At 71.9% G+C, this 225,279-nt stretch carries 216 protein-coding genes and 2 tRNA genes (2 of these 218 cut by a window edge); 141 read left to right on the forward strand and 77 right to left on the reverse strand.

The annotated features are described in order from the left end of the window. The 6 genes from DEI82_RS00270 to DEI82_RS00295 all read left to right on the forward strand — a co-directional run. Positions 1-796, forward strand: partial view of a polyprenyl synthetase family protein gene (locus DEI82_RS00270; protein WP_111035424.1) — the 3' portion only. It extends 263 nt beyond the left edge of the window; 796 of the gene's 1,059 nt are visible here — the last part of the coding sequence; its start codon lies beyond the left edge, outside the window; its stop codon occupies positions 794-796. Beyond that, complete coding sequence (locus DEI82_RS00275; RefSeq protein WP_258371884.1) at positions 793-1,734, forward strand: phytoene/squalene synthase family protein; 942 nt, start codon at positions 793-795, stop codon at positions 1,732-1,734. Before DEI82_RS00270 ends, DEI82_RS00275 begins: the two co-directional genes overlap by 4 nt. Then, positions 1,731-3,359 carry a phytoene desaturase family protein gene (gene crtI / locus DEI82_RS00280; protein ID WP_111035425.1) on the forward strand — a complete coding sequence of 543 codons (1,629 nt, stop codon included), beginning with the start codon at positions 1,731-1,733 and terminating at the stop codon, positions 3,357-3,359. Before DEI82_RS00275 ends, crtI begins: the two co-directional genes overlap by 4 nt. Further along, a complete protein-coding gene (locus tag DEI82_RS00285) occupies positions 3,359-3,724 on the forward strand; it encodes a lycopene cyclase domain-containing protein (protein ID WP_111009695.1) in 366 nt (121 codons plus the stop codon). Before crtI ends, DEI82_RS00285 begins: the two co-directional genes overlap by 1 nt. A gap of 64 nt (positions 3,725-3,788) precedes the next feature. Beyond that, positions 3,789-4,160: a lycopene cyclase domain-containing protein gene (locus tag DEI82_RS00290; protein ID WP_111035426.1), complete on the forward strand. Its 372-nt coding sequence runs from the start codon at positions 3,789-3,791 to the stop codon at positions 4,158-4,160. Then, positions 4,157-5,083, forward strand: coding sequence for a prenyltransferase (locus DEI82_RS00295; protein WP_111009693.1), 927 nt, complete (start codon positions 4,157-4,159; stop codon positions 5,081-5,083). The genes DEI82_RS00290 and DEI82_RS00295 overlap by 4 nt, the downstream gene beginning before the upstream one ends. Before the next feature lie 121 nt (positions 5,084-5,204). Here DEI82_RS00295 and DEI82_RS00300 read toward each other — a convergent pair whose 3' ends face one another. Then, positions 5,205-5,942: an MBL fold metallo-hydrolase gene (locus tag DEI82_RS00300; protein WP_111012242.1), complete on the reverse strand. Its 738-nt coding sequence runs from the start codon at positions 5,940-5,942 to the stop codon at positions 5,205-5,207. A gap of 168 nt (positions 5,943-6,110) precedes the next feature. On the opposite strand from DEI82_RS00300, the gene DEI82_RS00305 reads away from it, so the two are divergent. From DEI82_RS00305 to DEI82_RS00325, 5 genes are all read left to right on the forward strand, one after another. After that, on the forward strand, positions 6,111-6,515 hold the full coding sequence (locus DEI82_RS00305) for a YtxH domain-containing protein (protein WP_111035427.1): 405 nt from the start codon (positions 6,111-6,113) through the stop codon (positions 6,513-6,515). Positions 6,516-6,522: 7 nt separating this feature from the next. Beyond that, the gene (locus DEI82_RS00310) at positions 6,523-6,927 is read left to right on the forward strand and encodes a hypothetical protein (RefSeq protein WP_111009690.1); all 405 of its coding nucleotides are present in this window, start codon (positions 6,523-6,525) and stop codon (positions 6,925-6,927) included. Between the two features lie 50 nt (positions 6,928-6,977). Further along, positions 6,978-8,012, forward strand: a complete 1,035-nt coding sequence (locus DEI82_RS00315) for a YihY/virulence factor BrkB family protein (RefSeq protein ID WP_111009689.1) — start codon at positions 6,978-6,980, stop codon at positions 8,010-8,012. 91 nt (positions 8,013-8,103) lie between these two features. After that, positions 8,104-8,799, forward strand: coding sequence for an SDR family oxidoreductase (locus tag DEI82_RS00320; protein ID WP_111035428.1), 696 nt, complete (start codon positions 8,104-8,106; stop codon positions 8,797-8,799). 56 nt (positions 8,800-8,855) lie between these two features. Further along, positions 8,856-9,188 carry a DUF3140 domain-containing protein gene (locus DEI82_RS00325; protein WP_111009687.1) on the forward strand — a complete coding sequence of 111 codons (333 nt, stop codon included), beginning with the start codon at positions 8,856-8,858 and terminating at the stop codon, positions 9,186-9,188. A gap of 12 nt (positions 9,189-9,200) precedes the next feature. Here the strand turns inward: DEI82_RS00325 and DEI82_RS00330 are convergent, their stop codons facing one another. Next, the gene (locus DEI82_RS00330) at positions 9,201-10,331 is read right to left on the reverse strand and encodes an L-dopachrome tautomerase-related protein (RefSeq protein WP_111035429.1); all 1,131 of its coding nucleotides are present in this window, start codon (positions 10,329-10,331) and stop codon (positions 9,201-9,203) included. A gap of 128 nt (positions 10,332-10,459) precedes the next feature. Here DEI82_RS00330 and DEI82_RS00335 point away from each other — a divergent pair, with 128 nt between their 5' ends. Beyond that, positions 10,460-10,876, forward strand: coding sequence for a DUF3151 domain-containing protein (locus DEI82_RS00335; protein WP_181435042.1), 417 nt, complete (start codon positions 10,460-10,462; stop codon positions 10,874-10,876). Positions 10,877-10,983: 107 nt separating this feature from the next. Here the strand turns inward: DEI82_RS00335 and DEI82_RS00340 are convergent, their stop codons facing one another. Then, positions 10,984-14,109 carry a glycoside hydrolase family 2 TIM barrel-domain containing protein gene (locus tag DEI82_RS00340; RefSeq protein ID WP_111035430.1) on the reverse strand — a complete coding sequence of 1,042 codons (3,126 nt, stop codon included), beginning with the start codon at positions 14,107-14,109 and terminating at the stop codon, positions 10,984-10,986. 237 nt (positions 14,110-14,346) lie between these two features. Here DEI82_RS00340 and DEI82_RS00345 point away from each other — a divergent pair, with 237 nt between their 5' ends. Beyond that, on the forward strand, positions 14,347-14,658 hold the full coding sequence (locus tag DEI82_RS00345; RefSeq protein ID WP_111009683.1) for a hypothetical protein: 312 nt from the start codon (positions 14,347-14,349) through the stop codon (positions 14,656-14,658). After that, positions 14,639-15,856, forward strand: coding sequence for a Vms1/Ankzf1 family peptidyl-tRNA hydrolase (locus DEI82_RS00350; RefSeq protein ID WP_111012246.1), 1,218 nt, complete (start codon positions 14,639-14,641; stop codon positions 15,854-15,856). The genes DEI82_RS00345 and DEI82_RS00350 overlap by 20 nt, the downstream gene beginning before the upstream one ends. A 109-nt stretch (positions 15,857-15,965) precedes the next feature. On the opposite strand, the gene DEI82_RS00355 is transcribed toward DEI82_RS00350, so the two are convergent. Next, entirely contained in the window at positions 15,966-17,153 is a 1,188-nt protein-coding gene (locus tag DEI82_RS00355) for an MFS transporter (RefSeq protein ID WP_111035431.1), read from the reverse strand. Between the two features lie 74 nt (positions 17,154-17,227). On the opposite strand from DEI82_RS00355, the gene DEI82_RS00360 reads away from it, so the two are divergent. The 9 genes from DEI82_RS00360 (at position 17,228) to DEI82_RS00400 (ending at position 26,573) form a co-directional block, all read left to right on the forward strand. After that, complete coding sequence (locus DEI82_RS00360) at positions 17,228-17,932, forward strand: GntR family transcriptional regulator (RefSeq protein WP_111009680.1); 705 nt, start codon at positions 17,228-17,230, stop codon at positions 17,930-17,932. Between the two features lie 58 nt (positions 17,933-17,990). Further along, positions 17,991-18,857: an alpha/beta fold hydrolase gene (locus DEI82_RS00365; RefSeq protein WP_111035432.1), complete on the forward strand. Its 867-nt coding sequence runs from the start codon at positions 17,991-17,993 to the stop codon at positions 18,855-18,857. 67 nt (positions 18,858-18,924) lie between these two features. Then, entirely contained in the window at positions 18,925-19,872 is a 948-nt protein-coding gene (locus DEI82_RS00370) for an ABC transporter ATP-binding protein (RefSeq protein WP_258368529.1), read from the forward strand. Then, positions 19,869-21,128, forward strand: a complete 1,260-nt coding sequence (locus DEI82_RS00375) for an ABC transporter permease (RefSeq protein ID WP_111012248.1) — start codon at positions 19,869-19,871, stop codon at positions 21,126-21,128. The genes DEI82_RS00370 and DEI82_RS00375 overlap by 4 nt, the downstream gene beginning before the upstream one ends. A 166-nt stretch (positions 21,129-21,294) precedes the next feature. Next, the gene (gene dnaK, locus DEI82_RS00380) at positions 21,295-23,154 is read left to right on the forward strand and encodes a molecular chaperone DnaK (protein ID WP_111009677.1); all 1,860 of its coding nucleotides are present in this window, start codon (positions 21,295-21,297) and stop codon (positions 23,152-23,154) included. 3 nt (positions 23,155-23,157) lie between these two features. Further along, positions 23,158-23,865 (forward strand): nucleotide exchange factor GrpE, encoded by a 708-nt coding sequence (locus DEI82_RS00385; protein ID WP_111035433.1) that lies wholly within the window; start codon positions 23,158-23,160, stop codon positions 23,863-23,865. A gap of 104 nt (positions 23,866-23,969) precedes the next feature. Further along, the gene (locus DEI82_RS00390) at positions 23,970-24,968 is read left to right on the forward strand and encodes a DnaJ C-terminal domain-containing protein (RefSeq protein WP_111035434.1); all 999 of its coding nucleotides are present in this window, start codon (positions 23,970-23,972) and stop codon (positions 24,966-24,968) included. A gap of 4 nt (positions 24,969-24,972) precedes the next feature. After that, on the forward strand, positions 24,973-25,386 hold the full coding sequence (locus DEI82_RS00395) for a heat shock protein transcriptional repressor HspR (RefSeq protein ID WP_111009674.1): 414 nt from the start codon (positions 24,973-24,975) through the stop codon (positions 25,384-25,386). Between the two features lie 38 nt (positions 25,387-25,424). Then, positions 25,425-26,573, forward strand: a complete 1,149-nt coding sequence (locus DEI82_RS00400) for a class I SAM-dependent methyltransferase (protein WP_111035435.1) — start codon at positions 25,425-25,427, stop codon at positions 26,571-26,573. A gap of 158 nt (positions 26,574-26,731) precedes the next feature. Here DEI82_RS00400 and DEI82_RS00405 read toward each other — a convergent pair whose 3' ends face one another. The 3 genes from DEI82_RS00405 to DEI82_RS00415 form a co-directional block, all read right to left on the reverse strand. Continuing rightward, a complete protein-coding gene (locus DEI82_RS00405; protein ID WP_111035436.1) occupies positions 26,732-27,679 on the reverse strand; it encodes a hypothetical protein in 948 nt (315 codons plus the stop codon). A 153-nt stretch (positions 27,680-27,832) separates the two neighbouring features. Then, entirely contained in the window at positions 27,833-28,669 is an 837-nt protein-coding gene (locus tag DEI82_RS00410) for an aldo/keto reductase (RefSeq protein WP_111009671.1), read from the reverse strand. A gap of 261 nt (positions 28,670-28,930) precedes the next feature. Continuing rightward, the gene (locus tag DEI82_RS00415; protein ID WP_111012416.1) at positions 28,931-29,356 is read right to left on the reverse strand and encodes a pilus assembly protein CpaE; all 426 of its coding nucleotides are present in this window, start codon (positions 29,354-29,356) and stop codon (positions 28,931-28,933) included. A 247-nt stretch (positions 29,357-29,603) separates the two neighbouring features. Here DEI82_RS00415 and DEI82_RS00420 point away from each other — a divergent pair, with 247 nt between their 5' ends. From DEI82_RS00420 to DEI82_RS00485, 14 genes are all read left to right on the forward strand, one after another. Next, a complete protein-coding gene (locus DEI82_RS00420) occupies positions 29,604-32,420 on the forward strand; it encodes a glycoside hydrolase family 2 protein (RefSeq protein ID WP_111035437.1) in 2,817 nt (938 codons plus the stop codon). 147 nt (positions 32,421-32,567) lie between these two features. Continuing rightward, entirely contained in the window at positions 32,568-32,843 is a 276-nt protein-coding gene (tatA, locus tag DEI82_RS00425; RefSeq protein WP_111012417.1) for a twin-arginine translocase TatA/TatE family subunit, read from the forward strand. Between the two features lie 254 nt (positions 32,844-33,097). Then, positions 33,098-33,949, forward strand: a complete 852-nt coding sequence (locus DEI82_RS00430) for an SDR family oxidoreductase (RefSeq protein ID WP_111035438.1) — start codon at positions 33,098-33,100, stop codon at positions 33,947-33,949. Continuing rightward, complete coding sequence (locus DEI82_RS00435) at positions 33,946-35,457, forward strand: MFS transporter (protein WP_111035601.1); 1,512 nt, start codon at positions 33,946-33,948, stop codon at positions 35,455-35,457. The genes DEI82_RS00430 and DEI82_RS00435 overlap by 4 nt, the downstream gene beginning before the upstream one ends. A gap of 73 nt (positions 35,458-35,530) precedes the next feature. Next, positions 35,531-37,699: an ATP-dependent Clp protease ATP-binding subunit gene (locus tag DEI82_RS00440; protein ID WP_111009667.1), complete on the forward strand. Its 2,169-nt coding sequence runs from the start codon at positions 35,531-35,533 to the stop codon at positions 37,697-37,699. A 182-nt stretch (positions 37,700-37,881) separates the two neighbouring features. Beyond that, positions 37,882-38,535, forward strand: coding sequence for a response regulator transcription factor (locus DEI82_RS00445; RefSeq protein WP_111009666.1), 654 nt, complete (start codon positions 37,882-37,884; stop codon positions 38,533-38,535). 50 nt (positions 38,536-38,585) lie between these two features. After that, the gene (locus tag DEI82_RS00450; protein ID WP_111035439.1) at positions 38,586-39,794 is read left to right on the forward strand and encodes a HAMP domain-containing sensor histidine kinase; all 1,209 of its coding nucleotides are present in this window, start codon (positions 38,586-38,588) and stop codon (positions 39,792-39,794) included. 47 nt (positions 39,795-39,841) lie between these two features. Further along, on the forward strand, positions 39,842-40,375 hold the full coding sequence (locus DEI82_RS00455; RefSeq protein ID WP_146242780.1) for a hypothetical protein: 534 nt from the start codon (positions 39,842-39,844) through the stop codon (positions 40,373-40,375). Positions 40,376-40,443: 68 nt separating this feature from the next. Then, positions 40,444-40,992, forward strand: a complete 549-nt coding sequence (locus DEI82_RS00460; RefSeq protein WP_146242781.1) for a hypothetical protein — start codon at positions 40,444-40,446, stop codon at positions 40,990-40,992. A 44-nt stretch (positions 40,993-41,036) separates the two neighbouring features. Beyond that, complete coding sequence (locus DEI82_RS00465) at positions 41,037-42,128, forward strand: peptidoglycan-binding protein (RefSeq protein WP_111035442.1); 1,092 nt, start codon at positions 41,037-41,039, stop codon at positions 42,126-42,128. Then, complete coding sequence (locus DEI82_RS00470) at positions 42,125-42,943, forward strand: ABC transporter ATP-binding protein (protein WP_111035443.1); 819 nt, start codon at positions 42,125-42,127, stop codon at positions 42,941-42,943. The genes DEI82_RS00465 and DEI82_RS00470 overlap by 4 nt, the downstream gene beginning before the upstream one ends. Further along, a complete protein-coding gene (locus tag DEI82_RS00475; RefSeq protein WP_111035444.1) occupies positions 42,940-44,133 on the forward strand; it encodes an ABC transporter permease in 1,194 nt (397 codons plus the stop codon). Before DEI82_RS00470 ends, DEI82_RS00475 begins: the two co-directional genes overlap by 4 nt. A gap of 148 nt (positions 44,134-44,281) precedes the next feature. After that, complete coding sequence (locus tag DEI82_RS00480) at positions 44,282-44,845, forward strand: DUF2231 domain-containing protein (protein ID WP_111035445.1); 564 nt, start codon at positions 44,282-44,284, stop codon at positions 44,843-44,845. A gap of 217 nt (positions 44,846-45,062) precedes the next feature. Continuing rightward, positions 45,063-45,728 carry a DedA family protein gene (locus DEI82_RS00485; RefSeq protein ID WP_111012258.1) on the forward strand — a complete coding sequence of 222 codons (666 nt, stop codon included), beginning with the start codon at positions 45,063-45,065 and terminating at the stop codon, positions 45,726-45,728. A 153-nt stretch (positions 45,729-45,881) separates the two neighbouring features. Here the strand turns inward: DEI82_RS00485 and DEI82_RS00490 are convergent, their stop codons facing one another. Then, positions 45,882-46,082, reverse strand: a complete 201-nt coding sequence (locus DEI82_RS00490; RefSeq protein ID WP_111009884.1) for a DUF2945 domain-containing protein — start codon at positions 46,080-46,082, stop codon at positions 45,882-45,884. Positions 46,083-46,258: 176 nt separating this feature from the next. Between DEI82_RS00490 and DEI82_RS00495 the strand changes: the two genes are divergently transcribed. Together DEI82_RS00495 and DEI82_RS00500 are read left to right on the forward strand one after the other, a co-directional pair. Next, positions 46,259-47,326, forward strand: coding sequence for a serine/threonine-protein kinase (locus DEI82_RS00495; RefSeq protein WP_111035446.1), 1,068 nt, complete (start codon positions 46,259-46,261; stop codon positions 47,324-47,326). 146 nt (positions 47,327-47,472) lie between these two features. Next, positions 47,473-48,099, forward strand: coding sequence for a phosphoribosylanthranilate isomerase (locus tag DEI82_RS00500; protein ID WP_111035447.1), 627 nt, complete (start codon positions 47,473-47,475; stop codon positions 48,097-48,099). A gap of 167 nt (positions 48,100-48,266) precedes the next feature. Here DEI82_RS00500 and DEI82_RS00505 read toward each other — a convergent pair whose 3' ends face one another. Further along, on the reverse strand, positions 48,267-49,037 hold the full coding sequence (locus tag DEI82_RS00505) for an HAD-IIB family hydrolase (protein WP_111012419.1): 771 nt from the start codon (positions 49,035-49,037) through the stop codon (positions 48,267-48,269). Positions 49,038-49,138: 101 nt separating this feature from the next. Between DEI82_RS00505 and DEI82_RS16060 the strand changes: the two genes are divergently transcribed. Further along, a complete protein-coding gene (locus DEI82_RS16060; protein WP_111035448.1) occupies positions 49,139-49,669 on the forward strand; it encodes an AAA family ATPase in 531 nt (176 codons plus the stop codon). A 145-nt stretch (positions 49,670-49,814) separates the two neighbouring features. On the opposite strand, the gene DEI82_RS00515 is transcribed toward DEI82_RS16060, so the two are convergent. Beyond that, entirely contained in the window at positions 49,815-50,414 is a 600-nt protein-coding gene (locus tag DEI82_RS00515) for a nitroreductase family protein (RefSeq protein ID WP_111009653.1), read from the reverse strand. A 122-nt stretch (positions 50,415-50,536) separates the two neighbouring features. Between DEI82_RS00515 and DEI82_RS00520 the strand changes: the two genes are divergently transcribed. Next, positions 50,537-51,457 (forward strand): AEC family transporter, encoded by a 921-nt coding sequence (locus DEI82_RS00520; protein ID WP_111012261.1) that lies wholly within the window; start codon positions 50,537-50,539, stop codon positions 51,455-51,457. A gap of 65 nt (positions 51,458-51,522) precedes the next feature. Here the strand turns inward: DEI82_RS00520 and DEI82_RS00525 are convergent, their stop codons facing one another. Then, positions 51,523-52,359, reverse strand: a complete 837-nt coding sequence (locus DEI82_RS00525; RefSeq protein WP_111027541.1) for an exodeoxyribonuclease III — start codon at positions 52,357-52,359, stop codon at positions 51,523-51,525. A gap of 162 nt (positions 52,360-52,521) precedes the next feature. On the opposite strand from DEI82_RS00525, the gene DEI82_RS00530 reads away from it, so the two are divergent. Genes DEI82_RS00530 through DEI82_RS00550 form a run of 5 tightly spaced genes read left to right on the forward strand, consistent with a single transcriptional unit; the run spans position 52,522 to position 54,950 of the window. Then, positions 52,522-53,067, forward strand: a complete 546-nt coding sequence (locus DEI82_RS00530; RefSeq protein ID WP_111012263.1) for an Asp23/Gls24 family envelope stress response protein — start codon at positions 52,522-52,524, stop codon at positions 53,065-53,067. Further along, positions 53,064-53,255 carry a DUF2273 domain-containing protein gene (locus DEI82_RS00535; RefSeq protein WP_111009649.1) on the forward strand — a complete coding sequence of 64 codons (192 nt, stop codon included), beginning with the start codon at positions 53,064-53,066 and terminating at the stop codon, positions 53,253-53,255. The genes DEI82_RS00530 and DEI82_RS00535 overlap by 4 nt, the downstream gene beginning before the upstream one ends. After that, entirely contained in the window at positions 53,252-53,632 is a 381-nt protein-coding gene (locus DEI82_RS00540) for a hypothetical protein (RefSeq protein ID WP_111035449.1), read from the forward strand. Before DEI82_RS00535 ends, DEI82_RS00540 begins: the two co-directional genes overlap by 4 nt. Continuing rightward, the gene (locus DEI82_RS00545) at positions 53,629-54,360 is read left to right on the forward strand and encodes a hypothetical protein (RefSeq protein WP_146242782.1); all 732 of its coding nucleotides are present in this window, start codon (positions 53,629-53,631) and stop codon (positions 54,358-54,360) included. Before DEI82_RS00540 ends, DEI82_RS00545 begins: the two co-directional genes overlap by 4 nt. Continuing rightward, positions 54,357-54,950, forward strand: coding sequence for a hypothetical protein (locus tag DEI82_RS00550; protein WP_111035451.1), 594 nt, complete (start codon positions 54,357-54,359; stop codon positions 54,948-54,950). The genes DEI82_RS00545 and DEI82_RS00550 overlap by 4 nt, the downstream gene beginning before the upstream one ends. 152 nt (positions 54,951-55,102) lie before the next feature. Here the strand turns inward: DEI82_RS00550 and DEI82_RS00555 are convergent, their stop codons facing one another. Continuing rightward, positions 55,103-55,867 carry an aminoglycoside 3'-phosphotransferase gene (locus DEI82_RS00555; protein ID WP_258371887.1) on the reverse strand — a complete coding sequence of 255 codons (765 nt, stop codon included), beginning with the start codon at positions 55,865-55,867 and terminating at the stop codon, positions 55,103-55,105. A 51-nt stretch (positions 55,868-55,918) separates the two neighbouring features. Then, a complete protein-coding gene (locus DEI82_RS00560; RefSeq protein ID WP_111035452.1) occupies positions 55,919-57,568 on the reverse strand; it encodes a hypothetical protein in 1,650 nt (549 codons plus the stop codon). A 101-nt stretch (positions 57,569-57,669) separates the two neighbouring features. Between DEI82_RS00560 and pyrE the strand changes: the two genes are divergently transcribed. Continuing rightward, complete coding sequence (gene pyrE, locus DEI82_RS00565; protein ID WP_111011661.1) at positions 57,670-58,221, forward strand: orotate phosphoribosyltransferase; 552 nt, start codon at positions 57,670-57,672, stop codon at positions 58,219-58,221. A gap of 401 nt (positions 58,222-58,622) precedes the next feature. Continuing rightward, a complete protein-coding gene (locus DEI82_RS00570) occupies positions 58,623-60,689 on the forward strand; it encodes a septum formation family protein (RefSeq protein ID WP_146242784.1) in 2,067 nt (688 codons plus the stop codon). A gap of 200 nt (positions 60,690-60,889) precedes the next feature. On the opposite strand, the gene DEI82_RS00575 is transcribed toward DEI82_RS00570, so the two are convergent. Together DEI82_RS00575 and DEI82_RS00580 are read right to left on the reverse strand one after the other, a co-directional pair. Next, positions 60,890-61,837 (reverse strand): aldo/keto reductase, encoded by a 948-nt coding sequence (locus DEI82_RS00575; RefSeq protein ID WP_111035454.1) that lies wholly within the window; start codon positions 61,835-61,837, stop codon positions 60,890-60,892. 53 nt (positions 61,838-61,890) lie between these two features. Continuing rightward, positions 61,891-62,952 (reverse strand): sodium:calcium antiporter, encoded by a 1,062-nt coding sequence (locus tag DEI82_RS00580; RefSeq protein WP_111035455.1) that lies wholly within the window; start codon positions 62,950-62,952, stop codon positions 61,891-61,893. A 95-nt stretch (positions 62,953-63,047) separates the two neighbouring features. Here DEI82_RS00580 and DEI82_RS00585 point away from each other — a divergent pair, with 95 nt between their 5' ends. Then, positions 63,048-63,995, forward strand: coding sequence for a CPBP family intramembrane glutamic endopeptidase (locus DEI82_RS00585; protein WP_181435043.1), 948 nt, complete (start codon positions 63,048-63,050; stop codon positions 63,993-63,995). A 53-nt stretch (positions 63,996-64,048) separates the two neighbouring features. Here DEI82_RS00585 and DEI82_RS00590 read toward each other — a convergent pair whose 3' ends face one another. Next, complete coding sequence (locus DEI82_RS00590; protein WP_111012270.1) at positions 64,049-64,846, reverse strand: HAD-IIA family hydrolase; 798 nt, start codon at positions 64,844-64,846, stop codon at positions 64,049-64,051. A gap of 299 nt (positions 64,847-65,145) precedes the next feature. Between DEI82_RS00590 and DEI82_RS00595 the strand changes: the two genes are divergently transcribed. Continuing rightward, positions 65,146-65,808 carry a TrmH family RNA methyltransferase gene (locus tag DEI82_RS00595; RefSeq protein ID WP_111035603.1) on the forward strand — a complete coding sequence of 221 codons (663 nt, stop codon included), beginning with the start codon at positions 65,146-65,148 and terminating at the stop codon, positions 65,806-65,808. A gap of 236 nt (positions 65,809-66,044) precedes the next feature. Beyond that, entirely contained in the window at positions 66,045-66,851 is an 807-nt protein-coding gene (locus tag DEI82_RS00600) for an NAD(P)-dependent oxidoreductase (RefSeq protein WP_111027178.1), read from the forward strand. 45 nt (positions 66,852-66,896) lie between these two features. Here the strand turns inward: DEI82_RS00600 and DEI82_RS00605 are convergent, their stop codons facing one another. Genes DEI82_RS00605 through DEI82_RS00615 form a run of 3 tightly spaced genes read right to left on the reverse strand, consistent with a single transcriptional unit; the run spans position 66,897 to position 70,428 of the window. After that, a complete protein-coding gene (locus DEI82_RS00605) occupies positions 66,897-69,005 on the reverse strand; it encodes a YhgE/Pip domain-containing protein (RefSeq protein ID WP_111035457.1) in 2,109 nt (702 codons plus the stop codon). Continuing rightward, the gene (locus tag DEI82_RS00610; RefSeq protein ID WP_111035458.1) at positions 69,002-69,751 is read right to left on the reverse strand and encodes a hypothetical protein; all 750 of its coding nucleotides are present in this window, start codon (positions 69,749-69,751) and stop codon (positions 69,002-69,004) included. Before DEI82_RS00610 ends, DEI82_RS00605 begins: the two co-directional genes overlap by 4 nt. Next, on the reverse strand, positions 69,748-70,428 hold the full coding sequence (locus DEI82_RS00615; protein WP_111035459.1) for a TetR/AcrR family transcriptional regulator: 681 nt from the start codon (positions 70,426-70,428) through the stop codon (positions 69,748-69,750). Before DEI82_RS00615 ends, DEI82_RS00610 begins: the two co-directional genes overlap by 4 nt. A 300-nt stretch (positions 70,429-70,728) precedes the next feature. Between DEI82_RS00615 and DEI82_RS16065 the strand changes: the two genes are divergently transcribed. Continuing rightward, the gene (locus DEI82_RS16065; RefSeq protein ID WP_181434603.1) at positions 70,729-70,899 is read left to right on the forward strand and encodes a hypothetical protein; all 171 of its coding nucleotides are present in this window, start codon (positions 70,729-70,731) and stop codon (positions 70,897-70,899) included. A gap of 175 nt (positions 70,900-71,074) precedes the next feature. Next, on the forward strand, positions 71,075-71,416 hold the full coding sequence (locus DEI82_RS00620) for a hypothetical protein (RefSeq protein ID WP_111035460.1): 342 nt from the start codon (positions 71,075-71,077) through the stop codon (positions 71,414-71,416). A gap of 159 nt (positions 71,417-71,575) precedes the next feature. Here DEI82_RS00620 and DEI82_RS00625 read toward each other — a convergent pair whose 3' ends face one another. Next, positions 71,576-71,749, reverse strand: coding sequence for an Rv0909 family putative TA system antitoxin (locus DEI82_RS00625; protein ID WP_111035461.1), 174 nt, complete (start codon positions 71,747-71,749; stop codon positions 71,576-71,578). 126 nt (positions 71,750-71,875) lie between these two features. On the opposite strand from DEI82_RS00625, the gene DEI82_RS00630 reads away from it, so the two are divergent. Next, a complete protein-coding gene (locus DEI82_RS00630; protein ID WP_258371889.1) occupies positions 71,876-72,607 on the forward strand; it encodes a triose-phosphate isomerase family protein in 732 nt (243 codons plus the stop codon). A gap of 228 nt (positions 72,608-72,835) precedes the next feature. After that, entirely contained in the window at positions 72,836-74,128 is a 1,293-nt protein-coding gene (locus DEI82_RS00635; protein WP_111011316.1) for an adenylosuccinate synthase, read from the forward strand. 196 nt (positions 74,129-74,324) lie between these two features. Here the strand turns inward: DEI82_RS00635 and DEI82_RS00640 are convergent, their stop codons facing one another. Then, complete coding sequence (locus tag DEI82_RS00640; protein WP_111035462.1) at positions 74,325-74,690, reverse strand: hypothetical protein; 366 nt, start codon at positions 74,688-74,690, stop codon at positions 74,325-74,327. A 297-nt stretch (positions 74,691-74,987) separates the two neighbouring features. Here DEI82_RS00640 and DEI82_RS00645 point away from each other — a divergent pair, with 297 nt between their 5' ends. After that, positions 74,988-75,308: a hypothetical protein gene (locus tag DEI82_RS00645; protein WP_111011314.1), complete on the forward strand. Its 321-nt coding sequence runs from the start codon at positions 74,988-74,990 to the stop codon at positions 75,306-75,308. Positions 75,309-75,467: 159 nt separating this feature from the next. Here the strand turns inward: DEI82_RS00645 and DEI82_RS00650 are convergent, their stop codons facing one another. Beyond that, the gene (locus tag DEI82_RS00650; RefSeq protein ID WP_181434605.1) at positions 75,468-76,136 is read right to left on the reverse strand and encodes a TetR/AcrR family transcriptional regulator; all 669 of its coding nucleotides are present in this window, start codon (positions 76,134-76,136) and stop codon (positions 75,468-75,470) included. Between the two features lie 274 nt (positions 76,137-76,410). Between DEI82_RS00650 and DEI82_RS00655 the strand changes: the two genes are divergently transcribed. Both DEI82_RS00655 and DEI82_RS16070 read left to right on the forward strand, forming a co-directional pair. Beyond that, complete coding sequence (locus DEI82_RS00655; protein ID WP_111035464.1) at positions 76,411-76,617, forward strand: hypothetical protein; 207 nt, start codon at positions 76,411-76,413, stop codon at positions 76,615-76,617. A gap of 126 nt (positions 76,618-76,743) precedes the next feature. Next, complete coding sequence (locus tag DEI82_RS16070) at positions 76,744-76,884, forward strand: hypothetical protein (protein ID WP_181435044.1); 141 nt, start codon at positions 76,744-76,746, stop codon at positions 76,882-76,884. Between the two features lie 34 nt (positions 76,885-76,918). On the opposite strand, the gene DEI82_RS00665 is transcribed toward DEI82_RS16070, so the two are convergent. Then, positions 76,919-77,662, reverse strand: a complete 744-nt coding sequence (locus tag DEI82_RS00665) for a CPBP family intramembrane glutamic endopeptidase (protein ID WP_181435045.1) — start codon at positions 77,660-77,662, stop codon at positions 76,919-76,921. Positions 77,663-77,805: 143 nt separating this feature from the next. Between DEI82_RS00665 and DEI82_RS00670 the strand changes: the two genes are divergently transcribed. The 13 genes from DEI82_RS00670 to DEI82_RS00725 all read left to right on the forward strand — a co-directional run bounded on the left by DEI82_RS00670 (position 77,806) and on the right by DEI82_RS00725 (position 93,415). Next, positions 77,806-79,239: a polysaccharide biosynthesis tyrosine autokinase gene (locus tag DEI82_RS00670; RefSeq protein WP_111012280.1), complete on the forward strand. Its 1,434-nt coding sequence runs from the start codon at positions 77,806-77,808 to the stop codon at positions 79,237-79,239. Further along, complete coding sequence (locus DEI82_RS00675; protein ID WP_111035466.1) at positions 79,239-79,841, forward strand: low molecular weight phosphatase family protein; 603 nt, start codon at positions 79,239-79,241, stop codon at positions 79,839-79,841. The genes DEI82_RS00670 and DEI82_RS00675 overlap by 1 nt, the downstream gene beginning before the upstream one ends. Further along, positions 79,838-80,836 (forward strand): hypothetical protein, encoded by a 999-nt coding sequence (locus DEI82_RS00680; RefSeq protein ID WP_111035467.1) that lies wholly within the window; start codon positions 79,838-79,840, stop codon positions 80,834-80,836. Before DEI82_RS00675 ends, DEI82_RS00680 begins: the two co-directional genes overlap by 4 nt. 19 nt (positions 80,837-80,855) lie before the next feature. Next, entirely contained in the window at positions 80,856-82,322 is a 1,467-nt protein-coding gene (locus DEI82_RS00685) for a sugar transferase (protein ID WP_258371890.1), read from the forward strand. A gap of 1 nt (position 82,323) precedes the next feature. After that, the gene (locus tag DEI82_RS16645; protein WP_111035469.1) at positions 82,324-83,424 is read left to right on the forward strand and encodes a glycosyltransferase; all 1,101 of its coding nucleotides are present in this window, start codon (positions 82,324-82,326) and stop codon (positions 83,422-83,424) included. 35 nt (positions 83,425-83,459) lie between these two features. Beyond that, the gene (locus tag DEI82_RS00695) at positions 83,460-84,680 is read left to right on the forward strand and encodes a lipopolysaccharide biosynthesis protein (protein WP_146242785.1); all 1,221 of its coding nucleotides are present in this window, start codon (positions 83,460-83,462) and stop codon (positions 84,678-84,680) included. A 293-nt stretch (positions 84,681-84,973) separates the two neighbouring features. Next, positions 84,974-85,888, forward strand: coding sequence for a glycosyltransferase (locus tag DEI82_RS00700; RefSeq protein WP_181435046.1), 915 nt, complete (start codon positions 84,974-84,976; stop codon positions 85,886-85,888). Between the two features lie 10 nt (positions 85,889-85,898). Continuing rightward, entirely contained in the window at positions 85,899-86,954 is a 1,056-nt protein-coding gene (locus tag DEI82_RS00705) for a glycosyltransferase (RefSeq protein ID WP_111035472.1), read from the forward strand. Further along, complete coding sequence (locus DEI82_RS00710; RefSeq protein WP_111035473.1) at positions 86,941-88,335, forward strand: hypothetical protein; 1,395 nt, start codon at positions 86,941-86,943, stop codon at positions 88,333-88,335. Before DEI82_RS00705 ends, DEI82_RS00710 begins: the two co-directional genes overlap by 14 nt. A 293-nt stretch (positions 88,336-88,628) precedes the next feature. Then, positions 88,629-89,414: a glycosyltransferase gene (locus DEI82_RS16650; protein ID WP_375334602.1), complete on the forward strand. Its 786-nt coding sequence runs from the start codon at positions 88,629-88,631 to the stop codon at positions 89,412-89,414. Next, entirely contained in the window at positions 89,374-90,318 is a 945-nt protein-coding gene (locus DEI82_RS00715; protein WP_181435048.1) for a glycosyltransferase family 2 protein, read from the forward strand. Before DEI82_RS16650 ends, DEI82_RS00715 begins: the two co-directional genes overlap by 41 nt. A 653-nt stretch (positions 90,319-90,971) precedes the next feature. Continuing rightward, positions 90,972-92,783, forward strand: a complete 1,812-nt coding sequence (locus DEI82_RS00720) for a DUF4012 domain-containing protein (protein WP_111035475.1) — start codon at positions 90,972-90,974, stop codon at positions 92,781-92,783. Positions 92,784-92,857: 74 nt separating this feature from the next. Then, positions 92,858-93,415: a sortase gene (locus tag DEI82_RS00725; RefSeq protein WP_111027196.1), complete on the forward strand. Its 558-nt coding sequence runs from the start codon at positions 92,858-92,860 to the stop codon at positions 93,413-93,415. Between the two features lie 108 nt (positions 93,416-93,523). Here the strand turns inward: DEI82_RS00725 and DEI82_RS00730 are convergent, their stop codons facing one another. After that, entirely contained in the window at positions 93,524-94,420 is an 897-nt protein-coding gene (locus DEI82_RS00730) for a VanZ family protein (RefSeq protein WP_146242787.1), read from the reverse strand. A gap of 117 nt (positions 94,421-94,537) precedes the next feature. On the opposite strand from DEI82_RS00730, the gene DEI82_RS16075 reads away from it, so the two are divergent. Then, positions 94,538-94,687, forward strand: a complete 150-nt coding sequence (locus DEI82_RS16075; RefSeq protein ID WP_181435049.1) for a hypothetical protein — start codon at positions 94,538-94,540, stop codon at positions 94,685-94,687. A 7-nt stretch (positions 94,688-94,694) separates the two neighbouring features. Here DEI82_RS16075 and DEI82_RS00735 read toward each other — a convergent pair whose 3' ends face one another. Next, positions 94,695-95,426: an SOS response-associated peptidase gene (locus DEI82_RS00735; RefSeq protein WP_111035477.1), complete on the reverse strand. Its 732-nt coding sequence runs from the start codon at positions 95,424-95,426 to the stop codon at positions 94,695-94,697. 174 nt (positions 95,427-95,600) lie between these two features. Between DEI82_RS00735 and DEI82_RS00740 the strand changes: the two genes are divergently transcribed. After that, positions 95,601-96,164, forward strand: a complete 564-nt coding sequence (locus tag DEI82_RS00740; protein WP_111011288.1) for a DUF3040 domain-containing protein — start codon at positions 95,601-95,603, stop codon at positions 96,162-96,164. Positions 96,165-96,227: 63 nt separating this feature from the next. Here the strand turns inward: DEI82_RS00740 and DEI82_RS00745 are convergent, their stop codons facing one another. Then, positions 96,228-96,836, reverse strand: coding sequence for a maleylpyruvate isomerase family mycothiol-dependent enzyme (locus DEI82_RS00745; RefSeq protein ID WP_181434613.1), 609 nt, complete (start codon positions 96,834-96,836; stop codon positions 96,228-96,230). A gap of 85 nt (positions 96,837-96,921) precedes the next feature. Between DEI82_RS00745 and DEI82_RS00750 the strand changes: the two genes are divergently transcribed. Together DEI82_RS00750 and DEI82_RS00755 are read left to right on the forward strand one after the other, a co-directional pair. Beyond that, the gene (locus DEI82_RS00750; protein WP_111035479.1) at positions 96,922-97,347 is read left to right on the forward strand and encodes an organic hydroperoxide resistance protein; all 426 of its coding nucleotides are present in this window, start codon (positions 96,922-96,924) and stop codon (positions 97,345-97,347) included. A 330-nt stretch (positions 97,348-97,677) separates the two neighbouring features. Then, on the forward strand, positions 97,678-99,474 hold the full coding sequence (locus DEI82_RS00755; protein ID WP_181435050.1) for an IPT/TIG domain-containing protein: 1,797 nt from the start codon (positions 97,678-97,680) through the stop codon (positions 99,472-99,474). 72 nt (positions 99,475-99,546) lie between these two features. On the opposite strand, the gene DEI82_RS00760 is transcribed toward DEI82_RS00755, so the two are convergent. Together DEI82_RS00760 and DEI82_RS00765 are read right to left on the reverse strand one after the other, a co-directional pair. After that, positions 99,547-99,900: a hypothetical protein gene (locus DEI82_RS00760; RefSeq protein WP_111048921.1), complete on the reverse strand. Its 354-nt coding sequence runs from the start codon at positions 99,898-99,900 to the stop codon at positions 99,547-99,549. 80 nt (positions 99,901-99,980) lie between these two features. Further along, positions 99,981-100,553: a GNAT family N-acetyltransferase gene (locus DEI82_RS00765; RefSeq protein ID WP_220037211.1), complete on the reverse strand. Its 573-nt coding sequence runs from the start codon at positions 100,551-100,553 to the stop codon at positions 99,981-99,983. A gap of 143 nt (positions 100,554-100,696) precedes the next feature. Here DEI82_RS00765 and DEI82_RS00770 point away from each other — a divergent pair, with 143 nt between their 5' ends. Next, positions 100,697-101,077, forward strand: a complete 381-nt coding sequence (locus DEI82_RS00770; protein WP_111011280.1) for a YchJ family protein — start codon at positions 100,697-100,699, stop codon at positions 101,075-101,077. A 75-nt stretch (positions 101,078-101,152) separates the two neighbouring features. Here DEI82_RS00770 and DEI82_RS00775 read toward each other — a convergent pair whose 3' ends face one another. Further along, on the reverse strand, positions 101,153-101,863 hold the full coding sequence (locus DEI82_RS00775) for an MBL fold metallo-hydrolase (protein WP_111035481.1): 711 nt from the start codon (positions 101,861-101,863) through the stop codon (positions 101,153-101,155). 54 nt (positions 101,864-101,917) lie between these two features. On the opposite strand from DEI82_RS00775, the gene DEI82_RS00780 reads away from it, so the two are divergent. Further along, a complete protein-coding gene (locus DEI82_RS00780; protein ID WP_111035606.1) occupies positions 101,918-102,460 on the forward strand; it encodes a TetR/AcrR family transcriptional regulator in 543 nt (180 codons plus the stop codon). A gap of 80 nt (positions 102,461-102,540) precedes the next feature. Here the strand turns inward: DEI82_RS00780 and DEI82_RS00785 are convergent, their stop codons facing one another. After that, complete coding sequence (locus DEI82_RS00785; protein ID WP_111035482.1) at positions 102,541-103,575, reverse strand: NAD(P)/FAD-dependent oxidoreductase; 1,035 nt, start codon at positions 103,573-103,575, stop codon at positions 102,541-102,543. An 83-nt stretch (positions 103,576-103,658) separates the two neighbouring features. Between DEI82_RS00785 and DEI82_RS00790 the strand changes: the two genes are divergently transcribed. From DEI82_RS00790 to DEI82_RS00800, 3 genes are all read left to right on the forward strand, one after another. Next, positions 103,659-104,243, forward strand: coding sequence for a helix-turn-helix domain-containing protein (locus tag DEI82_RS00790; RefSeq protein ID WP_111011277.1), 585 nt, complete (start codon positions 103,659-103,661; stop codon positions 104,241-104,243). 211 nt (positions 104,244-104,454) lie between these two features. Beyond that, a complete protein-coding gene (locus tag DEI82_RS00795; protein ID WP_111012301.1) occupies positions 104,455-104,943 on the forward strand; it encodes an FBP domain-containing protein in 489 nt (162 codons plus the stop codon). Between the two features lie 318 nt (positions 104,944-105,261). Continuing rightward, complete coding sequence (locus DEI82_RS00800) at positions 105,262-106,059, forward strand: metal ABC transporter solute-binding protein, Zn/Mn family (protein WP_258371892.1); 798 nt, start codon at positions 105,262-105,264, stop codon at positions 106,057-106,059. On the opposite strand, the gene DEI82_RS00805 is transcribed toward DEI82_RS00800, so the two are convergent. Both DEI82_RS00805 and DEI82_RS00810 read right to left on the reverse strand, forming a co-directional pair. Next, the gene (locus tag DEI82_RS00805; RefSeq protein ID WP_111035484.1) at positions 106,037-106,921 is read right to left on the reverse strand and encodes a shikimate dehydrogenase; all 885 of its coding nucleotides are present in this window, start codon (positions 106,919-106,921) and stop codon (positions 106,037-106,039) included. The genes DEI82_RS00800 and DEI82_RS00805 overlap by 23 nt on opposite strands. A 42-nt stretch (positions 106,922-106,963) precedes the next feature. Beyond that, complete coding sequence (locus tag DEI82_RS00810; RefSeq protein ID WP_111035485.1) at positions 106,964-107,836, reverse strand: helix-turn-helix transcriptional regulator; 873 nt, start codon at positions 107,834-107,836, stop codon at positions 106,964-106,966. Between the two features lie 101 nt (positions 107,837-107,937). Between DEI82_RS00810 and DEI82_RS00815 the strand changes: the two genes are divergently transcribed. Next, the gene (locus tag DEI82_RS00815) at positions 107,938-108,633 is read left to right on the forward strand and encodes an SDR family NAD(P)-dependent oxidoreductase (RefSeq protein WP_111012305.1); all 696 of its coding nucleotides are present in this window, start codon (positions 107,938-107,940) and stop codon (positions 108,631-108,633) included. Between the two features lie 129 nt (positions 108,634-108,762). On the opposite strand, the gene DEI82_RS00820 is transcribed toward DEI82_RS00815, so the two are convergent. Together DEI82_RS00820 and DEI82_RS00825 are read right to left on the reverse strand one after the other, a co-directional pair. Then, positions 108,763-109,341: a TetR/AcrR family transcriptional regulator gene (locus DEI82_RS00820; RefSeq protein ID WP_181435051.1), complete on the reverse strand. Its 579-nt coding sequence runs from the start codon at positions 109,339-109,341 to the stop codon at positions 108,763-108,765. 85 nt (positions 109,342-109,426) lie between these two features. Then, a complete protein-coding gene (locus DEI82_RS00825; protein WP_111035487.1) occupies positions 109,427-110,191 on the reverse strand; it encodes an enoyl-CoA hydratase/isomerase family protein in 765 nt (254 codons plus the stop codon). A 133-nt stretch (positions 110,192-110,324) separates the two neighbouring features. On the opposite strand from DEI82_RS00825, the gene DEI82_RS00830 reads away from it, so the two are divergent. The 4 genes from DEI82_RS00830 to DEI82_RS00850 all read left to right on the forward strand — a co-directional run bounded on the left by DEI82_RS00830 (position 110,325) and on the right by DEI82_RS00850 (position 116,332). After that, entirely contained in the window at positions 110,325-111,338 is a 1,014-nt protein-coding gene (locus DEI82_RS00830) for an iron-siderophore ABC transporter substrate-binding protein (RefSeq protein ID WP_111011269.1), read from the forward strand. Positions 111,339-111,570: 232 nt separating this feature from the next. Further along, a complete protein-coding gene (locus tag DEI82_RS00835) occupies positions 111,571-112,083 on the forward strand; it encodes a VOC family protein (protein ID WP_111011568.1) in 513 nt (170 codons plus the stop codon). Positions 112,084-112,601: 518 nt separating this feature from the next. Further along, a complete protein-coding gene (locus DEI82_RS00845) occupies positions 112,602-115,622 on the forward strand; it encodes a DUF11 domain-containing protein (RefSeq protein WP_181435052.1) in 3,021 nt (1,006 codons plus the stop codon). Continuing rightward, positions 115,619-116,332: a class F sortase gene (locus DEI82_RS00850; RefSeq protein WP_146242789.1), complete on the forward strand. Its 714-nt coding sequence runs from the start codon at positions 115,619-115,621 to the stop codon at positions 116,330-116,332. The genes DEI82_RS00845 and DEI82_RS00850 overlap by 4 nt, the downstream gene beginning before the upstream one ends. 37 nt (positions 116,333-116,369) lie before the next feature. Here the strand turns inward: DEI82_RS00850 and DEI82_RS00855 are convergent, their stop codons facing one another. Both DEI82_RS00855 and DEI82_RS00860 read right to left on the reverse strand, forming a co-directional pair. Further along, complete coding sequence (locus DEI82_RS00855) at positions 116,370-116,774, reverse strand: DUF1304 domain-containing protein (protein ID WP_181434616.1); 405 nt, start codon at positions 116,772-116,774, stop codon at positions 116,370-116,372. A gap of 97 nt (positions 116,775-116,871) precedes the next feature. Then, a complete protein-coding gene (locus tag DEI82_RS00860; RefSeq protein ID WP_111011559.1) occupies positions 116,872-117,159 on the reverse strand; it encodes a putative quinol monooxygenase in 288 nt (95 codons plus the stop codon). Positions 117,160-117,346: 187 nt separating this feature from the next. On the opposite strand from DEI82_RS00860, the gene DEI82_RS00865 reads away from it, so the two are divergent. The 3 genes from DEI82_RS00865 to DEI82_RS00875 all read left to right on the forward strand — a co-directional run bounded on the left by DEI82_RS00865 (position 117,347) and on the right by DEI82_RS00875 (position 119,555). After that, positions 117,347-118,018, forward strand: coding sequence for a haloacid dehalogenase type II (locus DEI82_RS00865; RefSeq protein ID WP_111035491.1), 672 nt, complete (start codon positions 117,347-117,349; stop codon positions 118,016-118,018). A gap of 62 nt (positions 118,019-118,080) precedes the next feature. Continuing rightward, complete coding sequence (locus tag DEI82_RS00870; RefSeq protein ID WP_111011557.1) at positions 118,081-118,443, forward strand: chorismate mutase; 363 nt, start codon at positions 118,081-118,083, stop codon at positions 118,441-118,443. Then, the gene (locus tag DEI82_RS00875) at positions 118,440-119,555 is read left to right on the forward strand and encodes a beta-propeller fold lactonase family protein (RefSeq protein ID WP_111035492.1); all 1,116 of its coding nucleotides are present in this window, start codon (positions 118,440-118,442) and stop codon (positions 119,553-119,555) included. The genes DEI82_RS00870 and DEI82_RS00875 overlap by 4 nt, the downstream gene beginning before the upstream one ends. Before the next feature lie 113 nt (positions 119,556-119,668). Here the strand turns inward: DEI82_RS00875 and DEI82_RS00880 are convergent, their stop codons facing one another. The 4 genes from DEI82_RS00880 to DEI82_RS00895 form a co-directional block, all read right to left on the reverse strand. Next, complete coding sequence (locus DEI82_RS00880) at positions 119,669-120,613, reverse strand: 2-hydroxyacid dehydrogenase (protein ID WP_111035493.1); 945 nt, start codon at positions 120,611-120,613, stop codon at positions 119,669-119,671. A 2-nt stretch (positions 120,614-120,615) separates the two neighbouring features. Continuing rightward, the gene (purL, locus tag DEI82_RS00885; protein ID WP_111035607.1) at positions 120,616-122,916 is read right to left on the reverse strand and encodes a phosphoribosylformylglycinamidine synthase subunit PurL; all 2,301 of its coding nucleotides are present in this window, start codon (positions 122,914-122,916) and stop codon (positions 120,616-120,618) included. Between the two features lie 256 nt (positions 122,917-123,172). Next, positions 123,173-123,868, reverse strand: a complete 696-nt coding sequence (gene purQ, locus DEI82_RS00890; RefSeq protein WP_111012427.1) for a phosphoribosylformylglycinamidine synthase subunit PurQ — start codon at positions 123,866-123,868, stop codon at positions 123,173-123,175. 5 nt (positions 123,869-123,873) lie between these two features. Continuing rightward, the gene (locus DEI82_RS00895; protein WP_111011554.1) at positions 123,874-124,125 is read right to left on the reverse strand and encodes a phosphoribosylformylglycinamidine synthase subunit PurS; all 252 of its coding nucleotides are present in this window, start codon (positions 124,123-124,125) and stop codon (positions 123,874-123,876) included. A gap of 125 nt (positions 124,126-124,250) precedes the next feature. Between DEI82_RS00895 and DEI82_RS00900 the strand changes: the two genes are divergently transcribed. Continuing rightward, positions 124,251-124,880 (forward strand): PadR family transcriptional regulator, encoded by a 630-nt coding sequence (locus DEI82_RS00900; RefSeq protein WP_111035494.1) that lies wholly within the window; start codon positions 124,251-124,253, stop codon positions 124,878-124,880. Further along, complete coding sequence (locus DEI82_RS00905; protein ID WP_111035495.1) at positions 124,877-126,571, forward strand: DHA2 family efflux MFS transporter permease subunit; 1,695 nt, start codon at positions 124,877-124,879, stop codon at positions 126,569-126,571. Before DEI82_RS00900 ends, DEI82_RS00905 begins: the two co-directional genes overlap by 4 nt. 124 nt (positions 126,572-126,695) lie before the next feature. Here the strand turns inward: DEI82_RS00905 and DEI82_RS00910 are convergent, their stop codons facing one another. The 6 genes from DEI82_RS00910 to purD all read right to left on the reverse strand — a co-directional run bounded on the left by DEI82_RS00910 (position 126,696) and on the right by purD (position 131,823). Continuing rightward, positions 126,696-127,523, reverse strand: coding sequence for a cytochrome c oxidase assembly protein (locus tag DEI82_RS00910; RefSeq protein WP_111012428.1), 828 nt, complete (start codon positions 127,521-127,523; stop codon positions 126,696-126,698). A 222-nt stretch (positions 127,524-127,745) separates the two neighbouring features. Beyond that, entirely contained in the window at positions 127,746-128,312 is a 567-nt protein-coding gene (locus DEI82_RS00915) for a GNAT family N-acetyltransferase (protein WP_111035496.1), read from the reverse strand. Positions 128,313-128,331: 19 nt separating this feature from the next. After that, the gene (locus DEI82_RS00920) at positions 128,332-129,129 is read right to left on the reverse strand and encodes an SDR family oxidoreductase (protein ID WP_258371895.1); all 798 of its coding nucleotides are present in this window, start codon (positions 129,127-129,129) and stop codon (positions 128,332-128,334) included. A 91-nt stretch (positions 129,130-129,220) separates the two neighbouring features. Beyond that, positions 129,221-129,547, reverse strand: a complete 327-nt coding sequence (locus DEI82_RS00925) for a hypothetical protein (RefSeq protein WP_111027219.1) — start codon at positions 129,545-129,547, stop codon at positions 129,221-129,223. A 102-nt stretch (positions 129,548-129,649) separates the two neighbouring features. Further along, complete coding sequence (locus DEI82_RS00930; RefSeq protein WP_111035609.1) at positions 129,650-130,534, reverse strand: phosphoribosylaminoimidazolesuccinocarboxamide synthase; 885 nt, start codon at positions 130,532-130,534, stop codon at positions 129,650-129,652. Between the two features lie 20 nt (positions 130,535-130,554). Continuing rightward, on the reverse strand, positions 130,555-131,823 hold the full coding sequence (gene purD / locus DEI82_RS00935) for a phosphoribosylamine--glycine ligase (RefSeq protein ID WP_111012430.1): 1,269 nt from the start codon (positions 131,821-131,823) through the stop codon (positions 130,555-130,557). Positions 131,824-131,878: 55 nt separating this feature from the next. Between purD and DEI82_RS00940 the strand changes: the two genes are divergently transcribed. Continuing rightward, positions 131,879-132,244, forward strand: coding sequence for a sterol carrier family protein (locus tag DEI82_RS00940; RefSeq protein WP_111011548.1), 366 nt, complete (start codon positions 131,879-131,881; stop codon positions 132,242-132,244). Between the two features lie 237 nt (positions 132,245-132,481). Here DEI82_RS00940 and DEI82_RS00945 read toward each other — a convergent pair whose 3' ends face one another. Continuing rightward, on the reverse strand, positions 132,482-135,085 hold the full coding sequence (locus DEI82_RS00945; protein WP_111035497.1) for a LuxR C-terminal-related transcriptional regulator: 2,604 nt from the start codon (positions 135,083-135,085) through the stop codon (positions 132,482-132,484). Positions 135,086-135,172: 87 nt separating this feature from the next. Here DEI82_RS00945 and DEI82_RS00950 point away from each other — a divergent pair, with 87 nt between their 5' ends. Then, positions 135,173-135,619, forward strand: coding sequence for a hypothetical protein (locus DEI82_RS00950; RefSeq protein WP_111027221.1), 447 nt, complete (start codon positions 135,173-135,175; stop codon positions 135,617-135,619). 144 nt (positions 135,620-135,763) lie between these two features. Here DEI82_RS00950 and purF read toward each other — a convergent pair whose 3' ends face one another. After that, positions 135,764-137,221, reverse strand: a complete 1,458-nt coding sequence (gene purF / locus DEI82_RS00955; protein WP_111011545.1) for an amidophosphoribosyltransferase — start codon at positions 137,219-137,221, stop codon at positions 135,764-135,766. 70 nt (positions 137,222-137,291) lie between these two features. Between purF and purM the strand changes: the two genes are divergently transcribed. Further along, positions 137,292-138,392 (forward strand): phosphoribosylformylglycinamidine cyclo-ligase, encoded by a 1,101-nt coding sequence (gene purM / locus DEI82_RS00960; protein ID WP_111035498.1) that lies wholly within the window; start codon positions 137,292-137,294, stop codon positions 138,390-138,392. A 333-nt stretch (positions 138,393-138,725) separates the two neighbouring features. Here purM and DEI82_RS00965 read toward each other — a convergent pair whose 3' ends face one another. Beyond that, the gene (locus DEI82_RS00965) at positions 138,726-138,935 is read right to left on the reverse strand and encodes a DUF3073 domain-containing protein (protein ID WP_111011543.1); all 210 of its coding nucleotides are present in this window, start codon (positions 138,933-138,935) and stop codon (positions 138,726-138,728) included. Between the two features lie 165 nt (positions 138,936-139,100). On the opposite strand from DEI82_RS00965, the gene DEI82_RS00970 reads away from it, so the two are divergent. Further along, the gene (locus DEI82_RS00970; protein ID WP_111035499.1) at positions 139,101-140,360 is read left to right on the forward strand and encodes an NAD(P)/FAD-dependent oxidoreductase; all 1,260 of its coding nucleotides are present in this window, start codon (positions 139,101-139,103) and stop codon (positions 140,358-140,360) included. 39 nt (positions 140,361-140,399) lie between these two features. On the opposite strand, the gene DEI82_RS00975 is transcribed toward DEI82_RS00970, so the two are convergent. From DEI82_RS00975 to DEI82_RS00995, 5 genes are all read right to left on the reverse strand, one after another. After that, complete coding sequence (locus DEI82_RS00975) at positions 140,400-140,645, reverse strand: DUF3072 domain-containing protein (protein ID WP_111010194.1); 246 nt, start codon at positions 140,643-140,645, stop codon at positions 140,400-140,402. Between the two features lie 63 nt (positions 140,646-140,708). After that, complete coding sequence (locus tag DEI82_RS00980) at positions 140,709-141,512, reverse strand: hypothetical protein (RefSeq protein ID WP_111035500.1); 804 nt, start codon at positions 141,510-141,512, stop codon at positions 140,709-140,711. 62 nt (positions 141,513-141,574) lie between these two features. Further along, positions 141,575-143,770 carry an APC family permease gene (locus tag DEI82_RS00985; protein ID WP_258371897.1) on the reverse strand — a complete coding sequence of 732 codons (2,196 nt, stop codon included), beginning with the start codon at positions 143,768-143,770 and terminating at the stop codon, positions 141,575-141,577. A 63-nt stretch (positions 143,771-143,833) separates the two neighbouring features. Continuing rightward, a complete protein-coding gene (locus DEI82_RS00990) occupies positions 143,834-144,436 on the reverse strand; it encodes a PadR family transcriptional regulator (RefSeq protein ID WP_111026518.1) in 603 nt (200 codons plus the stop codon). Further along, positions 144,433-145,335, reverse strand: a complete 903-nt coding sequence (locus DEI82_RS00995; RefSeq protein WP_111010189.1) for a DUF4097 family beta strand repeat-containing protein — start codon at positions 145,333-145,335, stop codon at positions 144,433-144,435. The genes DEI82_RS00990 and DEI82_RS00995 overlap by 4 nt, the downstream gene beginning before the upstream one ends. Positions 145,336-145,460: 125 nt before the next feature. Between DEI82_RS00995 and DEI82_RS01000 the strand changes: the two genes are divergently transcribed. From DEI82_RS01000 to DEI82_RS01010, 3 genes are all read left to right on the forward strand, one after another. Beyond that, a complete protein-coding gene (locus DEI82_RS01000; protein ID WP_111035501.1) occupies positions 145,461-146,102 on the forward strand; it encodes a DUF6518 family protein in 642 nt (213 codons plus the stop codon). 67 nt (positions 146,103-146,169) lie between these two features. Further along, positions 146,170-149,403, forward strand: a complete 3,234-nt coding sequence (locus tag DEI82_RS01005) for an efflux RND transporter permease subunit (RefSeq protein WP_111035502.1) — start codon at positions 146,170-146,172, stop codon at positions 149,401-149,403. A 67-nt stretch (positions 149,404-149,470) separates the two neighbouring features. Continuing rightward, positions 149,471-149,725: a hypothetical protein gene (locus DEI82_RS01010; RefSeq protein ID WP_146242790.1), complete on the forward strand. Its 255-nt coding sequence runs from the start codon at positions 149,471-149,473 to the stop codon at positions 149,723-149,725. A gap of 69 nt (positions 149,726-149,794) precedes the next feature. On the opposite strand, the gene DEI82_RS01015 is transcribed toward DEI82_RS01010, so the two are convergent. Beyond that, the gene (locus DEI82_RS01015; RefSeq protein ID WP_111035503.1) at positions 149,795-150,856 is read right to left on the reverse strand and encodes an alpha/beta hydrolase; all 1,062 of its coding nucleotides are present in this window, start codon (positions 150,854-150,856) and stop codon (positions 149,795-149,797) included. Between the two features lie 228 nt (positions 150,857-151,084). Between DEI82_RS01015 and DEI82_RS01020 the strand changes: the two genes are divergently transcribed. Then, positions 151,085-153,274, forward strand: a complete 2,190-nt coding sequence (locus DEI82_RS01020; RefSeq protein ID WP_111035504.1) for a DEAD/DEAH box helicase — start codon at positions 151,085-151,087, stop codon at positions 153,272-153,274. Positions 153,275-153,351: 77 nt separating this feature from the next. On the opposite strand, the gene DEI82_RS01025 is transcribed toward DEI82_RS01020, so the two are convergent. Together DEI82_RS01025 and DEI82_RS01030 are read right to left on the reverse strand one after the other, a co-directional pair. Next, positions 153,352-153,861: a DinB family protein gene (locus tag DEI82_RS01025; protein ID WP_111010178.1), complete on the reverse strand. Its 510-nt coding sequence runs from the start codon at positions 153,859-153,861 to the stop codon at positions 153,352-153,354. Between the two features lie 61 nt (positions 153,862-153,922). Then, a complete protein-coding gene (locus DEI82_RS01030) occupies positions 153,923-154,432 on the reverse strand; it encodes a MarR family transcriptional regulator (protein WP_111035505.1) in 510 nt (169 codons plus the stop codon). 206 nt (positions 154,433-154,638) lie between these two features. Between DEI82_RS01030 and DEI82_RS01035 the strand changes: the two genes are divergently transcribed. From DEI82_RS01035 to DEI82_RS01050, 4 genes are all read left to right on the forward strand, one after another. Next, the gene (locus DEI82_RS01035) at positions 154,639-155,238 is read left to right on the forward strand and encodes a hypothetical protein (RefSeq protein WP_111010174.1); all 600 of its coding nucleotides are present in this window, start codon (positions 154,639-154,641) and stop codon (positions 155,236-155,238) included. 178 nt (positions 155,239-155,416) lie between these two features. Continuing rightward, positions 155,417-156,964 (forward strand): signal peptidase I, encoded by a 1,548-nt coding sequence (locus DEI82_RS01040; protein ID WP_111035506.1) that lies wholly within the window; start codon positions 155,417-155,419, stop codon positions 156,962-156,964. Positions 156,965-157,106: 142 nt separating this feature from the next. After that, positions 157,107-158,261 (forward strand): exonuclease SbcCD subunit D C-terminal domain-containing protein, encoded by a 1,155-nt coding sequence (locus tag DEI82_RS01045; protein WP_111035507.1) that lies wholly within the window; start codon positions 157,107-157,109, stop codon positions 158,259-158,261. Then, positions 158,261-161,332 (forward strand): AAA family ATPase, encoded by a 3,072-nt coding sequence (locus tag DEI82_RS01050; protein ID WP_111035508.1) that lies wholly within the window; start codon positions 158,261-158,263, stop codon positions 161,330-161,332. The genes DEI82_RS01045 and DEI82_RS01050 overlap by 1 nt, the downstream gene beginning before the upstream one ends. Positions 161,333-161,344: 12 nt before the next feature. Here the strand turns inward: DEI82_RS01050 and DEI82_RS01055 are convergent, their stop codons facing one another. After that, positions 161,345-161,845 (reverse strand): GNAT family N-acetyltransferase, encoded by a 501-nt coding sequence (locus tag DEI82_RS01055; protein ID WP_111035509.1) that lies wholly within the window; start codon positions 161,843-161,845, stop codon positions 161,345-161,347. Further along, entirely contained in the window at positions 161,842-162,885 is a 1,044-nt protein-coding gene (locus DEI82_RS01060) for a ketopantoate reductase family protein (RefSeq protein ID WP_111035510.1), read from the reverse strand. Before DEI82_RS01060 ends, DEI82_RS01055 begins: the two co-directional genes overlap by 4 nt. A 106-nt stretch (positions 162,886-162,991) precedes the next feature. Between DEI82_RS01060 and DEI82_RS01065 the strand changes: the two genes are divergently transcribed. The 3 genes from DEI82_RS01065 (at position 162,992) to DEI82_RS01075 (ending at position 166,924) form a co-directional block, all read left to right on the forward strand. Continuing rightward, positions 162,992-164,092: a CPBP family intramembrane glutamic endopeptidase gene (locus DEI82_RS01065; protein WP_111035511.1), complete on the forward strand. Its 1,101-nt coding sequence runs from the start codon at positions 162,992-162,994 to the stop codon at positions 164,090-164,092. Between the two features lie 9 nt (positions 164,093-164,101). Continuing rightward, the gene (recQ, locus tag DEI82_RS01070) at positions 164,102-165,970 is read left to right on the forward strand and encodes a DNA helicase RecQ (protein ID WP_111035512.1); all 1,869 of its coding nucleotides are present in this window, start codon (positions 164,102-164,104) and stop codon (positions 165,968-165,970) included. 84 nt (positions 165,971-166,054) lie between these two features. Beyond that, positions 166,055-166,924, forward strand: coding sequence for an NAD(P)-dependent oxidoreductase (locus DEI82_RS01075; RefSeq protein ID WP_181435054.1), 870 nt, complete (start codon positions 166,055-166,057; stop codon positions 166,922-166,924). Between the two features lie 117 nt (positions 166,925-167,041). Here DEI82_RS01075 and DEI82_RS01080 read toward each other — a convergent pair whose 3' ends face one another. The 3 genes from DEI82_RS01080 to DEI82_RS01090 all read right to left on the reverse strand — a co-directional run bounded on the left by DEI82_RS01080 (position 167,042) and on the right by DEI82_RS01090 (position 169,069). After that, positions 167,042-167,314 (reverse strand): hypothetical protein, encoded by a 273-nt coding sequence (locus DEI82_RS01080; protein WP_111010159.1) that lies wholly within the window; start codon positions 167,312-167,314, stop codon positions 167,042-167,044. 198 nt (positions 167,315-167,512) lie between these two features. Continuing rightward, the gene (locus DEI82_RS01085; RefSeq protein ID WP_181435055.1) at positions 167,513-168,031 is read right to left on the reverse strand and encodes a MarR family winged helix-turn-helix transcriptional regulator; all 519 of its coding nucleotides are present in this window, start codon (positions 168,029-168,031) and stop codon (positions 167,513-167,515) included. 30 nt (positions 168,032-168,061) lie between these two features. After that, positions 168,062-169,069, reverse strand: a complete 1,008-nt coding sequence (locus DEI82_RS01090; protein ID WP_111035513.1) for a C4-dicarboxylate transporter — start codon at positions 169,067-169,069, stop codon at positions 168,062-168,064. Positions 169,070-169,327: 258 nt separating this feature from the next. On the opposite strand from DEI82_RS01090, the gene DEI82_RS01095 reads away from it, so the two are divergent. Then, positions 169,328-170,254: an alpha-E domain-containing protein gene (locus tag DEI82_RS01095; protein WP_111035514.1), complete on the forward strand. Its 927-nt coding sequence runs from the start codon at positions 169,328-169,330 to the stop codon at positions 170,252-170,254. Between the two features lie 2 nt (positions 170,255-170,256). Here the strand turns inward: DEI82_RS01095 and DEI82_RS01100 are convergent, their stop codons facing one another. From DEI82_RS01100 to DEI82_RS01115, 4 genes are all read right to left on the reverse strand, one after another. Further along, positions 170,257-171,603, reverse strand: a complete 1,347-nt coding sequence (locus DEI82_RS01100) for an MFS transporter (RefSeq protein ID WP_220037212.1) — start codon at positions 171,601-171,603, stop codon at positions 170,257-170,259. Further along, positions 171,600-172,055 (reverse strand): MarR family winged helix-turn-helix transcriptional regulator, encoded by a 456-nt coding sequence (locus DEI82_RS01105; protein ID WP_220037213.1) that lies wholly within the window; start codon positions 172,053-172,055, stop codon positions 171,600-171,602. The genes DEI82_RS01100 and DEI82_RS01105 overlap by 4 nt, the downstream gene beginning before the upstream one ends. 241 nt (positions 172,056-172,296) lie before the next feature. Beyond that, positions 172,297-172,572, reverse strand: coding sequence for a hypothetical protein (locus tag DEI82_RS01110; protein WP_111010149.1), 276 nt, complete (start codon positions 172,570-172,572; stop codon positions 172,297-172,299). Between the two features lies 1 nt (position 172,573). Beyond that, a complete protein-coding gene (locus tag DEI82_RS01115) occupies positions 172,574-173,725 on the reverse strand; it encodes an inorganic phosphate transporter (RefSeq protein WP_111035515.1) in 1,152 nt (383 codons plus the stop codon). 124 nt (positions 173,726-173,849) lie between these two features. On the opposite strand from DEI82_RS01115, the gene DEI82_RS01120 reads away from it, so the two are divergent. Together DEI82_RS01120 and DEI82_RS01125 are read left to right on the forward strand one after the other, a co-directional pair. Then, positions 173,850-174,773 (forward strand): alpha/beta fold hydrolase, encoded by a 924-nt coding sequence (locus tag DEI82_RS01120; RefSeq protein WP_258371899.1) that lies wholly within the window; start codon positions 173,850-173,852, stop codon positions 174,771-174,773. Beyond that, positions 174,770-175,054 (forward strand): GNAT family N-acetyltransferase, encoded by a 285-nt coding sequence (locus tag DEI82_RS01125; protein WP_111010146.1) that lies wholly within the window; start codon positions 174,770-174,772, stop codon positions 175,052-175,054. Before DEI82_RS01120 ends, DEI82_RS01125 begins: the two co-directional genes overlap by 4 nt. Here the strand turns inward: DEI82_RS01125 and DEI82_RS01130 are convergent. Together DEI82_RS01130 and DEI82_RS01135 are read right to left on the reverse strand one after the other, a co-directional pair. Further along, positions 175,051-175,401: a hypothetical protein gene (locus DEI82_RS01130; RefSeq protein WP_146242791.1), complete on the reverse strand. Its 351-nt coding sequence runs from the start codon at positions 175,399-175,401 to the stop codon at positions 175,051-175,053. The two genes, DEI82_RS01125 and DEI82_RS01130, sit on opposite strands and share 4 nt — an antisense overlap. A gap of 122 nt (positions 175,402-175,523) precedes the next feature. Beyond that, positions 175,524-176,573 carry a biotin/lipoate A/B protein ligase family protein gene (locus DEI82_RS01135; protein WP_111010142.1) on the reverse strand — a complete coding sequence of 350 codons (1,050 nt, stop codon included), beginning with the start codon at positions 176,571-176,573 and terminating at the stop codon, positions 175,524-175,526. A gap of 139 nt (positions 176,574-176,712) precedes the next feature. Here DEI82_RS01135 and DEI82_RS01140 point away from each other — a divergent pair, with 139 nt between their 5' ends. Further along, on the forward strand, positions 176,713-177,564 hold the full coding sequence (locus DEI82_RS01140) for a DNA-methyltransferase (protein WP_375334603.1): 852 nt from the start codon (positions 176,713-176,715) through the stop codon (positions 177,562-177,564). 100 nt (positions 177,565-177,664) lie between these two features. Here DEI82_RS01140 and DEI82_RS01145 read toward each other — a convergent pair whose 3' ends face one another. After that, the gene (locus tag DEI82_RS01145; RefSeq protein WP_375334601.1) at positions 177,665-180,082 is read right to left on the reverse strand and encodes an MDR family MFS transporter; all 2,418 of its coding nucleotides are present in this window, start codon (positions 180,080-180,082) and stop codon (positions 177,665-177,667) included. Between the two features lie 240 nt (positions 180,083-180,322). Here DEI82_RS01145 and DEI82_RS01150 point away from each other — a divergent pair, with 240 nt between their 5' ends. Further along, positions 180,323-181,036: an alpha/beta hydrolase gene (locus tag DEI82_RS01150; RefSeq protein ID WP_181435056.1), complete on the forward strand. Its 714-nt coding sequence runs from the start codon at positions 180,323-180,325 to the stop codon at positions 181,034-181,036. A gap of 65 nt (positions 181,037-181,101) precedes the next feature. On the opposite strand, the gene pgm is transcribed toward DEI82_RS01150, so the two are convergent. Beyond that, positions 181,102-182,724 (reverse strand): phosphoglucomutase (alpha-D-glucose-1,6-bisphosphate-dependent), encoded by a 1,623-nt coding sequence (pgm, locus tag DEI82_RS01155; RefSeq protein WP_111026486.1) that lies wholly within the window; start codon positions 182,722-182,724, stop codon positions 181,102-181,104. A 117-nt stretch (positions 182,725-182,841) separates the two neighbouring features. Here pgm and DEI82_RS01160 point away from each other — a divergent pair, with 117 nt between their 5' ends. The 5 genes from DEI82_RS01160 to DEI82_RS01180 all read left to right on the forward strand — a co-directional run bounded on the left by DEI82_RS01160 (position 182,842) and on the right by DEI82_RS01180 (position 187,816). Next, a complete protein-coding gene (locus tag DEI82_RS01160; protein WP_111010134.1) occupies positions 182,842-183,354 on the forward strand; it encodes a MarR family winged helix-turn-helix transcriptional regulator in 513 nt (170 codons plus the stop codon). A 10-nt stretch (positions 183,355-183,364) separates the two neighbouring features. Then, positions 183,365-184,324: a prephenate dehydratase gene (gene pheA, locus DEI82_RS01165; protein ID WP_111035517.1), complete on the forward strand. Its 960-nt coding sequence runs from the start codon at positions 183,365-183,367 to the stop codon at positions 184,322-184,324. 114 nt (positions 184,325-184,438) lie between these two features. Further along, on the forward strand, positions 184,439-185,518 hold the full coding sequence (locus DEI82_RS01170; protein WP_111010130.1) for a diacylglycerol kinase family protein: 1,080 nt from the start codon (positions 184,439-184,441) through the stop codon (positions 185,516-185,518). A 148-nt stretch (positions 185,519-185,666) separates the two neighbouring features. Then, complete coding sequence (gene serS, locus DEI82_RS01175) at positions 185,667-186,929, forward strand: serine--tRNA ligase (RefSeq protein ID WP_111035518.1); 1,263 nt, start codon at positions 185,667-185,669, stop codon at positions 186,927-186,929. Then, positions 186,926-187,816: an HAD family hydrolase gene (locus DEI82_RS01180; protein WP_111035519.1), complete on the forward strand. Its 891-nt coding sequence runs from the start codon at positions 186,926-186,928 to the stop codon at positions 187,814-187,816. Before serS ends, DEI82_RS01180 begins: the two co-directional genes overlap by 4 nt. Positions 187,817-187,919: 103 nt before the next feature. On the opposite strand, the gene DEI82_RS16080 is transcribed toward DEI82_RS01180, so the two are convergent. After that, a complete protein-coding gene (locus tag DEI82_RS16080) occupies positions 187,920-188,594 on the reverse strand; it encodes a hypothetical protein (RefSeq protein WP_181435057.1) in 675 nt (224 codons plus the stop codon). A gap of 360 nt (positions 188,595-188,954) precedes the next feature. On the opposite strand from DEI82_RS16080, the gene DEI82_RS01195 reads away from it, so the two are divergent. After that, positions 188,955-189,039, forward strand: a tRNA-Ser gene (locus DEI82_RS01195). Positions 189,040-189,047: 8 nt separating this feature from the next. On the opposite strand, the gene gap is transcribed toward DEI82_RS01195, so the two are convergent. Both gap and DEI82_RS01205 read right to left on the reverse strand, forming a co-directional pair. Continuing rightward, positions 189,048-190,067, reverse strand: a complete 1,020-nt coding sequence (gene gap, locus DEI82_RS01200) for a type I glyceraldehyde-3-phosphate dehydrogenase (protein WP_111035521.1) — start codon at positions 190,065-190,067, stop codon at positions 189,048-189,050. 93 nt (positions 190,068-190,160) lie between these two features. Further along, positions 190,161-191,108: a GlxA family transcriptional regulator gene (locus DEI82_RS01205; protein ID WP_111035522.1), complete on the reverse strand. Its 948-nt coding sequence runs from the start codon at positions 191,106-191,108 to the stop codon at positions 190,161-190,163. A 158-nt stretch (positions 191,109-191,266) separates the two neighbouring features. Here DEI82_RS01205 and DEI82_RS01210 point away from each other — a divergent pair, with 158 nt between their 5' ends. From DEI82_RS01210 to DEI82_RS01235, 5 genes are all read left to right on the forward strand, one after another. Further along, entirely contained in the window at positions 191,267-192,700 is a 1,434-nt protein-coding gene (locus DEI82_RS01210; RefSeq protein WP_111013867.1) for an MFS transporter, read from the forward strand. Between the two features lie 551 nt (positions 192,701-193,251). Then, entirely contained in the window at positions 193,252-193,971 is a 720-nt protein-coding gene (locus tag DEI82_RS01220; RefSeq protein WP_146242793.1) for a GntR family transcriptional regulator, read from the forward strand. A 65-nt stretch (positions 193,972-194,036) separates the two neighbouring features. After that, a complete protein-coding gene (locus tag DEI82_RS01225) occupies positions 194,037-194,912 on the forward strand; it encodes a LysR family transcriptional regulator (RefSeq protein WP_220035650.1) in 876 nt (291 codons plus the stop codon). A gap of 128 nt (positions 194,913-195,040) precedes the next feature. Then, entirely contained in the window at positions 195,041-196,447 is a 1,407-nt protein-coding gene (locus tag DEI82_RS01230; RefSeq protein ID WP_111035525.1) for an LCP family protein, read from the forward strand. Positions 196,448-196,589: 142 nt separating this feature from the next. Next, positions 196,590-198,134 carry a BNR-4 repeat-containing protein gene (locus tag DEI82_RS01235; protein WP_111035526.1) on the forward strand — a complete coding sequence of 515 codons (1,545 nt, stop codon included), beginning with the start codon at positions 196,590-196,592 and terminating at the stop codon, positions 198,132-198,134. Positions 198,135-198,209: 75 nt separating this feature from the next. Here the strand turns inward: DEI82_RS01235 and DEI82_RS01240 are convergent. After that, positions 198,210-198,298, reverse strand: a tRNA-Ser gene (locus DEI82_RS01240). Between the two features lie 770 nt (positions 198,299-199,068). Here DEI82_RS01240 and DEI82_RS01245 point away from each other — a divergent pair. The 12 genes from DEI82_RS01245 to DEI82_RS01295 all read left to right on the forward strand — a co-directional run bounded on the left by DEI82_RS01245 (position 199,069) and on the right by DEI82_RS01295 (position 210,840). After that, complete coding sequence (locus DEI82_RS01245) at positions 199,069-200,061, forward strand: ABC transporter ATP-binding protein (protein ID WP_181435058.1); 993 nt, start codon at positions 199,069-199,071, stop codon at positions 200,059-200,061. Next, positions 200,058-201,092: an ABC transporter permease gene (locus DEI82_RS01250; protein ID WP_111035528.1), complete on the forward strand. Its 1,035-nt coding sequence runs from the start codon at positions 200,058-200,060 to the stop codon at positions 201,090-201,092. The genes DEI82_RS01245 and DEI82_RS01250 overlap by 4 nt, the downstream gene beginning before the upstream one ends. Before the next feature lie 36 nt (positions 201,093-201,128). After that, positions 201,129-202,478 carry a YcaO-like family protein gene (locus DEI82_RS01255; protein WP_111035529.1) on the forward strand — a complete coding sequence of 450 codons (1,350 nt, stop codon included), beginning with the start codon at positions 201,129-201,131 and terminating at the stop codon, positions 202,476-202,478. 14 nt (positions 202,479-202,492) lie between these two features. Beyond that, positions 202,493-203,098 (forward strand): TOMM precursor leader peptide-binding protein, encoded by a 606-nt coding sequence (locus DEI82_RS01260; protein WP_111035530.1) that lies wholly within the window; start codon positions 202,493-202,495, stop codon positions 203,096-203,098. Positions 203,099-203,331: 233 nt separating this feature from the next. Then, positions 203,332-203,493 (forward strand): thiocillin family RiPP, encoded by a 162-nt coding sequence (locus DEI82_RS16085; RefSeq protein ID WP_181435059.1) that lies wholly within the window; start codon positions 203,332-203,334, stop codon positions 203,491-203,493. 78 nt (positions 203,494-203,571) lie between these two features. Next, positions 203,572-204,666: a site-2 protease family protein gene (locus DEI82_RS01270; protein WP_146242794.1), complete on the forward strand. Its 1,095-nt coding sequence runs from the start codon at positions 203,572-203,574 to the stop codon at positions 204,664-204,666. Then, complete coding sequence (locus tag DEI82_RS01275) at positions 204,663-207,023, forward strand: hypothetical protein (protein WP_111035533.1); 2,361 nt, start codon at positions 204,663-204,665, stop codon at positions 207,021-207,023. The genes DEI82_RS01270 and DEI82_RS01275 overlap by 4 nt, the downstream gene beginning before the upstream one ends. After that, positions 207,020-207,784, forward strand: a complete 765-nt coding sequence (locus tag DEI82_RS01280; protein ID WP_111035534.1) for a thiopeptide-type bacteriocin biosynthesis protein — start codon at positions 207,020-207,022, stop codon at positions 207,782-207,784. Before DEI82_RS01275 ends, DEI82_RS01280 begins: the two co-directional genes overlap by 4 nt. A gap of 119 nt (positions 207,785-207,903) precedes the next feature. Next, positions 207,904-209,379 (forward strand): hypothetical protein, encoded by a 1,476-nt coding sequence (locus DEI82_RS16090; RefSeq protein WP_181435060.1) that lies wholly within the window; start codon positions 207,904-207,906, stop codon positions 209,377-209,379. Then, complete coding sequence (locus tag DEI82_RS01285; protein ID WP_181435061.1) at positions 209,376-210,020, forward strand: nitroreductase family protein; 645 nt, start codon at positions 209,376-209,378, stop codon at positions 210,018-210,020. The genes DEI82_RS16090 and DEI82_RS01285 overlap by 4 nt, the downstream gene beginning before the upstream one ends. Next, on the forward strand, positions 210,017-210,328 hold the full coding sequence (locus tag DEI82_RS01290; RefSeq protein WP_111035535.1) for a transcriptional regulator: 312 nt from the start codon (positions 210,017-210,019) through the stop codon (positions 210,326-210,328). Before DEI82_RS01285 ends, DEI82_RS01290 begins: the two co-directional genes overlap by 4 nt. A gap of 215 nt (positions 210,329-210,543) precedes the next feature. After that, the gene (locus DEI82_RS01295) at positions 210,544-210,840 is read left to right on the forward strand and encodes an excalibur calcium-binding domain-containing protein (RefSeq protein WP_111010079.1); all 297 of its coding nucleotides are present in this window, start codon (positions 210,544-210,546) and stop codon (positions 210,838-210,840) included. Positions 210,841-211,007: 167 nt separating this feature from the next. Here the strand turns inward: DEI82_RS01295 and DEI82_RS01300 are convergent, their stop codons facing one another. Then, the gene (locus tag DEI82_RS01300; RefSeq protein WP_111035536.1) at positions 211,008-211,937 is read right to left on the reverse strand and encodes an acetamidase/formamidase family protein; all 930 of its coding nucleotides are present in this window, start codon (positions 211,935-211,937) and stop codon (positions 211,008-211,010) included. A gap of 113 nt (positions 211,938-212,050) precedes the next feature. Between DEI82_RS01300 and DEI82_RS01305 the strand changes: the two genes are divergently transcribed. The 5 genes from DEI82_RS01305 (at position 212,051) to DEI82_RS01325 (ending at position 219,601) form a co-directional block, all read left to right on the forward strand. Then, a complete protein-coding gene (locus tag DEI82_RS01305) occupies positions 212,051-213,067 on the forward strand; it encodes a MoxR family ATPase (protein ID WP_111035537.1) in 1,017 nt (338 codons plus the stop codon). Next, positions 213,067-214,290, forward strand: coding sequence for a DUF58 domain-containing protein (locus DEI82_RS01310; RefSeq protein ID WP_111035538.1), 1,224 nt, complete (start codon positions 213,067-213,069; stop codon positions 214,288-214,290). The genes DEI82_RS01305 and DEI82_RS01310 overlap by 1 nt, the downstream gene beginning before the upstream one ends. Further along, positions 214,287-216,653 carry a DUF3488 and transglutaminase-like domain-containing protein gene (locus DEI82_RS01315; RefSeq protein ID WP_111035539.1) on the forward strand — a complete coding sequence of 789 codons (2,367 nt, stop codon included), beginning with the start codon at positions 214,287-214,289 and terminating at the stop codon, positions 216,651-216,653. The genes DEI82_RS01310 and DEI82_RS01315 overlap by 4 nt, the downstream gene beginning before the upstream one ends. Positions 216,654-216,780: 127 nt before the next feature. Next, on the forward strand, positions 216,781-218,547 hold the full coding sequence (locus DEI82_RS01320; RefSeq protein WP_111035540.1) for a Na+/H+ antiporter: 1,767 nt from the start codon (positions 216,781-216,783) through the stop codon (positions 218,545-218,547). 181 nt (positions 218,548-218,728) lie between these two features. Further along, a complete protein-coding gene (locus DEI82_RS01325; RefSeq protein ID WP_181435062.1) occupies positions 218,729-219,601 on the forward strand; it encodes a glycosyltransferase family 2 protein in 873 nt (290 codons plus the stop codon). Positions 219,602-219,613: 12 nt separating this feature from the next. On the opposite strand, the gene DEI82_RS01330 is transcribed toward DEI82_RS01325, so the two are convergent. Further along, positions 219,614-220,417, reverse strand: a complete 804-nt coding sequence (locus DEI82_RS01330; RefSeq protein WP_258371902.1) for a trimeric intracellular cation channel family protein — start codon at positions 220,415-220,417, stop codon at positions 219,614-219,616. 116 nt (positions 220,418-220,533) lie between these two features. Between DEI82_RS01330 and efeU the strand changes: the two genes are divergently transcribed. Genes efeU through DEI82_RS01345 form a run of 3 tightly spaced genes read left to right on the forward strand, consistent with a single transcriptional unit; the run spans position 220,534 to position 224,646 of the window. After that, the gene (gene efeU, locus DEI82_RS01335; RefSeq protein WP_111035542.1) at positions 220,534-222,150 is read left to right on the forward strand and encodes an iron uptake transporter permease EfeU; all 1,617 of its coding nucleotides are present in this window, start codon (positions 220,534-220,536) and stop codon (positions 222,148-222,150) included. Beyond that, positions 222,137-223,363, forward strand: coding sequence for an iron uptake system protein EfeO (gene efeO / locus DEI82_RS01340; protein WP_111035543.1), 1,227 nt, complete (start codon positions 222,137-222,139; stop codon positions 223,361-223,363). The genes efeU and efeO overlap by 14 nt, the downstream gene beginning before the upstream one ends. Continuing rightward, positions 223,360-224,646 carry a Dyp-type peroxidase gene (locus DEI82_RS01345; RefSeq protein WP_258371903.1) on the forward strand — a complete coding sequence of 429 codons (1,287 nt, stop codon included), beginning with the start codon at positions 223,360-223,362 and terminating at the stop codon, positions 224,644-224,646. The genes efeO and DEI82_RS01345 overlap by 4 nt, the downstream gene beginning before the upstream one ends. Positions 224,647-224,687: 41 nt before the next feature. Here the strand turns inward: DEI82_RS01345 and DEI82_RS01350 are convergent, their stop codons facing one another. Further along, positions 224,688-225,279 carry the 3' portion of a TetR/AcrR family transcriptional regulator gene (locus DEI82_RS01350; protein ID WP_111010059.1) on the reverse strand. It continues 17 nt past the right edge of the window, so the window shows 592 of its 609 coding nt (coding positions 18-609); the start codon falls outside the window, past its right edge; the stop codon is at positions 224,688-224,690.

Raw genomic sequence — 225,279 nt, forward strand, 5'->3', positions numbered from 1 at the left:
GCTCGTGGTGCACGACGACGTCATCGACCGCGACTGGTCCCGGCGGGGCGTGCCGAACGTCGCCGGCAGCTACCGGGACGAGGCCACGACGGGCGGGATCCCGACGCCGGTGGCCGAGCACCGTGGCACGAGCGCGGCCGTCATCGCCGGGGACCTGGCCCTCGCGGGCGCGCCGCGGCTCATCGAGTCGAGCGGCGTCGACGGCGAGCGCCGCACGCGACTGCTCGACCTGTTGGACGAGGCCGTGTTCGCGAGCGCCGCGGGCGAGATGACCGACGTCGACCTGTCGATCGGGGTCATGCCGAGCGTGGACGAGATCCTCGCCATGGAGCGCGCGAAGACCTCGGTGTACTCGTTCGAGGCACCGCTGCAGTCCGGCGCGGTGCTCGCGGGGGCGTCGGACGCGGTGGTCGCCGCGCTCGGGGTGTTCGGGCGCGAGATCGGGGTCGCGTACCAGGTGGTCGACGACATCCTCGGGGTCTTCGGGGACGAGGCGACGACGGGCAAGACCGCGGTGGGCGACCTGCGCGAGGGCAAGCGCACCGTGCTCGTGGCCCACGCGGCGACGACCGAGCACTGGGCCGCCATCGAGCCGTTCCTCGGGAACCGGGACCTCACCGACGACCAAGCGGAGCACCTGCGCTTCCGTCTCCTGTGCAGTGGCGCACGCGACGTCGCGCAGGAGCGGGTCGAGCGCCACGCGAGCCTCGCGACGGCAGCGCTGGCCGGCCTCCCGGACGACCTGCGGTGCCAGCTGACGGCGATCGCGACCGAACTCGTGGACCGGGTCCGGTGACCCGGGGCGACGTGGCGGGCGCGGTCCCGACCGTGACCACGGGGCTCGGCCTGTACGACGCGACCGCGGCGGCCGCCTCGTCGGTCGTCATCCGCCGGTACTCGACGTCGTTCGGGCTCGCATCGCGCCTGCTGCCAGCGCACGTCCGCGAGCACATCGAACACGTGTACGCGCTCGTCCGGGTGGCCGACGAGATCGTCGACGGCCCCGCGACCGAGGCCGGCCTGGACCCGACACTCGCGGGCCGCCTGCTCGACGAGCTCGAACAGGACACCGAGCGTGCGATGACGATCGGGTTCTCCGTCAACCCGGTCGTGCACGCCTTCGCCCGGACCGCCCGGACCACCGGGTTCGGGGCCGAGCTGACGCAACCGTTCTTCCGGTCCATGCGGGCCGACCTCACGCGCAGCGAACACGACGACGCCTCGTTCGTCGACTACGTGTACGGCTCCGCCGAGGTCGTCGGACTCATGTGCCTCCGCGCATTCGTGTACCGGGCGGGACGGCCGACGTTCGACGAGGCGGTGCTCGTCACGGGAGCTCGTCGCCTCGGGGCCGCGTTCCAGAAGGTCAACTTCCTGCGCGACCTGCGGGCGGACTTCCTCGAGCTCGGCCGGTCGTACTTCCCCGGGGTCGACGTCCGGTCGTTCGACGAGGCGACGAAGGTGCGGCTCGTGGCCGACGTGCAGGACGACCTCGACGCCGCCGCGCGTGCGCTCCCGCTCCTGCCCGGCCGGGCACGTCCTGCGGTGACCCTCGCGCACGCCCTGTTCCAGGAACTCAACGACCGGATCGCCGCGACCCCGGCCGAGCGGCTCGTCACGACGCGTGTCCGGGTCCCCGACCCGGTCAAGGCCGCTCTGGCCGCCCGGGTGCTCGTCGGCCGCGCCCCCGTCCCTCGCGTTCGACGCGGCAACCGGCCGGGAGGCACGGCATGAGCACCGAGACCACCGCGGCCGACCAGGCCGCCGACACCGCACCGTCCGGCCGCCGCGTCCCCGCCCGTCGCGTCGTCGTCGTGGGTGGCGGCATCAGCGGGCTCGCCGCCGCCGCACTGCTCGCGCGCGACGGCTACGCCGTGACCGTGCTCGAGCAGCGGTCCGAGCTCGGGGGGCGCGCCGGGACCTGGTCGGCCGGTGGCTTCCGGTTCGACACCGGGCCGAGCTGGTACCTGATGCCCGAGGTGTTCGACCACTTCTTCCGGCTGCTCGGGACGTCCGCGGCCGAGCAGCTCGACCTCGTCCGACTCGACCCCGGGTACCGCGTGTACAGCGAGGGCCACGACGAGCCCATCGACCTCGCCGCGACCCGCGAGGCCAACGTCGCGCTCTTCGAGTCGATCGAGCCGGGATCGGGCCGTCGGCTCGATCGCTACCTCGACTCGGCGGCCGAGACCTACGCGATGGCCGTGCGCCGGTTCCTCTACACGAGCTTCCAGGACCTGCGGCGGCTCGCGACACCCGACGTGCTCCGTCGCGCCGGGCGGCTGCTCCGCCTGCTCACCCGGCCGTTGTCGTCCTTCGTCGAGGCCACCGTGCAGGACCGGCGCCTGCAGCAGGTGCTGGGGTACCCCGCCGTGTTCCTCGGCACGAGCCCGTATGCCGCGCCGAGCATGTACCACCTGATGAGCCACCTCGACCTCGCCGACGGCGTCCTGTACCCGCAGGGCGGCATCAGCACGGTGATCGACGCGGTCGAGCGGATGGCATCGGCCGAGGGCGCGAGGATCGTGACCGGGGCCACGGTCGACCGCATCGTCGTCGAGCACGGCGCGGTGACGGGCGTGCACCACACGACGTCCGACGGCGACGCGGTCACGACCCCGGCCGACCTCGTCGTCAGTGCGGCCGACCTGCACCACACCGAGACCGACCTGCTGCCGCCGCGGTACCGATCGCACGGCGACGCCTACTGGGAACGTGGCGACCCGGGTCCGAGTGCGGTGCTCGTCTACCTCGGCATCGACGGACCCGTCCCCGGCCTGCTGCACCACACGCTCGTCTTCACGGCGGACTGGCACGCGAACTTCGGCGCGATCTTCGGCAAGGAACGCCACGTGCCCGACCCCGCGTCGATCTACGTGTCCGCGACCTCGGAGACCGACCCCACCGCCGCGCCGGCGGGGTCGAGCAACGTGTTCGTGCTCGTCCCGTTGCCGGCCGACGTCGGGATCGGACGTGGCGGGATCGACGGTGCGGGGGATCCCGAGGTCGAGCGCATCGCGGACCGGGCGATCGCGGCGCTCGCCGAGCGTGCGGGTGTCCCCGATCTCGTCGACCGCATCCGGGTTCGCCGCACCGTGGGGCCGAGGGACTTCGCCGACGACTACAACGCGTGGAGCGGGAGCATGCTCGGGCCGGCCCACACCCTGCGGCAGAGCGCCTTCTTCCGGGCGCGGAACGCGTCGACCCGGGTCGACGGGCTCTACCACGTCGGGGCGTCGACGATCCCCGGCATCGGGCTGCCGATGTGCCTCATCAGTGCCGAGGTGCTGCTCAAACGGATCCACGGCGACACCTCGACCGAGCCGCTCCCGGAGCCGCTCGAGCGACGGCGGCCCTGATGCCCGGGCTCTACCTGGCGGGTCTCGTGGTCGCGCTCGTCGGCATGACGGTGCTCGACGCCCGGTTCCGCCTGTTCTTCTGGCGGGGCCCGCGGCGGGCTGCCGCCGTCATGGCCGTCGGGATCGCGTACTTCCTCGTGTGGGACCTCGCGGGGATCGGACTCGGTGTCTTCCACCGCGGACCGTCCTCGTGGCTCATCGGTGTCCAGGTGGCGCCGGAGGTCCCGGTCGAGGAGCTGTTCTTCCTCGCGCTGCTCTGCTACGTGACGATGGACCTCATCGGCTTCGTCCGACCCGTCGTCGAGCGCACGGCCCCGCCGCGCGTCGAACCTCCCGCCCGCCGGACGAACGGGGTGGCGCGGTGAGCGGGGTGCCGCCGCGGGTGGCCCGCGTGCTCTCGGTGCTCCCGGCCGCCGGGGTGGTGCTCCGATGACCGCGGGCGCGGCGACCTACGCCCTCCTCGACCTCGCGTTCCTCGCCGTCGTGGTCCTCGTGGCCGTGGCCGCCGCGGTCGTCGCGGTGCGTCGGGTGGCGGTCCGGCGCGGACCGGAGGCCGTCGCGCGGTGGCGTCACACGGTCCTCCTGACCGGCCTGGTGGCGGGCGTCGTCCTGGTCGTGGCGACGGTCGTGTTCGACAACGTGATCGTCGGCACCGGCATCGTGGCGTACGACGCGCAGCGGATCAGCGGCATCCGTCTCGGCGTCGTCCCGGTCGAGGACCTGGCGTACGCGATCGCGGCGGTCCTGCTGCTGCCGTCGCTCGTCGTGCTGTTCGGGCCCCGATCGAGGTCGGAACGATGAGCGCCGCGAGTCCGACGGCCCGACCGCGCCGCGCGGGGTCGACACTCCGGGCGCTGTTCGTGTCGTCCCGGCCGGTGAGCTGGGTGAACACCGCGTACCCGTTCGCGGCCGCGTACGTGCTCGGCACCGGGGTCGGGACACACGAGGCGGACGGCTTCCACCTCGCGGTCCTCGTGCTCGGGGTCGTGTACTTCCTCGTCCCCTACAACCTCGCGATGTACGGGATCAACGACGTGTTCGACTACGAGTCGGACCTGCGGAACCCGCGCAAGGGCGGCGTCGAGGGCGCCCTGCTCGACCGCAGTGTGCATCGGACGACCCTCGTCGCCGTCGTCGTGACGAACGTGCCGTTCCTCGTCGCACTCGTGTTGCTCGGCGGCCCGTGGAGCTGGCTCGTGCTCGCCGTCAGCGTGTTCGCCGTCGTCGCGTACTCCGCGCCGGGGTTGCGGTTCAAGGAGCGGCCGTTCCTCGACTCCCTGACCTCGAGCACGCACTTCGTGTCCCCGGCGGTGTACGGCCTGACCCTCGCGGGGGCGCACTGGACGGGCTCGCTCCTGGCCGTGTGCGTGTCGTTCTTCCTCTGGGGTGTCGCGAGCCACGCGTTCGGTGCGGTCCAGGACGTCGAGGCCGACCGCGCCGGGGGCATCGGGTCCGTCGCGACGGTCATCGGCGCCCGGGCCACGGTGCGCCTGGCGTTCGTGGCCTACGTCGTCGCGGGGCTCGTCGTGCTCGCGACGCCGTTCCCGGGGCCGTTCGCGGCGATCGTCGTCGTGCCCTACGCGCTGAACGTCCTGCCGTGGTGGTCGGTCGCCGACGCCGACGCCGACGCGGCGAACGCCGGGTGGCGCCGGTTCCTGCTCGTGAACTACCTGGCGGGGTTCCTCGTCACCATGGTGCTCATCGGCTACGCCGCGACCCGCTGAGTCGCGGCGGCGCCCCAACGCACGCGACCCCCGTCCGACTCCACCCGACCCGCGGCCCGAATCCACGCGACCCGCGCCCGACCTCACGCGACCCGCTGGGTCACGTCGGCGAACCCCGACCTCAGTGCGCGGATCGGCGCTTGGCCTGCTCGACCGCGCTCCGGATGCCCCGGCGCCACTGGGGGCCGTGCCCGGGGAGCACGATCCGTGCCTCGGTGTCGACGAGCCGGTCGAGCGACTCCAGGGCGGCGCCGCTGTCCGCGGTGGCCGACCCGGCGACGATCTGCGGCCCGATCCCACCGGTGTACGGGTCGAGCGTGACGATCGCGTCGCCGGCGATGAGGGCGTCGCGGTCGGCGAAGTACAGCGCGACGTGGCCGTCGGTGTGCCCGGGCGTCTCGATGATCCACGGGGAGGCCTGCACCGCGTCCCGCTCGTCGAGCGGCTTCGTGTCGGTCACACCCTCGACCATGAGCGCTCCCGCGACCACCATCCGCGCGAGCTTCGGGAGGCCGGCGGGGTGTGTCAGCGGGTACACGAGCCGGTTCCGCTCCGTCCGGTACCGGTAGGGGTGAGCGGCCAGCTCCGCGTCCCGCGGGTGCACGAGCACGGGCACGTCCCACTCCCGACGCGCACGGGCCGCGGTGCCGACGTGGTCGAAGTGCCCGTGCGTGAGCGCGATGCCCTCGACGGCGTCGGGGGTGTACCCGAGCTCGGCGATCGCGACGAGCAGGTGCGGCCACGCGGCGGGCAGACCGCTGTCGACGACGAGCAGTTGGTCGCCGGTCTCGACGAGGTAGAGGTTCGTGTGGGCGATCTCGAGGCGGTGGATCCCCTCGGCGACGTCTCGGAACAGCATGGCCGCAGGCTACTCGTCGGCGCCCGCGCGGGCCGTCGGGCGGCACGACGGTGTGCGCGACCGGGGGACGGCCGACGTCGGCGCCTGGGAGACCGGTGCGAGCCGCATGAGCGTCCACTCGACTCCGAGTAGGCACGGCGGTGGACGACTCCACACGAGAGGACCACCATGAAGAGACTGCTGTTCATCGCCGGCATCGCGCTGGGGTACGTGCTCGGAGCCCGAGCCGGACGCTCCTCGTACGAGCGCATCCGCACCCGGGCGCAGGGCGTGTGGTCGGACCCGAAGGTGCAGAAGGGCCTCCACGACGCCGAGGGCTTCGTCAAGGACAAGGCACCGGTCGTCGCGAGCAAGGTCAAGGACGCGGCGACGAGTGCCGCCGGCGCCGTGCAGAGCAAGGTGAAGTCGTCGGGCGACACCGACGCCGACGCCTCGAGCACCGACACCGTGGCCGGCGGACCCGGAACCGCGGGTCCGAGCGCTGCGGGCAAGCCGGAGGCGCCGAGCGCCGCCACGTCGAGCGAGACCGACACGACCGGTACGGCAGGCACGCCGTCGCCGGACGCGGTGTAGGCCCGGTATGGCCGACAGCGGATCGCGCGACAGCATCCCGCAACTCGAACTCCAGAACGTGCGGACGCGCGAGGACCTGCGCCACACCGTGAACGAGGTCGTGCGGCGCTCGGACGTCCCCGCACAGTGGCGCTTGGCGGTCGCGAAGGCGCGTCAGCAGTTGCACCGGGACCCGACGCCCCTCGTGGCCATGGCCGTCACGGCCGGTGCGGGACTCGTGGCGATCGTCGGCGGCGTGGTCATCGGTCGGACGGACGCGGGGCGCCTCGACGCCGCGCGGGAGCCGATGCTGCTGCCCGTCTACAAGCCCGGCAAGACCAAGAAGAGCGGCAAGCGGAAGAAGGCCGCCTTCGCCCGCAAGCCCGACAAGCTGAACCCCGTCCAGAAGCGTCGCGACGCCGACGACCGGTGAGTCGCCACCCCGCGACCCGCTGACGACGTCGACCACAGGAGGAGCCACCGATGGCAAGGAACACCGCACCGGACCCGGACGACCCCCGCAAGCCGGACGACCCGACCGACCTGACGAAGCCCTCGTGGCAGTACACGCTCAAGAAGACGCTCCGCGAGTTCTCGAGTGACCAGTGCACCGACCTGGCAGCCGGCCTGACGTACCACGCCGTCCTGGCGGTGTTCCCGGCGATCCTCGCGATCGTCTCGATCCTCGGCCTGTTCGGCGAGGGGCAGGCGACGGTCGACCAGGTCATGAAGGTGCTCGGCAACGTCGGTTCGAACCAGGTCGTCGACCTGCTCAAGGGCCCGATCAACGGTCTCGTCCGGTCGCCCGCGGCCCCGCTCGCGTTCATCGTGGGTGTGCTCGGTGCGCTGTGGTCCGCGTCCGGGTACGTCGGGTCGTTCGGCCGTGCGATGAACCGCATCTACGGCATCCGTGAGGGGCGTCCGATCTGGAAGCTCCGCCCGACGATGCTCGGTGTGACGGTGTTCACGGTCGTCCTGCTCGTCATCGGCGCGCTCATGCTCGTGCTCTCCGGCCCGGTGGCCGAGGCGGTCGGCAACGCGATCGGACTCGGTTCCGTCGCGGTGACCGTCTGGGACTACGCCAAGCTCCCGATCCTCGCGGCGATCGCGGTCGTGATCATCGCGATCCTCTACTACTGGTCGCCGAACGTCCGGCAGCCGAAGTTCCGCTGGATGAGCCTGGGCGCGCTCCTGGCGCTCCTCATCTGGATCATCGCCTCGATCGCGTTCGCGTTCTACGTCGCGAACTTCTCGCACTACAACAAGACGTACGGGTCGCTCGGCGGCGTGATCGTGTTCCTCCTGTGGATCTGGATCACGAACTGCGCCCTGCTGTTCGGCGCCGAGTTCGACGCCGAGGTCGAGCGCGGCCGCGAACTCCAGGCCGGCATCCACGCCGAGGAGGACATCCAGCTCCCCGAGCGCGACACCCGCCAGATCGACAAGCAGGACGAGAAGCACGCGAAGGACGTCCTCTCCGGCATCGAGATCCGCGAGAGTGCCGGTCGAGAGAAGTGAGCAGGGGCCTCCCGTCCGTCGCGCCGCGCGCGTCGCGGCCGGGAGGCCCGACTCGGCCCGGCACCGCAGCCGCGTTCCGTAGGCTGACACGGTGACCGACACCGTGCCTCCCGTCCGACCGACCGCACTCGTGACCGGGGCGACCCGGGGGATCGGACGCGCGATCGCGGCCGACCTCGGCCGCACGCACCACGTGCTCGTCGGTGGGCGGTCCGCCGCTGCCGTCGCCGCCGTCGTCGACGCGCTGCCGTCCGCCGAGCCGTTCGTGGCCGACCTCGTCGCGGGCCCGCTGCCACCGCTGCCGGACCGGCTCGACGTGCTCGTGCACTCCGCCGGCATCGAGGAGGGCGGCCGCGTCGCCGACACCCCCCGCGACGTGTGGGAGCGCGTCCTCGCCACGAACGTCGTCGCGGTCGCGGAACTCACCCGGCTGGCGCTGCCCGCGCTCCGGTCCGTCCGCGGCCTCGTCGTCACGATCAACAGCGGCTCGGGGTTCGTGAGCGGGCCCGGCGGCGGCGTCTACGGTGCGTCGAAGTTCGCCCTGCGGGCCTTCGCCGACGCCCTCCGCGAGGAGGAGCGCGAGCACGGGGTCCGCGTGTCCGGCGTCCACCCGGGACGCGTCGACACCGACATGCAGGTCGCCCTCGCCACCAAGCTCGGCGAGGACTACGACACCCGCTACTACCTGGCGCCCGAGGACGTCGCCGCCGCGGTGCGGACCGTGGTCGACCTGCCGGAGCGCGGCACCGTCGAGCTGCTCAGCGTGCGGCCCACCCGCAAGCGCTGACCCCGGGGTACACCGCGGAGCGCCAGGCACGGAGGTGCGCCGCGCAGGATCGGGACATGGCCGACGACGAGCAGCAGACCCGCGAGGACTTCCACCGTGCCGTGAACATGACGGCGACCGAGCTGCGCCACTGGCTCGACACCGACGACTCGAAGGCCGTGGGGCAGAAGCCCGACGGCGGCGGCGAGTCCACCGGGCACGAGAGCGGCCGGCACATCGTCCGGATCCTCGAGGAGCGACAGGGCGAGTACACGGACGACGACTACGCGCACATGCGCAAGGTGGTCGGCTACGTCGCCCGGCACTCCGCGCAGCGCCCATCGGGCGACGACACGCACACGCGCTGGCGGTACTCCCTCATGAACTGGGGCCACGACCCCGAGAAGTGACTGGGCGCCTGCTCAGCGCAGGAGCACGGGACCCGCTTCGATCCGGAAGCGGAACAGCGAGTACGGGTACACGCGGAGGTCCTCGCCGCCCTGGTAGTCCGCCTGACGGTGCAGCTGGTTCGCGGTGACGTAGAGGTAGCCGTCCGTCGCGACGGACATCGTGTCGGTCCACAGCAGGCGCGGGTCGTGCACGAGGGTCTGGATCTCGCCGGTCGGCAGCCGCCGGGTGATCGACTCGTGCTCCCAGTTCGTGGCGTACAGGCGGCCCTGGTCGTCGGACTCCAGGCCGTCCGCGCCCCCGCCCTTGTCGCCCTCGTCGACGACGGTCCCAGCGACGGTCTCCTCCGAGATCGCCCGGTCGACGAGCGCCCCCACCGACACGCTGTACCAGCGGCGGCTGATGAGCGGGCAGTACCAGAGCCGCTCGCCGTCCGCCGAGATCGCGATGCCGTCCGCGCCCATCGTCACCGGCTTCGGGGCCTCCCCCGGGGCGCGCTGTGCGAGCACCCGTCCCTCGGCCATCGGGACCATGTCCTGCGGCGGGCAGGCCTTGGTGGACGGATGGTCCTCGAGCCGCCGCCACGCCTCACCGGTGGCGAGGTCCACGACGATGATCGCGTTCGGGCCCTCGGACGCCGAGTCCGTGACGAACGCGAACCCCGCCTCGCCGCGGCGGAGGTCGAACCGCACGTCGTTGAGGTACGTCGTCTCATACGCGACGCTGCGCGGGAGGACGATCGTCTGCACGACGCGGTCCGTGCCGAGGTCGACGCACACGAGCTTCGGGCCGCCCTCCTTGGTCGGACCCATCATCGGGCTGCCCGTGTCGAGGATCCACAGGCGGTCGTCCGGCGCGACGACGATGCTCTGCACGCTGACGAGCCGCTCGGCGTCGTCGATCGACCGCGCCTGGTTGATCTCGACCGACGGGTAGGGCACCGCCTGCCCGTCCACGAGTTCGACGACCGTGGCCGGGACGTCGTCGCCCCACTTCGGGAAGTTCACGAACACGCGGCCGCCGTGGGAGACGCTCACGCCCGTGGGCATCGGGCCGTCGGTGAACTCGTGGACCACCTCGAGGTCGCCGCGTGGTTCGTCTTCGGGGGCGGTCGGGGCGGCGTGGTCGGCGTCGAAGTCGCTCATGCGGTGGACGGTAGGCGCGGGGCCTGGGGGTCGCCGGTGCGCGTCCCCCGGCGTCTGGCCGCGCATGTCGTCGTCGCGCGGACCGCGTCGGCCGTGCTGTCACGGTGCGCCGTGCGAGGCTGGTGCGTATGACCGACAACCTCCTCGGCGTGCCCGAGACCCGCCTGCCCGACGATCCGGACGTCACCGCCGCGCTCGCCGCGGGCACTCCCGTGGCCGACGTCGCGACGGCACACCCGTCATCGAGCCTGGCGTGGGCGCTCCTCGCCGACGAGGCCTGGGACCGCGGCGCCGCGCTCGAGTCGTACGCCTACGCCCGGGTGGGGTACCACCGTGGCCTCGATGCCCTCCGGAAGGCCGGCTGGCGCGGGCAGGGCCCGATCCCGTGGGCGCACGAGCCGAACCGGGGCGTGCTCCGCTCGCTGTTCGCGCTGCGCCGGGCGGCCGACGGCATCGGCGAGGAGCCGGAGGTCGAGCGCCTGTCGACGTTCCTCCACGACGCCGACCCCGCCGCCGCGGACGCGATCGCCGCCGAGCAGCGCTGACGCCGCCGGGGGCCCGTCGCGAGGTGCACCGCCTCCGTCCCGTCGAACACCCGGATCGCGGGGTTCGAACGGAAGGGACCGGTGCGACGCCGGCAGGCCCGGGTGCCCTACCCGAGCAGCACCTCCCACGCCCGCGCCGCCGGCCACAGCTGGTGCTCCGGCAGGACGTCGAGCCCGCACGCGCGCGACCCGAGCCCGTGCTGCGCCTCGTCGAGGTACAGGTACAGCGCGTCCGAGGCCGGCAGCTCGTGCGGGTGCCCGGCCGCGGTGATCTGCTGCGCGGTCCAGCGCGACAGCGTGAACCCCGCGCGGTGACCCGCGTGCGCGCCGTGCCCGGATCCCGCCGCGGGCACGGTCGTCACGCGGAGCGGCCCGAGCTCGAGCCACCGCAGGTCCGGCCGGTGCCCGGTCTCCTGGGGCCGTGAGTACCGGACGGACAGGTCGTCGACCTCGGCGGTGAACCGACCGACGCGGACGGCGTGTGACGAGTCGGCGTAGGACTCGTCGGGCCCCGTCCCGAGCCAGGTCACGTCCGAGTCGGCCAGCGAACCGGGCAGGTCGAACCGGACGCCGATCCGCGGCCAGGTGCAGTCCCACGCGCCGAAGGGGACGGCCTCGGTGCGGAGCAGCACGCCCTCGGCGGTCGCGGTCCACCGGTGCACGACGTCGACCCCGGCGCCGCTGTTCGCCGCGGACACCCGGACCCGTTGGACGAGCCCGTGCTCGGTGCGCTCGACGGCGACCAGCCGGTGCGTCAGGCGGTGCAGCCCGTGGGCCTCCCACCGCACGGCCGAGGCGGGAGCGATGCCGCCGACGCCCAGGGTGAGCGCGGGGTCGGCGACCTCGTACGAGCCCTGGGACGCACCGCGGTCGTTGTCGGTGGGCGCGCGCCAGAGCTCGAGGCGCGGCCCGGCGACGGGCAGGCCGTGCCACGTCGCCAGGTCGCCTCGGGCGTCGAACGTCGCGATCCCCAGGGCGTCGCCCTGCCACGACGGCCGGGAGGCCCGGTGCGTGCCCACCCCGCGAGCGTCGGTCGCCCGGCCGGTGGCGTCCGCCACGACGGGGACGGGCACCTGCGTGCGGGCGATGACGTGCCCGGTGTCGGCCCACGCGGTCGGCCCGGCGAGTTCGGCCGTCACGTCGAGGAACAACTCGCCCTCGACGCCCTCGGCGGCGACCGCGAGGACCTCGGGCGGGACCGGAACCGTGGCGGAGGCGCCGGCCGCGACCAGGCCCGGAGCGAGCCTCCCGGCCGCGACCGCGACGCCGTCGCGCTCGAGCGTCCAGCAGAAGCGCAGTCCCGCGGTCGACGCGGAGTGGTACCGGTTCTCGACGAGCACCGTGCCCCCGGCGACCGTCGTGGAGACGCTGATCCGGATCGGCGCGACGACCGCGGCGAACTCGGCGAGTCCGGGCGTCGGGGTGTCGTCGGGCAGGACCAGACCGTCCATCACGAAGTTGCCGTCGTGCACGACCTCGCGGAAGTCGCCGCCGTACGCGTGGTAGGGGGTGCCGTCGGCCGTGTGGCTGAGCAGGCCGTGGTCGCGCCACTCCCACACGAACCCGCCGTGGAGGCGCGGGTACCGGTCCACGAGGGCCTCGTACTCCGCGATCTGGCCCGGTCCGTTGCCCATCGCGTGCACGTACTCGCAGTGCAGGAACGGCTTCGACCGCTGGCGTGCCGCCTCGGCCGGACCGCACCCGAGGAGCGGGGTCACGACGGGGCCGCCGCCGATCGACTCGGTCTCGACGAGCGAGGGGTACATGCGCGAGTAGACGTCCGTGTAGGAGCCCGTGTAGTCGCCCTCGTAGTGGACCGGGCGCGAGCGGTCACGGCGGTGGACCCAGTGCGACATCGCCGCGAGGTTCCGGCCCGTGCCGGACTCGTTGCCGAGGGACCACAGGACGATCGACGGGTGGTTCTTGTCCCGCTCCACCGTCCGGGCGATGCGGTCGAGGTATGCGTCCTGCCACGCCGGGTCGTCCGACGGGTTGCCGGCCCAGCCCAGGTGCTCGAACCCGTGCGTCTCGAGGTCGCACTCGAGGACCACCCAGAACCCGAGCTCGTCGGCGAGGTCGAGCACCCGGGGGTGCGGCGGGTAGTGCGAGGTTCGGATGGCGTTGACGTTCGCGCGCTTCATCATCGCCATGTCCGCGCGCGCGTGGGCCTCGTCGAACACGCGGCCCCGCTCCGGGTGCGTCTCGTGCCGGTTGACACCGTGGAACACGACGCGCTCGCCGTTGACGAGGAACCGGTCGCCGCGGATCTCGACCGTGCGGAACCCGAGTTGCAGCGTCACGGTCTCGCCAGCGCCCGTCCCGCCCGCGGCCGTCCCCGACGTCAGGGTCGCCTCGTACCGGCGGGGGACCTCGGCGCTCCAGGGCTCGACGGCCGGCAGCGTGACGGGCTGGACGTCCGCGGCGGTCGCCCACCGTTCCTCCAGGCCGAGCTCCGGGATCCGGAACACCACCGGGAACACGGCGTCGAGCTCGACCGTGACCGTACCGACGCCGGTGGCGGGGGCGCCGGACGCAGCGGTGCCGGCGGCGGCGGCCGACGCGAGCAGCGGAGCCCAGTCGGCGCGGACGAAGGCGTCCTCGATCGCGGCGACCGGGCGCGCGAGCAGCGTGACGTCGCGGAAGACCCCGGGCAACCACCACTGGTCCTGGTCCTCGAGGTAACTCGCGGCGGACCACTGGTGCACCCGGACCGCGACCGTGTTCGCGCCCGGGCGGAGCAGCGCCGTGACGTCGAACTCGGTCACGAGGCGCGACCCCGTCGACCAGCCGACCTCGACGCCGTTGAGCCAGACGCGGAAGTGCGACTCGACCCCGTCGAACCGCAGGACGACCCGGTCGGCGTCCGCGAACGACGCCGGGAGCTCGAACGTGCGGCGGTGGTCGCCCGTCGGGTTCTCCTCCGGCGGGTGCGGTGCGTCGATCGGGAACGGGTACTGCACGTTCGTGTAGATCGGCGCGCCGTGCCCGTGCAGCACCCAGTGCGACGGGACGGGCAGGGTCTGCCAGTCGGCGTCGTCGAAGGTGTCGGCCGCGAAGTCCTCGGCGACCTCGGCGACGGGCGACCAGCGGAACCGCCAGTCCCCGTCGAGCGACAGCGACGGTGCGTCGGTGTGCAGGTGGGCGCGGGGGCGACGGCGCGAGGCCGAGCCGGGAGCGGTCGAGTGGAGGTCCGAGATCGCCCGGGGAGCGGGCGCGGTGGCGATGTCCGTCATTGGGTGCTGTCCTCGACCGCGAGGGTCGTCGTCGATCCTGGTCCGCCGGCCGGCGGGTGCTCCAACCCTAGCGAGCGTCCGCTGCGGCCCGGGCGTCCCGTCGGTACGGGGCGCCCGCCGGACGGGAGGCGCGGGACCGGCCCGCCCCGGCCCTCCCGACCTCGACGTCCGCCGTGAGCTGCGGACACACGCAGGCGCGGCCGCCGACCATGGCGGGACCGACGGAAGGAGATCGACATGATCGAACGGGGCAACACCACCCACAGCCCGGAGGTCGACGAGCAGATGGCGCACGAGGCGCAGAGCATCGTCCAGGGGCACGGCAGTTCGTCCCACGTGGAGGAGTTCCGGCAATCGGAACCCGTCACCGACGACACCGACGCCCCCGAGACCCTCGCGGCGTCCGGCTACGACGGCGAGTTCGTCGACGACGCGACGCACGCGCTGCCCGAGGACGACGCCGACGGCATCGACACGACCGTGTACACGACCGAGACGGACCAGGTCTCGGAGGGGAAGGTGGTGGACCATGGCGCCGACGACCGCTGAGCAGGTCTCGGAGGAACACCGGGGGCTCGCTGCCCTCCTCGCGCAGCCCGGTACCTGGTCGTGGGCGTACGTCGACGTCTCGGGCGACCGGGAGGACCCGCAGCACCTCGCCGCGCTCCAGGTCCGCGCCGCCCGCGACCAGCTCATGGCGCAGGGGGCACCGTCCGCCGACGTCGAGGCGATCGAACGCGAACTCGGTGAGGCACCCGGCGTGCCCGCCCCGGTCGCTCGGTTCGTCCTGGCGCGCGACGGCGAGCTCGTCGTCAGCGAGGTCCTGCCCGGGCACATGCACGGACCCGAGAGTGTCGGGTACGGCGCCGTCCCGGACCTCGTGCCGCTGCTCGCCCACCGGCCGCTCGACGTGCCGTTCCTCGTGGTCGAGGTCGGACGCGAGGGCGGCGGCTACCGCGCCTACCGGCTCGGGCACGCCGAGCCGAGCGGGCAGCAGGAGGAGGAGTACGTCGAGGGGCGTACGGACACCCTCCACAAGTTCCAGGGCGGCGGCTGGGCGCACCTGCGCTGGCAGCACCACACCGAGGAGATCTGGCGCGAGAACGAGGCACAGGTCGTCGAGGCCGTCGAACAGGCGGTCGACCGGCTGCGGCCGCGGCTCGTGGTCGTCGCCGGGGACATCCGCGCACGCCAGCTGTTCATCGACCAGCTGAGCACCGCGACCCGGCCGCTCGTGTCCGAGGTGCCGGTCGACACCCGGGCACCGGATGCGTCCGAGAACGCCCTCGTCGAGCACGTCGAGATCGCCCTCGCGCGGGTGGTGGCCCAGCGCCGCCACGACGTGGAGGACCTGCTCCGCACGCACGTCGGCCGTGGCGACCGCGAGGCCGTCACCGGTGTCGGGCCGGTCGTGTCGGCGCTCCAGCAGGCGCAGGCGTCGATCGTCGTCGTCGACCCGGCCGCGTTCGAGGACCGCACGGTGCTCGCGCTCGACGCCGCGCCCTGGATCGCGACCGCACCCGAGGAGGCCCTCGGCACCACCGTGCTCGGGTCCGTCCCGGCTGCGGTCGGCATCACCCGTGCGGCGCTCGTGACCGACGCGGAGGTCGTGCTCGTGAACGCGGCGTCCGTGCCGTCCGGGGCGCCGGTCGCCGCGTTGCTCCGCTGGCACGTCGGGCCGGACGTGCCCGGGGCGGGGCCCGCGGCCGGTGCGACCGGGCGGGGCGAGGGCCCCGACCGGGGCTGACCTCCCTCCCGCGAGATCGCAGGAGATGCCGTTCCGCGCGCCTCCAGAGCGGCAAATACTGCGATCTCGCGGAGGGTGGCGGAGGGAGGCGGAGAGTGAAGGGGCGCGGTCAGGCCGGGCGGTGCTCCCGATCCCTCCGCGGGACGAGGGCCAGGGCGACGACGGGCAACGCCGCGACGACGAGGAAGCTCCCGGCGAACCCCACCGCGCCGACCAGGGCGCCGACCCCGGGTCCGACCGCCGACGCCGCCACGAACTGCCCCGTGTTCTGCGCCCCGAGCGCCCGACCCGACCAGTGCGGCCCCGCGGCCTCGGCGACGGAGGTGAACGCGAGCCCGTTGTCCGCCACGGTCACGGCGGTCGCCACGACGAGGAACACGGCGGCGGCGGCCAGGTGCGTCGCGTCGACGGCCGCGAGGACGCCCATCACGACGGCGGCGGACACGGCCACGACGCGCAGGGGTCCGACGCGGGACCCGGCACGGTCGCTCCACAGCCCGACGACGATCCGGCCGAGCGCACCGACGAACTGCGACGCGCCGACGAGCACCCCGGCGGCGAGCGCGCTCCAGCCGAGGTCCCGCGTCAGCCACACGAGGCCGTACGTCGAGAGCGTGAACTGGGGCACGACGAGCAACACGGACACGGCGTGGATGCGCCAGAGGAACGCGGATTCGCGGTAGGGGTTCGTCACGACCTCCGCGGCGTCCCGGGTCGGACGCGGCGGATCCACCACGGCGAGCGCACAGCAGACGGCGAGCACGGCGGTGAGCGCGATCGGCAGCACGAGCGCCGCCCGGACCCCCGCGCTCCCGGCGATGGTCGGGACGGTCAGCGCCGCGAGCGTGACCCCGAGCGGCTGCGACATCTGACGGATCCCCATCGCGAGTCCGCGCCGGTGCTTCGGGAACCAGCCGACGACCACGCGGCCGCTGGCGGCGTTCGTCGAGGCGCTCGTCATCCCCGCGGCGAGGAACGCGACGCCGAGGAGGACCGGGCTCCCCGCGGCGAGCAGGGCGCCGGTCGTGGCGAGGGCGGTGAGCACCAGGCCCCCGGCGATGACGACGCGCTCGCCGTGTCGGTCGGTCACGGCGCCCCAGGCGATGAGGGTCAGGACCATGCCGAACGTCGGCGCGCCGGCCAGGAACCCCGCGGCCGTGAGCGGCATGCCCTGCCGGGTGAGGAGGGGGATGAGGAACGCGGGCGCCGAGACGACGAGCGTCCCCGCGGCCTGTGCGGCGACGCCGAGGGCGAGCATGACCCACGCCCTCGTCGGGGTCACCGTCGTCGTCGCCATGTCACCGCCTCCCGAGCGTTGGTATACCAAGACGGTATACCATCGCGCAGGCCCCTCGGCTACGCTGACCGACCGTGACCGCACCGATCGACGCCGCGCCCGTGTCGCAGACCACCCTGCTCTACGACAACCTGCGGGCCGCGATCCTGTCGCTCGGCATCGCGCCCGGCGAGCGGATCTCGGAACGCGGTCTGGAGGCCCGGTTCCACGCCTCACGCACGCCCGTCCGGGCAGCGCTGTCCCGTCTCGAACGCGAGGGCCTCATCCTGCACGAGGGGCGGTCGTGGACCGTCACGCCGATCGACCTCGACGAGATCGCAGCGCTCGCCGAACTCCGCGTCGTGCTCGAGCCGGCCGCCGCCCGTCTGGCGGTGGAGCGCGCGACGGACGCGGCGCTCGCCGAGGTCCGGGCGCACCTCGAGACCCTCCGTCCGGCGCCCGACGAGGCCGCCGGCGTGCAGGCCGGCAGCACGTTCCACCTCGACCTCGCCACGCTCGGCGGCAACCGGTTCGTCACCGAGGCGATCGCCGACGCGATGACCCGCCTGGAACGGAGCCGGTGGCTCGAGGTGCGCACGCCCGAGGCCCGGGACGCCGCGTGGGACGAGCACAGCGCCATCCTCGACGCCGTGGCGAGGCGGGACGCGGACCGCGCCGCGGAGCTCCTCGCCGCCCACGTCTCCGGCACGAACGACCGCCTCATGGCGTTCATCGCGCAGGAGCGGCGCCGCCTGCGCGGTGCCGGCATGGCCGTGGTCGGGAGCAGCACGCTCGACTGACGCCGCGCCTCCCGGCCGACGCCGCGTCTCCGGGCCGACGTCGGACGGGAGGAGCAGCATGGGTCGCGTGCACCGCCTCCAGACCGTCCCGCCGTTCGGCGACCTGCCCACCCCCGACGGCGTCGACGTCGTCGGGGTCGACCTGCCCGTCGGTCGGCTGACCGCGTACCGCGGCCTGCCGGACGGCCCGAGCCGCGGCAGCGTCCTGCTCGTGCCCGGGTTCACCGGGTCGAAGGAGGACTTCCGCCCGCTCGTGCCGCTCCTGCGCGATGCGGGGTGGTCGGTGCTCGCGATGAGCAGGCGGGGGCAGGGGGACTCGGCGGCGCCCGCGGACCCGGCTGCGTACACGCTCGACGAGGAAGCGGCCGACGTCGTCCGGGTCGCGGCCCTGGTCGACGACGGCGCGCCCGTGCACCTGCTCGGGCACTCACTGGGCGGTGTGATCGCGCGGGCGGCGGCCGTCGCGAGCCCGAGCGCGTTCCGGTCCGTCACGATGTTGTGCTCCGGGCCACACGGGTGGCCGAACCGGATGTTCCTGGCCCGGCGTCTGGCGGCGGAGCAGGGCAACCGGGCGCTGTTCGACGCCCAGAACCCGATCGCGATCGGCGTCGCGGACGCGGCCCTCGACCAGGCGACGCGGTTCGCCCGCATGCGGATGGACCGGTCGAGCACGGTCGGCATCACGACGACGGCCGCGATCCTCGAGCTGGCCGACGACACCACCGCGGCGCTCCGGGACACCGGGCTGCCGACCCTCGTCGCGCACGGCGAGGACGACGCAGCGTGGCCGCAGGTGTGGCAGCACGACATGGCCGAACGGCTCGGCGCGCGGTACGCGGTGATCCCGGACAGCGCGCACAGCCCGGCGATCGAGGCTCCGGAGGCGACCGCGAGGTTGCTCGACGGGTTCCTCGCGGACGCCTGAGCGCCGGACGCACGGAGCGCCGGTCCTTCCGGGTAGGTTCGGCAGCGACCCCACCCGAGGAGGCCACGTGTCCGGTGCCGCGATCGCCGTCGACGACTTCGTGATGCGGTTCGGTGACCGCACGGTGGTGGACGGCCTGTCGTTCCAGGTGGGTGCGGGTGAGACCTTCGGACTGCTCGGCAGCAACGGTTCGGGCAAGACGACCACGATCCGGGCGCTCCTCGGCATCACCGAGCCGACGTCCGGCTCCCTGACGATCGACGGCGCCCGCTACCGGGCCACGGCAGGCGGCGGGGTCGGGTACCTGCCCGAGGACCGCGGGCTCTACCGCAAGGAGACCGTCCTCGACGTCATGACGTACTTCGCGCGGCTCAAGGGGATGACGTCGCGGCACGCGAGCGTGTGGTCGCAGGCGTACCTCGAGCGCGTCGGGCTCGCCGACAAGGGGCGGCTCCGCGTCGACAAGCTGTCCGGCGGTCAGCAGCAGAAGGTCCAGCTCGGCATCACGATCATGGACCGGCCCCGGCTGCTCATCCTCGACGAGCCGACCAAGGGCCTGGACCCGGTGAACCGGCGGTTGCTGCTCGACCTCGTCGACGAACGCCGGGCCGACGGCGCGACCGTCATCCTCGTGACGCACCACATGGACGAGGTCGAGCGGCTCTGCGACCGGATCCTGCTCCTCCGTGACGGCGTCGCGGCGGCGTACGGGTCGATCCCCGAGGTGCAGGACCTGTTCGGCGGGGCCGTCGCCCGCGTGCACGCCGAGCGCGAGGTCCCCGTGAGCCCGCGCTACCGCGTCATCCGGCGCGAGGGTCACGTGACCGACCTGGCGCCGACCGAGCCGACCGACGGCGCGGACCTCCTGGCCTCGCTCGTCGCGGCAGGCATCGGCGTGACCGGGTTCGAGATGCGGCGCATCCCGCTCGACGAGATCTTCGTGCAGGTCTACGGGCACGACGCCGGTGTCGAGACGCCCGTGCCCACGCCGGTCGCGGCGGAGGCCCGGGCGTGAGCGGGCGGTTCGGCAGCGGCCGGCTGGGCACCGTCGTTCGGTTCGAGTTCGTCCGCACCATCAAGAAGCCGTCGTTCTGGATCGGCACGCTGGCGCTCCCCGTGCTCATCGTCGTCGTCGGGCTGCTCGTGGGCGCGGGCAACGCGGCCGGAGCCGACTCCGTCACGAGCATCGGTGCGGCGACGAAGGTCCCGTTCACGTACGTCGACCACTCGGGTCTCGTCTCGGAACGGGTCGCGGCACGGTGGGGAGGCACGCCCACGTCCGACGCGCGGGCGGCGGTCGCCCGCGTCCGGGCCGGCACGCTCGACGCCTTCGTCGAGTTCCCGGCCGACCCGGCGACGGGCACGATCGAGGTCGCGGCACGCGACGCCGGACTCTTCGGCAACCAGAAGTACGCGAACACGGCGACGAAGGTCCTGCACGCGAGCGTCGCCGCGCGCGTGCACGACCCGGAGGCCGTCCGGCTCCTGCGGGGGACCCCCGCCACGAACGTCACCGCCTACGCGCACGGACACGTCGCCCCCGGATGGGCGTCCGCGCTCCCGCCGATGGTGTTCGCGGCGGCGTTCTTCGCGCTCGTGCTGTTGCTGGCGGCGCGCATGGTCACGGTCGTGGTCGAGGAGAAGGAGAACCGCATCTCCGAGATGATCCTGACGACGCTCGACGCGACCGTGCTCGTCCGCGGCAAGGTGATCGCGATGCTGCTCGTCGTGCTCGTGCAGCTCGCGGTGTTCCTCGTGCCGTCGCTCGCGACGATCGGGGTCGTCCTGCCCGTGCTGGCGGCGCGGTTCGGGCCGATCCCCGTCGACCCGTGGCGGATGCTCGTCGGGGCGCTGCTGCTCGTCGGCGGCGTGCTCCTGGCGTCGAGCCTGTTCGTGACGGTCGGCGCCGCGGTGCCGACCATCAAGGACGCCAGTGCGCTGCAGTCGGTGGCGCTGTTCTCGGTGCTCATCCCCGTGTACGCGGTGTTCTTCGTGCTGACGAACCCGACGTCCCCGGTGACGGCCGTGTTCACGTATTTCCCGACGTTCACGCCGGTCACCGCGATGCTCCGGAACGCGATGGGGACCCTGGACCCGGTCGCGTCGGTGGTGTGCGTCCTCGAGCTCTACGTGGCGGCGTTCCTCGTCCTCCGCTTCGCGGTGTTCCTCTTCCGGCACTCCGTCGCGCAGTACGGCAGCAAGGTGACGCTGCGGCAGGTGCGGTCCTGGCGGTCCGCGCGCCGACCGACGGACTCGTCCTCGGCCTCCTGACCGGTCACACGCCGACTTGCGTCAGGTCGACGCAACTTTTGACACGTGGACTTGACGTCCAGCTGGTGGTGAGTAAAGTTGAGTCCAGCAGGCGCAAGTCCTGCGACGACTTCCATCGGTCCCGCCGCGACGGCAGGGCCAGCACCAACAGAAGGAGACCCAACACATGGGACGTGCAGTAGGCATCGACCTCGGAACGACCAACTCGGTCGTCTCGGTCCTCGAGGGTGGTGAGCCCACCGTCATCGCGAACGCCGAGGGCATGCGCACCACGCCGTCGATCGTGGCGTTCACGAAGGACGGCGAGGTCCTCGTCGGCGAGACCGCCAAGCGGCAGGCCGTCACGAACGTCGACCGCACCATCGCCTCGGTCAAGCGCCACATGGGCACGAACTGGAAGGTCGACGTCGACGGCAAGGGGTACACCCCGCAGGAGATCTCGGCGCGCATCCTCGGCAAGCTCAAGCGCGACGCGGAGCAGTACCTGGGCGAGGACGTCACCGACGCCGTCATCACGGTGCCGGCGTACTTCAACGACGCCGAGCGGCAGGCCACGAAGGAGGCCGGTGAGATCTCCGGCCTCAACGTGCTCCGCATCATCAACGAGCCCACCGCCGCGGCGCTCGCGTACGGCCTCGACAAGGGCAAGGAGGACGAGCTCATCCTCGTCTTCGACCTCGGTGGTGGCACCTTCGACGTCTCCCTGCTCGAGGTGGGCAAGGACGACGACTTCTCCACCATCCAGGTCCGCGCCACCGCCGGTGACAACCGCCTCGGTGGTGACGACTGGGACGCCCGGATCGTCGACCACCTCGTCAAGAAGTTCAAGGACGCCCACGGTGTCGACCTGTCCACGGACAAGATCGCGCGTCAGCGCCTCAAGGAGGCCGCGGAGCAGGCGAAGAAGGAGCTCAGCTCCCAGATGAGCGCGAGCATCCAGCTCCCGTACCTCACGCTGACGAGCGACGGCCCCCTCAACCTCGACGAGACCATCTCGCGCGCGCAGTTCGAGCAGATGACCTCCGACCTGCTCGACCGCACCAAGAAGCCGTTCAACGACGTCATCCGCGAGGCCGGGGTCAAGGTCTCCGACATCGCGCACGTCGTGCTCGTCGGTGGCTCCACCCGCATGCCGGCCGTGGCCGACGTCGTGCGGCAGCTCACCGGTGGCAAGGAGCCGAACAAGGGCGTCAACCCGGACGAGGTCGTCGCCGTCGGCGCCGCGCTCCAGGCCGGTGTCCTCAAGGGCGAGCGCAAGGACGTCCTCCTCATCGACGTCACGCCGCTCTCGCTCGGCATCGAGACCAAGGGCGGCACGATGACCAAGCTCATCGACCGCAACACCGCGATCCCGACCAAGCGCAGCGAGACCTTCACGACCGCCGACGACAACCAGCCGTCGGTCGCGATCCAGGTGTTCCAGGGCGAGCGCGAGTTCACCCGCGACAACAAGGCGCTCGGCACGTTCGAGCTCACCGGCATCGCACCGGCCCCGCGCGGCATCCCGCAGATCGAGGTCACGTTCGACATCGACGCCAACGGCATCGTGCACGTGTCCGCGAAGGACAAGGGCACCGGCAAGGAGCAGTCGATGGTCATCTCGGGCGGCTCGTCGCTGTCCAAGGACGACATCGAGCGCATGGTCCGCGAGGCCGAGGAGCACGCGGCCGAGGACAAGGCGCGTCGTGAGGCCCAGGAGACCCGCAACTCGGCCGAGCAGCTCGCCTACTCGATCGAGAAGCTCATCAAGGAGAACGACGACAAGCTCCCCGCGGACGTCAAGTCCGAGGTCCAGGGTGACGTCGACGCGCTCAAGTCCGCGCTCAACGGCGACGACGACGCGGCGGTCAAGTCCGCGTTCGACAAGCTGAACGAGTCGCAGAGCAAGCTGGGCCAGGCGATCTACGCCCAGGGCCAGCAGGCCGACGCAGCCGGTGCCGCCGGTGCGACCGACGGTGCCGCGACCGGTGACGACGAGGACATCGTCGACGCCGAGGTCGTGGACGACGAGGACGACAAGAAGTAACCCATGGCAGACGAGAACCGCAACGAGAACGAACACGAGGAGCCGATCGTCCGCGACAAGCGGCGGATCGACCCCGAGACGGGCGAGCTGCGGTCGGAGTCGGCGGCGGGGGCGGACGACGCCCCCGCCGGCACCCCCGGCCAGACGTCCGAGGACGGCGGCACGGCAGACGTCGGCGGCACCGAGGACCTGGTGGATGCCGAGGACGCCGACGTCGAGCTGAGCCCGGAGGACCAGGCACTGCTCGACGACGCGGCCCGCGGCCTCCGCGAGGACACACTCACCGTCGACGAGCGCGACCTGGTCGCCGAGATGCGCGCGGACATGCTCCGGGCACAGGCCGAGCTGGTGAACTTCCGGAAGCGCGTCGAGCGCGACCGCGAGGCCAACCGCGACGCCGTGATCGCCGAGGTCGTGCGCGCGCTGCTCCCGGCACTCGACGACCTCAACCGCGCCGAGGCCCACGGCGACCTCGCCGAGGGCCCGATGCAGGTCATCGCGTCGAAGCTCCGCGGCGGGTTCGACCGCTTCGGCCTCACCCCGATCGGCGAGAAGGGCGAGAAGTTCGACCCGCAGGTCCACGAGGCGATCGTGCAGCTCCCGACGCCGGGTGCGACGGAACAGACCGTCGCCGACGTCGTCGAGCCGGGCTACAAGCTCGGCGAGCGGGTGCTCCGCGCCGCCAAGGTCGCGGTGTCGGTGCCCGCCTGACGATCGACCCCGGCGAGCGGGAGCCCGTGTGGGCTCCCGCTCGCCCCGGTTCCGGGTGCGACCCGCCCCGGGACCCCGAGACGACATGACGAAGGAGGTGTCGGTTGGCCAGTCAGGACTGGTTCGACAAGGACTTCTACGCGGTCCTCGGCGTCTCCAAGGACGCGTCGGACGCGGACATCAAGAAGACCTACCGCAAGCTCGCGCGGCAGTACCACCCGGACTCGAACCCGGGCAACGCCTCGGCTGAGGCGAAGTTCAAGGAGATCTCCGAGGCCTACTCCGTGCTCTCCGACAAGGAGCAGCGCGCCGAGTACGACCAGATCCGCGCCATGGGCTCCGGTGCGCGCTTCACGGCGGGTGCGCCGGGCGGTGCCGGTGGCTTCGAGGACGTCTTCGGCGGCATGTTCGGTGGGGGCGGCGGCGGTCAGCGCGTCCGCTTCGGCCAGGGCGGCGGCGGTGGCTTCGAGGACATCCTCGGCGGCATGTTCGGTGGGGGCGGTGGCTTCGGCCAGTCCTCCGGCGGCTACCGCGGGTTCGGCGGTCCGACGAAGGGCCGCGACGTCACCGCGTCGACCACGCTCGACTTCACGACCGCCATCGCGGGCGACACGGTCAAGCTGACGCAGGGCTCCGGACGCCCCGTCAACGTCCGCATCCCCGCCGGTGTGGCCGACGGCCAGAAGATCCGGCTCAAGGGTCGGGGCGAGCCGAGCCCCGACGGTGGCGAGGCCGGCGACCTCGTCGTGACCGTGCAGGTCCGCAGGCACCCGGTGTTCGAGCGCGACGGGCTGAACCTCCGCGTCGACGTCCCCGTGACGTTCGTCGAGGCCGCGCTCGGCGCCACCATCGAGGTCCCGACGCTCGGCGGCGGCCCGGTCAAGCTCCGGGTGGCTCCGGGGACCCCGTCCGGACGCGTCCTGCGCGTCAAGGGCCGCGGCGTGACGACGAAGAACGGGACGGGCGACCTGCTCGCGACCGTCCAGGTCGCCGTGCCGTCCCACCTGACCCCGTCGGCACGCGAGGCGGTGGAGGCACTCGCCACGGCCCTCCCGGCCGAGAACCCGCGCGACGACCTGATCGCGCGCGCCCGGGAGTCCTGAGGCCATGGACGAGTACTCGCCGGTCCTCGCGATCGCGATGGCGGCGGAACTGGCGGGGCTCCACCCGCAGACGCTGCGGCAGTACGACCGGCTCGGGCTGGTCGTGCCGCAGCGGACGCGGGGTGGGTCCCGCCGGTACTCCATGCGCGACGTCACGCAGCTGCGCGAGGTCGCCCGGCTCGGCGCCGAGGGCGTCAGCCTCGAGGGCATCCGCCGCGTGATCGACCTCGAGAACGAGAACACCGCGCTCCGCGCCCGGGTCCGCGAGCTCGAGAGCGCACTCGCCGACGAGCTCATCAGCCGTCCCGGCGCTCGGATCTTCGCGGCGACCATGACCGGAGGCGCGGTGCCGCTCCGTGCGGGGTCCCGGCCGGAGCGCAACACAGCCGTCGTGCTCTGGCGTCCCCGGGGGGACTGAGGCCCCGCGTTCCCAGCGCGGCCCGGTAGCCTCCCACGATGCCCTCGTTCGACTTCGTGGACCACTTCCGGCGTTTCCCGGAGGTCGAGGAGCCCGATCTCATGGCGATCGACGGCACCGACCGGTTCATGCTCGACGAGGCGCCGCTCATCCACGGCGACGCCCTCCGACACCCGGGGGCCGTGACCGTCGTCGACGACCAGTTCGGGGTGCTCACCCTCGGCGTGATCGCCCTGCACGGCGCGAGCGAGGTCCGCGTGCTGCAGGACTCGCTCGTGGGGGAGCGGGCGCTCGCCGCGAACGCCGGCACGTTCGGCCGCGGCGGTTTCCAGCACCCGCAGAACGACGAGGAGGCGTTCGAGGACGCGCGCCTCGTGCTGTTCCGCCTGCCGAAGTCGCTCGACCGGCTCGACGAGATCGCCCGGGCGGTGGCGCGGTTCGCCGCTCCGGACGTCGTGCTCCTGGCCGGGGGCCGGACGAAGTACATGACGCTGTCGCAGAACGACGTCCTCCGCCGCTCGTTCGGTGATGTCACGGCGAGCCGCGGACGGCACCGCTCCCGCCTGCTCGTCGCGACGGACCCGCTCCGCGCCGCGGCGAACCGCGCGTCGATCACGGACCCGTGGCCCCGCCGGGTGTTCTCGGACGAGCTCGGGTTCACCGTCGCCGCGCACGGCGGTGTGTTCGCGGGCACGGCGCTCGACCAGGGCACGCGGGTGTTGCTCGACGTGGCGGACGAGGCGGTGCCCGGAGCCCGTGACGTGGTCGACCTCGGGTGCGGCAGCGGGGTGATCGCGACCGCGGTGGCGCGCCGTCGGCACGGGGTGCACGTCGTCGCGACCGACGTCGCCACGTCGGCCGTGACCTCGGCGCGGCTGACGGCGGACCTCGCGGGGGTCGGCGACCGGGTGACGACGGTGCGGTCCGATGCCGGCGACGAGCTCGACGACGAGAGCGCCGACCTCGTGCTGTGCAACCCGCCGTTCCACGACGAGACCGCGGTGACCACGGACGTCGCGGTGGAGATGTTCCGGCACGCGGCCACGGTCCTCCGCCCCGGCGGCGAGCTCTGGGTCGTCTGGAACTCGCACCTGCGCTACCGCCCGATCCTGGAGCGCCTCGTGGGGCCGACCCGGCAGGTCACGCGCACCCCGAAGTTCACGGTGACGGCCTCGACGCGCCGCTGAGCTCGTCCGTCGCCGCGCGCCTCGCGCCTGCGCGCCCCAGCGACAACTGCGCCGTCGTTGACGCGCGCACTCGTCGCGGGCGAGCGCACTCTCGCGCACTCGTCGCGGGCGAGCGCACTCTCGCGCGCACTCGTCGCGGGCGAGCGCACCCTCGCCGGTCATGGTCGCAGCGGTAGCCCCGCACCGAGCAGTTTGCGCGCGAGGTCGTGGCGCCGAAAGAGCTCCGCCCACCGAACGCGGCGGACGGCTCGGACCTCGGGCAGCGCCCGCACCCAGTCCTCCCGGTACTTCTCGTCGATGACGACCTGCTCGGCGCTCCGGCCGCCACGGAGTGCCGGATCGCGGTACTTCCCCTCGCCGTCGAACTCGAGCACGACGCCCTGGTCCGGGAACCAGAAGTCGACACGGGCGAGGCTGCCGCGCGGTGAACGGAACTCGTGCTGGAGCACGGGCGTCGGTGCGCTGAGTTCGTGCAGCACGACCCGCATCAGGCTCTCGCCGACGGACTCCGCTCGGGCGTCGGCGAACGCGATCGCCCGAGTGGCTCGTGCCGCCCCGCGAGGCCCCGCGTCGTCGACCAATGCGAGGACGGACCGACGGTCGAGGCCCCGCCGGAGCGCCTGATCCAGCACGATCACCGACGAGCGGAAGGCCATGGTGCGGGCGAGGTCGGCGGCCGTGACGGTGGGGCTGCTCGCGCGCACCAGGTGGCCGAGCACCGTGACGGCGATGCTGTCGGTGGACGTGGTGGGGTGGAGCACGACGGAGCGGCGGCGGGTCTCGCTGCGGACCCGGTCCGGCTCGGTGAGGGCGACCCGGTCCGGCCACCCGCCGAGGACCGACCAGTCGTGGACCGCGGCGGCCGAGCAGTGCGCGACGATCCGGCGTTCCCCCAGTGTCGGCGCGACGGCCGCGATCCGGACGAGGTGTCGCTCACGCTCGTCGAGGCGCTCCCACGCGTCCCGGTGGACGTAGGTTCCGCGGAGGAGCCGGACCAGCGTCGGTTCGCGCGCCGTGCCTCCCGGCTGTGCCAGCAGGGCGGCGCGTTGCAGCGAGCGAGCGACGTCCGGCGGGGTGCGGACGTCGACGCGGATGAGTTCGAGCATCTGCCGATGCTCCCGGTCTCGGCGTCGTCGCGCTGGCGCTCTCCACAGGGCGGGCGTGCAGTGCGCGCCGGAACGACGAAGTGCGCGGTCAGACGACCGCGCACTTGTCGTTGTCACGCGCACTCCGGGGAGCGAAGCCGCGCGCGCCGGCCCTCAGGCGGGCACGTAGTCGAACGTGTCGGGGTCCGGCCCGGTCCGCTGCCCCTTGTCGAGCGACGTGATGTCGGTCATGTCCTCGCCCGAGAGCTCGAAGTCGAACAGGGCGAAGTTCTCCTCGACGCGGGATCGGGTGACCGACTTCGGGAACACGATGTCGCCGCGCTGGATGTGCCAGCGGAGCACGACCTGCGCGGGCGTCTTGTCGAGGGCCGAGGCGATGCGGGTGATCGTCGGGTCGTCGAGCACGAGGCCCTGCGCGATCGGGGACCACGCCTCGGTGGCGATCCCGAGCTCGCTGTCGGCCGCACGCAGCGGATCCTGCACGAGGTAGGGGTGGACCTCGATCTGGTTCACCGCGGGGGTGACCGTCGTCTCGTCGCGCAGACGGTGCAGGTGGTGCGCCTGGAAGTTCGAGACGCCGATGGAGCGAGAGGTCCCCGCGTGGTAGAGCTCCTCGAGCGCCTTCCACGTCGGCACGAAGTCGATCACGGTCGCCAGCGGCCAGTGGATGAGGAACAGGTCCATGTAGCCACCGAGCAGCTCGGCCGACTTCTTGCCGTTCTCGAGCGCGGCGTCGGGAGCGTGGAACCCGTTGTTGAGCTTCGAGGTGATGAAGATCTCCTCACGGGGGATCCCCGATGCGGCGACGGCCTCGCCGACCTCCTTCTCGTTGCCGTACATCTCGGCCGTGTCGATGTGGCGGTAGCCGACCTCGAGGGCGGTGAGCACCGCCTCCTTGGTCTGCTCCGCGGGGATCTGGAACACCCCGAAGCCGAGCTGCGGGATGGTGCGGCCGTCGTTCAGGGTGATGTCGGGAACGGTGCTGGTCACGGTGCTCCTTCGTCTGGGTGGTGGTGCCGGGCGGCACCCGTGCCGAGCGGCACCCGTCGAGTCAACACCCCGCTCCGAGCGAACGCTCCGGGAACGTCCGGCCGGGGTCGGCCCGGAGGCCCGGCACCCGTCCAGCGGGCGCGTCCGGCCGGGAGGCCCGGCACCCGTCCGGCTGGCGCGTCCGGCCGGGAGGCCCGGCACCGCCCGCGGCAGGTCCGGTCCGGGAGGCCCGCCTCCCGCCCGGTGATCGGGTCCGGTCCCTCAGATGGCCAGCGAGGCCGTGATGTAGGAGCGCAGCGCCTCGCCGTAGGCCGTCGCGGCGTCCGGCGCGGCGAAGGTCCGCTCGACGTCGTCGATGCGGCAGGTCACGGTGTGCACGACGCCCCGGTCCGCGGTCTCGATGCGCGTGAGCCCCACGAACGCCGGCCCGAGCAGCGTCCGGAGCTGGTCCTCGCGCGGGATCCAGAGTGCGTCGTCGGCCGCCACGGAGTCGAGTGCCCACTCGGTCGTGCCGTTGAAGCCGAGGATCGTGCCGCTCGGGTACTCGTGCTTCTCGATCGTCATCTCGGACACGGTGTAGACGTCGTCGTCGACCCCGGGCTTGTCGATGACGAAGCGGTCCCCGGTCTCGGGGTGCCACCGGAGTCCCGCCTCGCGCAGGGTCCGGGCCAGGTCGACGCTGATCATGGCTCCACCATGCCACGCGGTGGTGGATCCGGACTCGGGTGCCGCCGACCGCCGGTACACGGAGTCTGACGGAGTGTCGTGGACGCAGGGACTAACATTCCGTCGCAGCTCAAGGCGGCGCCCCCGGGAGGTCCGGGGACCGCGCCGCAAGGTGACGACGACCGGAGCGGTGGGGGCCCGACGCGGCCGATGCCGCACCGTGTCCCGACCGCCGGCACCGCAGCGCGGGGCCGAGAGAAGGACCCAGATGACCCTCGAACGCGAGGAACTGCGAACCGACTGGACCGCCATGCTCGCGGAGGACGCCGCGAGCGGGGTGCCCACGGGCCTCCCTGCGGGGGTCCGCGGCACGGCGATCCCGGCGACGGTGCCGGGGCAGATCCACACGGACCTGGAGCGTGTGGGCCTCGTGCCCGACCCGACGCGCAACCGCGACGAGGAGCTCGTGCGCTGGGTCGGCCAGGCCGACTGGGCGTACCGGCGGCGGATCGACGTCGACCCGCGCGGACACGACCGGGTCGACCTCGTCGCGGACGGTCTCGACACCGTGGCGTCGCTGTCCCTCGACGGCGTGTCGATCGGGTCGACACGGAACATGCACCGGCGCTACCGGTTCGACCTGCGGGACCGGACCGGGGGCACGAACGAACGCACGGACCGCGAGCTCGAGATCCTGTTCGAGTCGCCCTACCGCGAGACCGAGCGCATGGCGGACCGGTTCGGCAGCATGCCCGGCCCCTACGACGAGCCGTTCGCGTACGTGCGGAAGATGGCGTCGAACTTCGGCTGGGACTGGGGCCTGACGTGCGTGACGAGCGGACCCTGGCGCCCGATCGCCATCGAGCGCTGGTCGACCGCCCGGCTGCGCGACGTCCGTCCACTCGTCGACGTCGAGGCGGGCGAGGGCGTCCTCGACGCGCACATCGCGATCGAACGCTCCGGTCCGACGCCGGCCGGTGCGACGACGGCGGACCGCGACCACGACGGTGAGGACGACGACCTCGTGCTCGTCGTCACGGTGTCCGGGCACGACACGAAGCAGCGGTCGCGGGTGACGGTGACGCCGAAGGAGGACGAGGCCGTCGTGACGGTCCGGATCCCCGACGCGCGGCTCTGGTGGCCCCGGGGGTACGGCGAGCAGGCGCTGTACGACGTCGAGGTGCAGGTGCAGACCACCGACGGCGAGGTCCTCGACCGCGACGTGTTCCGGACGGGCTTCCGGTCCCTCCGGGTCGACACCGAGCCCGACGCCACCGGCCGCCCCTTCACCATCGTGGTGAACGGCGTGCCGATCGACGTGCGCGGGGTGAACTGGATCCCCGACGACGTCATCGTGTCCCGGGTCGACCGTGCCCGGTACGCCGCGCGGCTCGCCCAGGCGACGGCGTGCAACGCGAACCTCGTGCGGGTGTGGGGCGGCGGCGTGTACGAGTCGCGGGACTTCTACGAGGAGTGCGACGCCCGGGGCCTGCTCGTGTGGCAGGACTTCCTGTTCGCCTGCTCCGCGTACCCCGAGGGCGAGCCCATGCGCTCCGAGGTCATCGCCGAGGCCCGGGACAACGTGGCGCGCCTGAGCCGGCACCCGAGCCTGGTCGTCTGGAACGGCAACAACGAGAACATCTGGCTCCACGACGACATGGGCTGGGCGGCGGAGCTCGGTGACCGACCGTGGGGCCTCGACTACTACCTGGACCTGCTGCCGACCATCGTCGACGCGGTGGACCCGTCGCGCTTCTACACGGCGGCGAGCCCCTGGTCCGGCGACGAGCGCGTGTACGCGAACGACGTCGACCACGAGACCCACCACTCGTGGCAGGTCTGGAACCAGATCGGCGACGAGCACTACCGCGACAGCGTGCCGCGGTTCGTCAGCGAGTTCGGCTGGCAGGCACCCCCGCAGTGGCGGACGATCCGGGAGGCCGTCGACGACGACCCGATGACCCCGACGTCGCCCGGCGTCGTGCACCACCAGAAGGCCGAGGACGGCATGGGCAAGCTCGCCCGTGGCCTCGCGCCGCGGTTCCCCGTGCCGCAGGGCGACACCGACGACGTGTTCGACCGCTGGCACTACCTGACGCAGCTGCAGCAGACCCGGGCGATCGCGACGGGTGTGGAGCACTGGCGCACCCACTGGCCGCACAACACGGGCGTCGTGGTGTGGCAGCTCAACGACCTGTGGCCGGTCGCGTCGTGGTCGGCCGTCGACGGCGCCGGACGTCCGAAGCCCCTGTTCCACGAGCTGCGTCGCCTGTACGACGACGTGCTCCTGGCGATCGTGCCGATCGAGCCGCCCGCGGCGGGGGAGCGGGACCGGCCCCTCGACGGACGGGACCGTGCCGCCGACCCGGGAGGCGCGCACCCCGCGACCCTGTCCCTCCCCGTCCCCGGGGCGGCCGACCCCGCCACCGAGCCGGGCCGTCCGACGGTCGGCAGCGACGAGGAGGCCCTCGGGGACCTCGCAGACACCGCGGTCCTCGACCCCGGGACCGTGCGCGGTCGACGACGCGACCGGGAGGCGGACCGCCGCGTGCCCGTCGAGATCGCGATCCGGTCCTCCCGGCGGGGACTGACGACGACGGTGCGGGTGCGGCGGATCGACCTGACCGGACGGATCCTTCAAGAGGTCGTGCTGCCGGTCGAACTCGCCGGGCCGGGCGTGCTGCGGCTCGCGGTGCCCGACCACGTCGGTGTCGTCGACGACCCCGCCGAGGAACTCATCGTGGCGGACATGGACTGGCGCCGGGCGGTGTGGACGCCCCTGCCGGACCAGGAGATGCACTGGCGGCCGGCCGAGTACCGCGTGTGGGTCGAGGACGCCGCGTCGGGGTCGGTGCTCACGGTCGAGGCGCAGGGGCTCGTCCGCGACCTGCTCGTCCAGCCCGACCGGGTGAGTCCGACGGGCCGCGTCGACCGCGGGTTCATGACGCTGCTGCCGGGGGAGCGCGTGCCCTTCCGGCTCGACGGCGTCCGGGCCGACCGGAGCGCCGAGCTCGTGCGGGCGCCCGTGCTGCTCACGCTCGACCGGGTGCTCGCGGACGAGGCCGCGGCCGCCAGTACCCGCTAGCCCGGGCGGCACCGAGCCTGTCCTGAGAGCATCCCGGTGCCACTGGGCTTCCGGGCGAGGCGGCGTTACCATGGAGCATCACGGACTCCCCGGGGTCGCTTCGACGGCGATGCGCTCCCGACGAGTTCCAGACAAGGAGTGGACATCATGTTCCAGGGCCTCACCGGCATCCACCTGATCATCATCCTCGGCATCATCGTGCTGCTGTTCGGTGCGACGAAGCTGCCGGCCCTCGCCAAGGGTCTGGGGCAGTCGATCACCATCTTCAAGAAGGAGATGGAGACCAACCACGACGCTCCGACCACGACGACCACGACCACGACGGCGGCGCCGCAGGCCGGCACCGTGCAGCCGACCGTGCAGCAGGAGCCGGTCCTCAACCCGGCCCCGTCGGTCCAGCCGCAGTCGGACCACCGCGTCTGAGACACCGCGTCCGGGTCGCCGCGCGCGGCCCGCTGCATACCCCGCCGGCACCGCCGGAGGACTCCCAGCCCCGGGACCGAGACCGCCGCAGCCTCTGTGAGGCGCGGCGGTCTCGTCGTTCCCGCCGCAGCCTCTGTGAGGCGCGGCGGTCTCGTCGTTCCCGCCGCAGCCTCTGTGAGGCGCGGCGGTCTCGTCGTTCCCGGGGATAGCGTCGGTGGCGGTGCCCGACGCGTGGGCGCCGAGAGGAGGCCCCCATGGGCAAGGTGTGGTTCATCACGGGCACGTCCCGCGGACTCGGCCGTGAGTTCGCCCTCGCTGCCCTGGGGCGCGGTGACCGGGTCGCGGCGACGGCGCGCGACGCGGCGACGCTCGACGACGTGGTGGCCGCCTACGGTGGCGCGGTCCTGCCGCTGACGCTCGACGTCACCGACCGCGCGCAGGTCGACGACGCGGTCCGCCGCGCGCACGAACGCTTCGGACGCCTCGACGTGGTGGTCAACAACGCCGGGTACGGCCACTTCGGGTTCGTCGAGGAGCTCACCGACGCCGAGCTCCAGGACCAGCTCGACACGAACCTGTTCGGGGTGCTGCACGTGACGCAGGCGGTGCTCCCGATCCTGCGGGCGCAGGGCTCCGGTCACATCGTGCAGATCTCGACGATCGGCGGCATCGCGGCGTTCCCGATGATCGGGGCGTACCACGCGTCGAAGTGGGCGCTCGAGGGGCTGACCGAGGCCCTCGCGCAGGAGGTGCGCGGCTTCGGCGTCGACGTGACGCTCGTCGAGCCCGGCGGGTTCTCGACGGACTGGGCCGGGTCGAGCGCCCGGCACTCCGCGCCCATGCCGGCGTACGACGGGCTCCGTGAGCAGGTCCTCGCGGGGCGGGCCGCCGCGAGTGCCGGCCGGGGTGACCCCACGGCGACCGGGGCGGCGCTGCTCCGCATCGTCGACGCCGACGACAAGCCCCTGCGGGTGCTGTTCGGGGAGCAGCCGACGCACCTCGTCAAGACGCTCTACGCCGACCGCCTGCGGACCTGGGTGGAGTGGGAGCCGGTGTCGCTCGCTGCGCAGGGCGGGACGCACGCCGGCGAGCCGGCCGCCGGATGACCGACGGGGCCGACGGATCCGGCGCGTCCGACGGATCCGGCGCCTCCGACGGATCCGGCGCGCCCGGCGCGTCCGGCGCGTCCGGCAGCGTCGACGCCGATCGGCCGGGAGGCCCGGCACCCCTCCACCGCGACCGTCGCGTCGTGCTCGTGGTCGCCGTCCTCGCCACGTTCGTCGTCGGCCTCGACAGCAGCGTCGTGAACGTCGCCCTGCCGTCGATCGGCCGGGAGCTCGGCGGCGGGATCGTCGTGCAGCAGTCGACGGTCGACGCCTACCTCGTGACCCTCGGGGCGCTCATCCTGGTCGCGGGCTCGGTGTCCGACCTCGTCGGGCGGGTCCGGGTCGTCACCTGGGGACTCGTCCTGTTCGGGCTCGCGTCGGTCGCGTGTGCGATCGCCCCGACGGGCGGCGTGCTCGTGGGCGCGAGGGCCGTGCAGGGCGTCGGGGGCGCGCTCGTGACGCCGAGTTCGCTCGCGCTCGTCATCGCCGCGTACCGGGGTGCGGCACGGGCCCGGGCGATCGGCACGTGGACGGCGTGGTCGAGCGCGTCGGTCATCGCCGGGCCCGTGATCGGTGGGGTCGTGGTGGACTCGATCGGCTGGCGCTGGGTGTTCGTCCTCACGGCGGCGCCGATCGCGGTGACGATCCCGCTCGTCCGTCGGGTCACCGGGGACGTGCGCGCGACGGACCGGCCCGCGATCGACGTCGTGGGTGCCGGCCTCGCCGTGCTCGGGGTGGGGGCGCTCGTCCTCGGTCTCATCGAGCAGGAACGCCTCGGATGGGCGTCGCCGCTCGTGGTCGTCGCACTCGCCGTCGGGGTGGGGGCGCTCGCCGTGTTCGTGCCGTGGGAGCGCCGCGTGGTGGCCCCGTTGCTGCCCCTCGACCTGTTCCGTGCCCGGTCGTTCACGGTCGGGAACCTCACGACGCTCGCGGTCTACGGCGCGCTCGGCCTGTCCGGGTTCACGGTGACGCTGTTCCTGCAGGAGGTCTGGGGGCTCTCCGCCTGGCTGGCGGGCGTGGCGACCCTGCCCCCGACGCTCGTGCTGCTCGGGTTCTCCACGACGGTCGGGCGGTGGTCCGGCCGCACGGGGCCCCGGTGGTTCATGGCGGGCGGCCCGGTGCTCGCGGGGCTCGGCGTCCTGGTCATGCTCGGCGCCGGGGACCGCCCGCGGTACTTCGCGACCGTGTTCCCGGGCATGCTCCTCATGGGTGTCGGGTTGACCCTCATGGTGGCGCCGTTGACGAGCGCCGTGCTCGGGTCCGTCGCGGAGACGCGGGCGGGTGTCGGCTCGGCCGTGAACAACGCGGTCGCCCGGATCGCGAGCCTGGTGCTCGTGGCCCTGGCGGGGGTCGTGCTCGGCGCCGACGGCATGAGCGTGGCCGGCTTCCACCGCGCGGTCGTCGTCATGGCCGCGTTGCTCGTGGCGGGCGGCACCGTGTCCGCGATCGGCATCAGGAACCCGCGCCGCGATCTCCCGACGCTGGCGGACGCGGTGCCGTCGGAGTAAACTTGAGTCAACAGGACTCAAGGTGCCGGAACCACCGCACCAGGACATCAGGACCACAGGAAAGGACGCCCCCATGGCCAACCTGCAGGGCGCTCCCGCGTCGCAAGAGCAGCAGAAGACCGCACTCGAGCAGTACGGCGTCGACCTCACGGCGATCGCGCGGAGCGGCAAGCTCGACCCGGTGATCGGACGCGACTCGGAGATCCGCCGCATCTCGCAGGTGCTCACGCGCCGGACCAAGAACAACCCCGTGCTCATCGGCGAGCCCGGCGTCGGCAAGACCGCCGTCGTCGAGGGGCTCGCGCAGCGCATCGTCGCCGGTGACGTCGCCGACAGCCTCAAGGACAAGCGGCTCGTCTCGCTCGACCTCGCCGCGCTCGTCGCCGGGGCGAAGTACCGCGGCGAGTTCGAGGAGCGCCTCAAGGCCGTCCTCAAGGAGATCGACGACTCCGACGGCCAGGTCATCACGTTCATCGACGAACTCCACACGCTCATGGGCGCCGGCGGGGGCGAGGGCTCCGTGGCCGCCGCGAACATGCTCAAGCCGATGCTCGCCCGCGGTGAGCTCCGCCTGATCGGAGCGACCACGCTCGACGAGTACCGCGAGTACATCGAGAAGGACGCCGCGCTCGAACGCCGGTTCCAGCAGGTGTACGTCGGTGAGCCGAGCGTCGAGGACACCGTCGCGATCCTCCGTGGGCTCAAGGAGCGCTACGAGGCGCACCACAAGGTCACGATCGCCGACTCCGCCCTCGTCGCCGCCGCGGCCCTGAGCGACCGCTACATCACCGGTCGGCAGCTGCCCGACAAGGCCATCGACCTCATCGACGAGGCCGCGTCGCGCCTCCGGATGGAGATCGACTCGAGCCCCGTCGAGATCGACGAGCTGAAGCGGAGCGTCGACCGCCTCATGCTCGAGGAGTTCGCGCTCAAGAAGGAGAAGGACGACGCCTCGAAGGACCGCCTCGAGAAGCTCCGCGCCGACCTCGTTGAGCGGCAGGAGCGCCTGACAGAACTGCAGCAGCGCTGGGAGCTCGAGCGGGCCTCCCTGAACCGCGTCGGTGAACTGAAGACCCGGCTCGACGACCTCCGCATGCAGGCCGAGCGCGCCCAGCGCGAAGGCAACCTGGAGCGGGCCTCCCGGCTGCTCTACGGCGAGATCCCGGTGATCGAGCGGGAACTCGCGGAGGCCGAGCGCAACGAGCCGGCCGGTCCGCAGATGGTGAACGACCGCGTCACCGACGAGGACATCGCCGCCGTCATCGCCGCGTGGACCGGCATCCCCATGGGGCGGCTGCTCCAGGGCGAGACCGAGAAGCTCCTGCACCTCGAGACCGAACTCGGCAAGCGGATCATCGGTCAGCGCGAGGCCGTCACGGCCGTGTCCGAGGCCGTCCGGCGTTCCCGGGCGGGCATCTCCGACCCCGACCGCCCGACCGGGTCGTTCCTGTTCCTCGGCCCGACCGGCGTCGGCAAGACGGAGCTCGCGAAGGCGCTCGCCGACTTCCTGTTCGACGACGAGAAGGCCCTCGTCCGCATCGACATGAGCGAGTACGGCGAGAAGCACTCGGTCGCGCGACTCATCGGCGCCCCGCCCGGGTACGTCGGGTACGAGGCCGGCGGCCAGCTCACCGAGGCCGTCCGTCGCCGCCCGTACTCCGTGATCCTGCTCGACGAGGTCGAGAAGGCGCACGCCGAGGTCTTCGACGTCCTGCTCCAGGTGCTCGACGACGGCCGGCTGACCGATGGTCAGGGCCGCACGGTGGACTTCCGGAACACGATCCTCGTGCTCACGTCGAACCTCGGGTCGCAGTTCCTGACCGACCCGTCGCTCGGTGCTGCGGAGCGCGAGGAGTCCGTCCGCGCCATGGTGCAGCAGGCGTTCCGGCCGGAGTTCGTCAACCGCCTCGACGACATCGTCGTGTTCCAGGCGCTGACGACCGACGACCTCGGTCAGATCGTGTCGCTCTCCGTCGACCGGCTCGCGACGCGGCTCACGGACCGTCGGCTCGAGCTCGCGGTCACGCCCTCGGCCCGGACCTGGCTGGCGGAGCGCGGGTACGACCCGGTGTACGGCGCGCGGCCGCTGCGTCGCCTCATGCAGCGGCAGATCGACGACCAGCTCGCCCGGGCACTGCTGGCGGGCGACGTCCGCGACGGCGACACCGTCCGCGTCGACGTCGCCGACGACGGGGAGTCGCTGACGGTCGAGCCGTTCGTGGTGCCGGAGTTCGTCGAGTAGCGCTCGGCGGGACGGACGGGAGGCGCGGGGTGCGGAGGACGCACGCCGCGCCTCCCGTCCGTGGTGCGGGTGACCGACGCCGTGCCTCCGGGCGATCCGGCGGGTGAGACATCGCGTGGGCAGCGCCATGTCGTGTACGCGGAAGGTGCGGATCCCGGACCCGGGGCCCTACCCTCCACGGGATGCGGGTGCTGGTGGTGGATGACGAGCAGTCCCTCGCCGAGTTGATCGCCCGTGGGTTGGAACGGCAGGGGATGACCGTCGACGTGGTGTTCCGCGGCGACGAGGCGGACGAACTCCTGGCGGTGAACGACTACGACGTCGTCGTCCTGGACCGTGACCTGCCCGGGCTCCACGGCGACGAGGTCGCTCGTCGCTGCACCGCCCGTGGTGGGTGCACGCGGGTGCTCATGCTGACCGCCGCGACGACCCTGGCGGACCGCGTGGCCGGGCTCGAGCTCGGCGCCGACGACTACCTGCCCAAGCCCTTCGAGTACCCGGAGCTCGTCGCGCGGGTGCGGGCACTCGGCCGCCGGAGCGCCCCCGCTGCGCCGCCGGTGCTCGGGCACGACGGGATCGTGCTCGACACGAACCGGCTCATGGCCACCCGCGACGGGCGCCCGCTCGACCTGACGCCCAAGGAGTTCGGGCTGCTCGAGGTCCTCCTCCGGGCCGACGGCCGGTTGGTGAGCGCGGAGGAGCTGCTCGAGAAGGTGTGGGACGTCAACGTCGACCCGTTCACGTCCGCCGTGCGCGTGACGATGTCGAAGCTCCGCCGCAAGCTCGGTGAGCCCGATCCGATCAGGACGGTGCCGGGCAAGGGGTACGCGCTGTGACGACCGGGTCGGGGCGCGCCGACGGGTCGCGCCCGGGTCGAGGACCGCGGATGCGGTGGAGCATCCACACGCGCACCGCGGTGGCGTTCGGCGGCCTGTCGATGGTGCTCGCCGCGGCGGTCCTGGTGTTCGTGAACCTCATGACGCAGCGCGGGATCGTGACGGTGCTCGAACTCGACGACGGCGGAGCGTGTCCCCGCGCCGACGTCGCGGGGTGCGGCACGAGCGCGAGCCCGGTGTGGACCGTCCCCGAGGCGACCGCGTCGGCGCGCGCGGCGCTGCCGGGTGCGCCCCCTCCGGAGGGCCACACCGGCCCGAGCGGGTCCCTCGCCGGCGTCGCCCGTGTCGGGCAGCTGGTGGCGTCGCAGCAGTGGCTGTGGTCGGCGGTCGGCATCGGGACGGCCGGCCTGGTCGCCGCCGGTGCCGGCTGGCTGGTCGCCCGGGCCGTGCTCCGTCCGATCGGTGTGATCCGCGCGACCGCGGAGCGGATCTCGGCGACGACCCTGCACGAACGCATCGACCTCGGCGGCCCCGACGACGAGGTCCGACGGCTCGCGGACACGATCGACGCGTTGTTCGGACGGCTCGAGCAGGCGTTCGAGGGGCAACGTCGCTTCGTCGCCCAGGCCTCCCACGAGCTGCGGACGCCGCTCGCCCTGCAACGGGCCGCGATCCAGATCGGGCTCGAGGACGACGCCGACCCCGACACGATCCGCGCCGTCCGCCAGGAGCTCCTCGACGCGAACCGGCGGAACGAACAGTTGGTCGAGGGCCTGCTCGACCTGGCGGAGGCGGAACGGGGTGTCACCGGTCGGGCCCAGGAGGTCGACCTCGCGGACGTCGTCGAGGGCGCCGCGGCCGCGTCCCGGACTCGTGCGCGGTCCGCGGGCCTGGACCTCCACGTCCAGCCGGGCGACGGCCTCCGGGTGGCGGGCGATCCGGTGCTCGTCCGGCACCTCGTCGAGAACCTCGTCGACAACGCGCTCGAGTACAACCGACCGGACGGGTTCGTGCGCATCGAGGTGACCCACGACGGGCTCGTCGTCGAGAACAGCGGGCCACTCGTGTCACCGGAGACCGCCCGCACCCTGACCGAGCCGTTCACGCGCGCGGAGCAGCAACACGCGGGCCGTCGACACAGCGGCATCGGGTTGTCGGTCGTCGACGCCGTCGTGCGGGCGCACGGGTGGCGCCTGGCGATCACGCCCCGGTCGGCGGGCGGCCTGGTGGTCCGCGTCCACGGTGTTTCGCCCGTGTGACCGTCGACCGGACGCCCGCGAAACGGCCCGCCCGCTGGACTGTCCGCATGGAACGAACCAGTGACACCGACCGGCCGCGGAGGAGGCCCCGTGCGGCGCTCCTCCTGTCCTCCACGATGGCGCTCGCGGTGAGCGTCGTCCTGTCCGGGTGCTCCGACGCGCCCGGATCCTCGTCCTCGCGCGGGGGCTCCAGCTCCGTCGGCGCCGCCGCGTGGGGCTCCTGCATGCGGGACGCGGGGTTCGACATCGAGGACCCGTCCGAGGCGGAGTGGTCCTCCGGAGTCGTCCGTGCTCCGTCCGGGGTGGACGGTGACGCGTTCCAGCGTGCGTCCGCGAGCTGCCGGGGGGACGACGCGCCCAGGGCCTCCGACGAGCAGAAGGCCATCTGGGACCAGGAGCTCCGCGACTTCTCGGCGTGCATGCGGGAGCACGGCCTCGACGACTTCCCGGAGCCGGAGCCGGAATCGGGGCTCGACTACGGCAAGTACGCCGAGGAACCGCTGCGCGACTCACCGACCGTCACGCAGGCCGACGAGGAGTGCAGCGATCGGTACCTCGCCGACTGGGGGACGACCGGATGACCCGGGAGACGCCGTTCACCGAACCCGGTCGCCGGGAGGCGGCGACCACGACGCACAGGAGGACCACCATGACCATGACCACGACCACGAGGTCGCTCCGCGATGACGGACGGCGCTCCGGACTCGGCGGGTCGGTACCGACCCACGGGGTCCGGGTGACGCTCGCCGTCGTCCTCGCCCTGCTCAGCGTGACCGGCGCGACCGGCTGCGCGGCTGAGAGCGGGCGGGACGAGGCGGGCCGCACCCGCTCGTCGGCACCGAGCGCGGACGCGAACGCGTTCTCGGCGTGCATGCGGGACCGGGGGATCCCGATGGAGGACAGCGACCCGACGCAGGGGGGCGAACGTGCAGCGGTACCGGAAGGCGTCGACCCCGACGCCTACCAGCGTGCACTCGTGTCGTGCGCGGAGGAACGCGCCGGTGGTGCCGAGCCCGCGGAGGCGGTGGACGCCGATCCCGAGGTGTCCCGGTGCATGCGCGAGCACGGGATCACCGATTACCCCGACCCCGTGCACGGCCAGGTGGACTACGACCCCGGTGACCCGCCCTCGAGCGCGTTCCTCGCGGCCGAGGAGACGTGCTGGAAGCAGGTCCACGGCGCGGAGATCGCGAAGTGAGCCGCCGCGTACGGCCGGCGCGACGACCCACGCGGCCCACGCGGGTGCGCCGCGGGACGGCGGTCACCGTCGGCGCCGCGGTCGTGGTGGTGGTCGCGAGCGCCACGGTCGCGGTGACGACCGTCGTGCCCGAGGACGATCGCGCGGTCGCCGCGCCCGGCAAGGCCGCGTCCGCGAGCGCGACCCCGTCCTCCGGGGGCGGAGCCCCGAAGCGCACCGCGGACGGACGCCCCACGGCACCCGTCGTCCGGGGCGACCTCACGGAACGCCGCACGTTCGCGGGCACGCTCGGCCACGGGACGCCGAAGGACCTGCTCGGGTCCGGGAGCGGCACCCTGACCGGCCTGCCCGACTACGGACAGGTCGTGCACCGCGACGAGGCGCTGTACTGGCGCGACGAACGGCCGGTCCGGGCGATGCACGGCGCGGTCCCACTGTGGCGTCCGCTCGAACGGGGCCTGCGCGGCACCGACGTGGCGCAGCTCAACCGGAACCTCGCTGCCCTCGGGTACGACGTCGCGCAGGACGACCGCTTCGGCACTCGGACGGCCGCGGCGGTGCGTCAGTGGCAGCGGGACCGCGGGTTCGCGGTGACCGGACGGCTCACGGCGAACGACATCGCCTTCGTGGACGGGGACGTGCGCGTCGCCGAGCCGAAGGCCACGGTCGGTTCCCCGGCGAGTGGACCGCTCTACGGGTACACGAGCACCACCCGCACGGTGACGGTCCCGATCGACGAACTCGCGGCCGGCTCGTTCCCGGTCGGGTCCACCGTCTCGGTCGGCTTCTCCGGATCGACCGAGCACGTCGACGGCACGGTGCGCTCGGTGGGCGCGGACCCGTCGTCGGACGACGGCGGCCTGGTCGTCGAGATCGACCTCCGTGCCGCGGTCCCGTCGGGCGTGGCCGAGGCGGCTGGCGTGGACGTCCAGGTGGAGGGCGAGACGCGGAAGGGGGTGCTCTCGGTCCCGGTCGGGGCACTGCTGGCCGCGCGCGGCGACGGGTACGCCGTGGATCGTGTCCGGGCGTCGGGCGAGACCGAGCGGGTACCGGTCGAGGTCGGGTTCGCGGCCGACGGGCGCGTCGAGGTCAGCGGCGGGGTCCACGAGGGCGACCGGGTGGTGGTGCCGTCATGACCGCGGTCGCGACCGTGCCCCGGCGGACGACGGCGCCGGACGACCCGGAGGGCCGCGTCCTGGTCCTCGAGGGCGTCACGAAGCGGTACGGCGAGGTCGAGGCCCTGCGCGGGATCGACCTGCGGGTGTCGGCGGGCGAACTCGTCGCGGTCGTCGGGCCGAGTGGCTCCGGCAAGTCGACGATGCTCAACATCATCGGCACCCTCGACCTGCCGACCGAGGGCCGGGTCGTCATCGCCGGGCACGACGTCGGCACGATGTCCGACGACGCGGTGTCGCGGCTCCGCGCGGACCACATCGGGTTCGTGTTCCAGCACTTCCACCTGGCGCAGGGCGCCACCGCCGTCGAGAACGTCGCCGACGGCCTGCTCTACACGGGCACCGGCCGCCGCGAGCGCACCGAACGGGCGGCGGAGGCGCTCCGCAGGGTCGGGCTCGGGCACCGGCTCGACCACCGTCCGCACGAACTCTCCGGCGGCGAGAAGCAGCGCGTCGCGATCGCCCGGGCCATCGTGGGTGACCCCACCGTGCTCCTCGCCGACGAGCCGACGGGCGCGCTCGACACCGCGTCGGGCGCAGCGGTGCTCGACCTGCTCCGTGAACTCAACGCGGGGGGCACCACGGTGCTCGTGATCACCCACGACCTCGAGCTCGCGGCCTCGTTGCCCCGGCAGGTGCGCATGCGCGACGGCCGGATCGCCGACGAGACCCACGGCGGAGGCGACGGGCACGACGGACGCGGTGGGCGCATCGACGCCACGACGCTCGCCGACGCGATCCGGGCAGCGGGCACGGGGACGGAGGCGCGGGCATGACCGCGACCAGCCACGTCCACGCCGGCGACCTGGTACGGCTCGGACTGTTCGGGCTGCGGACGCGTCCCACCCGGGTCGTCCTCTCGGCGCTCGGCATCGCGATCGGCATCGCCGCGATGGTCGCGGTGGTCGGCATCTCGAGCTCGAGCAAGGCGAAGCTCGACGCCCTGCTCGACGCGCTCGGGACCAACGTGCTCGCGGCACAGCAGGCCACCGGCTTCGGCGAGCCGGAACCGCTCCCCGTCGACGGGGTGTCGACGGCCGTCCGACAGTCCGACGTCCTCGACGCCGCCGGTGTCGGACGCGTCGAGGACGGACGGGTCTACCGGAGCGCCCGGGTCCCCGCGCTCGAGTCGAAGGGCATCGGCCTCGTGGCCGCGTTCGGCGACGTCCCACGCGTGCTCGCCGGTCGGTTCGCCGCGGGGCACTGGCTCGTCGGCGCGGACGACGCATCCGCGCCGGAGCAGGCGGTCCTGGGCGCGGAAGCGGCGAAGCGCCTGGGGATCGACCGGGTCACGGACGACACCGCGATCTGGACGGACGGACATCGGCTGGCGGTCGTCGGGATCCTCGAGCCACTCGCCCTCGCGCCGCAGCTCGACACGCAGGTGTTCATCCCGCGCTCCACGGCCGCAGGGATGGGGTTCGACGGGCATCCGACGCAGATCCTCACGCGGGTGGACCCGGACGCGGTCGCCGAGGCCCGCGAACGGTTGCCCCGGTCGATCAGTCCCCTCCACCCGAAGGACGTCGCCGTGACCCGGCCCTCCGACGCGCTCGCCGCGAAGAACGCGTCGCAGGACTCGTTCACCGGCCTGCTCGTCGGTATCGGCGGTGTCGCGCTGCTCGTCGGCGGCATCGGCGTGGCGAACACCATGGTCATCACGGTGCTCGAGCGCCGAGCCGAGGTCGGGGTCCGCCGGTCGCTCGGGGCACGCCGACGGGACATCCGCGACCAGTTCCTCGTCGAGTCGCTGCTCCTGTCGCTCCTCGGCGGCGTGGCCGGCGTCACGATCGGGGTCGCCGTGACGGTCGGGTTCGCGCTCGCCCAGGGGTGGCCGGTCGCGATCCCGGCGTGGGCCGTCCTGGGCGGGGTCGGGGCGACCGTCCTCATCGGTGGCGTCTCGGGCATCTACCCAGCCGCGCGGGCGGCACGGATCCCGCCGACGTCGGCGCTCGCGGCCGCATGACCCGGGACGGGCGGGAGGCGCGGCACCGGACGGTCGCCGCGCCTCCCGTTCCCAGCTTCCTGCGTACCGGCCGGGAGGTCCGGGACCGACCCGAGCGGGCCTCCCGTCCGCCGACTACGGTCTGGGACAGCCGATCCGAGGGAGCGTCATGCGGGAGATCCGTGCACTGCAGAGTCTGACCAGCGCGATCGAGCACGCGAGCGTGCTCGACAAGCTCATCGACGTCGACGTGAAGGCCGTCAAGGCCCTCGTCCAGCCCGACGCCCTGAAGCAGCTGCTGCACGGCGTGCCGTTCGGGCACCCGCTGCACCCGCTCATGGTCCAGGTACCCCTCGGCGCGTGGCTGTCCTCGGCCCTGCTCGACCTGCTGCCGGGGACGCACCGGTCGTCCCGAACGCTCGTCGGCGTCGGCGTGGTGTCGGCCGGCGTCGCGACCACGGCCGGGCTCACCGACTGGTCGGAGCTCGATCGCGAGCAGCAGCGCACGGGGTACGTGCACGCCGTGGTGAACGGCACCGCGATGACGCTCTACGGGCTGTCGTGGTGGCAGCGGAAGCGCGGGAACCACCTGCGCGGCAAGGCCCTCGGCATGCTCGGACTCGTGGTCGTGTCCGGCGGCGGCTACCTCGGTGGGCACCTGTCCTACCGCCAGCGCGCGGGCGTGAGCGACCACGGCGAGGTGCCGTTCGAGCGTCCTCCCGTCGGCGCCTGAGACCGCTGCAGGGTGCCACCGGCGGGACTGGTCGCACACGGCCGGACGCGGTAGTGTCCGGGGGTCTCCGGCGTCAGGGGTGGCGCCGGGGTGGAGATGCCGGGGTGGCATCGGCGGGAGGCGGGCGTCCGACTGGGCGCCGCCTCCCGTTCCCACTCCGAGGGGGTGTCCGGCCACACGGCACCGCGCGCCCAGGCGCCGTCGGTACCGTGCGGGCATGACGATGACCGCCACCGCCCGCACCGACGGTCCGAGCGGGGTCGGCGGCCTCACGGGGTTCGTGCTCGAGGTGGTCGACCGCCTGGGCGAGTGGGGCGTCGGACTCCTGCTGTTCGCGGAGACCGTGTTCCCGCCGATCCCGAGCGAGGTCATCCTGCCCCTCGCCGGGTTCCTCGCCGGCGCGGGAGCGATGGACCTGGCGCTCGTCCTCGTCGCGGCGACCATCGGCTCGTGGCTCGGGGCGCTCGCCCTCTACGCGCTCGGGGCCCGGGTCGGACTCGAGCGCTCGATCGGGTGGGCCGCGCGGTTGCCGCTCGTCGACGAGGACGACCTGCGTCGCGCCGCGCACTGGTTCGACCGGCACGGAGCGGCGGCGGTGTTCCTCGGGCGGCTCGTGCCCGGCGTGCGGAGCCTCGTCTCGCTGCCGGCCGGTGCCGGGCGGATGCACCTCGTGACGTTCTCGGTGTGCACCGTGCTCGGCAGCGTCGTGTGGAACACGGCGCTCGTCCTCGCGGGTGCGGCGCTCGGCTCGCGGTGGGAGCTGCTCGAGGGCTGGTCCGCGTGGATCGACCGCGGTGTGTACGCCGCGCTCGTGGCCGTCGTCGCCGTGTTCGTCGTGCGGCGCGTCCGGCGTCGGGGGCGGGAGCGCCGCCAGCGGGGCTGAGCCCCTCGAGCCCGACTGCGCGGCTCGTCGTGCGCGCTCGTCGTGCGCGGGTCGTGTGCGCGCGGACGACAACTGCGCTCGCGCCAGCACGCGCAGTCGTCGTCGACGCGCGCAGGTGCCGCCGGGATCGCCGGTACGGCCGGGGAACTACCCTCAGGACCGGAGCGCCGACTCCTTGTGCGCGGCCTTCTTGCCGGACTTGGCCGACTCGACGATCCAGTACGGGTCGTCGTCGGTGGGCTTGAAGTCCTGCCCGTCGAACGTGAAGTCCTTCGTCTTCTTCTCGCGCGCGGTGCCGGTCGTCTCGCCCTGCGAGGTGTTCCAGTGCACCTCGTCGCCCTCGTGGATCGCCATGCGCTGGACCGTACCCGGCGACCTGCGAGGACGTGCAGCGCTCGCGGTACATCCACCGGTCACAAGTGGATAACACGGCATGCGCGCCGAAGGTGCACGCGTAGCGTGGACGGTGCGTCGCCCACCCAGCGGCGCCCTGCGCACCCCCGGCGCCCCGAGAGGATCGACGAACCCGAATGAGTCTGGTCTCCAGCACGGTGACGGCCGACACCGTCCTCGCCGGGCGATACCGGCTGACGGAGGTGATCGGCACCGGCGGCATGGGGACCGTGTACCGCGCCCGTGACGAGCACACCTACCGCGACGTCGCCATCAAGCTGTTCGCGACGCCCCAGTCGATGACGCACGCGGACCGGGTCCGCCAGGAGCGCGAGATCCGGCTGCTGAGCATGTTGAGCCACCCCGGACTCATCCCGCTGTACGACGCCGGGACCCACGAACTCGTCGACGGGCCCCACCGGTTCATCGTCATGGAGCTCATCTCCGACCCGACGCTCCTGCGCCGCCTCGCCGACGGACCCCTGCACAACTACGAGGTCGCCTCGCTCGGGGCGCAGCTCGCCGACGCCCTGGCGTACGTGCACGCCCGCGGCATCGTGCACCGGGACGTCAAGCCGGCGAACATCCTCATCAACGACGAGGGGTCCGCCGGGTTCGCCCGCACCGTCAAGCTCACCGACTTCGGCGTCGCCCACTTCGTCGACGGCTCCCGCCTGACCGGCGACGGCACGATCATCGGTACCGCTGCGTACCTCAGCCCCGAGCAGGTCGCGGGCGAGTCCATCACGTTCGCGACCGACGTGTACTCCCTCGGCCTGGTGCTCCTCGAGGCCCTCACCGGCAAGCAGGAGTACTCGGGCACGGTCATCGAGGCCGCCCTCGCCCGGTTGCAGCACGACCCCGAGATCCCCGAGACGGTCGGCAGCGAGTGGCGTGACCTCCTCGTGGCGATGACGTCGCGTGAACCCGAGGAGCGACCGAGCGCCGTCACCGTCGCCCGCGTCCTGCGTGGAGGCGCGTCCCGCGTCACGGGACCGGTCCCGCTCGGCCGGACCCGGTCCTCCCGTTCGTCGCACCGTGCCGAGCACCGGCTGCACCGCGCCGCACACCGGCACACCCGCCGGGGCACGTTCGACGCGGTGCGGCGGTGGCGCCGCCGGAACACGATCGTCGGCAGCCTGGCCGGCCTCGGCGTCGTCGCGGCCTGTTTCGGGTCGTACCTGCTCGGCGCCGCGGCGCACTAGACGACGCCGAGGGTGCACGGCGCGTCGTGCACCCTCGCGCTGTGAGTCGGCACGGGTCGAGCACCGAGGGACACGGGAAACGCCCGGGGCGACGCCGACGGACCCGCGGCCGTGACAGCGCAGGTGCGGTCGGGCAGGATCGGAGCATGACCACCGACGCCCTCTGGATCAAGATCTGCGGACTGTCGACCCCCGAGACGGTGGACGCCGCGATCGACGCCGGAGCCGATGCGCTCGGCTTCGTGTTCGCGGCGGGGAGCCCCCGCACGGTCACGGCCGACCAGGCGAAGGAACTCGTCGAGCGGGTGCCGGAGGGCATCGACGCGGTCGGGGTGTTCCGCGACCAGGAGATCGACGAGATCGTCGGGGTCGCCTCGGCGGTGGGGCTCACGACGCTCCAGCTCCACGGCGACGAGACCCCCTCGGACTTCGCGCGCGCTCGCGACGCCGGGTTCTTCACGATCCGAGCGGTGGCGGCCCAGGACTACCTCCGCGAGACGCCCGAGCAGCGCGCCGCGTACGACCACGACCTGCTCCTGCTCGACGCAGCGGAACCCGGGGCCGGCAAGCTCGTCGACCCGAGCACGATCACCGGACGCGTCGACGAGGCCTGGATCCTCGCGGGTGGACTCACGCCGGCGAACGTCCGCGCCGCCGTGCAGCTGTTGGACCCGGACGGCGTGGACGTGTCGAGCGGCGTCGAGTCCTCGCGCGGCGTCAAGGACCCGGCGCGCATCCGGGCGTTCGTCGAGGCCGTCCGCAGCATCGCCTGACCCGCCGCGCGGAGGCGAGGGGCGGGCCGGGGTGTCGCGGGCGCGCGCCGACGACAACTGCGCCGTCGTCTTCGGGCGCACTCGTCGTCCACGCGCGCACCTGCGGGGCCGGACAGGAGGGACGGGGCCGGGCCGGGCCTCCCGGCCGGCGCATCCGCGGGCCGGCGTCAGACGACGGGCGCGCGGAAGCGGGGGATGAGCTCGTCGAGGTAGTCGGCGGTGTCCGGCCAGCCCGTGACCGCGTGGCAGGGGACGCCGAGCGCCTTGACGGGGTAGTCGTTGCCCTCCGGGTCGAGGCGGTCGCCGACGAACAGCATGTCGTCGAGCGCGATGCCCGTGATCTGCGCGAGTTTCGTCATCCCGTACGCCTTGTCGATGCCCTTGCGGGTGATGTCGATCGACGTGGAGCCGCCCGAGCGGACCTCGAGGTCGGGGAGCTGCGCCTGCACGAGCCGCTTGAGGTGGTCCTTCTTGCTGCCGTCGGGGTCCCACGCCTTCTTCGCGTCGACCGGAGCGGCCTGTCCCAGCGCCGAGAACGTGATCTGCGAGCCGCGGTCCTCGATGATCGGCCCCCAGGTCTCGGTCTCCCACAGGCCGGCCTGCTTCGCCTGGTCCTCGACGGCGGCGATCGCTCGGGTGCGCTCGTCCTCGGTCAGGTCCTCGGCGTACTCCAGGTGCCAGTCGGCGTCGAGCCAGCGGTAGTAGCGGGTACCGCAGGTCGGCATGAGGTGCAGGTCGTCGAGGCGGAGGCCGTCACGGGCCCGGAGCGGGGCGACGAGCTGCTGGTCGAACTGGGCGAACTGGCCGCCGGAGATGACGGCGACGGGCACGGCGTCGAGCAGGCGGGCGAAGGTGTCGAGCATGCGGGGGTCGAGCGGGGACTTCGACGGGGCGAGGGTGTCGTCGAGGTCGAAGGCGACGAGACGGGGTACGGGCATGGCGACCATCCTGGCAGAGGCGCCGGGGCGGCAGGAGGGTCCGCGGGGACGAGGCCGGCCGCGCTGGCCAGGGGTCTCCTGAGGGTCGGTAGGGTGAGCGCGTGCTCATCGTCCTGGCGGGGCTGCCCGGTGTCGGCAAGTCGACGTTCGCGGCGGCGCTCGCGGCCCGGGTCGACGCGGTCGTGCTCGCCGTCGACCTCGTCGAGGACGCACTGCTCGCGGCCGGGCTGCCTGCCGGGTCCACCACGGGTGTCGCCGCCTACGGTGTGGTGGAACGCGTCGCGGAGGCGCAGCTCGCCGTGGGACGATCGGTCGTCGTCGACGCCGTGAACGACGACCCGCGCGCTCGCGAGCAGTGGATCGGGCTCGCCGAACGGTCGGGCGCCGAGACGCACTGGTTCGAGCTCCGGCTCGCGGACCCGGACCGGCACCGCGCCCGTCTGGAGGGCCGGGGTCAGCGCTTCACGCGCCTCCCGGAGCCGGGGTGGGACACCCTGGCGCCGCGTGCGGACGCCCTCGACGGATGGGCGGCGGAGCGCTGGGCGGCGGAGCGCACGGTGCTCGACGCGGCGGAGCCGGTCGAGGCCCTGGTGGCCGCGGCGCTCGGGGCGGTGCGGCCGCCGCGCCCCTGACGGGCCCGCCGGCCGCCCTTGCCGGGCGCTCCCCGCCCACCCCCTCGCCGAGATCGCAGAAGATGCCGCTTCGACAGGGGTCGAAGCGGCATCTTCTGCGATCTCGGCGGAACAAGGGCCCGGGGTCCCGGGTCCGGACCCGGGGTCAGTCGCGCGCGAGCACCAGCTCGTCGAGGGGCAGGCGCGTACGGGGCGCGAGCTCGCGGGCGGCGGCCTGCTCGTCGAGCTGCGACGGGTCGGCGACCGTCCCGATCGCGGTCACCGTGACGGGCACGAAGCGCTCGGGCAACGCGAACGCGGTGCGGAGACCGTCGACGTCGATGCCGCCGAGCTGGTGCACGTGCAGCCCCTCGGCGTGCGCCTGGACGGCGAGCGCGGCGATCGCCTGACCGAGGTCGTACTCGGCCCAGCGGCGGGGCTGACCGTCCTCGTCAGCGGTCTCGGCGATCGCGACGACGAGGGCGCTCGCGCGGTGGGCCCACGCCTGGTTGAAGCCCATGAGGTGCTCCATGATCACGTCGAACGTCGGGGTGCCGCGGCGGCCCACCACGAACCGGCGGGGCTGGGTGTTCGACGCGGACGGAGCCCAGCGCGCGGCCTCGAGCAGCGTGGTCACGGTGTCGTCGTCGATCGTCGCCGTCTCGTCGAACGAGCGGGGGCTCCAGCGCTCCTCGAGCAGCGGCACGAGCGGGCGGCTGGAGTCGGTGGAACGGGTCAGCGTGGTGGTGTCGGACGTTGCGGTCATGGTGCCTCCCAACGGTGTTCCATGCGAACGTATTCCCACGGGTGTCGTCGACTCCCACCGGCGCCCGATGTCGGATCAGACGGCCGTCCCTCCGCCGATGCGCTCGATGCCAGGATGGACCCGTGAGCGGAGTGCTGATCGGGTTCGCGATCATCGGCGCCGTGATCGCCACGGGGTACCTCGTCGGACGGCTCGGGGTCCTCGGCCCGCACGCGCAGTTCGTCATGAGCCGGCTCGTGTTCTTCGTGCTGACCCCGTGCCTGCTGTTCCACACGATCGCGACGGCGGACATCCACGTGCTGCTGTCCGAGATGCTCGTGGTGTCGCTCGTGACCGCGCTCGTCGTCGCGCTCGGGACCGCCGCCGTGTTCCGGTTCGTGCTGCGCCGCGACCTCGCCCAGACCACGGTCGGGGCGCTCGCCGCCGGGTACGTCAACTCGAACAACATCGGCCTGCCCGTCGCCGTCTACGTGCTCGGCCATCCGGCGTACGTGGTGCCGGTCATCCTGCTGCAGCTCGTCGTGCTCGCGCCGATCGCGCTGACGATCCTCGACACGGCGACGTCCTCGGGCGGGGGCCTGCGGCGGCGGATCCTCGGACCGGTGAGCAACCCGCTCATCATCGCGTCCCTCCTCGGCCTGGTCGTGTCGCTGACCGGCGTGCGGATCCCCGACCCGGTGATGGAGCCGTTCTCGCTCGTCGGCGCGGCCGCGGTACCCGTCGTCCTGCTGTCGTTCGGGATGAGCCTGCACGGCAACGCGCCCTTCCGTGACCCGGACACCCGGGTGGACGTGGTCGTGGCGAGCGCGCTCAAGCTGTTCGTGATGCCGGTGCTCGCCTACGTCATCGCGCGCTTCGTGTTCCACGTGTCGCACGAGCACCTGTTCGTCCTGACGGTGCTCGCCGGGTTGCCGACGGCGCAGAACGTCTTCAACTACGCGCAGCGGTACGACGCGGCCGTGCCCGTCGCGCGGGACGTCGTGCTCGTGTCGACGATCGGCGCGGTGCCCGTCCTCGTCGTCGTGGCGGCGCTGCTGCACTGACGCCACCGCCGGCCGGGAGGCGCGGGACCGGCCCGCCCCGGCCCTCCCGTCCGGCGGATGCCGCGTCAGAAGATCATCGGGCGGTCGTCGTCGAGGCTCGTGTCGAGGTCGAGGTCGACGCTCACCGGCACGTGGTCGCTCGGGGCGTCGCCCTTGCGCTCGTTGCGGTGGATGGCGGCTGCCGTGACGACCTCGGCGAATGCGGGGGACCCCATGACGAAGTCGATGCGCATGCCCTCGTTCCGCGGGAACCGCAGCTGCTTGTAGTCCCAGTAGGTGTACCCGGTGGGCACGAGCGGCCGGACGACGTCGGTCAGCCCGATGCCCTCGAACGCGCGGAACGCGGCCCGCTCCGGCTCGGACACGTGCGTGTGGCCCTCGAACAGCGCGCGGTCCCAGACGTCCTCGTCGAAGGGGGCGACGTTCCAGTCGCCCATGAGCGCGAGCGGCTGGTCCGGAGCGGCGGCGATCCACTCCTCGGTGCGGGCCGCCAGCCGCGCGAGCCAGTCGAGCTTGTACGTGTAGTGGGGGTCGCCGACCGCGCGGCCGTTCGGCACGTACAGGCTCCACAGCCGCACGCCGTCGACCGTGACACCCATCGCGCGGGCCTCCACGGGGACGTCGTCGCCCTCGTGCCCCTTGAGGAACCCGGGCTGCGTCGGGAAGTCGCGCGTCACGTCCTCCATCGGCAGTCGGCTGGCGAACGCGACGCCGTTCCACTGGTTCAGGCCGTGGGCCTCGACGGTGTAGCCCGCGGCCTCGAACAGGTCGACCGGGAACTGCTCGGGCTTGCACTTGATCTCCTGCATGCCGAGCACGTCGACGTCCTCACGCACGAGCCAGTCGACCACACGGGAGGCGCGGGATCGGATCGAGTTGACGTTCCACGAGGCGACACGCATGGTGACGAACCTACCGGCCGCCCCCGACGCCCGGCGGTCCCTGGGGGTCTCCCGACCGGGGCGGTCGGCCCCGCACCGCAGGGTGTTGGTTGGACGGCAGACCCGGCGCCCGCGGCGCACGGTCGCAGGACCTCCATCACGACATCGACGACGGGAGCGGACATGGCAACCACCACGAACGGCGCGGGCGGAGCGGCGACCCCCGGCCGCGCGGGCACGACCGGCGCGAGCACCACGCGGGTGACGACAGCGCGCACGACGGCCGGCGGGTCCTCGCGCGTCGACGGTTCGAGCGCGGTCGTCGCGGACCCCACCACGACCACCGAGGTCACGACGCACGGCCGGACCGTCATCGACGACGCGGTCGTCGCGAAGGTGGCCGGGATCGCGGCGCGCGAGGTCCCCGGCGTCTTCGCCCTCGGCGGCAACACCGCCCGCGCGTTCGGGGCCATCCGCGACGCCATCGGCTCGAGCGACCTCGGGCAGGGCGTCCGCGTCGAGGTCGGCGAGACCCAGGTCGCGGTGGACCTCACCATCGTGGTCGAGTACCCGATGCCGATGATGGAGGTCGCACAGGACGTCCGCTCGGCCGTCACCGCCGCCCTGACCACGCTCGTCGGCCTCGAGGTCACCGAGGTCAACGTCGCGATCAACGACGTCAACATCCCCGCGTTGAACGGCGAACCGACCGAGGCGCGGGTCCAGTGAACGCCACGGTGGTCGGCATGGGCGCCGGCGCGGTCCTCGCGATCGTGGCCGTGACGCTCGGGTTCTGGGCGTTCGTCGTCGTCGCGGTGTTCATGGCCGTCGGCGCCCTGGTCGGACGGCTCGTCAGCGGCGACATCGACGTCCGCCGGCTCGCCGACGTCCTGCGTGGACGCCGGAGTTCGTCGTGACGAGTGAGCCGAACGGGCCGGCGGGGTCGGTCGGGTCGGCCGGGAGGCCCGTCCCCGGCTGGGACCGCATCGCCGCGCCCGCCCTCGTCCACACCGCGCAGGCCGCCGCCGCCGAGGCCCTGCACGTGCCCGTCCGTGAGGTCCGCGCGCGCGTCGCCGACGACGGCCGCGGTGCCCTGGCGATCGAGGTCCGCGGACCGCTCGCGCTGCCACAGCTCGGCTCGCACGGGGTGCCCGACGAGCCGGTCCTCGCCCGCACGCACCGCGCCCGCGGCGTCATCGCCGAACGGGTGCACACCGTGACCGGGCGCCACGTGTCCCGTGTGTCCGTGGTGTTCACGTCGTCGATCGTCGAGGTCCCGGGGCGGGTCCGATGAGCATGGAGACCGGCGACCGCGCCGGCTCGCCCGACGGTCCCGACGGTCCCGACGGTCCCCGCGCCTCCCACGGCCGCGGATCGCCGCACGGTCTCGCCGCCCCGCCCGGCTTCGGCGACCCCCGTGACCGGTCCGCCGACGACCCCGCCGAGCACGACCGCGTGCACCGTCGGCTCCTGCGGCGCGAGACGCACGTCTCCCGGTCCGTCGCCGTCTCCGTCACCATGGTCTGCGTCGTCCTCGTGGCCGCCGCCGTGGCGCTCGCCGCGGTCCTCGTGCTGCTCCACGAACGCCTCGCGGGGTTCGAACCGCGCACCGTCGTCGACGCAGCCGTCGCCGCTCCGGCCGGGACGGTCCTCCCGGTCCTGGACGTGGTGGGCGGGCTCGTGGCGTTCCTCGGGCTCGTCCTCGTGCTGCTCGGTGTGCTGCCGAAGCGGCGCGCGCGGCACACGATGCCGTCACAGCGGCTCGCCGTCGTCGTCGACGACGAGGTGCTGGCCTCCGCCACCGCGCGCGCCGCCCGCAGCGTCACGCGCCTCGGCCCGGAGGGCGCGGTGGGCACCGTCGGGCGCCGAACCGCCGAGGTCGTGCTGCGGCCCGCCGCCGGCGTCGACGTCCCCGTCGTCGCCGTGACCGAGGCCGTGCGCGCCGAGGTCGACACGATCGACCCCACACCCGCGATCAGCGTGCGGGTGCGTGTGCAACCGGCCGGGAGGGTCGACGGATGACCGCGAGCAACCGCACCCTCGGCCGCGTGCTGCTCGTCCTCGTCGGCCTGGTGCTCCTGGCCGGTGGGCTCGCCGTGGTCGCGCTCGGCACCGTGCCGGGTGCCGCACGGACGTGGCACCGCATCGCGCCGGGCGCCCTCGCCGGGTTCGGCTCCGGTGCCGACCGTCCGGCGTCGGTCACGGCGTGGTCCATCGCGCTCGGTGTGGCCCTGCTCGTCGGGGTCCTCGCGCTCGTGGTGCTCGCCACCCGCGGTGGCGGTCGGGTCGCCACGGTGGTCGAGGACGAGGGCACCGCCGCCCCCGTCGACGGCCTCGTGACCATCGACTCCACCGCGGTGCAGCACGCGCTGTCCTCGGCCATCGGTGCGCTGCCCGAGGTCCACTCGCTCGCCGTGGACGTCTACCGCGTCCGGGGCGCCCGTGCCGTTCGGATCCGGGTCCGGCCCCGGCAGGGTTCGGCGCCGCGAGATCTCACGACGCGGATCGAGGACGTCGTCGGTGACCTCGACGCCGTGCTCGGGATGCGGCTGCCGGTCCTGCTGCACATCGCACGCGGGGGTGCGGCCGGGCAGCCGGTTCGGGTGCACTGAGGCGGGGGGTCGCCGGCCGGGGTGCGTCGGCCGGAGGTGCGCCGCCGGGGGTGCGTCGGCCGGGGGTCCTGTCGCACCGGGTCCTTCCGGTCGAACCGCGGCATGTGGGTGTTCGAACGGAAGGACGCGGTTCAACGTGCGCCGGGCGCCGCTCAGTCGCGCGGCAGCGCCCCGTCGCCGAGGTTCCACAGCGCCCGGTACCAGCGGGTGCGCTCGGGGTCGGGCGCGATGCCGTACGCGTCGAGGAACAGGGACTCCCACCCGTCGCCGAAGTTCCATCCGAGGGCCATGGTCGCCACGGCGATGTCCGCCCACCGATCCGCGATGCCGAGGGCGTCGAGGTCGACGTGGCCGACCCACTGCCCGTCCTCGCCCACGATCGTGTTCGGGGTGCACGGGTCCCCGTGGCACACCACGATCCGGTCCGGCTGCGGACGGGGACCGAGCGCCGCCACCGTGTCGTCGTCGGCACCGGAGTGGGCGATGCGCTGCGTGACCGACCACTCGAACGGGCAGTCGGCCACCGGGAGGGCGTCGTGCAGGGCGCGGAGTCCATGGCCGGCGGCGATCACCGCGGGCCGGGGATCGGCCTGGAACCGAGGGTCGACCGCACTCCGACCCGGGAGCGCGACCGTCCGGAGCCAGCGGCCGTCCGGGTCCTCGCCGTGGTCGACCACGCGCGGCACCGGCGTGTACGACCCCGCCCACGAGAGCCGCGCGATCTCACCGAGCAGGTCGAGTCGCACACCGTGGGGTGCCCACTTGACGTACTCGGCCGCGGGTCCCTCGCCGAGCCGGAACGTGCGGCCGTCGAGGTCGTTGCGCCACACCGCGGTGATCGCCCGTCCGGCGGCCAGGGCCGAGACGCACTCGGGGACGTCGACGTGGCCCTGGGGGAGTCCGGCGATCGGCAGCACGGACCGATCCTCGTCGCTCTGGGCGGGCGACGCCAGCGGACGGGTCGAGGTCTACCCGCCGAACCCGCGCTCCTCGATGAACTCCTGCGCGGTCGAGACGACGTCGTGACGTAACGTCGCGGCGCCGGACGTGCCGGCGTAGTCGTAGATGTCGTAGCCGGGGCAGTGCACGATCGCCGAGGGATCGCCGAGGGCGTCCTGCACCGGCGTGGTCCAGACGTCCTGCGACCCGATGACGACGTAGGTCGGACGGGCGTCGCGGTAGGCGGCGAGGTCCACGAGCCACGGGTAGGTCGTGAAGTCGTCGCGGACCTGGAGCAGTCGCACGCCCTCGTCCCCGTACGCGGCGAGCGGTCGGACCGTCCAGAACTGTCCGACGCCGACGACCCCGCGACCGCCGACCCACCGGTCCAGGCACGAGGCGGGCGCGTAGGAGGCGGTGACCACGGCCTCCACGGTCGACGGCGCGACCGCCCCGCCCACCGCGAGCAGCGCGACGGTGGCGGCCACGGCGATCAGACGGAGTCCGCGACCAGCGGTGTGGAGGCGCGTTCGCCGGATCGCCGTCCGGGCCAGCTCCGCGACCGCGACGAGCCCGATGAGCGGCGCGGTGACGATCGGCTCGAGGTAGCGCGGCGTGGACGAGCCCGCGAGCACGACGCCGACGGAGACGGCGACGACGGTCACCATGCCGAGCGCCGACGCCACGAGCACCGTCCGGGAGCTCCGGACGCGCCAGGCCCACACCGTGCCGCCGAGGGAGGCGAGGAACAGCACGAGCAGCAGCACGAGCTCGACCTCGCCGAGGCCCGCGCCGGCGCGCTCGTCGGTCAGCGCCGCGAAGTACGAGAGCGTCGTGCCCGCACCACCCGGGTGGATGTACGTCGACGGGTCGAGCGACACGAACGGCGCGAGCGGGATCCGGAGCAGGTACCCCAGCGCGGACCCACCGGCCAGCGCGACGCCGAGCCCCGACACCACACGCCAGGGCAGACGCCGGGCCAGGGCGAGCAACCCCACCGTCACGATCACGGGCGCCGCGGACCACGGCACGTACAGCGGGTCCGACGCCGTGCTGGACGCCGCCACGAGCGTCGTGACGGCCAACGCGGCCCACGACGTGCGCGGTACCGGCAGGGAGGCCGTGCGCACCACCCGCAACGCCAGCGCGGCCGTGCCGAGCATCGCGAGCACCGCGCCGTAGTAGTACGTCGTCGTCAGGAGGAGCGACGCGAGTTCGAGACTCGACGCCGTCCCGGAGGACTCCGTGAGGACGAGCAACGTCACGACGCCGAGGGCGCCGACCGCGACGGCGACGCGGACCGCACGGGGCGCCTCGGGCATCACCTGCGCGGCGACCGCCCGCACGAGGACGTACACCGCCACGACCACGAGCAGGCCGTTCAGCGCGAGTGCCTGTTGCGGCGTGGACGTCAGCGCGGCGCACGCCAGGTACACCGGGATCTCGGGGAAGAAGAACAGCGTGGGCGACATCGCCCATTCGAACGACTGCCCCAGCCGGAGCGAGCGTTCGACCAGGGGGAGGAGCACCGAGTCGCCGTCGTACCAGAGCAGCCGGACGCGGTCGGTGGCGAGCACGTGCCGGAGTGCGGCGAGCGCGAGGGCGAGGGCCATCGCGGCACCGAGGGCCTCGGCCCCGAGCACACGCAGGAGCGCGCGGGGTCGGGTCGCCTGGGCCATGTCCGGAGCGTACCGGGAGGCGCTGACCCGCCAGGAGCGCTGTCCACAGGCCTCGTCGGTGGGCTGGGATCCCCGAGGGGGAGCGGATACTGTGGTGGATCGTGACCGACGCGCGTAGCCAGCTGATCGCCCACATCCGGGACGAGGCCGTGTTCCACGGCGACTTCACGTTGACCAGCGGCAAGAAGGCGACGTACTACATCGACCTGCGCAAGGTCAGCCTCGACCACCGGGTCGCGCCGCTCATCGGCCAGGTGATGACGGACCTCGTCGCCGAGGTCCCCGACGTCGTCGCGGTCGGCGGACTGACCATGGGCGCCGACCCGATCGCCACCGCGGTGCTGCACCAGGCCGCGGCCCGGGGCCAGGCCTACGACGCGTTCGTCGTCCGCAAGGAGCCGAAGGACCACGGCCGCGGCCGGCAGGTCGAGGGCCCCGACGTGCGGGGCAAGCGCGTCGTCGTGCTCGAGGACACCTCGACCACGGGTGGCTCCCCGCTCAAGGCCGCCGAGGCGCTCGAGCGCGAAGGCGCCATCATCGCCGCCGTCGCCGTCGTGGTCGACCGTGACACCGGCGCGAAGGAAGCCATCGAGCGTGCCGGGTACCCCTACTACGCGGCGATCGGACTGGCCGACCTCGGGCTGGCCCCGTGAGCGGACGTCCCACCGACGGCGAGCCCGAGGAACCGCGTCCGGACGATGCTGTCCGGTCGGATGACGACGCTCGCACTGCCGCGCGCTCCGTCCCGCCGAGCGGTCTCCGCAGCGCGTCGTCGATCTTCGGCGAGGCGAAGCTCCCCGACAACTGGCCGACCCGCCGCGAGCGCCGAGCCGCCGAGCGTGCCGCCGAGTCGGGCGAGGTGACGCCATTGCCGCCGACCGCGCAGGTCCCGCCGGAGCTGCCGCCCGTGGACCCGCCTGCTGCGCCGGAGCCGCCTGCTGCCCCAGAGCCGCCTGCTGTGCCGGAGCCGCCTGCTGCCCCAGAGCCGCCTGCTGTGCCGGAGCCGCCTGCTGCCCCAGAGCCGCCTGCTCCACCTGCGACCCCTGCCCGGGCGGTGTCCCACCCGAGCTCCCTGCAGCTGCCCACGGCACGGTCCACTCGGGATCAGCGCGCCGAGGAGATCCGCGCGATCGACGAGGAGCGCCGTCGGGTCGACCCGCACGGCACCGGCCGTGAGGACGTCGACTGGCTCGGCCGAGCGACGGGGGTGGCCCCGAGCCTCCCGTCGGAGCGCGACGACGTGATCCCGCCCGCGGCCGCACCGACGGAGCCGCCCGTCGCGGGCGTCCGGTCCCGGTTGCCCCGCGGCGAGGAGCGGCCGAGCTTCACCGACCTGCTGCGCCTGCCGGGCGACGAGGCAGCGGGCGCCGGACCGTCCGACCACGACTCGCGCTTCGACTGGGCCGCGCTCGGTGGTGCCGACGACGAGGGCACGAACGCCGACCGCGACGCCGATGCCGGTGATGCCGACGGCGCTGACCGTGCTGGTGATGTCGACGCCGAGGCGAGCCGTGCCGCGGTCGTCGACGGACCTGCAGCTGCCCCTGCTGCCTCCGCTGCTCCCGTTCCTGCCGCTGCCGTCCCTGCCCCCGCAGCGGACTCCCGGCCGACGCGTTGGTCCCTGTCGGACGACGATGCGGGATCGGACGCCGCCGAGGCGGGCTCCGCGCTGACCGCGCAGTCCGCGCACTCCGAGGTCACGGCGGCCATCCCGGCGCAGCACGACGCCCCCGAGGGCGTCCCTGCGGGATCCAACACCGCGGAGCCCGTCGTCGACACGGCAGACGCCGCCGAACGCGACACGGACGACTCCGGCGTCGACACCCCCACCGCTGCGCTGCCCTGGTGGGCGCAGCCCGAGACCGGCCCCGCAGTCGTGCCCGAGAGCCCCTCGCGCGCCGCCGATCCGCTCCCACCCACGGCCGCGCCGCCCCTGGTGTCGCCCGTGGATCCGGCCCACCCCGAGCAGGTCTACCCGGCCCACCTGCCTCCGGCCGTCGGCCAGGACCTCGACGCGTTGCTCGGCACCGACCGCTCGGCGCACGTGCCGGACGACCGCCGTCCCCGTCCCGAGCAACAGCCGGAGACGATCGCCTGGACGCCCGAGCCCGGCCCCGCGGACGTCCCCGAGACCGGCCCCGCGGACGTCGTCGACCAGACCGAGTGGGACGGCCGCGAGACCAGTGACACCCGGGCGATCAACGCGCTGTTCGGCACGGGCGCACTCCGCGCCGTCGACGGGGTCGAGGACGACCCTGCCCTCGGCGACGACCACGCCGACTCCGCCGCCGGTCGCGTCGGGGACACGGGCACGCGGATGATGCCCGTCGTCGGTGCTCCCGGTGCTCCTCCGACCGGCGCTCTTGGTGCCGCTCCGGCCGGCGCCGGTCGTTCCTCCGGCTCGGCGCTCCCGGGTCAGAGGGCTCGTGGTGCCGTGCCGGTCGGGCGGGGGGACGGCCGCGGCGACAACCTCCTCAACGAGGGCTTCGGGCGCCTCGCCGCGCAGGGTCGTCGGGGCAAGCAGCTGCTCGTGTACGGCGCGATCGCGATCATCATCGTGTTGCTCGTGCTCGTGTTCCTCGTCGTGCGGTGGATCCTCGGCGGCGACCCGCAGAACCAGCCGGCGCCGGCTCCGTCCTCCACGTCGTCGTCGAAGCCGTCACGGTCACCGGCAGCGGCGTCGACCCCGTCGACGTCCTCGACGCCCGCGCCGGCTCCTTCGGCCGCGGCGGTGTTCGCCACCACGGCGGCGTCGGTGGGGCAGCACTCGTGGCGCGACCTCGCGGGCGGCGAGTGCCTGTCGCCGTACGAGAACGCGTGGGCACAGACCTTCACGGTCGTCGACTGCTCGGCCGCCCACGCTGCGCAGATGACGTTCCGCGGCACGCTCACCCAGTCCAGCTACCCCGGGCCCGACGCATTACGCGGCCAGATGACCGAACTGTGCAGCGCGACCGGTGCGATCGACCTCGGCGCCGCGGCCGCCTACACGGACCTACAGGTCCAGGGCGCCTACCCGGCGGACCAGAGCGAGTGGAACGCGGGCGACCGCTACTACTACTGCTTCGCCTCGCGGTCGTCGGGACAGCCACTGACGAGTTCGCTCGCGCCCTCGGCCTGACCGCGGTCGCCGACGCGCTGCCCCCGCGCGCCGGACGGGAGGCGCGGTACCCGCTCGCACCGACCCTCCGGACGTCCGACACGACGGACGGGAGGCGCGGCACCCGCTCGCACCGACCCTCCGGACGTCCGACACGACGGACGGGAGGCGCGGCACCCGCTGGTACCGTGCCTCCCGTCCGTCGTCCGATCGGTCCCGGGTCAGGCGGGCACGGCGGCCGACGCGTCGCTGAGCGCGGCGATCTCGTCGGCCGTCAGCACGAGCTCGGCGGACCGGAGGAGCGCCGGCAGCTGCTCGAGGTTCCGGGCGCTCGCGATCGGCGCGACGACGTCCGGTCGCGTCTGCAGCCAGGCGAGCGCGACCGACGCGATCGGGGCGTCGTGCGCCTCGGCGACCGAGGCGAGAGCGTCGACCACGCGCAACCCCTCGTCCGAGAAGTACCCCTCGAGCTGCCCCTGGCGGTCCTTGCCCGCGATGTCCTCGCGAGTGCGGTACTTGCCCGTCAGGAACCCGGCGGCGAGCGCGAAGTACGGCACGACGCCCAGGTGGGTCTCGTGCACGAACGGTGCGAGCTCGGCTTCGTACGGCTGCCGCTTGACGAGGTTGTAGTGCGGCTGGATCGCGACCGGCTCGGCGAGGCCGTTCTCCTGTGCGATCCGGATCCACTCGCGGGCGCGGTCGACGGAGTAGTTCGAGATCGCGGTGTAGCGGACGATGCCGTCCTTGACGAGCTGGTCGAACGCACGGACGGTCTCCTCGAGCGGGGTGTCCTGGTCGTCGAAGTGCGCGTAGTAGAGGTCGATGCGGTCGGTGCCGAGGCGCTGCAGCGAGGCACGGGCGCCCGCGGCGACGGTGTCCGCTGCGAGGCCCTGGTACTCCGGGTGCTGCGAGCCCTTCGTCGCGATCACGACGTCGTCGCGCTTGCCCGTCGCCGCGAGCCACGATCCGATGACGGTCTCGGACTCACCACCCGAGTTGCCCGGGGCCCACGCCGAGTAGACGTCGGCGGTGTCGATGAAGTTCCCGCCGCCGTCGACGTACGCGCTGAGGACGTCGTGCGAGGTCTGCTCGTCCGCGGTCCAACCGAAGACGTTGCCGCCGAGGGCGAGGGGGAAGACGTGGAGGTCACTGGTGCCGATGCGGGTCATGCCGCGAGGTTATGCCTCGGGCCTCCGAGTCGCTCCGGGACCGGTACGGATCCTCAGCCGACGGAGATCGCGATGAGTCCGCCCACCCCGATCAGGTACAGCACGAGCACGACGAACGAGTCGATCCCCATGCCGATGATCCGCTTCTGCGGCCGGAACACGAGCCCGACCGCGTAGACGAGGGTGAGCAGCGCGGCGATGGCCGTCAGGTAGATGTCGCTCGCGTTCGCCTGCGGCAGCACCGCCTTGCCGCTGATCACGGTCGCGACGAGGAACAGCACCGGCAGGAACGCGTTCCCGCCGAAGATGTCGCTGATCGCCAGGTTGTCATCGCCCTGCCTGACGGCCTGGAGGCCCGTGGAGATCTCCGGCAGGCTCGTCGCCAGGGCCAGGACGGTCGCGCCGAACAGCACGCCCGACAGGCCGATCTGCCCCGAGGCCGCATCGCCCGCCTGCTCCACCGCGACACCGGCGACGAGCGTCGCCGCGGCCGACACCGCGAAGATGACCGCGGCCTTCGCGGTGCCCATCGGCGGCGGCTTCGGCTTGGAGCGGCGGTGCCCGGTCGCGTGCGGCGAGCTGTCGGGGGCCGTGCCGTTGTCGTGCCACGGCAGGCTCTTGCTCGCCCGCTGGACGAGGAGCAGGCCGACGACCCAGATCGCGGCGATGAGGACCACGTCCGGGGTCAGCCGGGCGAACAGCAGGCTCGACGGCAGTTGGCTCCCGGCGATGACGACCGCGAGCACGGCGACGACGACGATCGCCTCGAGCACGAGTCCGAGCGACGCGGCACGGTAGGTGATCGGCTTGACGCCCTTCCCGCGCTTGCCGAACGCGTCGATGATCATGATGACGACGGTCTGCAGCGCGATGCCGCCGAGGATGTTCCCGGCCGCGACCTCGATCGAGCCGGAGAACGCGGCGCTCACCGTGATCGCGATCTCGGGCAGGTTCGTCGCGAGGGCGAGCACGATGAGGCCCCCGAGCGCGCTCCCGAGGTGCAGCCGGTCGTCGAGCACGTCGGTCGTCTTCGACAGCTGGATGCCCGCCACCCAGATGACGGCGGACCCCGCCACGAACACGAGCACGAGCAGCCAGAACGGGAGGGACGCCATGGTCCCATCGAACCCTCCGGGAGCCGACGCGGTTCCGGAGCGGCGATGTACGCTCCCTGCAGGGCGCGCCCGGACGCCCGGAGCGGGGGAGCGGCGTGCGCGAACGGTCGACGGAGCGCAGGCGTCCGCGCGTCCCCCCGTCCCTCCTGGTCGGCATCGCGCCGGTCGTGGTGTTCGCGACGATCGAGGTCATCCGTGCCCGGCCCGGTGACGACTACGAGCGGGTCGGCCTGACGATCCCGAGCGTGGTCACCGCCCTGCTCGTGCCCGAGGCGATCGCCGCCGTCGCGCTCGCCCTCGTCGTGACCGGGCTCGGTTGGTGGCGCATCGGCACGATCGACCTGCGTCGCGGAGCCCCCGGATGGGCGGCCGTCGCGCCGATCGTCATCCTGCTCATCGAGGCCGGGAGGCTCGCCACCGTCGCCTGGAACGGCCGCCCCCTCGCATACTTCTTGTTGCTCGGACTGGCGACGCTGCTCGTCGGGTTCTTCGAGGAGACCATGGCCCGCGGCGTCCTGCTCGTCGGACTCCGTCGTCGCCTGCCGGAACTCTGGGTGTGGATGGTGTCCTCGGCGGTGTTCGGCTGCCTGCACCTGCTCAACGCCCTCGCCGGACAGGGCCTCGGGACCACGATCGAACAGGTGGTGTTCGCGGCCGCGTTCGGGTCCGTGCTGTACATCGCGCGGCGGCTCACCCGGACCCTGCTCGTGCCGATGCTGTTGCACGCGGTGTGGGACTTCGGCGTGATCGGTGCCGGAGCCGCGGGAACGAGTGTGCCGCTGCCCGTCGTCGGGTTCCTCGGGCTGCTGACCTTCGGGATCCTCGTGTTCGGCGTCGTCGCTGCCGCGTTCGTCGCGCTGCACACCGATCGGCCCCGGCGCCTCGCGCAGCGCTGGAAGCACGTTCCACCACGCTCGGCGTTCGAGGCCCCGGCGGCCGTCTCACCGCACGCCGCCGATGGGCCGCCGCCGTCGGGTCCGGTGTCCGATGGGCCGCCGCCGTCGGGTCCCGCGTCCGACGTCGAGCCGGTGGCCCTGGGCTAGCTGCAAGGTCTCTCCCGGGGTCGGGGACGCGGAGGGAACCACCTGAGCAGCCCCTACATCTCCACTTCGTACGGGGTCTGCGTCACGAGCTCGTGCACGCCCGACAGGATCTCGTTCGGACGGAACGGGTACCGCTCGACCTCGGACATGTCGCTGATGCCGCTCATCACCAGGATGGTGTGCAGCCCGGCCTCGATCCCCGCCACGATGTCGGTGTCCATCCGGTCGCCGATCATCCCCGTGTTCTCGGAGTGCGCCCCGATCCTGTTCATCGCCGAGCGGAACATCATCGGGTTCGGCTTGCCGACCACGTAAGGCTCCTTGCCCGTGGCCTTCGAGATCATCGCAGCGATCGCCCCGGTGGCGGGCAGGACACCCTCGGCGCTCGGACCGGTGGCGTCCGGGTTCGTGACGATGAACCGGGCGCCGTCGCGGATGAGTCGCACGGCCTTCGTGATCGCCTCGAACGAGTAGTTCCGGGTCTCGCCGACGACGACGTAGTCGGGCGCGGTCTCGGTCATGATGAACCCGGCCTCGTGCAGGGCGGTCGTCATGCCGGCCTCACCGATCACGAACGCCGAACCGCCGGGCATCTGCGACGCGCAGAAGTCGGCCGTCGCCAGCGCCGAGGTCCAGATGCGGTCCTCCGGCACACTCAGACCGGACCGTCGGAGCCGCGCGCTGAGGTCACGCGGCGTGAAGATCGAGTTGTTCGTCAGCACGAGGAACGGCGTCCCGGTGTCGAGCCACTGCTGCACGAGTTCGGGCGCCCCGGGGAGCGCGTGGTTCTCGTGCACGAGCACGCCGTCCATGTCGGTGAGCCACGCCTCGACCTCGTCGCGCGATCCCATGCGTCCCTCTCGTCGGAGTCCGGTCCCGCCGCCCAGCGGGCCGCTTCACCATACCGTCGCAGCCTCGACCACCCGTCGGGCTCACGGCTGCCTGTGGGCGGAGTGCCAGCCCGGCCACGTGGTGAGGGATCGAGCACGCGGACCCGAGCCGCGCCTCCCGGCCGCCCGCTCGGTGCGGGAACGCGCACGCGCACCGGAACCGTGCCTCCCGGCCGCCGTATCCTCGACTGGTGACCGACGACGCCCCGGCACCCGACGTCCCCGTCCGGCCGGGAGGCCCCGCTGCCGTCCCCGACGCAGTGCCGGCGCCCGCCCTCCCGCCGTCGCACGAGCACACCACCCACGGGGTCGGGCCCCACCCCCGACCGTGGCCCGACGACCCACGGCTCGACCCCGAGCTGCTGCAGCACGGCGACACCCGCAACGTCGTCGACGCCTACCGGTACTGGCGGATGGAGGCGATCGTCGCCGACCTCGACACCCGTCGGCACGGGTTCGACGTGGCGATCGAGAACTGGCAGCACGACCTCAACATCGGGTCGATCGTGCGGAGTGCGAACGCGTTCCTCGCCGGCACGGTGCACATCATCGGACGGCGGCGCTGGAACCGACGCGGGGCGATGGTGACCGACCGGTACCAGCACGTGGTGCACCATCCCGACGTGGCGACGTTCCTCGCGGCGATGCGGGACGAGGGGCGACCGGTCGTCGCGATCGACAACCTGCCGGGCGCCGAGCCGATCGAGACCGCGGCCGTGCCCGAGCGGTGCGTGTTCCTGTTCGGGCAGGAGGGGCCGGGGCTCTCGCCCGAGGCCCTCGCCGGCGCGGACCGGTCCCTCGAGATCACGCAGTTCGGGTCGACCCGGAGCATCAACGCCTCGGCCGCGGCGGCGATCGTCATGCACGCGTGGATCGTGCAGCACGGGGTGTTGCCCGGCGCCGGGCATCGACCGGCGGGCTGACCTGCGGCGCGGGGTTGCACCGCGCGAATGCACGTCGCACCGCTGAATGCCCCGGTTCAATGTCCCGTACCCGGTTCAACGTCCCGTACCCGGTTCAACGCCCGTACCCGGTTCAACGTCCCGTCCGCGGTTCGACACCGGGGGAGGGTGCAGCGGCGTCGGCGACAGCGCACAGAGCGATGACCGGCGCATGCTCGCCTGGGCCGTGGTGGGCCTCCCGGCCGTAGTGTCGACGCATGGCGACGCTGCTCATCACCGGGGCCGCGGGACGCATCGGGTCGGCGCTGCGCCCGAGGCTCCTGGCGGCCGGACACTCCCTCGTGCTGTTCGACGCGCGCGAGCCCGACCCACCGGTGGGCGACGGGGAGCGCTTCGTGCCGGGGGAACTCGACGACCGCGCCGCGCTCGAGACCGCGATGATCGGCGTCGACACGGTCGTGCACCTCGCGGGCATCCCGACGGAGGCCACCTGGGACGACATCGTCGCGACGAACATGACCGGGACCAAGGACGTGCTCGAGGTCGCCGCGGCGAACGGGGTGCTCCGCGTGCTGCTCGCGAGCTCGATCCACGCCGTCGGGTTCGTCGCCGAGGAGCACGACGCCCCGAGCAGTGTCCCCGGCGACCGGCTGCCCCGCCCGGACTCGTACTACGGGGTGTCGAAGGCCGTGATGGAACTCCTCGGGAGCCTGTTCGTCGACCGTTTCGAGATGTCGATCGTCTCGGCCCGGATCGCGGCGTTCGCGCCCGAGCGTCCGCACTCCCGACGGGCGCGGTGGGTGTGGACGTCCGCGGACGACCTCGCGCGCCTCGTCGAGGTCACCGTCGGGTTGACCGAGCCGGGGCACCACGTGGTGTGGGCGACCTCCCGGAACAGCGGCTCGCAGGTCGACCTGACGGCGGGGGAGCGGATCGGGTTCCGCCCGGTCGACGACGCGGCCGCGGTGCTGTCAGACGAGGAGTTCGCCGCGATGCCCGACGAGGAGATGCGGTGGCTCGGGGGGAGCATGGCGACGCAGCCCCTGGGCGAGCCGGCCCCCTGACCCGAGGCTCCGTGACCCGAGGGCCCCGTCGCTCGGAGCCCCGGCCTACCCGATCAGGCTCGGCCGCAGGTCCCGCAGCGTCCGGAACCGACTCTGCCGCCCGGCCACGAGCGCGGTGACCACCAGTGCCCCGAGCAGCCAGCAAGCGAGCACGCCCGAGTCCGACCACGCAGCGGACACCGAGCCGCCGTACATGAGCTGCCGGATCGCGTCGACCGAGTAGCTCATCGGCAGGGCGAAGTGCAGTGCGGCGAGCGGCGCGGGCAGCGTCTGCCACGGGAAGGTCCCGCCCGCGGTGACGAGTTGGATGAGCATGAGCACGAGCCCGAGGAACTGCCCGACGGACCCGAGCAGCACGTTGAGCATCATGATGATCGCGGCGAAGGTGACCGACGCGAGGACCATCACGGCGATCGTGCCCGCGACGTGCTCCACGCCGAACCCCAGCGCGAACCGCACGATCGCGAACAGCGCGAGCATCTGCACGAGGCCGAGCAGCGCCGGGGTGAGCCAGGCGCCGAGCGTGATCGGCAGGGGCTTCCGGACGGCGGTGATCGCGCGGCGGGAGATCGGCCGCAGGATCAGGAACAGCGCGTACATGCCGATCCACGCCGCGAGCGAGATGAAGAACGGGGCGAGCCCCGCGCCGTACGTCCCGGCGTTGGCGATGTCCTGGTCGGCGACGCGCACCGGGTCCGAGATGACCGACGCCTGCGCGTTCCGGGTCGAGGCGTTCGATGCGGGGATGTCGTTCCGCCCGGACTTGAGCGACGTGTGCAGCTCGACTGCGCCGGCGTGCAGGGTGTCGAGTCCGGACGCCAGGGACGTCGCGCCGGAATCGGCCGTGGCTGCCCCGGCGGCGAGGGACGACGCGCCCGAGGACAGGGTCGTGGCGCCCTTCGCCAGGGCCGATGCCCCGGAGGACACAGCCGCGGCGCCGCTGTTGACCTGGGCGGCACCGGAGGACAGCGTGCCGGCGCCGTCGTCGAGCCGGGCGATGCCGTTCGTCAGCGTGGGGGTCGCGGTGGCGAGCGAGGCCGCGCCGGACGACACCTGGGCGGACCCGGAGGCGAGCTGGTCGAGCTGGGTGCGGAGCGTGGCGCTCTGCTGCTGCAGGCCGGTGATCTGCTGCTGGAGCGTGGAGTTCTGCAGCGCGGCGGCGATCGCGGCCTGCTGCGCGGGTGTCAGGGCGGCGTCGGCGGGCAGGGCGGCCTGGATCTGCGTCAGCAGGGTGGTGGGCGACAGCGCGGCCACGCCGTTCAACACGGGGTCGAACGTGGCGGCGAGCTGCTGGTTGCCGGCGGCGACCCGTGCGGCGCCGGTCGCGAGCTGCTGCGTCGACGACGGCAGCGAGGCCGTCTGGGACCGGAGCTGGTCGAGCCCGGCGTCCAGGGACGCGGCGCCCGACGCGACCGAGGCCGAGCCGGAGGCCACCTGCGACGCGCCCGAGGCGAGCGCGGCGGTCTGCGCCGGCAGGTCGGCGGTGCCCGACGCGAGCTGCGACGCCCCGGAGGAGAGCTTCCCCGTCCCCGCCGCGAGCTGCTGGGCGCCCGACTCGGCCGTCCCGAGACCGGACGCGAGTGACCCGCTGCCCCGGACGGCCGGCAGCAGGTTCGTCCGGATGTCCGCGAGCCCGACGAGCAGGGTCTTGGCGGCTCGCTTGCCGACCTGCTCGGACACCGAGGTGCGCATGGTCTTGCCGGCCTGCTCCGCGATCGTCGACGCGAGGTAGGAGTTGGCGTCGCTCGTCGTCATGACGAGCTCGGCGCGCTGCGGGTCGCTGTCCGAGGCGCTCGCGAGGTCCTGGGAGAACGCCGCGGGGATCGTGACCACGAAGTCGTAGCGGCCGGACTTGATGCCGGAGGCGGCGGCCGACGCCGACGTGACGGTCCAGTCGAACGAGCCGTCGCGGACGGTCTGCTTCGCCACCTGCTCGCCGTAGTCGACGTGGTGGCCGTCGACGGTCGCCCCGGTGTCGTTGACGACGAGCGCGGCGGGGACGTGGTCGAGCTTGGCGTAGGGGTTCTGGTTCGCCCACAGGTACAGCCCGCCGTAGAGCAGCGGCACGATCATGAGCGCGATGAACGCGACGCGGGCGAGGGGGGTCGCGGTGAGCCGGCCGAGTTCGGCGCGGACGAGTGCGGGTGTGGTCACGAGCGGGTGCTCCCCTGGGTGGACGCTGCGGGTGCGGGTGCGGGTGCGGGTGCGGGTGCGGGTGCGGGTGCGGGTGCGGCTGGCGATGCGGCCGGGAGGGACGGTGCGCGTCCGTCGTGGGCCGTGCCTCCCGCTCGTGGCTGGCTCCGCTGCATGATGGCGGTGATGGTCTCGACGGCCGCCGCCGAGGCGATGACGAGGACGGCGATGCCGCGGTCGGCGACGTTCTGGAGGACCGCGAACCAGTCCGCCACGGACCCGCCGTGGCGCTCGGGGGTGGTCACGACGAGTCCCTCGATGCCGTCGCGCAGCAGCGCGAGCTCGACGAGCAGGCGGATGCGCGGCGCGGTCGGGACGCGTTCGATCGGGGTGTCGGCCCACTCGGCCAGGTCGAGTTCGTCGAGCACGGTCGTGACGGCGTCGCGGCCGGTGTGGCGTCCGGCGAAGGCGAGTTCCTCGCGGACGATGCGGCGCACGGTCATGACGGCGAAGGGCTCGGCGACGGTCGGTGTGTCGACGAGGGCGACCGTCCGGCGGACGCGGGCCGGGTCCTCGACACCGTCGACGAGCAGGCGGCCGGCGTCGGGCTGCATCCGGCCGCCGGCGACGAGCGACGCCACGACGGGGGTCTGCTCGGTCTCGACGGCGACGAGCCCCGGGCGACCGGGTTCGGCGACGGCGGACACCGGGGGCAGCGGGGCGCCGGGCCCGCTGCCGATCGCGAGGGCGTCGAGTTCGAGGATCATGCGGGCGGCTCCGGGGTGACGGGTCTGGATGCGGATGCGGGTGCGGGTGCGACGATGGGTGTCCGCGGCGGGACGGTCTCGAGGACATGGAGGGAGGACCTCCAGTCCAGCCCTGCCATGCCGAGTGCGGACACGACGACCATGCGGTGCCCGTCGGCGGGACTCGTGCCGGCGCGTGTGGCCTCGTCGAGCACGGCGATGCAGGCGCCCTCGACGAGGCGCGCGAGCGATTCGACGGGCACGTCGTCGCGGAAGAGCCCGGCCCGGACGCCGTCGGCGCAGGCGTCGAGCACGGCGGCGCGGAGCGGGGCGAACACCGACGCGATGCGGTCGACCGAGGGTCCGTGCAGGGCGATCCGGGCCAGGGAGCGGACGTCGGCCACCTCGGCCCAGAGCGCGGCGGCGATGGTCGCGATGCGGACGTCGGGCAGGAGCGGTGCGAGCTCGGCCGCCGCGGGCATCGTGCCGAGGATCCGGCGCGCGCCGCCCGTGACGACCTCGTCGACCAGGTCCTCACGGGTGGGGAAGTGTCCGTAGACCGCGCGGCGCGACAGGCCCGCCGCCGCGGCGATGGTCTCGATCGAACCGTCGGGGTCGGCCTGGAGGACCGTGCGGGCGGCGTCGACGAGCGCGGTCCGGTTCTCGGCTGCGTCGCGTCGCGGACTCCTCGAGGGCATGGGATCAGCCTACGAACGTGCACAGTGCTGTGCAACATCGGGGTGGCGGATCGCGATCGGCTGCGCAACGCGGCTCGGAGTTCGTTCTGCGGCCCTCCGGAGGCCTTGGCCCGCGTCTAGGGGATGCTCTGACGCAAAGGATGCGCAAGGTGGACAAGTAGTTAGACGGCCTAGTGTTTCGATGCCATGCTCGACCCATGACGAACCGGCGCAATCCCGAGGGGCCCCACGCGGTCGACGCGTTCCCCCCGACGCAACCAATCGACATGCGCCAACTCTTCCTCGACCAGGAGGCCATCAATGCTCGACCGTGAGACCCTCGCCAGCCTGCGCCAGAACCCCATCGAGTGGCGCCGCCGTGGCCTGACGCCGCCGGACGCCCTCGCCGCCATGGTCGAGGCCCGCGTCTCGGGCACGTCGAAGCTGCGCCGTCCGCTCGACCCGAGCTACGCGGACTTCTTCCAGGCCTGAGCGCCCCGCGGGTCCGTCCCGCGCTCGGCCCACGACGGCACCCCTCCTGACCGGAGCGGGTGCCGTCGTCGTCCCGGGACCCGGCCGGGACGCGCGTTCGTCTCGTTCCCTGGACAGGACGTGAACGCGCTCCGGGAGCCGGTGTTTCACTGGTCGGCAGGATGCAGGAGGAGCGATGAAGTACATCCACTACGACAGCACCGCGGTCATGACGGGGAGCGAGATCGCCGACGCCGTGATCGAGTACGCCGCGGCCCTCGGCGCGGCCGGTGGTACGGACACCGTGCACGTCCCGACCTTCGACGACCACGGATCGGTCGCGTACGCGACGCTGCTCATCGGACCCGCCAGCGAGATCGTCGTCGACGACGCCCCGGACGACGAGCTCGAGCCCGAGGACCCCGCGTTCGTCGAGCGGCTCCGTGAGGGCGCCCGGAAGCTCTCGGGCGCGACGCCGGTCCACGCCGACGGCACACCGGACTTCCGCGCTGGCGTCCCGCACCCCGAGGGCGACTGAGGCACCGGCAGCAGGTCCCGCCGGCGACGGAGCCACCGGCCCCGAGCCTCCCTGACGGGGCGGCACCCGTCCCCTGACGAGTCGGCACCCGGTCTCCCTGACGACGACGGCACCCGGTCCACAGGGAACGGGTGCCGTCGTCGTGTCGGTGGAGCGGGGTCAGTTGCCGATCTTGTCGTCGGCGGCCTTCTCGCCCTTCTCGATCTGGTCGGAGTGTCCGCCGCCGGTGGCCTTGTCAGCCGCGCCGGCCGCCTTGTCGAGGCCCGCGTCGGTCGCCTTCTCGCCCTTGTCGCTGTCCGCGAAGTCCTTCGCCTTGTCGCCGAGGTCTGCCATGTCGTGCTCCTTCCGAGTGCTCCAGCCCGCCCGGGATCCACTGCCCCGGACGTCGGGTGCCCACGTTCCTCCCGGCTGCGGAGAGCGTTCCCAGCGTCTCCGCCGGTCATCGCGTTCACTGGGCTCGTGACCATCCACATCGGCATCAGCACCAAGCTCTACCTGTCGTACCGCCAGTCCCTCGACTGGCTCGGCCGCGTCACCGAGCTCGCTCGGGACCACCCCGGCGTGGTCGACGGCCGCGTGGCGCTGTTCGTCGCGCCCTCGACGCCGCTGCTCGAGTCCGCCGTCCGGCTCGCTGCGGGCACCCGGGTCCGCGTCGCCGCGCAGGACGTCAGCCGCTACGCCGAGGGCGCCCACACCGGCGAGACCGGCGCGCCCCTGCTCGCCGAGCTCGGGGTCACGATGGCCGAGATCGGGCACGCCGAGCGTCGCGCCGACGGCGAGACCGACGCGGTGGTCGCGGCCAAGGTCGCCGTCGCCCAGGAGGCCGGGCTCACCCCGCTCCTGTGCGTCGGCGAGACGACGCGGTGCGACCCGCGGGAGGCCGCCGCGTGGTGCCTCGAGCAGGTCCGCGCCGCCACGACCGGACCGCTCATGATCGCGTACGAGCCGGTCTGGGCGATCGGTGCCGCGGAACCGGCCCCAGCGTCCCACGTCACGGCGACCGTCGACGCCCTGCGCGACGGACTGCCGGGAGCGCTCGCGGGCACGCCGATCGTCTACGGGGGGAGTGCGGGCCCGGGGTTGCTCGGACGGCTCCACCCGAGCGTGGACGGCCTGTTCCTCGGGCGCTTCGCCCACGATCCGGAGAACGTCCGCCGGGTCCTCGACGAGGCCGCGGCCCTCACCGCCTGAAGCACCGCTGCCCGATCCCGACGACCACGGCGATCAACCGCCTGCTCTCGACGACGCGGCTGTCGGACGACGCCCGGGACGTCGCTGCTCGCAGGTGTCCGCGCCGGGACGGTGCCGGAACGGCGCTGCCCGACACCCCGGGTAACGGGGGACAGGAGGCCGATAGACTCGGGTGGACCACCGGCCGCTCGGTCGGGCCCGGTCCTCCGCAGACGTGAGGAGAACCACATGCCCGCAGTCGTGATCATCGGAGCCCAGTGGGGGGACGAGGGCAAGGGGAAGGCCACCGACCTCCTCGGCAGCCGCATCGACTACGTCGTCAAGTTCAACGGCGGCAACAACGCCGGGCACACGGTCGTGGTCGACGGACAGAAGTACGCCCTGCATCTGCTGCCCTCGGGCATCCTCACGCCGGGCGTCACGCCGGTCATCGGCAACGGCGTCGTCGTCGACCTCGAGGTCCTGTTCCAGGAGCTCGACGCGCTCCGGGCCCGCGGGGTCGACGTCTCGAAGCTGCGGGTGTCGGCGAACGCCCACGTCATCACGCACTACCACCGGACCATCGACAAGGTGACCGAGCGGTTCCTCGGCAAGCGGCAGATCGGCACGACCGGCCGGGGCATCGGGCCGACCTACGCCGACAAGATCAACCGCGTCGGCATCCGGATCCAGGACATCTTCGACGAGAACATCCTCCGGCAGAAGGTCGAGGCCGCGCTCGAGCAGAAGAACCACCTGCTGGTCAAGGTCTACAACCGCCGGGCGATCGAGGCGGAGGAGGTCGTCGAGTCGCTCCTGTCGTTCGCCGACCGGCTCCGCCCGATGGTGACCGACACGGCGCTCGAGATCCACCGGGCGCTCGAGCGCGGCGACACCGTCCTCTTCGAGGCCGGCCAGGCCACCATGCTCGATGTCGACCACGGCACGTACCCGTTCGTCACGTCGTCCTCCGCCACGGCGGGCGGCGCCGCCACGGGTTCCGGCATCGGTCCCGGCCGCATCGAACGCGTCATCGGCATCGTCAAGGCGTACACGACCCGGGTCGGCGCCGGCCCGTTCCCGACCGAGCTGTTCGACGAGTCGGGGGAGTTCCTCCGTGCGAACGGGTTCGAGTTCGGCACGACGACCGGACGGCCGCGCCGCTGCGGCTGGTACGACGCCCCGATCGCCCGGTACTCGGCTCGGATCAACGGCGTGACGGACTTCGTGCTCACGAAGCTCGACGTCCTGACGGGCCTCGAGACGATCCCAGTCTGTGTCGCGTACGAGGTCGACGGCGAGCGCATGGACGAGGTCCCGGTGTCGCAGTCGGACTTCCACCACGCCGTGCCCGTGTACCAGGAGTTCCCCGGCTGGTCCGAGGACATCTCGGGCGCGCGGAGCTTCGACGACCTGCCGAAGAACGCGCAGGACTACGTGCTCGCGGTCGAGGCGATGTCGGGCGCCCGCATCTCCGCGATCGGGGTCGGCCCCGGCCGTGACGCCATCGTCGTGCGCCACGACCTCCTCGGCGCCGAGTAGCCGACGCCGCGGCGCCCCCTCCGGCCGGCGCCGGCGGCCGGGGCGCCGGCCGAGGCCGGTGGCGCCCCTTCTCTCCCACGAGATCGCAGTCGTTGCCGGTACGACCCCGGTCGAAGCGGCAACGACTGCGATCTCGCGGTTCGGGGGAGCGGCCGGACGCCGGTTGGCCGGTGGCCGGTGGCCGGCCGCCCGGGCGTCAGCGGTAGCCGGCGGCGGCCGCGAACGCCGGCCATCGTGCGGGGGCGGCACCGGGGCGCCCGCGCTCCTGCGCGTCGATCTCGGCCGCCAGCGCTCGGATCGCGGTCACGTGCTCGGGCAGGATCAGGTCCCACGGGGCCGGGAGGCCCGGCTCGAGCAACGCGGACAGGCCCGCATCCTCGGCGCGGTGCAGATCGCGGAGGACGGTGGCGAGGTGGACGTCACGGACGAGGCGGGCGGCACGGAGGTCCTCCAGGACGGCGTCGCACTCGGCTGCGGGGCGTGCGGTCCGGGTCGCGCCGACGAGGCGTTCGAGCAGCGCGCGCTCGTTCCACAGCGCGGCTGACAGGTCTCCGGCGTGCACTCGTCCTCCTGACGGTCGGGGGTGGGAGTCATTCGACCAGGTGTTCCCATCGATCACCAGGGGCCGGGGTGTCGGGAGTCGCAGGTGCCAGGGCCGCCTCGGTGTGACGCGTGTGTACCCCTGTACCCCAACGCGGGGGATAGCGGGAGTCATGCGTGACCCGTGAATCCGGGCCTCGCCTTGCCTGCTGCTCCGAGGATCCCGGGAGATCACGGGCTCGACTGGCGCGCTCGGACCCGTGGTTCGTACGGTGGAGGAGTACCGCAGACGTACCCCGAAGGAAAGCGAGGCCGCGACATGAGCATGACCATCTCCCACTCCGACGTCACCCTGGACACGGACACCGTGGACACCATCGCGATCCTCGAGGCGGAAGCCGCAGCCGCCGGCCAGGTGACCCGCGCGCAGATCACGTGGACCGAGGCGGACAAGGGCCTCTGGGTCGCGAGCTACGGCGGCTACTACGGCGGCACGGTCGACAAGCAGGGCGCCCACTACTTCGCGTCGGACACCTTCGGCCAGTACATCGGCGACTACGCCTCGCTCGAGGACGCCCAGGCCAAGCTCTCGGAGCACCTGCACCTCATGCTCCCGAACGTCATCCGCCCGATCCGCTGAGCTCGAGCGCTCCACGATCGACGGCCTCGCGCCCTCGCTGCTCCGGCAGCGGGGGCGTTCGTCGTCCCGGCCGGTGGTGCGGTCGGCGGTCGCGCGGACGGGTGGTCCTGCGGTCGTGCGACCGCCCGTCCGCGGTCGGGCCGCAGTCGGATCGGCGCGTCAGGCGGGGGGCGCGGCGTCCACCGCGCCGACCTGCTCGAGCACGGCGTCGACGTCCGTCACGCCGACCCCGGCCAGGAGGTCCGCCCACAGCGCCCGGAGTGCCGCTTCGGTGTCGATGGCCTGGAGTCCGCGGCTCTCGGCGTCGAACACACCGAAGCTCGCGTTGAGCAGCCGTCGCGCGAGTTCCTCGGCGGGGCGGTCGGACGGGATCCGTCCGGCGTCGATGTCGATCTGGAACTGTTCAGCCACGTACGCCCGCCACGGCACCGTCGAGCGCGGCAGGGTGATCCCGTTCGCACGCTGGTCGGCCAGGAGGCGCACTGCGGCGAGTGCGCTCGGGTGCTCGCGCGCGTCGAGCGCCGCCGTCATGAGGAGGCGCAGCAACCGGCCGAGTCCGGGCGGCGTCGCCTGCTCGACCTCCGCCCGCATCGAGGCCCACGTCTCCTGCTGCTGCCGGACGATCGCCTCGGCGATCTGCTGCTTCGAAGCGAACTGGTGGTGCCCCACGGCTGACTTCGGCTTGCCCATGGCCGCTGCGATGCTCGCGATGCTCGTGCCGGCGTAGCCCCGGGTCGCGAACTCCGTCGCGGCGGCGCGCAGGATCGCGGCACGGGTGTTCGCCTTCTGCTCCTGACGGTGGTTGGTCGTCGATCGCTGGTCGTGCATCGCATCACCGTATCCGGATCGGCGAGCAGAGCGGCGAGGACCCTGCGGCACCGCCCGGCCGCCACCGGCCGGTTCGCCAGACGAACGACTTGTGGAACGTGTCCGAACCAGGCAACATGTGTCGCACCTCGCTCCGCGCCGGTTTCGGGTCTGCGCTCGGGGTAGAGGACACCCGTCCGGGGCGGTGGTCGAGGAGCGCTTCCCGGTTCCTCGTTGGAGTACCACGGTGTCGCCGCTCCGGACGAGGTGGTCGGGGACCAGGGGGAATCGATCCATGCCGGACGAGACACAGCCGACGAGCGATGGCGGGCAGCCGCGGCCCCACGTCGAGACGTTCCACCAGCTCCACGACGGCACGCCGATCCTGCTCGCCTGCTTCTGCGAGCGCGGCGAGGACCACGTGACGGTGCCGGCGGGTGCTGGGCTGGTCCCGCAGCCGCACTGGCGGGCGCCGCGTCGCCCCGTCCGCACTAGCCCCTGAGGGCATCTCGGGTTATTCTTCGGCTACCCGAAATCCCGAATCCGCTTGGTTCCTACCCGAAAGGCCACCATGCAACCCGTCTACAACCGCGCCCAGAATCGCTACTCCCGTACGCAGATCCGGCACATGCAGCACACCGCGCAGCGCGACCGCTACGGCCGCTTCCGCGCGACCTGGCACCAGTGGGCCACGCTCGGCGTCGTCACGGCGTCGTCGGTCTCACTCGTGTGGCTGGCGTACGAGCACGTGCACCCGGTCATCCACTGATCGAGCGCCCATGCTCACCGCATCGCGGTCGTGTTCACCGAGGCCAGGTGAGCGCGACCGCGATCGCGTTGAACAGGACGTGCGCGAGGATCGCGCCGCCGAGCCGCTTCGTGACGGCGACGAACGTCCCGAGCAGCAGCCCGAGGACGAACGTGCTCACGAAGGTGACGAACGCCCCCTCGACCGTGGTGTTCGCCACGAGGACGTGCATCGCGGCGAACAGCACCGCGGCACCCACGACGCCCAGGACGGTCGCGAGCCGGAGGTTGCTCCGTCGGTCGTCCTCGCCGCCGATCCGATCGGCGAGCAGTGGCTGCAGTGTGCCGCGGAAGAACGCCTCCTCGATCACGGGCGACAGGATGCACGGGCCGAGCACCGTGAGCGTGAGCACCGCGACCTGGACCCCGCCGCCGAGCACCGGCTGCGGGCTGAGCCCCGTGCTGTCGAACATCGCCAGGTTGAGGAACCCGTCCACGGCCCGCGCCAGGCAGGCGATCGCGATGGCGGGGGAGACGTCGAACACGCTGATCCGGAGGCCCAGGCGATCGACGACCGAGGTCGCGCCGCGGTCGCGCAGGTACCAGAGCACCCCCAGAACGAGGGGCACCCACGACGCCAGGTCCGACAGCAGGAGCTGCACGGGAGCGCTCGGCACCGACCCCCGCTGCACGGCGCTGCTCACGATCCGCTCGAGCACGATCACGATGACCAGCGCGATCCCGAGGGGCAGGAGACTCCGGCGACGCGGCGGAGCGATCGTCGGTTCTTCGGCGCTCATGCACTCACCGTAGGGGTCAGGTCCAGCCCGATGTGCATGACGAACCCGATCCCTCCTCATCGGTATGGCACTATTTCCTCACCGGTGGCTGTCACACGACGCATCAGGAGCATCGGTGACGTCAGTTCGGGGAAGGCTGGAGCGTGGAGCTTCGCGACTACATCACGGTGCTACGCAAGGGCTGGATGATGATCCTCATCCTCGCGCTCGTGGGGGTGGCAGCAGCGGCCGGGTTCTCGATCGCGAAGACGCCGCAGTACGCCGCGTCGGCGCAGGTGTTCGTCTCCACCGAGACGAGCGGCAGCGCGTCCGACCTGGCGCAGGGCAACACGTTCACGCAGCAGCGGGTCGTCACCTACTCGAACCTCGTGAGCACGCCGATCGTGCTCCTGCCGGTCATCGCCAAGCTCCACCTGCACATGACGGCCGAGCAGCTCGCCGGCCTCGTCAGCGCCGACGCCCCGACGAGCACCACGCTCATCACGATCAACGTGACCGACGTCGACCCGGTGCGAGCGGCGGACATCGCGAACGCGACCTCGTCGAGCCTGACGAACGTCGTGCAGAACATCGAGGCGACGGACGCGAACGGCCAGAGCACGGTCAAGCTCACCCGCGTCAAGGAGGCTCAGGTCCCCTCGAAGCCGGTCAGCCCGAACGTGCCGGTCAACATCGTCCTCGGCCTGCTCGTCGGCCTGGCGCTCGGCGTCGGCGTGGCCGTGCTCCGCGAGACGCTCGACAACCGCGTCCGCACCGAGACCGACATCGAGCGCATCAGCACCAAGCCGATCATCGGTGGCATCGCCTTCGACAACAAGGCGGCGACGCGTCCGCTCATCGTGCAGGCCGACCCGCGCAGCCCGCGCGCCGAGTCGTTCCGCACCCTCCGCACGAACCTGCAGTTCCTCGACCTCGACGGCCCGGCGCGCACGTTCGTCATGACGTCGTCGGTCGAATCCGAGGGCAAGAGCACCACCGTCGCGAACCTCGCGATCGCGCTCGACACCGCCGGGTACAAGGTCATCCTCATCGACGCCGACCTGCGCCGGCCGAAGGTCGCGCAGTACATGGACGTCGAGGGCGCCGCGGGTTTGACCGACGTGCTCATCGGCCGCGCCGACCTCGACGACGTCGCCCAGCCCTGGGGTCGCGGTGCGATGCGCGTCATGCCCGCCGGGCCGATCCCGCCGAACCCGTCGGAGCTCCTCGGCTCGCGGAACATGCAGCTGCTCATCGAGCGCCTCGAGCAGGAGTACGACTACATCCTGTTCGACGCGCCCCCGCTCCTCCCGGTCACCGACGCGGCCATCCTGTCGAAGAAGGCGAGCGGCGCGATCGTCGCCGTCGCCTCGGGCAAGACCCACAAGGCGCAGCTCGCCGGCGCCGCGTCGACGCTCGAGAACGTCGGGGCACCGATCGCCGGGTTCGTCCTGACGATGATGCCGACCAAGGGTCCGGGTGCCTACGGTTACGGCCGGTACGGCTACGCGTACGGCTACGGGCTGGACAACGAGGACGAGGCCGAGATCCCCCGCAAGCCCAGCGCCGGCGTCGGTCCGCTGCGGAAAGCGGACTGATGACGACGGGGGAGGGGACCGCCCGTCCGTTCACGATCCTCACCGTCTGCACCGGCAACATCTGCCGGTCTCCGCTGGCGGCGCAGCTGCTCCGCGCGCAGCTCGCCGACCTGCCCGGCATCGTCGTCGCCAGCGCCGGGACCATGGCCGACGACGGCGCGCCGATGGACGTCACCGCCGCCGTGCAGTCGGAACGGCTGGGAGGCGACCCCAACGACCACCGGTCCCGGTACCTCACGGAGCGCATCGTCGCCGACGCCGACCTGATCCTGACCGCGGAACGGGCGCACCGCGCTGCCGTGGTGTCGCTGTTGCCGCGGGCGTCGCGGCGGACGTTCACGATCCTCCAGTTCGCGCGGGTGCTGCGCGGGCTCGAGCCCGCGGACCTGGAGGCCGTGACCGACCTGGCCTCGCTCGTCACGACCGTCGCGGCCGCGCGCGGCATGGTGCCGCCGCCGGCCGACCCGGCTGACGACGACGTCGAGGACCCGTACCGGCGGTCGCCCGAGGTCCACGAGCGCGTGGCCGACGTGCTCGCCGGGGCGGTCGGGACCATCACGACCGCGATCCACTCGACGACAGCAGGGGGCAGTCGGGGATGAGCTCGAACGGGGGGAAAGGGCGTCTGGGCTTCACGGTGTCGCGGCAAGCGCTCACCTGGGTGGCCGTGGTCGTCGTGGTGCTCGTCGTGGTCGACGTGCTCCTGGTGACCGTGGCGCTCGGACGCACCGCCCCCGGGGACAACGGCCGGGCCGCGCCGATCCCGACGTTCAGTAGTGTCCCGACCGCCACCGCGACGGCGACTGCCACCGCTCGCCCGTCCGCCTCCGCGAGCGCGACCGCCACCCCGACCCCGTCGGCCACCGGAACCCCGGCCGCCGCTGGTGGCGGGCAGCGCCGGTTCCTCTCCGCCGTCAGCGCCTCGGAGCTCTGGCGCGCCACGTCCGGGTCCTGCACCGGCGGGGACGCCGTCGTCGAGCGGTCGACCGACGGCGGGGCGACGTGGAAGCCCACGGCGACCGGCCAGTACGACGTCCACACCGTCGCCGGGCTCGTGGCCGGCAGCGTCAAGACGAGCATCGTCGCCGGCACCGGAGCCGGGTGCGCCGAGAGCGCGCTGTCGTCGTACACCGACGGCGAGTACTGGGCCGCGGACAGCGCCGCGCTGGTCTCCGACTACGTCACGAGCGACTCGCGCATCCACCTGTCGTCCGGCACGGCGCCCTCGCCATGTGCGGCGCCGACGCAGATCCTGACCACCGGCTCCACCACCGCGGTCGTCTGCCCCGGGGTCCTCGCCGTCCGGCAGTCCGCCGCCGACGACTGGGTGCAGGTGCCCGTCTCCGGACTCGTGGCGGCCACCGACACCGGCAGCGGGTTCACGCTCGCCCGGACCGGCCGCTCGACGTGCGACGGCGTCGAGGTCGACACGCTCACGACGGCCGCGGCGGTGGCGGCATCGAAGCCGACCCACGTCGGTTGCGCGCCCGCGACGACCACGAGTGGGGCCGTGGCGATCGCGCAGACCGATGACCGGGTCGCCGTGTGGAGCGGGTCGCAGGTGCTCACGTCGACCGACGGGGGCACGACGTGGTGACCGGGACGCGGCGGCGACCATGACCGCGGAACGCGGGACGACCCTCCAGACCGACGCGTCGACGTTGGGGTGGAGCCGCGCGTTCGCGCGTCGCCTCGTGATCACGGACGTCCTCATCCTGGCCTGGGTCGTGTTCGGCGTGCAGATCGCGTGGCTCGGCCTGCGTTCGAACCTCGTGTCGAACGAGAACGACCTGAAGTTGAGCTACACCGGGATCTCGGTGTTCGTGATCGTGGTGTGGACGATCGCGCTCGGCATCTACGACACCCGGGGCGACCGCGTGATCGGCGTCGGCAGCACCGAGTACCGCCTGGTGGCGGACTCGAGCATCCGCGTGTTCGGGCTGTTCGCGATCGCCGCGTTCCTGCTGCACCTGGAGCTCGCCCGCGGCTACGTGCTCATCGCGTTCCCCATCGGGATCCTCGTGCTCCTGTTCTCGCGGTGGATGTGGCGGCAGTGGCTCATCCTGCAGCGCAAGCAGGGGCGGTACTCCGCCGGTGTGCTGCTCGTGGGATCGCCCGCCAGCGTCCGGCACATCGCCGGGCAGCTCGAGCGCCAGCCCGCCGCCGGCTACCGCGTGCTCGGGGCGGCCGTGTCCACCGGACTCGTCGGCGTCCTGCCGGGCACCGAGCTGCAGTCCTACGGCGGCTTCGACGACCTGCAGCACGCCCTCGACGCGACGCACGCGGACACCGTCGTGATCACCAGCGCGGACGACCTGCCGCCCGAGCGCGTGCGCGAGCTGAGCTGGGCGCTCGAGCCCGGCCAGCAGCACCTGGTCGTCGCGCCGAGCCTGACCGACATCGGCGGCCCCCGCATCCACACGCGCCCCGTGCAGGGCCTGCCCCTGATCCACGTCGAGACGCCGACGTACTCGGGCCGCAAGCTCTACACCAAGCGGGTCTTCGACCTGGTGATCGCCGCCGCGCTCGTCATCGTGCTGTCACCCGTGTTCCTGCTGCTCGCGATCGCCGTGAAGGTCACCTCGCCGGGCCCGGTGCTGTTCCTGCAGGAGCGCGTCGGCCTCAACGGCTCGACGTTCCGGATGATCAAGTTCCGGTCGATGGTCGTCGACGCCGAGAGCCGGATCCAGGAGGTCAGCCAGCTCGACCGCGCCGAGGGCAACGACGTGCTGTTCAAGATGCGCAACGACCCCCGCGTGACCCGCGTTGGCTCGTTCATGCGGCGGTACAGCCTGGACGAGCTCCCGCAGCTGTTCAACGTGTTGCTCGGCAACATGTCGCTGGTGGGCCCTCGACCGCCGCTGCAGCGTGAGGTAGATCGGTATGACCCCCGCGTCCATCGACGCTTCCTGGTCAAACCGGGGCTAACGGGTTTGTGGCAGGTGAGTGGTCGCTCCGACTTGTCCTGGGAGGATTCCGTCCGCTTGGATCTCTACTACGTGGAGAACTGGTCCACGACAGGTGACTTGGTAATCCTTTGGAGGACTGTGCGGGCAGTGATTGCATCCCGAGGCGCGTACTGACATGGTCTCAAGGGACAGGCGTGTCCGCATTGCACACGACTACATCAGCCAGAAGGGTGGAGCTGAGCGAGTCGCGCTATCGATAGCGCAGCGGCTCGGAAGCGGAAGCGTTCTTACCGCGTTGTATGAGCCGAACGGATCGTTTCCAGGCTACCGCGACATCTCAATCAGCCCATCCTGGTTGAACAGGTTCAAGTTCTTCCGGAAGGATCCCCGGCGAGCACTTCCGCTCCTGCCCCTAGCGTGGGCGTGGCGGAGGAAAGTGGATGCGGACGCCGTGCTCTGTAGTTCATCGGGTTGGTCGCACGCGATCCGTGTTACTGCCGGTACCGCGAAGGTCGTCTATTGCCATAACCCACCTCGCTGGCTTTACCAACCAGAGGATTATTTTCGCGATCAGCCAGCGGTTGTCCGGAGGTTAGCTCGGCTGTTGACCCCATGGCTGATGAGGTGGGACAAAAAGGCTGCGTCAACTGCAACGACCTACATTGCTAATTCGCGAGCGGTAGCAACTCGAATTCAAGAGGCATACGGGGTAACCCCCTCAATTATTCACCCCCCCATCGATATCGATGAGAACGGAGCACGGAAGCGTGTCGCCGTTCCGAACGATTTCTTCCTCACGGTCGCGAGAGCGCGGGGGTATAAAGGCACGGACATGCTGGTGGACGCCTGGAGCGGGATGCCCGACCTTCCTCTCGTGATCGTGGGTGACTGGCATGCACCGTTGCCGCCGAACGTGATAAGCGTGGGTCGTGTCTCAGATGCAGAAATCCGATGGTTGTACGAGAACGCGAGAGCCTTGGTATCCGTGTCCCGCGAGGACTTCGGGCTGACTCCGCTCGAGGCGAACGCGTTTGGCACGCCTTCACTCGTGCTACGCGCGGGCGGCTTTCTCGACTCGACTTCGGACGGAGTGTCAGGGCGCTTCATTGACGCTGACGACGTGGATAGTATTCGGCAAGCAGTGCGAGGATTCCCTCGACTATGGGACCGGGACGCAATCCGGTCACATGCCCAACGTTTCTCTGTCCGGACGTTCATCGAGCGGCTCGAGTTAGCAGTTGAAGAAGCGGTGCGGCTTCGGAACGAAAGGCCGTGAGAATGCACAAAGTAAAAGCGTATCCGCTTCCACACGTGCTCGGACGTGCCTTCGGTGGCTTCTTGAGCTCGACTGTGCTGACAACTGTCGCTGGCGCGGTGGTCATTCCCGTACTCATCCATGCGGTCGGCGCTTCGACCTGGGCGGGGGTCGCCGTCGCCCAAGCGACCGGGGCCGTAGGCGCGATTTTAATCAACCTTGGCTGGGGTGTGTCGGGACCTGCAGAAGTGGGCACTCTTGACGGTGAAGATCAGCTGGAATACTACCGGCTATCGGTGTTGGTGCGTCTTGCGGTCGCGGTGCCGGTCTCTATCGCGTGTTTCGCCTTGGCTGCTCTGCAACGGGATCAAGAAAGCTTCTCGGTTGGGCTGATCGCCGTGGCGGCTGCGCTGGCGGGTCTCGGAGGACAGTGGTATTTCTACGGAACCTCCGCGCCTCGATCACTACTACTGCTCGACACGCTCCCCCGAACCACGCTTTCGGTGGTCGGCGCTGTCCTTACCTTGCCGACACACTCGGTTGCCCTGTTCGCTGTGGCGCAGGTCCTGGGGGCGATTGTGCCGGTCGCCCTAACCACCCGGCGGCTCGTCGGTTGGCAGGTCTGGCATCGGCGGTCGGGCGTGTCGGACAGTGGAGGCGTGCGGGCACAGTTCTACGGGACCGCTACCGCCCTGTTCGGTAGCGCCTATCTCACGCTGCCGGTTGTGATCATCGCCTATTCGGCGCCGGGTTCGGTCGTCGCATTCGCGCTCGCTGACAGGCTCGCGAGGATCGCACGGCTAGTCATCGCTCCGATGACTCAGACGCTACAGGGGTGGGTTGCTTCAGCAAGGGACCGAGTCTCACGGCGAACCCGTGATCGCTCGAGCCTAGTGACTGCAGCGCTCTGGGGGTTGCTCGTTGCGATCGTCTATGCATCTCTGGCGCGCCCAGTTGGTCAAATCCTCAGCGGGGGAGCGATCGATCTCAGGTTTGGTCTGGTGGTATTCACGGCCGGCACACTTCTGCTCACTGCCGTATCGCAAACTACGGGCACGATCGGGCTTGTGCTGAGCGGGCGCCGTAGCTGGCTGGCAGCTAGCGCGATAGTTGGCGCAATCGTCTCCCTTCCTCTGCTGCTCCTACTTCCTGCCAGGTACGGGGCGAGCGGGGGCGCAATGGCGATTGTCATCGGCGAGGCCGCCGTTCTCGCTGTCCAATTTGTCGGACTCGCGACGGGCGGGAGATCGGCTTCCGGGAAGACCGAGGGTGTGTGAGGATGATTAGGAGGGCGAGCCGCTGGTTCACTGAGGGGGATCCTGAAAGGGCGCTTTTTGTACACCTTAGCCACACTGCTGATCCCGGGGGTGCGGAGCTTGCCCTCATCCGCACGTTGGCATCAGCTCCGTGGAATTGGCGAATACAACTTCCCCGAAACCTTCATGGCGCACAATCACTGTACACGTCACTACTCGAGGCATTCCCGGGGCGTGCGCTTTGGCGGGGTCCTGGACACGGCGCTGGTGCATCGTCGTCACCTCTCAAGGCGCTCGGACTTGCGGTGAGAGTTGTGGCTACGGCACTCGACCTGCTTCTTGACCGTGAGGTCAAAGCTGCTAGTCTCCTGATCGCGAACTCGTCCAGGAACGCGTTGTACGGCGCCCTCGTTGCAATGGCGCGCCGCGTTCCGCTCGTGGTTCATCTTCGCGACCGCGTGGAGAAACCCTTCCTCGGCACGTTCGGCTACTTCGCCATGACGCGTCTTGTCCTACCGGTTGCGGCCGGGGTTGTTTCCAACTCCGAGGCCACACTCGTTACGGCTCGACCCTTTTTGCGAACGAGCACCGCGACCGTTGTGGCCCCCAGCCCGATCGGGTGGTCGGGGCCCGAGCTTCATCCGAAGGTGCTCCAGGAAGCGAGCCGACCGCTGGTTGTCGGGATGATTGCACGGTTGGCCCCATGGAAAGGCCAAGACCTCCTTATACGAGCGTTCGCGTCGGCATTCCCGGCTGAGGACTCCGTCTTGCGTCTCGTTGGCGGTACGTCCTTCGGAGGCGAGCAGTTCGAGAAGGAGCTTCGCGAACTAGCGGCGGAGCTTGGGGTGCAGCATCGGGTGCAGTTAACAGGACATGTCGACGATCCGCTGATTGCCGCTCGCAGTTTAGACATTTGCGTCCAGTACTCGGTCCGCCCGGAGCCGCTAGGTCAAAACGTACTGCAATATCTGGCGCTCGGGAAGGCACTCCTTGTGGCGGACGAGGGTGGGCCAGCGGAGTGGGTGAACGATCGCGTGAACGGGCTGAAGGTGCGTCCTCGCGATTCGGAAGCACTCGCGGCAGCGCTGAGGCTGCTGGTCGGGGATCCGGCCCTGCTAGAGGAGATACGGCGGGGCGCTCGGGAAACACAGGTTCCCACCGACGAGCAAGTCGCCAGCGTTCTCGAGAATTTCTATCGGAAGGTCGCACTGGGTGGTCCGTCGAACTGAACGTAGAGCAATGGCAACGAGATTAGATGTGGTCCACGTTGTGCCGCACGTTCGTCGAGTTGGAAATGGTATCGTAAATGCCGTGGTTGATCTCGCCATAGCACAGGCGAAGGACGGCTACTCGGTCGGGGTGATGAGCGCCGGCGGGGAGTGGAGCGAGCTGCTCAGTTCCTACGGGGTCCTTCACCTGGCACTGCCCTTGGACAGCTGGCGGTCGCCTGGGCAATGGTGGCGGATAATCGCGGCGCTCCGTCGGATGGCTAGAGCAAAACCGCGTATTATTCATACGCACACGCTCGCGGCGCTGGTGCTTACTTTCAGCCTTTCTCGCCAGCCCATCATCCATACCTTACACAACCCCTGGCAGAAAGCTTCTTTCTTAGGCCGGATCTTACCGCGGCGATCAATTTTGCTCTCGGCCTCAGGCGACACCGGTCGAGGGAGAACACGGGTGGTAGTCAATGGCGTGGTGAACAGCCCGCGCTACGGGGAGAGCAATATGGCAGTGGAGCTCGTGTCTCCCTCCGTCGCGACTGTCTGCGGCCTGCACGAGCGGAAAGGAGTGCAGGATCTCATCAGGGCAGTAGCCAAATCACGGGCGTCTTGGCACTTATACATTGTGGGTGAGGGACCCTACCGACGCGAGCTAGAGGTAGAAGCGGAGCGGCTCGATATCGCAGCTCGAGTTCATTTTGTCGGCTTCCAATCAGATCCCGCGCCTTGGATTGCTTCGGCCGACCTGTTCGCACTGGTGAGTCACGCGGAGGGCGGGGCCCTAGTGCTCACCGAAGCCAGGATGGTCGGTGCACCAATCCTTTACACGGCTGTAGGGGACATGAAGTCGATGCTTCGACCGCGGGCAGGACGAGCAGTGGCGCCGGCGGATCCGGGCGGCATCTCGGTAGCACTAGACGAATTCGCGTACGACCGCGGCAAACTGCTGTCCCTTGCTTCGCGTTCGCTGGAGGGGCTCGATTATTACTCAGTCGAACGGGTAAATCGAGACGTCCTGGGGGTTTACCGCGAGATCCGTCCTGACTTGGAGCCAACTCGTGTCCCGCGTTAGGGAGATGGCGGGTGACGCCGTGGTTTGGCTGCTAGGCGCCCTGGCGACTGCAGCACTCGTGGTCGTCGCCTGCGAAGTGGGCCTCGGCCTTAAGTACGTCTTAGTTGCCATCGCGGGTTCCTTTGCCTTTGTGTTAATTTACGTTCGGCCGTCGACCGCCATCCCTTTTTCAATATGGGCATTGTTCTTCGTTTCGGTCTTCCGGCGCGTGCTAGGCGGCGCCGACGGGTACACGCCAAACGATCCGTTGATTCTGGTCCCGACAGTTGTCCTACTTCCGTTGATCCTGAGGCGGCTTGGATCGTCACGCAAATTGCGCACGAGCGCGAAATTCCAGGTCGTTCTGACTCTCGTAGCGCTAATCACGACAGTGCTCGGTCTGATGCAGGGGGCCCAGGCGACGACGGTGGCGCTCGGCTTTGTGCAATTTGTGATACCGATGCTGGCCGTTCTTGTACTTGGGCCACAAGAACTAACGTTGAGCTTCAGGCGTGCGATCGGGCATATTCGGACGGCGGGAGTACTCGCGGCCGCCTACGGTTACGTGCAATACTTCGCCCCGCCGCGTTGGGATCTCAGCTGGTTATCGAGCAGAGCGAGTGTGGTGTCGAGTTTCGGAGTTGCAGCAAAGGGCGAGTTCCGTTTGTTTGGCACGTCGTCGTCCCCCCTCGGTTATGCGACTCTTCTCGCTTTGGTGATATGCTGCTGGCTGCTTGTGAGGGGGAGGGCGCCGTGGTGGGTAAGTGGTCTGGTTGTCGCGTTTGTGGCGGTGCCGTTGTTGTTGACTTCCGTGAGGACAAGTGTCTTTGCACTACTCATGGCCATAATGATTTACGCCCTGTTTCGCAAAGGCCCTCTTGCGTTGCTTGTTCTTGCGCCGATTCCTGTCGTATACGCGGCGCTACCGCTTGTGCTTGGGAGGATCGACCCGCGACTCTCGGCTCGCTTCAGCCTGACTGGACTCCATTCGGACACGTCCCTAGAGGCGCGCGTTCACCTCTTGTCCTCGGAGCTGCTGCGCGCGGTATTCAGTCTCGGGTTGGGACCGGGAGGGAGCACCGACCAGAGCACCGTCGTCGACAACGGCTACCTAGCCGCATTCCTCGATCTGGGATTGCTGGGTGGCGTCACATTCCTTGTTGCCATCGGGTGGGCGCTGATCAAGGCGCTGGGCGCAGCCACTGGTCGCATTGAGGACACCGCGTACAGCGTTGCGATCGTGCTTGTGGTCCTGCTTGTGGTCGCCGAAGCTTCGGCTCCTACTATTCAGGGAGACGTCGGTTTGTTATTTTGGCTCTCGGCGGCGTTCCTAGAAAGCCGGCGTGAAATCGCTCGAAATCCAACTCAGGTGATAAGTTCGCAGCTGGGGGTGGTAACGTGAATCGGACGTCGGGTACGCCTGTTGCAGCCTATCTAGCAGTTCATGATTCTTCTTACCCGCGGAACCGTGCAATTCGTCAGGCCCTCGAGGCTGACGGCTGGCGCGTAGCAATCGTCGAGACGGGTACTGGTAGTTATGTGGCGAAGACACTCCGTCTGATCACCCGGTCTCTGCTTGTCCGTCCCGCGCCTTCAGTGGTGATCCTGTCGGAGTTCTCGGTGCAATTCGGGGCATTGGCATGGTTGGTCTCTCGGGTATTGCGGGTTCCCTTGATAGTGGATTTCTTCGTCGGGATGTACGAGACGAGGGTGGAGGACTATGGGAGGGTAGCTCACGGGTCTATTAAGGCTCGTCTGCTTTGGTTCCTCGATTGGCTGGCGCTTCGACTCGCCGATCAGGCTTTCACAGATACCCCTCCGCGGGCAGCCCGATTTACTGAGCGCTACAAGTCGGCGCGTCGTGTGATTCCGGTTGCTGTCGAGCCGCCAGTGTGGGCGGTTCCTGGGCCGCCTTCCGCTTCAGAGCGCCTCGAGGTACTGTATTACGGAAACTACATTCCTCTGCATGGCCTTGAGTATGTATTCGAAGCAGCAAGACGAGTTGCTAACCCCGAACGGTTCAGCTTTAGGTTTGTTGGCGGCACTGAGGGCCAGCGGTCTGCAGCAATCGACCGGCTTCGAGCAGCGGACGGCAAGCTGAGGGTCGAGTTTATTCCGGATGTTCCGGAGTCCCGACTCGCAATGCTGATTGCGGATTCGGATATTGTCCTTGGCGTCTTCGGCACATCACCTAAGGCAGGTGAGGTCGTAGCTAACAAGGTGGTGCAGGGGTTGGCATCAGGGCGAAGAGTACTGACGCGCGAGTCGCTGGCGCTGAGCGAGTTGCAGGAGTTGATGGGTCCACTCCTGATACAAGTGGCGCCCGGTGATCCAGCGGCGATAGCGTCAGCTCTGGAGAATGCTTCAATTTGTCGCCCGTCCCCACCCGAGGTGGAGCGGGTCGCTCGACTGCCACGGGAAGCAGCCCGATTATCTCGCGATGCCCTACTCCGTCGGATACGGGAGCTTGCTGATGGTTGAGACGGAACGGATCGACGGCGCAGCGATCGTCGTGACATACGAGCCCTCAGCTGAAGTCATCCGGGTCCTACTTGGCGAACTGCAGAAGGCTGGTATTCCGACGTTTGTGGTTGATAATTCGTCAGGCGGGGGGGCTGCTGTTGCCCGCGCAGCGGCGTCCCAAGCGGGAGTTCATTATCTCGGAGATGGAATCAACCGGGGTATTGCGTGGGGTCATAACCGGGGTTTGAGAAGCGCTGCTAAGCAAGGATTCGAACGCGTCCTCCTGCTGGATCAAGATAGCGGTGTTGACGCGGCCTTCCTTCGGCTACTCTTCGCTCGAGCAGCGGACGCCTTCGTTACATCCACCACCATCGCTGCGGTGGGGTGCACGGCGGTTGATTATCGGACCGGGCAATCGTTGATCTACCGCGAGGGACGTTATCGGACCTCGCTCGTGAGGCACTCTCCAGTGCTCGATTCGGATTACGAGGCACCGTTCCTACTTGCTTCCGGAACAATAATGCGTGTTGCCGCCTATGAGGCGATTGGAGGCTTTCGGGAGGACTTCTTCATCGACCATGTGGATCGTGAATGGGGTATGAGGGCGCGGAGCCAGGGTTACTCTCTTGTGCAGTTCCTAGATATTACGATGTCGCATACTCTGGGTGACTCGGCTAGCTCGAGCATGCTCACTGGTGCGACCGTGTACCATCATGCGTCGGCGGACCGGGACTATTACCTGAAGAGAAATACGATTTTGATGGCGCGAGGTGGCATTGGTTCGTATTCGTGGCGCGTCGGCGAGTCGTTCAGTGCGGTACTCTCTACGTTCACCTGCCTATTCCGCGACCCGGCTCGCGCAATGTTGATGGTACGCGGTCTGCTGGACGGAGCGCTGGGCAGGGGTGGTCCACTTCCGTAACAATCGAGGCAGCGTGCGGCCGATTGACGAGGACGAGGGTTTGCTGAGGCAGCGTGACGGCCTCCTCCCGAAGAAAGCCGGGCATAGACGCGTCCCGCACGCACGGCCTGAACTTTGCATATGAGCCTCCGCCAAAAGGCAACTTGGTGCTGGTCAGCGTCGCAGCCATATCCTTTGCGGTGCCGAATTGCGTTCGGGTGGCCCTGCTTCTGGCGTGGGTTTCGGGATCGGCCAGGTTCCGTTTCAGTCCGGAAATAACCCGTTGCGCCAGTCCAGACTGGGCGACAACTCATTCAACAGCCGCAGACGTTTTTCCGGGCACGGTCCTAGCGACGCGGCTCTAATGGTTTCGTCGGGCACGGTCTGGGCGAACTGGAGATTCGTTCACGTACTCTGAGTGATGATGCGGAATGGCGCGCCAGCAGGAACGTCCCGGACCCGATCTCACTGCTAGGCGGGAACAACGGCTCGATCCCGCTGGTTTTGTCGTCAGCCCCCGAGAAGCTGGCGACCCCGCGCGACCCCCTTGTCCCCTTGACGCCCGGCGTGGAGAACCATCTGAGTTTGACGACAGTCGTCCGGTTGAAGGCTGAACTTCCGACAAGTCGACAGATTGTGAGTCAGGCGCTGGCTTCGTCCTCTACGCTACAAGCATGTCCGACCTGCCGGAGTCGCGACAGGTGGTGCGGGCTGGGGACTCTCGGGGACGCCGGCGCGTCGTCTGGATCGCGCTTGTCATCGTGTTGCTCTTCGTCGCCGCAGTCGCGTGGGTCGGCGTCCGTGCCTACCTCGCGAAACGGGACCTCGAGGCATCGGTGTCGCTGGTCACGCAACTCAAACACGACGTCAGTTCCGGCGATGGGACTCGGGCGCAACAGTTGGCGAAGGAGCTCGAGCAGCGCGCGGGTGGTGCACGTTCGCTTACGAGCGACCCCATCTGGCGGACCTTCGAGTACACGCCACTAATCGGCGGGAACCTCCGGGTGGTGCGGCAAGTGGCGGGCATCGTTGATGACGTCGCCTCGAACGCGGTGCAGCCGATCGCACCGGTGCTCTCGAGCTTCAACACATCGTCGTTGAGGCCCGTCGACGGCCGTGTCGACCTCGCTCCGTTGGAGCGAGCACAAGCGCCGGTGGCCAGAGCAGCGACGACGCTGCAGCGGGCTCAGCGGGACGCCGAGGCCATCGACACGGCGGACACGGTGTCTCCAGTCGAATCGGCGGTGAACCAGTTGCGGTCCACCCTGCAGTCGGTTGCCGGAGAAGCCGGAGTGGCGAACCGTGCCGTGCAGCTCGCACCCTCGATGCTCGGGGCGCATGGTTCGAAGCAGTATCTGCTGCTCTTCGAGAACAACGCCGAACTCCGCGCTGGCGGCGGGATCTCGGGCGCCATCGCGCTCTTGAGGGCGGACAACGGGTCGATCTCCTTGGAAGGTCAAGCGTCATCCTCGGACTTCACGAAGGCGCCGTCACCGGTGCTGCCGCTGCCGGTCGAGACGCAAGGACTGTACGGCTCGATCACGGGCGAGTACATCCAAGACGTCACGCTCACGCCGCGGTTCTCGAGCTCCTCGAAGCTCGCGCGAGCTATGTGGAAGCAGAAGTATGGCCAAGACGTCGACGGCGTCCTGTCCATTGACCCCGTGACCCTGAGCTACATCCTGAAGGCGACGGGGCCCGTCACGCTCCCGACCGGGGACACGCTCACGTCGTCGAATGCGGTGTCACTCCTGCTCAGTGAGGTGTATGCGCGATACCCCGACAATGCGGAGCAAGACGCCTTCTTCGCTGGTGCCGCGGCCGACGTGTTCGCGAAGGTTTCAAGTGGTCGATTCGACCCAAGCTCCCTGGTCTCGGCGCTCGCCAAGGGGGCGGGCGAAGGCCGCCTCAAACTGTGGAGTGCCGATCCGGCTGAGCAGCTGATCCTCGCGCCGACCGCGATCTCGGGCTCGCTGCCGCGCAGTTCCGCTTCTACCGCGAAGTTCGGCGTCTACCTCAACGACGCCACCGGCGCGAAGATGGACTACTACCTCACGAAGCAGATCGCCGTGGGGAGCAAGGTCTGCCGCGCCGATGGTCGCCCGACCTGGACCGTGCAGGTCACCCTGAAGAACACGGCGCCCGCGGACGCCGCCACGAGCCTTCCCCGGTATGTGACCGGTGGTGGGGGCTTCGGCGTGTCGCCGGGCAACGTCGGAACGAACGTCGCGATCTACGCCCCCAGAACGGGGGTGTTCCTGAGCGCGTCACAGGACGGCAAGGCGGCCAGCCCCCAGACTGCGCTCGACGGCACGTACCCGGTCGTGCAGATCCCAACTCTGCTCTCACCAGGGCAAAGCACCACGCTGACGGTGCAGTTCCTCGGGCCGAAGGCGGCAGCGGGCCACACGGTCGCGGCCGAATCGACCCCGGGCGTTCACCAAACTGTTACACGACCCGTGGACGTCACCTGTGAAAGCCGATAGTTTGATGGAACTTCGCTAATCGAGCGTCCTGCGAGAGGTCAGGCCGCCGTCGCGTTCGAACTAGGGGATCACTCATGAAGAAGACAATCGCGGCGCTGGTGCTCGCCGGCGCAGCCGTCATGGCCGCTCCGATGGCAGCCAACGCCGAGGGCTACGTGCCCGCCAGCAACGTCAGTGTGTCGGGCTCTGTCGTCGCCGGTGGTACGACCATCATCAACTTCGCGCCGGGCTCGTTCGCCGACTCGGAGAACGTCACCATCTCCGTCACGGGTGCTGGTGCCGTCACGATCGGCGCGCTGCCGACGCAGACCGTCACCGCGGTCCGCCAGGCGTCCGCAACCGGCTCGCTCAACGCTCCCATCACGCTGCCCCGCGGTGCCTCGGGCACCTACGAGGTCACCGCGACCGGTGTCACGTCCGGCAACATCGCGACCACGGCCCTCACCGTCGTTCCGGCGGCCGCCACGGGCACGGGCGCCACGGTCACCGCGACCAGCACCGGCACCGGCCTCGCCTTCACGGGTTCGACCGTCCCGACCCTCCTGGTCTGGAGCGCCGGTGGCGCGGTCGTCCTCGGTGGCGCGCTCGTCGGCGTCACGGCGGCCACGCGTCGTCAGCGCAAGAACGTCTGACACCCAGCACCACGCCGAAGCCCCCGAGCCTGCTGGCTCGGGGGCTTCGTCGTTCTCGGACGGTGAGCCGACGTCGGCGAACGCAGGCGGAGGCGCGCGCCCAGCGGTTCAGCCGAGCTGCCGCACCGCGGCCCGCCGCCGCAACCGCGCCAGGACGACGATGCCCACCAGGGTCCCGAGCAACGCCCCGGCCGTGTTCGACAGGACGTCGTCGACGGAGCCGGTCCGCTCGGGCAGGAGCACCGATTGCACGACCTCGATGAACGCACTCGCCACGAACCCGATGGCCACCGGGAGCCACCAGCGCCGGACGCCGATGAGCAGGGCGACGAGGATCCCGAGCGGCACGAAGTACACGATGTTCGCCGTGAACTCGACGGCGGCGTAGCCGATCCACTGCGGCGTGCCGTGCCGGTGTAACCAGTCGAGCACCCGGAACAGGAACCCGTCGCTGCCGGCGTCGACGGGGGAGCCGTGGAACGCGATGAGCATGACGGCCACGACGTACAGGACCATCAGGGCGAGGGCGATCCATCGGCTCCGGCCCGTGGGCCCCTCGGTCTCGTGGCCGCGCAGGGCGGCGAGCGACCGCGCCGCCAGGTCCACGAGGACCCCGAACGCCAGGCCGACGACGCAGCCCAGCGCCACGGAGATCGCGTGGGTGCCGGACAGCAGCCGCAGCGCGGCACCCAGCACGACGACGAGCAGGACGACCACGGCGGCCAGGGCCCACGCGGCGCGGGCACCCAGGCGGGGCAGGAGCACCCGGGCGGCGATCGGCAGCGGCGCCACGACGAGCGACACGGCCATCGCGGCGACGAACCCGCGGTCGAGCTGGAGCGTCCCGTGCCCGACCGACTGCACGGCGAGCAGGACGCGGACCGCGTCTGCTTCGAGCCGCTGCCGGGCGGCACCGCCGATGAGCACGAACGCGCCACTCGCGAGCGCGTACACGCCCAGGAGCACGGCGGCGGCCCCCACCACGAACGGGCGTCGTGCTGTCATGCCGAGCAACGCTACCGGGCGGCCGACGGCCCATCCTGGAGGCGCCCCCACCACGGCCTGAACGGTTCCGTCTCCCCGGACCGGCGTGCGCACATGCATCGCGCCTAGGGTTCGCGCATGTCCGCCAGACCGCGCTCACGACCCAGCTCACCCATCCGCCCGCGCGGCTCGAACGGCCGCGCCAAGTTCCGCTGGTGGCAGTGGGTGCTCGTCGCCGCGCTCGCGGTGGTGGTCGTGGTGCTCGTGGTGGTGGCGCTCACCCGGTGACGGTGGGCTACGCGACCGGCTCGATGAGCTGCGGCCCGGCGTTCCGCACGCTGTTCACCGCGCGGGAGACCTCGTACTGCACCAGGTCGTGCGCGACCTCGTGCGATTCGCGGTCGAGCAGCGCCAGGAGCTGGTCGGGCGACAGGGTGTCGTCGAGCCAGGCGTCGTAGCTGTCCGGGGTCAGGAACGCGGGCATGCGGTCGTGGACCTCGCCGGGGGCGACGTGGGCGTCGCGGGTGATGATCGCCATCGACAGGCGCCACTTGTCCGGGTCGCCCTCGGGCTTGGTCGGGTCCGGCCAGGCGCTCACGACGCCTGCCATCGCCAGGGCGCCGTCGGGCTGGTGGATGTAGTGGGGCTCCTTGCCGGTCTCGGTCAGGACCCACTCGTAGTACCCCTGCGCCGGGACGATGCAGCGGTTGCCCGCGAACGCCGTGCGGAACATGCCCGAGGTCGCGACGGTCTCGATCCGGGCGTTGATCGGCTGGGGCCGCTGCTTCCGGAAGTCCTTGGCCCACGACGGCACGAACCCCCAGTGCACGTCGGGCATCGCCCGCTCGCCGCGGAACTGCCGGACCGCCTGCACGTCGTCCGTCGGGGCGATGTTGTAGTTCTCGACGAGTCCGGTGCTGACGACGCCCGTGTCCTCGTCGACGTGCTCGGTGCGGGACGCGAGCTCACCCACGAGCTCGGGCAACAGGTCAGCGGTGGTGTCGGAGACGACGAATCTGCCACACATGCGACCAGTGTGCCCGAGCGCAGCCAGTGTGCCCGAGTCTGGGCGCGCTCACCGGACAAGGGCAGCGCGCTACCAGATCGGTGTCATATGCTCGCGCATCCGGCACGTTCCTGATGTGCTGGTACCGGCGCGGACCCCGACGTGCCGTCCACGATCCCGAGAGGTACCCGCCTCGTGACCAACGAACACCCCGACGTCCGTCGTCCCTCCGCGCACCACCTCGACGAGGCGGAGCAGGCGGCCGAGGCCGAGCGCGCCATCGCCATCCGCGAGGAATCCGAGCGCGCCGAGGCCGGCCACGCCGGCGAGGCCGCGCTCGTCGTCCCCGTGCCCGAGGAGGACGACGACGACCTCGACGCCGAACTCGCCCCGAGCGGTCCGTCGATCGCCGGGCTCCTCGCCTCTCCCACCCCTCGGACCGCGCAGGCATCCGCCGTGTCGGTGGCGCGGCCGGGCGACGGCGGTGTCCTCCACGATCCCGACCTGCTCGCCGCACCGAACCGCGCCAACGCCCGTCGTGCGACGCGCCGGAACGTGCTCATCGCCTCCATCGGGTTCGTCGTGCTCGGGCTGGTGCTGCTCGTCATCGCGGCGCCGACGCACGCACCGATCTCCGTGCCGATCGTGCTCATCGTCGCCGGACTGCTCGGTGCGGCCCTGTCGCTCGTGCTCCGCCGCGACAGCCGGGAGGACCGGGAGCCGTCCCACGGATCGGCCGAGGGCCGACGCCGACGCTGAGTCGCCGGGTCGGGCCTCCCGGTCGTGTCCCCGCGGCACCCGGAGCGCGCCGTTCCGGCGCGGTCAGACCACCGAGAACCCGTCCGGGAGCGACCCGCGCCCGGTCAGGGCCAGGAGGACCGCCTCGCCGTCGCCGCGCGCGTTGCCGGCCGACACGGCCAGGACCGCGCACGACTCCACCGCGTCCGGCGGGGGCGCGCACGGCACCTCGATCGCGCGTGCGAGGTCGATCGTGTGCACGACGAGCTCGAACACCCGCGTACGCAGGTACTCCTCGAGCGGGATCCCCATCCCGCCGATCGACACGGCACGGTCCGGGGGAGCCGCCTCGATCGCGGCCTTCGCGCGGGCCAGGGCGTCCGTGATCCGCAGGAGCTGCTCGTCCCCGAGCCAGATCCCCGCAGCGATCCCGCGCTGCGTCACGGCGTTCGAGTCCGTGAACTGCTCGTAGACGGTGGCGTAGTACAGCGCCGCGGTCGGGATCGTCACCTCGGCCGGGGGCTCGAGGTGCAGGTACTGCTCGACCGTCAGGAGCGCGCGCGTGGTGTGCCCGACCAGGCTCCGCACGGTCCACTCGCCCAGTGCCGGTCGCTCCCACGCGTCGTGGGGGACCTGCGCGACGACGGCCACGAAGGCATCGGCGGACGAACTGAACTGGGCAACGCTGCTCATCATCACATCGTGGCCGCTCCTTGCGGTGTGCGTCCACCGGATACACGTCAGCGACCGTCCAGTCCCGTGGTGTGAGGTGGGGTCCATGACCCTTGACATCACGTACACCGCGATCGCCCACGCCACGGGCGGCGGTCGCGACGGACACGTCCGGAGCGAGGACGACCGCCTCGACTTCGACACCCGCCCGCCCACGGAGATGGGTGGCAACGGCGAGGGCACCAACCCCGAGCAGCTGTTCGCCGCCGGGTACTCGGCCTGCTTCCTCGGTGCCTACCACTTGGTCGGCAAGCGACTCGGCGTCGACACCACTGACGCCTCCGTGTCGGCCAGCGTGAGCATCGGCGACAACGGCGAGGGCGGGTTCGGCCTGGCCGTCGAGCTCGACATCTACGCCCCGAACGTGCCGGCGGACCGTCGGCAGGAGGTCGCCGAGGCCGCGCACCAGGTGTGCCCGTACTCGGACGCGACGCGCGGCAACGTCGAGGTCACGCTCTCGCTCGTCGACTGATCGTCGGCGAGCAGCGCCGAACGCCCGGTCCCCGATGCGGGGGCCGGGCGTTCCACGTGCCGGGACGTCGTACTCCTGTTCGTGAGTGGTTGTCAAACCCCAGTGTTGGAGCGAACGTACCCGCCACCCCCGGGCCTAGCGTGCGCAGGCAGAACAGCTCGTGAAGGGGGCGCCATGCGACGGAGCGTGGGAATGCGGTTGTCCGCGGTCGGCTTGTCCGCGGGACTGGTGGTTGGGGGTGCCCTCGTCGTCGCAGGACCGGCGTCAGCGGCACCGGGGGATGCGTCGGCGGTCGGCATCAGTGCCGTCGCGGACGCGGATGTCGCAGGCGTGGCCACGCTGGACGTCAACGCGGCCGTCGGTGACGTCGCGGTCACGGGATCAGGTGACCGCGCCTTCACCGACGCGGACGGCTCGACGCTGGCCGACGTGGCGGCCGCGGACATCACCGTCGGGGCGGTGACGACCTCGGCGAGCAGCAACGCGACGCGGTCCACCGCGTCCTCGCGGATCGCGGGTGCGAACGTGGCGCTGTTCGGGCAGAGCGTGCTCACCGCGGACGCGGCGACCGCGACGGCGACGTGCCCGGTGGGCGGGACGCCGACGAGCGCCGCGGACCTGGTCGGCCTGACCCTGCTCGGCCGTGCGGTGACACTGAACGCCGCCACGCCGACCGCGACGGTGAGCGCGGACCTCACCGGAACGCTCGCCGGTGCGACCCTGACGGTCCAGGCGAGCCGCGTCCAGACGACCACCGGGACCACCGCGACGGGCACGGCCGTCCGCGCGGTCGCGACGCTGAACGGCACCGTCGCCGGTGTTCCGCTGGTCAACGAGACCGTCGCGACGGTCGTCCTCGCGAACGCGACCTGCGAGACGCCCACCGCGCCGATCCCGGTCACCGCGACCAGGATCACGCCCGCGACCGGGCCGACCACCGGAGGCCAGACGGTCACCATCACCGGCACCGGGTTCACGCCCGACACCACCGTGACCTTCGGCGGGACCCGGGCGACGAACGTCCAGGTCGCCGCCGACGGGAACTCCCTGACCGCCGTCACGCCGGTCGGCGCCGCGGGCCCGACCACCGTGGTCGTCAGCGACCCGAACGGGACCGCCCGGCTCGGCTACACGTACGTCGCGCCGACCGTGACCGGGATCACGCCGGACCAGGGCCCCGCTGCGGGCGGGACGTCCGTCACCATCAGGGGAACGGGCCTCCAGAACGCGACCGGCGTCACGTTCGGCGGAACGGCCGGCACCGTCCGCTCCGTCTCCGCTGACGGCACGCAGATCGTCGTCACGACGCCGGCGGGTGCCGGCCTCGCCGACGTCGTCGTCGGGTTCCCCGGTGGCACGACGGTCGCCGCGCCGGACCAGTTCCTCTACGTCACCGCCGGTGCGCCGACGATCACCGGTGTGACCCCCGCGTCCGGTCCGACCTCCGGCGGCCAGACCGTGGTCGTCTCGGGTACCGGGCTCGGTGACGTCACCGGCGTCACGTTCGGTGGCGTCCCGGCGACGGTCGTGGGCACGCCGACCGACACCAGCGTCACCGTCACCACGCCCGCCGGTGCCGCCGGCCCGGTCGACGTCGTCCTGACCGATCCGGCCGGTGCAGCCCGTGACGATGACGGCTACACCTACCGCGCCGCACCCACCGTCACGGGCACCGACCCCGGGCAGGGATCGACCGCGGGAGGCACGACGGTCACCGTGAGCGGAACCGGCTTCGTGCCCGGCGGGACCAGCGTCACGATCTGCGGGACGACCATCCCCGCTGCGGACGTGACGGTGAACGCTGCCGGCACCCGGCTGGTGTTCACGACGCCGGCCTGCGACCCGGGAGCCACGACGATCACCGTCACGACGACCGGTGGCACGAGCGGCGCCACGGGCTTCCGCTACGTGGCTGCGGCGGCCACCGGGACCGGCGCGACCGGTGCAGGCACCGGCGCTGCGCTGCTGACCGGCGACCGTGGCGGTGACGGCACCGGGGCGAACGCCCTCGCCTACACCGGCTCGGACGCCCGACCCGCTGCGATCACGGGCATCGGCCTGCTCGGGCTCGGCGGGATCGTCGCGCTCATCGGGTACCGACGCCGCCGCCACCTGCGTCTCCGCTGACGCGGCGACCGGCGACCTGGAGGCCGCCGTGGGTGATCCTGATCACCCGCGGCGGCCTCCGTCGTCCGTGGGCTACTGCGCTGCCGCGTGCCGCTGCAGGTGCTCCGACGTCTTGAGCGTCAGGTAGGAGCACAGGTGGCCGATCGCGCTCACCTCGGCCGCCAGGGTCAGCACCTGCTCGGCCGAGACCCGGGCGTCGTTCTCACGGCGCTCGAACGTCACCGTCCACTCCGGCGAGACACCGATCTCGCGCTGCAGGTAGACCTCGGTGCCACTGGTCTCCAGGTGCATGACGATGAGCGCGGTGTCGATGGTCGCCTGGTCCCACGACATGTCGACCGCCTGCGGGCTCGAAAGCAGGTGCGACGACCCCGCCCGGAACTCCGAGATCCAACCCTCGAGCTCGTCCATCGTCAGTCGGGGCACGGCGCCTCCTCGGGGCGGGATCGTGCGGCGGTCTCATCCGTCGCGTGAGCCATTGTCCCTGATCGGACGGGCTGCTCGTGTCAGCCGACCCGGTCCACGTCCTCGGTGTCGACCTCATCGCGGTCGCTCAGCGGCTTCCGCATCACGACGAAGTGCACGTCCGGCACGAGCGGCGTCGCGCCCCAGGCCTCGGCTGGGAACGGCCGGGTCGCGCCGGTCGGCACGAACCCGAGGCGTCGGTACCAGGCGATGAGTGCCGACTGCTGCGCGACGACCGTGATCTCGAGCGCGGCGGCATCGAACGTCGTGCGGGCGTGCTCGGCGGCGGCCTCCATCATCCGTCGTCCCAGGCCCCTGCCCTGGATCGTCGGCTCGACCGCGAAGGTGCCGAAGTACGCGAGGCCCGGGCCATGCCGCTGGACCTGGCAGGTCGCGATGATCCGGCCCTCGTCGACGCCGACGAACACGACCGAGTCGGGCGCAGCGATGAGCGCGCGGATCTGCTCCGTGTCGGTACGGCGACCGCCGATGACGTCGACCTCACTCGTCCAGCCCTCGCGGCTCGCCTCGCCGCGGTAGGCACGTTCGACGAGGTCCGCGACGGTCGCGGCGTCCTCGAGCGTGGCGCGTCGGATCATCAGGGGAGTGCTCATGGACCAACCGTAAACGCGGTCGCGGGGTGCGGCGGTCCTCGCGGGCCGGTGGTGGGGTCGATGCGGACGTCACGCATGCGGCGGGGAGGGGTCGGGCCTCCCGGGCCGGTGGCGAGCCGGCGTCGCGGTCCTACGCTGAGGACATGTCAGCGGAACGATGCCCCTGCCTGAGCGGCAATCCGTACGCAGAGTGCTGCGGCCCCCTGCACGCGGGAGCGGCCGCGCCCACGGCCGAGCGGCTCATGCGCTCGCGGTTCACGGCGTTCGCGCTCACCATGCCGGAGTACCTGTTGACGTCGTGGCACCCGCGGACGCGGCCGACGAGCCTCGAGCTCGACCCGATGATGCGGTGGACGCGACTCGACGTCCTCGGGACCAGCTCGGGAGGCCCGTTCGACACGAGCGGGACCGTCGAGTTCCGCGCGTGGTGGCGGACGCCCTCGGAGCGGGGCGAGCTGCACGAGGACAGCGCGTTCGTGCGCGAGGCCGGGCGCTGGTTCTACGTGGACGGTGTGACGAGCTGACGCCGGTTCCTCCCGGTCGCCGGTGCCTCCCGGTGGCCGGGCCCCTCCCGGTCGTCGGTCCCTCCCGGCAGGGGGTCAGTCGGCGTGCTCGACGGCCTGGACCGCCGCGGCGACGCCGCCGCTCCACGGGGCACCGTGACCGGGGAGCACCCAGTGGGCGTTCGTGTCGACCAGGGCGCGGAGCGACCGGACCGCCTGCTCGGGCTCGTCGGTGAACGGCGCGGGCGCGGGACCCGTGCGGCCGGTGAGGACATGCCGGGTCGTCAGGCCGTCGCCGACGAACACGGCGTCGACGGCCGGGACGAACACGGCGATGCTGCCCGGCGAGTGCCCCGGCGTGCTGATGATCCGCGGGGCGCCGGGGAGGTCGAGGGTCTCGCCGCCGTGCACCTCGACCACCTCGGTGAGCCAGTTCGTCCGGAGCCCGCCCTTGCGCATCGAGTAGCCGACGAATCCGAGCAGGGGGCCGAGGCGCATCGACTGCTTGCCGGCCTTCGGCTTGTCGCCGCCCTTGGCCCGCGCGGCGTCGGCGGCGTGGACGTACACGGGGACGCCGCGCTCACGGCGCAGGCGTTCGGCGAACCCGACGTGGTCGGAGTCGCCGTGGGTCAGGACGACGCCGCGCACGTCCTCGAGCGAGCGACCCATCGAGGCGAGTTCGGCGACCAGGTCGTGCCACGACCCGGGGAGGCCGGCGTCGATGACGGTGATGCCCTCGGGCGCCACGACGAGGTACGCGGCGACGATGTCGTTGCCGATGCGGTGGAGGTTCGGTGCCAGTTCCATGATGGCTACTGTACTTAGCCATGATGGCTACCGTCAATAGCTATGCTGATGGACATGCCCACGCCGGAACGCACCTCCCTCGACGCGATCGTGACCGCCGCCCGTGACCTGCTCGAGCACGACGGGCTGGCCGGTCTCACCATGCAGTCCGTCGCGCTGCGGGTCGGGGTGCGGGCGCCCTCCTTGTACAAGCGGGTGTCGAGCCGCGACCACCTGATCCAGCTCGTGGCCGAGGCGACCCTGTCGGACCTCGCGGGGCGGATGGAGTCCGCGACCACTGCCGCCGAGGTCGTCGACGTGTTCCGGACGTTCGGGCACGAGCGACCCGCCGCGTTCCAGCTCGTCATGACGCCGGGCGCGGGCGTCTCCGCTGCCCGGCCGGAGTTCGGCGCTGCGGCCAGTGTCGCCGTGGTGCGGTTCGGGGGCGAGCTCGCCGGCGAGGAGCACGCGCTCGAGGCGGCGCGGACCCTCACGGCCTGGGTGGTGGGGTTCGTCGGCATGGAACTCAACGGGCGCTTCGAGCTCGGCGGGGACGTCGAGGCGGCGTGGGCGTTCGGGCGGGAGCGCATCGTCGCGGCACTGGGGATGGGGCGCTGACGCAGGTCGGGTGCGCATGCGGACGACAACCGGGCATGCGGCCGCGTGCGCACTCGTCGTCCGCATGCGCAGCCCTGGCGTCAGGCTCGGTCCCGCGCCGGCTCGAACCCGTGGCGGCGATCGCCGAGCACCCGCTCGGTGACCTCGCGCTCGGCCTCGGGCGAGAACGGCTCCCGCCGCGCTCGCACCACCGCGGCCGTCTGCTCCTCGATGAGGTCCATGTTGACGGCCGCGCCGGCCATCACGCCCGCGGCGGCGGAGCTCATGACCTGCGCGCCGATGTCCGTCACGTTCCCGGCCGCCCACACGCCGGGCAGCGCAGTCCGACCGGTCGGGTCGGCGGGGACGTGTCGGCCCATGCCGCTCGGATGCTCGGCGACCTCGCCGCCGAGGTGCTCGAACACGTCCGCTCGGGCGACCACCCGCGTCTGCACGGCCACCGCGTCGAGGGGGAACACATGCCCGTCGTCGAGTTCGACACCCGTCAACCGGTCGTCGTCGACGAGCACCCGGGCGACCGGACCCTCGACGACGCGGATGCCCCGAGCCGCCAACCGCTCCCACTCCTCGTCCGAGGGCTCGGGCATCGTGTGCCGGAAGAGCGTCACGTCGTCGCTGAGCTGCCGGAAGAGCAGCACCTGGTGGACGGCCATCGCGCCGGAGCCGAGCACGCCGATCCGCTGGCCCCGGACCTCCCAACCGTGGCAGTAGGGGCAGTGCACGACGTCGCGCCCCCAGCGCTCGCGCAGTCCGGGCACGTCGGGGAGCTCGTCGACCGCGCCCGACGCCAGGACGAGACGGCGGCCGCGGAGTCGGCTGCCGTCCTCGAGGCTGACGGCGATTCGGTCGCCCTGCCGTGTGGCGGCGGTCGCTCGTCCGACGGTGATGCGGACGCCGTAGCGCTCGGCGTCCGCGCGGGCCAGGCGCAGGAGGTCGGCCGGTGCGGTCCCCTCGCGGCCGAGGACGTTGTGGGTGGCCGCCGCCCGTGCGTTCCGGGGCTCGCCCGCGTCGACGACCACCACCGATCGCATCGAGCGCGCCAGTGCCGTCGCGGCGCTCAGGCCGGCCGCACCGCCGCCGATGACGACGACGTCGTGGTCAGTGTGTGTGGGCATGTCGTTCCTCCTCGTTCGACCGTCAGCTTGTGCGGTGCTCGCCGAAGTGGCAATCGTTCTTGCGGGAATGGCAAAGTGGGGCCATGGACGAGACGTGGGAACGCACCCTCGACGCGGTCGGTGGCCGGCTTCGGAAGCTCCGGACCAACCGCGGACTGACGCTCGCGCAGGTGTCCGCCGCCACCGGGGTGTCCGTGAGCACGCTGTCGCGGCTCGAGTCGGGCGGGCGACGTCCCACACTCGAGCTGCTCCTCCCGCTCGCCCGCGAGTACCAGGTGCCGCTCGACGAGCTCGTCGGAGCGCCACCGAGTGGCGACCCGCGCATCCACATCCGACCGTTCCGCGCCCACGGCCACACGATCCTGCCGCTCGGACGCGGGGCCGTCGGGATCACCGCGTTCAAGCACGTCATGCCGGGGCGGGTCGCGCCGGCCGTGCCCGAGCCCATGACCCATCCCGGGCACGAGTGGCTGTACGTCCTGACCGGCCGACTCCGCCTCGTGCTCGGCGACCAGGACATGGTGCTCGGTCCCGGTGAAGCGGCCGAGTTCGACACCCGCACCCCACACTGGTCCGGGGCTGCGGGGCCGGAAGCGGTCGAGTTCCTCAGCCTGTCCGGGAGGAGCGGGGAGCGCGCGCACGTCCTGCCCACGTCCGGCGCGCGGTAGCGTAGGAGCGTGCGCAACTCGTCATGGCAGGAGGTCGCCGGCGGTCCATCCGCCGACGTCAGGTGACGGCCGCCCCGGCCCCCGCTTCCGCGGATGCCGGCTGGTGGCGCAGTGGGTCGATCCCGGTCGTCGTGACCGTCGTCCGCTGTGCCCTCCTCCCCATGACACCTGCCCGGCGCCTGCGCGCCCGGGCTGAGAGAACGGCACACCCATGCTCCCCATCACCGAGAAGGCCATCCGCGCCGCGTTCGTGAACGCCTCGCGCAAGGAGGTCTCCGACATCACCCTGCCCAGCGGGTTCGACGCCCTCGACTGGGACGAGCTCGACTACCTCGGCTGGCGAGACCCGAAGATCGGACGCCGGGCGTACGCGATCATCCCCGACGGCGACGCCCTCGTCGGCATCCTGTTCCGCCAGGCCGATGGCGGCACCCGCACCCGGCCGCAGTGCGCCTGGTGCCAGGACGTCCGCCTGCCGAACGACGTGCTGTTCTACAGCGCGCGCCGGAGTGGGGCCTCGGGGCGGAACGGCAACACCGTCGGCACGCTCGTCTGCGCCGACTTCCAGTGTTCGGCCAACGTGCGGAACCCACCGCCGCCGGCGTACCTCGGGTTCGACGTCGAGGCGGCCCGGCAGGAGCGCATCGTCAGCCTCCGGCAGCGGGCGGCCGCGTTCGCGCGGGACGTGCGGGGGGCGTGAACCGTCCGGGGGGGGCGTGAGCCGCTGGGGAGGCGCGGGCCGCGCCTCCCCAGCGCATCTGAATTGACAATCATTATCGATAGTGAATAGCGTCGCGGTGCGGGCGCAGCGTGGTCGCCGCCGCCCGCCCCTGTCGAGCGGCCTCGGAACGGACCTCCACCCCTCATGCGTCAACGCGCCCTCATCGCCCTCGCCGCCGTCGCCGGCGCCGCCGCTCTCGGTCTCACCGGATGCTCGAGTTCCGGAGGGGCGGGTGGAACGTCCGGATCCGGGTCGTCCGCCTCCGGTGGCTCCGGGTCCTCCGGCCGGATCGACGTCGTGGCGTCGACCAACGTGTACGGCGGCCTCGTGTCGACGATCGGCGGCTCCCACGTCCACGTGACGAGCATCCTGTCCGACCCCTCGCAGGACCCGCACTCGTTCGAGGCCTCGCCCCGCACCCAGCTCGCCGTGTCCCATGCGGACCTGCTCATCGAGAACGGCGGCGGGTACGACTCGTACATGGAGACCCTGCGTGACTCCACGAAGTCCAAGGCCGACCTCATCGACGTCGTCAAGCTGTCCGGGCTCCAGAAGGCCGGCGACGACGACTTCAACGAGCACGTGTTCTACAGCTACCCGACCATGGTCCGGTTCGTCAGTCGCGTGGCGACCGAGCTCGGCCAGGAGCAGCCCACGCACAAGGGGTCGTTCCGGGCCAACGCGGCACGAGTCACCAAGCAGCTCCAGGGCCTCGAAGCGCAGACGGCAGCGCTCAAGCAGCAGGACGCCGGCGACCGCGTGGCCTACACCGAGCCGGTGCCGGGTTACCTGTTCGACGCGATCGGGCTGCGCAACGTCACCCCGCAGGACTTCTCGGAGGCGATCGAGGAAGGCGACGACGTGCCACCCGCGGCGCTCAACGACACGCTCCAGCTGTTCAGTGGCAAGGACCCCGTCAAGCTCCTCGCCTACAACGACCAGACCTCGAGCCCCGAGACCGAGCAGGTCAAGTCCGCGGCGCGCAGCAACCACGTGCCGGTCGTCGGCGTCACCGAGACCCTGCCGTCCGGCAAGGGCTACATCGCCTGGCAGCAGAGCAACATCGACGCCGTCAAGAAGGCGCTTGCGGGCTGATCGCCGACAGCCCGACCGAGGCCCGCATGGCATCGCGGACGCGGGCCTCGTCAGGCAGCAGCAGGTCGGCGTCCCCGCTCGTGAAGAACCGGATCTGACCGATGGCCTGCTCGACGAGCATGTCGAGCCCGTTGAGCACCCGGCCGCCCGCTGCCGACCAGCGCTCGGCGACCACCGACGGCCACGGGTCGTACGCGACGTCGAACAGGACGGCGTCGTCGCCCGACGGGTGCAGTTGCAGGGTGTCGGCGGCGCCGCCCGGCAGCGTCGAGATGACGAGCCCCGACGCGGGAGCATCGGGCAGGTCTGCCAGCGGGTGCACCTCGAGCGTCACACCGAGCCGCGTCGCGAGCAGCACGAGTTCGCTCGCCTTCGTCGTGTCGCGCAGGTACACGCGCACGAACGACGCCCCGAGACGGAGCGACGCGAACAAGGCGCTCGCCGCGGTGGCTCCGCCGCCCAGGATCGTCGCGGCACCCGGCACGTGCCCCAGGGCCTCGACCGGGCGGACGATGCCGTCGACGTCGGTGTTCGCCCCCGAGAGCACGGTGCGGCCGGCCTCGGTCCGGAGGAGCAGGGTGTTCGCGACGCCGAGCTCGTCGACGAGCGGTGTCGTGCGATCGAGCAGGGGCAGGACCTCGCGCTTGAGCGGCATCGTCAGGCTCAGGCCGCGCCACGAGCTGTCCAGGTCACCGACGAATGCCTCGAGCTCGCCGGAGCCGACCTCGTGCCGCTCGTACGTCAGATCGAGACCGAGGGCCTGGTACGCCGCCGCGTGCAACGTCGGCGAGAGCGAGTGGTCGATCGGCTGACCGAGGACGGCGAGGCGGGTGCGGTCGGGATCGGGGAGAGCAGCGGGCACAGCGCATCACCCTACCGACCGGGACCGTGACCGCCGGGCGACTCAGCTGGGCAGGAGCGGCGAATCCGCGGGGTCGAGCGGTGCCGCCCCGGTCGCCCCGAGTGCCCGGATCAGGTCGAACCGCGAGGCGTCCTCGGTGCCCGGCTCGGCCGTGTTCGTGACGATGTGCAGGTCCTCGCCTGACACGCTGAGCACGTCGCAGTCGAGCAGCACCGGCCCGACCGTCGGGTGCAGGATCGTCTTCCGCTCCGTCCGGTGTCGGGCGGCGCCGACCTGCGCCCACAGCTCGGCGAACCGGGGACTCCCGGCGACGAGTTCGTCGATCAGCGCCTGCAGCTGCCGGTCCTGCGGGTAGCGCACCGTCGTCGTCCGCAGGTCCGACGTGATCGCCTGCTCGAACCGCTCGGTCTCGCCCTCCTCGCGCAGCAGCCGGGTCGGCGAGCCGAGGAAGTGCCGCCGGACGACGTTCCGCTCCGGCCCGCTCGCCGGAGGAGCGCCGTGCAGCGCGTCCCATGCCGCGTTGGTCGTCAGGATCGTCCAGTCCGCACTGCACACCGCGATGGCGGCGTCCGGCATCCGCGTGATCAGCCGTTGCACGCTCGGTGGCACGAACGTCGGGACCACCGTCGGTAACGGAGCGGCGAGCCCGGCCGCCACGTACAACTGGTCGCGCTCGCCCTCGGACACCTGCAGCGCGCGGGCGATCGCGGCGACGACCTGCGCCGACGGCCGGTCCGCCCGCCCCTGCTCCAACCGCACGACGTAATCGACCGACACCCCGGCCAGGGCCGCCAGTTCCTCACGCCGCAACCCAGCCGCCCGCCGCCCGGCACCGGCAGGGAGGCCCGCCGCGGCCGGGTGCAACCGGTCGCGCCACGCGCGCAGCAGGGTCGCGAAGTCGCCTCGTTCGGTCATGCATCGATGGTCCCACCGACCGCGGTCCCCTGGGTGGTACCGCCGGTCACACTGTTGACGGTTCCCTGGTAGCCCCCGCTGTGGAGGAGCACGGTGGAGCCATGACAACGACACTCATCACCGGCGGCAACAAGGGACTCGGGTACACGGCGGCGCAGCGACTCCGCGACCTCGGGCACACCGTCGTCATCGGATCCCGCGACCCCGAGCGCGGTGCATCGGCAGCAGCGGAGCTCGGCGTGGACTGGATCACCATCGACGTCGCCTCCGACGAGTCGGTCGCGACGGCCGCCACCGAGTTCACCGAGCGGTTCGGCACGCTCGACGTGCTCGTCAACAACGCGGGCATCGCCGGAGGCCGTGCACCGCTCGACGAGGTGGACGGGCCCGCGATCGCCCAGGTGCTCGACACGAACACGGTCGGCCCCGTCCGGGTCGTCCACGCGTTCCTCCCGCTGCTTCGTCGTTCCACGGCACCCGTCGTCGTGAACGTCTCGAGCGGCCTCGGCTCGTTCGCCGTCCGCGCCGACGACTCCCGGATCGAGGCGCAGATCCCGACCCTCTCGTACAGTGCGAGCAAGGCCGCGCTCAACATGCTCACGACGATCTACGCCAAGTGGATCCCGGAGGTGCGCTTCAACGTGGTCGACCCCGGCTACACCGCCACCGACCTCAACGGCAACTCCGGCCACCAGACCGTGGAGGAAGGCACCGACGCGATCGTCGCCATGGCCACGATCGGCGCCGACGGCCCGACCGGCACGTTCGTCGATCGCAGCGGCGCCGTCGCCTGGTGATCGGGCCATCGACCATGGCCGCGAGGCGGGGCGCGCGTCCGACGTGCGTCGCGCCTCCCGGCCACGTCCTCGAGGGGCGGTGTGCGTCCGATGTGCGCCGCGCCACCCTGCGGGGCCGCGGACGCGTCGCTAGCGCTGGGCGATGAGGACGGCGGCCGCGTCGCGGGCCTCGGCGGCCCACGGCAGCTGCGGCTCCGTGTGTGCGCCCACCATGGCACCGTCGTAGAGCATCGCGAGCCGGATCGCCGTCGCGGCGGGGTCGGCGGTGCCGGCCCGGGCGGCGAGGTCGGTGAAGAGCGCCCGGATCCAGGTGCGGTGCTCGACGTTCACGACGTGCGCGGGCGAATCCGTCGTGCTCTCGGCCTCGGCGTTGATGAACGGACAGCCGTTGAAGTCGTCCGTCGCGAACCACGTGCCGAGCAGGTCGAAGACCATGAGGATCTGCTCTGCCGCGTCGACGTCGGCCGCGGCGAGCTGCGTCATGAGATGGTCGCGCCAAGCGAGGCTCCGGCCCTCGACGTACGCGCCGACCAGGTCGTCCTTCGTGCGGAAGTACGTGTACATGGTGGCCTTCGACACGTTCGCGGCATCGGCGATCGTGTCGACGCCGGTCGCGTGGATGCCGTCGGCGTAGAAGAGCCGGTCGGCGGTCTGCACGACGCGGTCGAGCGCAGGGCGCTTGCGGGTGCGGGGTGTCGTGGTCGCCACGTCGGGCCTCCTTGAACTGATCTGTTCAGTCTACGACGCGGGCGGGGGCGCCGATCGAGACGGCGGCACCCCCGCGCTTTCCACGTCAGGCCTGCTGCTGGTACGCCAGATCGGCGGCGGTGAGGCCCTCGAGCGCCATCCCGAACGGGACGTCCTGGGTCAGCCGGCGTCGCAGGGCGAGGTTGAGCGTCTGCTTCTGCAGCGAACGGTAGAGCGCGGGCTTGGCGGCGAGCTTCCGCGCGATCTCGATGCCGCGCTCGAGGGCGTGCTCGTGCGCGACGACCTCGTTGACGACACCCCACTGCAACGCGGTCTGCGCGTCGATGGTCTCGCCGGTCCAGAGCAGCCACTTGGCGCGCTGGGTGCCGGCGATCTCCTCCCACACCACGTGCAGGCCGTCGCCGGCGGTGATGCCGAACGCGGGGTGTGGGAAGTCGCCGTAGGTCGCCCGCTCCGACGCGATGTGCACATCGGCGAGCAGCAGGTACTCCGAGTGGATCGTCGCGGTGCCGTTCGCGACGCCGACGACCGGCATCGGCAGGTCGAGGAGGCGCTCGAGGACCTTGCGGCCCTCGACGCGGGTCTTCTCCCACGCGGCCGGCTTGAAGATCTCGCCGAGGCTCGGGCCGTCGATGTCCTTCATGAAGTGCTCGCCGGTGCCGGTGATGACCAGGGCCCGGTTGTCGGCGTCGAGCGCGATGTCCTCGAGGGCCTGGGGGAGGTCCTCGTGGGTCCGGCCGGTGAAGGTGAGGGGTCCGCCGTCCGTGTGGAAGCGGAGGACGAGCACGCCGTCCTCGTCGCGCTCGAAGGCGAGGTTGTCGTACTGGTCGAAGTAGGTGGGCGTGGTCATGGTGGCTCCTCGGGCTCGGTTGGCAACTGAACAGGTCTGTTCAGCCGCGTTGGCTCAACCATACAGATCCGTTCAGTTACGTCAAGCCGGACTCGCGGGAGGCGTGGGGGCGGCTTAGGGTAGCCTCACCTTCGTGACTGCCAGCCGTCGGCCCGCGCGCCGCCTCCGTTCCCTCGTCGCCGCCATCGCGACCGCCGTCGTGGCCACCCTCGTCCTCGCCGGGTGCAGCAGCGGCACCGCCTCGAACAGCGCCTCGCAGACGGCGACGAGCGGCTCCTCCTACCCGGTGTCGGTGCAGACCGCGTTCGGCACGACGACGATCCCGTCCGCGCCCAAGCGCGTGGTCGCGCTCGGGTGGGGGGACGCCGAGACGGCCCTCGCCCTCGGTGTCCAGCCCGTCGGCGCGAGCGACTGGCTCGCGTTCGGCGGCGAGGGCGTCGGCCCCTGGCTCAAGGGCGCGTACACCACGTCGCCGAAGATCATCGGCACCCTCGAACCGAGCTACGAGCAGATCGTCGCGCTCAAGCCCGACCTGATCCTCGACACGAAGAGCTCGGGCGACAAGGACCGCTACCAGAAGCTCTCCGCCATCGCCCCGACCGTCGCCATCCCGAAGGGCGGCGCGAACTACCTGACGAGTACCGACCAGCAGGTGACCATGATCGCGAAGGCCCTCGGCAAGGTGCAGCAGGGCAAGGACCTGCTCGACCAGGTGGACTCCGCGTTCGCCAGCGCGCGGAAGGCCCACCCCGAGTTCAAGGGCAAGACGGCCGTCATCGGTGCGTACACGTCGAGCGGGTACGGCGCCTACGCCTCGGGCGACTCCCGCGTCGCGTTCATGAAGCAGCTCGGGTTCACCCAGCCGAAGGCGGTCGACAAGGCCGCGGGCAGCGCGTTCTCCGCGACGCTGTCGAACGAGAACCTCGACCTGCTCGACGCCGACCTCACCGTGATCCTGCCGATCTACACGACGGCGGCCCAGGCGTCCTCGAGTCCGTTGTTCAAGCAGGTGCCCTCGGTGAAGAAGGGTCACGTCATCGTCGAGCGCAACGCGGACGTCTCCTCCGCGTTCTCGATCGGGACGGTGCCCGCGATCCTCTGGGCCCTGAAGCGGCTGCCGGACCAGTTCGCGGCGAAGCTCGGCTGACCCGCCTCGGGCCCTCGGCCCCGCCCCGGGCCGCCCGCCCCCGCCCCCCTTCGGAGACCGCCTGTTCCCGACACTGTGCCCGTCGTCCGACAACGGGAACGTCGCTTCATACGTCCGCAGATGCTGCGTGCGCATGTGACGACGGAACCACTGTCGGACGACACGAGTTCGGTCGTGTGTGCACACGACGCCGTCCGAGCAGTGCTCCGCGGCCGGGAGTTGGATGAGCGACATGACCGATGACAGCGCCTTCCGCCCCGCCGGCTACACCAGCCTGACCCCGTTCCTCGTCGTGCACCCCGCGGCCGAGGCGATCGCGTTCTACGTCGATGTCTTCGGCGCCGAGGTCGTCTACCGCCTCGACGCTCCCGCCACCCAGGGCGGCGAACCGTTCGTGGGGCAGGCGGAGCTCGACTTCGGGACCGGGCGACTGCAGCTGTCCGACCCGATGCCGGCGATGGGACTGACCCCGCCGCAGAAGGGCGGCGACGGCGTCAGCAGCTCGACCGTCCTCTACGTGGCGGACGTCGACACCGTCTACGCCAGGGCGGTCGCAGCAGGCGCCGACGGGCGCGAGGCCCCGAGTGACTTCGTGTCCGGCGATCGCTTCGCGTCGATCATCGACCCGTTCGGACACCGCTGGGCACTGCTCAGCCGCCGCCCGGACATCTCCGAGGAGCAGAGCATCCGCGCCGTCGAGGAGTGGTGGGGGCAGGCCGCCGCACAGCTCGCCGCCGACGCCTGAGCACCGGGCTGCGCAGCGCCCGAGCCGTAACCAGGGCCCGAGCCGTAACCAGGGCCCGTGCCCGTGCCCGTGCCCGTGCCCGAGCCCGAGCCCGCGGTCGCGGCCCGGTGTGGGGACGAGGTGCTCGAGGATCCCGCGTCGCCCCCAGGTCATGCGACGGGTGACGTGACCGGCCACGACCCCCGTGTGCTGCGAGGGATGGCCGATCGCCGCCGCCCGTGGACGTCAGAGTGAACGCCTCCCGTTCATGACGTCCACCCGACCGCGGTCGCCGCGGTCCGCGGTGGTGGAAGGCCCACGCTGCCCCGATGCACACGCAACACCACAGGAACCGCCCCGGCGGCGCACCCATCCGGAGGCGGATCGCGGCTCTCGCAGCCGCCGTCCTCACCGCGAGCACCGCTCTCGCCACCGGCGTCCTCGCGCCCGTCGCCGAAGCCCGGACCGTCTCGGATTCGCCCACGGGCTGCGGGTACGGCAGTGGAGGGACTGAAGCGTCCAATCTGTGCTGGTTGGACATGTCCTCGTACGACGAGGGTCAGGCGCGCTCCGCGACCGGCCAGACGATGAGCGCCAGGCTCCCCGGCGGTTACGTCCTGCGATACACCATCAGGACCGCGACGCCGAGCGGGTACCGTGCCGGCACCACGCGTGCTGCGAGCACACCGACGTACAAACAGGCGTACATCGGGACGCAGATCTACCAGGGCATCCCAGGTCGACCGGCACTCGGGTTCGACGACGCGCGGAACGTCGGGGCGCGCTTCGCATTGAGCGACATCCACGTCGAGGACGCGTCGGGGACGCCGGTCACAGGATGGGGCATGGTCGCCGCCGATGCGGAGACCTCGGAGACCCACGAACGGATCGACTTCGCGTCGGACGTTCCGCTCGGTCGCCTCGACGTCCCGGATCCGGCGCGACCCGCATGCAGCGGGGGCGTGACCGGGATCGGATCGACCGCGGTCCGGTGCGAGGGGGGCAGAGGACCGTTCGGTGCGCTCGTGCTCCAGGCGAACGAACCGACGTCGATCGAGGCCGTCCTGAGCGAGACCAACCGCAGCGGCGCGGAGGCTGTCGCGTTCGCGTTCGTCACGTCGAGGTTGACCCTGCGGAAGGCGGTCGACGGCCGCTCGAGTCCGTCCGACTCGTTCGACACGGCGATCACGTCACCGCAGGGGACCGTCCTGGCATCCGCGACGACCGGGGGTGCCGACACCTCGACGACGGGGTCGACCACGGTCCTCCCGGACAGCCGTGGAGGCGCGTTCACGCTCTCCGAGACCGCCACCACGGGCACGGGCACCGACCTGTCCGGGTACGCGCAGCAGTGGACCTGCACCAACGCGAACCCCGAGAGCCCGACGCGGTTGCCGTCGGGCGGCGGCACCGTCCAACGCGTGACCCCGGCGGCCGGTGACGACATCACGTGCACGGTCACCAACAGCGCCCGGAGCTACACGGTGACCAAGTCCGCCTCAGCGACGGTCGCACAGCCGGGGGACCGCGTGTCGTACACGATCACGGTGGCCAACACGGGGAACGTCGACTACACGTCGGAGGACCCCGCGTCGTTCACGGACGATCTCACGGGTGTCCTCGACGACGCCAGATACCGCGACGACGCGTCCGGTGGTGCGGTCGTCACCGGGAAGACGCTCTCCTGGTCGGGCGCGCTCGCAGCCGGTGCGACCCGCACGATCACGTACTCGGTCACGGTGGACGATCCCGACCAGGGTGATCACCGACTCCGCAACGTGGTCGCCCCGTCGTCCCCGGGCGGGACCTGCGGAGCGGCCGGGTGCGCCACGACGACGCCGGTCCGGTCGTACGTCCTGACGAAGACGGCGGACCGTTCCGACGTCGTCGCGGGATCGACCGTCCGCTACACCATCACGGTCGAGAACACGGGCGCGGCCCCGTACACGGACGCGCATCCGGCGTCGTTCGACGACGACCTCGCCCAGGTCCTCGACGACGCCGCGTACGGCCGGGACGCGACGGCGTCCGGCGGTGCCGTGGCGTACGACGAGCCCAGGCTGCGGTGGTCGGGGCCGTTGGCCGTGGGGGCGAAGGTCACCGTGACGTACTCCGTCCTCGTCGGTGATCCGGGTGGTGGCGGTGACGGCCGCCTCGACAACACCGTCGTCGGCACTGCTCCGGGCGCCAACTGCACGACCACAGACCCGGACCCGGGCTGCACGGCCCACGCCCGCGCCGCCGCCTACACCGTCGAGAAGCGAGCGTCTGTGTCCGCCGCCGACCCGGGCGACGTCGTGACCTACACCGTTCGGGTGTCGAACACCGGCAAGGTCGACTACACGGCCGGGAACCCGGCCTCGTTCACCGACGACCTCTCCGGCGTGTTCGACGACGCCGACCACCAGGGCGACACTCCGGACGGCGCGACCATGTCCGGGAACACCCTCTCCTGGTCGGGGGCCCTGGCCGTGGGGCGGACGAAGACCATCACCTACTCGGTGACCGTCCACGACCCGGACACGGGCGATCACGAGCTCGTGAACTCCGTCCGACCGACGGCCGCAGGGGGCTCCTGTGGGACGGCAGGGTGCGCCACGACCACGAAGGTGCGCTCCCTGGCGGTGAGCAAGACCGCCGACGTCGACGTCGTCACGCCCGGGGGGACGGTCACCTACACCGTGACGATGCGGAACACCGGTACCGCGGACTACACCGCGGCACACCCGGCGACGTTCGTCGACGACCTGTCGGGGGTGCTCGACGACGCGACCGTCGAGACCCTCCCGGACGACGTCACCTACCGCGAGCCGGAGTTGACGTGGAGCGGCCCGCTCGCCGCCGGCGCCTCCGAGGCGTTCACCTACTCCGTCACCGTCGGTGACCGTGCCGCGAGTGACGCCGACGACGTCCTGACCAACACCGTCGTCGCGCCCCACAGCAACTGCCGCTCCGACCTGCAGGACCCGACGTGCGTCGTGCGGGTCCCGGTCCGCTCGTACTCCGTGCAGAAGACGGCCGACACCGACCACGCGGATCCGGGGGACGTCGTCACCTACACCGTCACGGTGGAGAACACCGGGGCCGTCGCGTTCACGGACGAGGACCCGGCGTCCTTCGAGGACGACTTGTCGGCGGTCCTCGACGACGCGACCTACGACCGAGACGCTGACCACGGCGCGACGGTGTCGGACGCCACCCTCGCCTGGTCCGGGGCGCTCGGGGTGGGGGAGACGACGACGGTCTCGTACTCGGTGACCGTCGACGATCCCGACACCGGCGACCGTTCGCTCGTGAACGTCGTCACCCCGAGTGCTCCGGGCGGTGCATGCGTGACCGACGCAGGATGCACGACGACCACGGTGGTCGCGCCTCCCGAGCCCGAGCCCGGCGCGGAGGCCGCGCCGGACGAACCGGTGACCGGCGCGGCGGTGCACACCGGGGGCACGGTCGCCGAGCCCGGGGCGGGCGCGCGCTGGTGGACGGTGCTCCTCGGTGCCGGAGGCACGGCGCTCGCCGGTGTGGTGCTGTTCACGGTCCTCCGGCGTCGCCAGCGGTGACCGATCCGCAGGCGGATCCCGCGCGACGGGGACGTCGGACGGGCCGGCGCCGGCCGCGGGTGCTCCTCGCGGCCGGCGCCCTCGCCGTGCTCATGATCGCCGCTGGCGTGGGCGGGTACTTCCTGGACGCCGGACCCTCAGCGGCCGGAACGGTGGTGGACATGCGCGGCAACGCCGTGCAGCTCGACCCGGAGGGTCCGATCGCGACCCGGCCCGCGACCGGGGCCGGAGCCACGACCGGGGCCGGAACCGCGGCCGGGCAGGAGGAACGGGCCGGCTCCCGGTTCATCGTCAGGTCCCTCGATCTCGACGTGCCCCTCGCACGGCTCGCCGCCGCCGGCGGGGTCATCACCCCGCCCGGGTTCACGTCCGCCTACGTCGTGGACGGTCTCGGGGCGTCTCTCGCCGAGGGGGACCGCGGCACGGTCTTCGTGGTCATGCACTCCCTCCGCAACGGCGGCCTCGCGCCGGGGAACTTCTTGATCGACGTCGTTCGGCGGCGCGCTTCGGTGGCACCCGGAACGGTCATCAGCGTCGGCGGTGTCGAGTACCGCGTCAGCACGGCGCGCGTCGTGCCCAAGGGTCGGCTCGCGTCGACGTCGTCGATCTGGAGGGACGTGCCGGGCCGACTCGTCGTGATCACGTGCCTCCAGCGACCGGACGGCCGCCGCTCCGTCGACAACGTGGTGATCGAGGCGACGCGGGAGTGAGCGGGGCCCGCCACGCGGTGCGGCCGGGAGGCGCGGCTCAGGACGCGAAGAACGACCCGATGAACGCGAACACGAGCGCGATCAGCGGGAACGACCCCTGCACCAGCGCGGAGTTGCGGTAGCGGCGACCGGTGGCCCCGAGGATCACCGATGCGCCGACCATGCACGCGCACGCGAAGACGACGAGAGCCCACCCGGTCGCGCTGCTGCCCGTGACGACGAGGACGACCCCGAGCACCGCCCCGATCGCCAGGAAGAGGTTGTAGAAGCCCTGGTTGAACGCCAGTGTCCGGGTCGATCGCGCCTCGGCCTCGTCCGCGATGCCGAACACCTGACGCGTGCGCGGGCTCGTCCAGGCGACGGATTCGAGGAAGAAGATGTAGACGTGCACCAGTCCGGCGAGGACGGCGAACACACACGAGATCCCGAGCACGATCGACATGGGAACCATTGTCCCAGGAGCGGGGAGCTGCCCAGACCACGCCCAGGAGTGGTGTGGACGGCGGTGGTGTCAGCGGGGTGTGTGGGGGAACCCCCGATCAGAGTGCGCGGAACGTCCGCCGCTCCCGGCCCTCCAGATGGGGGATCGCTCCCAGCGTGCCGTACTCCGAGAAGTGGGGCGAGTCGATGTGTGCCTGGAACGCGTCGTCGTCGACGTACTTCTCGAAGATCCGGAACACGCGCGGCTCGGCGTCGTCGACGTAGACCTCGTACACGAGGTTGCCCGGCTCCGCGTGCGTGGCCTCCACGAGGCTCTGCAGGGACTCGGCGACGGTCCCCTCGTGTCCCTCGATCGCGATCCACGTGGCGCTGACGATCGTTGCCATCCTCGACTCCGTTCCCGTGCCTCCCGGCCCGCGCCGGTCCCGGCCGACGCCGGGCGCTGCCGAGCCTAGGCGGGCAGGAGGGCCGTGTCCGGCATCCTCCCCTCCACAGCGCCGACCGCACCGCCGTCGTCCCCACGGTCAGCCGGGAGGCCCCGGCGCGCCCGTCCTGGCGCGTAGCGTCACCGACATGGACCGACCCGTCATCGTGCTCGACGTCAACGAGACCCTCTCCGACCTGTCGGCGCTCACCCCGGCCTTCGAGGCCGAGGGGGCTGCCGGTGTCCTCGCGCAGACCTGGTTCGCCGCCACCCTGCGCGACGGCTTCGCCCTGACGATGGTGGGCGAGTCCCGTTCGTTCGCCGAGGTCGGACGCCCCGTGCTGCTCGGGCTCCTGGCACACGTCGAGGGTCTGCTCGACGAGCCGGCGGATGCGGCTGACGCGATCCTCGGAGCGTTCGCCGAGCTCCCGCCGCACGACGACGTCGCAGCGGGGATCACCGCGCTCGCCGCAGCCGGGCACCGGATCGTGACGCTGTCGAACGGGGCGGGAGCCAACGCACGGGCACTGGTCGAGCGAGCCGGGGTCGCGGACCTGGTCGAGCGGCACATCGGCGTCGAGGACACGGGCGTCATGAAGCCCCACCCGGACGCCTACCGGCGGGGGCTCGCGTCGCTCGGGGTCGAACCGGGCGACGCCGTGCTCGCCGCGGTGCACCCCTGGGACCTGCACGGTGCTCGGCGGGCCGGGCTCCGGACGGCGTTCGTCGACCGCACCGGAGCGCCCTGGCCGGCGGTGTTCGAACGCGCCGAGTTCGCCGTGCCGTCCCTCGTCGAGCTCGCAGGCGTGATCCACATGTGAGTGCTCTCCACAGCCGCTGTCACACAGCGACCCGTGGTGGTGGCCGCCGTTAGGCTCGTCGCATGACCGCCGCCGATCAGCCCTCCGGGACCACCACCGACACCCGAGGAACCCGCTCGGCCTCGCCGTACGAGCGCTCCGCGGTCGACGAGCTCGCGGCGATCCGGCAGAGCATCGACAACATCGACGCGGCCGTCGTGCACATGCTCGCGGAGCGGTTCAAGTACACGCAGCGGGTGGGGTACCTGAAGGCCGCGGCCGGTATGCCGCCAGCGGACCCGGAGCGCGAGCAGGTCCAGGTCGCGCGGCTGCGGTCGCTCGCGGCGGAGTCGCACCTCGACCCCGCCTTCGCCGAGAAGTTCCTCAACTTCATCATCGCCGAGGTGATCCACCACCACGAGCGCATCGCGGTGGGCGACGAGTGACGGACACCGCGGACGGGGCGGGGCAGGGACTCGCCGCGCTGCGGTTCCTCGTCGGCGGGTACACGGCATCCCGGGGTGGGAACGCGACGGGGATCTCCCTGGTCGAGGCGGACACCGCGGGTGACTTGGCGGCGCGGACCATCGCCGTCGTCGACAACCCCTCGTTCCTCGTGCAGTCCGGCGACAGCGTGTTCGCCGTGTCCGAAGCGGCGGAGGGCAGCGTGCATGCGTTCCGCCGTCACGACGCCACCCTCGAGCACCGTTGGGATGCCCCGAGCCACGGTGCAGACCCCTGCCACGCGCACGTCGATCCGTCCGGCGTCCTGCTGCTCGCGAACTACTCCTCGGGCAGCGTCGGTGCGGTCGCACTCGAACCAGCGGACGTGCACGCCGAGTCGGTCCTCCACGACGGGACCGTCGCGTACGAGCACGGCGCGGAGACCCGGGCCGGAGCCCCGGTCCTCTCGACGACCGGCACCGACCTCCCGCACGGCTCGGGGCCGGTCGTGACGCGGCAGGAGCAGCCGCACGCGCACCAGGTCGTCCCGGGCCGCAACGGCACCGTCCTGGTCTCGGACCTCGGCGGGGACGCGATCCACGAGTACCGCATCGGTGTCGACGATGACGGCGCCCCCGTCATCGACCACGTCCGTCAACACGCCCTGCCCGCCGGGACGGGGCCCCGGCACATGGCGTGGTGGGGCGACCGCCTGCTCGTCAGCGGGGAGCTCGACGGACGAGTGCACCGCCTCCAGGCCGATGCCGACGGCGTCCTGCACGACGTCGAGAGCGCCCCCGCGTTCGACGGGCCCGTCGGCGAGACGCTGCTGTCCCACATCGAGGTCGACGACACCGGTCGCGTGTACGTGGCGGCTCGCGGGCGCGACACCATCCGCGTGCTCGATGCCGCGCAGGGGCTGCGACGCCTGGCGGAGGTCCCGTGCGGTGGATCGTGGCCGCGGCACTTCGCCCGCGTCGGCGGGTTCCTCCTCGTCGCGAACGAGCGGTCCGACGGCGTCGCGGTCCTGCCGCTCGACCAGGACGGCATCCCGGGTGTCCCCGTCGCGGTCGTCCCCGTTGGGACCCCGACCTGCATCGTGCCCATCGCCTGAGCCGAGGGTCGGGCCCGGGGCGCCGTGTCCGCGGGCGCCGTGTCCGCGGGTGCCGTGTCCACAGGCCACGCCCGGACCGTCGAAGACAGGCGGAACGGGATCGGTGGGCGGGGTCAGGCCGTGGGGGAGCCCGCCCCCTCGGGCTGGACCACGTTCACGAGCGGCCGCCCGGCCGCCAGAGCCGCCACCTGCCGCCGCATGAGGTCCACCGTCCGCGGCACGCTCAGACCCGTGTTCCCTCCGACGTGCGGCGTCAACACGGTGTTCGGCGTCGTCCAGAGCGGGTGCCCCGCGGGCAGGGGCTCCGGGTCGGTGACGTCGAGCGCCGCGGACAGGCGCCCGGACGACAGCTCGGCCACGAGCGCCCCGGTGTCGACGACCCCACCGCGGGCGACGTTGACGAGCAGGGCGCCGTCGGGCATGGCGGCGAGCAGTTCGGCGGACATCAGCCCGGCCGTCGTGTCGGTGAGCGGGGTGATGAGCACGACCACGTCGGCCGTCGCCACGAGCGTCGGGAGCTCGGTGAACGCGTGCACCTGCCGGCCGTCCTGCTCGCGCGCGGTGCGGGCCACGACGGTGACGTGGGACTTGAACGCCTCGAACCGCGCGGCGATCTCGCGGCCGATGGAGCCGTACCCGACCACGAGCACCCGCCGTTCCGCGAGCGAGCGCCCGAGCCGAACGGTCCACTCCTGCCGGGTGCGCTCGAGCGTGTGCACGTCGAGGTTCCGGAGCGAGGTCAACGCCAGGCCGACGGCGAGTTCGGCGGTCTCGTCGTCGTGGATCCCGCGGCCGTTCGCGAGCGTGGCGTGTCCGGGCACGTGGGGGAGCGCCCACTCGTACCCCGCGCTCGGGAGCTGCAGGAGCTCGAGCCCGGGCAGGTCGTGCACGTACTGCCAGCGGTGACCGCCGCGGAAGTACGCCGGGATGAGCACGCCGGTGACGGAGGACGGCCGGGGGTGGGGCGACTCGATGTCCCACACCTCGAACGTGACGCCGTCGGGCGCGGGCCCGAACAGGTCGAGCATCTCCGCGGTCGGCAGGGTGACGACCGCCATCGTCAGCCGAGCGTCCCCTCGGTGACGGTCTCCTCGACCACGGCACCGAACCGCTCGGGCAGCGTGCTGCCGTGGGTCCGACGGAGCTCGGCGAGCGGCACGGTGAAGGCGCCCTGGAGCTCGAGCGCCTGCGACTCCGCGTCGGTCACGCCGATGCGGAGCACCGGGTACCCGCGGCCGTCGCAGAGTCCCTGGAACCGGACGTCGTCCTCGCGCCGGACGGTGACGAGCACGCGGCCGGTCGACTCCGAGAACAGCGCGGTGGCGAGGTCGATGCCGTCGCGGTCCTCGAGCTCGTCGAGCACGACGCGCGCGCCGATGCCGAACCGCAGCACGGACTCCGCGAGCGACTGCGCGAGCCCGCCGTCGGCGAGGTCGTGCGCGCTCGTCAGCAGCTGCTCGTCGGCCGCGGCGTGCAGGAGGTCCGCGAGGGCCTTCTCCTGGTCGAGGTCGACCGCCGGCGGACGCCCGCCGAGGTGCCCGTGCACGGTGCCGGCCCAGGCCGAGCCGTCGAGCTCGAGCGAGGTCCGTCCGAGCAGGTAGACGTTGTGGCCGTCGTCCTGCCAGCCCGACGGCACCCGCTTGGCGACGTCGTCGATGATCCCGAGGACACCGACCACGGGGGTCGGGTGGATCGGCGTCGTGCCGGTCTGGTTGTAGAACGACACGTTGCCGCCCGTGACGGGGATCCCGAGCTCCATGCAGCCGTCGGCGAGGCCCTCGACCGCCTGCGAGAACTGCCACATCACCTCGGGGTTCTCCGGGGAGCCGAAGTTCAGGCAGTCGGTCACCGCAGCGGGCACCGCACCCGTCGTCGCGACGTTGCGGTAGGCCTCGGCGAGGGCGAGACGGGCGCCCTCCTTGGGGTCGAGGTAGCAGTAGCGGCCGTTGGCGTCCGTGGCGATCGCCACACCGAGGCCGGTCTCCTCGTCGACGCGGATCATGCCGCCGTCGTCGGGGAACGACAGGGCCGTGTTCCCGAGGACGTACGTGTCGTACTGGTTCGTCACCCAGCGCTTGTCCGCCATGTTCGGCGAGCCGAGCACCTGCAGGAACTGGGTGCGGAGGTCCTCGCCCTCGAACGGACGGTCGAGCGAGGCCGCGCTGTCCTCTTGCACCGCGTCGATCCAGGTCGGGTAGGCGACGGGCCGGTCGTACACGGGGCCGTCGACCGCGACGGTGCGGGGGTCGACGTTGACGATCTCCTGCCCCTGCCAGTCGATGACCAGGCGGCCGGTGCCGGTGACCTCGCCGAGGACGCTCGTCTCGACGTCCCACTTGGCGGTGACCGCGAGGAACGCGTCGAGCTTGTCCGGCCGGACGACGGCCATCATGCGCTCCTGGCTCTCCGACATGAGGATCTCCTCGGCCGTGAGCGTGGGGTCGCGGAGCAGCACGTCGTCGAGCGAGATGTGCATGCCGCCGTCGCCGTTCGAGGCGAGCTCCGAGGTCGCGCACGAGATGCCGGCCGCGCCGAGGTCCTGGATGCCCTCGACGAGGTCAGCTCGGAACAGCTCGAGGCAGCACTCGATCAGGACCTTCTCGGCGAACGGGTCGCCGACCTGGACCGCCGGACGCTTGGTCGGGCCGCCCTCGGTGAACGTGTCGGAGGCGAGGATCGACGCGCCACCGATGCCGTCGCCTCCCGTCCGGGCGCCGAACAGGACGATCTTGTTGCCGGTGCCCGACGCGTTCGCCAGGTGCAGGTCCTCGTGCTTGAGGACCCCGACCGCGAGCGCGTTCACCAGGGGGTTCCCCTGGTAGATCGGGTCGAAGTAGGTCTCGCCGCCGATGTTCGGCAGGCCCAGGCAGTTGCCGTAGAACGAGATGCCCCCGACGACGCCGTGCACGACGCGCGCGGTGTCCTCGGCGTCGATGGCGCCGAACCGGAGCTGGTCCATGACCGCCACCGGGCGGGCCCCCATCGAGATGATGTCGCGGACGATGCCGCCGACGCCCGTGGCCGCGCCCTGGTACGGCTCGACGTAGGACGGGTGGTTGTGGGACTCGACCTTGAACGTGACGGCGTAGCCGTTGCCGACGTCGACGACGCCGGCGTTCTCGCCCATGCCGACCATGAGCCGCTTGGTCATCTCCGGCGTGACCTTCCGGCCGAACTGCCGCAGGTAGTTCTTCGACGACTTGTACGAGCAGTGCTCGCTCCACATCACCGAGTACATGGCGAGCTCGCCCGAGGTGGGGCGGCGGCCGAGGATCTCGCGGATGCGCGCGTACTCGTCGGCCGTGAGCCCGAGGGCCTCGTACGGCTGCTCCTTGTCGGGCGTCGCGGCGGCGTCCTGCACGGTGTCGGGAGCCGGGACCCCTCGGCCGCCCGCGGACGGACCGCCAGCGGCGCCAGCGGGAGCGGGCCCGGGGATCGTCGGCGCCTCGGCGACCGGGGCGCCCGGCGCGGTCGTGGCGGGCTCGGGCGCGAACTGCGCGTGGGCGTCGGACTGCTGGGCGTCGGTCACGGCTGCGGAGGCTCCTGGTCGCGGGCGTCGACGGTTCGGCGCCGGGTGGTCACGTCGGTGCTCGCCGTGTGACGAGCGGGGGTGCTCGTCACCGGACGAGCGTCGACTCGATGACCGAGGTGAAGAAGGTGAGGCCGTCGGTGCCCGAGGACATCGCGGCGGGGGTGTCCGGCCCGAACCCGGGCTCGGTGGCGTGCTCGGGGTGGGGCATGAGCCCGACGACGTTCCCGCGCTCGTTCGAGACGCCGGCGATGTCGTCGATGGAGCCGTTCGGGTTGACCCCGACGTACCGGAAGACGACCTGCCCCTCGCCCTCGATGCGCTTGATCGTCTCGCTGTCGGCGACGAACCGGCCGTCGGCGTTCTTGAGCGGGATGGTGATCTCCTGCTCGGGCGCGAACCCGCTCGTCCACGCGGTCTCGGCGTTCTCGACGCGCAGCTTCTGGTCGCGCCGGATGAACTGCTGGTGCGCGTTCCGGGTGTGCGCGCCGGGGACGAGCCGGGCCTCCGCGAGCATCTGGAACCCGTTGCAGATGCCGAGCACCGGCATCCCCTTGTCGGCGGCGTCGATGACCTCGGCCATGATCGGCGCCTTCGCGGCGATCGCACCGGCGCGCAGGTAGTCCCCGTACGAGAACCCGCCGGGCAGCACGATGCCGTCGACGCCCTGGAGGTCGTGGTCGCCGTGCCAGAGCGCGACCGGCTCGGCACCGGCCAGGCGGACGGCGCGCTGGGCGTCGCGGTCGTCCAGCGATCCGGGGAACGTGATGACGCCGATGCGCACCGGGGTCACTCGCCCTCGACGTGGACGGAGACGACGTCCTCGATCACGGCGTTCGAGAAGACGTCGGCAGCGATCCCGCGGACCTCGTCGAGCTTGGCGTCGTCGACGGGCCCGTCGACGGACACCTCGAACCGCTTGCCGATGCGGACGTTCGTGAGGTCGGACTTGCCGAGGCGGGCCAGGGCGCCGCCCACGGCCTTCCCCTGGGGGTCGAGGATCTCTGCCTTCGGCATGACCTCGACGACGATCGTGGGCACCTTGTCAACTCCAACAGGGGTCGGGGGGAAGGGACCAGCCGAGTCTACCCTTGCGTCCGGTTGTTCCAAGGCGTATATTCCACGTCGAATAGTCGACGTCGGACAACCAGGACGGGAGGCCCTCCATGCCGGACATGACACCGCTCGCGTTCGCCGCGCTCGCGCTGCTCGCCGAGCGCCCCATGCACCCGTACGAGATGTTCCAGACGATGGTGCTCCGGAAGGAGGACCGGAACGTCAAGGTGCGACCGGGCACGCTCTACCACCAGGTCGGGCGGCTGACGCAGCTCGGCTACCTGGTCGAGCAGGGCACGGACCGCGAGGGCAACCGACCCGAGCGCACCACCTACGCCATCACGGAGCAGGGGCGGGCGGTGCTCCGCGAGCAGCTCCTGACGATGCTCGCGACCCCGGCCGAGGAGTACCCCGAGTTCCCGCTCGCCATCGCCGAGGCGCACAACCTGCCCCGCGTCGAGGTCCTCGACACCCTCGGCACGCGGATCGCCGCGCTCCGGGAACGGACGGCCTTCCTCGACGAGGCGTACGAGAGCGTCACCTCGAAGCACCTCCCCGAGCGCTACTGGCTCGACCTGGCGTACCAGCGCACCGTGCTCGCCGCCGAACTCGCGGCGGTCGAGCAGGTCGTCGACCGCCTCACCACGGGCGACCTCGACTGGGAGGGCGCGGACGACCACCCCGACGCCCTCGCGTACCACGCGACTGACCACCAGAAGGAAGCAGAACCGAACGCATGACCACCGAACGCAAGCCCTGGCCGGCCCTCTGGGCCCTCGTCATCGGCTTCTTCATGATCCTCGTCGACTCGACCATCGTGTCCGTCGCGACCCCCACCATCGAGCGGAAGCTCGACGCCGACATCGACTCCGTCATCTGGGTGACGAGCGCCTACCTGCTCGCGTACGCCGTGCCGCTCCTCATCACCGGTCGCCTCGGTGACCGCTTCGGCCCGAAGACGATGTACCAGATCGGGCTCGTCGTCTTCACCCTGTCCAGTCTCTGGTGCGGGCTGTCCGGCTCGATCGGCATGCTCATCGTCGCCCGCGTCGTGCAGGGCCTCGGTGCCGCGATGATGACCCCGCAGACCATGGCGACTATCACGCGGATGTTCCCGCCCGAGCGCCGTGGTGCCGCCATGGGCCTCTGGGGTGCCACGGCCGGCGTCGCGACCCTCGTCGGACCGATCGCGGGCGGCCTGCTCGTCGACGGCCTCGGCTGGCAGTGGATCTTCTTCGTGAACGTGCCCGTCGGCGTCGTCGCCTTCGTGCTCGCGCAGCGGCTCGTCCCGACGTTCGACACGCACGCGCACTCGTTCGACGTCCTCGGCATCGTGCTCAGCGCCGCCGGGCTGTTCCTGCTCGTCTTCGGCATCCAGGAGGGCGGGACCTACGACTGGGGCACCATCACGGGCCCGATCTCCGTCTGGTCGCTCATCATCGCCGGCATCGTCGTGCTCGCCGCGTTCGTGGTGTGGCAGGGCGTGCAGAAGGGTGAGCCGCTCCTCCCGCTCGGCTTGTTCGCGGACCGCAACTTCTCGCTCGCCAACCTGGCCATCACGGCCGTCGGCGTCTCGATCTCGTCCTTCGCGCTGCCGGTGACGCTCTGGGCGCAGGACGTCACGGCGTTCTCGCCGACGCAGGCCGCGCTCCTCCTCACGCCCATGGCCGTGCTCTCCGCGGGGCTCGCGCCGTTCGTCGGGCGCAACATGCACCGCGTCAACCCGAAGTGGATCGGGGCGTTCGGGCTCGCCTGCACCTCGGCCGGGCTGTTCTGGATCGGCTCCCTCATCGCCGGCAACGCGGCCTGGGGTTGGATCCTGCTCCCCGCGCTGCTGCTCGGCCTCGGCAACGCCTGCATGTGGGGGCCGCTGTCCGTCACCGCGACTCGGAACCTGCCGCCGCGTCTCGCCGGCGCCGGCTCGGGTGTGTACAACACGACACGGCAGATCGGCGCCGTGCTCGGTTCCGCCGGCATCGCCGCGCTCATGGAGTCGCGGATCTCCGCCGAGTTCCCCCACTCGGGAGGCGCGGGGAACTCCGGCAGCGCCTCCTCCGCGATCGGGGTGCTCCCGTCGTTCCTCAAGCTGCCGTTCAGCACCGCGATGGGGCAGGCGCTCGTGCTCCCCGCGGCCGTGCTGATCGTGGCGATCGTCGCCGCGCTGTTCTTCGCGAAGCCGAAGGCGGCCGCGTGGGGCGGGGCCGGTCGTCCGGCGGCGGGTGCGGGTGCCTCGGCGCAGGCCGGTGCCCCTGCCGCGGCGGCTGGTACTCCGGTCGGTGCCGGTGCCGGTGCCGGTGCCGGTGCCGGTGCCGGTGCCGGTGCCGGTGCCGGTGCTCCGGCGCGGGCTGGCGCCAGGGCGGAGGCCGGTGCGACCGCTGTCCCGGCCACCGTCGGCCCGACCACGGACGCGACGCCGACCATCCTCGAGTAGCCGCGCCCGGCCTCCCGGCCCCGCCGTCCCATGCACCTGCATGTGGCGACGGGGCCGCCGTCGTCCGACCGCGGGAGTGTCGGGAACCGGTGGAAGCGGGGGCCCCGGAAGGGGGGACGGCGGGTCAGGCCTGGCGGCGGAACCGGTCGAGGTGTTCCCGCGTCATGGCCTCGACCTCCTCGTCGGACAGCTCGTCGATGCTGCGGGCCTCGCGGCGGTCCGTCCGCTGCCACCGGATGAACAGCGCGATGAGGATCGGGATGTCCCCGACCTCGGCGATGAACCAGAGCAGGTCCGCCGCCAGGTGCTGGTCCTGCAGGGCGGACGGCGCCCACGACGGCCCGACGAGCCCGACGCCCGCGTGGTCCATGACGTGGTTCGTGATCCGCATGACGACCCCGGGCACGGCGTCGAGCAGCAGCTCCACGAACGCGAGCAGGAACTCCGCCGTGAGGAACGTCGTGGAGCGCAGCACGCCCGGCTCCGAGATCGGCGCGACGAGCGCGAACCCGAGCATCGGGACGAACACGGTGATGACGACCTCCCACACGCCCGACGTGCGGATCGTCGCCGCGAGCGGGGTGAGGAGCACCGCGAACACCGCGAGCGCGACGAGCGGCGACACGATCGCGTTGCCGAGCAGCCGGACCGCCCGCGAGTGCAGCAGACCGTCGACGACGCGGACGCTCCGCTCGGAGCCCGCCAGACGGACGAGCGTGAGCGGGCCGCCGAGCGCGGCGAAGGTCGGCACGGCGATGAGCAGCAGCGCGAGCCGGAGGACGAACGCCCAGCGGAGTTCCCGGTCGTACACGCCGGTGATCCCGAACTGCAGGACCGCGAACAGCACGAGGGCCGCGACGAAGCCGAGCACCCGCGCTGCCGACCACTGGTGTCCGCGGCGACGTGCGATGACGAGCCACCGCCCGTACGCCACCGCAGCGACGACGAGCATCACGGCCGCGAGCGGGTCGAGGTGCCAGGTGCTCCAGAAGACGGCGGGCGTGGGCGTGGGGTGCCTCCTGGCGTGCGGGGCCGCGGCTCGCGCGGGAGCCGCGGCGGTGGAGGTTCCATTGTCGGTCCACGGCGACCGTCCGGCACGCTCCGCCTCGGTGAGATTCGGCTCAGCCCCGCTGTGCTCCGCACCGGGTGCCGTCGCGGCAGACCGGCATCCGGCTCAGACCAGCTGCGCGTCCCAGTGCAGTTCGCCGCCCGGCCAGTCCTCGAGCGTCGCGCGGACGGGCAGCACGAGCCACCCCTCGTCGTCGACGACGGTGAGGCCCGCCCCGTCGGCGGTGAAGGCCGAGTACCAGCCCGCGGTGTCGGAGAGCAGTCGCCAGCCGGCCGAGCCGTAGAACGGCACGCGGTCCTCACCCGTCCCGAGCAGGCCGAAGGGGACCGCGAGCTCGTCGAGCACCGCCGCGGTCCGCGCCAGGAGCTCGCCACCGAGCCCCCGGCCCTGGAGGCGCGGGGTCACCCCGACGAGCCCGACCGCCCCGACGAGCTGGTCGCGTCCGCCGACGGTCACGAACATCCGCCGGATCCCGACGTGCGCGACGACGACGTCGTCCACGGCCGCGATCACCCGCCGTTCGGGCTGCATCCCGCTCCAGCTCCGCCCGCCGACGTACCAGTGGTCCCAGTCCGGGAACGCCTGCGCGAGCATCGCCGCGATGGCCTCGTGGTCGGTGAGGGTGAGGTCGCCCTCGCGGACGACGGTCCACTCGGGTGCGGGCTCGGTCATCGCTCCATCCTGCCCCGGCTCAGACCTCGAGCGAGAACCCGCCGTCGGACTTCAGCAGCTGCCCGTTCACCCAGCCGCCCTCGGGCGAGCAGAGGAACCCGACGAGCGCCGCCGTGTCCGCGGGGGTGCCGAGTCGACCGCCGGGGGTCCGCCCGAGCACCATCTCGACGACCTCGGGCGTCATCCACCCGGTGTCGTTCGGTCCGGGGTTCACGAGGTTCGCCGCGACACCGAGGTCGGCGAGCTCCTTGGCGGCGGCCAGGACGATCCGGTCGAGCGCGCCCTTGCTCATGCCGTACGCCAGGTTGAACGCGGTGTGGTCGCTCGTCAGCGCGACGATCCGGCGCCGCTCCCGCGGGACCTCGGCGGCCGGGCCCCGCAGTGCCTCGGCGTACGCCTGGATCATCAGGAACGTGGCCCGGGCGTTCACCGCGACGTGCCGGTCGAAGGCCTCGACCGTCGTGCTCGCGATCGACGAGTCGACCGACTCGGCGTGCGACAGCACGAGCGCCGCCACCGGTGCGTCGAGCGCCGCCGCCGCCGCGGGCACGAGTCCCGCCGCCTGGTCCGCCTCCGCCAGGTCGACCGGGAGGCGCGCCACTCGGGCACCGGCAGCGGCGCAGGCCTCGACCACCGCGTCGACCCCCTCGGGGTCCGGTGCGCCGTACACGCGCTCGTCGTACGGACCCCACCAGCTGAAGGCGAGGTCCCAGCCGTCCGCCGCCAGCCGTTCCGCGAGCGCCGCCGCGATGCCCGCGCGGCGCCCGACCCCCGTCACGAGCGCGACCGGTCGCGCTGATGTCCCTCGGTCGACCACGTCGTCGTCCTCCCCGTCGGCTGTCCCGTCCGCCTCGGACATCATGGCCTCGCTGATGACCGTCGACGGGCGGCACACGCCGGAGCGGAGATCAGCGGTGGCAGCCCCCGGTGCCGAGCCGGACGTGGACGACCTCGTCGACGTGCAGCGTCGTGCGCAGCGTGCAGAGCCCCGACGCGCGGACCGTGATGCGCCCGAGCGGCACCCCGGCGAAGTCGGACGACTGCCCGGGGAGCATCGACTGGTGCTCGACGAGCTGCCCGTCGGCGTCGAGCACCTGCACGTTGTAGCGGTGTCCCTGCGCGGCGTCGGTGCTCACGTCGACGCTCACCCGACCCGTGCTGTCGTGGACGGAGCAGCCGGCCAGGCCGGTGACGAGGCCTGCGGCCAGGGCGATGGAGCACAGGACGCGAGGCACGGATCCAGCGTACGTCGCGCCTCCCGGACCGGTGCTCGGAGCCTGACCGGTCGTGCTGCGCGGCGGGCTGCCGTGCTGCGCCGCGGGCTGACGTGCTGCGGGTCAGGCGCCGAGGCGTTCGATGAGCTCCCGGTACCGCGCTGCGGTCCGCTCGACGATCTCGTCGGGCAGCACGGGCGGGGTGCCCTGCCCGTCCCAGTGCTCGGTGAGCCAGTTCCGCACGATCTGCTTGTCGAACGACGCCGTGCGGTCGCCGCCCTCGTGGGCCTCGGCGTCCCAGTAGCGGCTCGAGTCGCTCGTCAGGACCTCGTCCGCGATCCGGATCTGCCCGGCGGCGTCGTGGCCGAACTCGAACTTCGTGTCCGCGATGACGACCCCGCGCTGCAGGGCGATCGCGGCCGCGGACTCGTACACGTGCAGGGACATGTCGCGGAGCGCGGCGGCGACGTCCGGCCCGACGAGCTCGACCGTCCGCTCGTAGGTGATGTTCTCGTCGTGGGCGCCCTGCGGGGCCTTGTACGCGGGGGTGTAGATCGGCTCGGGCAGGCGGTCGCCGTTCGACAGCCCCGCGGGCAGGGCGACGCCGCACACGCTCCCGGTCTCCTGGTACTCCGCCCAGCCGCTGCCGACGAGGTACCCACGCACGACGCACTCGATCGGGAACATCGTGAGCGGCCGGACGCGCATCGACCGTGCCGCCACGGCCGCCGGTACGGGCGTGCCCTGGTGGGTCTCGCCGAGCAGGTGGTTCGGGACGTCCCCGAGCTGCGCGAACCAGAACCGCGACAGCCGCGTGAGCAGCTCGCCCTTGCCGGGGATCGGCGGTTCGAGCGCGTGGTCGAACGCGCTGACGCGGTCGCTCGCGACGAGCAGGAGCTCGGTCGCGGTCGCCGGGGAGGCCGCGCTCGCCGGCACGTACAGGTCACGGACCTTGCCGGTCGCGACGTGCCGCCAGCCCTCGAGCTCCGCTGCGGTCGCGGGGCGCACGCCCCCCGTCTCCGCGGCGGTCACCGTGCCACCCGCGCCGCGATGTCGGTGCGGTACTGCGCGCCCTCGAGGTGGATCCGGGACAGGCCGGCGTAGGCCCGGGCCCGCGCCTGCTCGAACGAGTCACCGATCGCGACGACGTTGAGCACCCGGCCGCCCGTGGCGATGAGCTGTCCCTCGAGCATCCCCGTCGCGGCGTGCAGGACCGTCACGCCCTCGAGTGCCGCGGCGTCGTCGAGCCCGGTGATCGGCCGACCGGTGACCGGGTTGTCGGGGTAGCCCTCGCTCGCGAGCACGACGGTGACGGCGGCACCGGGCGCGAACTCCGGACGCGGGGTCTGGCCGAGCCGTCCGGTCGCGGCGGCGAGCATGAGCGCGCTGAGCGGCGTCACGAGGCGGGGGAGCACCACCTGGGTCTCCGGATCGCCGAACCGCGCGTTGAACTCGATGACGCGGACGCCCTGCTCGGTGACGATGAGGCCGCAGTAGAGGAGCCCGATGAACGGGGTGCCCTCGTGCTCGAGCCGGCGGACCGTCGGCAGCGCCACGAGTTCGGTGACCTCGTCGACGAAGGCCCGCTCGGAGCCCCAGCGTTCGTCGAGCCACGGCAGGCGCGAGTACGCCCCCATGCCGCCGGTGTTCGGCCCGACGTCGCCGTCCCCGAGCCGCTTGTAGTCCTGCGCGGGGGTCATCGGCAGCACGTCGTGGCCGTCGCTGAAGAAGAAGAGCGAGACCTCCTCGCCGTCGAGGAACTCCTCGATGACGACGTGGCCGTACTGGAGCCAGTAGGTCGCGTGCTCGACGGCGGCCTGGCGGTCCTCGGTCACGAGCACGCCCTTGCCGGCCGCCAGCCCGTCCGCCTTGACGACGTACGGCGCGCCGAGGCGGTCCAGGGCGGCCTCGACCTCGTCCGCCGTTCCCACGTGGGCGGCCTCGCCCGTCGGGACCCCGGCCTCGGCCATGATCCGCTTGGCGAACGCCTTGGAGCCCTCGATCCGCGCCGCGGCCTTGCCCGGCCCGAACACCGCGATGCCGCGCGTCCGGAGCGCGTCCGCGACGCCCTCGACGAGCGGGGCCTCCGGGCCGATCACGACGAGTTCGATGCCGTTCTCGATCGCGTACTCCGTCACGAGCCCGCGGTTCGTCGCGTCGAGCCCGACCGTCTCGACGTCGGCGGCGATACCGGTGTTGCCCGGGGCTGCGGTGATGACGTGGCCGGCGTCCTCCGCGAGGAGCGCGGCGATGATCGCGTGCTCACGGGCACCGGAACCGAGGACGAGGATGCGCACGGCCACAGCCTACCGAGCGCCGGTCGACCGCCGGCCCGGGCGGTACGCTGACGCCGTGCCCCGCAGGACCATCGACGCCGCCGAGGGCGCCGCCGCGCTCGCCGCCGTGCAGGGCGGAGCCACCGATCGCACGTCCACCGCGACCGCCGTGCGGTGGACGCTCCAGGAACTCGCCGACACCGTGCCGGGCAACAGCGTCGAGGTCCGTGTCCCCCCGTACGGAGCCGTCCAGGCCGTTCCGGGACCGCGCCACACGCGCGGCACGCCGCCGAACGTGGTCGAGACCGATGCCGCGACCTGGATCGCCCTCGCCACGGGGGCGATCTCCTGGGCCGAGGCGGTCGGAGCCGCGCGCGTGACGGCGTCGGGATCACGCGCCGACCTGGCCCCGTTCCTCCCGGTCCGCCTGCCGCGCGCCTGACCGCGCTCGATCGGTCCGGTTGTCCCCCGTGTCCCTCGGGCGGGTGACAGATTTAGGTACCTGCTTACCGATGCCGACCGGTGGGTCCCCTCGTTAGCGTTGGTGGAGCCACCGGGAGGCGGGCCCGACCCGAACGGGCCCGACCCCGACGACACCCACACGACGCTGCCCGAACAGCGTTCGTGTGGGTGCCATGGCCGTGATCACGGCGCACGTGGTGTGCGGCGGACTCGACGATCAGAGTCGATCGACGAGTTCCGACCGCGAGTGGATGTCCCACTTGGCGAAGATCCGCGCGATGTGCGCGTCGATCGTGCGAACGCTCCGACCGAGCTGCTCGGCGATCTGTCGGTTGCTCAGCCCCTGCCCGGCGAGCTCCGCGATCTCGTACTCGCGACGGGTCAACGGGGGGCCCTTCTGGCCGACGCGGATCATCACGCCCGCGGCCGCCAGGGTCGCACGTGCCTCGGCGATGACCCGCTCGTCCCCGCTCGCGAGCGCCGCTGCGTGGCCGACGATCGCCGGCGCGAGGGCACCCTCGACGTGCTCGGCGGCGGCGCGGAGCCGGGCCAGGGCGCCCCGGGTGTCGGCCCCCTGCGCGAACAGCAGCACGAACTGGACGTTGCGCGCGAGCATCGCCGGCATCCACGCGCCCGAGCGCTCCGACCGCTGCGCGATCGTCATGGCGTCCGCCATCGCGGCAGGTCGCCCGAGCACCGAGTCCGTGAACGTCAGGCTCAGCGGGATCTCCTCGCCCGTGATGCGCATCCCACGGAGCGGCGTCGCACGGGCGCGTTCCGCCGACACCACGGCCTCGCGCGTCCGCCCCGCGACGGCCTGCGCGAACGCGAGCTTCGCCCAGGCGTATCCGGCGAACCCGCCGTGGTCGAGCACCGCGAACCGCTCGCACGCGCCGGAGAACGCGGTGATCGCGTCGTCCCAGCGGCGCTCCGCGAGCGCCTGGTTCCCGGCGCCGAGGAGCTCGAGCGTGAAGTCGTACTTGAAGAACGGGCTCCACCGACGGTCGACCTGCACCGTCAGGCCGCTGACGTCGCCCGCCCAGAGCTGGACCTGGTGCAGCACCGAGTACAGCTCGCCGAGGCTCCACGGCGCGACCTCGATGTTCGCGGCGGCGACCTCGAGTGACGTCCGGCACAGCCGCAGGGCCTCGCCGATCCGGCCGGTCGTGGCGAGTGCCACCACGGCGCACGGTGCGATCGCCAGGAACCCGAACGGGATCACGGGCGCGTGCAGCACGCCGCTGCGCTCGACCTCGGCGAGCACCTCGGCGAACCGGCCGCCCCAGCCGAGATGCGTCAGCCGGAGGACCCGGAGACGCTCCCGGGACGCGTCGTCCACGAGCGTCGCGGCCTCCTCGACCAGGGCGACCGCGGCGTCGACGTCGTCGTCGTGGAACTGCCGGAGGTTCGCCAGGACCTCCACGGCCTCGACGAGCAGGTCCCCGGGCAGGGCGGTCGGGTCGGAGCGGGCGAGCAGCCAGGCACGTTCGGCGTCGTGGCGCGCGGCCTCACGCCCGACCCCGTAGGTCCGGGCCGTCGCTCGGAGGCACAGCGCGGCCACCGACACCGCCAACGTCGTGTCGTCGGCCGACAACGCTGAGGAGGCGAGCGCCGTCGCGCTCTCGTACTCCTGCAGCCGTACCGCCACCCCGGCGGCGTCGAGCAGCTGGTCGGCCGACGGCACGACGCCGCACTCGAGCGCCCACAACGCGGCACGGAGGCGCGCGGCCGGTGGGGCGTCCCCGCCGACCGGGTCAGCGCGGAACGCGTTCGCCCGCGCGAACAACCGGGCCCGACGTGCCACCGGGACGAGGGACCGGACGACCTCGCCGACGAGCGGGTGGGCGGGCCGGACCACCGGGGTGCCATCCGCCGTCATGTCGGAGTCGACGGACACGAGACCGAGCGACGCGACGCGGTCGACATCGGCGTCGTCCACCAGAGCCAGCAGCCGCGACAACGGGATCGGGTCCGCCAACGCCACGATGTCCACGACGTCCCGGAGGGCCGGTTCGAGGCCCGCGAGTTCCGATCGGTACATGTCCGCCAGGCTGTTCGACGCGGTGATCCGCCCGGGCCAGTACCACCCCGACGCGGTCCGCTCGAGGGCGCCGGACGCGACCGCCGCGCGGACGACCTCGCGCAGGTGCAGGGGGTTGCCGCGGGTCGCGCGGTGCACCCGTTCCACGCTGGCGTGCTCGAGCGGGCCGGAGAGCGCCCGCTCGAGCAGCCGCTCGGTCTCGCGGAGGTCGAGCGGCGTCAGGTCGATGCGTTCGAGCAGGTCGTCCTGCCACAGGCGGCGCAGGGGCTCCTCGAGCCCGGTGAAGTCGCGGCACGTCAGCACGAGCCGTGCGTGCGCGTGCCGGACGAGCCAGGCGACGTACCGCGCGGTGATCGGGTCGAGGTGGTCGGCGTCGTCGATGCGCAGGACGACGTCGCGGTCGACGAGGTCCGCCGCGACGCGGAGGGTGTGCTCGGCCTCGAGCTCGTCGGTGAGCGCCGCGGCCGGCAGGTCCCCGAACCGGGCGATGGCGGCCGCGAACGGCTTGGCCGTCTCGTGCGGTGAGGCCGTGATCGGGATGACCCGGACGTCCCCGGTGCTGCGCTGCGCCACGCGGTCCGTGACGCGCGCGGCCACGACGCTCTTGCCGAGTCCCGCCGCGCCGACGATGGCGACGCTCCAGCCGTCGTCGGCGAGCACGGTGACGGCGCGGTCCTCCTCGCGCCGGGGGACGAGTGGCCACGGCAGACGGGCACCGGGACGGGAAACCCGTCGGCGCGTGTCGTCCTCCGGCTCCACCACGGCCGTCGCTCCTCGCATGTCGGGACTTCGTCGTCCCCCATTGTCCTCGGTCCGGGGGACCCATGGCCAGGCCGCGGATGTCCCACAGTGGGGGACAATGGTCCGGTGAGCACCACCGAGCCGTCCCCAGACCGCGGGACCCCCGACGAACCGCGGACCGTCGACGCGTCCGTCCCCGCCCCGTCCGAAGTGGCGTCGCGTCGTGAGGTCTCGATCCGGCGTGCTCCGAAGTTCGGCGTGTTCATCGTCGGTGGCGGCCTGCTCGGATTCGTCGTGACCTTCTTCGTCGTGCTCGCCACGCAGCACCTCGCCGACGGCGCTTCCGTCGCCACGACCGGCACGAGCCGCGGATCCGACGTCGGGTTCTGGGGTCTCGTCGGGTACTTCTCGTTCTACGGTGTGACGGCGGGCGGCGTCATCGGCGCGATCGTCGCGATCGTGCTCGACCACCGGTTCTCGAAGCAGGCCCGACGGCTGACCGCCGAGCACCTCGGCATCACATCGCCGACCGAGACGGTCGACGGCGTCGTCGAGGACGACCGCGGGCGCTGAACCCGACCGCGGGCGCTGAGTGCGACCGCGGGCGCCGCGGGCGCCCTCCCTCCGGTCCGAGCACCACGCCTGGTCCGACGGGCCGGACACGCGTGACGGCCGGGAGGCGGGCCTCCCGGCCGTCACGCACGCGTGCGTCGGGCGTCAGCTGAGCTGGTTCGCCTCGACCCAGGCGAGGTACTCCGGCGTGACGGTGCCCGTCACGTACTCGCCCGTGAAACAGCTCATCTCGAGTTCGGTGACGTCCGAGCCCTCGATGATCGCCTGCTCCATGTCCGCGACCTCCTGGTAGATGAGGTGGTCGCTCCCGAGCACGGCGTTGATCTCCGGGATCCGGCGGCCGTGCGCGATGAGCTCCGCGCGGGTCGGCATGTTGATCCCGTAGACGTGCGGGTAGCGGACCGGCGGCGCGGCTGACGTGAACGTCACGTTGTTCGCCCCCGCCGCGCGGGCCATCTCGACGATCTCGCGACTCGTGGTGCCCCGGACGATCGAGTCGTCGACGATGAGGATGTTCTTGCCCTTGAACTCGCTCGACATCGCGTTGAGCTTCTGGCGCACCGATCGCTTGCGCTCCGCCTGCCCCGGCATGATGAACGTGCGGCCGACGTACCGGTTCTTGTAAAAGCCCTCGCGGTACTCGATGCCGAGCTTCCGCGCGACCTGCATCGCCGCGGGCCGTGACGAGTCCGGGATCGGCATGACGACGTCGATGTCGCCCGCCGGCGCGTACTTGGCGACGGTGTCCGCCAGGCGCTCGCCGAGGCGGAGCCGGGCCTCGTACACCGAGATGCCGTTCATGATCGAGTCCGGACGAGCCAGGTAGACGTACTCGAACGAGCAGGGGACCAGACGCGGCTCGACGGCGCACTGGCGCGAGACCATCTGCCCGTCGACCGAGATGAACACGGCCTCGCCCGGGGCGACGTCGCGCACGATGTCGTACCCGCCGGACTCGAGCACGAGCGACTCGCTCGCCACGATCCACTCGCTCGACCCCGCGTCGTCGAACCGGTGCCCGAGGATGAGCGGCCGGATGCCGTAGGGGTCGCGGAAGGCCAGGACGCCCTGCCCGGCGATGAGCGCGATCGCGGCGTAGGAGCCCTCGACCCGCTCGTGCACGCGTGCGACGGCGTCGAACACCTGGTCGGGGTCGAGGTCGGTGCCGCGGACCTGGGCCTGCAGTTCGTGCGCCAGGACGTTGACGAGCAGCTCCGTGTCCGACGACGTGTTGAGGTGCCGGCGGTCGATGTCGAACAGCTCGCGCGTGAGCTCACGCGTGTTCGTCAGGTTCCCGTTGTGGACGAGCACGATGCCGTAGGGGGCGTTCACGTAGAAGGGCTGGGCCTCTTCCTCGTTGCTCGCGGCACCCTTCGTGGCGTACCGGACGTGGCCGAGGCCCATCGTGCCGAGGAGTGCGCGCATGTCGCGCGTGCGGAAGGCCTCGCGCACGTGTCCGCGGGTCTTGTGGGAGTGGAAGACGTGCCCCTCGGCGGTGGCGATGCCGGTCGAGTCCTGCCCGCGGTGCTGCAGGAGGAGGAGTGCGTCGTAGATGGATTGGTTGGCTGGTCCCTGGGAGACGAGACCGACGATGCCGCACATGCGCAGCGGACTCCAGACCGTAGAGTGGGGGGTACCGAACAAGTCTGCCACGCCCTCGGAGGATGAACGAATGGCGAATCCCTACGCCGAGGCCGGTGTGGACACGGCGGCGGGCGACCTCGCCGTCGAGCTCATGAAGACCGCGGTGGCGGCGACGCACTCCGCATCCGTGCTCGGGGGCGTCGGTGGGTTCGCCGGGCTCTTCGACGTCTCGTTCCTGCGGGATTTCAGCCGTCCGCTGCTCGCGACCTCGACCGACGGCGTGGGCACCAAGGTGGCCATCGCGCAGGCGATCGACAAGCACGACACGATCGGCCAGGACCTCGTCGGCATGGTCGTCGACGACATCGTCGTGGTCGGCGCGCGGCCGCTGTTCATGACGGACTACATCGCCTGCGGCCGGGTCGTGCCCGGTCGCATCGCGGACATCGTCGCCGGGATCGCCCGCGGCTGCTCGGCCACGGGCACGTCGCTCGTCGGCGGCGAGACCGCGGAGCACCCCGGGCTGCTCGGTCCGGACGACTACGACGTCGCCGGTGCCGCCGTCGGCGTCGTCGAGGCCGACCTGGCCCTCGGCCCGCAGCTCGTGCAGGACGGGGACGCGGTCATCGCGATCGCGTCGTCCGGCCTGCACTCGAACGGCTACTCCCTCGTCCGGCACGTCCTGGCCGCGCGGGGCGTCGGATACACCGACCACTCGGACGACCTCGGCGGCACCGTGGGCGAGGTCCTGCTCGAGCCGACCCGGCTCTACACCGCGCCGCTGCTCGACCTGCTCGGCGACCCCGTGTTCGCCGGCACCGTGCACGCGCTGAGCCACGTCACGGGCGGGGGCATCGCGGCGAACCTCGCCCGGGTCCTGCCGCGCGGTGCCTGGGCCGAGGTCGACCGCACGACGTGGGCGCCCCTCCCGGTCTTCCGCGTGCTCGCCGACATGGGCGACATGAGCGTCGAGTCGACCGAGGGCACCTGGAACCTCGGCGTCGGGATGATCGCCGTCGTCGCGCGTTCCGCCGCCCCGCAGATCGTCGCCGCGCTCGGGGCCTCGGGGCTCGCCGCCTGGCAGGTCGGTGAGGTCTCGACCGCCGAGCACGACCTCGCCGGGTTCGAGCAGGGCGCCAAGGGCGTCGACGGGGGCGGCGTCCGGCTGGTCGGACGCTACGCGGACTGACGCGATCGGGCCTGCACGCCGCTGCGCGATCGGGCCTCCACGCCACTGCGCGATCGGGCCTGCACGCTGCTGCGCGCCCGGACGACACCTGCGCGCCCGGGCGACGGCGCCCGTGTGTCCTCGGCGCGCGCCCGTTGCGGCCGCGCGCCGACTGCGCGTGCGGGCGACAACGGCGCGATCAGGCGACGGCGCACTCGTCGTCGGGGCGCGCGGTCGCTGACCGGCGCGCACGAAGCCTGCGGACACAGCGAAGCGCCGCGCGGTCCTCCGCGCGGCGCTGCTCCCGACGATGCCGATCCCCATCCGGGACGACGCCCGGGCCGGACGACGAGGTCAGGCGGACCGGTCGTGCTGGTCCTGCTCCTGCTCGACCTCGTCGTCATCGTCGGCGTACTGATCTGCCCACTTGTCGACGTAGTCGTCCGAGGACTCATGCCCTGCGGACAGCTCGCGTTCGAGCGCACCGTAATTCGTCTCGGGGCTGAAGTACTTCAGCTCCCGAGCGACCTTGGTGTGCTTCGCCTTCTGACGGCCGCGCCCCATGCGTGACCCCCTCGTGTGATCGGCCCGGCATCCGGCTCGGGCCCGTCTCTTCGGGTCGAACCCGGGCAGCCGAACGGTGCGTGGTTTCGAAATCTAGCGGTCACTTTACCATGTACCCCGATCCGCTCATGGTCGTCGGGGGGCGTCCACAGGAGAATCGAGGGGATGCACGCCACCCTGCCGACCGGACGCACGCGCGTGCTCGTCGTCGGTGCGGGTCAGGCCGGGCTCGCGGTCGCCTACCATCTCGCCCGGCTCGGGCTCCGGACCGCCGATCCGGCGTCCTCCGCGGGCACCGTCGGCCTGCACGAGGTGGTCGTCGTCGACCGGGCACCCGGGCCGGGAGGCGCGTGGCAGTTCCGGTGGGAAGCCCTGCGGCTCGGCGCGGCGCACCGGGTGCACGACCTGCCGGGCATGGGGGCCATGGGCCTGCACTTCGCCGACGCCGACCCGGAGCGTCCTGCCCGGGACGTCGTCGCGGAGTACTACGGCCGCTACGAAGCGCACCACGGGATCCACGTGAACCGCCCGGTGGAGGTGGTCCGTGTTGCCGACGGCGGCCGGGACGGCGGCGGGGACGGCGGCGGCGGGGACGGCGGCGGCGCGGACGGCGGCGGGGACCGCGGCGGCGGGGACCAGGTCGGCGGGGACCACGGCGGCGGGGACCGCGGGTGGGCGGGTGACCTCGTGGCGACCCTCCGAGCAGCTGACGGCACCTCGGGCGAACTCAGGACCGCCGTGCTCGTGAACGCCAGCGGCACGTGGGGCACGCCCTTCGTGCCGTGGTACCCGGGCCGCGACCGGTTCGCCGGTCGGCAGCTCGACACCACGGGCTACCGCAGCGCCGAGGAGTTCCGGGGCCAGGACGTGGTCGTGGTCGGCGGCGGCACGAGTGCGATCGGCTTCGTGCTCGAGCTCGACGGCGTGGCGGCCTCGGTCACGTGGTGCACCCGCCGTCCGGTCGACTGGCGGGACGAGTCGACGCTCGGCGTGGAGTCCGCCGTGGCCGCCGTGGCCGAGCAGGACGCAGCTGCCCGAGCGGGTTCGGTCCTGCCGAGCATCGTCCACGGGACGGCCGTGCCGGTGTCACCGCGGATCCGGAGTGGCCTGGATCGTGGCGTGCTCGTCCCGCGCCCGGTCCCCGAGCGCATCGAGCCCGACGGCGTGCGGCTCGCCGATGGGTCGTTCCACCACGCCGACGCGATCATCTGGGCCACGGGGTTCCGGCCGGACGTCCGGCACCTCGGTCCGCTCGGGCTGCGGACCCCGGCGGGCGGGATCGAGGTGGCCGAGGGCCAGGCGATCCGCGACCCGAGGGTGTTCCTGGCGGGGTACGGGCCGCAGGCGTCGACGCTCGGGGCCGATCGTGCGGGGCGGTCCATCGCGCGGCGCGTGCTCGCCCGGCTCGAGCGCGGGGCGTCCTGAGCCGGAGACACGGCACCAGCACCGGCACCGTCAGCGGCGTCAGTCCTGCCCGCGCCCGGTCTCCTGCTGCAGCCGGTCGATGTTCTCGGACGCCTCGGCCTTGGTCAGGTCGGCGGGGAGTTCCTCACCGGCCTCACGCGCGAGCGTGTCCAGGTAGCTGCGCTGTGGGCCGGTCATCGGCTCGTCACCGGTGACCCAGTCCGACGGGTCCTTGCTCGCGGTGGTCGAGGGGTCGGGGCGGGGGCCGCCGAGGGTCTCGCCGGCGTGGTCGTCTGCGTTGCTCATGCCCGGGAGGCTACGCCGCACCCCCGACACGCACCTCGACGGCCGGGACCGAGCGGGGTACGCCTACGCGGCGACGGCCTCGGTGACGTACCGGACCAGGTCGGGCCCGACGCCGGAGACCGCCACGGGCACCGGACCCCGGTGGCCGCGGTCGACCCACATGGTGTTCGCGGGGGCGTCGAGGCGGACGATCTCGGCCCGCTCGCCCTGCTCGACCCAGAAGGCACGGACACGGACCGACCCGGGTGCGGGCGCGGGCGGCAGACCCGCGCGGTCGCCAGCGTGGTCGGGGTAGACCCCGGGCGCGAGCACGGGCAACACGGGCGTGGTGAGCACCGCGACGGCCGATGTACCGTCCTCGGTCCGGGCGTCGTCGCGCACCTCGACGACGCGGACGACCTCGTCCCGCGGCAGGGGAGCGTCGAGCCGGAGGTCCCCGGGCGACCCGGCCAACGCGCGGAACGCGGGCCGACCGTCGGGGCCGACGTGACCCTCCCGGTCGTCGATGCGGACGCGACCGCGCGTGCGGGTGTCCGCGAAGAGCCCGGGGCGCAGTCCGGCACCGTGCGCTTCGGAGAGGGGCACGATCACCAGGTCCGGCCGGTACCAGTCGCGGAGCGTCGCGGGGTCGACCCAGCCGACGGTCGGTGTGCCGCGGACGAGTTCGGCGCCGTCCTCGGCGTGTTCGTCGAGCGCGCCCGTGGGCCAGGGGCCGCGGACGGCGACCATGCCGTCGTGGCGCCCGTCAGCGGCCGAGGACGGCACGTCCGTCAGCACCTCGACCCGCTTGGAGACCTTGCCGCCGTGGCTGTCGAGCGTCGCGTAGGTCCGGAGCGCCTCCGGCGCGCTCGTGGTCCAGTCGGTCATGGTCGGCCATCCTACGTCCGGGTCCGGGTCCGGGTCCGGGTCCGGGTCCGGGTCCGGCCCGGTCAGTCGTGCGAAGCGGGGGTGCGGCCGTGCGCGGCGGGGACGAGCGCGGGCAGCTCGCCGCAGTCGCCCGCCGGGTCCACGCCCTCGGCGGGGCCCGCCGGTCGCGTCGCGCGGCGGACGTGCACGCTGTTCCGCTGGTCCGAGCGGAGCAGCCGGTCGGTCCGGAGGAGGTCCTCCGTGCCGCGGTTCGTCTGCTCGGCGCCGCGGTGCACCTGCGGCCGGATCGGCTCGCCGCGTCGTTCCTGGCCGGGCAGCGGCCGCGAGCGGCGGCCGTACAGCAGCTCCGAGGAGTCGAGCAGCCACGGGACGAGGGCGACCGTGACGCCGTGCACGAGGAGCAACTTCTTGCGGATCCGGCGCCCGCGGTGGTTGTGGAGCAGGGCCTCCCACCAGTGTCCGACGACGAAGACGGGGGTGTAGACGGTCACGACCTCGGCGCCGTGCTCCTGCCGGTGCGCCTTGATGTGCTTGATGAGCGGCATCGAGATGTCGCGGTACGGGCTCGGCACGATGGTGAGCGGGCACGTGATGCCGTAGTCGCGCCACTGCTGCTGCAGGGTCGCGGCGTCGGCCTCGTCGATGGCGACGTGCACGGCCTCGAACGACGCGTGCTTGGCCGCGATCGCGTAGTCGAGGGCCTTGATCACCGGCTTCTGCAGCTTGTTGACGAGGACGATCGCGTGGTCGCCCGTGGCGCCGAACCGGGTCTCGTCGTCGGCGGCGATCTCGTGCGAGACGTCGCGGTAGTACCGGTTCACTCCGAGCATGAGCAGGAACAGCACCGGCATGATGACGAACACGAGCCAGGCGCCGTGCGTGAACTTCGTGATGGTGACGACGACGAGCACCACGAAGGTGAACGACGCACCCGTGGCGTTGATCGACAGGCTGCGCCAGATCTGCCCGCGGTTCGGCGGGTCCGTCGCGAGCAGCCGGAGCCAGTGCCGGACCATGCCCGTCTGCCCGCACGTGAACGACACGAACACGCCGATGATGTACAGCTGGATGAGCGCCGTGACGTTCGCCCGGTAGACGATGAGGAGTGCCGCGGCGACGAGCGCCAGGACGATCACGCCGTTCGAGTAGATGAGCCGGTCGCCCCGGGTCGACAGGGCCTTCGGGGCGTACGAGTCGCGGGCGAGGATCGACCCGAGCAGCGGGAACCCGTTGAACGCGGTGTTCGCCGCCAGGAGCAGCACGGCCGCGGTGGTCGCCTGGATCACGAAGAACAGGACACTGCCCCCACCGAACGTCGCCGCGGCGATCTGCGCGATGAGGGACCGCTGGGGCGTCGTCGTGCAGTGCGCGAAGCCCCGGAGGTCGCACGCGCTCTCGGCGTAGTGCACGTGCGCGATGAGCGAGAGCGCGACGAGGCCGACGAACAGGACGATCGCGATGCCGCCCATGAACACGAGCGTCGTCTGGGCGTTGCGGATCTTCGGGCGGCGGAACGCCTGCACCCCGTTGGCGATGGCCTCGACGCCGGTGAGGGCGGAGCACCCCGACGCGAACGAGCGGAGGAGCAGCAGCACGAACGCGGCGCGCGTGACGTTCTCGGTGTTCGCGATCGTGTACCCGGCGCTCTCGGCGACCGGGGCGTGCCCCAGGGCCGTGCGGACCAGGCCCGTGACGACCATGACGAACACACTCGCCACGAACAGGTAGGTCGGGATCGCGAACGCCTTGCTCGACTCGCGCACCCCGCGCAGGTTCACGGCGGCGAGCAGGACGACGAACACGAGCGCGAGCTCGACGCGGAACTCGTCGAGCATCGGCAGCGCCGAGATGATGTTGTCCACGCCCGAGGCGACCGACACGGCGACGGTCATCACGTAGTCGACGAGCAGGGCGGAGGCCACGACGAGCCCGGCCTTCTCGCCGAGGTTCCGGTGCGCGACCTCGTAGTCCCCGCCGCCCGACGGGTACGCCTTGATGAGCTGTCGGTAGGACGCCACGACGACGACGAGCAGGAGCACGACCAGGGCCGCGACCCACGGCGCGAAGGTCAGGAACGACATCCCGCCGAGCAGCAGGATCATCAGGAGCTCCTGCGGCGCGTACGCAACGCTCGACAGCGGGTCACTCGCGAAGATCGGGAGCGCGAGGTGCTTCGGGAGGAGCTGACCCTCGAGCTGCTGCGAGGGCAGTGGATCCCCGATCAACCGGGCCTTGAGCGACCGGATCTCGTTCGTCACGAGGGGACAACCTACTCAGGATGGAGGGGCTGTCAACACGGCACCCGTCCCCGTTGTTCCCGATCAGTCCCGGAGCGTCGACCGGATCCCGTCGAGTCCTCGCCGGAGGGCGGCGACGACCTCGGGCGTGAGCGTGCCCCGGGTCGCGCGTCGGCGTGCCTCGGCCCGGACCTCCTGCCGGAACGTCGCGAGGAGCAGTTCGACCTCGCGGAGGGACCGGGCGCCCTCGTTCGGCGTCGAGGTCGGCGCCCCCGCCGGGTGGGGACCCGATCGGTGCGGGGCGGCCGGTCGAGCGGACGCGGCGAGGTCGGCGCGGAGCGACCGCATCGCCTCGCCGACCGAGGCGCGCACGCCGTCCGCGAGGGAGCGCACCGAGTCGGTGACGCCGGACTCGAGGTCGGCGACCTCGTCCTGGCGCGCGGCCAACTCGTCGCGGCCGGCCTCGGTGATCGCGTAGACGGTCTTGCGGCCGTCGGCCTCGCTGGTCACGAGGCCGTCCTCCTGCAGCTTGCCGAGACGGGGGTACACGGTGCCGGCGCTCGGGACGTACACGCCGCCGAACCGGGTGCCGAGCGCCTGGATGAGTTCGTAGCCGTGCATCGGGCGCTCCGCGAGCAGCACGAGCAGGTACAGGCGGAGCTGTCCGTGGGCGAACACCGGGCTCATGCGCCGAGCCCCTCGGTGCCGTCCGTCGTCCACGTGCCGTCGGTGTCGTCCGTGGCCGTCGCGCCCGCCGTCGCGCCCGCCGTCGGGCTCGCGGCGCTCGGCTCCGGGTCCGCGTGGAACAGCGCGAACCGGCCGGACACCGTGGCCACGCGCACGTCGGCCCAGCGCCCCTCGAGCGTGCCGGACCGGCGGGTGTACGGGCCGTGCACACCCCGCACCTCGTCGTCGTCGAACTGGAGGCGTCCGGTCGCCGTGGTCACGGAGCACGCGTACCCCACGCCGTCCGCGAGCCGGAGGCTCACCGCGCCCGAGACCGTGCTGACCCGGACGCCGTCCGGGACCCCCTGCAGGTCGAGCAGGACGTCGGCCGAGATGCCGTCCGCCGTGAGCCGGGTGACCGCGCCGGTGGCGGCGACGTCGCCGGAGACCGTCCGCACGGCGAGGGCGCCCGCGTGCTCGCGGACGGTCACGGTGCCCGAGACGCTGTTGACCTGGAGGTCGCCGCTCACCCGGTCGACGACGAGGTCGCCGGACACCGCGTGGAGCGCCGCGTCGTGCGTCAGCCCCGAGACGAGTGCGCCGGCCGAGACGACCCCGAGCGTCAGTGCCACCTGCCGCGGGACGAGGATGCTGACGTCCGCGGACTCCTGACCGCGGAAGGCCCGGAGGAAGCCGAGCGGGTCGTCCCAGCGGACCTGGGCGTGGTCCACGGTGAGCACGCCCGCGTCCATCTCGACCCGCAGCGGCCGCCCCGAGACGGCGTGGACCTCGACCCGCGCCGTGGGTTCGTCGTGCGCGACGACGTCGACCTGACCCCCGACGAGGCCGACCTTGAGCTGCCGGACCACCCCGGTGTCGATGACCTTCGGCTCGTCGACGAGCCACTTCTCCTGCGCCATGGTGCACTCCGATCTCGCGATGTATCGCGTTGTCGTGCCGGCAACCGTACGCCCGTGGGACGGGGCGATCAAGGGTCATCCGTCCGGCGGATGCCGAGCGAACCGCCCTCGCCGATCCTGGAGGCATGGAAGCACCGGTCCTGCCCCGTCGCGTCGTCGTCCCCCCGCGATCCGGCGCGCTCCCGCGTCCCGCCGGGGTCGTCGTCGCGCTCGCCGGAGCCCTGCTCGTCGGGATGCTCACGAGCATCGGCCAGAGCGGGTCGGCGTTCGTCGCCACGTTGTCGAACGCAGCCGGCCCCTGGTTCGTCGCCGCGGTCCTCCTGGTGCTCGTGGTCCGACCCGGCGCGCGTTGGGCGGCGGCGCTCGGGGTCGTGTGTCTCGAACTCATGCACGTCGGCTACTGGGCCGCGACCGTGCTCGCCGGTCGACCCGACGCGCTGTCCCCGTTCGGGACATGGGAACTCCTCGGGGTCCCCGCGGGCGTCCTCGCCGCACTCGTCGCCGTCGGCGTCGTGTCCCGTGACGGCCGGGTCCGCGGTGCGGCGGCCGGCGTGGTCGGCGCCGTCCTCGTGGGTGAGGGGATCCGGGGACTCCTGGTCGTCGCGGCGACGACGAGCAGCACGGCCTGGACCTCCGAGGTCGTCGGCGGCGTCCTCTGCGTCGTCGCCGCGGTCGTCGCCGGTCGCAGCCCGATCGGCCGCGTCGTCGCGCTCGGGACGGGCGTGGTCGGGGCCGCCGGCGTGCTCGGCGCGCTCCTCGTGGTCTGACCGGCGGTCGACCCGCGGGGCACGTCCGGCCGGGCGCGGTGTCAGGCCCCGCTGGGAGGATCGACCGGTGCACCTCCTCTCGGTCCTCAGCCTGCGCAACCGCGCCCTCATCGCGCTGGTCACCATCGTCGTCGCGATCTTCGGTGGGGTCGCCCTCACGAGCCTCAAGCAGGAGCTGATCCCGAGCGTCGAGTTCCCCCAGGTCGCGATCGTCAGCACTTACCCCGGCGCGACGCCCGAGGTCGTGTCGAACGACGTGTCGACCAAGATCGAGCAGGGGATCCAGGCCGTCCCCGACCTCAAGGACACCACCGCGACGTCGTCGACGAGCCAGAGCGTCGTGTCGGCCGAGTTCCAGTACGGGTCGAACCTCGCCAGCGCCGAGGACAAGATCCAGACGGTCGTCAACGCCCTCGACCTGCCCGACAGCGTCCAGACCCAGATCGTCACGGGGTCGTTCGACGACATCCCGGTCCTCCAGCTCGCGGTCTCCGAACCCGGCACGAGCGAGGAGACCCTGGTCGGGCGGTTGAACAAGACCGCGGTGCCGGACCTCGAGAAGCTCGACGGGGTGCGTGAGGCCGACGTCTACGGCGACCCCGGACGCCGCATCGTCATCACGCCGAACCAGACGGAACTCGCCGAGCGCGGCGTCGCCCAGACCGCGATCAGCGACGCCCTCGACGACAACGGCACGCTCGTCCCGGGCGGCACGATCACCGAGCACGGCCGGACCCTGTCGGTGCAGACCGGGTCGAGCCTCGGGTCGGTCGGTGACATCCGCGACCTCCCGTTGGCCGGCGCCCGTGTCGCGACCACGATCGGCGACGTCGCCGAGGTGAGGCTCGTCGAGTCCCCGCGCACGTCGATCAGCCGGGTGAACGGCAAGCCCGCGCTCACCATCGCCATCACGAAGACGCAAGAGGCCAACACCGTGGACGTCTCCCGCACCGTGCAGGACGCGCTCCCCGGCATCGAGGCGAAGGTCGACGGCTCGCCGCGGTTCACCGTCGTGTTCGACCAGGCGCCCTACATCGAGCAGTCCATCGACTCCCTGGCGGAGGAGGGCCTGCTCGGACTCGGGTTCGCGGTCGTCGTGATCCTCGTGTTCCTGCTGTCGTGGCGCTCGACCCTGGTCACCGCGATCTCGATCCCGACGAGCGTGCTGCTCACCGCGATCGGCATGGAGGCCGCCGGGTACACGCTCAACATCATCACCCTCGCCGGCCTGACGATCGCGATCGGCCGCGTGGTCGACGACTCGATCGTCGTCATCGAGAACATCAAGCGGCACATGCAACCGGGCGTCGACCGGCTGCGCGCGGTGCTCGACGGCGTCCGCGAGGTCGCCGGTGCCGTGACCGCGTCGACACTGACCACGGTCGTGGTGTTCCTGCCGGTCGCGTTCGTGCAGGAGCTCGTCGGCGAGCTGTTCCGGCCGTTCGCGCTCACCGTGTCGATCGCGCTCGCCGCGTCGCTGCTCGTCGCGCTGACGATCGTGCCGGTGCTCGCGTACTGGTGGCTCCGGCCCGGACGGGGATCCGGGCAGTACCAGTCCGCGACCGCCGACACGGCCCCGGTCGACCCCGTCGGAGCACATCGCGCGGCGCCCGCCGAACTGGTGGCGGCCGAGTCCCGGTTCGCCGCGGGGGCCTCGTCCGTCGACACGACGCTCGGCAGCGCCGCGGACCTGCACGACGCCGGGCACCGCGACCGCCTGCGCCGGGGCTACCTGCCCGTGCTCGACTGGGTGCTGCGGTTCCCGGCGCTCGTCCTCGTCCTCGCCGTGCTCGTCCTCGGTGGCACCGCGGCTGCGCTCCCGTTCGTCAAGACGAACTACCTCGGCGACTCCGGGCAGAACACCTTCACGGTGAGCCAGTCGCTCGCACCGGCCACGAGCCTCGCGGAGCAGTCCCGCTCGGCGCGCCGGGTGGAGCGCGCGCTGCGTGACGTGGACGGCGTCGACACCGTCCAGGTGACGATCGGCTCGAGCGGCAACTCGATCCAGGCCGCCTTCGGCGGTGGGGGGAGCGCGTCGATCACGTACTCCGTCACCACGGACGACAGCGCGGACCAGACGGCCCTGCAGTCCCGGGCGCGTGCCCGGCTCCGGGCGCTCTCCGGCGTCGGGACGGTCTCGCTCGCCTCGACCTCGGGCTTCGGGTCGACGTCGGACATCGACGTCGACGTGACCGCCCCGACGCAGGCGCGGCTCCGGTCGGCGGCCGAGCAGGTGCTCCACGCCATGCAGGACGTGCCGAACACGACGGGTGCGTCGAGCAACCTGTCCGCCGCGCAGCCCTACCTGGCCGTCCGTGTCGACCGCGCGAAGGCGGCCGCGGCGGGCCTCACCGAGACCCAGGTCGGCGGGATCGTCGCGGCATCGGTGTCGCCGCAGGACAAGGGGACGGTCGAGTTCGGCGACCAGACGCTCGACGTGTACATCGAGAACCCGCACCCGCCGACCAGCGCGCAGGCCCTGCGCGACCTGTCGATCCCGACCGCCGCAGGTGCCGTGCGGCTGTCGTCCGTCGCCACGGTCGACCAGTCGAACGGGCCGACCACGGTCACGACCTCGAACGCGGTGCGCACGGCGACGATCACGGTCACGCCGTCGGCGACGAACCTCGGCGCCGCGACGCAGTCCGTGACCGACGCCGTGGACGGCCTCCACCTGTCGAAGGGCGCTGAGGCCTCGATCGGCGGTGTCGCCTCGAGCCAGTCGTCGGCGTTCCGACAGCTCCTCCTCGCCGCGCTCATCGCGATCCTCATCGTCTACGTCGTGATGGTGGCGACCTTCCGCAGCCTGCTCCAGCCGCTCCTCCTGCTCGTGTCGATCCCGTTCGCGGCGACCGGCGCGATCCTGCTGCAGGTGGCGTCGGGGATCCCGATCGGCGTCGCGTCGCTCATCGGCGTGCTCATGCTCGTCGGCATCGTCGTGACGAACGCGATCGTGCTCATCGACCTCGTCAACCAGTACCGGCGACGGGGGTTGCGCGTCCGCGAGGCGCTCGTGGAGGGCGCGGCCCGACGTCTCCGACCGATCCTGATGACGGCACTCGCCACGATCTTCGCGCTCGTGCCGATGGCGGTGGGCATCACCGGACACAACGGGTTCATCTCGCAGCCGCTCGCGCTCGTCGTGATCGGAGGCCTCGTGTCGTCGACGCTCCTGACCCTCGTGGTCCTCCCGGCGCTCTACTACGTGGTCGAGCGTCGGCGGGAACGGTTCACGGACGTGCGGACGAGCGTGCCCGTGTCGGTCCCCGGTGCGCGGGAGGCCCACCACCCGCGGCACTGACCCCCGACCGAGCGGCACCCGCTCTCGGGACTGTCACAGGGTGCTCCCACGGCCGACACTGGTGGTCGTGACCATCCGCGACGTCCCGAGAGCCCAGCGCGCGACCACCGAGTGGTCCGGGATGACGTACATCCACACCGGTGCGGAGCTGCTGCTCGGCATCTCGTTCATCGTCACCGTGGTGTTCGCCGCGCTCGGTGTGGTCGAGCACCACCGCTCGATCGTCGCGGAGGTCGCGGCGATCGCGTTCATCTGCTCCCTCGCCGCCGTGCTCCTCGACTGGGTCACCGCGACCGACGAGGACCCGCGCGGCTGGGACTGACACCTTCCCACGGAAGCGGCCCCGTTCCTCCCCGGAGGAGCGGGGCCGTCGTCATGTCCCTGTCGGGCGTCAGCCGAGTCGGCGACGGAAGTACGCGACGACCCGTTCGCTCATCGCGCGGTCGAGCTGCGCGATCGAGTGCGCGGTGCCGCGGACCTCGACGAGGGTCACGGGGACGCCGTGCCGTCGCAGGGCGCGCGCCAGGTGCTGCGACTCCCACAGCGGGATGAACTCGTGGGTGCTGTGCCCGATGAAGAAGGGCGGGGTCTGCGCGGTGACGTCGTCGACGGGGGAGGCCCGCCGCGCCGCCGGACAGTCGGCGTAGCGGGTGCATCCCAGGTAGAGCAGCTGTTTCCGAGCGAACGACGGCGTCACGCCGCCGGCGCCCGTGGAGGCCGCCGTCAGGTCCGAGGGCCCGCTCAGCTCCGCGACGGCCCGGATCCGGTCCCCGTTCGCGTACGCGGTCGACGCGTGGTCCTGCACCGCGAGCATCGCGGCGAGGTTCCCGCCGGCGCTCCCGCCGAACACCCCCACGCGTTCCCGGTCCACGCGGAACCGGGTGAGCGTCGCCGTGCGGAACACCCAGTCGAGGGCGCGCCGGACGTCGTCGAGTCCGGCGGGGAACGGGTCCGTCGGCGCCAGGCGGTAGTCGACGTCGAACACCACGAAGCCCTGGGACGCGAAGTACTCGCACACCGCGTGGTAGGCCGCGGTCGCCTTGTCACCGTGTGACCAGCTGCCGCCGTGGATCATCATGACGGCAGGGCGGTCGGTGGTGCCCTGTCCCGCCTGCGCGCCGACCCCGCCACCCGGCAGGGGAGCAGCGGTCGCGGTCGCGGTCGCCGCGGCGGCCTCGTGCCCGGCGGGCAGGCAGACGTCGAGGCGCTGCAGCCGGTCCTCGCCGTACGCGACGTCGGACACGGTCCGGACGTCCGGGTACCGCAGCGACAGCGGGTAGATCACCGGTCCCGCGTCGACCGTGGCGTTCGTGTCGCCGGTGGGGCCCTGGACGCATCCGGTGAGCACGAGCACGAGCGCGAGCACGACCGTGGTGAGGGCAGGGAGCCGTCGGTGGTCCCCGACGCGTGCGACACCGCGGGCGTGACGGCGCTGACGGACGGGAGACGGCATCGCGCCCAACCTATCGGGAGCATCCGTACGGGGCTGGCGTCCCTCCGGGTTCGCGACTAATGTAGGTAGGTCAGCTCTCGACAGCGCGGCATGTGGCCGCGACGGGTGTGTGTGTCTCGAGGGCTGGAGTCACGTCGATCACGACGGGACGGACCCCCTCCCCGCACTTCGATCCGGCCGACGGCGCCTCGGGTCCTGCGGCATGTCTGCACGCCGGAAAGAACTCGCATGTCCCCCTTCAAGAAGGGCGCGCCCTCGCGCGCCGACAACACCGCCCGCCACGCGAACGGCACCCCTGCCTCGCGGAGCCCGAAGCACCGCGGCTACCGTGCCGAGGAGCCGTCCGCTGGTCGCCAGAAGGCGCGGTGGGACGCGGCGGAGCGCCGCGACCGCGCCGCGTCCGGAGAGCGCTCCGGCCGCCCGAACTGGGAGCCGCGCAGCAACGACGACGACCGCAGCCGCGGGCGGTTCCCGCGCGACGACCGGCGCGGTGCGCGGTCGTCCGACCGGGACGACCGCGGCGGCCGTTCGTCCGGTCGGGACGACCGGGGCGGCCGGTCGTACGACCGGAGCGACCGGCCGCAGCGTCCCAACGACCGAGATGACCGTGGCGGCCGCTCGTACGGCCGGAGCGACCGGCCGCAGCGTTCGTTCGACCGAGATGACCGTGGTGGGCGTTCGTTCGATCGCAGCGACCGGCCGCAGCGTTCAGACGACCGTGGCGGCCGCTCGTACGACCGGAGCGACCGGCCGCAGCGTTCGTATGACCGTGATGACCGTGGTGGGCGTTCGTTCGACCGGAGCGACCGGCCGCAGCGTTCGTTCGACCGGAGCGACCGGAGCGATCGGCCGCAGCGCTCGTTCGACCGGAACGACCGGAGCGACCGGAGCGACCGGCCGCAGCGTTCGTTCGACCGGGACGACCGGCCGCAGCGTTCGTTCGACCGGAACGACCGGAACGACCGGCCGCAGCGTTCGTTCGACCGGAACGACCGGCCGCAGCGCTCGTACGACCGGAACGACCGGCCGCAGCGCTCGTACGACCGGAACGACCGGAACGACCGGCCGCAGCGTTCGTTCGACCGCGATGACCGGACCGGTCGCACCCCGCGCGCCGCAGAGCGCTCGGGCCGCCACTTCGGCGACGCCCGTGAGGACCGTCCCGCTTACGTGCCCGCGGACGACGTCAAGCTCGAGAAGCTCCAGGCCGAGGCCACCGTCGCCGCGGACGTCGAGGGCGTGACCTTCGGCGACCTCGGCATCGGCTCCAACATCGTGCGGGTGCTCGCCGAGCTCGGCGCGGATCGTCCGTTCCCGATCCAGGCCGCGACGATCCCGGACGTCCTCGCCGGCAAGGACGTGCTCGGTCGAGGCCGCACGGGCTCCGGCAAGACGATCGCGTTCGGCGCGCCCCTCGTCGAGAAGCTCATGGAGAACGGTGGGGGCAAGAACCGCCGGATGGGCCGCAACCCCCGTGCGCTCATCCTGGCGCCGACGCGCGAGCTGGCGCTGCAGATCGACCGCACCGTCCAGCCGATCGCCCGTGCGGTGGGCCTGTTCACGACCCAGATCTACGGCGGGGTGCCGCAGGGCCGTCAGGTGGGCGCGCTGCAGCGCGGTGTCGACATCATCGTGGGCACGCCGGGTCGCATCGAGGACCTCATGGAGCAGGGGCGCCTCGACCTCAGCGAGGTCGTCGTCACCGTGCTCGACGAAGCCGACCACATGTGCGACCTCGGGTTCCTCGAGCCCGTCCGGCGCATCCTCCAGGCGACCGCCGACGTCACGCCGACCGGTGCGCGCGCGCAGAAGCTGCTGTTCAGCGCGACGCTCGACACCCAGGTCGCCGCGCTCGTCGACGAGTTCCTCGTCGAGCCGTCCGTGCACGAGGTCCTCGGCGAGGACCAGGCGTCCTCGACGATCGACCACCAGGTCCTCGTCGTCGAGCAGCGCGAGAAGGACCGCGTCATCGAGGAACTCGCGAGCGGCGACGGCAAGACCGTGGTGTTCGCGCGGACCCGTGCCTACGCCGAGCGTCTGGCCGACCAGCTCGAGGACGCCGGCATCCGGGCGACGAGCCTGCACGGCGACCTCAACCAGTCCCGACGCACCCGGAACCTGTCGCTCCTGACGAGCGGCCGGGTGAACGTCCTGGTCGCCACGGACGTCGCGGCGCGCGGCATCCACGTCGACGACGTCTCGCTCGTCATCCAGGCGGACCTGCCGGACGAGTACAAGACGTACACACACCGCGCGGGGCGCACCGGCCGTGCCGGCAAGGAGGGCACCGTCGTGACCCTCGTCACGCGGAACCGCGTCCGGAAGATGGAGGGCATGCTCGAGCGCGCCGAGATCGACGCCCCGATGACGCCCGTCGCTCCCGGCGACGCGCTCGTCACGGAGCTCGCGAAGCGCTGACGCCGGGCGCGATCACGGACGGGAGGGACGGTGCGGGGTGACCCGCGCCGTCCCTCCCGTCGTTCCCCACCTGCGCGTCAGGACACGAAGAAGAGGAGCCCGCGGACGTACCCGGCCTGTCCAGCGTGCTGGACGCAGTCGTCGAGGATGCTGACGAGGCGGACGCCGGCGGTCACGGGCGGGTCCCATGCCTCGTCGACCACGGCGTCGAGGTCCTCGGGTGCGAGGCCCCGGACGTACTCGAGTGTCCGGGCGGTGGTCGCGCGGAGGTAACCGAGCAGCAGGTCGGACGATGCGCGGACCCGTCCGACGTCGTCGCGGGACATGCCGTACCCGAGCGCGTCGGCCGGGAACGGCAGGCCGAACCGGTCGTACCAGCCGTCGCTCGTCCACACCTGCTCGCTGCCGGTGAGATCGGCGATCTGCGCGTCCTGCCCGCGGGCGATGTGCCAGGCGAGCCAGGCGAGCGTGTTCGCACCGGCGGCGGGCCGAGCGGCGAGCTGGTCCTCCGACAGGTTCCGGACGGCGCGTTCGACGGTCTCGGGGACGCGGGCGAACGCTTCGGCGAGGAGTTCTGCTGGTGTCATGTCCGCCACGCTAGCCCCGGGCGCCGACGGTGGACGGGCGGACCCGGGACATTGTGGAGGATCAGCCCGCGGCGTGGACCGCGTCCGGGCAGCCGTCGGCGCTGGCGCACTCGCCCAGGCGCGCGGCGACCTGCTCGAACGCCCGCGCGAGCGGGACGAGGTACTCGGTGGGGATCCCGGACTCGAACGCCGCGCGGTAGACGACCCCGATCTGCTCGGCGGTCTCGGCCCCCGTCGGCGTGAGTTGCAGGAGGACGCTCCGCCGGTCCTCCGGGTTCGGGCGTCGCTCGATGTGCCCGCGGTCGACCAGGCGGTCGACGAGGTTCGTGGTGGCACCGGTCGAGAGTGCGAGGTACTCGCTCGCCTGTTTCGGGGTGACGCCGGCCTCCGCGACCGACAGGAAGAACACGAAGCGCGCGTCCGTGGCGTTGAGTCCGCGCGCGGCGCTCTCGCGGGTCAGCACGCGGGCGTGGTGCACCTGCATGAGGCGGTACGCGTTGAGCACGCGGGAGAGTGCCGCGGCGTCCGTGCCCCGGGCCCTGTCCGTGGCCGTGGTGGTGGTGTCCGTCATGTCGTCCCTGATCGTCGGCGGCGCCGAGCGTGCTCCCGCCGGCACTCCATCCTCGCCCGGCGCATCTCGATGAGCAAGTATCTTGATAATCAAGCCATGTCCCCAGCAGTGGGGGTATTGCTCGCCTTGTAAGCAGCACGACCGCAAAGTAACTTGATGGTCGTACCAAGTCCCGCATCGCAGACCACATCGCAAGGAGTACCGTCATGCCCCGCGTCAGCCCCCGCACCGCCCGTGTCGCCGCCTGGATCGCCATCCCCGCCGCCTTGATCGCCTCCGGCGTCGTCGTCTCCACCGCCTCGTACTCGGCCTTCTCCGCCACGACGGTGAACCCCACCAGCAACTGGACCGCCGGGACCGTCGCCCTCTCGGACGACGACGCGAACACCGCGCTCTTCTCGGCCACCAACCTCAAGCCGGGTTCGACCGGCTCGAACTGCATCACGGTCACCTCGACGGGCTCGCTCGCTTCGGCCGTCAAGCTCTACGGCACGAGCGCGGCCACCACGAACGGGCTCTCGTCCTACGTGAACATCTCGGTCCAGCAGGGCACCGGCGGCGGCTTCGGCAGCTGCACGGGCTTCACCCCCTCGAGCACCAACGGCACGCTCTACACGGGCACGCTCGCGAACTTCGCGTCCTCGTACACGAACTACAGCAACGGCCTCGGCACCTGGACCCCGACCGGCTCCGCCTCGGAGTCGCGCGTCTACCAGGTCACCTACACGGTCTCGTCGACCACCCCGAACTCGGCGCAGGCCGGCACGGCGGCGCTCGGCCTCACCTGGGAGGCCCAGAACAGCTGAGCCCCCACCTCCTGACCGCCCGTGACGGCGAGCGGTCAGGACCGGCGGGACCGGGCGCGCCCCCACTGCGCCCGGTCCCGCCGACACCACCACCGTCGACCGGGAGGCACGACCTCCCACCCAGCACCACCCACCAGCCCGATCCACCACCAGCGGTGCCGCCCCCGAGGAACGAGTCATGACCACGACCAACATCGCCATCCCGGCCCCCGCCGCGGTGCCCGCGGTGCGCGTGGACCGGCTCCGTGACCTGCGCGACTGGAACCGCCTGGTCATCGCCACCGTCGCACGCGGCGTCATCGCCACCATCCTCGGCATGGCGCTCTGGGCCGTGGCACCAGCCGTCATCGGCTGGCACCCCACCACCGTCATGACGGGTTCGATGGAGCCGCGCCTCCAGCCGGGCGACGTCGTCGTCTCGAAGCCGGTCGCGCCGACCTCCCTCCACCTCGGTCAGGTCCTGCTGTACGACGACCCCGACCAGCCCGGCGAGCTCCGTCTCCACCGCTTCCACGAGGCGGGCGAGGACGGCCAGATCATCACCAAGGGCGACGCCAACCCGCAGGCGGACTCCACGCCGATCACGCGCAGCGCCGTCCACGGTGTCGGGTTCATCCGCGTGCCGTACATCGGGATGCCCGTCATGTGGCTCCGCGACGGTGAGTGGAAGAAGGTCGCGATCCTCGTCCTCGCGCTCACCGCCATGGCGTTCCTGTCCACGATCGACGCACCGCTCCGTCGCGGCCCCGTCGTCGCCGCGACGGACGACGACGAAGCCGGGGAGGGCCTCCCGGACGACGTCGACGACCTGCTCATCCCCGTCCTCGTCGACGAGGACGAGGACGACGACGCGGACGTGCCGTCCGGTGCCCCCGCGGCACAGGGCCGGGAGGGACGTCGCCGTCTCCCCGCTCGCCTGTTCGCCCTCATCGTCGGCTCGGCCGTCGCGCTCGCCGCCGTCGGGACCGGACTGCTCCTGCCGAGCAAGGCCGAGGCCGCGCCCTTCGGCGCCATGACCTCCACGAGCGCGTCCTTCGGGGCCGCCTCGTCGTTCTCCTGCCTCGGTCGCACCGTGACCTACTCGCCGACGATCGACTACGCGTTCAACGCGGCGTCGGGCACGAGCGAGACCGACCTCGGTTCCAGCGGCACGACGGCCACGCTGTCGAGCGGTGTCACCCGCGTCGCCGGCACGTGCGGTTCGAGCCCGTACGTCACGCTCGACGGCGCGACCGGTCAGGTCACCTCGACGTCCACCACCAAGATCACCGCCCCCTCCGTGTTCACGGTCGAGGCGTGGATCCGGACCTCCACCGCCGCGGGCAAGGTCATCGGCTTCGGCAACAGCCAGACGGGCAGCTCGAGCGCGTACGACCGACAGCTGTACATCAACTCGGCGGGCGACGTCTCGTTCAGCGTCTACAACAGCGGCAACATCACGCTCACGTCGACCAAGACGGTGACGGACGGCCGGTGGCACCACGTGGTCGGCACGATGTCGTCGAGCGGCATGGTCCTCTACGTCGACGGCGTCAGCGTCGCCACGAACACGAACACCGCTGCCGAGCCCGACTCCGGCTGGTGGCGTATCGGGTACGACAACCTGAGCGGCTGGCAGAACGCGCCCACGAGCAACTACTACAAGGGCGACCTCGACGACGTCTCGGTCTACAACTCGGCCCTGTCGGCTGCCCAGGTCAGCGCGCTCTACTCCGCCGGCCGCTGATCCTCCCAGACCCCCGCGGTGCGCGGTGTCCCTGACCGGCACCGTGACCGCGGGCCCACACCCCGGCGCAGCCGGCGATGTCCGCGGTGCCCGCTACCGTGACCTGGTCCGGACGCTCCGGGCGCAGCGGCGGAGGGGGCACATGCGGATCCTGCACACGGGGGACTGGCACCTCGGGCGGACACTGCTCGGCGCGGACCTGCTCGACCACCAGGCGGCCTTCCTGGACCACCTCGTCGATCTCGTGCAGGAGCACGCGGTGGACCTGGTCGTCGTCGCGGGCGACGTCTACGACCGGGCGGTCCCACCCGTACCCGCCGTCCGCATGCTGTCCCGCGTGCTGGAGCGACTGAGCGCCCTCGCCCCCGTCGTCGTGACGCCCGGCAACCACGACTCCGCCGTGCGCCTCGGCTTCGGCGCCGGCGTGATGGCGGAACGGGTCCGGATCCTCGCCGAGGTCGAGCGGCTGCACGAGCCGGTCCTCCTGGACGACGACCACGGCACGGTCGCCGTCTACGGGGTGCCCTACCTCGCGCCGGACATGGTGCGCCATGCGCTCGCGGCCGATCCCGACGCGCCGCTCGCGCGCTCGCACGAGGCCGTCGTCCGTGCCGCACTCGACCGGGTCCGCGCCGACCTCGGTCGCCGTCCCGGTGTCCGGAGCGTCGTGGTCGCGCACGCGTTCGTCGGCGGCGGCGCACCGAGCGAGAGCGAGCAGGACATCCGCGTGGGCGGTGTCGACCGCCTGCCCGCGGGCGTGTTCGACGGCATCGACTACGTCGCTCTCGGGCACCTGCACGGCCCGCAGCGGGTCGGCGACGGCGACCGCATCCGGTACGCCGGTTCGCCGCTCGCGTTCTCGTTCGGCGAGCGGCACCAGCGCAAGTCGGTGACCCTCGTGGAGCTCGGTGCGGACGGCGGGGTGTCCGTCGAGTTGCTCCCCGCACCCGTGCCGCGGCGGCTCGTCGACGTCCGGGCGACGATGGCCGAGATCGAGCAGGGGGCGGCCGCCGAGCACGCTGATGCCTGGGTCCGTGTGAGCGTCACCGACACCGTGCATCCGGATCGCATGTACGCGCGGGTGAAGGACCGGTTCCCCCACGCCCTGTCGATCCTCCACGAGCCCGCGGGCGGTACCACCGATCGCACCGCTGCGACCGTCACCGCCGCGTCGGACCCGGTCGAGGTCGCGGCCGACTTCGTGGCGTTCGCGACCGGTGGCCCGGCGACCGAGGCCGAGACCGCCGTGTTGCGCGACGCGTACGAGGCCGCCCTCGCCGCCGGAGGGGAGCGCTGATGTACCTGCACCACCTCCGTCTCGCCGCCATCGGTCCGTACGCCGAGACGGTCGACATCGACTTCGCGGCGCTCGGGGCCTCGGGTGTGTTCCTGCTGGAAGGGCCGACGGGTGCGGGCAAGTCGACGATCATCGACGCCGTCGTGTTCGCCCTCTACGGGTCGCTCGCGGGCGAGGGTGCGAGCAAGGACCGCCTCCACAGCCACCACGCCGACGCCGGGGTCGAGCCGTTCGTCGAGCTCGTGTTCGAGACCGCGGCAGGGGTCCACCGGGTCCGGCGCACCCCCGCCCACGACCGCCCGAAGAAGAGCGGAGGCGGCACGACGCGGCAGAACGCGTCGGCCCGCCTGTGGCGGCTGGCCGCGCCCGGGGACGCCGTCGGGGAACCCCTGTCGATCGCGACGCAAGAGGTCGGCGCCGAGGTCCAGCGCATCATCGGGCTCGACCGCGCCCAGTTCGTGCAGACCGTCGTGCTGCCGCAGGGGGAGTTCGCCCGCTTCCTGCGCGCTCCCGGTGAGGACCGTCGTGCACTGCTGCAGTCGCTGTTCGGCACGGACGTGTACGAGCGCACGACCGAGGAACTCGTCGCTCGCCGCCGTGCGGCCGCCGCGGCGGTCGAGCGTGCGGACGCCGCCGTGCACGACGCGCTCAACCGCCTCGCCGAGGCGGCGGGCCTCGAGACCGTCGACGAACTCGCCGCCGATGCCGTGGTCGCCGAGGTCACCGCCGCCGCGCACGAGGCGACCACGGCCCGGGACGCCGCGGCGGGTGCCGCCGCGCGCGCTCGCGCCGACCTGGCGGACGCGGAACGCCGGGCGCGGTCACTCCGGCGCCGGGCGGACCTGCTCCGCCGACAGGCCGCGCTGTCGGACCGCGCGGAGCAGGTCGCCGGTGCCCGGGCCCGGCTCGAGCTCGCGGAACGGGCCGGTCGCGTGCTCGGCCTGGTCGTCGGCCTCGACACCGCCCGGACGCGTGCGGAGCGTCGCGGCGCGGACCTCGCGCGGGTCGTCGCCGAGCACCGGGACGCCCTCACACGCCACACCGTCGGGGTGGGCGCCGGAGCCGGTGGCGCGCCGCTGGACGCGGGCGGCAGCGTGTTCGAGGACCTCGAGTCGATGCCGGCGGTCGACACCACCGCGCTCGCCGCGCACGCCGCCGCGCTGCGCGACGTCGTCGCGGGTGCGCGGCACGCCGTCGCGCTCGAGCGCGATCTGCCGGCCCGGCGCGCCGCCCTCGCCTCGGCCCGCACCGAGCTCGCCCGCGCCGAGGAGCGCCGCGCCGCGCTCGAACCCCTCCTCGACGCCCGGCCCGCCGAGCGGCTCGCGCTCGTCACGACCTCCCGTGCGGCCGCGGACCGGGCCGCCGACGGACCCGTCGCGGAGCGCGCGCTGGCCGACCTCGACGCCGTGCGGGCCCTGCTCGACGACCGGGACCGCGCCGCGGCCGACGCGACCGCCGCCGACGCCGACCTCGCCGCCGCGTCGCTCCGGGCGCAGGCGGCCATCACGCACGAGGCCGACCTGCGGACACGACGGGCGGCGGGCCTCGCGGGTGAGCTCGCCGGCGTCCTGACGCCGGGAGAGCCCTGCCCGGTGTGTGGTTCCGTCGACCACCCGGCGGTCGCGGCGCCGCTCGACGGCCACCCGACGGACGACGACATCGAGGCCGCCGCCGACGCCCGCGCCACCGCCGACGTCGACCAACGCGCCGCCGCCGCTCGGCAGGCCGTCGCGCGGCGTGAGTGCGACCGGCTCACCACCGCCATCGGTGCGGCGACGCCCGAGTCCGTCGCCGCGACCGCGTCGGCGCTGCGCGACCGGATCGCGCGTGCGCACGCTGCCGCGGCCGAGGTCGCCCGGGCCGAGGAGCAGCTCGAGGCGTTCGACCGCGACACCCGCGCCCTGGCCGAGGAACGCAGCACGCTGGCCGCGCAGGTGGCGGCCGGGCGCGCCGGCCACGCCGCCGATGCCGCCGCGCTCGCCGCCGACGAGGCCACCGTGGAGCGCTGCCGTGCATCGGTGGTCGACGCCGGCGGTGTCGGCACCGGCTCGCTCGACCAGGCCGTCGCCGCGCTCGATCGTGACGCGGCCGCCTGCGCAGCCGTCGCCGCCGCGGCGGACGCACTGCGGAGCGACGACCGTGACGTGCTGGCCCGCGCAGCGGAGGTCGAGCGCGCGCTGGGGGACTCGGGGTTCGCCGACGCCGACGCCGCCCGCGCCGCCGGGCTCGGGCCGGACGAGGCGTCGCGGCTCCGGTCCGAGGTCGCGGGAGCCGAACGCGAGCACGCGGTCGTGCAGGCCGGCCTCGCCGAGGCGGACGTCGCCGCGGCCGAGCACGACGCCGTCGACGGAGCCGAGTTGGAGGCCGTCCGGACGCGTGCCGACGGAGCCGAGGAGGCCCTCCAGGCCGCCACCGGTGCGGCGGCGACCGCGGAGGCCCGTGCGGTCGCGACCTCGGCTCGACGCGCCGACCTCACCCGGGCGGTCCGGGCACGACAGGAGACCTCGGCCGAGAGCCGCGCGGTGGTCCGCCTCGCCGACATCGCGACCGCGGCGTCGAGCGTCAACCCGACGGGCATCACGCTCGGCACGTACGTGCTCATGCGGCGGTTCGAGGACGTCGTCGCCGCCGCGAACAGTCGACTCGGCGCGATGCTCGGGGGCCGGTTCGCGCTCGAGGCCTCGGACGAGCGCGAGACGTCCTCGCGCGCCCGTCGCACGGGCCTGGCGCTCGCGGTGCGCGACCACGAGACCGGACGGACGCGCGACCCGCGGAGCCTGTCGGGTGGCGAGACGTTCACGACGTCGCTGTGTCTGGCGCTCGGCCTCGCCGACGTCGTCCAGGCCGAGGCCGGCGGTGTCGAGCTCGGCACCCTGTTCGTGGACGAGGGGTTCGGCACGCTCGACCCGGAGACGCTCGACGGCGTCGTCGGGCAGCTGACGCGTCTGACGGCCGGCGGACGCCAGGTCGGCATCGTCAGCCACGTCGAGGAACTCAAGCAGCGGATCCCCGACCGGATCGAGGTCCGGCGAGCACCGGGCGGAGGGTCGACGGTGCGGACGACGGTGTGACCCGCGCGGCGCTCAGGCCCCGACGACCGGCAACGCGTACCGGACGACGGGGTCGCCGCCGAGTGGATGCGGCACGGGGTCGCCCTCCGGCCGGAACCCCGCTGCCTCGTACACCGCGATGGCCCGGGCGTTGGTCACCCGGCTCTCGAGCTCGACGAGCACCGCGCCGCTGGCCTCGGCATCGGCGAGGACGCGCTCGAGCAGGGCCCGTCCGACGCCCAGACCCCTGGCGTCCGGCCGCGTGGCGAACAGCTCGAGCCCGACCACCGCGTCGCCCCGGTCACTCGTCACCGCGAAGCCGACGATCTCCGACCCGGCGCCGCCGTCACCGGTGCGGGTCGCGACGAGGAGCTCCGCCCCCGGCAGGGCGAACTTGGACCGGGCGCGTTCCCGCACGGGCGCGCCCTGGTCCTCGCCGTCGCGATCGGTGAGCGCCGCCAACCAGAGGTCGACGCACGCGTCCGCCTCGATCGCGGTGCCGGGCCGGACCTGGATGCCGTCCAGCGCGCTCACGCCGCCACCCCCGCCGCCAGTGTCGCGAACCGGCTGCGGATCTCGTCGGGTGTGACGGCTCCGGGCTGGAGGTGGTCGCGGGCGGCGACGCGTGCCAGGTGCTGCACGAGCGCGTTCCGCGGTGCGTGCGTGCCGGCCGACCGCGCGAGCAGCGCGATCTCGCCGTTGAGGTAGTCGGTCTCGATCGAGCCGGACCCGCGCACGAGCGATTGCCAGGACGACCCGCCGAGTTCGTGCTCGACGCCGGGGACGGGGCGGGAGCGGAACGTGTCGCCCCGTCGGGCCTTCTCGGTCGCGTCGGACACCGCCTGGACACCGGCGGCGGCGTAGACCCCGAGGGCTTCCTCGCGGAGCGCCGACGCGAGGTCCCGCCAGGACGCCCCGTCCGGACCGAGCAGGGCCTGGAGGCCGTTCGCCAGGTTCGACAGCAGCTTCTGGTACTTCCACCCCATCACGTCGGCCTCCGGGTACACGTCGACGCCGCTCGCGCGGAAGTCCGCCGCGAACGCCGCCACGACCGGGTCGTCGTCGACCGGGCGGGCCGGGTACGCGCCGATGGTGAGGATGCCGATGGTCGGCGCGATGCTCACGACGACCTCGGCGGGGTCGAGGCTCACCGCGGGGAGCCAGACGCAGACGCCGTACACGCGTTCGAAGTACCGGAGGGCGATGCGTTCGGACTCGACGCCGTTGAGTGCGGTGCAGACGGGGAGCAGGTCGCCCGCGGTACCGACGACCGTGCCGCCGGCGTCGTGCACGGGCGCGTCCGCCCAGGTCCGGAGCGCCTCGTCCGCCTGCTGCGTCTTCGTCGTCAGGACGAGCACGTCGTCGTCGCGGAGCGCGGCCTCGTCCGGGGCCTCGACGACCGCGACCGGGACGGTGACGTCCTCGTCGGGTGTCCGCAGCCGGATCCCGCGGTCGCGCAGGGCCGCGGCCCGGGCCCCGCGGGCGACGAGGACGGGCGGGTTCGGGCTGTGGCGGGCGAGGCGGGCCGCCAGGGCGCCGCCGATCGATCCGGCTCCGATGATGACGTAACGCACACGTCATGCGTACCACGGGCCTCCCGGCAGGCTCCGGGCGGACGCGGACGCGGGTCCCGACGCCGGAGCGGAGTGTCCGGCGAGGTCGGCCCGGTAGCCTTCCGGCGTGAGCGTCCCCTACCACCGCCTGTTCCGCGTCCACTCGCGCTGGCGGTGGTGGCGACCCCTGGTGGCGCTGGCCGTGTTCCTCGGGTTCTACCTCGTCAGCCAGGTGCTCATCGCGATCGGGTTCTTCGTGCCGATCCTGGCGCGATCGGGTGTGGCGGGCCTCCAGCGGTTCGCGCACGAGATCCAGCACGACGCGCTGTCGTCGACGGATCCGCTCGTGCTCGGGTTGACGCTCGCCTCCCTCGTGTTGCTGTTGCCGGCGATCATGGCGGCGGTCCGGATCGCCGGGCTCGGACCGTGGGGTCAGCTGTCCTCGGTGCGGTTCCGCGTGCGCTGGGGGTGGATGGCGCGCTGTCTGCTCCCGCTCCTCGTGCTCGCGGTCCTCACGGTCGGCATCCAGGGCTGGTCGATGTTCCACACGCCCGGCGCCGGCTTCCTCACCTTCGGCACACGGCAGCTCGGGCACCAGACGGTGTCCTCGACGACGCTCATCGTGACCGTGGTCATGGTCGTCGTGCTCGTGCCGTTCCAGGCCGCAGCCGAGGAGTACATCTTCCGCGGGTTCCTCATGCAGACGATCGGCTCGTGGGTGCGGAACCCGATCCCGGCCGTCCTCGTGTCGACGATCTGCTTCGCCCTGCTGCACCTGCCGAACGGGTACGACGTGTGGGGGATCGTCGACGTGGGGTCGTTCGGCGCCATCGCGGCGATCCTCGCCTGGCGGACGGGTGGCCTCGAGTCGGGGATCCTCGCCCACGCGCTCAACAACGTGGTCATCTTCCTGCTGCAGGCCCCGGGGTGGTCGCGGCTCGACATCACGTCCTCCGACGGCTCGGCCGGTGGCGCGATCGTCACCATCGTCACCATGGGGATCTACGCGCTGCTCGTCGACCTGCTCGCGCGGCGGTCGCGGCTGGACCGTCGACGCCCGGGCGCGGAGGGTCCGCGGTTCCGCGGGCGGACGCCGATCTGGAGCAGCACCGTCGAGCCCGGTTGGGAGGCCGTGCCCACCACCGTGGACGTCCTCCCCACCTCGGACGCGAGCGTGATCGCCCACACCGGGACGGACCGGGAGGACCGTGTCGGCGGACGCCCGTAGGCTGCCGGCATGAGCAGTCCCTCGTCCGTCCGCGCGCCCGGGGTCTCCGGTGCCCGGGACGCGTCGAGTGCGCGGTCGGCGCCGCTCGAGGTCCTGCAGCGCGTCTGGGGGTACGACGCCTTCCGCGGGCAGCAGGCGGCGATCATCGACCAGGTGGTCGGTGGCGGTGACGCGCTCGTGCTCATGCCGACCGGCGGCGGCAAGTCGCTGTGCTACCAGGTGCCCGCCCTCGTGCGCGACGGCGTCGGCGTCGTCGTGTCCCCGCTCATCGCGCTCATGCAGGACCAGGTCGACGCCCTCGCCGCGAACGGCGTGCGCGCGGCGTTCCTCAACTCCACGCAGACGCCCGACGAACGTGCCCGGGTCGAACGCGACCTCGTGGACGGTCGGGTCGACCTGCTCTACCTGGCGCCCGAGCGACTCCGGCTCGAGTCGACGCGGGCGTTGCTCGACCGCGCGGCGATCAGCCTCTTCGCCATCGACGAAGCCCACTGTGTCGCCCAGTGGGGGCACGACTTCCGGCCGGATTACCTCGAACTCAGCGTCCTGCACGAACGGTGGCCGAGCGTGCCCCGGATCGCGCTCACGGCCACCGCGACGCCGCAGACGCACCGCGAGATCTCCGCGCGGCTCGGCCTCGACGACGCCGCGCACTTCGTGGCGGACTTCGACCGCCCGAACATCCAGTACCGGATCGAGCCCAAGGCAGCCGCGTTGCAGCAGTTGCTCAAGTTCATCACCACCGAGCACGCCGGGGACGCTGGCATCGTCTACTGCCTGTCCCGGGCGTCGGTGGAGCGGACCGCCGCAGCGCTCGTGGAACGCGGGGTGCCGGCGCTGCCGTACCACGCCGGACTCGACGCCGGGGTGCGCGCCCGGAACCAGGCGACGTTCCTGCGCGAGGACGGCGTCGTCATGGTCGCGACGATCGCGTTCGGCATGGGCATCGACAAGCCCGACGTCCGGTTCGTGGCCCACCTCGACCTGCCCAAGTCGCTCGAGGGCTACTACCAGGAGACCGGCCGTGCCGGACGTGACGGCCTGCCGTCGACCGCGTGGCTGGCGTACGGACTCAACGACGTGGTGCAGCAGCGTCGGATGATCGACCAGTCCGAGGGCGACGCCGCCCACCGCCGACGGCTCAGCATGCACCTCGACGCCATGCTCGCCCTCTGCGAGACGGTCGAGTGCCGCCGCGTGCGACTCCTGGCGTACTTCGGGCAGGAGTCCACGCCGTGCGGCAACTGCGACACGTGCATCGCCCCGCCCGAGGCCTGGGACGGCACCGTGCCCGCGCAGAAGCTCCTGTCCACCGTGGTCCGGCTCGACCGTGAGCGCGGCCAGCGGTACGGCGCGGGGCACATCGTCGACATCCTGGTCGGCAAGCAGTCGCCGCGGGTGCAGGAGCTGCGCCACGAGTCCCTCGCGACCTTCGGGATCGGGCAGGACCTGTCCGAGGGCGAGTGGCGCGGCGTCGTGCGGCAGCTCCTGGCGCAGGGGTTCGTCGGTGTCTCGGGCGACGGGTACGGCACCCTCGTGCTCACCCCGATGAGCGCCGACGTCCTGGCCGGTCGTGTCCAGGTCCGGCTCCGGCGCGAACAGCCCCGTCCCGTGCGGGCGACCCGGCGTCGGGCGGCGCCCACGGACCTCCCGAGCGAGGCCACCGGCCTGTTCGAGGCCCTGCGCGCGTGGCGGAGCACCCGCGCGCGAGAACAGGGCGTGCCGGCGTACGTCGTGTTCGGCGACGCCACCCTGCGCGGTATCGCGGCGACGCGACCGGCGACGCTCGAGCAGCTCGCGCAGATCAGCGGCGTCGGAGCCGCGAAGCTCGAGGCCTACGGCCAGGGTGTGCTCGAGGTCGTGGCGAACGCAGCCTGACTCGCCGTCCTCGCGGGCTCCTCGGCGTAGCGTCGGCGGCGCTGCCGCGGCGACCGAGCCGGGCACTGGACGGAGGAGGCGCGCATGCGGGTGACGGTGTTGGGGACGGGTGCGATGGGTGCCGGCGTCGCGGGGTCGCTCCTGCGCGAGGGGCACGACGTGACCGTGTGGAACCGTTCCGCCCAGCGTGCGCAGCCCCTCGGCGAACAGGGCGCCACGGTCGCGACCTCGCCCGCTGACGCCGTGGCATCGGCGCAGGTCGTCCTGCTGACGCTGTTCGACATCGACGCCGTGCTCGAGGTCCTCGGGCAGGCGGCGGACGCGGCCCCCGAGTCGGCCATCTGGGTCCAGAGTTCGACCATCGGCCTCGAGGGCACGGAGCGCGTGGTGCGCGTCGCCGCCGAGCACGGGATCACCCTGGTCGAGGCGATGATGCTCGGGACGAAGGGACCGGCGGAGCAGGGCAAGCTCACCATGCTCGCCGCCGGTCCGCAGGAGTTCCTCGACCGCGTCCGGCCGGTGCTCGAGGCCATCAGCGTCAAGATCGTCGTCGCCGGGGACGCGGTCGGGGCCGGGACCGCACTGAAGCTCGCCGCGAACGCCTGGATCGCCTCGATCACGGCCGCGACGGCGCAGTCGCTCACGCTCACCACCGCACTCGGACTCGACCCCGACCTCTTCCTGCAGGCGATCGACGGCAGCGCCTCCGACTCGCAGTACGCGCACACCAAGGGCGCCGCGATGATCGCCGACCGGTTCGACCCGCAGTTCGCGCTCGACGGACTCCGGAAGGACATCGGCCTGATGGTCGACGCGGCGAACGAGTCCGGCGTCAGCACGACGCTGCTCGACGCCCTCGTGACCGTCTACGGGCAGGCGAGCGCCGCGGGGCACGGTGGGGACGACATCGCCGCCGTCGTCACGGGGTTCCGGCCGCAGGGCGCGGCCGACTGATCGCGAGCGTCGCCGACCCACAAGGACGCGGCGGGCCGGGTCGGACCGGACCGGACGGGGTCGGCCCGGCGGTGCGCGCGCCCCCAGGCCGTTCGCGGCGGTGCGGCGGTGACCGCGTCAGTGTCGCCGGAACCAGCGGGTGAGTCGAGCGCGCACGCGCGCGACGGTCTCGTCGTTGAGGGTGTTCGCGAGGTCGAAGGCCTCGCGCCCCGGGTCGCTGCCGGCCGCGATGCGCCGGAGTGCCGCCTCGGCGCGGGCGTGTGCATCGAGCTCGGCGAGGGGCATGGTGTCCTCGGGGTGCACGCTGCGCTCGTGCTCCGCCGTCCGCTCCTGATGCGGGTCGGGCACGCGCTCGGGGTCCGATCCCTCGTCCGCCTGGTCGTGCCCCATGTGCCGACGATACCGCCGGGCGGATGGACACCGGTCGGGAGCGTGGCAGGACGGACCGAGTCCCGTGAGCGGCGAGGAGAAGGGGGACGGTGCGGCCATCGACCCGAACGAGGCCGCACCGTCCAAGGGAGGAGAGAGGTCCGGCTCCGACCCGAACGGCGCCGCACCTCTTGCCTCGCGGGTCACAATCTAGATGGCCTAACTAGAATTGTCCATACCCGCGGGTACGGAATCTTCGGCGCCCACCGCATCGGCCATCTCGGTGAGGAACCGCAGGACCACGTCAGCGGCTCCGGCAGGCAGGTCCGCCACCGCTCGACCCCGTGTCGCGTCGAGTTCCGCGATCACGCGACGGGCGCGGTGGGCGGCCGGGCCGGTGGCCGTGAGGAGCACGCCACGGCGGTCCTGTGGGTCCGGGTGACGCTCGACGTACCCGCTCCGGACGAGGCGCTCGACCAGCACCGAGGTGGAGGCCGCGGTCACCCCGAGCCGGACCGCGAGGTCCTTCGCGTTGACGTCCTGCCCGACGGCACCGGCCTCGAGCAGGAAGCGCAACGCGTGCAGGCCGTTCTCGCCCACGTGGAGGGACGCACACGCTCGGCGGTGGGCGCGCTGCTCGGCCTCGCGGAGCTGACGGAGCGCCTCGAGGACGTCGGTCACCGATGCCGGGGAGGCACTGTCCCAGAAGCCCCGGGCCTGCGTCGTTGGCTCGGACATGGAGGACATGCTAGATCATCTAGCAGCTAGTCAGTCGAGGGATTTGCCGGGTCGCCGATCGGCCGCGGGCACCGCAGCTGCAGCTGCATCATGGGGTCGCTGGAGGAACAGCCCCATGGACCGCACGGCGATGCTGCCCACGATCACCGTCGCGAGCGCCACGACGACCCAGGCCGACGCGATGCCGAGCGTCCCGAGGTCTGTGGACGTGAGCAGCCGGATCCCGTAGGTGGCGCTCGCGGCTGTCGTGAAGGTCATCGCCCAGAAGCCGATCGCGAACCCGGACCTGAGGTAGCGACGGACGAGGAAGGCGTGCGGGAGGAGGAAGGCGACCATGACGCCGGCGAGGGCGGTGTGCACGATGGACGGGGTGCCTCCCGTCAGCACCCACCAGGCGTTGCCCGCGACCGCCGGCGGTGCGGAGACGATCGCGAGTGTGGGCAGGAGTGCGGCCGGGATCGCCGGTCCGGTCGCGAACCGAACGAGGAGCACGGCGCCGACGAGGAGCCAGAACAGCACGCCGGTCGCGAAGAAGCCCGTCGCGAGTGCCGGGTGACCGATGGTCGCGAGCGCCTGCGCGCCGAGCAGCGAGCTGGCGACGGTCGGGAGCAGGTACCCGCCGTGGAGCGTTCCCGGGTCGCGAGGCGTGGTGAGCAGGTCGGTCATGAACCACGCACCGAATGCCGTGGTCAGCGCGAGCATCGCCCAGACGCCGACCGCCCCGACCGTCGGCGCCCACGTCGACACGTGCACCGCGAGCAGCGACCCCACCGCGGGCACGAGCGCGGCGAACGGACCGAGGACCGGGTGGCGGAGGTCGGCGACGATGGCTCGGATCCCGCCCGGTCGGCGCAGGTACCGGACGATGGTCACGACCCAGGCGACCGCCGCGGCGGCCCACAGGACTTCGCCGATGGCGGCCGGCGCTCCGAGCAGGTCGCCGGCCGTGGTCCAGGTACCGGCGATACCTGCCGTGCCGAACGAGATCCCGAACGTGTTGAGCGGCAATCGTGGTCGCAGTGTCGTCGTGGTGGTCATCTTGGCTCCTTGTTCGGGTGCCGATGTAACCGTCATAGGCGGCACAGCATTCCCCGCCCACTCCCGTTGCGACCGGCACGTCCGGTTCGTGCACGTCGTTGCTGCCCGGCGCCCCTCCGGACATCGTGGACGCGCCCACGCATCCGCAACATCCGTGACCCGGGCATGAAACACCGCGGCAATCACGAGTCGTTATGTTCTCGGCATGGCCGCTCCGTCCGCTGCGGCCGACGGGTCCGGAACGTCCGAGGAGGCGACGTGCTGAGCCGCACCGCCGAGAGCGTCTTCGGGATCGGCCGCTCCGTCGAACGCGCGGACGGGACCGCCCGGCTCCTCGACGTCCACCTGCAACTGCTCGACGAGGAGCCGTGGATCGAGGAGGACCTCGCCTGCCGCAGTCTGCTCGGCGTCCTGGGGGCATCGGTGCCCGACGACGAGCGACTCACCCGTGCGGACGTGCTCGGCATGCTCGCCGTCGACCGGCACAACGCCGCCTCGATCGCGTGCGCCCTGGGCGCGGCCCGCGAGGACGCACGCCGCGCCCGCGAGTTCGTGTCGACCGAGCTGTGGGAGTGCCTCAACACGACGCGGGCGCGCATGCCCCGCAAGGTCGCGAGCGACAAGGTGCACGAGTTCTTCGGGTGGGTGCGGGAGCGGAGTGCGCTCGCGGTGGGGATCATCGAGTCCACCACGAGCCACGACGAGACCTGGAACTTCTTCACCCTCGGACGCTCGATCGAGCGGGCCGACCTGACCGCGCGCTTGCTCGCCAGCCGCATGCTCACCGAGGTCGCCGGGCCGAGCTGGACCACGATCCTCCGCTCGTGCGGCGCCTACGAGCCGTACCTGCACACGCACCGCGGTGTGCCGTCGGCGCGGACTGCTGCCGAGTTCCTCCTGCTCGACCCGTCGTTCCCGCGCTCCGTCCTGTTCTCGGTGCGCCGCGCCGAGCAGTGCCTCCGCGAGGTCGAGCCGGCGACGGAGCGGGCCGGTACGGAGGACGATGCCCAGCGCCTCCTCGGTGGGATCCGGTCGTCGCTCGAGGCCGCGCCCGTGGCCGCGATCCTCGAGGACCTGCCGAGCCGCATGGAACAGGTGCGGCAGGCGACGACGGAGGTGTCCGACGCGATCCGTGCCCGGTACTTCCCGACGGACGCGGCCCCGTCCTGGGCCGGAGGCCGCTGACCTCAGGCGGAGCTGGTGCGGTTCGCGACGGCTTCCTCCGAGGCGAACTCGGCCTGCATCGCCGCGCGCGCCCGACGCCCGCCGACCACCGGGATCGAGCTCGTCACGGCCAGGTGGAGCCGACTGTCCGCGTCGTACCGGAGTCGGAGGTGCTGGAACCGGGACAACCAGACGAGCGCGATCGCGAGGGCGACGAACCCCGACAGGGCCCCGACGCCGAGCGCCCACCGGGGACCCCAGGAGTCGGCCACGGCGCCGACGATCGGCGCTCCGATGGGTGTGCCACCCGCGAAGATCGCCATGTACAGCGCCATCACCCGGCCGCGCATCGCCGGTTCCGTCGTCGTCTGGACGAGGGCGTTGGCGGTGGTCATGAACGTCATGGCGGAGAGCCCGACGAACACGAGCAGGATCGCGAACGTGGCGTACGTGGGCATGACCGCGGCGACGGCGCATGCGAGCCCGAAGCCCGCGGACGCGACGACGAGCAGGCGCAGGCGCGGACGTTCGCGACGGGCCGACAGGAGTGCACCGAGCACCGAACCGATCGCCATGACCGAGTTGAGCAGGCCGAACTCGCCCGCGCCGCGGTGGAACTCCACGCGCGCCATGGTGGACGTGAAGATCGGGAAGTTGAGGCCGAACGTCCCCACCACGAAGATCATGCAGAGCACCACGACGATGTCGGGGCGGGTGCGGACGTAGGTGAACCCCGCGCGGATCTGACCCTTGCCGCGCTTCGGCCGGATACGCCGAGCGAGCTGTGCCGGGTCGACGAACCGCAGCGCGATGAGCACCGCCAGGAACGACGCCGCGTTGATCACGAACACCCAACCGGAACCGATGGCGGTGATGAGCACGCCGGCGATCGCGGGGCCGATGAGTCGGGCACCGTTGAACGAGGCGGAGTTGAGTGCGACGGCGTTCGCGACGTTCTCGCCCTGGACGACGTCCGACACGAAGGCCTGGCGCACGGGGGTGTCGAAGGCGGCGACGATGCCGAGCGCGAGTGCGAACCCGTAGACCGACAGGAGCGAGGCAGCGCCCGTGACCACCATGATCCCGAGTGCGAGACCGAGCGCTCCCATGAGGGCCTGCGTGACCATCAGGGTGCGCCGGCGGTCGAACCGGTCGGCGACGAGTCCGGTGATCGGCATGAGCACGAGCTGCGGCCCGAACTGGAACGCCATCGTGATACCGACGGCGACGGCGCTGTCGTGGGTGAACTGCGTCAGGACGATCCAGTCCTGCGCGGTGCGCTGCATCCACGTGCCGACGTTCGACACGAGGGCGCCGGAGAACCAGATGCGGTAGTTGCGTCCCGAGAGGGAACTGAACATGGCGGTCACTGCTGGGTGAGCCTCCTCAGGATGTCGGTGGCGTCGGCGAGGGTGCGCCGTTCGGCGGGTGTGAGCTTGGCGATGCGGGGCGCGAGCCAGGCGTCGCGGCGACGACGGGTCTCCCGGACGAAGGCGGCACCGGCATCGGTGGCGCTGATCAGGACCTTGCGCTTGTCGACGGCGTCCTCGGTCTTCCGGACCAGCCCACGTTCGATGAGGGCGTTCACGGTCTTCGTCATCGAGGGGGGCGTGATGCCCTCGGCATCGCTGAGGTCGGCCAGGGAGCGAGGACCGTTCCGGTGCAGTTGCGCGAGGGCGGAGAACTGGGCATCCGGGACGGAGGCGTCGGCCTTCTGGGCGCGGAGGGTCCGGGACAGGCGGTTGACGGTCATCCGCAGGTCGCTGCTCAGCGATGCGTGCGGTGTCGCCCGGTCGGGGCGAGCGGGGACTTCGACGGACACATCGTTAGCCTATCAAATTAGTTCGGCGAACGAACTGGTTCCGCGGAGGGCGCAGCCGCGTGCCCGCGCGGTCGCCCGCGCCCACCGGTCGCCATGGGGTCGCCCCCATTGCGTCGAGATCGCAGAAGATGCCGCTTCGGAGGGGGCCAAAGCGGCATCTTCTGCGATCTCGACGGACCTGGAGGACCGGCCCGCCCTGGCCAGCCCTGGCCGGGCCGGCCAGCCCTGGCCGGGCCGGCCGTCAGTGGAACTGGGGGACCGTCAGCCAGATCCCGAACAGCACCGCGGCGGCGCCGACCGCGAAGCACAGTCCCGCACCGGCGATCGCCGCGGGCGGCGTGCGGCCCGAACGCGGGGCCTCCTGGTCGGAGGTCGTCGCCTCACCGCGCGGGTCCTGCGGCTGGCCGACCCCGAGCAGGCGGAGGCCCAGGGTGTAGACGACGACGATGCCCACCGCGGCGACGAACCCGACGCCGAACACCTCGCCGATGGCGCTCCAGTCGATGGTGGACCCCATGTCAGGCCTCCGCTCCGGCGGCGACCGGCTCGCGCTCCGGGGCCGGCTCGTCGTTGACGTTCTCGTGCGTGATCGGCTTGCGTCGGGCGAGCATCACGAAGGTCCCGCCACCGGCGACCGCGAGCAACGCCACGATGACGAGCCCGATCGCCGAGGACGACGCGATCCAGGTCGCGATGCCACCGGCCACCGCGGCGGCGGGCAGCGTGATCACCCAGGCCGAGGCGATCCTCCCGACCACGCCCCAGTGCACGTCGGCGAGCCGCTTGCCGAGGCCCGACCCGACGACGGACCCGCTCGTCACGTGCGTCGTCGACAGGGCGAACCCGAGGTGGCTCGAGATGAGGATCGTCGCGGCCGAACTCGTCTCGGCGGCGAACCCCTGGGGCGACTGGACGTCCGAGATCCGCTTGCCGACCGTCCGCATGATCCGCCAGCCGCCGGTGTAGGTGCCGAGGCCGATCGCCAGTCCGCAGGCGAGGATCACCCACAACTCGGGGCCGGTCCCGGACTCCTGGTAGTGCGCCGCGACGAGCGTGAGCGTGATGACGCCCATCGTCTTCTGCGCGTCGTTCGTCCCGTGGGCCAGGGACACCAGCGACGCCGAGATCGTCTGCCCGTGCCGGAACCCCGTCGCAGCACCGTGCGTCGTCGCGTTCCGGGTGAAGCGGTAGGCCACGAACGTCGCGACGAGTGCGATGACGCCCGCGATCACGGGGGAGAACAGGGCCGGCAGGACCACCTTCGACACCACGGTGGTCCAGCTCACCGACTGGAACCCGGCGCCGATGACCGCGGCCCCGATGAGACCGCCGAACAACGCGTGGGTCGAGCTCGACGGCAGGCCGAGGTACCACGTGGCGAGGTTCCAGAGCACGGCGCCGACCAGGCCGGCGAAGATCATGACGGGCGTGATCTCGATGCCGCTCTGGCCCTCGTTGATGATCCCCTGCGACACCGTCGAGGCGACCTCCGTGGACAGGAACGCGCCGACGAGGTTGAGCGACGCCGAGATGAGCACCGCGGTGCGCGGTCTGAGGGCACCGGTCGCGACGGACGTGGCCATCGCGTTGGCGGTGTCGTGGAACCCGTTCGTGAAGTCGAACACCAGGGCGACGACGATCACGAGGACCACGGTGGCGAGGACGTCCATGCTGCCTCCTGTCGTGAGGGCGTCGGCAGCGGGACTGCCGACACGGGCGCCACGCTAGGCGAGTGCCGCACGCGCCGAGGTGAACAGCGGGTGAACTCGGGCGTCGGCGCGGCAAGATGGTGCGGTGACCGCACCGCAGCCGACACCGCCCGGTCCGAGTGCGCCGATCGAGGCGACGTTCAGGGACGCGTGGGGGATCGACGTCGTCTACGACACCTGGAGCGCGGCGGACCCGCACGGCGTCGTGCAGATCGCCCACGGGGTGGGGGAGCACGGCGGGCGGTACGCGTCGCTCGCCCGGGACCTCGTCGCCGCGGGGTGGACCGTCGTCGTCAACGACCACCGCGGGCACGGGCGGACGGGCCTCCGACAGCACGGTGGCGACCGGACGCAGCTCGGCCGGCTCGGACCCGGCGGTCTCCGCGCCGCCGTGGCCGCCGTCCAGCAGATGACGCAGGTCGCGCGGCAGGCGCACCCGGGCCTCCCGATCGTCCTGCTCGGCCACTCGTGGGGATCGATCATGGCGCAGAAGATCGTCAACACCGCCAGCGGCGAGTACGACGGCCTCGTGCTGTCCGGGTCCGCCTACCGTGTGCCCGGTTGGATGAACGGCGGCGACCTCAACAAGCGGCACGCGCACCTCGGGCCGACGAAGTACGAGTGGCTGACCCGCGACCGCGCGATCATCGAGGCGATGGCGGGTGACCCGCTCGCGGCCGAGGCGGACGTCATCGGGCTGTTCGGGATCGCCGACACCCTCCGGCTGCTCGGCGTCCCGCGGCGTCGGATCCCGCACGACCTGCCGCTGCTCCTGCAGGTCGGGTCCGACGACCCGCTCGGCGGCCCGCGCTCCGTGCACCGACTGGCCCGCGCGTACCGTGGCCGCGCCGGCCTCACCGACGTGCGGGTGCACGTGTACGAGGGCGCGCGACACGAGGTCTACAACGAGACGAACCGGGACGAGGTCATCGCCGACCTGGTCGCCTGGCTGAACGCTCACACCCGCACTGCGGACGTCCGGGGCGGGGGCGTAGCCTCGGCCGGATGACGACCGAAGTGCGGAACGACGCCGACCAGAACCAGTACTCACTCGTCGAGGACGGTGCCGTCATCGGCTTCGCCGCGTACGAGATCGACGGCGACGTCATCCGCTTCGTGCACACCGAGGTCGACCCCGAGCACCGTGGCGGCGGCAATGCGTCCATCCTGGTCCGCGGAGCGCTCGACGACGTCCGTGCGGGATCCGACCGGTCGGTGGTCGCGCAGTGCTCCTACGTACACGCCTGGATCGAGAAGCACCCGGACTACCAGGAGCTCCTGGCGGTCTAGAAGCTGCGCTCGTGCGCCCCGGCACGAGCCGGCCCGCGGTCCGCACGGACCGTGGGCACCCGGATGAGCACGTGGCCGCTCAGCAGGTCGTGGTCGTCGTCCGCCGGCGTCGGCGCCTCGACCGGGAGGCGCGACTGCCGATCGAACTCGGCCTGCGTCTCGTGACGGGTCGGCGCGAACACCTCGTCCATCATCGCGATGGCACCACCGGACGAGCCGCCCCGGCTCGCCTTGTTCGACAGGTCGACCCAGCCGAGTCGGTCCGCGACCCACGTCGCGAGCACGGCCGCCGCCACCGCGCCGAGCAGGATCAACCAGTTCACGAGCACCGAGGCTACGTGGGTCATCCGCGCGGGGGATCAGCCGCGCGGGTGATTCTCATGATCCTCGAGTCCCCGTCTCTGGTCCGGCGTCGACGATGCTCGCGTGGCGTCCGGGAGTCCCCTCCTCCCGGACGCCACGCCCTGCATCAGGGGACGCGCTCGAGCCACTCGCGAGTGGCGAACTTCGTCGCGACGAGCTCCTGGGCGCGGGCACGTTCCTCCGGCGTGACGTGGCCCTCGTGCGCGCCGTACAGCCGGGTGAACGTCGCGATGAGTCGGTCGATGATCTCGGCGCGTGACAGACCCGTCTGCGACCGCAGGGGATCGACCCGCTTCGCAGCGCTCGTGGTGCCCTTGTCGCTCATCTTCTCGCGGCCGATGCGCAGGACCTGGACCATCTTCTCGCCGTCCATGTCGTAGCTCATCGTCGCGTGGTGCAGGATCGCGCCCGTGCCGAGCCGCTTCTGCGCGGCACCGCCGATCTTGCCCTTCGCCGAGGTGATGTCGTTGAGGGGCTGGTACCAGGCCTCGATGCCCAGGGACTTCAGCGCCTCGATCACCCACTCGTCGAGGTACGCGTAGGAGTCGGCGAAGCTCATGCCCTGCACGAGGTCCGCCGGCACGTAGAGCGAGTAACTGATGATCGCGCCCGCGTCCATGAACATCGCACCCCCGCCGGAGATGCGGCGGACGACCTCGACGCCGTACCGCGCAGCGCCGGCCGGGTCGACCTCGTTGCGCAGGGACTGGAAGCTGCCGATCACGACGGCGGGCTGGTCCCATTCCCAGATCCGCAGGGTCGGACCGCGGCGTCCGGCACCGACCTCCTCGGTGAGGACCTGGTCGAGCGCCAGGTGCTCGTTCGGCGGGATGGGGCCCTCGTGGATGATCTCCCAGTCGTGGTCCTGCCAGGTCGAGGCCCGGGCCAGGGACCGACGCACGGCCGTGGCCACCGCCTCCGGGGTGAACCCGAGCAGGACGGCGCCCTCGGGCAGGGCGGCCCGGACGGCGGCCGCGATGCCCGCGGCGTCGGTCTCGACCGGCAGGCCGTTCACCGCCGCGTCGATGCGGGGGAGGGCGTCGTCCGGTTCGAGGAAGAAGTCCCCCGCCAGACGGAACCCGTCGATCCGGCCGTCGACGACCTCGAGGTCGACGACGACGAGCTTGCCTCCGGGGACCTTGTACTCGCCGTGCATCCCGTCAGCCTATGCCGGACGCGACGCACGCGAGCGGCGCGGGGCGTGCCTCCCGGCCCGCGGAGCGCGTCATGATGAGCGGGTGCACCCCGTCCCCGTCACCGACGTCGAGCCCCGCCCCGCGGTCGAGCCCGACCGGGTGGTGCACGGCGACAACCTCGACGTCCTCGCGACGCTGCCCGACGGGCTCGCGACGCTCGTCTACCTGGACCCGCCGTTCAACACCGGACGGACCCAGACGCGTCGTGCGTCGACGGCGGTCCGCGCCGTCGACGGCCCCGTCCGGGGGTTCCAGGGGCGGTCGTACGAACGCGTCCGGGGTGACCTCATGCGGTACGACGACCGGTTCGAGGACTACTGGTCGTTCCTCGAGCCGCGGCTCGCGGAGGCCTGGCGGGTGCTCGCCGACGACGGCACGCTGTACGTCCACCTCGACTACCGCGAGGCGCACTACGCCAAGGTCCTGCTCGACGCGCTGTTCGGCCGCGACGCGTTCCTCAACGAGATCATCTGGGCCTACGACTACGGCGCCAAGTCCCGGACCCGCTGGCCGACGAAGCACGACACGATCCTCGTCTACGTCAAGGACCCGGAGCGGTACCACTTCGACTCGGAGGCGGTCGACCGCGAGCCCTACATGGCGCCCGGCCTCGTCACGCCCGAGAAGCGCGAACGCGGCAAGCTCCCCACCGACGTGTGGTGGCACACGATCGTGTCGCCGACGGGTCGCGAGAAGACCGGGTACCCGACGCAGAAGCCCGAGGGGGTGCTCCGCCGGATCGTCCAGGCGTCGAGTCGGCCCGGGGACCTCGTGCTCGACTTCTTCGCCGGCAGCGGGACGACCGGGGCCGTCGCGGCGGCGCTCGGACGGCGGTTCCTGCTCGTCGACGACAATCCCGAGGCGATCGCCGTGATGCGGCGACGTCTGCCCGCGGCGGTGTTCACCACGGCCGAGCCGCCCGCCGCGGACGTCGAGGACCCGGCCGTCTGACCGCGGGCGCGGAGGACCGCCCACACGCACGAACGCCCCGGGTGCTCCCCGGGGCGTTCGTGGTCGTCGCCGTGCCGACGCGATGCGTCGACGGTCGGCGTCAGGCGCTGTGCTTGCCGTGCCGCTCCGCGTGGTCGGCGTCCGTGGTGCCGTCGGTCGGCGAGGCGGCGGGGGCGGCTACCCTGCCCCGCTCGGCCTCGAGGACCGGTGCGGCGTGCTTGGGCGCGTCCGACTCGTTGTGCACACGACTCGGGGAGTCGACCGCGGCGGCGGCGGAGTGTGCCCCGTGCGTCGGCGCATCCGCGAGCGGCGCGCGGGTCTCACCGCTGTCGAGCGACACGTCCGGTGAGGTCGGCACGATGTCGACCGCGCCGGTGTCGGGGGACACGAGCGAACCCATCGACGCGGCCGAACCCTGAGCGCCGACGTCGAGGTCGTCGCTCCCGCCGTTGTGCCCGGCAGCGCCACTCGGCACGGACCCCGCAGCGTCGTTCGCCTGCTCCTGCAGGGCCGAGACCTTGCGGAGCGGCGGCGTGCGGAAGAACCACGTCAGGATGAACGCGAGCAGGAGCACGCCGAGGCCGACGTAGTAGATCTGCACGGCGGAGTTGTTGAACCCGGTCAGGAACGCCCTGGTCAAGCGCGGGTCGGCGCCGTTGAGGAACGACGTGTCGCTCGTGTCACTCGTCGTGCTCTTCGCGTTCGACGAGCCCTTCTTGACCTGCTTGATGATGGTCGGCGCGACCGCGGTGACGACGTGCTTCCGCTGCGAGGCGTTCGCGTAGTCGATCCGGAGCCCGCCGTTGCGGACGGAGGCGTGCGCCTGTGCGGCCGCGGCCCGCAGTGCCTTGCGCTCCGCGGCAGGCCGCGCGGCGGCGACCTGCTGCTGGATCACCGACTGCGCGGCGGCCGCCGGGACCTTGCCGGCGCTGACCTGCTGCTGGACGGCCGTCGTGACCTGCTTCGTGACGGCCTGGTCGGCTTGGCCCTTCGCCTGGGTCGCGCCCTGGTCGAGCTGGCTCTGGATCTTCTTCTTGACCGGGGTCACGATCGGGTTCCAGATCTGCTTCATGACGCCGGCGTTCTTCGACGCGTTGGCCACCGACGGCGTGAGGGCTGCGTCGAGGCCGTTCGTCAGGGTGCTCTTGTTCTCCATGGCGGTCGAGATGTTCGTCGGCATGCTCGCGAAGAGCACCGACAGCAGGATCGCCGTGCCGAGCGTTCCACCGATCTGCCGGAAGAACGTCGACGCGCTCGTGGCGACGCCGATGTCACGCGGACCGACCGAGTTCTGCGACGCGAGCGTCAGGGTCTGCATGAGCTGGCCGAGCCCGAGGCCGATGAAGAACATGGCGATGAGCAGGAACCACAGCGGCTTGTCGACGGTGATGAACGTCAGGACGATGTAGCCGATCGAGGTCACCGCGGTGCCCGTCACCGGGAAGATCCGGTACTTGCCGGTCCGCGAGATGATCTGACCGGAGGTGATCGAGGCGATCATCAGTCCGAGGACCATCGGGAGGGTGGCGAACCCGGACTCGGTCGGGGTCAGGCCCTTGACGATCTGCAGGTACAGCGGGAGCGTCAGCAGCGCGCCGAACATGCCGAACCCGACGAGGACGCCCAGGATCGTCGACATCGAGAACACCCGCGAGCGGAACAGCTTCATCGGGATGATCGCGTCGTCGCGCATCGCGCGCTCGACGAGGATGAACGCCAGCAGGCCGAGCCCGCCGATGACGTAGCAGGTCCACGATCCGACCGAGGTCCAACCCCAGTCGCGACCCTGCTCGGCGACGAGCAGGAGCGGCGCGAGGGTCACCACGACGAGCGCGGCACCCCAGTAGTCGATGCGGACCTTGCGCTTGTCACCGACCCGCGGCAGATGCAGGAAGACGATGACCATGATCAGCGCCGCGATGCCGATCGGCACGTTGATGAGGAACACCCAGCGCCAGCCCGTGATGAACAGGATCTGCGCGGCGCCGGAGAACAGACCACCGACGAGCGGGCCGATGACCGACGAGACGCCGAACACCGCGAGGAAGTACCCCTGGTACTTGGCGCGCTGACGCGGGGCCAACATGTCGCCCATGATCGCGAGCGGCAGCGACATGAGGCCACCGGCACCGAGGCCCTGCACGCCACGGAACGCGGCGAGCATGACCATCGACGTCGAGAACGACGCGGCGAACGAGCCGATGATGAAGATCGCGATGGCGATGAGGAACAGCGGTCGCCGCCCGAAGAGGTCGGACAGCTTGCCGTAGATCGGGGTCATGATCGTCGACGCGATGAGGTACGCGGTCGTCACCCACGCCTGCTCGTTCAGCCCGTGCAGGTCGTCACCGATGGTGCGGATCGCGGTCCCGACGATCGTCTGGTCCAGGGCGCCCAGGAACATGCCGGCCATGAGGCCGTAGATCACGAGCAGGATCTGACGGTGCGACATCACCGCGTTCGATGACGTGGTGGGGGACGACGAGGTGCCGGCCCGTTGCGTCGCGGTCTGGGTCATTGTGCTGGTTCTCCGTCTGGTGCGGGGTCTGGGATGTCCGGCGGCGCTCGGTGCTCGAATCGATCGGGCCGCCGTTGCCGAGAAGTTTGCGCCGCGTGCAAAGTTACAGGTCACGCAACTCAGGCGACAACGCGACGATCACGCCAGGGTATTCCCCGTCGCTCCGACCTGATCGAGCTCCGGGCGACCTGTGGACGGAGGCCCCGCGATCTGTGCCGATGCGTAGGTAGGCTCCGCCGCATGGTCTCCGAACCCGCCGGGCTCACCTACCGACCCGCGGATCTGCCCGGCCCCCGTCCGACGGTCCTCGTGCTGCCCGGTGGTGGGTACGAGGAACACGGCCGCCCGAGTTCGGAGCTGCTCGCTGAGTGGTTCGCCGGGATCGGCGTGCACGGGGTCGTGCTGCGCTACCCGGTCGCCCCGCACCGGCACCCCGAACCCCTGGACGCGGCACGGGCGGCGTTCCGCTGGCTGCGGTCGGGCGCGGCGCCGATCGACGTGGACCCGGCGCGCGTCGGTGTCGTCGGTTCGAGCGCCGGCGGGCACCTCGCCGCGTGCCTGGCGAACGGGATCGATGACCCCGACGACGACCGGCCCGCGTTCTGCGTCCTCAACTACCCGGTCGTCTCGATGGAGCACCCGACGCGGACCCGGCCGATGCGGAACCTGCTCGGCGATGCACCGTCGTGGCGGCTCCGGCGCGAGCTGTCCATGGAGACCCGGGTCGACGCGCGGACGCCACCGACCTTCGTGTGGACGACGGCGGACGACCGCATCGTGCGCGCGACGCACGCACTCGCGTACGTGGAGGCCCTGGTCCGGAACGAGGTGCCGGTCGAGTTCCACCTGTTCCCGCACGGGAGGCACGGGCTCGGCACCGCGGTCAAGGAACCGCACACCTCGCAGTGGACGCGCCTGTGCGAGAACTGGCTGCGGTACCAGCGCGTGCTCTGACCGTCAGCTGATCGGGAGGCGCGGGGCGGAGCCGCACCGTGCCTCCCGACCGAGTGCCCGGGTCGTCAGGCGCCGCCGAGCGCGGCGTCGACGATCTCCTTGGCCTCGCGCTGGACCTGCTCGAGGTGCTCCTGCCCGACGAACGACTCCGCGTAGATCTTGTAGACGTCCTCGGTGCCGGACGGGCGTGCGGCGAACCACGCGCGGTCCGTGACGACCTTGACCCCACCGACGGCCGCGCCGTTGCCCGGGGCCTTCGACAGCTTCGCGACGATGGGGTCGCCCGCCAGGGTGTCCGCCTGGATCGCGTCGCCGTCGAGCTTGCCGAGCGCTGCCTTCTGGGCCTTCGTCGCAGCGGCGTCGACGCGCTGGTACACCGGGTCACCGAAGCGCTCCGTGAGCTCGCGGTAGAGCTGCGACGGTGTCTTGCCCGTGACGGCGATGATCTCGGACGCGAGCAGCGCGAGGATGATGCCGTCCTTGTCGGTCGTCCACGCGGTGCCGTCCATCCGGAGGAACGAGGCACCCGCGCTCTCCTCGCCACCGAAGCCCACGGAGCCGTCGATCAGGCCCGGGACGAACCACTTGAACCCGACCGGGACCTCCCACAGGGTCCGGCCGAGCGACTCCGCCACGCGGTCGATGATGCTCGAGGAGACGAGGGTCTTGCCGATCGCGGCGTCCTGCCGCCAGTGCGGACGGTGCGAGTACAGGTACTCGATCGCCACCGCCAGGTAGTGGTTGGGGTTCATGAGCCCACCGTCGGGCGTGACGATCCCGTGCCGGTCGGAATCGGCGTCGTTGCCCGTGAGGACGTCGAATTCGTCCTTGTGCGCGAGCACCGACGCCATGGCGGACGGGCTCGACGGGTCCATCCGGATCTTGCCGTCCCAGTCGAGGGTCATGAACGACCACGTCGGGTCGACGTCGGGGTTCACCACCGTCAGGTCGAGGCCGTAGTGGTCCCGGATGCGGTTCCAGTAGGGCAGGCTGGCGCCGCCGAGCGGGTCCGCGCCGATCCGGACGCCCGCGCGCTTGATCGCCGCGATGTCGATGATGTCCGCCAGGTCGTGCACGTACGTGTCGAGGAAGTCGTACCGGCCGGGGCTCGCCTGCTCCTGGCGCTGCACGTCCACGAGACCGCCGGCGATGATCGCATTGGCCCGGTCGGCGATCCACTTCGTCGCGTCGCTGTCCGCGGGCCCACCGTGCGGCGGGTTGTACTTGAAGCCGCCGTCGCGCGGGGGGTTGTGGCTCGGCGTGATGACGATGCCGTCGGCGGTGTCGTCGTGGCCCTCGCGGTTGTAGCGGATGATCGCGTGGCTCAGCGCGGGCGTCGGCACGTACCCGTTGTCCTTGTCGGCGAGCACGGTGACGCCGTTCGCGGCCAGGACCTCGAGCGCGGTCCGTTCGGCCGGACCGCTCAGCGCGTGCGTGTCGCGGCCGATGAACAGCGGCCCCGTGGTGCCCTGCTGCGCGCGGTACTCGACGATCGCCTGGGTGATGGCGGCGATGTGTGCGTCATTGAACGCGGTGTCGAGCGAGGAGCCCCGGTGGCCGGACGTGCCGAACACCACCATCTGCTCGGGGTTCGATGCGTCCGGGACCCGCGAGTAGTAGGCGTCGACGAGCTCTTGGAGATCGACGAGGTCCTCGGCGGTCGCGGGCGTTCCGGCACGGTCGTTCATGCGCCCATCCTGGCACCGCGCCGTGTCCTGTGCCCGACTGTCCACAGGCCGGCGCCCGACGGGGTCCAGGGAGGAATGACACCGGTTGCATCGACAACCATTCCGTAGGATCGGGGGATGACGACGGACGACGTGCCCTGGCTCGACCGCGAGCAGGTCCGCGTGTGGATCCGCCTCGTCGCCGTCATGGAGCTCCTGCCCGCGGCGCTCGACCAGCAGTTGCAGCGCGATTCCGACCTGACGCACTTCGACTACATGGTCATCGCCATGCTCTCCGAACGCGACGACCGCACACTGCGCATGACGGCCCTGTCCGCCGCCACGAACAGCTCGTTGCCCCGGCTGTCCCACGTCGTCACCCGCCTCGAGAAGCGCGGGCTCGTCTCGCGGTGCCCGTCGACGGACGACCGGCGGGCGACGGACGTCCGACTCACGGACGCCGGGTGGGAGGCCGTGGTCGCCGCTGCCCCCGGCCACGTCCGGAACGCCCGCCACCTCGTGGTCGACGCGATCGGCGAGGACCGCTTCCGGCAGCTCGACGCCGACCTCCGCGCGATGCTCCGCCGACTCGACCCCGAGGGTCGCCTCGCCGCCCTCACCGACCCGGATGGCCGTCCGCCCGTGCAATAGAGTCGGCCGCATGGCCGAGCCCGATGCCTCCGCGTCCGACACGTACAGCTACCTCGGACCGGCCGGGACCTTCACGGAGGCCGCGCTCAAGCAGGTCGCCGCGGCCGCCGGCAAGCCCTGGCGGTCGGTCAACAACGTCGGCGAGGCCCTCGACGACGTCATGAGCGGACGGAGCGTCGGCGCGGTCATCGCGATCGAGAACAGCGTCGACGGTGGGGTCACCGCCACGCAGGACGCCCTCGCGCGCATCCCGGGGGTCCGCATCATCGGCGAGTACCTCGTGCCGGTCGACTTCGTCCTCGTCGCGCGGCACGGCACCATGCTCGCGGACGTCCGCACCGTGAACGCCCACCCGGTCGCGTACGGGCAGACCTACCGCTGGCTCGAGGACCACGTCCCGGGGCACGGACACATCCCCGCGTCGTCGAACGTCGCGGCGGCGGCGGCGCTCCTCGACCCGGCCGCGGGGGCGCTCGCCGAGGCCGCGGTCGCCCCGCCCGGCATCACCGACCACCACGACCTCGCCGTCCTCGCCGAGCACATCGGCGAGAACCCGTTCGCCGTCACGCGGTTCGTCCTCGTGTCGCGGGACCTGGCGATCCCGGCCCGGACCGGCGCCGACAAGACGAGCGTCGTCGTGGAGCTGCCGGACGACCGCGCAGGTGCGCTCGTCGACCTGCTCGAGCAGTTCGCCACCCGGGGCATCAACATGGGGCTCCTCAGCTCGCGGCCGATCGGCGACGAGCTCGGCCGCTACCGCTTCGTCATCGACCTGGACGGCCACGTGCACGACGAGCGCGTGGCGGACGCGCTCCTCGGCCTCCGGCGGTTCAGCCCCCGGGTGACGTTCCTCGGGTCGTACCCCAGGGCCGACGGCCACGCGTCCGAGGTGCAGGCCCGGTACCGGGACGAAGCGTTCACCGAGGCACGCGAGTGGCTCCGCCGGATCGTCGCGGGCGAGCCTGGTTGACGCGGCGGGCCGGACGCCGGTGACCCACCAGGTGGGCGCCTGTGGAACGACCCGGCCGTCCACAGAAGCCGGGGGCCGAGAGGACGGATCTGGCGGTCCCGGTAGCGTTGTCGCATGACGACGCCCCCCGAGACCGATGCGGCCCCGCGCGACGACGTCGCCGCGGTGCCCTCGACCGCCGCCCACTCGGCCACGAGCCAGCACACCGCCGCCGTGGTCTACAACCCGATCAAGGTCGACCTGCCGGCCCTGCGCCAGAGCGTGAGCCGCTACGAACGTGAGGCCGGGTGGAGCGAGACCCTCTGGTTCGCGACGACCGAGGAGGACCCGGGCGCCGGCATGGCCCGGGCCGCGCTCGAGGCCGGTGCCGATGTGGTGGCCGCCGCGGGCGGCGACGGCACGACGCGGATCGTCGCCGAGGTCGTGCACGGATCCGGCGCGTCGCTCGCGCTGCTGCCGAGCGGCACCGGCAACCTGCTCGCGCGGAACATGCGGTTCCCGCTCGACGAGATGGACACGAGCGTGCAGACCCTGTTCCACGGCGAGGACCGCGCGGTCGACATCGGCATGCTCACCGTCGAGCGTGAGGGTGGGGAGCGTGAGGACTTCGGGTTCCTCGTCATGGCCGGGCTCGGGCTCGACGCCCGGATGCTCGCCAACACGCGCCCGGAGCTCAAGAAACGGGTGGGCTGGCTCGCCTACGTCGACGCCGTGGCCCGATCACTCCGTGACTCCGACAGCATGGAGGCCCGCTACAACCTCGACGGTGCCGGCAACCGCTCGCTCCGCGCCCACACGCTCATCGTGGGCAACTGCGGCACCCTGCAGGCCGGTATCCTCCTGCTGCCCGACGCCACGATCACGGACGGCGTGTTCGACGTCGTCGCGCTGCGCCCGAAGTCCGTGTTCGGCTGGGCCCGGATCGGCGCCCGCCTGATGTGGGAGAACGCGATCCTGCGGCGTGCGCGATCGACCAAGATCGGCCAGACCGCGGTGGGGGAGCGGATCATCGCCCGGGCACGTGAGGAACGTCCGCTGCGGTACATGCGCGGCAAGGAGATCGTCGTGCGGCTCGAGACGCCCGACGAGTTCGAGATCGACGGCGACCCGGTGGGTCGGATCCGGGCGTTCCGGGCGCGCATCGACGAAGGCGGCTTGACCGTGCGCGTGCCCGTCGGGCACGTCCTGCACTGAGCGACGGCCGCCGACGACGGACGTCCGGCACCCACCAACCTCCTGCACGATCCGTGCGGCGGCCGGGAGGCGCGGGACGGGCGCGCGCCGTCCCTCCCGTCCGATCGGCGCCGGACCGGCGCGAGGGGGCGGTCGGTAAGATGCTCCAGTGATCGATCCGCAGCTCCTCCGCGACCACCCCGACCGGATCAAGGCATCGCAGGCGGCCCGTGGTGACTCCGTGGAGCTCGTCGACCAGGCGCTCGCCGCGGACACCGCACGTCGGCTCGCGATCTCGTCGTTCGAGGCGCTCCGTGCCGAGCAGAACGCGTTCGGCAAGACCGTCGCGAAGGCACCGAAGGACGAGAAGGCGGCGCTCGTGCAGCAGGCGCAGGCGCTCGCCGCCCGGGTCAAGCAGGCCCAGGCGATCGTCACCGAGTCCGAGGACGCGTTCCGCACGACCGTCGGGAAGCTCGCGAACCCGATCATCGAGGGCGTCCCGAGCGGCGGCGAGGAGGACTTCGTCACCCTGCGCACCGTCGGCACGAAGCCGGAGTTCGACTTCGAGCCGAAGGACCACGCCGACCTCGGCGAGCACCTCGGGATCATCGACATCCCGCGTGGCACGAAGGTGTCCGGCTCGCGCTTCTACTTCCTCCGCGGCATGGGGGCGCGGCTCGAGATCGCGCTCATGAACCTCGCGCTCGACCGGGCGATCGCCCACGGCTTCGAGCCCCTCATCACCCCGACGCTCGTGCGCCCCGAGACGATGGCCGGCACGGGGTTCCTCGGTGAGCACGCCGACGAGATCTACTACCTGCCCGCCGACGACCTGTACCTGACCGGCACGAGCGAGGTCGCGCTCGCGGGCTACCACGCCGACGAGATCCTCGACGTGTCGAACGGGCCCCTCCGCTACGCCGGGTGGTCGACGTGCTACCGACGCGAGGCCGGGTCCGCGGGCAAGGACAACCGCGGGATCCTCCGGGTCCACCAGTTCAACAAGCTCGAGATGTTCGCGTACGTGCACCCCGACGAGGCCGAGGCGGAGCACGACCGGCTCGTCTCCTACCAAGAGGACATGCTCGGCGCGCTCGGCCTCCACTACCGCGTCATCGACGTCGCCGCCGGTGACCTCGGGCAGAGCGCCGCCCGCAAGTTCGACATCGAGGCGTGGGTGCCGACGCAGGGGACCTACCGCGAGCTCACCTCGACGTCGAACTGCACGACGTTCCAGGCCCGCCGCCTCGACATCCGGCACCGCACCGAGTCCGGCAAGACCGCCCCGGTGGCGACGCTGAACGGCACGCTCGCCACGACCCGCTGGCTCGTCGCGATCCTCGAGACGCACCAGCAGGCCGACGGCACGGTCGTCGTGCCCGAGGTCCTCCGCCCGTACCTCGGCGGCACCGAGGTGATCGAGCCGCGATGACCGACGACCTCCGCGAGCAGGCCGTCCCCGACCCCGGGGCGAGCTCGGGTGCGACGTCGACGGCGCCGCGGCCGGACCACTGGCTCGTGGCGCTCGACATCGACGGGACGGTCATGCGCGAGGACGGCGTCATCACCGACGCGACGAGCGCGGCCGTCCATGCTGCGGTGGAGGCCGGACACGAGGTGATGCTCTCGACCGGTCGCAGCGCTTCCATGACGTTGCCCGTGGTCGCGGCCCTCGGGATCCGCCCACGGTTCCTGGTGTGCGCGAACGGCGCGATCACGCTCGAGCGGAGCGACGCCCCCGAGGACGCCGAGCGCGGGGGCTACCGCCGCGCGTTCGTGGAGTCCTTCGACCCGACCGAGGTCCTCCGCACCATCCGCGGGTCCCTGCACGGCGCCGCGTTCGGCGTCGAGGACGAGACCGGCCACTACCGCGTGCACGGGATCTTCCCCGAGGGCAGCCTGAGTTCCGACGTCGAGCACGTCGCGTTCGACGACCTCTTCGGCGTCGAGGCCACCCGGGTCGTCGTCATCTCGCCGAACCACGACCTCGACGACTTCCTGCGGGCGGTGGACCGGATGGGCCTCCACAAGGTGTCCTACAACGTGGGGTGGACCGCCTGGCTCGACATCGCGCCCGAGGGCGTGACGAAGGCCAGCGCGATGGAGCGGGTCCGGTCCGTGCTCGACGTCCCACGGTCGCGCGTGTTCGCGGCGGGCGACGGCCGGAACGACATCGACATGCTGCACTGGGCCGCCGAGTCCGGCCGCGGCGTCGTGATGGGCCAGGCGCCCGAGGACGTCGTCGCTGCCGGCGGTGAGGTCACCGGGAGCGTCGCGGAGGACGGTCTGGCCGCCGCACTCGCGACGCTCCCGCGCTGACCCGGCCCGGTTCCCGGTTCCCGGTTCCGCGAGATCGCAGTCGTTGCCGTTTCGACGGTGGTGTGAGCGGCAACGACTGCGATCCCGGTGGGATGACGTGGCGTCAGCCGCAGAACTCGTAGGGCGGCACCCTGTCCGTGCTCACCCAGATCGACCGCACCTGCTGCGGCGTCGACCGCACGTCGAACACGATCCAGGCGCCGTGGTCCTGGTAGCCGCGGTAGTCCTCCTGGTCGTCCTCGCGGATCTGCACGAGGTCGGGGTGGTGCGCCTCGAGGGTCGCCAGCGGTGTGCCGAGCGTGTCGCCCTGCGCCGTCTTCGGCGAGGAGGCCCCGGCGCCCTGCAGGAGGATCCCGTGCACGACGTCGCGCGCGTCCGGCAGTGCCTGGGTCCACACGGAGGAACCGGTCCGCCGCCACATCGCGATGTTCGGGTTCGGGCAGTCGTCCGAGCGGGTGTACGCGGTCATGGACGCGCCCTCGGCCGTCACCGAACCGCCGATGGTGAGCGGCCCGACGCCGGCACCCGTGATCGTCCACGTCGTCGGGTCGGCGAGGTCGAGCGTCGGGGAGGCGGATGGTGTGGCGGCCGGCGGCGTGGTGGGCGTCGCGGTCGTGCTGGGCGTGGGCGTCGTCGTGGTGGCCGACGCACTCGGGCGTCCGGTGTGGCCGACCGTGGTGGCGGTGTCGGCCGCGGTCGAGGTGCTGCAGCCGGCGAGGGTGACGACGAGAGCGGTCGCGGCGATCAGGACGATCGCGGACCGCGGTGTGGTGGACATCGAGGAGTTCCGTTCCGGGAGACGCCGGTGCCCCGTGGCATCCGCTCCACGTCCCCCGACGCTCATCTTGGTGGTTCCGTCGTCGGTGCGCCGCGGCCTGTCGATCACGGTTCCGTCACACCGATCACGGTTCCGTCACGGGGTGCGGGAGGCGCCTCCCGGCCGTCCCGGCTGCCGCTCGTCCACCGCATCGCGAGATCGCAGAAGGTGCCGCTCTGGGGGTGCTCAGAGCGGCAACAACTGCGATCTCGGCGGGAGGGTCGGCAGGGCGAGCGGCGCGGCTGGCCGAGGCCGTGCCTCCCGGCCGGGAGGCTCGCTAGACTCGCACGCGCCGGTCGCCACCGTCAGGTGGTCCAGCCAGGAGGGTTGTCCGAGCGGCCGATGGAGCTTGTCTTGAAAACAAGTGGGCAGTGATGTCTCGTGGGTTCGAATCCCACACCCTCCGCCGACGGGCTACGCGGCGTGCGCGGTGGCGCGCGCGAGCAGTCCGAGCGCGTCGACCACCCGGTTCGAGAACCCCCACTCGTTGTCGTACCAGGCGACGACCTTGACGTGGCGGCCGCCGTCGACGCGCGTGAGGAGCGAGTCGAACACGCTCGACTCCGGACGTCCCGTGATGTCGGTCGACACGAGCGGGTCCGCCGTGTACGCGAGCACCCCGGCGAGTGGCCCGTCGGCAGCCGCACGGTAGGCGGCGTTCACCTCGTCGACCGTGACGTCACGGGCCACGACGGTGTTCAGCTCGACGATCGACCCCACGGGGACGGGCACCCGGATGGAGTCGCCCGAGAGCTTGCCGTCGAGTCGGGGGAGCACGAGTCCGATGGCCTTCGCGGCGCCGGTGGTCGTCGGGACGATGTTCACGCCCGCGGCCCGCGCTCGCCGGAGGTCCCGATGCGGGCCGTCCTGCAGGTTCTGTTCCTGCGTGTACGCGTGCACGGTCGTCATGAACCCGTGCTCGATGCCGGCGAGGTCGTCGAGGACGCTCGCGAGCGGCGCGAGGGCGTTCGTCGTGCAGCTCGCGTTGCTGACGACGGTGTGCGTGGCCGGGTCGAACGCGTCGGTGTTCACGCCGTAGGCGAGCGTCACGTCCGCCCCGGTGGCCGGTGCGCTCACGAGCACGCGACGGGCGCCCGCCTCGAGGTGCTGCGCAGCGGCCTCCCGTGCCGTGAAGCGGCCGGTCGACTCGAGGACGACCTCGACGCCCAGGTCGGCCCAGGGCAGTGCCGACGGATCGCGCTCGGCGAGCACGCGGATCCGCTGACCGTCGACCACGAGCGTGTCGTCGTCGACCTCCACGGTGCCATCGAAGGGGCCGAGTGCGGAGTCGTAGCGGAACAGGTGGGCGAGGGTCGCGGGTGCGGTGAGGTCGTTGACGGCGACGACCACGAGGTCCTCGCCGCCGCGGGCCAGGAGCGCGCGCAGGGTGTTGCGGCCGATGCGGCCGAATCCGTTGATGCCGATGTGGGTCATGTGGGTTCCTTCCGTTCCTCCGCTCATCGTCATCGAGCCGGGAGGCCCGCTCCAGTGGCAGGAACGTCATGATCCGGGAGGATCGCGCCAGGGCTACTGCTGGAACACGCGACGGTAAGCGGTAGGGGAGATGCCGAGGATCCGCCGGAAGTGCAGACGCAGGTTGGCGTCCGTCCCGAGCCCCACCCGCGCGGCCACCTGGTCGACGGCGAGGTCCGAGCGTTCGAGCAGCTCCCGCGCCAGGTCGACGCGCGCCCGGAGCACCCACTGCATGGGCGTGGAGCCGGTGCTCTCGACGAAGCGGCGTGAGAACGTCCGGGCGGACACGTTCGCGTGCGCGGCGAGGGCGTCGAGCGTCAGGGCGTCGCCGAGGTGACGCAACGCCCATTCACGCGTCGTCGCGAAGGTGTCGTCGGTCGAGTCCGGCACAGTCCGTTCGATGTACTGGGCCTGGCCGCCGCTCCGGTGGGGCGCGCTCACGAGCCGTCGGGCGACGTGGTTCGCGAGCCCGACGCCGTGGTCGCGTCGGACGATGTGGAGGCAGAGGTCGATGCCGCTCGCCGCCCCCGCGCTCGTGAGCACCGACCCCTCGTCGACGAAGAGCACGTCCTCGTCCACCTCGACGCCGGGGTACCGGTCCTGCAGCACCCGCGTGTAGTGCCAGTGGGTCGTCGCCCGGCGCCCGTCCAGGAGGCCCGCCGCAGCGAGCGCGAACGCCCCGGTCGAGATCGCGGCGACACGCTTGCCGCGCTCGTGCGCGTCGCGGAGTGCCGTGACGACCTCGGGAGGCGGCGGCGTGTCCGCCGGGAACCGGTACCCGGGCACGAACACGGTCTGCGCCCAGTCGACGGCCTCGAGCCCGCGTCCCACCGCGTACGCGAGGCCGTCCCCGCCGCGGACGGTGCCGACGCTCGGGCCACAGACGCGCACCTCGTACGGCATGCTCGGCCGGTTGGCGAACACCTGGGCGGGGATCCCGACGTCGAGCGGCTTCGCGCCGGGCAACACGAGCACCGCCACACGGTGCGGTCGGACAGCCATCCTGCGACGGTAGCCCGAACCCGCGAACACTCGACGCGCGTCCAGCGTACGGTCACCGGTGCGTGCCGCCGAGGGGCGGCCGTGCGAGGAGGAACACCGACATGAGCAGCACCGGCGCCGTTCGTGATCAGCCGACCAGGAGTCTCGTCCCGGCTCGGATGGATCGCTTGCCCTGGACCCGGTTCCACTGGTCGATCGTGGTCGGCCTCGGGATCTCGTGGGTCCTGGACGGCCTCGAGATCCAGATCGTGTCGAACGCGGGATTCCAGAAGCCGCTCGGCCTCTCGACCCAGGAGGTCGCCGACCTCGGCACGATCTACCTGTTCGGACAGGTCATCGGCGCGCTCGTGTTCGGGCGGCTCTCGGACCGGCTGGGTCGACGGAAGCTGTTCCTCCTGACGCTCGCGATCTACCTCGTCGGATCGGGGATCGCCGGGTTCGCGCCGGACTTCGCGTTCCTCGCGGTGTTCCGGTTCGTGGCCGGCCTCGGTATCGGTGGCGAGTACGCGGCGATCAACTCCGCGATCGACGAGCTCATCCCGTCGCGGTTCCGCGGACACGTGGACATCGCGATCAACGGCACGTACTGGGGCGGTGCCGCGATCGGTGCGGCCGCGAACATCTACCTGCTCAACACCGCGAACTTCTCGGAGAACGTCGGCTGGCGCATCGGGTTCTTCATCGGCCCGGTGCTCGGCATCCTCATCATCTTCCTGCGGCGACACATCCCGGAGAGTCCGCGATGGCTCATGACCCACGGGCGCGAGCAGGAGGCCGACGACACCGTGACCCGGATCGAGGCCGAGGTCGAGCGGGAGTCGGGCCGACCGCTCGAGCGGGTCGACGAGTCGAAGGCGATGGACGTCACGCCGCTCGATCGCGTCGGCTTCCGCACGATCGTCGGTGTGCTGTTCCGGCAGTACCCCACTCGGACGCTCGTGGGCGCGACCATGATGATCACGCAGTCGTTCCTGTACAACGCGATCTTCTTCACGTACGCGCTCGTGCTCACGAACTTCTACGGCCTGCAGACCTCGCAGACGTCGATCTACTTCTTCCCGTTCGCGATCGGCAACCTGCTCGGGCCGCTCGTGCTCGGTCGCCTGTTCGACACCTGGGGCCGTCGGCAGATGATCTTCCTGACCTACCTGGTCTCGGGGATCGTGCTGGCCGTCTCGGCGTTCCTGTTCCAGGCCGACGCGATCAGTGCCACGTGGCAGACGGTGTTCTGGTGCGTCTCGTTCTTCTTCGCGTCCGCCGGCGCGTCGAGCGCGTACCTGACGGTGAGCGAGATCTTCCCACTCGAGCTGCGGTCGCAGGCGATCTCGTACTTCTTCGCCCTCGCGCAGATCTTCGGCGCGGTCGCGCCCCTCATCTACGGCGCGTTCATCGGCGACGGGTCGAGCCGCACCCCGCTGTTCTGGGGGTACCTCATGGGCGCCGCGATCATGGTGCTCGGTGGTGTGATCGCCCTGATCTTCGGGGTGGACGCGGCGCGGAAGGGCCTGGAGTCCGTCACGCAGCCGCTCTCGGTCGTGGGAGGCGGGGCGCGCACGAGCGACCGGGCCGACCGGGCGCGCGCGCGCCGGTAGGCGCGGCTCCGCGCCGCTCGGGGTTCGACTTCGTACTTCGTATCCCGTATTCAGGATGTTTGGCGCATCGAACGGTCGCCTGGCAGCCTTCCGGTTCGAGCGTGTGGAAGCCACGCGCTCCGGACCAGGGGCGGAGGCGACATGGGGTCAGCGCAGGGCGGAGTCGAACCGGGGCGAGCGCGGGGCATCCAGGTCGGTGCGGTGGCGTGGACGGGTGCGGTGGCGGGGACGGGTGCGGTGGCGTGGACGACCGTCGTCGGGGTCGGCCGGACGGCTGCGTTCGGCAGCTGCCGCGGCACCCGCGATCTGAGGTCCTGCCCCGTCCACATCGAGGGTCCGAGTGCGCTCGTCCCGAGTCGGCACATCCAGCGGGGCACGGGCCGATGCCGCTGAGCGAGGGTGTCGTGATGCACCGCTCAGATCGCGCCCCGGTCCCGGATGGGCGGACGACGTCCCCCGCCGATGGTGGTGCGCGGACCAACGCTGCACCAGCCGCCGGGCTCGGTCGGTCAGCGACGCGCGCGGGTGCTGCCGGGCTCGACACCGGCGTCGTGCCGATCGACGAGACGCCGGGTGGGGGCATGACCGGTCCGGACGCAGGGGTGGGTGGCGCGGTGCGCCGTGACCTCCTGCGCGACGCGGTGTTCACGCGGCTGGTCCACCGGATCCTGCGCGGGGAGTACCGGTCCGGGCAGCGGTTGCGGCTCGACGGGATCGCCGCCGAACTCGGGGTGTCCCGGACTCCGGTGCGCGAGGCCCTCGTCCCGCTCGAGGCGTTGCGGCTCGTCCAGGTACAGCGCTACGTCGGCGTGGTCATCGCGCCCTGGACGCCGGCGCACATGGTCGAGCGGGTGCAGATCGCGCAGGGTCTGCTCGCGGTGCCGTACCCGACATCGTCCATCGAGCGTCATCGGAGCGACCCGCCGGTCGACGTCGGGGCGTTCGATGCGACCGCGCTCCGGGCCTGCCGATCCGACGCCGGTCGGTTCGCCGTCCTCGCCGAGTGGACGCTCCGGCGCCTCGATCGCCCGGTGAGTGCGGACTGGCTCGCGGCGCAGCTGCCCGTGCTCGACGCCTTCTACATGCGTGAGGTCGCCGGCCGGCACGGGTTGGACGTCGCCGTCGGGGCCGCGGAACGCGCGAGCTCGCTGGCGTCAGCGCTCGGGGCGGTGTGGGACGAGGACCTCGTCGCGGCCATCCGTCACCTCGACGCCTTCGCCGACGCGCTCGCTGCGTTCGACCGAGGGACCCACAGACGCGACCTCCACTGAACGACTGCCATCGCGGAACTCGGCTACCGCTGCTAGCGTGATCGCAATTCGTGATAGGAGGGCCCATGATGTTCGAGACCGCACTGCTCACGAGCTTCCTCGCCGTGGAGCGCACGGGGGGCTTCACCGCTGCTGCCAAGGACCTCGGTCTGCGGCAGTCGACGATCAGCGGACACGTCGCCCGACTCGAGCGACAGACCGGTCGGCAACTGTTCCGACGGGACACGCACGCCGTGGAGCTGACACCGGACGGCATGGCCATGGTCCGCTTCGCCCGCGAGATCCTCGCCGCACAGGGACAGGCCGAGGCGTACTTCACGGACACCGGACTCGCCGGTCACATCCGGTTCGGTGCGTCCGAGGACATCGTCGCGACCGGTCTGCCGGACATCCTGCTCGACTTCCGGAACGCGTACCCCTCGGTGGACCTCGACCTCCGGGTCGGGCTGACGGCGGAACTGCGCGAGGAGGTCCGGAGCAACCGGCTCGACCTCGCCCTCGTCAAGCGCCGTCCGAGCGAGGACGTCGGCGACCTGGTGTTCCGCGACCCGCTCGTGTGGGCCGGGCGCGAGGGTGAGGTCGTCGACCCGGACGAACCCGTGCACCTCGTCACCTACCCCGGCACGAGCGTCACCCGTGATGCCGCCGTCGCCGCGCTCGAGGGTGCCGGCCGTCCCTACCGGATCACCTGCGTGTCCGCGAGCCAACAGGGCATCCGGGCAGCGGTGTACGCCGGGCTGGGCGTGACCGTGCACCCCGGGTCGATCCTCCCGGCCGGGTTGGTCCCACTGACCGGACTGCCGGACCCGGGCTGGACGGAGTTCACGCTCGTGTCGCGTGCCGGACCGCCGAGCGTCGCGATGTCGGAGCTCGTCAACGCGATCCGTACGGGCGCGGACCGCGTCATCAAGGGGCATTCGATCGCGCGCGCGGGGGCCTGACGCTCCGTCGACGTGACCCCCATTCGGGGGCACGCCGAGGGGATCCCGGCGGTGGCCACCCCCTCGGGTATCGTCCCCGCGGACGACGGCACCCAAGCCGTCAGCCCGAACTGCCAGGAGGAAGCGTCGTGTCCGACTTCGACGACCTCACCGACCCGCGGCGGGAGCCGACGATCCTCCGGGGTCCGGGCGGTCGTGTGATCGGCGCACGGCACGGTCGACGGCACCGCGGGTTCCGGCCGGCGCGACTCCTGGTGGGCGTGGCGATGCTCGCCGGCATCAGTGTCGTGACCGCCGGCTCACTCACTGCCTACGCCGCCTACGACCTGGGGCACCGGATCGCCCAGAACGCGGTCGACGTCGGGGGAGCGGGCGGGCAGAGCACCGACGGCGCGTTCAACGTCCTGGCCGTGGCTGCCGACAACGACCCCGGGCAGGGCACCGAGTACGGGGTCCGGCAGGCGACGCTCAACGACGCGAACGTGCTGCTGCACGTGTCCGCGGACCACACGCAGGCCGTCGCGATCAGCTTCCCCCGCGACCTGCTCGTCGACCAGCCGGCCTGCACGAGCCACGGGACGACGACTGCCGCGGTGCAGGACACCCCGCTCAACGAGGCGTACGGGCGCGGCGGCCTGGGCTGCGTGGTGAGGACCGTCGAGCAGGTCAGCGGACTGCGCATCCCGTACGCCGCGCAGATGAGCTTCGACGGCATCATCGGACTCTCCGACGCGATCGGCGGTGTCCCCGTCTGCGTGACGGACGACGTCGACGACCCGTACACGGGCCTCCGGTTACGCGCCGGCGAGCACACGGTGTCGGGGGCGACCGCGCTGGCGTTCCTCCGCGACCGCCACGGGATCGGCGACCAGAGCGACCTGTCCCGGATCTCGAGCCTGCAGCAGTTCCTGTCGTCGCTCGTGCGGAAGGTCAAGGGCAACGGCACGCTCGGCGATCCGGCGAAGCTGTACGGGCTGGCCCGCGTCGCCTCGCACACGGTCAAGCTCTCGACGACACTCACGGATCCGTCGACCATGGTCGCCATGGCGCGGACGTTCCAGGGCATCGGACTCGACCGCATCACGTTCGTGCAGTATCCGGGCGCCACAGACGACCCGGACCACCCCGGCAAGGTCGTTCCCGACTCCACGACCGCGCGCCAGCTCATGGCGGCGGTGCGTTCGGATCGGTCGTTCTCGCTCGCCGCGGGGTCGGTGGGCCGTGGGTCGGAGTCGGTCAGCGGTGGGTCGAGCGGGTCGGGTGGGTCGAGCGGGTTGGGCGTGTCCAGCGCGGCGGGCGGGTCCTCGGGTGCGAGCGGCGGTGGCTCAGGCGGCAGCGGCAGTGCTGGCTCCGGCGGCTCCGGCTCCGGTGGCTCCGGCTCCGACGCCGATTCCGGCTCCGGCTCCGGCTCCGGCTCGGCAGGGTCGGGAGGCGCGGGGCACGACGGGACCTCGGCCTCCGCACGTCCCGAGACGATCAGCGGCGTGACCGGTCAGACCGCGCAGCAGCGGACCTGCGCGGTCGCGGCCGAGTGACCGGAGGAACACTCGGGTCGCGGACGCGACCACGAGGTGACGTGCGGGGTGAGCGGGGCCGGAGCTGGGCCTCCCGGCCGGTGCGCTCGTCGTACCGTCCTGCCCGAGTCGACACATCGTCGGCTCGGACAGGAGGAGTGCCATGAGCGTCGTCCGAACCGTCAGCGTCCCGGCCCCCGACGGGAGTCCCGCGCACTGCTGGGCGGGGATGATGATCCCGCAGGCGGTCGTGCGGAACCCCCGGAACGGGCACGTCCTCATCGCCCGGTACCGGGCCGACCGGACGATGGGCGTGCTCGACGTCGACGTCTCCGGCGCGACGGCCCGCACCCGATCGGACACCACGCTGCTCGACGGTGCCGGCGCCGCCGTCGTGTTCGACCAGGGGCAGGCGACGGCGACGGCGAGCAACGGGAACATCAACGACTCGCACAACCTGGTGTCCGCGGTCGTCGACCGGCAGGGGGACCTGCACGTCACCGGGAACAACCACAACACCGCGCTCCGGTACTGGCGGACCACGTCGGCGGACGACCCGACCACGCTCCGGAGCAAGGACGCGCCGGGGCCCATGGACGGCGTCTGGGTGGTGAAGGACCGCACAGGCGCCGAGGTCCGGCGGTACCTCGACGCCGGTGCGGAGCTCGGCGCCTGCAGCTACCCGACGTTCTTCCGAGGCCCCCAGGGGCAGGTGTTCCTGTCGTGGCGGAACGGGGAGTCCGGCCGCGGCAACCAGTTCCTGTACGGGTACGTCGAGTCGTCGAAGCGGTGGGTGAGCGTCGCGGGGGAGGACATGCGGTACGCGCCGTACCCCGACGGCCGCATCCTGCTCGAGGGCATGTCGAGCGACGTCAGCCCCTATCCGAGCGCGCCGGTGCCCGGTCCCGACGGCTGGTGGTGGATGGTGTGGGTCTGGCGCGGGGACCCGACGGACGCGGACACGAACGGACGGCTCTCGGCGGCGCGGAGCCAGGACCTGCGCCAGTGGTACGGCCTCGACGGGACGACGCTCCCGCCGACCATCACGTTCGGGACGTCTGGGGTCGTGGTGGACGACCTCCCGCTCACCGGGAGCGGTCTGCTCAACGACGCGACGCGCATCGGGTTCGACCGCGCAGGGCGACCGGTGATCGCCTACTACAAGTACGTCGGCAGCGGGAGCGGGCGGACGACGCAGCTCTTCGTGGCCAGGCCGGACGGGGCCTCCCGGCAGTGGGTCGTGACGCAGGTGTCGGCCTGGAGCGGGGCCTACGACCTCGCCCGACTCGGCACCGCGCAGCAGGGCATCGCGGTGACGAGCGTGTCGACACCGGTCCCGGCGGCGGCACCGAACGACGTCGTCATCGGCTACGCGCGGTCGAACGGACCGGTCCGCGCGATCACGGTGGCGAGTGGGGCGAGCGTCGGCAGCGCACGCAGCGTCGCGGACGCGCCGGTCTCGACGACCACGACCCCGCCCGAACTCACACAGTGGTCGGTCGACCCCGCGCGGTATCCCGGTCTGGCCGTGCGGACGGCCGTCACGGACGCCTTCGAGGACGGCGGCCGTCGCGTCGCGTGGACGCTCCGGTGGGACGCCGGGCCGTACCGGAACGACGGGCGGGCGCCCGACGTCGCGTTCCCGGCCGAGGGATCGCCCCTGACGCTGGTGCTCACCGACGTGGACGACTCGGGGGTCGCGGGGTAGGCGGTCGGGCGGGGCGGGCAGCGGTGGCTCAGACCCCGTAGAGCAGGGATCCGTGGAGCTCGACGCCGGATACGGCGGAGACGGTGGGATTTGAACCCACGGTTCCCAAAAGGGAACTCCACCTTAGCAGGGTGGTGCACTAGGCCTGACTATGCGACGTCTCCCGGTGCCCACCGGAGCGAGCACGCGACCACCATCATAGGGGAGCCGAGCGGCGGGCGGGACCACCGCCTCCCGGACCGGTGCGCCTGAGCCGCGGCACGCAGACCCTCGAAATGGGGACAACGCGCCCGTTGTCCGCCGTTCTGGGGACTCGTAGCATCGCCTGGGTCAGGCGCGATCACACCCGGGTTCCCTGATCCGGGGCCGGACACGTACACAGCAGAGGCGTCGCTCCTCGCGAGCCCCAGGGCGCGGCCGTATCCGATCGGCATGCGCGGGGTGGGGAGCGGCTCGAGGGGGCGCGGCCGTCGTGTCGCGTCCCCTCCTGTGCCGCTGCCCGTCGCGCGTCGGGTGCGAGCCCCGCAGATTGCTTCGGCCTGCCGCCGACGCCATGTCGACTCGCGTCCCAACGGGCTCGCCGGATCACCGCGGCGAGATCGGCACGGGCGCCGGCAGCGGAGTCGGTGCCCGGGTGGGTGCTCCCACCGGGAATGCTCGCACGCGCTTCCTCCGTTCGATTGTCGACGCGGCATTCGTCAGGGGTACAACAAAGTCCGACTTTCATCCGACCCCTCGCCCGGTGGCTCGCGGGCCAGGTGGACTCGGCGTTCCCGATGGAGATGCGAGCAACGGAGCGAGGGGTTGCTTATTCGAATGACGCTCGCTAATGTTCGGACGACCGAGTTCTTGGGGGCTGGCGGTCATCGTGCTGGTCGACGCAACGAAGCGTTTTCCCGGGAGCTGGTCAACCGCAGCGGTGAATCAGGGGCACATGCGACGCGAGACGAGCACACAACCAGGGCGGGCAGGGGAAACCGTCGTCGAATTGGCGGCGTTCTCGAAGTCGTTCGGGGAATTCCCCGCGGTGCAAGATCTGGATCTCGAAATCGGCCGCGGTGAGGTGTTCGGTTTCCTCGGTCCCAACGGAGCAGGCAAGACGACCACCATCGAATGCATGGTGGGCCTGCAACGTCCCACCAGCGGAGTCATCCGCGTACTCGGACTCGACCCAGCCATCGAGCGACAAGCGATCACACGTCGTGTCGCAGTACAGCCGCAGTCGGCGAGCCTCTTCGACACGCTCACCGTGCGGGAAACGCTCGAGCTGTTCGCCTCGTTCCACGAGCAACCCCGCCCCATCGCGGACGTGCTTGCCGAGGTCGGTCTCTCGGATCAAGCGGTCGAACGGACGAAGGGACTGTCCGGCGGGCAGACGCGCCGGCTCCTCCTCGCTGTGGCCCTGGTCGCAGATCCCGAGGTCCTCGTCCTCGACGAACCGTCCGCCGGCCTCGATCCTGCGGCACGACAGGCACTGTGGCAGATCATCCACGGCCTGCGGGACAGGGGAACGACGATCGTCCTCTCCACACACCACATGGACGAAGCGACGACGGTCTGCGATCGTGTCGCCATCATCGTCGGCGGGCGCCTGGCTGCACTCGACAGCCCGGACGAGTTGATCCGTCAGCACGCGACCACCAGTGACGTCGCCTTCACCGTGGCCCCGACCGTCACCGATGAGCAGATCGGCGCCGCCCTGCGGACTCCGTACAGCTCCGAACCCGTGCTGGGAGGTGTCCGCGTGCAGGTCACAACAGAGGACCCGGACGAACTGATCCGTCGAGTGACGTTCGCCCGGACCCTGCGGGCTCGCGAGCTCAATGTCCGCCAGGCGAGCCTCGAGGACATCTTCCTGCAGCTCGCAGAACTGCCGGACGAACGTCGCGTGCGCCGGGGGGCGACGACGAAAGGGAACCGGCCATGAGAACCGCACCGAGCGCCTCCGCGCGGTCGACCCATCGCGACGCGTTCCGGCAACTGGTGTTGTTGAGCTCTCGAGAGCTGTTCCGGAACATCAAGACGGTCATCGCCTTGATGTTCATGTTCTTCTTCTTCCTGATCCTGATGGTCGGGATCGACTTCGTCATCAACGGCGGTCGGCCCGCTCCAGTTGCGTCGGTCGCGAACGGGCCACACACCGCGCAGGTCGTCGAGGCGTTGCGGAACCGCGACATCGCCGTGCGGGCGGAGGACGCGGCGACCGCCAGGATCACGGTCGAGGATGACAGCGCGCGGATCGTGCTCGTCGGCAAGACCAAACCGGCGTGGAAGCACCTCGTCGCCGCGGTGCACTCCACCGGGATCCCGTCGGCGGACATCGTCGTCACTGATGCTTCCGGCGAGGCCGAGACCGACATACTGCGGGTCAATCTCGCCACGGTGCTGGTCACCGGGTTCATGGCGATCGCGTTCATGGGGACCTCCGTGCCGTTGGTCGCGCTCCGGCAACGCGGCACACTCCGGCTGCTCGGGACGACTCCGGTCAGACGGATGGCGTTCATCCTCGCGCAGAGCCCGGTGCGCTTGGCCCTGGGCATCGCCGAGGCGATCGTCATCGTGCTCATCGCCTGGAGCCAGGGGTACGTGGAGTCGTTCAACATCGTGCGACTGTTCGTGACCCTCGTCCTCGGGTTGGCGATGTTGTTCTCCTTCGCCTACCTCTTGGCGAGCCGGTCCGCGAACCCTGATGTGACCACACAGATCACCGGGTTCCTCCCGGTCATCGTCATCCTGACCTCCGGCACCGTCGTGCCGATCGACGTGTTCCCGGACGCAGTGCGCTACATCACGTACGGGTTCCCGAGCACGTGGTTGATGCAGGCGATCGGGGCGGACATCGCCGGGACGGACCCGTTCGTCTCGGTCTACTGGCTGTGGCTGATGATGGCCGCGGTCGGCATCGCAGCTGCGCTGCTCGCGGCGCGACTGTTCAAGTGGGACCAGGGCGAGCTGTGATCGCACAGCCGGGGGTACATCGTGGGGGGCATCGAGATGGCATCGACGACGACGACGTCAGCGTCAGCGGACCGGGAACAGCTCAGCGAGGAGCTGGAACGGCTCGATGTCCTCGTCTCAGACGAGGGCGGCCTCGTCAACACGGTGCAGCAGCTCACGGCGGAGGATGAGCCCTTCACGATCTTCACGGCGACGCTCGGGGCGATCGAACGGCTGCAGACCAACATCCGCGTGGCGCCAGGGGCGGATGCTGGCATCGAGCTCGCCGGAAGCGGGGGCGGGACGAACCCCCGGCTGGCACGGGCGATCGCCCTCGTCGAAGCCGTCGAGCGGTACTCAAGTTGCGTTCCGCCTCGTCACCTGCTCTGGGCGAGCGCTGCGGATCTCGGTGCCAGCGCGGTCGACATCGCGACGATCCCACGGTGCAGCGCCAGGGAACTCAGCGCTCCGAACTGTCCCGTCCGGGCGTTCGACCCGGACGAGCGCATCCGTTGGACGACAGCCTGGTCGTCGCGCCGGGGCCGGCTGGTGCACGTCCCGGCGACCCTCGTCTGGATGCATCTCGAGGCCCTGACCGCCAGCGAGTGTCTCACCGTACCCATTTCGACCGGGTGCGCAGCGCACACGGACCCGGCGCATGCGTTGTTGAACGCGGTGTGCGAGGTGATCGAGCGCGACTCCATCTCGCTCACATGGCTGCAACGGCTCCGCCTGCCCGAGATCGATCTGGCCGACGCGCCCGCACACGTCCGGGACGCGGTCGCGGCTGCGGATTCGACCGGCCGGACGCATCGCTTCTTCGACGCGACGACCGACCTCGGAGTCCCGACCCTCTACTGCGTGGACACGGACGAGTCCTCCCCGAGCCTCCGGCACGTGGTGATGTGCTCGACAGAACTCGACCCAGGACGCGCCGTCGTCAAGATCGTGCGCGAGATCGCGTCCTCACGGATCGCGCTCGAACACGCTGGTCCGGTCCCCGATGACGTGGACGATTTCACGTCGGTCACCGACGGCGCCCGGTACATGGGGCATCCGGACAGAGCGGGAGAGTTCCAGTTCCTGCTGGACGACGATCGACCGACGAAGCGGTTCTCCGACCTGGTGAACCTCGATGCGGGCGACGCGCAGTCGTCGCTCGACGAGGTCACGCGACGACTGCACGCCGCGGGATGTGACGTCCTCACCGTCGACATCGCCACCGTGGAGGCGCGCTCGGTGGGCCTCAGCGTGGTCCGCGTCATCGTCCCGCAGCTGATGCCGCTGTCGTTCTCGCATCGAGCCCGGTACCTCGGACACCCCCGGTTGTACGAGGTCTCGGCCCACTTCAACCAAACCGTCCTCCGCGAGGAGGCCGTCAACCCCTTCCCGCAGCCGTTCGCCTGAGACGAGGCCAGCTGATGTTGCACGCACACCTGATGGGTATCGGGCCCTTCTTCGAGGACGTCGCAAGCCGGTTGCCTGCCTCCTCCTTCGCCCAGACCCCGCATCCGTCGTCGATCTACGACTCCACACACTGGCCGGCGGCGCGTGCTCGGGTGTTCGTCACCTCCGGACGTGACCGAAGCGCCGAGCAACACCTCGAGGATGTCGTCTGGGGGTCGCTCCAGACGTTGATCCCGGTGCAACTCGAAGCGCGGAGCGTGCGCGTGGGACCGGTCATCACGCCGGGGCGGAGCGCCTGTCTGCGATGTTTCGACCGGCGCCAGGAACAGCACGGTCGCCGTGGTGCCACCGACGTGGCCCTCGACCACGCCAAGGACGGAACGGTCGCGGTGACGGGGCACGCACCCGCGCACGCCAACATGGTCGCCACGGTGTTGGAAGGCGTGACGTATTCCGAGGAGCGCCTCCTCGCTGCCGCCTCCTCGGTCTGGCGGTTCGGATTCGCAGACCTCTCTGTGAAAGAAGCTGTTGTCATTCCGGTAAGTGGTTGCCGACGTTGTGACCGCGCGCGCGAGAACGAGCCGCGCTCGTTGCATCTTTCACAGTATTTCCCGCGCTGACCCACTCGATCGATCGACCGACCGCCTTCTCTGAGAGAGGGCTTCTCGTGCTGGGCGAATGACGGCCGATTCCATTCAGGATGCTCACGGGAAGGCGGCCTTGCCACAATTCGCAATTGGTCGTTAGCTTCCTCTCACGGCACCAGAACTCATCGAATCGACGAACTCGATGGACGTGGATTCGCAAGGGAGCGGTGTCCATTCCTGCCAATCAACAACGCAAAGGGGAAACAATGGAAAAGGCAATCGATCTGGTGTCGGTGGAAGAGCTCTCGGTGGAGGACCTGCCCCAGGCAGTCGCACCGGGCGCGAGCAGCGCCGGAACCATCGGCTGTGTCTCGAGCGCAGGCAGCTGCGCCGGCACGCTCAGCAGCGTCAGCTCCTACAGCAACTGATCTGCCGGGCGGGCGGCTCACGGCTGCCCGCCCTCCCACCTCTCCGCGATCATGACCGAGGCACTGATGACACATCTGATGAGCGACGCCGGGACCGCGCGGCATCTCCGCCTCGCCGACGGTGTGACGCGCAGCGTGGCCACCGACACGCGGATCCTCCTCAGGACACCGGACGGGCGCTTCGTCGCGGTACCGCCGGGCGCCTCACCGATCATCGGGGAGCTCGAACGCGGCTGCAGCTTCGAACGACTGGCGGAACTCGTTCGCGTCGTCGGCGATGGTCGAGCGGCGGAGGCGGCGTTGACGGAGTTCATCGACGCGCTCCGCAAGTCCGGATTGATCGCGGGTGCGTCCTCGGCCCGGTCCCGGACAGACCGATTCCTCGCTCGGGCGGGGGCTGATTTCTTCGCCCGCCTGCCCGTTCCCGTCGACATCGACCGAGTGGCGACCATGGCGGCGAGGCCCATGCGTCGCGTCTCAGCTGGCGCGCTCCTCCTCGTGTCGGTGATCCTCGCGACGACAGGCGTCGCAGCAGGCTTCGCGACGGCCGTGAGTCACCGGGACGAGTTGGCGCGACCGCCGGCCGATGCGGTGGTCGTCGTCATCGCGCTGGTGCTGCTCCAGCTCGGCGCGCATGAGACCGCGCACGCGGTGGCATTGCGGACGCAAGGCGCGCGCGTGCGTGAGATCGGTGTCGGATTGCTCTACTACTTCGTACCCGTGGCGTACGTGGACAGGACTGAGGCCTACAGCGTCCGGTCCCGACCGGGTCTGGTCCTGATCGCCCTCGCGGGTCCCGTCCTCGACTCCGCGCTCATCGGCGTCGCGGCCGTTGTGGCGCTGGTCGTAGGGCACGACGCACACAGGGTGCTGGTGCTCTACGTCACCGCGGAACTCATCCTCCTCGTCGTGAACTGCAACCCGCTGTTCAGGTCCGACGGGTACCACGCGATCGAGGCCGCGTTCGGAGCTCTCAACATGCGGGCCAGGGCGTTCACGATCGTGACCAACGCAGTCCTGCGACGTGCGCAACCTGCGTACGTCCGGGCGATGACGCGCATGCGGCGCATCGGCCTCGCGGTGTACGCCGTCGGGAGCGTGCTCTACCTCATCGCAATGTCGTGGCACCTCGCACATGCCATCTTGTTGGTCGTCCTCGGGGCCAGGTCATGAACCAACCGCACATCGCCCCGTTCACCGCATTCCGCATCGCGGCGCTGCCGGGGAACGCCCTGGACCTGGCGCAGACGCTCACCCCCGCTCTGCTCGAAGACGTCTGTGTGCGACGTCGACGCGCCGACACGCTGAGTCGGAACATCGAGAACGCCATCCATCACGTTGTCCCGTCCGTCCCGGACGATGACCGGCGCGCCCTCCTCGCGCTACGACGTGATCTGCACAACCGACGTCCGCCGCGGGCCGCTGGACTGCATGCAGCGGCGGAGCACGGTGTCGACGTCGAGACCCTCCTCCGATGGCGGACGGAGGAGCAGGACGCGCTGCGTACCGTCGAGAGCCTCGCGGAGGCCGACAGCTGCTCTGCCGAGCGTCGTGTCCGAGACCTGCTCGGTCACGACGACGTCGACAACGCGCTGCGCTTGCTCAGCCCTGGCTTCCATGCAGCGCTGAGCAAGCCTGCACCAGCAGGGAGCGGACGGGGCCGGTCCGCGATGGCGTTCACCGCACGTGCCGCGCTGAAGCCGAGTCCACTCTCGACGCTCACGAGGACCGCGGTCACCGGAGCGGATCTGACCGGCCGGTCCTCCTCGCTGTCCCCGCTGGTGGCGTTCCGGGTCCTGGAGACAGTGGCAGCGCGCCGCGACGCTGTTCGCGGCCTGCGGTACCGCTCGACCGTCAGCGCATTCGGCGAACAGCTCGTCGCCAGCCCGGAGACGAGTGCGATGGTCGACGGAACCGTCGTTTTCGCTCGACGATCGGTCCAGCTCCATGGCGACGACACGGAGGCACGTCTGCTCAGTGCTTGGGGCGGAGGCGACGCGGACGCTCTCTCGAGCGTCGCGGGCGGCTGGATCCGGGCGCAGCGTTGGTTGTCCGTCGGCGCCGTGCAGGTGGCGCCCCCGTGGTCTGGCACGGTGCGTGCGCCTGAGGAGGTACTCGGCGAACTCATGGTCGGCGGCGCCTCACCCGACATCGTCGCGGCCGGACGGCTCCTGATCGAGGTAGGGCGGCGAGCCGCAGCGGTGGCGCACACCTCCGGCGCGTCGAGGAGCGCTCTCGTGGCAGCGGTGGGAACGGACCTCCGGCGTCTCGCGACCGCGCTCGAGCTGGAGCTTCCCGAAGGTCGCCTGGTCAACGAGGACGGCGGCACCCGTCCGCTGGCGTCCCGAGCAGTGACAGAGGGCGAACTCTCGATCCTGTCGGAGCAACTCCGACCGACGATGTTCCGTTCCCGCGTCTACGATCTCCTGCTCAGCGAACTCGTCGCCACGTCCGGGCGCGGTGGAACGGTCATCGACGTGATGGGATTCCTGACGACGTGCTGGACGTCGAGGCCGTTCCGACAGGCGCTCCAGGCAGCTCGCGAGGCGGACCGCAGACCGGACGCACACCTCGGCCGGCAGACCCTCGCAGTCGGGATCACATCCGCTCCGCCGACGCTGTCGGTGTTCCTGCAGCGGACCACCGGCGACGAGGACGCCGCGATCGTCGTGAATCAACTCATGCCAGGGCTCGGTGCGGTCGTCGCTCGGCTCGGCGACCTCGGTGACGGACGGGAGACTCTGCTCCCGACGGTCTCTTCCTGGATCGACGAGCTGTACCCGGGCGTCGCGGACCACGCGGCGGTGCTCCCCGGGAGGGACGTCAATCCACTGCAACGAGCAGCGGCGGCGGCGCTGCCGTCGCTGCCCGGCGACGACCTCGGCGAGGCGTTCGCCGGACTCTCGCTCACCCACGACCCAGCCCGAGACGTCCTCGAGTTCGAACGCGCCGATGGGCGCCCACTCGCACTGGTGCCACTCGGCATCGTCCCGGCGTGGACGTTCGACGGTCCGGTCGGGCTCCTCCTGGCGCTGCTCGACCCATGGGTGGACGGGTCGCAGATCACCCGTGAGGCGAACCCGCTGCACCGCGCCCGACGTGCGCACACGGCCGAGCGGATCCCTCGCCTCGCGACCGGAACCGTCGTCATGCGTCGCGCGACGTGGCGGATCCCGATCGAGTTGGTCCCGGCCAGGGGCACAACGAGTCCCGGCGAGTTCCTCGTCGCGTTGCACGAGTGGCGGACCGCGGTCGGGATGCCGGACGAGGTGTTCGTCCGCGTCCACGGAGACGACGCCTTCGACGCCGCGACGAGGAAGCCGATGTGGCTGCGCTTCAGCAGCTGGTACGCGGTCAGCGCCGTTTGGGCGCTGCTGCCAGGACGCCACACCCTCGAGGTCCAGGAATGTCTCCCCCCTCGTTCCGCTACGGAACATGCCACGGAGTCGGTCATCACGCTCCGCTGGCCACGAGATGAGCGCACGCTTGCGACCACGAGCCGCCAGTACGAGGAGGTGCTGACGCCGTGAGCACGACTTGGACCTATTGGAAGATCGATGCGCCGGCGGGGACGGTGGATCACCTGATCCTCCGTCTGCAGCACGTGGTCGACACGATGATCGGGCCCGGGGCGAATTGGCACTTCTTGCGGTACGTCGACCATTCCGGTCCGCACGTCCGGTTCCGCGTGTGCACCACGTCGGATCTCGCCGATCGCCTCCACCTCGCTCGGCTCGAACTCGGACACCCGGTCCGACCGGAGCTGTACGAGCCCGAGACCGGGAAGTGGGGCACCACCGTCGGGGTCACCGCAGCGGAACGGGTGTTCAACGCCTCCAGCCGTCTTGCCGTCGAAGCGCTCCGGTCCGGTTGCCTCGCGCCCGCGGCACAGCAGGTGTTCACCCGCGCCGCAGAGCAGTTGGTACCGGACGTCCGGACCCGGGTCACGGTGCTGCGCACGCACGCTGCGTGGTGGCTCGGAGCCACCAGCCCGAGCAGCGAACGCGTCGATGCCGCCCTCGCGAGTGTCCGCCGGGTCGCGGCGGTTCCTGATGACCGGACCCTGGGTCGAGACGGAACCCCGAACGACCTCGGTCATCTCGTCGAACAGTTCATCCGTGCACTCGAGGACGCGATGCGCAGCCCGGGAACCGGACATCCCGCCACCTACCACTTTCATCAGCACCTCCACCTCACGATGAACCGGCTCGGGCTCGATCCGGCGGGAGAAGCCCGAGCGGCCCTCCTGGAAGTCGCTCGACTCGAAGCGACCGCCGAGGGATCGAGATGAACGCTTCGCTCACCGCCACTGCGCTCGATGTCGCAACGCAGAACGACGCCCAGTTCAGGATCCCGACGGTTCCTCGAGTCGTCACCGCAGTCCCGACTGCGTGGCTACCGGACGCATTCGTGATCGACGGTGTCGTCTCGCGGCGTGTCCTCCGCGGGCGGACGGTGCAGCGGCTGCTGCCGGACCTCCTGCCGCTCATCGACGGCACGAGGACGTGGCATGAGCTCGCCGCAGCCGTCGAGGTGCCCGAAGCGACCATCCGCCAGGTACTCGGCATCCTGTACTCGGCTGGGCTCCTCGAAGACGGCGCAGCCGCGGCACCGGGGACGGGATCGTCCCTCCTCGATTTCCTCAGCAGAACGGTCGACGCGACCCGGTACCACCGGTCGGGCCACGAAGCCGCAGCGGCATTGCGGTCGGGAGTGGTCGCCGTGCTCTGCGACGACGACGACCTCGGTGACGCGGTTCGGACCGCACTCCGGAGCAGCGAGGTGCCCGTGGGATCCCCGCACGAGGTCGTCGAGTCCGCGCAGGGTCTGATCGTCGCCCTGTCGACCGGTTCCCGAACCCAGGCGTCGGACCGGTTGGCCGCCTACCGAGACGTGGGCATCCCGGTCCTCCCGGTCACGCTCCAGCCCGGAACGGCCACCCTCGGACCTGTCAGCTACCCGGACCACAACCCGTGCCCCGACTGTACGTCGCACGGGTTGCGAGGAACAGGGCGTGGGAGCGGCGGGGTCAGCAGGGACGGCGGTCTGCACGTGCGTGACCTGCTCCCGGCGTTCATCGCACACGAAGTCGTCCTCCTCCTCGCGGGAGTCGGAACGGCCCGCACCATCTCCGAAGCGATCGTCATGGACGAGGCTCCGCTCCGGACGAGCTTCGAGTTCGTCACGCGCCGCCCAGGATGCGTGTCCTGCGGCACCGGAGGCACGGAGACGGGTTCGTCCGCCTTCGCATACGAGGAGTCGGTGGCGTTCCCACCGGCGCGGCTGACGAAGCCCAGGACCCATCAACAGCACTTCGAACCCGCGAACATCGCCTTGTCGATGGAGCAACGCCACCACGACGGGCTGAGGCTCGCATTGCCTGCCGACGTCGACGCCGGTCACGACACGAGTGTCGCGGCCGCGGTCGCCCAGACCCTCGCGACCGCATTCGCACTGAAGCCGCCAGCGTTCGCGCCAGAGGGCAAGGTCCGCCGATGGTCGCCGACCGGCGGGAACCTCGGCTCCCCGCAGGCGTACTTCACCACTCGCGGCGTCCCCGGCCTGCCAGACGGACGATGGATGTACCGCGGAGACGAGTACGCCGCCTACCGGGTGGCCGAGCCCGGCGCCGGGCCGAGCGGCGTGGAACTCGTCATCGTGGCCGAGTTGTACCGCGTCTGGAAGAAGTACAACACCTTCGCGTATCGCATCGCGGCGCTCGACGCCGGGGTCGCGCTGTCGCACGTTGCGATCGCAGCAGCCGTGCTCGGCCTTCCGGTCAGGAACGAGTTCGGTTGGAACGCGATCCAGTTGGAGCGGGATTACCTGCTCGACGCCAACGAGCAGATGGTCGTCGGCATGGTGAGGATCGGATCGCCGTCATGATCGACCGCATCAGCATCGTCCGCGACCTCCGAGCGGAAGCGGACGCGGCCGCGCAGGACGCCGCGGCAGCGCGCCATCCCGGGGAGCGGCTCCAGCGAGCGGAACAGCTTCGCGGTGCCATGCGGCATCGATCCGCCGAGACCCACTTCGCTGCGGACCCCATCCCGTTGGCGCACGTCGTCGCCGCGCTGGACGCGATGGCAGCGATCGACAGGACGCTCTGGGGCGACGTGGCGGAGGACTTGCCGCTTCGGGCACTGGTCGCCTGTCGTCATGTCACCGATCTGCAGCCCGGACTGCTGGAACACCGCGGGGGTCGGTTCAGGCGGATCCAGACGGACGGAGGAGCCCTCCGGATGCGGGAGATGGTGCTTCAGCCAGAGTTCGCGGATGCCGCGGCGATCCTGCTCGCGGTCGGCGATCTCGAGGGCATGAGTCGCCGGTTCGGCGCCCACGGGCACCGCATGCTCCTGAGCAGGGGAGGAGCGGCATGTGAAGCCGCGTGGTTGGCGGCGGTGAGCGCAGGACTGACCGGCAGCATCTTCGCGGGCTTCCTGCCGAGCGCATTACGAGCGACGGCCGGCATCGACGGTAATCGAGAGCTCCAGCTGCTCGCGCTGGCAATCGGAGCGCCGCGATGACGGAGCACCCCCGCCACCGGCTCGTCGCGGAGTTGATGCATCCGCTCCGGCTGTCGATCGTGGCCAAGATCGTCGGCAACCACAGCATCGCGTTCCGAGACCTCCGTGACGTCCTGGATGTGTCCGACTCGACGCTCAGCAAGCAATGCGCGATCCTCGAAGCAGCAGGCGTCCTCACCGTCACGAAGGCGTTCGTCGGCAAGACACCACGGACGCGATTCAGCTTGAGCGCGGAGGGGGAGACCCAGTGGGCAGGGCACCGCGCCGCGCTCTGCGAGCTGATCGGAGTCGAAGCCGGACCGCTGTGATCGGCGACGTCCTGCCGGGGTGGCGTGTGCCGCGTCGATCGTCCGTGTCGACAGGCTCCACGCGTCGGGAGCGACCCGACGTGCCGTGAATCGCCGGTCGCGACGCCGCCACTTCGGGGGTACGCGAGGACTCCTCGCGACCCCTATGCTGACGCTGATCGGTGGATCCGGTCGCAGCGCCGCGGACCCGAACCCGGCGGCGCACGGAGGGGAACATGCGCAAGCGCGCCATCACCATCGGCCTCGTGCTCACGGCGGTCGCGGTCGCCGGGGTGGGCAACGCCACCGCCGCCGAGGCAGCCACCACCAAGTACGCCAACTGCACCGCGGTGCACAAGGTCTACTCGGGCGGCATCGCCAAGACCTCGGTGACGTACAACACGGTGCACCACACCAACGGCACGGTCGAGCACCGCAAGCTCAAGGGCACCGTCAAGAAGGACAACGCCCTGTACTCGGCGAACAGCAAGCTCGACGCCGACAAGGACGGGATCGCCTGCGAGGCGGACTGACCCGGCGCGGCGGCCGCGCCAGCGGGATGAGCCGCGGAACGGACCAGGAGCCGCGCATCGCCCCGGTTCACAGTCCGTTCCGCGGCTCATCGACGTCGGTGCGACGTCGGTGCGCGTCGGTGCGACGTCGGTGCGACGCCGCGCGACGGCGGAGGCGGTGCGCCGCCTCAGACGAGGATCGCGTCGTGCGGCAGCAGCGCGTGCACGCCCCACGTCTGGTTCGCGATCTGGGTGACCCGCATGTTGACGGCGACACTCGCCATCGCCAGGGCCTGCGCGCGGGTGACGTCGTGCAGCGCAGCGATCCAGTCGACCATGGCGTTCAGGGCCGTGGCGGTCGCCGCGTTGAGGTCGGCGTCGAACCCGAAGGTGATCCGACCCGCCGGGGTGTCGGCGTGGACGCCCGGGACCGGTGGCGTGTCGAGCAGGGACAGCGTCATCGTCGTCGTCATGTCGCACTCGACGGCGGTGCCCGAGACCTCGCCGTCGCCCTGCGCCGCGTGGCCGTCGCCGACGAACAGGAGCGCGTCCGGCACGGTGACCGGGAGGTACAGCGTCGCGCCTGCGACGAGCTCGCGGCAGTCGATGTTCCCGCCGCCGACGGGCCGCGGCGGGATGGTCGAGTGCTCGCCGGTCGGCTCGGGAGGCACGCCCACGACGCCGAGGAACGGTGCGGTGCGGACGCCCAGGCCGAGCTGGTTCCGTGCCACGCCGGCCTCGGCGTCGATGTCCCAGAGCAGCGGCCCCCGCGTCGCGGTGTCGGCGAGACCGAGGGCCCGGTTCAGCTCGTTGTCGACGCCGCCCGAGCCGGTGTAGCCCCAGGTCCCGGGGACCAGAGCGTCGAACCGCACGGCGAGCACCTGCCCGGGCAGCGCGCCGGTGAGCGCGACGGGGCCGACGAGGCAGTGGCCGCGGCGGCTCGTGATGAGTGTCGGGACCTCCTGGCCCGGCTCCTGCTGCCGTTCGAGGTACCCGGCCGCGCTCAGCGTGCGGACGGTGACGGTGTCGCCGGGGGACGCCCGCAGGACGGGCGCGCGCTCCGCCGTGAAGACGTCGATCGCCGTGTCGGTCGTGGGCTCGAGAACGTGGTCCGCCATGCACCGATCCTGCCACCGAGAGGGGTACAGGACGGCGCCCGCCGTCGCGGAGGGGGCTGCCATCGGCCCGAGGTAGCATTCCCGGACACGTCCTACGAGCCTGGAGGTCCGGCTTGCCACACAGCGCTGACGTCGCCGATCCGGGCGGGGCGGGGGCATCGTTCCCGGTCGACGAGATCCGCTCCGCGGGCGACGCGATCGTGCGTGCGGTGGGCACGGTCGTGGACGGCAAGACCGAGGCGATCCGCACCGCGCTGACGGTCATGCTGGCCGAGGGGCACCTGCTCGTGGAGGACGTCCCGGGTGTCGGCAAGACCGTGCTCGCGAAGGCCCTCGCGGCCACGGTCGGTGGGTCGGTGAGCCGCATCCAGTTCACGAGCGACATGCTGCCGTCCGACGTGACGGGCGTGAACATCTACGACCAGGCGTCCGGGTCCTTCCGGTTCGCCCCCGGGCCCGTGTTCGCGAACGTGGTCATCGGCGACGAGATCAACCGGACGAGCCCCAAGACCCAGTCCGCCCTGCTCGAGGCCATGGCGGAGTCGCAGGTCACGGTCGACGGCGTGACACGGCCCCTCGAGTCGCCGTTCATGATCGTCGCGACGCAGAACCCCATCGACATGGAGGGCACGTACCCACTGCCCGAGGCACAGCGTGACCGCTTCATGGCCCGTATCACGATGGGCTACCCGAGCCTCGACGCCGAACGCGAGATGCTCCGCAGCCGTGGCGTCGGCGACCCGATGTCGGCACTGCGGCCCATCGTCGACGTCGCGACCCTCGCGGCGATGATCCGAGCCGTGCACGCCGTGCACGTCGCGCCCGACGTCGAGGGCTACGTCGTCGACATCGTCCGCTCGACCCGGAGGCACCCGGACCTGCTGCTCGGTGCGAGTCCGCGGTCGACCCTGCACCTCGCCGGTGCCGCACGCGCTCGCGCCGCGCTCGAGGGTCGTCCGTTCGTCACCCCCGACGACGTCGCCGCGCTCGCCCCGGTCGTGCTCGCGCACCGCCTCGTGCCCGTCGCCCGGAACCTCGGCGGCGGTGCCGAGGACGCCGCTCGTGACGTCGTCGTCCGTATCGTCGCCGACACGGCGGTGCCGTTCGGCGCCGCGGCCGTGCGGTCCTGATGCCCGGGACCCGCCGCGGTCGGGTCGCCCTGCCGCGGCCGACCTCGCGCGGGTGGACCACGGTCGCGGTGGGCATCGGTCTGGTCGGGGCCGGGCTCGTGGCGACGACGAGCCTCGCGGTGACGGCCGGGCTCCTCGTCCTCGTGCTCGTCGTCCTCGGCGCCGTCGTCGCGATGGTCGCCGCCGGACCGATCCGGGCGACGCGGCAGGTCCCGCGTACGACGATCGAGGCCGGTGCCGTGTTCCGCGCCACGCTGCTGGTCGAGGGTCGGCAGCGGGCGCTCGGCGTCGTGCGGGTGCTCGTGCGTGACCGCCTCGACGACCACTTCGCATCGGCAGGGGACCTCGAGGCCCTCGTCGACGTCGGGTCGGGTCGTCCCCCAGCGCGGCTCACCGTCGAGGCCATCGCCGCGCGCCGCGGTCGTCCCCGGTTGGGTCCGGGGACGGTCCGTGTCGCCGACCCGTTCGGACTCGTCCACGTCGACCGGGTCGTCGTGGCGGCGCAGGAGATCGTCGTCGTGCCCCGCACCACGGTGCTCGGCGCGATCGAGACCGGCGTGCTCTCGGGCGCGGTCTCGGCCGAGGCCGGACGAACCGGCCAGGGCGGGTCCGCGGACGACAGCGAACTCCGGCCCTACCGACCGGGCGATCCCATCCGCCGCGTGCACTGGGGGCAGAGCGCCAAGCGCGGCGAACTCCACGTCCGGCAGACCGCACAGGCCCAGCCGCCCGAGGCGACCGTCCTGCTCGACGTGCGCCGCGCCTCCTACCAGGAGCTCGGCCGCGACCCGTTCGCCGAGCTGTCCGACATGGCCGGGGACGCCGCGTTCGAGCACGCGGTCGTCGTCGCCGCGAGCGTCGCACGGGTGCTCGCCGCGCGGACGTCCCGCGTCGCCCTCGTCACCGCGGACGACGTCCAGCCGTCGCCCGCGGGGGACCTGGCGTCCGTGCTCGTCGGACTCGCCGACGTCACGCTGCGCTCCGACGCGCGCCCGGTGGCCGAGGTCCTGCCCGAGGTCCGTGCCGTCGACGTGCACGGCATGACCGCGGTCGTCACGGGCCAGTGCACGGCGGAGCAGGCGTCCGAGCTCGTCGCCCGCACGCCCGCGGCCTCGCGCGGGCTCCTCGTGGCGATCACGCCACCGGACGCCGCCGCTCGCGGGGTCCTCGACCGTGCCGGATGGCGCATCCTCGTGGTTCCCGTGGGCGGAAGTGCCCGATGACCGACACCGCCCGTCGCCCGGTCACGGGCCGTGACGTCCTCGAGCGGGACGACCGCACCGACGAGGACCCGGGCACGCCGAGCCGCATGCTCGTGGCCGCCGCGGCGCTGCCCGTGGTCGTGGCGTCGCTCGCCGTCCGCCCGCTCGTGCAGGGGATCGCGTGGTGGGTCTCCGCGCTCGTCGTCACCGCCCTGCTCGTGGGCGTGATGCTCGCCGTCCGCACCCGCCCGCGGTGGGCCCGCTTCGTCGCGCTCGTCGTCACCCTCGTCGGCGGCTCATGCGCGCTGGCGATCCTCGACGGCACGGAGCCGCTCGGGTGGCTCGACCGCAGCGGCGCGCTCGGGCAGGCGCTGCTCGCGATCAAGGTGAACCCCGCGCCGCTCCCCGAGACCGACGCGGTGCAGCTCGTCGTGTCCGTGACGCTCGTCTGGACCGCCGGCGTCGCCCTGTTCGTCGCGGTCATCGCGCCCACGGCCGCCCTCGCCGCCGTGCCCGCGTTCGTCGCACTCGTCGTCCCGGGGATCGTGACGGGAACGGCGCCGAGCGTGGTGCTCGTCGTGCTCACGGGCATGGCGTTCCTGCTCGTCCTCTGGTTGTCGGTCCGGCCCGTGCAGCAGGCGTTCCCGGCGATGGTGATCGGCGCGGTCGCCCTCGTCGTCGCGGTGGGCCTGCCGACCGTCGTCCCGATCGACGCCAGCTGGCTGTCGGGGGTCACGGGCGCGATCCAGGCCCCGATCAACCCCGGGCGCCCCGGCACCCTCCTCAAACTCGGTGACGACCTGCGGCGTCCGAGCGAGATCGAGGTGTTCCGCTACCGGACGACGACGGGGGTGCCGGAGTACCTCAAGCTCGCGGACCTCGACGAGTTCGGCACGGGCGACTGGGTGCCCTCGGTGGTCGATGCCAGCACCGCCCCGAGCGCCGACCAGGGCCAGTTCGCCACCGGGGTGAACCCGCGGGTCGCCAGCCGCGAGGACGTCCAGGTCCGGGTCACCGGGCTGTCGAGCCAGTACCTGCCGCTGCCGTCGGGTGCGGTCGGGATCCAGTCCCGGTCGACCGCGCTCGACCTCACCCAGTGGCGGTGGATGGGGCGGTCGAACACCGTCCGGTCCACCGGGCAGACGACCCGCCGCGGCGACGTCTACCAGGCGTACGGGGTCGCGACGTTCGCCAACCCCTACCTCGACGCGATCGCCCAGCACGGTCGCTTCGGCATGATCGCGAGTGGCGACTGGAACCGTCCGACGTCCGCCCAGCTCCGCACCGACCTCCAGCTGCCGCGCAACCTCCCCGGGAGCATCCGCACCGCCGCCGAGCGCGTCGCCGGGACGGCGGGTGACCAGTACGAGCAGGCACGCGCACTCGAGTCGTGGTTCCGGAGCGGCCGCTTCACCTACTCCGAGACGGCGCCCGTCGAGCAGGGGTACGACGGCGACAGCATGGACGTCCTCGCGAAGTTCCTGCAGGTGCGGGCCGGGTACTGCGTGCACTTCGCCTCGGCGATGGCGGTCATGGCCCGGGTGCTCGGGATCCCGTCGCGCATCGCGGTCGGGTACCGGCCGGGCGGCACGCAGAAGGACGGCGAGTACGTCGTCTCGAACCGGCAGCTGCACTCGTGGCCCGAGTTGTACATCAAGGGTGCCGGCTGGGTGGGCTTCGAGCCGACGCCGGTCGCACAGGACCAGTCGGACGCCGAGCTGCCCGCCACCGCGTCGCCGACCTCGCTCCCGACGGTCACGCCCCTCCGCTCCGCGCCCGCGAACCAGCCGACCGCGCAGCCCTCGTCGGCGTCGCCGACGCCGGATGCTGCGTCCGGCGCTGGCACGGGCGGACCGGACGGCGGCTCGGCGACGTGGGAGATCGCCCTCGCGGTCCTCGTGGCGCTCGGTGCGCTGGTCGGGCCGGGACTGTTCCGCACCCTCCGCCGTCGTCGACGTCTCGGACTGGTCCAGACCGGTCGCGATCCCGCCGCCAACGCCTGGCGCGAGGTGATCGACGACGTCGCGGACCACGGGTTCACGCCGGCGACGGTGCCGCCGGACGATCCCGCGCTCGCGGCCCGGACGGCCCGAGCGGTGCTGACGCGCCTGGGTGCCACCCTGCCGCCGGCGACGCTGACGCCGCTGGGGACGGTGGTCGACGCGCTCGACCGCGAGCGCTACGCACGACCGGGTACCGCACCGGTCGACCAGGACCGGTTGCGGGACGCCGTTCGGGAGGTCCGGGTCGGGCTCGACGCAGCCGTGTCACCCTGGCGCCGGGTGCTGTCCCGGGTGTGGCCGCCGTCTCTCGCGCCGTCGAGAGCGTGGACCGGTCGCGGGCGCCGACATGCCGCACCGCAGGCGCCGCGACCCGCCGAGTAGGTCCCGTCGCGACCCGCCGAGGAGGTCCCGTCGCGACCCGCCGAGGAGGTCCCCGCCGCGCTGCTGAGGACGTGCTGCAACCGACCCCGAGGCGGTGTCCCGGCCCGCCGCCGAGTAGACAGGACGGGTGGACGGACTCGAGCTCGCCGTCGTGCTCGGCGCGACCATCCTCGTCGGGGGCGTGGTCGCCCAACGCATCCGCGTCGCGGCGCCGCTCGTCCTCCTGGTGCTCGGCGCGGGGGTCGGGTTCCTGCCGGGGCTCGGCGGCGTGCGGCTGCCGTCCGAAGCGGTGCTGCTGCTGTTCCTCCCCGCACTCCTGTACTGGGAGTCCCTCAACACGTCACTGCGCGAGATCCGGAGCAACCTGCGCACGATCGCGCTGCTCGCGGTGGGTCTCGTGTTCGCCACGGCCGCGGTGGTCGCGGTCGTCGCACACCTGCTCGGGCTGACCTGGGCGCTGTCGATCACGCTCGGCGCGGTCCTCGCCCCGACCGACGCCACGGCGGTCGCTGCGGTGGCCGCGCGGTTGCCCCGGCGGCTCATCACGACGCTGCGGGCCGAGAGCCTCGTCAACGACGGCACCGCGCTCGTCCTCTACTCGGTCGCCGTGGGCGCCGTGGTGAGCGGGCAGGACATCGACGTGTGGGGCGCGGTCGTGCGGTTCTTCGCCTCGTACGGGTTCGGCATCGCGATCGGCCTGGCGGTCGGTCTCATCGTCTACTGGGTGCGGCGGTACCTCGACAACCGGCTGCTCGAGAACACGCTCAGCGTGCTCACCCCGTTCCTCGCGTACCTGCCCGCCGAGCTGTTCGGCGTCTCCGGGGTCGTCTCGGTGGTCACGGCGGGGTTGCTCCTGACGCAGATCGGGCACCGCGTCATCAGTGCGCACGCGCGGATCCAGGGGTACGGCTTCTGGCAGGTCACGTCCTACCTGCTCAACGGCGCGCTGTTCGTGCTCGTCGGACTCGACTTCCACCCGACGCTCCTCGCCGTGCTCCACGACGACTGGGTGACGGCACTCGCGCTCGGGCTCGGGAGCACCGCCGCGGTGATCGGCATGCGGTTCCTCTGGGTCAACACGACCCCGTACGCGAGCCGGTTGCTCGACCGGCGGGCGGGGGAGCGCGACCGGCACCTGCACTTCCGGGAGCGCATGCCGATCGCGTGGGCCGGGTTCCGGGGTGCGGTGTCCCTCGCGGCCGCGCTCGGTGTCCCGCGCGCCATGTCCGAAGGGAGCCCGGTCCACGACCGCGACCTCGTCATCGCGGCGACGTTCGTCGTCATCCTCGTGACGCTCGTGGTCGAGGGACTCACGATGCCCGTGATCGTGCGATGGGCACGCCTGCCCGAGGATCCCGAGGAGCAACGGGAGGAGATCGAGGCAGAGCGGGCGGCCCTGCAGGGGGCGCTCGATTCGCTCGACGACGTCGCGAGCCGGCTCGAGTCGCCCGAGGAGGTCCGCGAGGACCTGCGCGCCGACTACGGGCGCCGCCTCGAGCGGCTGCGGCGCGATGCGGAGGCCGCCGAGGGCGACGCCGCGGCGGCGAGTCGGGCGGCGGCGGACGCCGGGGTGACCGTGTCCGCCGCGGTGATCGGCGGCACGGGCGGATCGGCCGGCGAAGCCATGGCTGCAGGTGCCGACGGCCCCGACGCGGAGGACCCGATCGGCGGGGCTGCTGAGGATGCGACGGACGGCGAGCCCGACGAGATCCAGCTCGAACGGGAGGCCGAGCAGGCCGACATCGCGCTGCGGCTCGCGCTGCTCGAAGCGAAGCGGACGGCCGTCGACGACCTCCGACGCTCCCGGGCCATCGACGACGCGGTGATGCGGCGCGTGCAGGGCCGGTTCGACGTCGAGGAGCTCCGCCTCGCCGCGATCAGCGAGGACGACTGAACCGAGCCCGAGCAGGTGGCGGCGGACCGGGACGGCGGGCGACGGCCCTCCGGCGGATCCCCACCGCTCGGGGTGAGGCCGCGGGTGACGCGACGGGCGCGGACCGGTGGTGCCGTGCCTCCTGGCGGATGCGGCGCCCCGCGGTCCCGGCAGCATGCCCGGAACGCCGAGGAGGACCGCCATGCCCACGATCACCTGCGTCATGCCTGCCCGGAACGCGGCCGGCACGGTCGGCACGGCCGTGCGGACGGTCCTCCGCGCGCTCCCCGAGGACGGCGAGCTCCTGGTGCGCGACGACGGCAGCACGGACGACACGCTCGGGGTGCTCGAGCGGATGCGGGACGCCCGGCTCCGCGTCCTGGTCGGGCCGAGCGTCGGGATCGCCGCCGGCATGAACACCCTGCTCGACGAGGTCACGGCGCCCGTCGTCGCACGCATGGACGCGGACGACGTGTGCGCGCCGTTCCGGTTCCGGCGGCAGCTCGCCCTGCTGCGGTCCGCGGACCTCGTGTTCGCGCCCGCGGTCGACTGGCTCCCCGGCACACCCGTCGCGCGCCCGCAACCGCTCCGGCGACTGTCCGCTGCGGCGGCGCCGTTCGCGCTGCTGCTCGAGAACCCCTTCATGAACCCGACGATGACCGCGCGCACCCGGGTGATCCGAGACCTCGGCGGATGCCGATCCGTCGCGTCCGAGGACTACGACCTCTGGCTCCGCGCTGCCGGTGCGGGGCTCCGGCTCGTGCGGGACCGGGTCCCGGCGGTCCTCTACCGACGCCACCCCGGCCAGATCACGGCACAGTCGTGGTGGCGGGCCGCCCGCGCGGACACCGAGCTCGTCCACGAGGCGTTCGACGCGCTCGCGCTCGCGACCGTCGGGTTCCGTCCCTCGTGGTTCGCGTGGCGTCGGGCCGGACTGCCGGCGGGTGGGGCGCCGGACGGGATCGGCGAGGAGCTGCGGCGGTTCCGGGGCGCGGTGGCGGTCCTCCCGGCCGGACAGCGGCGGCCGCTGCTCCGCCGGGTCGCGCTCATGGAGCGGCGGGCGTTGCTGCGCTGACGGCGACGGCCGTCAGGGGTGTTCGGGAGGCCCGTCCGAGGTCGCGGAGGCCGGCCCGTCCTGGTCGTCGCGCTCGCGGCCGCGTCGGGACCGGCGCAGGAGCCGCATGCGCTCGGGCCGCCGACCCCGGCGGAAGAGCGTCGCGAGCGCGGACTGCGGCTGCCAGTCGCGGCCGTTCGGCAGCCCCCAGCCGTACCGGACGGCGCCGAGCCGGAGCAGGAGCGACAGCAGGATCGCGACGACGATGCCGATCGTCGGGACGTGCAAGGCCGACGCGACGACCATGACGATCGACGCGGCCACGGCGACGGACGCGTAGAGGGCGTTCCCGCCGAGCACCGCGGGCACCCGCCGGAGCAGGAGGTCACGGGCCGCACCGCCCCCGACCGCGGTCACGGTGCCCATGATGATCGCCGGACCCCAGCCCAGGTGCGCGTCGAACGTCCGCTGCACGCCGACCACGGCCCAGAACCCGATGACGGCTGCGTCGAGCACCGTGAACAGGCGGTCCCACGCCCGCTCCGAGATCGAGACGAAGAACGCCACGAGCGCTCCGACGAGCGCCACCGGGACGTACAGCGGGTCGGTCAGCGCGACCGGCGGGCCGTCCTGGAGCAGGACGTCGCGGAGGATCCCGCCGCCGAGCCCCGAGACGAACCCGACCACGAGGAACCCGAACAGGTCGAAGTCCATCTCGCGCGCGAGCGACCCGCCGAGCAGCGCGGACGCGAACACCCCCGCGAGGTCGAGGACGTTCGTCACGGTCGCGAGCGCGTGCGCGGGGACGACCAGTGCGTCAGCGGAGGAGAACTGCACCGGTCCATCTTCGCGGTTCGGGCCGGGCCGTGGACGACGCCCTTGCTCTTAGGTTAGCCTTACCTCCGTTCCACTCCGCGGGGTCGTCGCCCCTCACCCCACCGGGATCCCACTCCATGCTCGCCACGCTCGTCATCGGCCTCCGCGAAGGCCTCGAAGCGACCCTCATCGTCGGGATCATCGCCGCGTTCCTCCGCCGCGGTCGCATCTCGCTCGTGCCGATGTGGGGCGGGATCGCCCTCGCCGTCGTGCTCAGCGTCGCCGTCGGCGTCGGGCTCGAGGCGTTCGAGCAGGCGCTCCCGCAGTCCGAGCAAGAGGCGATGGAGTCCGTCATCGGCGCCGTCGCCGTCGTGTTCGTCACCGGGATGATCATCTGGATGCGGACGCACGCCCGCGACCTCAAGGGCGACCTCGAGGCGAGCACAGCCGCGGCCGTCGGTCGCGGCACCGCCTGGGCGCTCGCGGGCATGGCGTTCCTCGCCGTCCTCAAGGAGGGCTTCGAGACCTCCGTGTTCCTGCTCGCCACGTTCCAGGCCGCGAGTTCGGCGGGCACCGCGGCGCTCGGCGCCGTGATCGGCGTGCTCGTCGCCGTGCTCATCGGCTGGGGGATCTCCACGGGCGGGGTCCGGCTCGACCTCCGGCGGTTCTTCACCGGCACCGGCGTGTTCCTGGTCTTCGTGGCGGCAGGGCTCGTGCTCACCGCACTCCGGACCGCGCACGAGGCCGGCTGGGTGACGATCGGGCAGCAGCGCACCGTCGACCTGTCCTGGCTCGCGCCGACCGGGTCCGTGCAGGCCGCCCTCGTCACCGGCGTGCTCGGGATCCCGGCGGACCCCCGCGTCGTCGAGGTCGTCGGCTGGGTCGGCTACCTCGTCCCCGTGCTCGTCGTGAGCCTCTGGCCGCGGTCCCTCCGCCCGTCGCCGGCTCGCGTCCCGCGGGTGCGCGTCGTCGTCGCCGCGGGCCTCGCCGTCGCGGCGGTCGCGCTCGCGGTGGCCGTCCCCACCGGCCGGGAGGCCCTGCCCACCTCCGCCACCCTCGCCACCGGTGCCGCGGACCCGCACCCCACCACGCGGCACACCGCGACGGCGACCGTCGACGGTGCCAGCGCGACCCTCGTCGTCCGCGCCGGCGACACCGTGCAGCGCGCCCGTTTCTCCTCCGCCGACCACACGACCACCACGCACGCCGGCGTCACCGCCGACCGCTGGCGCGCCACCACGCGCGTCCCGAGCACCGGCCGACCCGCGACGCTGACCCTCGACCAGCTCACCGACCTGTTCGGACGCGTGCCCGTCGGCATCTCGCCCGCGCAGCAGCCCGGCCCGTTCACCGCGCACTGGACCTCGACCGCGACCCGGACGCTCTGGACCGTCGACGGCGGCCTCCTCGACGCGCGCCGGACCGAGCGTGCCGTCCTCACCGTGTCCGGCGGCGGCCTGCCGAGCAGCCGGACCTACTCGTTCGACGCCACCGCCTGGGCGGTCCCGGCCACCCACGTGGCCGCCGCGGGCGAGGCGGTGGCGAGCGGCGCCTCCGCGGGCCGCGAAGCGCTCCTCTGGAAGGCGTGGCTGCCCATCGCGCTCGCGATCGCCGCGATCGCCCAGGCCCTGCTCGCCCTGCGGGACCGCCGCCGACTCGGGGCGGCGACCCGTTCCTCCCGACCGACCACCACGACCCCCGTCGCCGACCGGCACGGGGCGACCAGCAGGAAGACCGCCGATGCCGTTCGCTGACCGCCGCACCCGATCCGTCCTCGTCCTCGGAGCGACCCTCGCCGCCGCAGCCCTCGCGCTGACCGGCTGCTCGACCGCGTCGTCCTCCGCCGAGGACGCCGCGACGCCGTCCGGCGCGGTGCACCGGGTGGCCGTGACCCTGACGAACGACGGCTCGGACAAGTGCGCCGTGTCGACGACCTCGGTGCCCGCCGGACCGGTGACGTTCACGGTGCGGAACACCTCGTCGACCGCGATCACCGAGGTCGAGCTCCTGCAGGACCAGAAGATCCTCGGCGAGAAGGAGAACCTGGCTCCCGGACTCGACCCGGTCAAGTTCACCGTGACGCTCGGCGGCGGCAAGTACCAGGTGTACTGCCCCGGGGCGACCAAGGAGCTCACGACCTTCACCGTCACCGGCAAGGCCGCATCGACGGCGAACAGCAGCGCCGGCACCCTCCTCCGACAGGGCGCCAAGGGCTACGGCGACTACGTCGACGCCCAGGTCAGCGACATGGTGACCGCCGTGCGGCAGCTGCAGGAGGACGTCGACGCGGGGGACCTCGCCGCCGCGAAGACGGACTACGCGAACGCGCGCCCGTACTACGAGCACGTCGAGAGCGACGTCGACGGGTTCGTCAAGAAGGGCCACAAGGCGACCGACAACGCTGGGAACCTCGACTACCTCGTCGACATGCGCGCCTCGAACCTCGACCCGTCGGTCGGATGGCACGGGTTCCACGCCGTGGAGCGCGATCTGTTCCAGGGCGGCGCCATCACCGCGAGCACGAAGCAGCTCGCGGCCGAGCTCACCGAGAACGTCACCCTGCTCGACAAGCTCGTCCCGACGCTCACCTACAAGCCCGAGGACCTCGCCAACGGCGCGGCCGGCCTGCTCGAAGAGGTCCAGTCCGAGAAGATCACCGGCGAGGAGGAGGGCTTCAGCCACATCGACCTCGTCGACCTGGCGGCGAACGTCGAGGGTGCGCGGCAGGCGTTCGCGTACCTCAAGCCCGGCCTGCAGAAGCTCGACCCGTCGATCACGAAGCAGATCGCGACCCAGTTCGACAGCGTCGACACGCTCATGGACGGCTACCGGGACGGCACCGCCCTCGGCGGTTTCCGCACCTACGACGCCGCCACCCGCACCGCCGACGCGAACACGATCTCGCAGACGATCCAGGCCCTGCAGGACCCGCTGTCCCGGCTCGCCGAGAAGGTCGCCACCGCGTGAGCCGAGAGCAGGAGCAGATGCGCGGGGCGTCGTCTCGTCCGTCGGTGTCGCGCCGCGGACTCATCGGCGGACTCGCAGCCGCGGGAGCAGGTGTCGGTGCGCTCGCGGGCATCGGTGGCAGCCTCGCCGCGGGAGCCGCCGGACATGCCCCCGACGACGAGTCCATCGACCTGTCGCGGACCCACCCGTTCTACGCCACGGCGGCGCGGCAGCCGCAGGGCGGCATCCGCACCGAGCCGCAGCGGTACTGCGTCTTCATGACGTTCGACATGGCGTCGACCCTGGCGACGGACCTGCAGGTCCTGCTCGCCCGGTGGTCCGCCGCCATCGCGCAACTGCAGTCCGGCGGCACCATCGGCACCGTGGTCCCCGCGCACGCCGACGGCGTCGGTGCCGACACCGGGGAGGCCCTCGACCTCGGCCCGGCATCGCTCACCGTCACCGTCGGGCTCGGCCCCGGGCTGTTCGACGAGCGGTTCGGCCTGGCGGCCCACAAGCCCGCCGCGCTCGCCCAGATCCCCGCGCTGCCGAGCGACGCCCTCGACCCCGCCCTGAGCGGTGGTGACCTGTCCCTGCAGGCGTGCGCCGACGACCCCCAGGTCGCCTACCACGCGATCCGCGACCTCGCCCGCATGGCCCGTGGCACCGCGACCGTGCGCTGGACCGTGCTCGGGTTCGGGCGTGCGTCGGCCGGAGCGAACCAGACCACCCCCCGGAACCTCATGGGGTTCAAGGACGGCACGCGGAACATCACCACCGACGAGGACTACGAGCGCTTCGTGCGGCTCGGGGACGACGCGGACTGGATGGCGGGCGGCACCTACCAGGTCACGCGGAAGATCCAGATGAACATCGAGATCTGGGACGCCGACGTGATCAGCGACCAGCAGCGGGTGTTCGGGCGCACGAAGGTCGAGGGTGCGCCGCTCTCCGGGGGGACCGAGCACACGACGCCCGACTTCCACGCGACCGACCATGCCGGCGACACGAAGATCGACGCGCGCGCACACGTCGCCCTCGCCGCGCACGAGAACAACGGCGGCGTCAAGATCCTGCGTCGCCCGTACAACTACACCGACGGGCTCAACCAGTACGGGCAGCTCGACGCCGGGCTGTTGTTCACCGCGTTCATGAACGACCCCGATCACTTCACACGGATCCAGCGGCGGCTGGGAGCGTCCGACCGGTTGAACGAGTACATCTCGCACATCGGCTCGGCCGTGTTCGCCGTGCCGCCGGCACCGCGCAAGGGCTCGTACATCGGGGAGCGGCTCTTCCGCTGAACCGTGGGGCCGGCGCCGGTCCGGCCTACCGCCGGTCCGGCCTACCGCCGGTCCGGCGCCAGCAACGCGGTGACGACGTCGCTGAACGGGCCGGTCAGGTCGCTCGCCGACGCGTTGACCAGGGGGCCGAGCCGGGTGGAGGCACGCAGGAGCGTGATGCCGAAGGCCGTGGCCAGCGCGACCTCGGCGCGGAGCAGGATGCCGTTCGTGTCGACGTCATCGGGGTCCCACCCGGCGATGCGCGCCATGCGCTCCGCGTACGAGGTGAGTGTCGCGTTGCGGATCCGGTCGGCCTGCTCGTCTCCGGAGGACCGGATGAGCAGGAGGAGCTCGACCGCGTGCTCCCCGGTCGGCGCGTTCGTCACCCGCTCGACGAGGCTCTGGAGCATCCGTTCGACCGAGTCGTCGTCCGGCCGGGGGGCATCGAGGTCCTCCACCGCGCGCTCGAGACAGGCCTCGAAGAGGCCCTCTTTGCTCGTGAAGTAGCGGTTGATGAGCGCGACGTTCACTCCGGCGTCGGCTGCGATCTCCCGGACGGTGGTCGCGGAGTAGCCGTCGTACGCGAACCGACGTCGAGCCGCGGCGACCAGGAGCTGCCGGGTCTTCGCGGCGTCGCGCGTCCTCGACGGCACC

Origin of the sequence: Curtobacterium sp. MCBD17_019, from assembly GCF_003234555.1 — a bacterium.
In the GTDB taxonomy this organism is placed as follows: domain Bacteria; phylum Actinomycetota; class Actinomycetes; order Actinomycetales; family Microbacteriaceae; genus Curtobacterium.

Excerpts from the sequence above, each read along its gene's own strand:
- DEI82_RS01285 (WP_181435061.1), top strand. The coding sequence starts at position 209,376 with ATGATCGACCGCATCAGCATCGTCCGCGACCTCCGAGCGGAAGCGGAC.
- dnaK (WP_111009677.1), top strand. The coding sequence starts at position 21,295 with ATGGGACGTGCAGTAGGCATCGACCTCGGAACGACCAACTCGGTCGTC.
- DEI82_RS00610 (WP_111035458.1), bottom strand. The coding sequence starts at position 69,751 with ATGATCCTCGAACTCGACGCCCTCGCGATCGGCAGCGGGCCCGGCGCC.
- DEI82_RS16065 (WP_181434603.1), top strand. The coding sequence starts at position 70,729 with ATGCTCGACCGTGAGACCCTCGCCAGCCTGCGCCAGAACCCCATCGAG.
- DEI82_RS00600 (WP_111027178.1), top strand. The coding sequence starts at position 66,045 with ATGGCGACGCTGCTCATCACCGGGGCCGCGGGACGCATCGGGTCGGCG.
- DEI82_RS00780 (WP_111035606.1), top strand. The coding sequence starts at position 101,918 with ATGCCCACGCCGGAACGCACCTCCCTCGACGCGATCGTGACCGCCGCC.
- DEI82_RS00730 (WP_146242787.1), bottom strand. The coding sequence starts at position 94,420 with ATGACAGCACGACGCCCGTTCGTGGTGGGGGCCGCCGCCGTGCTCCTG.
- DEI82_RS01000 (WP_111035501.1), top strand. The coding sequence starts at position 145,461 with ATGGAAGCACCGGTCCTGCCCCGTCGCGTCGTCGTCCCCCCGCGATCC.
- DEI82_RS00910 (WP_111012428.1), bottom strand. The coding sequence starts at position 127,523 with ATGCTCGTCGTCGCTGCGGTGGCGTACGGGCGGTGGCTCGTCATCGCA.
- DEI82_RS01270 (WP_146242794.1), top strand. The coding sequence starts at position 203,572 with ATGAGCGACGCCGGGACCGCGCGGCATCTCCGCCTCGCCGACGGTGTG.
- DEI82_RS01295 (WP_111010079.1), top strand. The coding sequence starts at position 210,544 with ATGCGCAAGCGCGCCATCACCATCGGCCTCGTGCTCACGGCGGTCGCG.
- DEI82_RS01130 (WP_146242791.1), bottom strand. The coding sequence starts at position 175,401 with ATGACCCACGTAGCCTCGGTGCTCGTGAACTGGTTGATCCTGCTCGGC.
- DEI82_RS01080 (WP_111010159.1), bottom strand. The coding sequence starts at position 167,314 with ATGGGGCACGACCAGGCGGACGAGGGATCGGACCCCGAGCGCGTGCCC.
- DEI82_RS00715 (WP_181435048.1), top strand. The coding sequence starts at position 89,374 with ATGCCCTACTCCGTCGGATACGGGAGCTTGCTGATGGTTGAGACGGAA.
- purF (WP_111011545.1), bottom strand. The coding sequence starts at position 137,221 with ATGTGCGGCATCGTCGGTCTCGTCTCCCAGGGACCAGCCAACCAATCC.
- DEI82_RS01050 (WP_111035508.1), top strand. The coding sequence starts at position 158,261 with ATGTACCTGCACCACCTCCGTCTCGCCGCCATCGGTCCGTACGCCGAG.
- DEI82_RS00905 (WP_111035495.1), top strand. The coding sequence starts at position 124,877 with ATGACCACCGAACGCAAGCCCTGGCCGGCCCTCTGGGCCCTCGTCATC.
- DEI82_RS00765 (WP_220037211.1), bottom strand. The coding sequence starts at position 100,553 with ATGAGCACTCCCCTGATGATCCGACGCGCCACGCTCGAGGACGCCGCG.
- DEI82_RS00405 (WP_111035436.1), bottom strand. The coding sequence starts at position 27,679 with ATGCTCGAACTCATCCGCGTCGACGTCCGCACCCCGCCGGACGTCGCT.
- DEI82_RS00560 (WP_111035452.1), bottom strand. The coding sequence starts at position 57,568 with ATGGCCCAGGCGACCCGACCCCGCGCGCTCCTGCGTGTGCTCGGGGCC.
- DEI82_RS00995 (WP_111010189.1), bottom strand. The coding sequence starts at position 145,335 with ATGGCGCAGGAGAAGTGGCTCGTCGACGAGCCGAAGGTCATCGACACC.
- DEI82_RS00415 (WP_111012416.1), bottom strand. The coding sequence starts at position 29,356 with ATGATCAGCGTCGACCTGGCCCGGACCCTGCGCGAGGCGGGACTCCGG.
- DEI82_RS00575 (WP_111035454.1), bottom strand. The coding sequence starts at position 61,837 with ATGACCCGCATCGGCACCAGTGACCTCCACGTCTTCCCCCTCGCCCTC.
- DEI82_RS00645 (WP_111011314.1), top strand. The coding sequence starts at position 74,988 with ATGAGCATGACCATCTCCCACTCCGACGTCACCCTGGACACGGACACC.
- DEI82_RS00625 (WP_111035461.1), bottom strand. The coding sequence starts at position 71,749 with ATGGCAGACCTCGGCGACAAGGCGAAGGACTTCGCGGACAGCGACAAG.
- DEI82_RS00480 (WP_111035445.1), top strand. The coding sequence starts at position 44,282 with ATGCGGGAGATCCGTGCACTGCAGAGTCTGACCAGCGCGATCGAGCAC.
- DEI82_RS00545 (WP_146242782.1), top strand. The coding sequence starts at position 53,629 with ATGAGCATGGAGACCGGCGACCGCGCCGGCTCGCCCGACGGTCCCGAC.
- DEI82_RS00365 (WP_111035432.1), top strand. The coding sequence starts at position 17,991 with ATGGGTCGCGTGCACCGCCTCCAGACCGTCCCGCCGTTCGGCGACCTG.
- DEI82_RS01250 (WP_111035528.1), top strand. The coding sequence starts at position 200,058 with ATGAGAACCGCACCGAGCGCCTCCGCGCGGTCGACCCATCGCGACGCG.
- DEI82_RS00300 (WP_111012242.1), bottom strand. The coding sequence starts at position 5,942 with ATGCTGTTCCGAGACGTCGCCGAGGGGATCCACCGCCTCGAGATCGCC.
- DEI82_RS00385 (WP_111035433.1), top strand. The coding sequence starts at position 23,158 with ATGGCAGACGAGAACCGCAACGAGAACGAACACGAGGAGCCGATCGTC.
- DEI82_RS01180 (WP_111035519.1), top strand. The coding sequence starts at position 186,926 with ATGACCGACGACCTCCGCGAGCAGGCCGTCCCCGACCCCGGGGCGAGC.
- DEI82_RS01300 (WP_111035536.1), bottom strand. The coding sequence starts at position 211,937 with ATGGCGGACCACGTTCTCGAGCCCACGACCGACACGGCGATCGACGTC.
- DEI82_RS00680 (WP_111035467.1), top strand. The coding sequence starts at position 79,838 with ATGAGCTCGAACGGGGGGAAAGGGCGTCTGGGCTTCACGGTGTCGCGG.
- DEI82_RS00330 (WP_111035429.1), bottom strand. The coding sequence starts at position 10,331 with ATGAGCGACTTCGACGCCGACCACGCCGCCCCGACCGCCCCCGAAGAC.
- DEI82_RS00460 (WP_146242781.1), top strand. The coding sequence starts at position 40,444 with ATGACCATGACCACGACCACGAGGTCGCTCCGCGATGACGGACGGCGC.
- DEI82_RS00455 (WP_146242780.1), top strand. The coding sequence starts at position 39,842 with ATGGAACGAACCAGTGACACCGACCGGCCGCGGAGGAGGCCCCGTGCG.
- DEI82_RS00490 (WP_111009884.1), bottom strand. The coding sequence starts at position 46,082 with ATGGCGATCCACGAGGGCGACGAGGTGCACTGGAACACCTCGCAGGGC.
- DEI82_RS00965 (WP_111011543.1), bottom strand. The coding sequence starts at position 138,935 with ATGGGGCGCGGCCGTCAGAAGGCGAAGCACACCAAGGTCGCTCGGGAG.
- DEI82_RS00870 (WP_111011557.1), top strand. The coding sequence starts at position 118,081 with ATGACCGCCGCCGATCAGCCCTCCGGGACCACCACCGACACCCGAGGA.
- DEI82_RS01085 (WP_181435055.1), bottom strand. The coding sequence starts at position 168,031 with ATGTCCGAGCCAACGACGCAGGCCCGGGGCTTCTGGGACAGTGCCTCC.
- DEI82_RS16070 (WP_181435044.1), top strand. The coding sequence starts at position 76,744 with ATGCAGCACACCGCGCAGCGCGACCGCTACGGCCGCTTCCGCGCGACC.
- DEI82_RS00400 (WP_111035435.1), top strand. The coding sequence starts at position 25,425 with ATGCCCTCGTTCGACTTCGTGGACCACTTCCGGCGTTTCCCGGAGGTC.
- DEI82_RS00420 (WP_111035437.1), top strand. The coding sequence starts at position 29,604 with ATGACCCTCGAACGCGAGGAACTGCGAACCGACTGGACCGCCATGCTC.
- DEI82_RS16650 (WP_375334602.1), top strand. The coding sequence starts at position 88,629 with ATGTACGAGACGAGGGTGGAGGACTATGGGAGGGTAGCTCACGGGTCT.
- DEI82_RS00475 (WP_111035444.1), top strand. The coding sequence starts at position 42,940 with ATGACCGCGACCAGCCACGTCCACGCCGGCGACCTGGTACGGCTCGGA.
- DEI82_RS00880 (WP_111035493.1), bottom strand. The coding sequence starts at position 120,613 with ATGGCGGTCGTCACCCTGCCGACCGCGGAGATGCTCGACCTGTTCGGG.
- DEI82_RS00990 (WP_111026518.1), bottom strand. The coding sequence starts at position 144,436 with ATGAGCCCGGTGTTCGCCCACGGACAGCTCCGCCTGTACCTGCTCGTG.
- DEI82_RS00900 (WP_111035494.1), top strand. The coding sequence starts at position 124,251 with ATGCCGGACATGACACCGCTCGCGTTCGCCGCGCTCGCGCTGCTCGCC.
- DEI82_RS00615 (WP_111035459.1), bottom strand. The coding sequence starts at position 70,428 with ATGCCCTCGAGGAGTCCGCGACGCGACGCAGCCGAGAACCGGACCGCG.
- DEI82_RS00295 (WP_111009693.1), top strand. The coding sequence starts at position 4,157 with ATGAGCGCCGCGAGTCCGACGGCCCGACCGCGCCGCGCGGGGTCGACA.
- DEI82_RS01160 (WP_111010134.1), top strand. The coding sequence starts at position 182,842 with ATGACGACGGACGACGTGCCCTGGCTCGACCGCGAGCAGGTCCGCGTG.
- DEI82_RS01275 (WP_111035533.1), top strand. The coding sequence starts at position 204,663 with ATGAACCAACCGCACATCGCCCCGTTCACCGCATTCCGCATCGCGGCG.
- DEI82_RS00790 (WP_111011277.1), top strand. The coding sequence starts at position 103,659 with ATGGACGAGACGTGGGAACGCACCCTCGACGCGGTCGGTGGCCGGCTT.
- DEI82_RS01115 (WP_111035515.1), bottom strand. The coding sequence starts at position 173,725 with ATGGACGTCCTCGCCACCGTGGTCCTCGTGATCGTCGTCGCCCTGGTG.
- DEI82_RS01170 (WP_111010130.1), top strand. The coding sequence starts at position 184,439 with ATGACGACGCCCCCCGAGACCGATGCGGCCCCGCGCGACGACGTCGCC.
- DEI82_RS00315 (WP_111009689.1), top strand. The coding sequence starts at position 6,978 with ATGGCAAGGAACACCGCACCGGACCCGGACGACCCCCGCAAGCCGGAC.
- DEI82_RS00580 (WP_111035455.1), bottom strand. The coding sequence starts at position 62,952 with ATGGCGTCCCTCCCGTTCTGGCTGCTCGTGCTCGTGTTCGTGGCGGGG.
- DEI82_RS01210 (WP_111013867.1), top strand. The coding sequence starts at position 191,267 with ATGGATCGCTTGCCCTGGACCCGGTTCCACTGGTCGATCGTGGTCGGC.
- DEI82_RS01255 (WP_111035529.1), top strand. The coding sequence starts at position 201,129 with ATGGCATCGACGACGACGACGTCAGCGTCAGCGGACCGGGAACAGCTC.
- DEI82_RS00485 (WP_111012258.1), top strand. The coding sequence starts at position 45,063 with ATGACGATGACCGCCACCGCCCGCACCGACGGTCCGAGCGGGGTCGGC.
- DEI82_RS00835 (WP_111011568.1), top strand. The coding sequence starts at position 111,571 with ATGACCGATGACAGCGCCTTCCGCCCCGCCGGCTACACCAGCCTGACC.
- DEI82_RS01225 (WP_220035650.1), top strand. The coding sequence starts at position 194,037 with ATGATGTTCGAGACCGCACTGCTCACGAGCTTCCTCGCCGTGGAGCGC.
- DEI82_RS01110 (WP_111010149.1), bottom strand. The coding sequence starts at position 172,572 with ATGGGGTCCACCATCGACTGGAGCGCCATCGGCGAGGTGTTCGGCGTC.
- DEI82_RS00685 (WP_258371890.1), top strand. The coding sequence starts at position 80,856 with ATGACCGCGGAACGCGGGACGACCCTCCAGACCGACGCGTCGACGTTG.
- DEI82_RS01090 (WP_111035513.1), bottom strand. The coding sequence starts at position 169,069 with ATGACCACCACGACGACACTGCGACCACGATTGCCGCTCAACACGTTC.
- DEI82_RS00705 (WP_111035472.1), top strand. The coding sequence starts at position 85,899 with ATGGCAACGAGATTAGATGTGGTCCACGTTGTGCCGCACGTTCGTCGA.
- DEI82_RS00345 (WP_111009683.1), top strand. The coding sequence starts at position 14,347 with ATGATCGAACGGGGCAACACCACCCACAGCCCGGAGGTCGACGAGCAG.
- DEI82_RS00915 (WP_111035496.1), bottom strand. The coding sequence starts at position 128,312 with ATGACCGAGCCCGCACCCGAGTGGACCGTCGTCCGCGAGGGCGACCTC.
- DEI82_RS01020 (WP_111035504.1), top strand. The coding sequence starts at position 151,085 with ATGTCCCCCTTCAAGAAGGGCGCGCCCTCGCGCGCCGACAACACCGCC.
- DEI82_RS00735 (WP_111035477.1), bottom strand. The coding sequence starts at position 95,426 with ATGTGTGGCAGATTCGTCGTCTCCGACACCACCGCTGACCTGTTGCCC.
- DEI82_RS00335 (WP_181435042.1), top strand. The coding sequence starts at position 10,460 with ATGACCGACAACCTCCTCGGCGTGCCCGAGACCCGCCTGCCCGACGAT.
- DEI82_RS01075 (WP_181435054.1), top strand. The coding sequence starts at position 166,055 with ATGCGGGTGACGGTGTTGGGGACGGGTGCGATGGGTGCCGGCGTCGCG.
- DEI82_RS01205 (WP_111035522.1), bottom strand. The coding sequence starts at position 191,108 with ATGGCTGTCCGACCGCACCGTGTGGCGGTGCTCGTGTTGCCCGGCGCG.
- DEI82_RS00340 (WP_111035430.1), bottom strand. The coding sequence starts at position 14,109 with ATGACGGACATCGCCACCGCGCCCGCTCCCCGGGCGATCTCGGACCTC.
- DEI82_RS00310 (WP_111009690.1), top strand. The coding sequence starts at position 6,523 with ATGGCCGACAGCGGATCGCGCGACAGCATCCCGCAACTCGAACTCCAG.
- DEI82_RS00775 (WP_111035481.1), bottom strand. The coding sequence starts at position 101,863 with ATGGAACTGGCACCGAACCTCCACCGCATCGGCAACGACATCGTCGCC.
- DEI82_RS00500 (WP_111035447.1), top strand. The coding sequence starts at position 47,473 with ATGACCACCGACGCCCTCTGGATCAAGATCTGCGGACTGTCGACCCCC.
- DEI82_RS01310 (WP_111035538.1), top strand. The coding sequence starts at position 213,067 with ATGCCCGGGACCCGCCGCGGTCGGGTCGCCCTGCCGCGGCCGACCTCG.
- DEI82_RS00590 (WP_111012270.1), bottom strand. The coding sequence starts at position 64,846 with ATGGGATCGCGCGACGAGGTCGAGGCGTGGCTCACCGACATGGACGGC.
- DEI82_RS00970 (WP_111035499.1), top strand. The coding sequence starts at position 139,101 with ATGCACGCCACCCTGCCGACCGGACGCACGCGCGTGCTCGTCGTCGGT.
- DEI82_RS01245 (WP_181435058.1), top strand. The coding sequence starts at position 199,069 with ATGCGACGCGAGACGAGCACACAACCAGGGCGGGCAGGGGAAACCGTC.
- DEI82_RS00945 (WP_111035497.1), bottom strand. The coding sequence starts at position 135,085 with ATGCGAGGAGCGACGGCCGTGGTGGAGCCGGAGGACGACACGCGCCGA.
- DEI82_RS00650 (WP_181434605.1), bottom strand. The coding sequence starts at position 76,136 with ATGCACGACCAGCGATCGACGACCAACCACCGTCAGGAGCAGAAGGCG.
- DEI82_RS00980 (WP_111035500.1), bottom strand. The coding sequence starts at position 141,512 with ATGACCGACTGGACCACGAGCGCGCCGGAGGCGCTCCGGACCTACGCG.
- DEI82_RS00440 (WP_111009667.1), top strand. The coding sequence starts at position 35,531 with ATGGCCAACCTGCAGGGCGCTCCCGCGTCGCAAGAGCAGCAGAAGACC.
- DEI82_RS00810 (WP_111035485.1), bottom strand. The coding sequence starts at position 107,836 with ATGACCGAACGAGGCGACTTCGCGACCCTGCTGCGCGCGTGGCGCGAC.
- DEI82_RS00770 (WP_111011280.1), top strand. The coding sequence starts at position 100,697 with ATGTCAGCGGAACGATGCCCCTGCCTGAGCGGCAATCCGTACGCAGAG.
- DEI82_RS00860 (WP_111011559.1), bottom strand. The coding sequence starts at position 117,159 with ATGGCAACGATCGTCAGCGCCACGTGGATCGCGATCGAGGGACACGAG.
- DEI82_RS00445 (WP_111009666.1), top strand. The coding sequence starts at position 37,882 with ATGCGGGTGCTGGTGGTGGATGACGAGCAGTCCCTCGCCGAGTTGATC.
- DEI82_RS00665 (WP_181435045.1), bottom strand. The coding sequence starts at position 77,662 with ATGAGCGCCGAAGAACCGACGATCGCTCCGCCGCGTCGCCGGAGTCTC.
- pheA (WP_111035517.1), top strand. The coding sequence starts at position 183,365 with ATGGCCGAGCCCGATGCCTCCGCGTCCGACACGTACAGCTACCTCGGA.
- DEI82_RS01030 (WP_111035505.1), bottom strand. The coding sequence starts at position 154,432 with ATGACGGACACCACCACCACGGCCACGGACAGGGCCCGGGGCACGGAC.
- DEI82_RS00430 (WP_111035438.1), top strand. The coding sequence starts at position 33,098 with ATGGGCAAGGTGTGGTTCATCACGGGCACGTCCCGCGGACTCGGCCGT.
- DEI82_RS00815 (WP_111012305.1), top strand. The coding sequence starts at position 107,938 with ATGACAACGACACTCATCACCGGCGGCAACAAGGGACTCGGGTACACG.
- DEI82_RS00675 (WP_111035466.1), top strand. The coding sequence starts at position 79,239 with ATGACGACGGGGGAGGGGACCGCCCGTCCGTTCACGATCCTCACCGTC.
- DEI82_RS16080 (WP_181435057.1), bottom strand. The coding sequence starts at position 188,594 with ATGTCCACCACACCGCGGTCCGCGATCGTCCTGATCGCCGCGACCGCT.
- DEI82_RS00855 (WP_181434616.1), bottom strand. The coding sequence starts at position 116,774 with ATGTCGATCGTGCTCGGGATCTCGTGTGTGTTCGCCGTCCTCGCCGGA.
- DEI82_RS01235 (WP_111035526.1), top strand. The coding sequence starts at position 196,590 with ATGAGCGTCGTCCGAACCGTCAGCGTCCCGGCCCCCGACGGGAGTCCC.
- DEI82_RS01325 (WP_181435062.1), top strand. The coding sequence starts at position 218,729 with ATGCCCACGATCACCTGCGTCATGCCTGCCCGGAACGCGGCCGGCACG.
- DEI82_RS00795 (WP_111012301.1), top strand. The coding sequence starts at position 104,455 with ATGCTCCCCATCACCGAGAAGGCCATCCGCGCCGCGTTCGTGAACGCC.
- DEI82_RS00785 (WP_111035482.1), bottom strand. The coding sequence starts at position 103,575 with ATGCCCACACACACTGACCACGACGTCGTCGTCATCGGCGGCGGTGCG.
- DEI82_RS00450 (WP_111035439.1), top strand. The coding sequence starts at position 38,586 with ATGCGGTGGAGCATCCACACGCGCACCGCGGTGGCGTTCGGCGGCCTG.
- DEI82_RS00290 (WP_111035426.1), top strand. The coding sequence starts at position 3,789 with ATGACCGCGGGCGCGGCGACCTACGCCCTCCTCGACCTCGCGTTCCTC.
- DEI82_RS01025 (WP_111010178.1), bottom strand. The coding sequence starts at position 153,861 with ATGACACCAGCAGAACTCCTCGCCGAAGCGTTCGCCCGCGTCCCCGAG.
- DEI82_RS01150 (WP_181435056.1), top strand. The coding sequence starts at position 180,323 with ATGGTCTCCGAACCCGCCGGGCTCACCTACCGACCCGCGGATCTGCCC.
- DEI82_RS01015 (WP_111035503.1), bottom strand. The coding sequence starts at position 150,856 with ATGCCGTCTCCCGTCCGTCAGCGCCGTCACGCCCGCGGTGTCGCACGC.
- tatA (WP_111012417.1), top strand. The coding sequence starts at position 32,568 with ATGTTCCAGGGCCTCACCGGCATCCACCTGATCATCATCCTCGGCATC.
- DEI82_RS16645 (WP_111035469.1), top strand. The coding sequence starts at position 82,324 with ATGGTCTCAAGGGACAGGCGTGTCCGCATTGCACACGACTACATCAGC.
- DEI82_RS00515 (WP_111009653.1), bottom strand. The coding sequence starts at position 50,414 with ATGACCGCAACGTCCGACACCACCACGCTGACCCGTTCCACCGACTCC.
- pgm (WP_111026486.1), bottom strand. The coding sequence starts at position 182,724 with ATGAACGACCGTGCCGGAACGCCCGCGACCGCCGAGGACCTCGTCGAT.
- recQ (WP_111035512.1), top strand. The coding sequence starts at position 164,102 with ATGAGCAGTCCCTCGTCCGTCCGCGCGCCCGGGGTCTCCGGTGCCCGG.
- DEI82_RS00435 (WP_111035601.1), top strand. The coding sequence starts at position 33,946 with ATGACCGACGGGGCCGACGGATCCGGCGCGTCCGACGGATCCGGCGCC.
- DEI82_RS01045 (WP_111035507.1), top strand. The coding sequence starts at position 157,107 with ATGCGGATCCTGCACACGGGGGACTGGCACCTCGGGCGGACACTGCTC.
- DEI82_RS00745 (WP_181434613.1), bottom strand. The coding sequence starts at position 96,836 with ATGAGCAGCGTTGCCCAGTTCAGTTCGTCCGCCGATGCCTTCGTGGCC.
- DEI82_RS16085 (WP_181435059.1), top strand. The coding sequence starts at position 203,332 with ATGGAAAAGGCAATCGATCTGGTGTCGGTGGAAGAGCTCTCGGTGGAG.
- DEI82_RS00305 (WP_111035427.1), top strand. The coding sequence starts at position 6,111 with ATGAAGAGACTGCTGTTCATCGCCGGCATCGCGCTGGGGTACGTGCTC.
- DEI82_RS00725 (WP_111027196.1), top strand. The coding sequence starts at position 92,858 with ATGAAGAAGACAATCGCGGCGCTGGTGCTCGCCGGCGCAGCCGTCATG.
- DEI82_RS01290 (WP_111035535.1), top strand. The coding sequence starts at position 210,017 with ATGACGGAGCACCCCCGCCACCGGCTCGTCGCGGAGTTGATGCATCCG.
- DEI82_RS00285 (WP_111009695.1), top strand. The coding sequence starts at position 3,359 with ATGCCCGGGCTCTACCTGGCGGGTCTCGTGGTCGCGCTCGTCGGCATG.
- DEI82_RS00350 (WP_111012246.1), top strand. The coding sequence starts at position 14,639 with ATGGCGCCGACGACCGCTGAGCAGGTCTCGGAGGAACACCGGGGGCTC.
- DEI82_RS01125 (WP_111010146.1), top strand. The coding sequence starts at position 174,770 with ATGACGACCGAAGTGCGGAACGACGCCGACCAGAACCAGTACTCACTC.
- DEI82_RS01315 (WP_111035539.1), top strand. The coding sequence starts at position 214,287 with ATGACCGACACCGCCCGTCGCCCGGTCACGGGCCGTGACGTCCTCGAG.
- DEI82_RS00720 (WP_111035475.1), top strand. The coding sequence starts at position 90,972 with ATGTCCGACCTGCCGGAGTCGCGACAGGTGGTGCGGGCTGGGGACTCT.
- DEI82_RS00395 (WP_111009674.1), top strand. The coding sequence starts at position 24,973 with ATGGACGAGTACTCGCCGGTCCTCGCGATCGCGATGGCGGCGGAACTG.
- DEI82_RS00620 (WP_111035460.1), top strand. The coding sequence starts at position 71,075 with ATGAAGTACATCCACTACGACAGCACCGCGGTCATGACGGGGAGCGAG.
- DEI82_RS00750 (WP_111035479.1), top strand. The coding sequence starts at position 96,922 with ATGACCCTTGACATCACGTACACCGCGATCGCCCACGCCACGGGCGGC.
- DEI82_RS00975 (WP_111010194.1), bottom strand. The coding sequence starts at position 140,645 with ATGAGCAACGCAGACGACCACGCCGGCGAGACCCTCGGCGGCCCCCGC.
- DEI82_RS00530 (WP_111012263.1), top strand. The coding sequence starts at position 52,522 with ATGGCAACCACCACGAACGGCGCGGGCGGAGCGGCGACCCCCGGCCGC.
- gap (WP_111035521.1), bottom strand. The coding sequence starts at position 190,067 with ATGACCCACATCGGCATCAACGGATTCGGCCGCATCGGCCGCAACACC.
- DEI82_RS00865 (WP_111035491.1), top strand. The coding sequence starts at position 117,347 with ATGGACCGACCCGTCATCGTGCTCGACGTCAACGAGACCCTCTCCGAC.
- DEI82_RS01145 (WP_375334601.1), bottom strand. The coding sequence starts at position 180,082 with ATGACCCAGACCGCGACGCAACGGGCCGGCACCTCGTCGTCCCCCACC.
- DEI82_RS01035 (WP_111010174.1), top strand. The coding sequence starts at position 154,639 with ATGCCCCGCGTCAGCCCCCGCACCGCCCGTGTCGCCGCCTGGATCGCC.
- DEI82_RS00470 (WP_111035443.1), top strand. The coding sequence starts at position 42,125 with ATGACCGCGGTCGCGACCGTGCCCCGGCGGACGACGGCGCCGGACGAC.
- efeU (WP_111035542.1), top strand. The coding sequence starts at position 220,534 with ATGCTCGCCACGCTCGTCATCGGCCTCCGCGAAGGCCTCGAAGCGACC.
- DEI82_RS00845 (WP_181435052.1), top strand. The coding sequence starts at position 112,602 with ATGTCCTCGTACGACGAGGGTCAGGCGCGCTCCGCGACCGGCCAGACG.
- DEI82_RS00525 (WP_111027541.1), bottom strand. The coding sequence starts at position 52,359 with ATGCGTGTCGCCTCGTGGAACGTCAACTCGATCCGATCCCGCGCCTCC.
- DEI82_RS01135 (WP_111010142.1), bottom strand. The coding sequence starts at position 176,573 with ATGCACGGCGAGTACAAGGTCCCCGGAGGCAAGCTCGTCGTCGTCGAC.
- DEI82_RS00550 (WP_111035451.1), top strand. The coding sequence starts at position 54,357 with ATGACCGCGAGCAACCGCACCCTCGGCCGCGTGCTGCTCGTCCTCGTC.
- DEI82_RS00635 (WP_111011316.1), top strand. The coding sequence starts at position 72,836 with ATGCCCGCAGTCGTGATCATCGGAGCCCAGTGGGGGGACGAGGGCAAG.
- DEI82_RS00355 (WP_111035431.1), bottom strand. The coding sequence starts at position 17,153 with ATGGCGACGACGACGGTGACCCCGACGAGGGCGTGGGTCATGCTCGCC.
- purM (WP_111035498.1), top strand. The coding sequence starts at position 137,292 with ATGGCGAATCCCTACGCCGAGGCCGGTGTGGACACGGCGGCGGGCGAC.
- DEI82_RS00655 (WP_111035464.1), top strand. The coding sequence starts at position 76,411 with ATGCCGGACGAGACACAGCCGACGAGCGATGGCGGGCAGCCGCGGCCC.
- DEI82_RS01040 (WP_111035506.1), top strand. The coding sequence starts at position 155,417 with ATGACCACGACCAACATCGCCATCCCGGCCCCCGCCGCGGTGCCCGCG.
- efeO (WP_111035543.1), top strand. The coding sequence starts at position 222,137 with ATGCCGTTCGCTGACCGCCGCACCCGATCCGTCCTCGTCCTCGGAGCG.
- DEI82_RS00825 (WP_111035487.1), bottom strand. The coding sequence starts at position 110,191 with ATGACCACGCCCACCTACTTCGACCAGTACGACAACCTCGCCTTCGAG.
- DEI82_RS00505 (WP_111012419.1), bottom strand. The coding sequence starts at position 49,037 with ATGCCCGTACCCCGTCTCGTCGCCTTCGACCTCGACGACACCCTCGCC.
- DEI82_RS01260 (WP_111035530.1), top strand. The coding sequence starts at position 202,493 with ATGTTGCACGCACACCTGATGGGTATCGGGCCCTTCTTCGAGGACGTC.
- DEI82_RS00495 (WP_111035446.1), top strand. The coding sequence starts at position 46,259 with ATGAGTCTGGTCTCCAGCACGGTGACGGCCGACACCGTCCTCGCCGGG.
- DEI82_RS00325 (WP_111009687.1), top strand. The coding sequence starts at position 8,856 with ATGGCCGACGACGAGCAGCAGACCCGCGAGGACTTCCACCGTGCCGTG.
- crtI (WP_111035425.1), top strand. The coding sequence starts at position 1,731 with ATGAGCACCGAGACCACCGCGGCCGACCAGGCCGCCGACACCGCACCG.
- DEI82_RS16075 (WP_181435049.1), top strand. The coding sequence starts at position 94,538 with ATGTCCGCCAGACCGCGCTCACGACCCAGCTCACCCATCCGCCCGCGC.